Source organism: Agromyces sp. NPDC004153, assembly GCF_053603635.1.
On record NZ_JBSGFY010000001.1, the window covers coordinates 1,631,172 to 1,857,640 of the forward strand.

Annotated in this window: 208 protein-coding genes, 3 tRNA genes and 2 pseudogenes (2 of these 213 cut by a window edge); 116 read left to right on the forward strand and 97 right to left on the reverse strand. The window is 70.7% G+C overall.

Translation table 11 applies throughout. The features are described 5' to 3' along the window. Positions 1-1,326 carry the 3' portion of a rhomboid family intramembrane serine protease gene (locus tag ACWEOH_RS07585; RefSeq protein ID WP_452029686.1) on the forward strand. Its footprint begins 1,230 nt before the window's first position, so 1,326 of the gene's 2,556 nt are visible here — the last part of the coding sequence; its start codon lies off the left edge, out of view; its stop codon occupies positions 1,324-1,326. Between the two features lie 94 nt (positions 1,327-1,420). Continuing rightward, positions 1,421-2,980 (forward strand): alpha/beta fold hydrolase, encoded by a 1,560-nt coding sequence (locus tag ACWEOH_RS07590; RefSeq protein ID WP_452029688.1) that lies wholly within the window; start codon positions 1,421-1,423, stop codon positions 2,978-2,980. Positions 2,981-3,050: 70 nt separating this feature from the next. Here ACWEOH_RS07590 and ACWEOH_RS07595 read toward each other — a convergent pair whose 3' ends face one another. Continuing rightward, complete coding sequence (locus ACWEOH_RS07595; protein WP_452029690.1) at positions 3,051-4,355, reverse strand: alpha-hydroxy-acid oxidizing protein; 1,305 nt, start codon at positions 4,353-4,355, stop codon at positions 3,051-3,053. An 83-nt stretch (positions 4,356-4,438) separates the two neighbouring features. Here ACWEOH_RS07595 and ACWEOH_RS07600 point away from each other — a divergent pair, with 83 nt between their 5' ends. From ACWEOH_RS07600 to ACWEOH_RS07610, 3 genes are all read left to right on the forward strand, one after another. Further along, positions 4,439-4,846 (forward strand): NUDIX hydrolase, encoded by a 408-nt coding sequence (locus ACWEOH_RS07600; RefSeq protein ID WP_452029691.1) that lies wholly within the window; start codon positions 4,439-4,441, stop codon positions 4,844-4,846. Between the two features lie 20 nt (positions 4,847-4,866). Continuing rightward, positions 4,867-6,456: an alpha/beta fold hydrolase gene (locus tag ACWEOH_RS07605; RefSeq protein WP_452029693.1), complete on the forward strand. Its 1,590-nt coding sequence runs from the start codon at positions 4,867-4,869 to the stop codon at positions 6,454-6,456. Between the two features lie 140 nt (positions 6,457-6,596). Next, on the forward strand, positions 6,597-7,334 hold the full coding sequence (locus ACWEOH_RS07610; RefSeq protein ID WP_452029695.1) for a hypothetical protein: 738 nt from the start codon (positions 6,597-6,599) through the stop codon (positions 7,332-7,334). A 34-nt stretch (positions 7,335-7,368) separates the two neighbouring features. Here the strand turns inward: ACWEOH_RS07610 and ACWEOH_RS07615 are convergent, their stop codons facing one another. From ACWEOH_RS07615 to ACWEOH_RS07635, 5 genes are all read right to left on the reverse strand, one after another. Further along, positions 7,369-9,480 carry a multicopper oxidase family protein gene (locus ACWEOH_RS07615; protein WP_452029697.1) on the reverse strand — a complete coding sequence of 704 codons (2,112 nt, stop codon included), beginning with the start codon at positions 9,478-9,480 and terminating at the stop codon, positions 7,369-7,371. Between the two features lie 130 nt (positions 9,481-9,610). Further along, complete coding sequence (locus tag ACWEOH_RS07620; RefSeq protein WP_148732928.1) at positions 9,611-10,519, reverse strand: serine hydrolase; 909 nt, start codon at positions 10,517-10,519, stop codon at positions 9,611-9,613. Between the two features lie 95 nt (positions 10,520-10,614). Continuing rightward, positions 10,615-12,585, reverse strand: a complete 1,971-nt coding sequence (locus tag ACWEOH_RS07625) for a M13 family metallopeptidase (protein WP_452029699.1) — start codon at positions 12,583-12,585, stop codon at positions 10,615-10,617. A 99-nt stretch (positions 12,586-12,684) separates the two neighbouring features. Continuing rightward, on the reverse strand, positions 12,685-13,386 hold the full coding sequence (locus ACWEOH_RS07630) for a potassium channel family protein (protein ID WP_452029701.1): 702 nt from the start codon (positions 13,384-13,386) through the stop codon (positions 12,685-12,687). Further along, on the reverse strand, positions 13,379-14,755 hold the full coding sequence (locus ACWEOH_RS07635; protein WP_452029702.1) for a TrkH family potassium uptake protein: 1,377 nt from the start codon (positions 14,753-14,755) through the stop codon (positions 13,379-13,381). The genes ACWEOH_RS07630 and ACWEOH_RS07635 overlap by 8 nt, the downstream gene beginning before the upstream one ends. Before the next feature lie 219 nt (positions 14,756-14,974). On the opposite strand from ACWEOH_RS07635, the gene ACWEOH_RS07640 reads away from it, so the two are divergent. Further along, the gene (locus tag ACWEOH_RS07640) at positions 14,975-15,622 is read left to right on the forward strand and encodes a DUF305 domain-containing protein (RefSeq protein WP_452029704.1); all 648 of its coding nucleotides are present in this window, start codon (positions 14,975-14,977) and stop codon (positions 15,620-15,622) included. A 131-nt stretch (positions 15,623-15,753) separates the two neighbouring features. On the opposite strand, the gene ACWEOH_RS07645 is transcribed toward ACWEOH_RS07640, so the two are convergent. Next, positions 15,754-17,508 carry an LVIVD repeat-containing protein gene (locus ACWEOH_RS07645; RefSeq protein ID WP_452029706.1) on the reverse strand — a complete coding sequence of 585 codons (1,755 nt, stop codon included), beginning with the start codon at positions 17,506-17,508 and terminating at the stop codon, positions 15,754-15,756. Positions 17,509-17,767: 259 nt separating this feature from the next. On the opposite strand from ACWEOH_RS07645, the gene ACWEOH_RS07650 reads away from it, so the two are divergent. Beyond that, on the forward strand, positions 17,768-19,117 hold the full coding sequence (locus ACWEOH_RS07650) for an MATE family efflux transporter (protein WP_452029707.1): 1,350 nt from the start codon (positions 17,768-17,770) through the stop codon (positions 19,115-19,117). Between the two features lie 253 nt (positions 19,118-19,370). Here the strand turns inward: ACWEOH_RS07650 and ACWEOH_RS07655 are convergent, their stop codons facing one another. The 4 genes from ACWEOH_RS07655 to tdh all read right to left on the reverse strand — a co-directional run bounded on the left by ACWEOH_RS07655 (position 19,371) and on the right by tdh (position 23,292). Beyond that, positions 19,371-20,438: a LacI family DNA-binding transcriptional regulator gene (locus tag ACWEOH_RS07655; protein WP_452029709.1), complete on the reverse strand. Its 1,068-nt coding sequence runs from the start codon at positions 20,436-20,438 to the stop codon at positions 19,371-19,373. A 117-nt stretch (positions 20,439-20,555) separates the two neighbouring features. Then, positions 20,556-20,987, reverse strand: coding sequence for an SRPBCC family protein (locus ACWEOH_RS07660; protein WP_452029711.1), 432 nt, complete (start codon positions 20,985-20,987; stop codon positions 20,556-20,558). Between the two features lie 65 nt (positions 20,988-21,052). Beyond that, entirely contained in the window at positions 21,053-22,246 is a 1,194-nt protein-coding gene (locus ACWEOH_RS07665) for a glycine C-acetyltransferase (RefSeq protein WP_452029713.1), read from the reverse strand. 2 nt (positions 22,247-22,248) lie between these two features. Further along, positions 22,249-23,292 carry an L-threonine 3-dehydrogenase gene (gene tdh / locus ACWEOH_RS07670; RefSeq protein WP_452029715.1) on the reverse strand — a complete coding sequence of 348 codons (1,044 nt, stop codon included), beginning with the start codon at positions 23,290-23,292 and terminating at the stop codon, positions 22,249-22,251. Between the two features lie 524 nt (positions 23,293-23,816). Between tdh and ACWEOH_RS07675 the strand changes: the two genes are divergently transcribed. The 3 genes from ACWEOH_RS07675 (at position 23,817) to ACWEOH_RS07685 (ending at position 26,908) form a co-directional block, all read left to right on the forward strand. Next, positions 23,817-25,229 (forward strand): MFS transporter, encoded by a 1,413-nt coding sequence (locus ACWEOH_RS07675; RefSeq protein WP_452029717.1) that lies wholly within the window; start codon positions 23,817-23,819, stop codon positions 25,227-25,229. 161 nt (positions 25,230-25,390) lie between these two features. Then, positions 25,391-26,086, forward strand: a complete 696-nt coding sequence (gene nucS / locus ACWEOH_RS07680; RefSeq protein ID WP_452029719.1) for an endonuclease NucS — start codon at positions 25,391-25,393, stop codon at positions 26,084-26,086. Between the two features lie 135 nt (positions 26,087-26,221). After that, positions 26,222-26,908 (forward strand): HAD hydrolase-like protein, encoded by a 687-nt coding sequence (locus ACWEOH_RS07685; RefSeq protein WP_338014681.1) that lies wholly within the window; start codon positions 26,222-26,224, stop codon positions 26,906-26,908. 46 nt (positions 26,909-26,954) lie between these two features. Here the strand turns inward: ACWEOH_RS07685 and ACWEOH_RS07690 are convergent, their stop codons facing one another. Then, on the reverse strand, positions 26,955-27,365 hold the full coding sequence (locus tag ACWEOH_RS07690) for a hypothetical protein (RefSeq protein ID WP_452029721.1): 411 nt from the start codon (positions 27,363-27,365) through the stop codon (positions 26,955-26,957). Positions 27,366-27,468: 103 nt separating this feature from the next. Next, positions 27,469-28,332: an alpha/beta hydrolase gene (locus ACWEOH_RS07695; protein ID WP_452029722.1), complete on the reverse strand. Its 864-nt coding sequence runs from the start codon at positions 28,330-28,332 to the stop codon at positions 27,469-27,471. A 374-nt stretch (positions 28,333-28,706) separates the two neighbouring features. On the opposite strand from ACWEOH_RS07695, the gene ACWEOH_RS07700 reads away from it, so the two are divergent. Further along, entirely contained in the window at positions 28,707-31,505 is a 2,799-nt protein-coding gene (locus ACWEOH_RS07700; protein ID WP_452029724.1) for an immune inhibitor A domain-containing protein, read from the forward strand. A gap of 137 nt (positions 31,506-31,642) precedes the next feature. Here the strand turns inward: ACWEOH_RS07700 and ACWEOH_RS07705 are convergent, their stop codons facing one another. The 5 genes from ACWEOH_RS07705 to ACWEOH_RS07725 all read right to left on the reverse strand — a co-directional run bounded on the left by ACWEOH_RS07705 (position 31,643) and on the right by ACWEOH_RS07725 (position 35,826). Further along, positions 31,643-32,275, reverse strand: coding sequence for a TetR/AcrR family transcriptional regulator (locus ACWEOH_RS07705; protein WP_452029726.1), 633 nt, complete (start codon positions 32,273-32,275; stop codon positions 31,643-31,645). An 89-nt stretch (positions 32,276-32,364) separates the two neighbouring features. After that, on the reverse strand, positions 32,365-32,718 hold the full coding sequence (locus ACWEOH_RS07710) for a putative quinol monooxygenase (protein ID WP_452029728.1): 354 nt from the start codon (positions 32,716-32,718) through the stop codon (positions 32,365-32,367). After that, positions 32,715-33,524 carry an ATP-binding cassette domain-containing protein gene (locus ACWEOH_RS07715; protein WP_452029730.1) on the reverse strand — a complete coding sequence of 270 codons (810 nt, stop codon included), beginning with the start codon at positions 33,522-33,524 and terminating at the stop codon, positions 32,715-32,717. Before ACWEOH_RS07715 ends, ACWEOH_RS07710 begins: the two co-directional genes overlap by 4 nt. Then, positions 33,521-34,519 carry an ABC transporter permease gene (locus ACWEOH_RS07720; RefSeq protein ID WP_238476356.1) on the reverse strand — a complete coding sequence of 333 codons (999 nt, stop codon included), beginning with the start codon at positions 34,517-34,519 and terminating at the stop codon, positions 33,521-33,523. Before ACWEOH_RS07720 ends, ACWEOH_RS07715 begins: the two co-directional genes overlap by 4 nt. A gap of 206 nt (positions 34,520-34,725) precedes the next feature. Then, complete coding sequence (locus tag ACWEOH_RS07725) at positions 34,726-35,826, reverse strand: substrate-binding domain-containing protein (RefSeq protein WP_452029732.1); 1,101 nt, start codon at positions 35,824-35,826, stop codon at positions 34,726-34,728. 233 nt (positions 35,827-36,059) lie between these two features. On the opposite strand from ACWEOH_RS07725, the gene ACWEOH_RS07730 reads away from it, so the two are divergent. After that, on the forward strand, positions 36,060-37,064 hold the full coding sequence (locus ACWEOH_RS07730) for a LacI family DNA-binding transcriptional regulator (RefSeq protein WP_148732950.1): 1,005 nt from the start codon (positions 36,060-36,062) through the stop codon (positions 37,062-37,064). A 4-nt stretch (positions 37,065-37,068) separates the two neighbouring features. Further along, on the forward strand, positions 37,069-38,070 hold the full coding sequence (locus ACWEOH_RS07735) for a carbohydrate kinase family protein (protein WP_452029734.1): 1,002 nt from the start codon (positions 37,069-37,071) through the stop codon (positions 38,068-38,070). A 113-nt stretch (positions 38,071-38,183) separates the two neighbouring features. Here the strand turns inward: ACWEOH_RS07735 and ACWEOH_RS07740 are convergent, their stop codons facing one another. Next, positions 38,184-38,699, reverse strand: coding sequence for an N-acetyltransferase family protein (locus ACWEOH_RS07740; RefSeq protein ID WP_452029736.1), 516 nt, complete (start codon positions 38,697-38,699; stop codon positions 38,184-38,186). A gap of 125 nt (positions 38,700-38,824) precedes the next feature. Here ACWEOH_RS07740 and ACWEOH_RS07745 point away from each other — a divergent pair, with 125 nt between their 5' ends. The 4 genes from ACWEOH_RS07745 to ACWEOH_RS07760 all read left to right on the forward strand — a co-directional run bounded on the left by ACWEOH_RS07745 (position 38,825) and on the right by ACWEOH_RS07760 (position 49,926). Beyond that, a complete protein-coding gene (locus tag ACWEOH_RS07745) occupies positions 38,825-41,767 on the forward strand; it encodes a GH32 C-terminal domain-containing protein (RefSeq protein WP_452029738.1) in 2,943 nt (980 codons plus the stop codon). Positions 41,768-41,965: 198 nt separating this feature from the next. Next, the gene (locus tag ACWEOH_RS07750) at positions 41,966-44,569 is read left to right on the forward strand and encodes a DUF4062 domain-containing protein (protein ID WP_452029739.1); all 2,604 of its coding nucleotides are present in this window, start codon (positions 41,966-41,968) and stop codon (positions 44,567-44,569) included. Further along, positions 44,566-47,184: a DUF4062 domain-containing protein gene (locus ACWEOH_RS07755; protein WP_452029740.1), complete on the forward strand. Its 2,619-nt coding sequence runs from the start codon at positions 44,566-44,568 to the stop codon at positions 47,182-47,184. The genes ACWEOH_RS07750 and ACWEOH_RS07755 overlap by 4 nt, the downstream gene beginning before the upstream one ends. 81 nt (positions 47,185-47,265) lie before the next feature. Continuing rightward, the gene (locus tag ACWEOH_RS07760; RefSeq protein WP_452029742.1) at positions 47,266-49,926 is read left to right on the forward strand and encodes a DUF4062 domain-containing protein; all 2,661 of its coding nucleotides are present in this window, start codon (positions 47,266-47,268) and stop codon (positions 49,924-49,926) included. Between the two features lie 51 nt (positions 49,927-49,977). Here the strand turns inward: ACWEOH_RS07760 and ACWEOH_RS07765 are convergent, their stop codons facing one another. Continuing rightward, positions 49,978-50,859: a hypothetical protein gene (locus ACWEOH_RS07765; RefSeq protein WP_452029744.1), complete on the reverse strand. Its 882-nt coding sequence runs from the start codon at positions 50,857-50,859 to the stop codon at positions 49,978-49,980. Between the two features lie 104 nt (positions 50,860-50,963). Here ACWEOH_RS07765 and ACWEOH_RS07770 point away from each other — a divergent pair, with 104 nt between their 5' ends. Continuing rightward, complete coding sequence (locus ACWEOH_RS07770) at positions 50,964-52,484, forward strand: leucyl aminopeptidase (RefSeq protein ID WP_452029746.1); 1,521 nt, start codon at positions 50,964-50,966, stop codon at positions 52,482-52,484. 36 nt (positions 52,485-52,520) lie between these two features. Further along, entirely contained in the window at positions 52,521-52,922 is a 402-nt protein-coding gene (locus ACWEOH_RS07775) for a hypothetical protein (RefSeq protein ID WP_452029748.1), read from the forward strand. Between the two features lie 7 nt (positions 52,923-52,929). Here the strand turns inward: ACWEOH_RS07775 and ACWEOH_RS07780 are convergent, their stop codons facing one another. The 3 genes from ACWEOH_RS07780 to ACWEOH_RS07790 all read right to left on the reverse strand — a co-directional run bounded on the left by ACWEOH_RS07780 (position 52,930) and on the right by ACWEOH_RS07790 (position 57,268). After that, the gene (locus ACWEOH_RS07780) at positions 52,930-55,944 is read right to left on the reverse strand and encodes a helix-turn-helix transcriptional regulator (protein ID WP_452029750.1); all 3,015 of its coding nucleotides are present in this window, start codon (positions 55,942-55,944) and stop codon (positions 52,930-52,932) included. 110 nt (positions 55,945-56,054) lie between these two features. Beyond that, on the reverse strand, positions 56,055-56,252 hold the full coding sequence (locus tag ACWEOH_RS07785; protein ID WP_452029752.1) for a hypothetical protein: 198 nt from the start codon (positions 56,250-56,252) through the stop codon (positions 56,055-56,057). A 341-nt stretch (positions 56,253-56,593) separates the two neighbouring features. Then, on the reverse strand, positions 56,594-57,268 hold the full coding sequence (locus tag ACWEOH_RS07790) for a pyridoxamine 5'-phosphate oxidase family protein (protein WP_452029754.1): 675 nt from the start codon (positions 57,266-57,268) through the stop codon (positions 56,594-56,596). Positions 57,269-57,361: 93 nt separating this feature from the next. Here ACWEOH_RS07790 and pdxR point away from each other — a divergent pair, with 93 nt between their 5' ends. From pdxR to ACWEOH_RS07805, 3 genes are all read left to right on the forward strand, one after another. Further along, positions 57,362-58,843 carry a MocR-like pyridoxine biosynthesis transcription factor PdxR gene (pdxR, locus tag ACWEOH_RS07795; RefSeq protein ID WP_452029756.1) on the forward strand — a complete coding sequence of 494 codons (1,482 nt, stop codon included), beginning with the start codon at positions 57,362-57,364 and terminating at the stop codon, positions 58,841-58,843. A 123-nt stretch (positions 58,844-58,966) separates the two neighbouring features. Further along, positions 58,967-59,443 (forward strand): LysM peptidoglycan-binding domain-containing protein, encoded by a 477-nt coding sequence (locus tag ACWEOH_RS07800; RefSeq protein WP_452029758.1) that lies wholly within the window; start codon positions 58,967-58,969, stop codon positions 59,441-59,443. A gap of 10 nt (positions 59,444-59,453) precedes the next feature. Next, positions 59,454-59,843 (forward strand): hypothetical protein, encoded by a 390-nt coding sequence (locus tag ACWEOH_RS07805; RefSeq protein ID WP_452029760.1) that lies wholly within the window; start codon positions 59,454-59,456, stop codon positions 59,841-59,843. Positions 59,844-59,887: 44 nt separating this feature from the next. Here the strand turns inward: ACWEOH_RS07805 and ACWEOH_RS07810 are convergent, their stop codons facing one another. After that, on the reverse strand, positions 59,888-60,073 hold the full coding sequence (locus ACWEOH_RS07810; RefSeq protein WP_452029762.1) for a hypothetical protein: 186 nt from the start codon (positions 60,071-60,073) through the stop codon (positions 59,888-59,890). Between the two features lie 265 nt (positions 60,074-60,338). Between ACWEOH_RS07810 and ACWEOH_RS07815 the strand changes: the two genes are divergently transcribed. After that, entirely contained in the window at positions 60,339-62,513 is a 2,175-nt protein-coding gene (locus tag ACWEOH_RS07815; RefSeq protein WP_452029764.1) for a S9 family peptidase, read from the forward strand. 104 nt (positions 62,514-62,617) lie between these two features. Continuing rightward, positions 62,618-63,934: an FAD-binding oxidoreductase gene (locus tag ACWEOH_RS07820; protein ID WP_452029765.1), complete on the forward strand. Its 1,317-nt coding sequence runs from the start codon at positions 62,618-62,620 to the stop codon at positions 63,932-63,934. A gap of 18 nt (positions 63,935-63,952) precedes the next feature. Here the strand turns inward: ACWEOH_RS07820 and ACWEOH_RS07825 are convergent, their stop codons facing one another. Further along, a complete protein-coding gene (locus tag ACWEOH_RS07825; protein ID WP_452029767.1) occupies positions 63,953-64,564 on the reverse strand; it encodes a DUF1349 domain-containing protein in 612 nt (203 codons plus the stop codon). Between the two features lie 40 nt (positions 64,565-64,604). Here ACWEOH_RS07825 and ACWEOH_RS07830 point away from each other — a divergent pair, with 40 nt between their 5' ends. Both ACWEOH_RS07830 and ACWEOH_RS07835 read left to right on the forward strand, forming a co-directional pair. Further along, positions 64,605-64,994, forward strand: coding sequence for a three-helix bundle dimerization domain-containing protein (locus tag ACWEOH_RS07830; protein WP_452029769.1), 390 nt, complete (start codon positions 64,605-64,607; stop codon positions 64,992-64,994). Next, complete coding sequence (locus ACWEOH_RS07835) at positions 64,925-65,257, forward strand: arsenate reductase/protein-tyrosine-phosphatase family protein (protein ID WP_452029771.1); 333 nt, start codon at positions 64,925-64,927, stop codon at positions 65,255-65,257. The genes ACWEOH_RS07830 and ACWEOH_RS07835 overlap by 70 nt, the downstream gene beginning before the upstream one ends. A 67-nt stretch (positions 65,258-65,324) precedes the next feature. On the opposite strand, the gene ACWEOH_RS07840 is transcribed toward ACWEOH_RS07835, so the two are convergent. Further along, positions 65,325-65,981: a hypothetical protein gene (locus ACWEOH_RS07840; RefSeq protein ID WP_452029772.1), complete on the reverse strand. Its 657-nt coding sequence runs from the start codon at positions 65,979-65,981 to the stop codon at positions 65,325-65,327. A gap of 120 nt (positions 65,982-66,101) precedes the next feature. On the opposite strand from ACWEOH_RS07840, the gene ACWEOH_RS07845 reads away from it, so the two are divergent. Beyond that, entirely contained in the window at positions 66,102-66,662 is a 561-nt protein-coding gene (locus tag ACWEOH_RS07845; protein WP_452029773.1) for a GIY-YIG nuclease family protein, read from the forward strand. A 241-nt stretch (positions 66,663-66,903) separates the two neighbouring features. Here ACWEOH_RS07845 and ACWEOH_RS07850 read toward each other — a convergent pair whose 3' ends face one another. Next, complete coding sequence (locus ACWEOH_RS07850) at positions 66,904-67,128, reverse strand: hypothetical protein (RefSeq protein ID WP_452029775.1); 225 nt, start codon at positions 67,126-67,128, stop codon at positions 66,904-66,906. Between the two features lie 267 nt (positions 67,129-67,395). Between ACWEOH_RS07850 and ACWEOH_RS07855 the strand changes: the two genes are divergently transcribed. Then, a complete protein-coding gene (locus ACWEOH_RS07855) occupies positions 67,396-67,818 on the forward strand; it encodes a MarR family winged helix-turn-helix transcriptional regulator (RefSeq protein WP_452031879.1) in 423 nt (140 codons plus the stop codon). A 24-nt stretch (positions 67,819-67,842) separates the two neighbouring features. Here the strand turns inward: ACWEOH_RS07855 and ACWEOH_RS07860 are convergent, their stop codons facing one another. The 7 genes from ACWEOH_RS07860 to ACWEOH_RS07890 all read right to left on the reverse strand — a co-directional run bounded on the left by ACWEOH_RS07860 (position 67,843) and on the right by ACWEOH_RS07890 (position 75,967). Further along, positions 67,843-68,484, reverse strand: a complete 642-nt coding sequence (locus tag ACWEOH_RS07860) for a DM13 domain-containing protein (RefSeq protein WP_452029777.1) — start codon at positions 68,482-68,484, stop codon at positions 67,843-67,845. Further along, positions 68,477-69,394, reverse strand: coding sequence for an NAD(P)-dependent oxidoreductase (locus ACWEOH_RS07865; protein ID WP_452029779.1), 918 nt, complete (start codon positions 69,392-69,394; stop codon positions 68,477-68,479). The genes ACWEOH_RS07860 and ACWEOH_RS07865 overlap by 8 nt, the downstream gene beginning before the upstream one ends. A gap of 121 nt (positions 69,395-69,515) precedes the next feature. Then, complete coding sequence (locus ACWEOH_RS07870) at positions 69,516-70,709, reverse strand: alcohol dehydrogenase catalytic domain-containing protein (protein ID WP_452029781.1); 1,194 nt, start codon at positions 70,707-70,709, stop codon at positions 69,516-69,518. Positions 70,710-70,893: 184 nt separating this feature from the next. Next, complete coding sequence (locus ACWEOH_RS07875) at positions 70,894-72,291, reverse strand: MFS transporter (RefSeq protein ID WP_452029783.1); 1,398 nt, start codon at positions 72,289-72,291, stop codon at positions 70,894-70,896. Positions 72,292-72,504: 213 nt separating this feature from the next. Beyond that, positions 72,505-74,031, reverse strand: a complete 1,527-nt coding sequence (locus ACWEOH_RS07880; RefSeq protein WP_452029785.1) for an FAD-dependent monooxygenase — start codon at positions 74,029-74,031, stop codon at positions 72,505-72,507. Between the two features lie 106 nt (positions 74,032-74,137). Next, positions 74,138-74,941: a DNA/RNA non-specific endonuclease gene (locus tag ACWEOH_RS07885; protein WP_452029787.1), complete on the reverse strand. Its 804-nt coding sequence runs from the start codon at positions 74,939-74,941 to the stop codon at positions 74,138-74,140. A 132-nt stretch (positions 74,942-75,073) separates the two neighbouring features. Continuing rightward, positions 75,074-75,967 (reverse strand): DNA/RNA non-specific endonuclease, encoded by an 894-nt coding sequence (locus ACWEOH_RS07890; RefSeq protein ID WP_452029789.1) that lies wholly within the window; start codon positions 75,965-75,967, stop codon positions 75,074-75,076. A 349-nt stretch (positions 75,968-76,316) separates the two neighbouring features. On the opposite strand from ACWEOH_RS07890, the gene ACWEOH_RS07895 reads away from it, so the two are divergent. After that, positions 76,317-77,675 carry a pyridoxal phosphate-dependent decarboxylase family protein gene (locus tag ACWEOH_RS07895; protein ID WP_452031881.1) on the forward strand — a complete coding sequence of 453 codons (1,359 nt, stop codon included), beginning with the start codon at positions 76,317-76,319 and terminating at the stop codon, positions 77,673-77,675. A 20-nt stretch (positions 77,676-77,695) separates the two neighbouring features. On the opposite strand, the gene ACWEOH_RS07900 is transcribed toward ACWEOH_RS07895, so the two are convergent. Next, on the reverse strand, positions 77,696-81,436 hold the full coding sequence (locus tag ACWEOH_RS07900; RefSeq protein WP_452029790.1) for an SCO7613 C-terminal domain-containing membrane protein: 3,741 nt from the start codon (positions 81,434-81,436) through the stop codon (positions 77,696-77,698). Positions 81,437-81,528: 92 nt separating this feature from the next. Here ACWEOH_RS07900 and ACWEOH_RS07905 point away from each other — a divergent pair, with 92 nt between their 5' ends. Next, positions 81,529-81,864, forward strand: a complete 336-nt coding sequence (locus ACWEOH_RS07905) for an ArsR/SmtB family transcription factor (protein ID WP_148732981.1) — start codon at positions 81,529-81,531, stop codon at positions 81,862-81,864. Then, positions 81,861-82,325, forward strand: coding sequence for an SRPBCC family protein (locus ACWEOH_RS07910; protein ID WP_452029793.1), 465 nt, complete (start codon positions 81,861-81,863; stop codon positions 82,323-82,325). Before ACWEOH_RS07905 ends, ACWEOH_RS07910 begins: the two co-directional genes overlap by 4 nt. A gap of 45 nt (positions 82,326-82,370) precedes the next feature. Here ACWEOH_RS07910 and ACWEOH_RS07915 read toward each other — a convergent pair whose 3' ends face one another. Then, positions 82,371-83,300, reverse strand: coding sequence for an N-acetylglucosamine kinase (locus tag ACWEOH_RS07915; RefSeq protein ID WP_452029795.1), 930 nt, complete (start codon positions 83,298-83,300; stop codon positions 82,371-82,373). Then, positions 83,300-84,271 (reverse strand): acetylxylan esterase, encoded by a 972-nt coding sequence (locus tag ACWEOH_RS07920; protein WP_452029797.1) that lies wholly within the window; start codon positions 84,269-84,271, stop codon positions 83,300-83,302. The genes ACWEOH_RS07915 and ACWEOH_RS07920 overlap by 1 nt, the downstream gene beginning before the upstream one ends. A gap of 301 nt (positions 84,272-84,572) precedes the next feature. On the opposite strand from ACWEOH_RS07920, the gene ACWEOH_RS07925 reads away from it, so the two are divergent. The 3 genes from ACWEOH_RS07925 to ACWEOH_RS07935 all read left to right on the forward strand — a co-directional run bounded on the left by ACWEOH_RS07925 (position 84,573) and on the right by ACWEOH_RS07935 (position 92,122). Then, the gene (locus ACWEOH_RS07925; protein WP_452029799.1) at positions 84,573-86,390 is read left to right on the forward strand and encodes a trypsin-like serine peptidase; all 1,818 of its coding nucleotides are present in this window, start codon (positions 84,573-84,575) and stop codon (positions 86,388-86,390) included. Then, on the forward strand, positions 86,387-91,597 hold the full coding sequence (locus tag ACWEOH_RS07930) for a DNA/RNA non-specific endonuclease (protein ID WP_452029801.1): 5,211 nt from the start codon (positions 86,387-86,389) through the stop codon (positions 91,595-91,597). The genes ACWEOH_RS07925 and ACWEOH_RS07930 overlap by 4 nt, the downstream gene beginning before the upstream one ends. An 81-nt stretch (positions 91,598-91,678) precedes the next feature. After that, complete coding sequence (locus tag ACWEOH_RS07935) at positions 91,679-92,122, forward strand: DUF7144 family membrane protein (RefSeq protein WP_452029803.1); 444 nt, start codon at positions 91,679-91,681, stop codon at positions 92,120-92,122. Here the strand turns inward: ACWEOH_RS07935 and ACWEOH_RS07940 are convergent. Next, entirely contained in the window at positions 92,052-94,559 is a 2,508-nt protein-coding gene (locus ACWEOH_RS07940) for an HAD-IC family P-type ATPase (protein WP_452029805.1), read from the reverse strand. The genes ACWEOH_RS07935 and ACWEOH_RS07940 overlap by 71 nt on opposite strands. Before the next feature lie 207 nt (positions 94,560-94,766). Here ACWEOH_RS07940 and ACWEOH_RS07945 point away from each other — a divergent pair, with 207 nt between their 5' ends. Continuing rightward, positions 94,767-95,627, forward strand: coding sequence for a carbohydrate kinase family protein (locus tag ACWEOH_RS07945; RefSeq protein WP_452029807.1), 861 nt, complete (start codon positions 94,767-94,769; stop codon positions 95,625-95,627). Positions 95,628-95,795: 168 nt separating this feature from the next. Here ACWEOH_RS07945 and ACWEOH_RS07950 read toward each other — a convergent pair whose 3' ends face one another. Further along, the gene (locus ACWEOH_RS07950; RefSeq protein WP_452029809.1) at positions 95,796-96,716 is read right to left on the reverse strand and encodes an LLM class flavin-dependent oxidoreductase; all 921 of its coding nucleotides are present in this window, start codon (positions 96,714-96,716) and stop codon (positions 95,796-95,798) included. Positions 96,717-96,834: 118 nt separating this feature from the next. Between ACWEOH_RS07950 and ACWEOH_RS07955 the strand changes: the two genes are divergently transcribed. Then, complete coding sequence (locus ACWEOH_RS07955; protein WP_452029811.1) at positions 96,835-98,340, forward strand: FAD-binding oxidoreductase; 1,506 nt, start codon at positions 96,835-96,837, stop codon at positions 98,338-98,340. Positions 98,341-98,372: 32 nt separating this feature from the next. Here ACWEOH_RS07955 and ACWEOH_RS07960 read toward each other — a convergent pair whose 3' ends face one another. Next, positions 98,373-99,293, reverse strand: a complete 921-nt coding sequence (locus ACWEOH_RS07960) for a DNA-3-methyladenine glycosylase family protein (protein ID WP_452029813.1) — start codon at positions 99,291-99,293, stop codon at positions 98,373-98,375. A gap of 46 nt (positions 99,294-99,339) precedes the next feature. After that, positions 99,340-99,819 (reverse strand): universal stress protein, encoded by a 480-nt coding sequence (locus ACWEOH_RS07965; RefSeq protein ID WP_452029815.1) that lies wholly within the window; start codon positions 99,817-99,819, stop codon positions 99,340-99,342. Between the two features lie 90 nt (positions 99,820-99,909). Between ACWEOH_RS07965 and ACWEOH_RS07970 the strand changes: the two genes are divergently transcribed. Continuing rightward, entirely contained in the window at positions 99,910-100,461 is a 552-nt protein-coding gene (locus ACWEOH_RS07970; protein WP_452029817.1) for a YbaK/EbsC family protein, read from the forward strand. A gap of 52 nt (positions 100,462-100,513) precedes the next feature. Next, on the forward strand, positions 100,514-101,218 hold the full coding sequence (locus ACWEOH_RS07975; protein ID WP_452029819.1) for an SOS response-associated peptidase: 705 nt from the start codon (positions 100,514-100,516) through the stop codon (positions 101,216-101,218). Positions 101,219-101,266: 48 nt separating this feature from the next. Here ACWEOH_RS07975 and ACWEOH_RS07980 read toward each other — a convergent pair whose 3' ends face one another. The 3 genes from ACWEOH_RS07980 to ACWEOH_RS07990 all read right to left on the reverse strand — a co-directional run bounded on the left by ACWEOH_RS07980 (position 101,267) and on the right by ACWEOH_RS07990 (position 103,125). Next, positions 101,267-101,650: a DUF2255 family protein gene (locus ACWEOH_RS07980; RefSeq protein WP_452029821.1), complete on the reverse strand. Its 384-nt coding sequence runs from the start codon at positions 101,648-101,650 to the stop codon at positions 101,267-101,269. 134 nt (positions 101,651-101,784) lie between these two features. After that, positions 101,785-102,585: an alpha/beta fold hydrolase gene (locus tag ACWEOH_RS07985; protein ID WP_452029823.1), complete on the reverse strand. Its 801-nt coding sequence runs from the start codon at positions 102,583-102,585 to the stop codon at positions 101,785-101,787. Positions 102,586-102,705: 120 nt separating this feature from the next. Next, positions 102,706-103,125: a hypothetical protein gene (locus tag ACWEOH_RS07990; RefSeq protein ID WP_452029825.1), complete on the reverse strand. Its 420-nt coding sequence runs from the start codon at positions 103,123-103,125 to the stop codon at positions 102,706-102,708. A gap of 87 nt (positions 103,126-103,212) precedes the next feature. Here ACWEOH_RS07990 and ACWEOH_RS07995 point away from each other — a divergent pair, with 87 nt between their 5' ends. Genes ACWEOH_RS07995 through ACWEOH_RS08005 form a run of 3 tightly spaced genes read left to right on the forward strand, consistent with a single transcriptional unit; the run spans position 103,213 to position 104,701 of the window. Next, a complete protein-coding gene (locus tag ACWEOH_RS07995; RefSeq protein WP_452029827.1) occupies positions 103,213-103,902 on the forward strand; it encodes a helix-turn-helix domain-containing protein in 690 nt (229 codons plus the stop codon). Then, positions 103,899-104,114 carry a hypothetical protein gene (locus ACWEOH_RS08000; RefSeq protein WP_452029828.1) on the forward strand — a complete coding sequence of 72 codons (216 nt, stop codon included), beginning with the start codon at positions 103,899-103,901 and terminating at the stop codon, positions 104,112-104,114. The genes ACWEOH_RS07995 and ACWEOH_RS08000 overlap by 4 nt, the downstream gene beginning before the upstream one ends. Further along, positions 104,114-104,701 (forward strand): AAA family ATPase, encoded by a 588-nt coding sequence (locus ACWEOH_RS08005; protein WP_452029830.1) that lies wholly within the window; start codon positions 104,114-104,116, stop codon positions 104,699-104,701. Before ACWEOH_RS08000 ends, ACWEOH_RS08005 begins: the two co-directional genes overlap by 1 nt. Here ACWEOH_RS08005 and ACWEOH_RS08010 read toward each other — a convergent pair. Next, positions 104,688-105,440: a DeoR/GlpR family DNA-binding transcription regulator gene (locus tag ACWEOH_RS08010; RefSeq protein WP_452029832.1), complete on the reverse strand. Its 753-nt coding sequence runs from the start codon at positions 105,438-105,440 to the stop codon at positions 104,688-104,690. The two genes, ACWEOH_RS08005 and ACWEOH_RS08010, sit on opposite strands and share 14 nt — an antisense overlap. A gap of 48 nt (positions 105,441-105,488) precedes the next feature. Between ACWEOH_RS08010 and ACWEOH_RS08015 the strand changes: the two genes are divergently transcribed. Beyond that, complete coding sequence (locus ACWEOH_RS08015; protein WP_452029833.1) at positions 105,489-105,863, forward strand: DUF4406 domain-containing protein; 375 nt, start codon at positions 105,489-105,491, stop codon at positions 105,861-105,863. A gap of 469 nt (positions 105,864-106,332) precedes the next feature. Continuing rightward, complete coding sequence (locus ACWEOH_RS08020; RefSeq protein WP_452029835.1) at positions 106,333-106,590, forward strand: hypothetical protein; 258 nt, start codon at positions 106,333-106,335, stop codon at positions 106,588-106,590. A gap of 124 nt (positions 106,591-106,714) precedes the next feature. Here the strand turns inward: ACWEOH_RS08020 and ACWEOH_RS08025 are convergent, their stop codons facing one another. Beyond that, positions 106,715-107,386: a phosphatase PAP2 family protein gene (locus ACWEOH_RS08025; protein WP_452029837.1), complete on the reverse strand. Its 672-nt coding sequence runs from the start codon at positions 107,384-107,386 to the stop codon at positions 106,715-106,717. Between the two features lie 137 nt (positions 107,387-107,523). Here ACWEOH_RS08025 and ACWEOH_RS08030 point away from each other — a divergent pair, with 137 nt between their 5' ends. Beyond that, a complete protein-coding gene (locus ACWEOH_RS08030; RefSeq protein ID WP_452029839.1) occupies positions 107,524-107,739 on the forward strand; it encodes a hypothetical protein in 216 nt (71 codons plus the stop codon). Between the two features lie 76 nt (positions 107,740-107,815). Here ACWEOH_RS08030 and ACWEOH_RS08035 read toward each other — a convergent pair. Beyond that, positions 107,816-107,902 (reverse strand) — tRNA-Leu (locus tag ACWEOH_RS08035). A gap of 379 nt (positions 107,903-108,281) precedes the next feature. Here ACWEOH_RS08035 and ACWEOH_RS08040 point away from each other — a divergent pair. From ACWEOH_RS08040 to pknB, 9 genes are all read left to right on the forward strand, one after another. Then, positions 108,282-109,136 carry an HAD family hydrolase gene (locus ACWEOH_RS08040; protein ID WP_452029841.1) on the forward strand — a complete coding sequence of 285 codons (855 nt, stop codon included), beginning with the start codon at positions 108,282-108,284 and terminating at the stop codon, positions 109,134-109,136. Next, the gene (locus ACWEOH_RS08045; RefSeq protein ID WP_452029843.1) at positions 109,133-111,643 is read left to right on the forward strand and encodes a glycoside hydrolase family 65 protein; all 2,511 of its coding nucleotides are present in this window, start codon (positions 109,133-109,135) and stop codon (positions 111,641-111,643) included. The genes ACWEOH_RS08040 and ACWEOH_RS08045 overlap by 4 nt, the downstream gene beginning before the upstream one ends. Positions 111,644-111,705: 62 nt before the next feature. Further along, positions 111,706-112,446, forward strand: coding sequence for an FhaA domain-containing protein (locus ACWEOH_RS08050; RefSeq protein ID WP_452029845.1), 741 nt, complete (start codon positions 111,706-111,708; stop codon positions 112,444-112,446). Further along, the gene (locus tag ACWEOH_RS08055; protein WP_452029846.1) at positions 112,443-112,979 is read left to right on the forward strand and encodes an FHA domain-containing protein FhaB/FipA; all 537 of its coding nucleotides are present in this window, start codon (positions 112,443-112,445) and stop codon (positions 112,977-112,979) included. Before ACWEOH_RS08050 ends, ACWEOH_RS08055 begins: the two co-directional genes overlap by 4 nt. Before the next feature lie 3 nt (positions 112,980-112,982). After that, complete coding sequence (locus ACWEOH_RS08060; RefSeq protein ID WP_148733006.1) at positions 112,983-114,215, forward strand: PP2C family protein-serine/threonine phosphatase; 1,233 nt, start codon at positions 112,983-112,985, stop codon at positions 114,213-114,215. Then, positions 114,208-115,620, forward strand: a complete 1,413-nt coding sequence (locus ACWEOH_RS08065) for an FtsW/RodA/SpoVE family cell cycle protein (protein ID WP_452029849.1) — start codon at positions 114,208-114,210, stop codon at positions 115,618-115,620. Before ACWEOH_RS08060 ends, ACWEOH_RS08065 begins: the two co-directional genes overlap by 8 nt. Then, positions 115,617-117,071: a peptidoglycan D,D-transpeptidase FtsI family protein gene (locus tag ACWEOH_RS08070; RefSeq protein ID WP_452029851.1), complete on the forward strand. Its 1,455-nt coding sequence runs from the start codon at positions 115,617-115,619 to the stop codon at positions 117,069-117,071. Before ACWEOH_RS08065 ends, ACWEOH_RS08070 begins: the two co-directional genes overlap by 4 nt. Continuing rightward, positions 117,068-118,792 (forward strand): protein kinase domain-containing protein, encoded by a 1,725-nt coding sequence (locus tag ACWEOH_RS08075; protein ID WP_452029853.1) that lies wholly within the window; start codon positions 117,068-117,070, stop codon positions 118,790-118,792. Before ACWEOH_RS08070 ends, ACWEOH_RS08075 begins: the two co-directional genes overlap by 4 nt. A 25-nt stretch (positions 118,793-118,817) precedes the next feature. Then, positions 118,818-120,512 carry a Stk1 family PASTA domain-containing Ser/Thr kinase gene (pknB, locus tag ACWEOH_RS08080; RefSeq protein ID WP_452029855.1) on the forward strand — a complete coding sequence of 565 codons (1,695 nt, stop codon included), beginning with the start codon at positions 118,818-118,820 and terminating at the stop codon, positions 120,510-120,512. A gap of 6 nt (positions 120,513-120,518) precedes the next feature. On the opposite strand, the gene ACWEOH_RS08085 is transcribed toward pknB, so the two are convergent. From ACWEOH_RS08085 to ACWEOH_RS08095, 3 genes are read right to left on the reverse strand one after another with little or no spacing between them, the layout of a single operon-like run. Beyond that, positions 120,519-121,157, reverse strand: coding sequence for an anthranilate synthase component II (locus tag ACWEOH_RS08085; protein ID WP_452029857.1), 639 nt, complete (start codon positions 121,155-121,157; stop codon positions 120,519-120,521). Further along, positions 121,154-121,312 (reverse strand): hypothetical protein, encoded by a 159-nt coding sequence (locus ACWEOH_RS08090; protein WP_187432534.1) that lies wholly within the window; start codon positions 121,310-121,312, stop codon positions 121,154-121,156. The genes ACWEOH_RS08085 and ACWEOH_RS08090 overlap by 4 nt, the downstream gene beginning before the upstream one ends. A gap of 1 nt (position 121,313) precedes the next feature. Continuing rightward, positions 121,314-122,111: a class E sortase gene (locus tag ACWEOH_RS08095; RefSeq protein ID WP_452029860.1), complete on the reverse strand. Its 798-nt coding sequence runs from the start codon at positions 122,109-122,111 to the stop codon at positions 121,314-121,316. A gap of 72 nt (positions 122,112-122,183) precedes the next feature. Here ACWEOH_RS08095 and ACWEOH_RS08100 point away from each other — a divergent pair, with 72 nt between their 5' ends. Next, positions 122,184-122,423, forward strand: coding sequence for a cell division protein CrgA (locus tag ACWEOH_RS08100; protein ID WP_148733012.1), 240 nt, complete (start codon positions 122,184-122,186; stop codon positions 122,421-122,423). Positions 122,424-122,618: 195 nt separating this feature from the next. On the opposite strand, the gene ACWEOH_RS08105 is transcribed toward ACWEOH_RS08100, so the two are convergent. Continuing rightward, entirely contained in the window at positions 122,619-123,494 is an 876-nt protein-coding gene (locus ACWEOH_RS08105; RefSeq protein WP_452029862.1) for a rhomboid family intramembrane serine protease, read from the reverse strand. A 7-nt stretch (positions 123,495-123,501) separates the two neighbouring features. Next, positions 123,502-124,047 (reverse strand): peptidylprolyl isomerase, encoded by a 546-nt coding sequence (locus ACWEOH_RS08110; protein WP_148733014.1) that lies wholly within the window; start codon positions 124,045-124,047, stop codon positions 123,502-123,504. A gap of 120 nt (positions 124,048-124,167) precedes the next feature. On the opposite strand from ACWEOH_RS08110, the gene ACWEOH_RS08115 reads away from it, so the two are divergent. Together ACWEOH_RS08115 and ACWEOH_RS08120 are read left to right on the forward strand one after the other, a co-directional pair. Further along, a complete protein-coding gene (locus tag ACWEOH_RS08115) occupies positions 124,168-124,689 on the forward strand; it encodes a hypothetical protein (RefSeq protein ID WP_452029864.1) in 522 nt (173 codons plus the stop codon). Positions 124,690-125,290: 601 nt separating this feature from the next. After that, positions 125,291-125,542: a hypothetical protein gene (locus tag ACWEOH_RS08120; RefSeq protein ID WP_452029866.1), complete on the forward strand. Its 252-nt coding sequence runs from the start codon at positions 125,291-125,293 to the stop codon at positions 125,540-125,542. Positions 125,543-125,725: 183 nt separating this feature from the next. Here ACWEOH_RS08120 and ACWEOH_RS08125 read toward each other — a convergent pair whose 3' ends face one another. From ACWEOH_RS08125 to ACWEOH_RS08140, 4 genes are all read right to left on the reverse strand, one after another. Then, positions 125,726-126,172, reverse strand: coding sequence for an NUDIX hydrolase (locus ACWEOH_RS08125; RefSeq protein WP_452029868.1), 447 nt, complete (start codon positions 126,170-126,172; stop codon positions 125,726-125,728). A 30-nt stretch (positions 126,173-126,202) separates the two neighbouring features. Next, positions 126,203-126,982 (reverse strand): hypothetical protein, encoded by a 780-nt coding sequence (locus ACWEOH_RS08130; protein ID WP_452029870.1) that lies wholly within the window; start codon positions 126,980-126,982, stop codon positions 126,203-126,205. A 167-nt stretch (positions 126,983-127,149) separates the two neighbouring features. After that, entirely contained in the window at positions 127,150-127,770 is a 621-nt protein-coding gene (locus ACWEOH_RS08135; RefSeq protein ID WP_452029872.1) for a hypothetical protein, read from the reverse strand. 192 nt (positions 127,771-127,962) lie between these two features. Continuing rightward, positions 127,963-128,916, reverse strand: a complete 954-nt coding sequence (locus tag ACWEOH_RS08140; RefSeq protein ID WP_452029874.1) for a hypothetical protein — start codon at positions 128,914-128,916, stop codon at positions 127,963-127,965. 40 nt (positions 128,917-128,956) lie between these two features. On the opposite strand from ACWEOH_RS08140, the gene ACWEOH_RS08145 reads away from it, so the two are divergent. Then, a complete protein-coding gene (locus ACWEOH_RS08145; RefSeq protein WP_452029876.1) occupies positions 128,957-129,304 on the forward strand; it encodes a GntR family transcriptional regulator in 348 nt (115 codons plus the stop codon). Between the two features lie 49 nt (positions 129,305-129,353). Here ACWEOH_RS08145 and ACWEOH_RS08150 read toward each other — a convergent pair. The 9 genes from ACWEOH_RS08150 to dnaA all read right to left on the reverse strand — a co-directional run bounded on the left by ACWEOH_RS08150 (position 129,354) and on the right by dnaA (position 139,837). After that, a tRNA-Ala gene (locus ACWEOH_RS08150) sits at positions 129,354-129,426 on the reverse strand. A 41-nt stretch (positions 129,427-129,467) separates the two neighbouring features. Continuing rightward, positions 129,468-129,541 (reverse strand) — tRNA-Ile (locus ACWEOH_RS08155). A 65-nt stretch (positions 129,542-129,606) separates the two neighbouring features. After that, positions 129,607-130,011: a DUF3566 domain-containing protein gene (locus tag ACWEOH_RS08160; RefSeq protein ID WP_148733021.1), complete on the reverse strand. Its 405-nt coding sequence runs from the start codon at positions 130,009-130,011 to the stop codon at positions 129,607-129,609. A 6-nt stretch (positions 130,012-130,017) separates the two neighbouring features. After that, positions 130,018-132,543 carry a DNA gyrase subunit A gene (gyrA, locus tag ACWEOH_RS08165; RefSeq protein ID WP_238476360.1) on the reverse strand — a complete coding sequence of 842 codons (2,526 nt, stop codon included), beginning with the start codon at positions 132,541-132,543 and terminating at the stop codon, positions 130,018-130,020. A 76-nt stretch (positions 132,544-132,619) separates the two neighbouring features. Further along, positions 132,620-134,632 carry a DNA topoisomerase (ATP-hydrolyzing) subunit B gene (gene gyrB, locus ACWEOH_RS08170; protein ID WP_452029878.1) on the reverse strand — a complete coding sequence of 671 codons (2,013 nt, stop codon included), beginning with the start codon at positions 134,630-134,632 and terminating at the stop codon, positions 132,620-132,622. Positions 134,633-134,755: 123 nt separating this feature from the next. Beyond that, positions 134,756-135,250, reverse strand: a complete 495-nt coding sequence (locus tag ACWEOH_RS08175; RefSeq protein ID WP_452029880.1) for a DUF721 domain-containing protein — start codon at positions 135,248-135,250, stop codon at positions 134,756-134,758. Next, positions 135,243-136,451, reverse strand: coding sequence for a DNA replication/repair protein RecF (recF, locus tag ACWEOH_RS08180; protein WP_452029882.1), 1,209 nt, complete (start codon positions 136,449-136,451; stop codon positions 135,243-135,245). The genes ACWEOH_RS08175 and recF overlap by 8 nt, the downstream gene beginning before the upstream one ends. 72 nt (positions 136,452-136,523) lie before the next feature. Continuing rightward, positions 136,524-137,672: a DNA polymerase III subunit beta gene (dnaN, locus tag ACWEOH_RS08185; RefSeq protein ID WP_452029884.1), complete on the reverse strand. Its 1,149-nt coding sequence runs from the start codon at positions 137,670-137,672 to the stop codon at positions 136,524-136,526. A gap of 743 nt (positions 137,673-138,415) precedes the next feature. After that, positions 138,416-139,837, reverse strand: coding sequence for a chromosomal replication initiator protein DnaA (gene dnaA, locus ACWEOH_RS08190; protein ID WP_148733027.1), 1,422 nt, complete (start codon positions 139,835-139,837; stop codon positions 138,416-138,418). A gap of 425 nt (positions 139,838-140,262) precedes the next feature. Here dnaA and rpmH point away from each other — a divergent pair, with 425 nt between their 5' ends. The 8 genes and pseudogenes from rpmH to ACWEOH_RS08230 all read left to right on the forward strand — a co-directional run bounded on the left by rpmH (position 140,263) and on the right by ACWEOH_RS08230 (position 149,637). After that, positions 140,263-140,400 (forward strand): 50S ribosomal protein L34, encoded by a 138-nt coding sequence (rpmH, locus tag ACWEOH_RS08195; RefSeq protein ID WP_022889115.1) that lies wholly within the window; start codon positions 140,263-140,265, stop codon positions 140,398-140,400. A gap of 8 nt (positions 140,401-140,408) precedes the next feature. Then, positions 140,409-140,801, forward strand: a complete 393-nt coding sequence (gene rnpA, locus ACWEOH_RS08200; RefSeq protein ID WP_452029886.1) for a ribonuclease P protein component — start codon at positions 140,409-140,411, stop codon at positions 140,799-140,801. Positions 140,802-140,803: 2 nt separating this feature from the next. Further along, positions 140,804-141,094: pseudogene (gene yidD / locus ACWEOH_RS08205) on the forward strand (membrane protein insertion efficiency factor YidD); the annotation flags it as partial. A 149-nt stretch (positions 141,095-141,243) separates the two neighbouring features. After that, positions 141,244-142,209 (forward strand): membrane protein insertase YidC, encoded by a 966-nt coding sequence (gene yidC, locus ACWEOH_RS08210; RefSeq protein ID WP_148733030.1) that lies wholly within the window; start codon positions 141,244-141,246, stop codon positions 142,207-142,209. A 3-nt stretch (positions 142,210-142,212) separates the two neighbouring features. Beyond that, positions 142,213-142,710 carry a Jag family protein gene (locus ACWEOH_RS08215; RefSeq protein ID WP_452029888.1) on the forward strand — a complete coding sequence of 166 codons (498 nt, stop codon included), beginning with the start codon at positions 142,213-142,215 and terminating at the stop codon, positions 142,708-142,710. A 25-nt stretch (positions 142,711-142,735) separates the two neighbouring features. Continuing rightward, positions 142,736-143,365, forward strand: coding sequence for a 16S rRNA (guanine(527)-N(7))-methyltransferase RsmG (rsmG, locus tag ACWEOH_RS08220; protein WP_452029890.1), 630 nt, complete (start codon positions 142,736-142,738; stop codon positions 143,363-143,365). A 4,407-nt stretch (positions 143,366-147,772) separates the two neighbouring features. After that, positions 147,773-148,654, forward strand: coding sequence for a ParA family protein (locus tag ACWEOH_RS08225; protein WP_452031883.1), 882 nt, complete (start codon positions 147,773-147,775; stop codon positions 148,652-148,654). Then, positions 148,654-149,637: a ParB/RepB/Spo0J family partition protein gene (locus tag ACWEOH_RS08230; protein WP_452029892.1), complete on the forward strand. Its 984-nt coding sequence runs from the start codon at positions 148,654-148,656 to the stop codon at positions 149,635-149,637. Before ACWEOH_RS08225 ends, ACWEOH_RS08230 begins: the two co-directional genes overlap by 1 nt. A 164-nt stretch (positions 149,638-149,801) precedes the next feature. Here the strand turns inward: ACWEOH_RS08230 and ACWEOH_RS08235 are convergent, their stop codons facing one another. The 6 genes from ACWEOH_RS08235 to ACWEOH_RS08260 form a co-directional block, all read right to left on the reverse strand. Beyond that, entirely contained in the window at positions 149,802-150,764 is a 963-nt protein-coding gene (locus ACWEOH_RS08235; protein ID WP_452029894.1) for a D-alanine--D-alanine ligase family protein, read from the reverse strand. Between the two features lie 34 nt (positions 150,765-150,798). Then, the gene (locus tag ACWEOH_RS08240) at positions 150,799-152,148 is read right to left on the reverse strand and encodes an aminotransferase-like domain-containing protein (RefSeq protein WP_452029896.1); all 1,350 of its coding nucleotides are present in this window, start codon (positions 152,146-152,148) and stop codon (positions 150,799-150,801) included. Between the two features lie 168 nt (positions 152,149-152,316). Next, positions 152,317-152,640 (reverse strand): thioredoxin, encoded by a 324-nt coding sequence (gene trxA, locus ACWEOH_RS08245; protein ID WP_148733037.1) that lies wholly within the window; start codon positions 152,638-152,640, stop codon positions 152,317-152,319. A 49-nt stretch (positions 152,641-152,689) separates the two neighbouring features. Continuing rightward, positions 152,690-153,697: a thioredoxin-disulfide reductase gene (gene trxB, locus ACWEOH_RS08250; RefSeq protein ID WP_452029899.1), complete on the reverse strand. Its 1,008-nt coding sequence runs from the start codon at positions 153,695-153,697 to the stop codon at positions 152,690-152,692. Between the two features lie 121 nt (positions 153,698-153,818). Continuing rightward, positions 153,819-155,438 carry a murein biosynthesis integral membrane protein MurJ gene (gene murJ / locus ACWEOH_RS08255; RefSeq protein ID WP_452029901.1) on the reverse strand — a complete coding sequence of 540 codons (1,620 nt, stop codon included), beginning with the start codon at positions 155,436-155,438 and terminating at the stop codon, positions 153,819-153,821. After that, positions 155,431-157,920, reverse strand: coding sequence for a DUF6049 family protein (locus tag ACWEOH_RS08260; protein ID WP_452029903.1), 2,490 nt, complete (start codon positions 157,918-157,920; stop codon positions 155,431-155,433). Before ACWEOH_RS08260 ends, murJ begins: the two co-directional genes overlap by 8 nt. A gap of 119 nt (positions 157,921-158,039) precedes the next feature. Here ACWEOH_RS08260 and ACWEOH_RS08265 point away from each other — a divergent pair, with 119 nt between their 5' ends. The 9 genes from ACWEOH_RS08265 (at position 158,040) to ACWEOH_RS08305 (ending at position 165,257) form a co-directional block, all read left to right on the forward strand. Next, a complete protein-coding gene (locus tag ACWEOH_RS08265) occupies positions 158,040-159,473 on the forward strand; it encodes a CCA tRNA nucleotidyltransferase (RefSeq protein WP_452029905.1) in 1,434 nt (477 codons plus the stop codon). A gap of 197 nt (positions 159,474-159,670) precedes the next feature. Continuing rightward, the gene (gene rpsF, locus ACWEOH_RS08270) at positions 159,671-160,054 is read left to right on the forward strand and encodes a 30S ribosomal protein S6 (RefSeq protein WP_148733041.1); all 384 of its coding nucleotides are present in this window, start codon (positions 159,671-159,673) and stop codon (positions 160,052-160,054) included. Positions 160,055-160,059: 5 nt separating this feature from the next. Continuing rightward, a complete protein-coding gene (locus ACWEOH_RS08275) occupies positions 160,060-160,575 on the forward strand; it encodes a single-stranded DNA-binding protein (protein ID WP_452029907.1) in 516 nt (171 codons plus the stop codon). Between the two features lie 48 nt (positions 160,576-160,623). After that, a complete protein-coding gene (gene rpsR, locus ACWEOH_RS08280) occupies positions 160,624-160,884 on the forward strand; it encodes a 30S ribosomal protein S18 (protein WP_056727560.1) in 261 nt (86 codons plus the stop codon). An 11-nt stretch (positions 160,885-160,895) separates the two neighbouring features. Next, on the forward strand, positions 160,896-161,348 hold the full coding sequence (gene rplI, locus ACWEOH_RS08285; protein WP_148733043.1) for a 50S ribosomal protein L9: 453 nt from the start codon (positions 160,896-160,898) through the stop codon (positions 161,346-161,348). Between the two features lie 568 nt (positions 161,349-161,916). Next, entirely contained in the window at positions 161,917-163,287 is a 1,371-nt protein-coding gene (dnaB, locus tag ACWEOH_RS08290; protein WP_452031885.1) for a replicative DNA helicase, read from the forward strand. Positions 163,288-163,815: 528 nt separating this feature from the next. Then, positions 163,816-164,151, forward strand: a complete 336-nt coding sequence (locus ACWEOH_RS08295) for a hypothetical protein (protein WP_452029910.1) — start codon at positions 163,816-163,818, stop codon at positions 164,149-164,151. Positions 164,152-164,269: 118 nt separating this feature from the next. Then, positions 164,270-164,629: a DUF7674 family protein gene (locus tag ACWEOH_RS08300; protein ID WP_452029912.1), complete on the forward strand. Its 360-nt coding sequence runs from the start codon at positions 164,270-164,272 to the stop codon at positions 164,627-164,629. Between the two features lie 64 nt (positions 164,630-164,693). Continuing rightward, positions 164,694-165,257 (forward strand): hypothetical protein, encoded by a 564-nt coding sequence (locus tag ACWEOH_RS08305; RefSeq protein ID WP_452029914.1) that lies wholly within the window; start codon positions 164,694-164,696, stop codon positions 165,255-165,257. 1,399 nt (positions 165,258-166,656) lie between these two features. Here ACWEOH_RS08305 and ACWEOH_RS08310 read toward each other — a convergent pair. Together ACWEOH_RS08310 and ACWEOH_RS08315 are read right to left on the reverse strand one after the other, a co-directional pair. Further along, positions 166,657-167,076, reverse strand: coding sequence for an SMI1/KNR4 family protein (locus ACWEOH_RS08310; protein ID WP_452029916.1), 420 nt, complete (start codon positions 167,074-167,076; stop codon positions 166,657-166,659). A gap of 1,064 nt (positions 167,077-168,140) precedes the next feature. Next, positions 168,141-168,551, reverse strand: a complete 411-nt coding sequence (locus tag ACWEOH_RS08315; RefSeq protein WP_452029918.1) for a hypothetical protein — start codon at positions 168,549-168,551, stop codon at positions 168,141-168,143. A 262-nt stretch (positions 168,552-168,813) separates the two neighbouring features. Between ACWEOH_RS08315 and ACWEOH_RS08320 the strand changes: the two genes are divergently transcribed. Next, complete coding sequence (locus ACWEOH_RS08320) at positions 168,814-169,968, forward strand: hypothetical protein (protein ID WP_452029920.1); 1,155 nt, start codon at positions 168,814-168,816, stop codon at positions 169,966-169,968. 16 nt (positions 169,969-169,984) lie between these two features. After that, positions 169,985-170,575: a hypothetical protein gene (locus ACWEOH_RS08325; RefSeq protein ID WP_452029922.1), complete on the forward strand. Its 591-nt coding sequence runs from the start codon at positions 169,985-169,987 to the stop codon at positions 170,573-170,575. 537 nt (positions 170,576-171,112) lie between these two features. Here ACWEOH_RS08325 and ACWEOH_RS08330 read toward each other — a convergent pair. Beyond that, entirely contained in the window at positions 171,113-171,403 is a 291-nt protein-coding gene (locus tag ACWEOH_RS08330; RefSeq protein WP_452029924.1) for a hypothetical protein, read from the reverse strand. Positions 171,404-171,653: 250 nt separating this feature from the next. Between ACWEOH_RS08330 and ACWEOH_RS08335 the strand changes: the two genes are divergently transcribed. The 3 genes from ACWEOH_RS08335 (at position 171,654) to ACWEOH_RS08345 (ending at position 172,942) form a co-directional block, all read left to right on the forward strand. Then, positions 171,654-172,067: a hypothetical protein gene (locus ACWEOH_RS08335; protein ID WP_452029926.1), complete on the forward strand. Its 414-nt coding sequence runs from the start codon at positions 171,654-171,656 to the stop codon at positions 172,065-172,067. A gap of 93 nt (positions 172,068-172,160) precedes the next feature. After that, entirely contained in the window at positions 172,161-172,592 is a 432-nt protein-coding gene (locus ACWEOH_RS08340; protein ID WP_452029928.1) for a hypothetical protein, read from the forward strand. Positions 172,593-172,651: 59 nt separating this feature from the next. Continuing rightward, positions 172,652-172,942 (forward strand): hypothetical protein, encoded by a 291-nt coding sequence (locus ACWEOH_RS08345; protein ID WP_452029930.1) that lies wholly within the window; start codon positions 172,652-172,654, stop codon positions 172,940-172,942. 101 nt (positions 172,943-173,043) lie between these two features. Here ACWEOH_RS08345 and ACWEOH_RS08350 read toward each other — a convergent pair whose 3' ends face one another. The 4 genes from ACWEOH_RS08350 to ACWEOH_RS08365 all read right to left on the reverse strand — a co-directional run bounded on the left by ACWEOH_RS08350 (position 173,044) and on the right by ACWEOH_RS08365 (position 175,520). Then, positions 173,044-173,634, reverse strand: a complete 591-nt coding sequence (locus tag ACWEOH_RS08350) for a thymidine kinase (RefSeq protein ID WP_452029931.1) — start codon at positions 173,632-173,634, stop codon at positions 173,044-173,046. 226 nt (positions 173,635-173,860) lie between these two features. Beyond that, complete coding sequence (locus ACWEOH_RS08355) at positions 173,861-174,250, reverse strand: DUF1801 domain-containing protein (RefSeq protein WP_452029933.1); 390 nt, start codon at positions 174,248-174,250, stop codon at positions 173,861-173,863. Between the two features lie 69 nt (positions 174,251-174,319). Beyond that, a complete protein-coding gene (locus ACWEOH_RS08360; RefSeq protein WP_452029935.1) occupies positions 174,320-174,661 on the reverse strand; it encodes a toxin-antitoxin system YwqK family antitoxin in 342 nt (113 codons plus the stop codon). 232 nt (positions 174,662-174,893) lie between these two features. Then, on the reverse strand, positions 174,894-175,520 hold the full coding sequence (locus ACWEOH_RS08365; RefSeq protein ID WP_452029937.1) for a hypothetical protein: 627 nt from the start codon (positions 175,518-175,520) through the stop codon (positions 174,894-174,896). A gap of 987 nt (positions 175,521-176,507) precedes the next feature. Here ACWEOH_RS08365 and ACWEOH_RS08370 point away from each other — a divergent pair. Continuing rightward, positions 176,508-177,089 carry a hypothetical protein gene (locus tag ACWEOH_RS08370; protein ID WP_452029939.1) on the forward strand — a complete coding sequence of 194 codons (582 nt, stop codon included), beginning with the start codon at positions 176,508-176,510 and terminating at the stop codon, positions 177,087-177,089. A gap of 213 nt (positions 177,090-177,302) precedes the next feature. Here ACWEOH_RS08370 and ACWEOH_RS08375 read toward each other — a convergent pair whose 3' ends face one another. Together ACWEOH_RS08375 and ACWEOH_RS08380 are read right to left on the reverse strand one after the other, a co-directional pair. After that, positions 177,303-177,791, reverse strand: coding sequence for a DUF6326 family protein (locus ACWEOH_RS08375; RefSeq protein WP_452029941.1), 489 nt, complete (start codon positions 177,789-177,791; stop codon positions 177,303-177,305). 94 nt (positions 177,792-177,885) lie between these two features. After that, positions 177,886-178,854 (reverse strand): NAD(P)-dependent alcohol dehydrogenase, encoded by a 969-nt coding sequence (locus ACWEOH_RS08380; protein ID WP_452029942.1) that lies wholly within the window; start codon positions 178,852-178,854, stop codon positions 177,886-177,888. Positions 178,855-179,037: 183 nt separating this feature from the next. Here ACWEOH_RS08380 and ACWEOH_RS08385 point away from each other — a divergent pair, with 183 nt between their 5' ends. Further along, positions 179,038-179,712: a TetR/AcrR family transcriptional regulator gene (locus ACWEOH_RS08385; protein ID WP_352175335.1), complete on the forward strand. Its 675-nt coding sequence runs from the start codon at positions 179,038-179,040 to the stop codon at positions 179,710-179,712. A gap of 95 nt (positions 179,713-179,807) precedes the next feature. Here the strand turns inward: ACWEOH_RS08385 and ACWEOH_RS08390 are convergent, their stop codons facing one another. Together ACWEOH_RS08390 and ACWEOH_RS08395 are read right to left on the reverse strand one after the other, a co-directional pair. Then, complete coding sequence (locus tag ACWEOH_RS08390) at positions 179,808-179,990, reverse strand: hypothetical protein (RefSeq protein WP_452029945.1); 183 nt, start codon at positions 179,988-179,990, stop codon at positions 179,808-179,810. Between the two features lie 4 nt (positions 179,991-179,994). Beyond that, complete coding sequence (locus ACWEOH_RS08395; protein WP_452029946.1) at positions 179,995-180,408, reverse strand: hypothetical protein; 414 nt, start codon at positions 180,406-180,408, stop codon at positions 179,995-179,997. A 304-nt stretch (positions 180,409-180,712) separates the two neighbouring features. On the opposite strand from ACWEOH_RS08395, the gene ACWEOH_RS08400 reads away from it, so the two are divergent. Next, a complete protein-coding gene (locus ACWEOH_RS08400; protein ID WP_452029948.1) occupies positions 180,713-181,363 on the forward strand; it encodes an HAD family hydrolase in 651 nt (216 codons plus the stop codon). Between the two features lie 31 nt (positions 181,364-181,394). Continuing rightward, positions 181,395-181,634 (forward strand): annotated as a pseudogene (locus ACWEOH_RS08405) (alpha/beta hydrolase); the annotation flags it as partial. A 42-nt stretch (positions 181,635-181,676) separates the two neighbouring features. Here the strand turns inward: ACWEOH_RS08405 and ACWEOH_RS08410 are convergent. From ACWEOH_RS08410 to ACWEOH_RS08425, 4 genes are all read right to left on the reverse strand, one after another. Next, entirely contained in the window at positions 181,677-182,234 is a 558-nt protein-coding gene (locus ACWEOH_RS08410) for a hypothetical protein (RefSeq protein ID WP_352175365.1), read from the reverse strand. 176 nt (positions 182,235-182,410) lie between these two features. Next, positions 182,411-182,911, reverse strand: coding sequence for an SRPBCC family protein (locus ACWEOH_RS08415; protein ID WP_452029950.1), 501 nt, complete (start codon positions 182,909-182,911; stop codon positions 182,411-182,413). After that, positions 182,892-183,884: a hypothetical protein gene (locus tag ACWEOH_RS08420; RefSeq protein WP_452029952.1), complete on the reverse strand. Its 993-nt coding sequence runs from the start codon at positions 183,882-183,884 to the stop codon at positions 182,892-182,894. Before ACWEOH_RS08420 ends, ACWEOH_RS08415 begins: the two co-directional genes overlap by 20 nt. Positions 183,885-183,971: 87 nt before the next feature. Next, positions 183,972-184,286 (reverse strand): DUF1905 domain-containing protein, encoded by a 315-nt coding sequence (locus ACWEOH_RS08425; RefSeq protein WP_452029954.1) that lies wholly within the window; start codon positions 184,284-184,286, stop codon positions 183,972-183,974. Between the two features lie 189 nt (positions 184,287-184,475). Between ACWEOH_RS08425 and ACWEOH_RS08430 the strand changes: the two genes are divergently transcribed. The 4 genes from ACWEOH_RS08430 (at position 184,476) to ACWEOH_RS08445 (ending at position 188,182) form a co-directional block, all read left to right on the forward strand. Continuing rightward, positions 184,476-185,129, forward strand: a complete 654-nt coding sequence (locus ACWEOH_RS08430) for a hypothetical protein (protein ID WP_452029955.1) — start codon at positions 184,476-184,478, stop codon at positions 185,127-185,129. 148 nt (positions 185,130-185,277) lie between these two features. Beyond that, positions 185,278-186,438 (forward strand): Re/Si-specific NAD(P)(+) transhydrogenase subunit alpha, encoded by a 1,161-nt coding sequence (locus ACWEOH_RS08435; protein ID WP_452029957.1) that lies wholly within the window; start codon positions 185,278-185,280, stop codon positions 186,436-186,438. Continuing rightward, positions 186,438-186,767, forward strand: coding sequence for an NAD(P) transhydrogenase subunit alpha (locus ACWEOH_RS08440; RefSeq protein ID WP_452029959.1), 330 nt, complete (start codon positions 186,438-186,440; stop codon positions 186,765-186,767). Before ACWEOH_RS08435 ends, ACWEOH_RS08440 begins: the two co-directional genes overlap by 1 nt. Further along, positions 186,764-188,182 carry an NAD(P)(+) transhydrogenase (Re/Si-specific) subunit beta gene (locus tag ACWEOH_RS08445; RefSeq protein ID WP_452029961.1) on the forward strand — a complete coding sequence of 473 codons (1,419 nt, stop codon included), beginning with the start codon at positions 186,764-186,766 and terminating at the stop codon, positions 188,180-188,182. The genes ACWEOH_RS08440 and ACWEOH_RS08445 overlap by 4 nt, the downstream gene beginning before the upstream one ends. Before the next feature lie 100 nt (positions 188,183-188,282). On the opposite strand, the gene ACWEOH_RS08450 is transcribed toward ACWEOH_RS08445, so the two are convergent. After that, positions 188,283-188,684 (reverse strand): VOC family protein, encoded by a 402-nt coding sequence (locus ACWEOH_RS08450; RefSeq protein ID WP_452029963.1) that lies wholly within the window; start codon positions 188,682-188,684, stop codon positions 188,283-188,285. Positions 188,685-188,800: 116 nt separating this feature from the next. Here ACWEOH_RS08450 and ACWEOH_RS08455 point away from each other — a divergent pair, with 116 nt between their 5' ends. The 3 genes from ACWEOH_RS08455 (at position 188,801) to ACWEOH_RS08465 (ending at position 190,792) form a co-directional block, all read left to right on the forward strand. Beyond that, positions 188,801-189,745, forward strand: coding sequence for a helix-turn-helix transcriptional regulator (locus ACWEOH_RS08455; RefSeq protein WP_452029965.1), 945 nt, complete (start codon positions 188,801-188,803; stop codon positions 189,743-189,745). A 109-nt stretch (positions 189,746-189,854) separates the two neighbouring features. Then, positions 189,855-190,439, forward strand: a complete 585-nt coding sequence (locus ACWEOH_RS08460; protein ID WP_452029967.1) for a DUF308 domain-containing protein — start codon at positions 189,855-189,857, stop codon at positions 190,437-190,439. After that, the gene (locus ACWEOH_RS08465) at positions 190,436-190,792 is read left to right on the forward strand and encodes a hypothetical protein (RefSeq protein ID WP_452029969.1); all 357 of its coding nucleotides are present in this window, start codon (positions 190,436-190,438) and stop codon (positions 190,790-190,792) included. The genes ACWEOH_RS08460 and ACWEOH_RS08465 overlap by 4 nt, the downstream gene beginning before the upstream one ends. 206 nt (positions 190,793-190,998) lie before the next feature. Here the strand turns inward: ACWEOH_RS08465 and purB are convergent, their stop codons facing one another. Both purB and ACWEOH_RS08475 read right to left on the reverse strand, forming a co-directional pair. After that, positions 190,999-192,378: an adenylosuccinate lyase gene (gene purB, locus ACWEOH_RS08470; protein ID WP_452029971.1), complete on the reverse strand. Its 1,380-nt coding sequence runs from the start codon at positions 192,376-192,378 to the stop codon at positions 190,999-191,001. Next, positions 192,375-192,902 (reverse strand): low molecular weight protein-tyrosine-phosphatase, encoded by a 528-nt coding sequence (locus ACWEOH_RS08475; protein ID WP_452029973.1) that lies wholly within the window; start codon positions 192,900-192,902, stop codon positions 192,375-192,377. The genes purB and ACWEOH_RS08475 overlap by 4 nt, the downstream gene beginning before the upstream one ends. 91 nt (positions 192,903-192,993) lie before the next feature. On the opposite strand from ACWEOH_RS08475, the gene ACWEOH_RS08480 reads away from it, so the two are divergent. From ACWEOH_RS08480 to ACWEOH_RS08490, 3 genes are all read left to right on the forward strand, one after another. Continuing rightward, positions 192,994-193,887: an aminoglycoside phosphotransferase family protein gene (locus ACWEOH_RS08480; protein ID WP_452029975.1), complete on the forward strand. Its 894-nt coding sequence runs from the start codon at positions 192,994-192,996 to the stop codon at positions 193,885-193,887. Between the two features lie 140 nt (positions 193,888-194,027). After that, positions 194,028-194,351, forward strand: coding sequence for a hypothetical protein (locus tag ACWEOH_RS08485; protein WP_452029977.1), 324 nt, complete (start codon positions 194,028-194,030; stop codon positions 194,349-194,351). After that, a complete protein-coding gene (locus tag ACWEOH_RS08490; RefSeq protein ID WP_452029979.1) occupies positions 194,348-195,913 on the forward strand; it encodes a hypothetical protein in 1,566 nt (521 codons plus the stop codon). The genes ACWEOH_RS08485 and ACWEOH_RS08490 overlap by 4 nt, the downstream gene beginning before the upstream one ends. On the opposite strand, the gene ACWEOH_RS08495 is transcribed toward ACWEOH_RS08490, so the two are convergent. After that, on the reverse strand, positions 195,888-196,271 hold the full coding sequence (locus tag ACWEOH_RS08495) for a phage holin family protein (protein ID WP_452029981.1): 384 nt from the start codon (positions 196,269-196,271) through the stop codon (positions 195,888-195,890). The genes ACWEOH_RS08490 and ACWEOH_RS08495 overlap by 26 nt on opposite strands. 53 nt (positions 196,272-196,324) lie before the next feature. Here ACWEOH_RS08495 and ACWEOH_RS08500 point away from each other — a divergent pair, with 53 nt between their 5' ends. The 4 genes from ACWEOH_RS08500 to ACWEOH_RS08515 all read left to right on the forward strand — a co-directional run bounded on the left by ACWEOH_RS08500 (position 196,325) and on the right by ACWEOH_RS08515 (position 201,178). Next, positions 196,325-197,449, forward strand: coding sequence for a histidinol-phosphate transaminase (locus tag ACWEOH_RS08500; RefSeq protein WP_452029983.1), 1,125 nt, complete (start codon positions 196,325-196,327; stop codon positions 197,447-197,449). A gap of 16 nt (positions 197,450-197,465) precedes the next feature. After that, positions 197,466-198,599 (forward strand): thiamine pyrophosphate-dependent enzyme, encoded by a 1,134-nt coding sequence (locus tag ACWEOH_RS08505; RefSeq protein WP_452029985.1) that lies wholly within the window; start codon positions 197,466-197,468, stop codon positions 198,597-198,599. A gap of 146 nt (positions 198,600-198,745) precedes the next feature. Further along, positions 198,746-199,729 carry an alpha-ketoacid dehydrogenase subunit beta gene (locus ACWEOH_RS08510; protein WP_452031887.1) on the forward strand — a complete coding sequence of 328 codons (984 nt, stop codon included), beginning with the start codon at positions 198,746-198,748 and terminating at the stop codon, positions 199,727-199,729. A gap of 36 nt (positions 199,730-199,765) precedes the next feature. Next, positions 199,766-201,178 carry a dihydrolipoamide acetyltransferase family protein gene (locus ACWEOH_RS08515; protein WP_452029987.1) on the forward strand — a complete coding sequence of 471 codons (1,413 nt, stop codon included), beginning with the start codon at positions 199,766-199,768 and terminating at the stop codon, positions 201,176-201,178. Between the two features lie 34 nt (positions 201,179-201,212). Here the strand turns inward: ACWEOH_RS08515 and ACWEOH_RS08520 are convergent, their stop codons facing one another. Further along, on the reverse strand, positions 201,213-201,698 hold the full coding sequence (locus ACWEOH_RS08520) for a GNAT family N-acetyltransferase (RefSeq protein WP_452029989.1): 486 nt from the start codon (positions 201,696-201,698) through the stop codon (positions 201,213-201,215). Positions 201,699-201,886: 188 nt separating this feature from the next. On the opposite strand from ACWEOH_RS08520, the gene ACWEOH_RS08525 reads away from it, so the two are divergent. From ACWEOH_RS08525 to ACWEOH_RS08555, 7 genes are all read left to right on the forward strand, one after another. After that, the gene (locus ACWEOH_RS08525) at positions 201,887-203,035 is read left to right on the forward strand and encodes a metal ABC transporter substrate-binding protein (RefSeq protein ID WP_452029991.1); all 1,149 of its coding nucleotides are present in this window, start codon (positions 201,887-201,889) and stop codon (positions 203,033-203,035) included. 4 nt (positions 203,036-203,039) lie between these two features. Further along, positions 203,040-203,837 (forward strand): metal ABC transporter ATP-binding protein, encoded by a 798-nt coding sequence (locus ACWEOH_RS08530; RefSeq protein WP_452029993.1) that lies wholly within the window; start codon positions 203,040-203,042, stop codon positions 203,835-203,837. 58 nt (positions 203,838-203,895) lie between these two features. Further along, on the forward strand, positions 203,896-204,828 hold the full coding sequence (locus ACWEOH_RS08535; protein WP_452029995.1) for a metal ABC transporter permease: 933 nt from the start codon (positions 203,896-203,898) through the stop codon (positions 204,826-204,828). Continuing rightward, a complete protein-coding gene (locus tag ACWEOH_RS08540) occupies positions 204,828-205,670 on the forward strand; it encodes a metal ABC transporter permease (RefSeq protein ID WP_452029997.1) in 843 nt (280 codons plus the stop codon). Before ACWEOH_RS08535 ends, ACWEOH_RS08540 begins: the two co-directional genes overlap by 1 nt. Then, positions 205,667-206,071: a Fur family transcriptional regulator gene (locus ACWEOH_RS08545; RefSeq protein WP_452029999.1), complete on the forward strand. Its 405-nt coding sequence runs from the start codon at positions 205,667-205,669 to the stop codon at positions 206,069-206,071. Before ACWEOH_RS08540 ends, ACWEOH_RS08545 begins: the two co-directional genes overlap by 4 nt. A gap of 203 nt (positions 206,072-206,274) precedes the next feature. After that, positions 206,275-207,645: a glutamate decarboxylase gene (locus ACWEOH_RS08550; RefSeq protein ID WP_452030001.1), complete on the forward strand. Its 1,371-nt coding sequence runs from the start codon at positions 206,275-206,277 to the stop codon at positions 207,643-207,645. 13 nt (positions 207,646-207,658) lie between these two features. Further along, positions 207,659-208,378 carry a hypothetical protein gene (locus tag ACWEOH_RS08555; protein ID WP_452030003.1) on the forward strand — a complete coding sequence of 240 codons (720 nt, stop codon included), beginning with the start codon at positions 207,659-207,661 and terminating at the stop codon, positions 208,376-208,378. Between the two features lie 57 nt (positions 208,379-208,435). On the opposite strand, the gene ACWEOH_RS08560 is transcribed toward ACWEOH_RS08555, so the two are convergent. Next, entirely contained in the window at positions 208,436-208,849 is a 414-nt protein-coding gene (locus ACWEOH_RS08560) for an SRPBCC family protein (protein ID WP_452030005.1), read from the reverse strand. 270 nt (positions 208,850-209,119) lie between these two features. Here ACWEOH_RS08560 and ACWEOH_RS08565 point away from each other — a divergent pair, with 270 nt between their 5' ends. Then, on the forward strand, positions 209,120-210,652 hold the full coding sequence (locus tag ACWEOH_RS08565; protein ID WP_452030007.1) for a LuxR C-terminal-related transcriptional regulator: 1,533 nt from the start codon (positions 209,120-209,122) through the stop codon (positions 210,650-210,652). 3 nt (positions 210,653-210,655) lie between these two features. On the opposite strand, the gene ACWEOH_RS08570 is transcribed toward ACWEOH_RS08565, so the two are convergent. Further along, positions 210,656-211,048 carry an MmcQ/YjbR family DNA-binding protein gene (locus tag ACWEOH_RS08570; RefSeq protein ID WP_452030008.1) on the reverse strand — a complete coding sequence of 131 codons (393 nt, stop codon included), beginning with the start codon at positions 211,046-211,048 and terminating at the stop codon, positions 210,656-210,658. Between the two features lie 297 nt (positions 211,049-211,345). Here ACWEOH_RS08570 and rpmB point away from each other — a divergent pair, with 297 nt between their 5' ends. The 5 genes from rpmB (at position 211,346) to ACWEOH_RS08595 (ending at position 214,917) form a co-directional block, all read left to right on the forward strand. Then, complete coding sequence (gene rpmB / locus ACWEOH_RS08575; RefSeq protein ID WP_136708936.1) at positions 211,346-211,582, forward strand: 50S ribosomal protein L28; 237 nt, start codon at positions 211,346-211,348, stop codon at positions 211,580-211,582. Beyond that, positions 211,582-211,749 (forward strand): 50S ribosomal protein L33, encoded by a 168-nt coding sequence (gene rpmG / locus ACWEOH_RS08580; RefSeq protein WP_021760158.1) that lies wholly within the window; start codon positions 211,582-211,584, stop codon positions 211,747-211,749. The genes rpmB and rpmG overlap by 1 nt, the downstream gene beginning before the upstream one ends. Positions 211,750-211,752: 3 nt before the next feature. Beyond that, positions 211,753-212,058: a 30S ribosomal protein S14 gene (rpsN, locus tag ACWEOH_RS08585; RefSeq protein WP_148733081.1), complete on the forward strand. Its 306-nt coding sequence runs from the start codon at positions 211,753-211,755 to the stop codon at positions 212,056-212,058. A 336-nt stretch (positions 212,059-212,394) separates the two neighbouring features. Further along, entirely contained in the window at positions 212,395-212,682 is a 288-nt protein-coding gene (locus ACWEOH_RS08590; RefSeq protein WP_376952975.1) for an HU family DNA-binding protein, read from the forward strand. A gap of 264 nt (positions 212,683-212,946) precedes the next feature. Next, entirely contained in the window at positions 212,947-214,917 is a 1,971-nt protein-coding gene (locus ACWEOH_RS08595; protein WP_452030012.1) for a cytochrome c oxidase assembly protein, read from the forward strand. 35 nt (positions 214,918-214,952) lie between these two features. Here the strand turns inward: ACWEOH_RS08595 and ACWEOH_RS08600 are convergent, their stop codons facing one another. Next, a complete protein-coding gene (locus ACWEOH_RS08600; protein ID WP_452030014.1) occupies positions 214,953-215,999 on the reverse strand; it encodes a hypothetical protein in 1,047 nt (348 codons plus the stop codon). Between the two features lie 176 nt (positions 216,000-216,175). Here ACWEOH_RS08600 and ACWEOH_RS08605 point away from each other — a divergent pair, with 176 nt between their 5' ends. Next, entirely contained in the window at positions 216,176-217,501 is a 1,326-nt protein-coding gene (locus ACWEOH_RS08605) for an ATP-dependent DNA helicase (protein WP_452030015.1), read from the forward strand. A 124-nt stretch (positions 217,502-217,625) separates the two neighbouring features. Here ACWEOH_RS08605 and ACWEOH_RS08610 read toward each other — a convergent pair whose 3' ends face one another. Both ACWEOH_RS08610 and ACWEOH_RS08615 read right to left on the reverse strand, forming a co-directional pair. Next, positions 217,626-218,171, reverse strand: coding sequence for a hypothetical protein (locus ACWEOH_RS08610; RefSeq protein WP_452030017.1), 546 nt, complete (start codon positions 218,169-218,171; stop codon positions 217,626-217,628). A gap of 11 nt (positions 218,172-218,182) precedes the next feature. Further along, positions 218,183-218,590 carry a DUF4383 domain-containing protein gene (locus ACWEOH_RS08615; protein ID WP_452030019.1) on the reverse strand — a complete coding sequence of 136 codons (408 nt, stop codon included), beginning with the start codon at positions 218,588-218,590 and terminating at the stop codon, positions 218,183-218,185. Between the two features lie 273 nt (positions 218,591-218,863). On the opposite strand from ACWEOH_RS08615, the gene ACWEOH_RS08620 reads away from it, so the two are divergent. Then, complete coding sequence (locus ACWEOH_RS08620) at positions 218,864-220,093, forward strand: serine hydrolase domain-containing protein (protein ID WP_452030021.1); 1,230 nt, start codon at positions 218,864-218,866, stop codon at positions 220,091-220,093. A 74-nt stretch (positions 220,094-220,167) separates the two neighbouring features. Here the strand turns inward: ACWEOH_RS08620 and ACWEOH_RS08625 are convergent, their stop codons facing one another. Next, positions 220,168-221,913: a glycosyltransferase gene (locus ACWEOH_RS08625; protein WP_452030023.1), complete on the reverse strand. Its 1,746-nt coding sequence runs from the start codon at positions 221,911-221,913 to the stop codon at positions 220,168-220,170. 76 nt (positions 221,914-221,989) lie between these two features. Here ACWEOH_RS08625 and ACWEOH_RS08630 point away from each other — a divergent pair, with 76 nt between their 5' ends. The 4 genes from ACWEOH_RS08630 to ACWEOH_RS08645 form a co-directional block, all read left to right on the forward strand. Beyond that, entirely contained in the window at positions 221,990-223,174 is a 1,185-nt protein-coding gene (locus tag ACWEOH_RS08630) for a low temperature requirement protein A (protein ID WP_452030025.1), read from the forward strand. Between the two features lie 52 nt (positions 223,175-223,226). Continuing rightward, positions 223,227-224,006 carry a phosphatase PAP2 family protein gene (locus tag ACWEOH_RS08635; RefSeq protein ID WP_452030027.1) on the forward strand — a complete coding sequence of 260 codons (780 nt, stop codon included), beginning with the start codon at positions 223,227-223,229 and terminating at the stop codon, positions 224,004-224,006. 65 nt (positions 224,007-224,071) lie between these two features. Then, positions 224,072-225,259 carry a low temperature requirement protein A gene (locus ACWEOH_RS08640; protein WP_452030029.1) on the forward strand — a complete coding sequence of 396 codons (1,188 nt, stop codon included), beginning with the start codon at positions 224,072-224,074 and terminating at the stop codon, positions 225,257-225,259. After that, on the forward strand, positions 225,256-226,469 hold the 5' portion of the coding sequence (locus tag ACWEOH_RS08645; protein WP_452030031.1) for a SulP family inorganic anion transporter. Its footprint extends 592 nt past the window's final position; only the first 1,214 of its 1,806 coding nucleotides appear in the window; the start codon lies at positions 225,256-225,258; its stop codon lies off the right edge, out of view. Before ACWEOH_RS08640 ends, ACWEOH_RS08645 begins: the two co-directional genes overlap by 4 nt.

The following is a 226,469-nucleotide window of genomic DNA, read 5'->3' on the forward strand; positions in this document are numbered from 1 at the left end:
CTGACCACGGTCGTCGTGTCGTTCGTGGTGCTCGCCGCGGCGTACTACGCGATCGGGCTCGCGACGCTCGGCGAGTACTGGCCGGCCGCGACCCCGGTCGACCTCCTCGTCGACACGCTCAAGCGGTTCGTGCCGCCGCACTTCCTCGCCGTCGTCGACCCGATCGTGATCCCGGCGCACGACCTCACGAGCATCGCCTACCAGGTGGTCGGGCCGCTGTTCTGGGCGATCTTCATCGTCGCCGCGATCCGCCTGATGCGGCACACGCGAGCCGAGCTCGGCTTCGCCGACCGCCTGAAGCTGCGCACGATCATCCGGCGCAACGGCGGCGGCACGCTCGGCTTCATGGGCACCTGGCCCGGCAACGTGCCGTGGTTCAGCGCGGACGGCGAGTCGGCGGTGGCGTATCGGGTCATCAACGGGATCGCGATCACGATGTCCGACCCGATCTGCCGTCCCGAGGAGGCCGGCCGCGTCATCCGCGAGTTCGCCGCGTTCTGCGACGCGAACAGCTGGGTGCCGGTGTTCTACAGTGTGCATCCGCAGTACCTGCCCGTGTTCGAGGAGCTCGGCTGGCAGCACATGTCGGTGGGCGAGGAGACGCTCGTGCGCACGACCGGCCTCGAGCTCATGGGCAAGCCGTGGCAGAAGGTGCGTCAGGCGCTGAACCGCGGCATCAAGGAGGGCATGACCACGGTCTGGACGACGTGGGACGAGCTCCCGCGGCCGACCGTCGCCGAGATCACCGCGATCTCCGAGGAATGGGTCTCCGAGAAGGAGCTGCCCGAGATGGGCTTCACGCTCGGCGGCATGGACGAGCTGAAGGACCCCGACGTGCGCCTCATGCTCGCGGTCGGGCCCGACGGGCGCCTGCAGGCGATCACGAGCTGGCTGCCGGTGTACCGCGACGGCGACGTCGTCGGCTGGACCATCGACTTCATGCGGCGCACCGACCACAGCATGAACGGCATCATGGAGTTCCTCATCGCGTCGGCGGCCCTGCACATGAAGGAGGAGGGCCAGGAGGTGCTGAGCCTCTCGGGCGCGCCGCTCGCCGCGAAACCGCTCGCGCCCGGCGAGGAGGCGCCCGAGCCGACGGCGATGACCCGCCTGCTCGAGTTCCTCGGACGCACGCTCGAGCCCGCCTACGGGTTCTCGTCGCTGTTCCGGTTCAAGGCGAAGTTCAATCCCGAGTACGAGACCATCTCGATGGCGTATCCCGACCCGCTCGCGCTGCCGACCATCGGCGTCGCGATCGGTCGCGCCTACCTGCCCGAGGTCTCGCCGAAGGAGGCGGTCGCACTCGTGCGGACGCTGACGAAGTAGCGCACGTTGTCCCCACAACCGGGGGCCCCGATGCCCTACCGCCGGACCTGCGAGGGGAAATACGGTGAGGCTCGTGAACCCTCGAGCGAGTTCCGTGTCCCGCCGGTTGCGTCTCGCCGTCGCCCTCGCGCTCGCCGGAGTCTCGATGACGGGGTGCACGTTCGGGGGCGAGTCCGCGGCGACGCCGTCAGCGACCCCCGAACCGCTGGCATACGAGGCCTCGTATGAGGAGAGCCCGTGTCCGGATCCGAATCTGGAGGGCGCACCGCAACTGGACCTCGGCCCCGAGTACACGTGCGGATATCTCACCGTTCCCGAGACCCGCAGTGATCCCGACGGTCGCACCGTGCGCATCGCGGTCGCCACGGTTCGCGCGGTGTCGGCGACGCCGGCGGCCGATCCGATCGTGTACCTGGATGGTGGGCCGGGCGGCACAGGACTCATCAGTGCGGCCGCCGCGGTGGCCGCGGGCATGAACGCGGAGCACGACGTCGTGTTCGTGGACCAGCGCGGCACCTATCACAGCGAACCGTTCCTCACGTGTCCCGAGCAGGATGCGTTCTACGCGGAAGCCGTCGGGCTGGCGTACAACGATCCCGCGACGGGTGAGAAGTCCGATGCCGCCACAGCCGCCTGCCGCGAACGCCTGGTGGACGACGGCATCGCACTCGACTCCTACAACACGGCTGAGAATGCGGCGGACATCGCCGACCTGCGGGTGGCGATGGGCATCGACGAGTGGAACATCTATGGAGTGTCCTACGGCACCGATCTCGCGCTGACCGTGCTGCGCGACCACCCCGAGGGCGTCCGCAGCGTCGTGCTGGACTCGGTGGTGCCGCCCAACGTCCGATGGACTGCCGATTTCTGGCCCACGTCCGCCGCCGCCTTCGACGAGATGTATGCGGCATGCGCCGCACAGGAGGCCTGCGCGGCCGCATACCCCGACCTCGAGGCCGTGTTCACCGAAACCGTGAATCGACTCGACGCCGAACCGCTGACCGTACCCGTCACGACCGCGGCGGGCGAAACCGTCTCGGTCGTCGTCGACGGGTACAAGCTCGCCAACGTGGTGGTGCTCCGCCTCGCGACCGGCCCCGCGTACTCAGCCGTGCTCCCCCAGATGATCCATGAGATCGCGGCCGGCGACGGGACCGGCATCGCTGCTTCCGTCATCCAGTACCTCCCGGCGGCGGGTGTGGTCGGCCTGGGCCTGCAGTGGAGCGTGTTCTGCAGCGAGGACCTTCCGCGGACGAGCCCCGAAGAGGTCGTCGCCCTCGGTTCCGAAGCGCTGCCCGGATTCCCCGAGCGCGTGCTGAGCCTGCTCCCGCAGGTGCCGCGCTTCTTCGACGATTGCGAGATCTGGGACGTCGCGCCGGCGTCCGAGCGGGTTCACGCGGAGGTCGTCAGCGACGTGCCCACGCTCTTCCTGGGCGGAACGTTCGACGCGGTGACCTCGCCCTCCTGGCAGGACGCCGCCACACCCTCCCTGAGCGCTTCGCAGGTGATCAACTTTCCGGGACTGGGGCACCAGGTGATCCTGCAGGACCCGTGCCCGGTAGTGGTGATCAATTCGTTCCTCGCCGATCCTGCGGCGCCGGTCGATGAGGAGTGCGTCGCGACGGTGACGCCGCCCGTCTTCACCACCCCGTGACCACCGCGACGCTGCACGCGCCTCGGAGCGCTTCCCGGGCGCACCGGGCGAGGTCTTCCTGGCCCTCGCGTCAGCCCGCCGCCCGCAGCGTCTCGGGCCCGAGCTCGGCGACCGACCGGTGGCCGGCGAGGCCCAGCGTGAGGTCGAGCTCGGCGATGTGGTTGCGCACGACCTCGCGCACGCCCTCCTGCCCGGCGGCGGCGAGCCCGTAGGCGTACGGGCGTCCGATGCCGACGGCCGTCGCGCCGAGCGAGAGGGCGATGACGGCGTCGGCGCCGCCCCGGATGCCGCTGTCGAGCACGATCGGCACGCGGCCGGCGACGCGTTCGACGATCGCGGGCAGCGCGTCGAGCGTGGCGACCGAGCGGTCGACCTGGCGCCCGCCGTGGTTCGAGACGACGATGCCGTCGACGCCGTGGTCGAGGGCCCGGCTCGCGTCGTCGGGATGCAGCACGCCCTTCAGGAGTACGGGCAACGACGTCCATTCGCGCAGGCGGGCGAGGTCGTCCCAGGCGAGGCTCGGGTCGGAGAACACGTCGAGGAACGTCTCCACCGCGGCGCGCGGCAGCGGCGAGCGCAGGGCGTCGCGCACGCCGCCGTCGACGAGCCGCGTGCCGACGGCCGAGCGGGCGATCGAGAACGCTGAGCGGAGCAGCGTCGGCGTCACCTTCGGCCGCTCTCCGGGCCCGGAGCTGCGGGCGACCCGGTCGCGCACGAGCTCGGCGAAGACGGGGTCGCTGGTGTACTGCGCGATGCCATGGCCGCGCGTGAACGGAAGGAACGCGGCGTCGAGGTCGCGCGTGCGCCAGCCGAGCAGGTGGGTGTCGAGCGTCACGACGACGGCCTCGCAGCCGACCGCCTCCGCGCGGCGCAGGAACGACGCGTTGAGCTCGTCGGAGCGGCTCCAGTACAGCTGGAACCACCGCGAGCCCGCCCCCATCGCGGCGGCGACCTCCTCCATGGGCCGCGACGCCTGGTTCGAGAGCACGTAGGGCACGTCGAGCTCGGATGCCGCGCGCCCGACGGCCACGTCGGCGTCGGCGTGCGCGAGCTCGGCGACGCCGATGGGCGACAGGATGAACGGGGTTGCGCGACGCCGGCCGAGCAGTTCGATCGAGAGGTCGCGCTCCGCGACGTCGCGGAGGACCCGCGGCCAGACCTGCCAGCGCGAGAACGCCGCGCGGTTCGCCGCCATGGTCGCCTCGCCACCGGCTCCGCCGGCGAGGTACGCGAACGCCTCGGCCGACACGGCCTTACGCGCCGCCTGCTCGAGCGCCGTGTGGTCGACCGGCACGGCCGGCTTCGTGCCGCCGACGCCCGCCCGGTACACCTCCGACTGCACGACCCGTGCGTACCCGCGCTGCGCATCGCCCACCGTCGGCCCCTCCGTTCCGTCAGACCGTCGCGCCGTCGCGACCGGACTGCGAGCCAGCGTAGCCCCCGCCTAGGGTGGAGTGGATGTCCCAGCTGCCCGACCTGCTCGTCGCCGCGATCGCGCTCGTGCGCGATCGTCGCGTGCTCATGGTCACGGCGCGCGATCGCGACGTGCACTACATGCCGGGCGGCAAGATCGATCCCGGCGAGTCCGCCGCCGAGGCGGCCGCCCGCGAGGCGTTCGAGGAAGTGGCGCTCGAGCTGGATCCGGACGGGCTCGTCGAGCTCTTCGAGGTGGTCGTGCAGGCGCACGGCGAGCCCGAGGGTCGGCTCGTGCGCATGCGGGTGTTCCAAGCCGAGACGGATGCCGCGCCCGCCGCCTCGGCGGAGGTGGGCGAGCTGCACTGGGTCACGACGGCCGACGTCGACCGCTGCCCACCCGCTGGCGCCGAGGTGCTGCGCCGGCTCGCGGCATCCGGCGTCATCGACTGACGCGCCCCTAGACTGCGGTCATGGCGCCGACCCGCGAATTCCGCCGCGGCGAGGACGTCGTCGTGATCCACGAGTCGGGTCGGCCCGACGGACCCGACTACGTGCTCGTGCACGGCCTCGGCATGGCGCACGACTACTGGTCGGAGCTCGCCGGCGTGCTCGAGGCCACCGGCACGGTGCATGCGCTCGACCTGCCCGGCTTCGGCGACGCGCCCGAGCCCCGCGAGCCGCTGAGCATGCCGGCGGCGGGCGAGCTCCTCGCCGAGCTGCTCGTGGCCGAGGGGATCGACCGGCCGGTGCTCGTGGGCCACTCGACGGGCGCGCAGGTCGTCGCCGAGACGGCGGCGCGGCATCCCGAGCTCGTCGACCGGCTCGTGCTCATCGCGCCGACGGTCAACCCGCGGGAGCGCACGCTCGGGAAGCAGACCATGCGGTTCCTGCAGGACATCGCCCTGGTGCATCCGAAGGCCCTCGGCTGGGGCATCGCCCTCTACGCGAAGGCGGGCCCGCGCTGGTATGCGGCGAACCTCCGGCCGATGCTCGAGCATCGCATCGAGCTCATCCTCCCCGAGATCTCGGCGCCGACGCTCGTCGTCCGCGGCGAGCACGACCGGGTGGTGCCGCGGGAGTGGGCGGAGGAGGTCGCCCGGCTCGTGCCCGACGGACGGTACGTCGAGGTGCCGGGCCGCGGGCATGAGACCATGATCCGGGCCGGACGGCGGGTCGGCGAGCTCATCGTTCGGCACGCGCAGGGGCTGCCGGCGGGGCGTCCGGTGTCGCTGGTCGAGGCGCCCGGGGCGGCGGCGCCCCACCTCGGCATTCCCGCCGCGGTCGGCGTGATGGCCCGGGACTACGCGTACGCCGGCTGGCAGCAGCTCGCCGTCTTCGGCGCCGGCCATGAGCCGGCCGGGTGGCGCCACGGCGACCCCGACAAGCCGCAGGTGGTGCTGCTGCCCGGCGTGTACGAGCACTGGTCGTTCCTGCGCCCCCTCGGCGACGCGTTGCACGCGGCCGGGCATCGCGTCGTCGTCGTGCACGGCATGCGCGCGAACCGGCGTCCGATCGCCGAGACCGCCGCGCGCGTGGCGAAGGCGCTCGCCCGGTCGGCGCCGCCGCCCGCCGGACGCGTGATCGTGGCGCACAGCAAGGGCGGGCTCATCGGCAAGCACGTGCTCATCGACGACGAGGGCGAGGCGCTCGGCGTCCGCGGGGTCGTGGCGATCTGCACGCCGTTCGCGGGCGCGCGGCGCGCGCGGCTCTTCGGGGACCCGAGCATCCGGGCGCTGCTGCCGAGCGACGAGACGATCGTGATGCTCGGCGACGCGGCATCCGTGAACGCGCGCATCGTCTCGGTGTTCGGCACGTTCGACCCGCACGTGCCCGACGGCAGCGCGCTCGAGGGCGCGACGAACGTGCAGGTGCCGGTCGCGGGGCACTTCCGCGTGCTCGCGGCGCCCGAGACGCTGGAGGCCGTGCGCGAGGGCATCGCGCTGCTCACGCACGACCCGACCCGCGCCGACGCCGTCGACACCGCCGGGCCATCGGAGACACCGGAGCCGTCGGAACCGTCTGAGGCGGCCCAGCCGCCTGAACCGTCGTCCCTCCCGTGACGTTTCCGATCCGCCTCATGTGCGGCGGATTCGACATGAGCCAAGTGCGTACCTCGTCCGACGCGCGTCGGGCCCACCTCAGCCGCGGACGCGGGACCAACGGCCCGGCGAGCCGCAGCCCGTCGCCGTACGCTGCGGGCGTGACGATCACCGAGGCGCGCACGCGTACGGCCGGCGAGCGCCGGCTGTACGGCCGGTGGGTGCTCGCCAATGCGATCGGCGAAGGCATCGGCCTCGGGGGGTCGCTCCTCGTCGGAGCGGGGATCGTCATGCTGCTGGGCGCGCAGTTCGGGCCATGGTTCGAGGTCGCGACGGCGATCGCCGCGGTCGCGCTCGGCACGCTCTTCGAGGGCGTCGTGGTCGGCTACGCGCAGTGGCGGGTGCTCCGCGACCCGCTTCCAGCGCTGTCGCGCAGTTCGTGGGTGTGGGCGACGGCCATCGGCGCGGGCATCGCGTGGCTGCTCGGCATGGTCCCGAGCACCGTGATCTCGCTGGTCACCGGCCAGGTCGAGGCGACGGATGCCGCGTCGAGCACGACGATGGCCGAGCCACCGCTCGGCATCATCCTCCTCGCCGCGGCGGGACTCGGCCTGCTCCTCGGGCCGGTGCTCGCGAGCGCGCAGGTCGTCGTCCTCAGACGCCATGTCGCACAGGCGTGGCGGTGGATCCCAGCCAACGCCGTCGCATGGGCGCTCGCCCTCCCGCTCACCTACCTCGGCCCGAGCCTCATGTTCGACGTCGGCGTGAACGTGCTCGGCGTCGGAGTCCTCCTCGCCTGCATCCTCGCCGCGGGTGCCATGGTCGGCGCCGTACACGGCACGGTGCTCGTGCGGCTGCTGCGGCATCCGCTCGCCCCGCGGGACGGCGGGGAGGCCTGACACCCGTCGGACGCCGCGCCCGCCCGCGCCTGGTTCAGCCGGGTTGCCCCGGTTGCACCGGGCCGATCCGGTACGGGCGCATCATCTCGTTGTCCTCGTGCTCGACGATGTGGCAGTGCCAGACGAACTGGCCGGGGTGGTCGAACCTCGCGCGCACGCGCGTGACCTGGGCGGGGTAGGCGATCACGGTGTCCTTGAAGCCGGTCTCCCACGGTTCGGGCGGCGTGATGACGCCGTCGGGCCGGATGGGCTCCGCGACCTCCGCCTCCTCGCCCTCGCCCTCCAGCACGAGACCCTCGCGGTTCACGACCTCGAACGCGACCTCGTGGACGTGCATCGGGTGCGCGTCGCCGGTCGTGTTCACGAACTCCCACACCTCGGTGGAACCGACAGCCGGGTTCTCCGACACCGGATCCATCCAGGGCCGCCCGACCGCCACGCCGTCGACGACCTCGCCGAGCAGCGCCTCGATCGGACCCTCGACCGGTTCGCCGTCCGCATCGTGACCCAGCCCCATCCTCTCGATCAGCGCGAGCGGGCGGTGCGCCGTCTCGGGCGGCAGCGGCGTGATCGGCGGCAGCGTCAGGAACTGCGGCGGCGTCGTGGGGTCGGGCGCCGTCGCCGGGACGACGCGGAACTGGAGCACCTGCCCGGTCCCTTCCGGGTCGGCCCGGTCGAAGTCGTCGTCGGGCTCGCCGCCGCCGAACGGCTCGTCGGGCCCGACGTTGCCGAGCACGTAGTCGCCCACCGGGGCGGCGGTGAAGTCGACGATCAGGTCGGCGCGCTCGGCGAGTCCCAGGAGCACGCGTCCGCCGTGGTCGGCGGACAGGTGCACCGGAGCGGCGAGGAATCCGCCCTCGTTGCCGATCTGCCAGACGTCGACCCCGGGGATGCCGCTGAAGTCGAGGATGAGGAACCGCGACTGGCATCCGTTGAGGAACCGCAACCGGTAGCGGCGCTGCTCGACGACCTGGAACGGCCAGGTGTTCCCGTTGACCATCATCATGTTGCCGAAGAACTCGGGGTTCCAGATGGGCGAGAACTCGCCATCGGGGAGGTAGGGGCCGGTGATCCCGTCGAAGAGCGCGCGGGTGTCGGGGTAGAAGAGGGATCCGTCCTCGTTGAACGAGCGGTCCTGCACGGCGATCGGGATCTCGTAGTACGTCGTGTCCGACGGGAACCTGTCGTTCTCCTTCGGGGCTGGGCCCGGGAGCACGGCCGTCGCACCCGAGCGGCTGTCGAGCACGGCGTCGTCGCCGTCGGGGCCACCACGGATGAGGAGGAAGCCCGCCGGTCCGGCGTAGACGTTGAGCCGGGTCATCCCGAGGGTGTGGTCGTGGTACCAGAGGGTCGACGCCCGCTGGTCGACGGGGTACTGGAAGGTCGCGGAGCCGGGACTCCATTCCACGTCGAACGCGTTCGCCGCCTTCCCGGCGAAGAACTCGTACCAGGTGCCCTCCGTCGCGAAGTCCATCGGAATGTCGACGGCATCCGGCAGGTACCAGGCTTCGGCGTATCCGTCGCTCTCATCGCCGACGTCGGCCGCGCCATGGAGGTGCGTGACGATCGGCACGGGGCCGTCGTACGCCGCCGGCGTCGCCTCGAACGTCGGCCGGGTGTCCCGCCCGTCGACGCCGCCGGGCGGATTCGCCCAGTGCAGCGTCGGATCGACGGGCAGCAGGTGCGGAAGGTGGTTCCCGTTCCCATCGACGAGCTCGTTGATCCACTTCACCCGCACTGGGCGATTCCACCTGGCCTCGATCGTGAGCGACGGCGCATGGTGGATCAGCAGTCCCCGCTTCTTCTCCGAGGCCACGGCGCCGTACCCCCACACGGTCGTGGCCGGCATGCCCGCAGGCAGGATCTGCTGCGCGAACTGCCGGACCGAGATCTCGTAGGCGTCGATGTTCTTCCCGCCCCGGGCGACGATCGTCGCGGCCCGCGGCATGACCGGCGGGATGAGCAATGGAGTCCGGAACTTCGGCACGTCGGCCGGCGCGAGCGTTCCGCCCGGGATCTGTGCCACAGCGACTCGCGTGCCGCCCGGAAGGACGGCGTAGAGCACGAAATCCGCACCCGCCGCTCCGGCGGCAGCGATGAACGCGCGTCGGCTGAGCAGCCGCCGGGATCCGCCTGCCTCGTGCATGGTGATGCCACCTCGCATCCGTCGTCGGCCCGGCCGGCCATCTCGCCAGGCGCCGGGAAGATGGCCCCCAGACTGCCCCCGTGGGGCGACTGCGCTCGGGACTTCGGTCCCGTCGAGCCGCGGCATCCGCTCAGTGCACGTACTCGAGCAGGTCGAGGCCGACCTGGCGCATGCCGTCGAGCACGGCCAGGCGCGAGGTGAGCATGGTGTCGGCGAAGTACATCGACACGGCGTACGCGACGCTGGCACGCGGGCCGCGCAGCACGCCGACCTCGCTGCGCACGCCGCCGTCGGTGCCCGTCTTGTTCATGAGCAGCACGCCGTGGTCGGGCATGCGGTGCGCGAGCGGGTCGAGGCCGAACGCCGACGCCACGAGCGAGAGGTCGGCATTGAGCGACAGCCAGCCGACCACGCGCTGCGACACCTCGGGGCTCACGACCTCGCCCCGGGCGAGCGACGCGAAGAGCCAGGTGAGCTCCTTCGCCGAGCCGATCGAGAGCTGCGGGGCGTCGTCGGGGCCGCGGTGGTCGCGCACGAGGTCGAGGAGGGCCGTGCGAGTCAGGCCGAGCGCCTCGGTGCGGGCGCGCACCGCCTCGAGGCCGACGTGGCGGATGAGCACGTTCGTGGCGAGGTTGTCGCTGGAGGCGCCGATGAGTGCGGCGAGGTCGGCGAGCGGCAGCGACGGCGACTGCATATGCTGCCAGATGCCCGAGTCGCCGACCGCGTCGCGCGGGGCCCGGTCGAGCACCGTGAACGCCTCGGCCGTGGCGCCCGCGAGCCGCGATGCGACCTCGACGAGCAGCAGCACCTTGCCGATCGAGGCGGTGGGCATCACGACGTGGTCGTCGACCGAGAAGAGCACCTTCCCAGTGGCGAGGTCGGTCGCGCGGGCCGAGACCTGCACCCCCGCGAGCGCGAGCTCGCCGAGGGCGTTGAACCCGCGGGTGAAGTCCTCGTTGTGCTCGTCCGTGCGGTGTCGTCCCCTCCGGATGCTCGCGTGGCGCGCTCGCCGCTCGGAACCCTGCGACGACGTCACCACGGTGATAGCACGCTCTTCCTCGGACGGTCGGCGCTCCCCCACCGCGGTCAGCGGCGCGCTCGAGAAGGTTGGTTCGGATCGTTCTTCGGCGCGATCTACCAGATCGTCACCCGCTCGGCCGGATCGAGCCAGAGGGCGTCGTCGTCAGTCACACCGAAGCCAGTGTAGAACTCGTCGATGTTCCTCACGATCTGGTTGCACCGGAACTCGTTCGGCGAGTGCGGATCGATCGCGAGGAGGCGGATGACCTCCTCGTCGCGGCCCTTCATCTGCCAGGCCTGCGCCCACGAGAGGAAGAACCGCTCGGCGCCCGAGAGGCCGTCGACGGCGGGCGACTTCTTCCCGTCGAGCGACAGCACGTACGCCTTCCAGGCGATGGCGAGTCCCCCGAGGTCGCCGATGTTCTCGCCGATGGTGAGGGCGCCGTTCACGTGGTGGTCGTCGCCGTTCTCGCCGTCGAGCTGCGCGGGCCTCAGGGCGTCGTACTGCGCGATGAGCGCCTTCGTGCGGTCCTCGAACGCCGCCCGGTCGGCCGAGGTCCACCAGTCGGTGAGCCGGCCGTCGCCGTCGTACTTCGAGCCCTGGTCGTCGAACCCGTGCCCGATCTCGTGGCCGATCACGGCGCCGATCGCGCCGTAGTTCGCGGCGGCGTCGCGGCCGGCGTCGAAGAACGGGTACTGCAGGATCGCCGCCGGGAACACGATCTCGTTGAAGCCCGGGTTGTAGTACGCGTTGATCGTCTGCGGCGTCATGAACCACTCGTCGCGGTCGATCGGCTTGCCGATCTTGCCGAGCTCGCGGTTGAACTCGAACTCCGCCGTGGCCCGCACGTTGCCGACGAGGTCGTCGGCGACGATCTCGAGCGTCGAGTAGTCTCGCCACTTCACGGGGAAGCCGATCTTCGGCGTGAACTTGTCGAGCTTCTCGAGCGCCTTCGCGCGCGTCTCGTCGCCCATCCACTCGAGCCCGGTGATCGACTCCCGGTACGCCTCGACGAGGTTGGCGACGAGGTCGTCCATGGCCTCCTTCGCCGCCGGCGGGAAGTGGCGCTCCACGTAGATGCGGCCGACCGCCTCGCCCATGGCTCCCTCGACGAGCGAGACGCCGCGCTTCCACCGTTCGCGCATCTGCGGGGTGCCGGTCAGGGTGCGGCCGTAGAAGTCGAAGTTCGCCTCGACGAAGTCGTTCGACAGGTAGGCGGCCGTCGAGCGGATGACCTGCCAGGCGAGCCAGTCCTTCCACGCCTCGAGGCGCTCCTCGGTGAGCAGGCCGCCGAGCGCCTCGACGAAGGACGGCTCGCGCAGCACGAGCTCGGCGAACGCGCCCTCGGGCACGCCCATGGCGTCGCGCCACACCTGCAGGTCGAGCGACGACGCGGCCGCGGCATCCGCCCACGCGTAGAGGTTGTAGGTCTTCTCGCTGTCGCGCGTGTCGACGTTGTTCCAGTGCGCCTTCGCGAGGTCGGTCTCGAGGTCGAAGACGCGCACCGCGCGGTCGGCCGGATCGGGGAGCTTGGCCAGCGCGAACATGCGCTCGAGGTGAGCGCTGTACGCGGTGCGCACCGCGGCGAAGCGCTCCTCGCGGAAGTAGCTCTCGTCGGGCAGGCCGATGCCGCCCTGCTCGACGAACACGAGGTAGCGCTCGGGGTCGCCCGGGTCGTTGTCGACGTAGAGCTGCACGAGCCCGGCGATCCCCTGGCGCTCGAGCCGGCCCAGCGTGTCGAGGAACGACTCGACCGAGTTGACGAGCGAGACCTCGACGAGCTGCGCGGCGATGGGCGTGGCGCCGAGCAGGTCGGCGCGCTGCTCGTTCATGAAGCTCGCGTAGAGGTCGCCCACCTTGCGCGCCTCGGTGCCCGGCTCGGCCTGCTGCGCCTCCTCGATGATCTCGCGCACGGCCTTCTCGGCCTCCTCGTGCAGCACGAGGAACGAGCCGTAGCGGGCCTTGTCGGCCGGGATCTCGGTCCGTTCGATCCACTTGCCGTTGACGTGCCGGAAGAGGTCGTCCTGGGGGCGCACCTCGTCGTCGAGTTCGTCCTTCGCGATGCCTGAGGGGAGCTTCGTCATCCCCACAGCCTAGGCCCGCTCCAGAGCCGAGCGGATGCCCCGACGGCGCGTCTCACGGCGCACTCGCAGGCTCGCGTGATGCCCGCGGCATCCGCCCGCTCAGCGCAGCTGCGCGAACCCCTCGGCCTTGCGCGTCGGCCCCACGATGAGGATGGTGTCGTCCGCTCCCAGCACGGTCTCGGCGTCGGCGTTGGTCCAGTCGGCGCCGGGCTTCTTGAACGCCGCGATCGTGACCCCGAACTCCTTGCGCAGCCCGGTCTTGCCGAGCGGGATCCCCCAGAGCCGCTCGGGCGGCGCCGACTTCACGATCGCGTACCCGCGCTCGATCTCGATGTAGTCGAGCGCGGCGCCGCGCACGAGGTGGGCGACCTTGCGGCCCATGTCGCTCTCGGGCTGCACCACGTGATGCACGCCGAGCTGCTCGAGGATGACCGCGTGCTCGGCGCTGTCGGCCTTCGCCCAGATCGACGGCAGGCCCATCGCCAGCAGGGCCGACGACGTGAGGATGGATGCCTCGAGGTTGCCGCCGATCGCCACGACGACGCGGTCGAACTGGTCGATGGACAGCTGGCGCAGCACCTCGGGCTTGGTCGGGTCGGCGCGCACCACCTGGGTGAGCTGGCCGTTGAGGCTCTGCACGTTGTCCTCGCGGATGTCGACGCCGAGCACCTCGGTGCCGCCCGCCATGAGCTCGAGCGCGAGCGATCGGCCGAACCGGCCGAGCCCGATCACCGCGACCGAGTCGGCCTCCGCGATTCGACGCGTGTACCCCTGGTCGCCGAACAATGAGCGTCTAGCCAACGACGGGCCTCTCTCTCGGGAACTCGTACAGGATGCGGCGGTCGCGCAGGATGAGCGCGCTGCCGAGGGTGAGCGGTCCGACGCGGCCGAGGAGCATGAGCACCACGAGCACGACCTTGGCGGGATCGGGCAACTCCGGCGTGATGCCCGTGGACATCCCGGTCGTGCTGAAGGCCGAGATCACCTCGAACAGGATCCGGTCCAGCGAGGATTCGGTGATCTGGAGCAGCAGGAGCGTCGGCCCGACGACGGCGGCGACGGCGACGAGCACCACCGTGATCGCCTGGCGGTGCACCGCCCGCGACAGCCGCTTGCCGAAGATGTTCACCTGGGCCTCGCCGCGGAACTCGGCGAGCATGACGAAGAACAGCACGAGGAAGGTGGTGATGCGGATGCCGCCGCCGACGCTCGCGGGCCCGGTGCCGATGAACATCAGCACGTCGGTCGCGAACCAGCTCTCGCTGCTCATGGCCGCGATGTCGACGGTGTTGAACCCGGCGGAGCGGGTCATCACGGACGCGAAGAACCCGGCGAGCAGCTTCGTCGCCGGATCGAGCGGGCCGAGGGTGCCGGGATTCGACCACTCCACGGCCGTGAGGTAGGCCCAGCCGCCGGCGAGCAGCAGGATCGTGCCCACGATCACGAGGTTCGTGTTCATGCTCCAGCGCAGCGGATGCCGCCAGTCCTTCCAGAGCTGCACGATGACCGGGAAACCGAGTCCGCCGAGGATGACCGCGGCGCAGACCGGAAGGCACACGAAGGGGTCGCCGACGAAGCCCATCATGCTGTCGGACTGCAGCGTGAAGCCGAGGTTCGTGAACGCCGAGATCGACGTGAACACCGCGTTCCAGACGGCCCTGCCCGGGTCCCAGCCGTAATAGGTGACGAAGCGGAGGAACAGCAGCGCGGCGACGACCGCCTCGATGAGCAGGGTGATGCCGATGACGGCGCGCACGAGCCGGCGCAGGTCCGTGAACCCCTCGGCGCGGAACTCGCCCGCGGCGTTCAGGCGCGTGCGCAGCGAGAGCCGGCGCGCCAGCAGCACGCCGACGAGCGCGGCCGACACGAGGATGCCGAGTCCGCCGAGCTGGGTCATCACGATGATGGTGAGCTGGCCGAGGAAGGTCCAGTGCGTCGCGGTGTCGACCGTGTTGAGCCCCGTGGTCGTCACGGCGGATGCCGCGGTGAACAGCGCGTCGACGAAGCTCGTCGAGCGGCCGGGCGCCGTCATCCCCGGCAGCAGCAGGAGCAGCGTGCCCGCGGTGATGGCGGCCATGAACCCGACGACCACCACCTGCGCCGGATGCAGTCGGAATCGACGGCGCAGTTGCTCGGCCGGGCCTTCGTCGCCCGGCTTGCGGGTGGCCACGGGCACACCATACGCCCGCGAGCGGACGTTCGGCAGCAGATGCGCCGTCGGGGTGGTTCGACGGACCGGTCGACGGCTCGCTCCGGTATGCGGTTGCCTCGGCTTCGACTTCTGGGCCGACATCGGCTTGACTGGAGGTCATCTGCACCGCCGCGGGTACGTCGACACCGATGCTCGCCGCGGTCGGTCGAATCGAGGGCGAGGAGCGGGATGACGGCGATGGGGCGGTCTCTGGGGCTTGCGACGGCGGTCGTGCTGGCGCTCGGCCTGACGGCGTGCACGGTGGGCGGCGAGCCCGCCTCCACCGATCCGGTCGTGCAGCTGGGCGCGCCCGGCGAGCCGAACCGCACGCTCTCGCCCGACGAGATCGGGGAGCTGGGAGTGCCCGAACACGTCGACGCCGACGTGACGTTCATGCTCGACATGATCGACCACCACTCCCAGGCCCTCGTGATGACCGGTTACGTGAAGGCACGAACGGACGACCGCGACATCCGCCTGCTCGCCGAGCGCATGGAGGTGAGCCAGGAGGACGAGATTGACCAGATGGCGCAGTGGCTCCAGGACCGCGCACAGCCGCTTCGCGAGAACGGACACGACGGGCACGACGGCGGGCACGAGATGCCGGGCATGCTCACCGAGGAGCAGCTCGCGGAGCTCCAGGCGGCGAAGGGCGACGCGTTCGACCTGCTGTTCCTCGAGTACATGATCCAGCACCACCAGGGCGCCCTGCAGATGGTGCAGGACCTCTACCAGGCGGGCGGCGGCCAGGAGCCGGGCGTCGGGCAGTTCGCGGCCCACGTCGAAGGCGACCAGGGCATCGAGATCGCCCGCATGCAGGAGATGCTCGCGGAGCGCACGTCCTGAGTCCGAGCCGATCGTCGCACTGACGACCCGACGCGCTCGACCCGGCCCGGGGTGAGAACGGGCCAGGCATACGAAAGGGAGGCCGGGCACGAAGCCCGGCCTCCCCTCATCCGATCAGACGGATCCGCTCGTCAACTCCCCGCCTCGGCGAGCGCCTCCAGCGCCTGCACGAGGTTGGAGTCGGCGGGCAGGCCCGAGGTGCGACTCGCGTTGCCGAGGTGCGTGGCGACCGCGTTGGCGCTCGCCGACCCGCCGGCCGAGAGCTTCTCGGCCTGGTCGATCGACTTGCGCACCTGCTTGAGCGCGTTGCCGCTCAGGTCGCCGCTACGCTCGGCCTGGTCGACGAACGACCGCACGACCGCGTAGCTCGGGTCGTGCACGAGCTTCGACTGCAGCTGCGCGTTGAACTCGTCGAGCTGGATCTCCCCCGCAGCCGTGATCTCGTTGGCCGACATCATCGCGCTCGGCGTGAACGCCAGGCTCTCGAAGCCTCGCGCGATCTCGCTGCCGAGCACGTTGCCGTTGTACCAGTACGTCGACCAGAACCCGCCGAGGTTGATCGACGTACCCGGTACCGGGTTCGGCGTGTTGATCGGACCGCGATCGGCGTAGGCGATCTCCACGGGGTTGGCCGTGTCGGTGAAGTCGATCACCGAGAGGCCGCCCTGGTACCACGCCTGCACCATGATGTCGCGTCCGGGCACCGGCACGATCGAGCCGTTGTGCGCCACGCAGTTCTCCTGGATCGTCTGCACGGCCGGGAGCTTGTAGTAGCTCTGGAACTCCATCTTGCCGTCGACGATGTCGAACAGCGCGTTGGCGCCCCACTCGGGCTTGTCGGTCACGCGGCAGCGGGCCGACGTGCCGCCGCCCCACTCGTCGGTGAAGATGACCTTCGTGCCGTCGTTGTTGAACGTCGCCGAGTGCCAGTACGAGAAGTTCGGGTCGGCGACCGCGTCGAGGCGCACCGGGTTCACCGGGTCGGTGATGTCGACGAGGATGCCGTTGCCCTGGCACGCGCCCGCGAGGAGCCCGATCTCGGGGAACGCCGTCACGTCATGGCACGTGTTGGTGTTCGGCAGCGGGCTGTACGCCGTCCCGCTCGGGTGCAGCGTGCCGGTCGGCGTGTTCTGCAGGCCGTTGAACGCGCCCGTCGCCGGGTCGGTGAAGATGCGCGGCTGGCTCACGATCGCCGCCGTCTGCGGCGCCGCGAGCGGCACCTTGATGACGTCGATGCGCCACTGCGTGGGGTTGCCCGTGGTGACGGGGGTCTGCGTGTTCGTGTTGGCGTTCTCGCAGCCCGCGAGCTCCAGCGGCGACCGGACGGACGACGTGCCCGAGTTGTAGATGTAGATGTTGTTCGGGTCGTCGGGGTCGGTCACGAGCGTGTGCGTGTGCGAGCCGCGGCACGTCTGCACGCCCGGCAGCTGCACCGGGTTGTCGATGTCGCTGATGTCGAAGATGCGCACGCCGCGGAAGCGCTCGGTCACCGGGTTCGTGATCGGGGCGGAGGTGCAGTCGACGCGGCCGCGCGTCTCCTCGACCGACATGAACAGCAGGTCGCCGTAGACGGACACGTCGCCCTGGCCGCCGGGGCACACGAACGACGACTGCAGCGTCGGCTCGCCGGGATCCGAGATGTCATAGACCTGGAAGCCGTTGAAGTTGCCGACGATGGCGTTGTCGCCCGTGAACGCCAGGTCGGAGTTCACGAACCCGAAGTTGCCGGGAGCCGCGTCGAACGGGGCGACGCGAGGCAGCTTCGCGAGCCACTCGATGTTGCTCACGGCCTCGCCCGCGTCGTGGTACCCCGGCGCAAGGCCTTCGCGCGGGTCGTCCTCTTCGGCGCTCGCGCTCGTGGCGGCGAACAGCGACGTGCCGAGCACCAGCGCTCCGACTGCCGCGAGCGCTCTCCTGCGCCATCGGACGGGTGTTGATGAGGTTCTCATCGGTGATGCCCTCTCTTCTCGTGCTTCTCGAATCTGTCTCGCAGCGATCGATGCCCTCCGACGAGCGGCGGCACTTCCTCGTGCCGCTCGCCGGCCCGAAGGCCGACCTCGGACCAACGTACCGAGGAAAGCGGTTCCAATGCATCCGTTTTCGGATGATCGGCTTGTCAGGGGCGCCGCATAGGCTCGGGAGCACATGAGCACCACCCTCACTCGCCGCGCCGTCGACCGCGACATCCTGCGCCTCGCCGTGCCCGCGCTCGGCGCCCTGATCGCCGAGCCGCTGTTCCTCCTGGCCGACACGGCGATGGTCGGGCACCTCGGCGCGACCCCGCTCGCCGGCCTCGGGCTCGCGAGCGCCGTGCTGCAGACGATCATCGGGCTGATGGTGTTCCTGGCCTACGCGACGACGCCGTCGGTGGCCCGCCGTCTCGGCGCAGGCGACGAGCGCGGCGCGGTGGCATCCGGCATCGACGGGCTGTGGCTCGCGCTCGGGTTGGGTGCCGTGCTCGCGCTCGTCGGCTGGGCGGCGACGCCGTGGCTCGTCGGGGTGTTCGGGGCGTCCGCCGAGGTCACGGCCGCGGCATCCGCGTACCTCTCGATCTCGATGGCCGGACTGCCGGCCATGCTCGTCGTGTTCGCGGCCACCGGCCTGCTGCGCGGCCTGCAGGACACGCGCACGCCGCTCTGGGTCGCCGGCATCGGCTTCACCGCGAACATCGCGCTCAACGCCCTCTTCATCTACGGGTTCGGGTGGGGCATCGCGGGGTCGGCCATCGGCACGGTCGTCGCCCAGTGGGGCATGGTCGCGGTGTACCTCGTGGTCATCGCGCGACATGTCGGCCGGGTGGGCGCGAGCCCGTGGCCGCATCACGCGGGCGTGCTGCGCGGGGCCGTGTCGGGCGGCTGGCTGTTCCTGCGCACGGCGAGCCTGCGCGTGGCGCTGCTGCTCGCGACGTGGGCGGCGACCTCATTCGGGTCCGACGAGCTCGCGGCCTACCAGGTGGCGATCACGATCTACTTCACCCTCGGGTTCGCGCTCGACGCGCTCGCGATCGCCGCGCAGGCGCTCATCGGCAGGGGCCTCGGCTCGGGCGACGTCGAGCACGTGCGCGCGGTGCTGCGCCGCTGCGTGGAGTGGGGTGTCTGGTCGGGCGTCGTGCTCGGCGGGGTCGTGGTCGCGACGGCGTGGGTGCTGCCCGCGCTGTTCACCTCGTCGCCCGAGGTCGCGGCGCTGCTGCCGCCGTCGCTCGTGGTGCTCGGGCTGTCGGCGCCCCTCGGCGGACTCGTCTTCGTGCTCGACGGCGTCCTCATCGGCGCGGGCGACGCCCGCTACCTCGCCTGGACCGGCCTGGTGAACCTCGCGGTGTTCGTGCCCCTGGCGCTCGGCACCGTCTGGTGGGCGGATGCCGCGGGCCTCCCGGGCGCGGCATCCCTCGCCTGGCTCACGGCGTCGTTCGCGATCGGCTACCTCGCCGCGCGAGCGGTGACGCTGTCGCTGCGGGCGCGGGGGACGCGCTGGATGGTGGTGGGGGCGACCGCCTGAGGGCGCCATGCTCGCGCTCGAACACGAGGGCGGCGGAAATGCATGAGAATCCGGGTCATGGGTCCGTATCGGGACCCATCGGGCCGAATCTCATGCGAACGCGTGCCGGCGAGTGGCGCGATCGACGCCGGCGCCCGCGGGTGTGGAGCGCACGCGTGCCGGCGAGTGCGCGATCGACGCCGGCGCCCACGCGTGCGGAGCGCGGCGTTCAGGCGCGCTTGCGGCGCGGGTTCAGGCGCGAGGAGCGCGGCGTTCAGGCGCGCGGCGGGGCCGTCGTGCTCCCGACGTGGAGCGTGCTCGTGAACTGCACCGACTCGGCGGGCTGGCCGGGCTCGCCGTCGAGGAGGCGCACGATGGCCTCGCCCGCGGCGCGGCCCTTCGCGACCGACGGCTGCACGAGCGTCGTGAGGTCGTGCTGCAGGCCGTCGACCCGGATGCCGTCGAAGCCCACCACGCTGAGCTCGGCGGGCACCGCGATGCCGAGCTCCTCGGCCGCCCAGATCACCCCCGCGGCGAGCAGATCGCTCTGCGCGAGGATCGCCGTCGGACGATGCGAAGGATCGGCGAGCAGGGCGCGTCCGGCCTCGAGGCCCTCCTCGATCGAGCTCGCCGCGGCGACGCGGCCCGTCGCGTCGGGGAACACCTCGCGCGCGCCGATGAGCCGCTCCGTCGCGGTGTCGGCCGTGCTCGAATCGACGAGCGCGGCGGTGAGCGGGCCCCGCGTGCGGGCGGCGTCGAACGGGAGCGTGACGAGCGCGACATCCGTGTGCCCGAGCTGACGCAGGTGCTCGGCGCCGCGACGCGTGGCCGCGCGGTTGTCGATGGAGATCTGCGGCACGTCCTCGCCGGGGTCGCCCTCGATGGCGACCGCGGGGATGCCGCGGCGTCGCAGCGCGTCGACGGAGTGCTCGAGGCGCGGGCTGCAGCCGACGAGCACGACGGCGTCGACGGGGGCGGACTCGATGCCGACCGCGTTGCCGCCCGCCTCGCCCGTGTCGGTGAGCAGGAGCAGGCCGGCGCCGAGCGGCGCGATGCCCTCGGTGATGCCGTCGAGCATCTGGATCTTCACGGGGTCGAGGAACGCCGCGCGCACGCGCTCCTCGAGCACGACGCCGACGATGCCCGAGCGCCCGCGGCGCAACGAGCGCGCCCGCGGGTCGGGGCCGGCGTAGCCGAGCTCGGCGGCGGCGGCGAGCACGCGCTCCTTCGTGGCATCCGACACCGGGCCGGAGCCGCTGAAGGCGAGCGACGCGGTCGACGCGGAGACGCCGGCCTTCGCCGCGACGTCGGCGAGGGTGGGACGCGTTGCGGTCTCGGTCATGGGTCTGGTCGCTCCTCGGCGGCCGGCGGAACCGGCCTTCGTCCCTGATTGTAGGCCGAATCGATTCGATGCCGGCTGGGAGGCGCAGCCCGGGCGCGCCGGAGTCGAACCGCCGGCTCAGTCGCGCTCGGCCAGCTCCCTGATCTTCGCGAGCGCCGAATCCCACATGCCCTGGGCGTGGTCGCGCGCCTCGGTCGTGCGGTTGCCGTCCTGTTCGAGCGTCAGCCGCGTCCCGCCGTCGGCGTCCTCGAGCGTCCACGTGAGCGTGTGGTGGTTCTCGGGAACGTCGGCGTCGCCGCTCAGCGGGCTGAAGTGCGTATTCACGAGTCGCCGTCCGGGCTCGAACTCGAGGATCACGCCGTGATCCGAGTACGGCCGGCCCTCCCAGACCCCGTGCCAGCGGATCGGCCCGCCGACCGTCCAGTCGGTCTCGAGGTCGGTCCCGAACATGAACTCGCGCGTGGCATCTGGGTCGGTGAGCACCGCCCAGGCCCGCTCGCGCGGCGCGTCGATCGTGATCGTCGACGTCGCGACGAATCCCTCCGCCATGGTCGGCTCCCTTCGGTCGGCCCCATCGGATGCCGCAGCGTCGCGCCGCGGCATCCGTCATCTCGTCACGACGTGGACGTGGCCATCACCTCGTCGCGTGCGCCCGCGAACGCCTCGACGCAGCGGCGGATCTCCTCCTCGGAGTGCGCCGCCGAGAGCTGCACGCGGATGCGCGCGAGACCGCGGGGCACCACCGGGAAGCTGAACGCCGTCACGTACACCCCGCGCTGCTGCAGCGCGTCGGCGATGCGGGCGGTGAGCGCGGCGTCGCCGAACATGACCGGCACGATGGGGTGCTCGCCGGGCAGCAGGTCGAAGCCCGCATCCGTCATCAGCGACCGGAACAGCGCCGCGTTCGCCTTCAGCCGCTCGCGCAGCTCGCCCGACGACTCGAGCAGGTCGATCGCCTGCAGCGTGCCCGACACGATCGCGGGCGCGAGCGTGTTCGAGAAGAGGTAGGGCCGCGCCCGCTGGCGCAGCAGGTCGACGATCTCCTGGCGGGCCGCGACGTAGCCGCCGGATGCCCCGCCGAGCGCCTTGCCGAACGTGCCGGTCGTGATGTCGACCCGGCCCTCGACGCCGCAGTACTCGGGCGTCCCCCGGCCGTTGTCGCCGACGAACCCGACGGCGTGGGAGTCGTCGACGAACACGAGCGCGTCGTGCTTCTCGGCGAGGTCGCAGATCTCCTGGAGCGGCGCGATGTAGCCGTCCATCGAGAACACGCCGTCGGTGACGATCACGCGGCGGCGGGCGCCCGACGCCTCCTGCAGCTTCGCCTCGAGGTCGGCCATGTCGCGGTTGCGGTATCGGAAGCGCTGCGCCTTCGACAGGCGGATGCCGTCGATGATCGACGCGTGGTTGAGCTCGTCGGAGATGATCGCGTCATCGGGCCCGAAGAGCACTTCGAAGACGCCGCCGTTCGCGTCGAAGCACGACGAGAAGAGGATCGTGTCGTCGTAGCCGAGGAAGTCCGAGACCTTGCGCTCGAGCTCGAGGTGCAGCTCCTGCGTGCCGCAGATGAACCGGACGCTGGCGAGCCCGTAGCCCCACTCGTCGAGCCCGCGGTGCGCGGCCTCCTTGATGCGCGGGTCGTTCGCGAGACCGAGGTAGTTGTTCGCGCAGAAGTTCAGCACGTCGCGGCCGGCCACCTCGATCTCCGAGGACTGCGGTCCGTGGATGCCGCGCTCGCGCTTCGTGAGCCCGGCGGCCTCGATCTCGTCGAGCTCCGCCCGCAGCTGCTCCTTCACCGATCCGTACACGCTCAGACCTCCGTCCAGTCGAGGATGACCTTGCCGACGCCGCCGGACGCGGCCGCGTCGAACGCCGCCCGCCACTCGCGCGCCGGGTAGCGGTCGCTGATGATGGATGCCACGCGCGAACGCAACTCGGCGCTCGTCTGCAGCATCGCGCTCATGGAGTTCCACGTCTCGAACATCTCGCGGCCGTAGATGCCCTTGAGCGTGAGCATGTGGGTCACGACCTTGCCCCAGTCGATCGCGTAGGGCTCGCTCGGCAGGCCGAGCAGTGCGATGCGTCCGCCGTGGTTCATGTTCTCGATCATCTCGGGCAGCGCCTTCGCCGATCCCGACATCTCGAAGCCCACGTCGAAGCCTTCGCGCATGCCGAGGCGCGGCTGCACGTCGCGGATCCGTTCGCGCGAGACGTCCACCGCGGCATCCGCCCCCATCGCGAGTGCCAGCTCGAGGCGCGCCGGGCTCACGTCGCTCGCGACGATGAACCGGGCGCCGACGTGCCGAGCCACCGCGATCGACATGAGTCCGATGGGGCCGCAGCCGGTGACGAGCACGTCCTCGCCGACGACCGAGAACGCGAGCGCGGTGTGCACGGCGTTGCCGAACGGGTCGAAGATCGCGCCGACCTCGGGCTCGACGTCGGCGTGGTGCACCCAGACGTTCTCGGCGGGGATGACGACGAGCTCGGCGAACGCGCCGTCGCGGTGCAGCCCGAGCCCCTTCGTGCGGATGCACATCTGGCGGCGACCCGCGCGGCAGTTGCGGCATGTGCCGCACACGATGTGGCCCTCGCCCGAGACGCGGTCGCCGACGGCGACGTCGTGCACGAGCTCGCCGACCTCGACGACCTCGCCGTAGAACTCGTGGCCCGGGATCAGCGGCGCCTGGATCTCGGATGCGGCCCAGTCGTCCCACTGCTCGATGTGCAGATCGGTGCCGCAGATGCCCGTGCGGAGCACCCGGATCTTGACCTCCTCGGGCCCGGTCTCGGGCTCGGGTCGGTCGACGAGTTCGAGTCCCGCTGCGGGCGCGGGCTTGTACAGGGCCTTCATCGGCGATGCCTTCTTCGTACGGGCGCCTGCGGGGTGGGCCGACGCCGGGCTCGTGCGCCGAGGGTCACGACGCACGTCGAGGTGACCCGTTCATCGTAATCGCGGCCGCGGGCGGATGACGCGCGGGGGGTCGTGGGGCGCGGGGCGGCGGGGTCGTGGGGCGTGGGGGCGGGGGGCGCGGGGGCGCGGTGGTCGGCCCACGGATGCCGCGGCGCGCGTTCGCGGCATCCGATACACACCGACTCACGAGAAGTGGTCGCCCGGCTCGATGCCAAGCGACCGGAACTCGTGACTCGACGCGCGTGCGCGCGGCGTCGCAGCGCCGAGTCACCCCGTTTCGTCGCGGTGACGTGGGTGGGTCGCGCGTTCGGGGCGACTCGCGGCATCCCCCGTGCGACCCGCGTCGCGACCGCTCAAATCCGAGTGCAATTCGTCATTGGAAAATCGAATCGATTCGACTAGACTGATCGGACTCCTTCCCGCATCCGGCCCGACGAGGCCGCCCCTTCGACGACGAGGCAGTGATGTCGCAACACCGTGACGACGAATCCGTGCTGGCCGAGCGCCCTGAGGCATCCGTGCCCGCCGACGACGAGCGCGCCTCCGTGCGCCCCGGCGACGGCTCGACCGACGGCACCGCCGGCACCGCCGGCACCGCCGCCACCGAGGGCACCCGCAGCTCGGCCGACGGCGGCGACGCCGGTCGCCCGCGCCGCGGGCTCACCGCCTGGCGCAACGCGGTCTTCGCGGTCTTCTTCCTCTCGGGCCTCAGCATGGCGAGCTGGGTCGCCCGGCTCCCCGCGGTGCGCGACTACACCGAGCTCAGCACGCAGGGCGTCGGCCTCGTCATCATGGGCGGATCCATCGGCGCCGTGCTCGGCCTCATCGCCGCCCCGTGGCTGATGGCGCGCGTCGGCGCGCGCGCCGGCATGATCGGCGTGCTCGTGACCGTGTCGGTCGGGCTCGTGTCGGTCGGCGTCGGCGGCTCGCTCCTGCCGTCCGTCCCGCTCGTGGTCATCGGGCTCTTCCTGTTCGGCTTCGGCAACGGCGCGGTCGACGTGATGATGAACGTCGAGGGCGCCGAGGCCGAGCGTGAGATCGGCAAGACGCTGATGCCGCTCATGCACGCGTTCTTCAGCTTCGGAACGGTCGCCGGCGCCGGACTCGCCGCCGTGGCATCCGCCCTCGCCATCTCGGTGGCCGTGCACCTCGGCGTGATCGCGCTGCTCATCGCGGGCGGCGTCGTCGTCGCGGTGCGCTACGTGCCCGTGCGCGAGGAGCTCGGCGACGACCCGCACGACGATGCGCCGCGCGCGCCCTGGACGCAGCGCCTTCGCGAGAGCCTCGCCGTGTGGGCCGACGTGCGGCTGCTCCTCATCGGCGTCGTCATGCTCGGCATGTCGTTCGCCGAGGGCGGCGCCAACGACTGGCTGGCGCTCGCGGTCGTCGACGGGCACGGCTACGACGCGACGATCGGCGCGGCCGTGTTCACGGTCTTCACGATCGCCATCACGGGCGCCCGCATCGTCGGCGGCCCGCTCATCGACCGCTTCGGGCGCGTGCGAATGCTGCAGGCCCTCGCCGCGATCGGCGTCATCGGCCTCTCGCTCTTCATCTTCAGCAGCGAGCCCTGGATGCTCATCGTCGGCACCGTGCTCTGGGGCATCGGCTGCTCGCTCGGCTTCCCGGTCGGCATGTCCGCCGCCGCCGACGTGCCCGACCGCCGGCTCGCGGCATCGCGCGTGAGCGCGGTGGCGATCATCGGCTACTGCGCGTTCCTCGCCGGCCCGCCGTTCCTCGGCTTCCTCGGCGAGCACTTCGGCCTCCTCAACGCGCTGCTCGTGCTGCTCGGACTCATGGTGCTCGCCGGCATCGCGGCGCCCGCCGCGCGCGAGCAGTCGGGGCCTCGGGCGCGCGAGTCCCGGCGCGGCGCGTAGCGACGCGGCAGGACTCGAGAGGCGGCAGCCCCAGCGCTCACGACGCGCCGGCGTCGCGAAGCGTCCCCCGGCAGACCTGGGAACGAGACGCTTGCCGGCAATCACCCTGCCGACCCGCACTCGGCACGCCTGCCGTCGGCGGCCCGCCGTACACTCGACAGGTGCGCCTCGTCATCGCCCGCTGCTCCGTCGACTATGCGGGGCGGCTCTCCGCCCACCTGCCGCTCGCGACGCGACTGCTCATGGTGAAGGGCGACGGCAGCCTGCTCGTCCACTCCGACGGCGGCAGCTACAAGCCGCTCAACTGGATGAGCCCGCCGTGCACCCTCGAAGCGGCGGCGCCCGACGAGGAGCAGCAGGCGGCCGGCATCGTCGAGGTCTGGAAGGTCACGCACAAGAAGACCGCCGATCAGCTCGTCGTCTCGATCCACGAGGTGCTGCACGACTCGGCGCACGAGCTCGGCATCGACCCCGGCCTGCAGAAGGACGGCGTCGAGGCCCACCTGCAGCAGCTCCTCGCCGAGCAGATCGAGCTCCTCGGCGAGGGCCACCGGCTCGTGCGCCGCGAGTACATGACCGCGATCGGCCCGGTCGACATCCTCGCGACGGATGCCTCGGGCGGCTCGGTCGCCGTCGAGCTCAAGCGCCGCGGCGACATCGACGGCGTCGAGCAGCTCACCCGCTACCTCGAGCTCATGAACCGCGACCCGCGGCTCGCGCCCGTCAGCGGCGTGTTCGCCGCGCAGGAGATCAAGCCCCAGGCGCGCACGCTCGCCGAAGACCGGGGCATCCGCTGCGTCGTGCTCGACTACGACGCCATGCGCGGCATCGACAGCGGCCACGCCAGGCTGTTCTGAGTCGTTTCAGCGGATTCGCAGGGTCGCGCCGAGGCGCGGAAACACGCGGATCCCATGCGGTTGCATGCATCACGATCGCCGAACGACCTTCGGTACCTGAGAATCGCTCAAGCTTTGCCACCGTAGGATGACACGGTGACTTCCACGATGCCCACCCAGACCCTGGCGCCGACGCGCACCTGGTCGACGGTGCTGTTCGACCTCGACGGCACGATCGTCGACTCGGCCGCCGACATCACGGCGTCGCTCGCGCACATGTTCAGCTCGCTCGGACTCGACGTCCCGTCCGACGACGTGCTGCGCTCGTACGTCGGTCCGCCGCTGCTCGACAGCCTGCGCCTCACCGCCGGCTTCGACGACGCCGAGGCGTGGGAGGCCCTGAACGTCTATCGCGACCACTACGGCGAGCACTTCCTGCGCTCCCCCGTCTTCCCCGGCGTCGCCGGCCTGCTCGAGCGGCTCCACGCCGCCGGCATCCCCATCGCCCTCGCGACCTCGAAGCCCGAGTCGATGGCCCGCCAGGTGCTCGACCACGCCGGCCTCTCGCAGTACTTCACCGAGATCACGGGCGCGAGCGACGACGAGGAGCTGAGCACGAAGGCCGACGTCGTGCGCGAGGCGCTCCGCCGCCTGCAGGCCAAGGGCATCGACACCTCGAACGCGGTCATGATCGGCGACCGCGGCTACGACACGCTCGGCGCCGCGGCGAACGGCGTGCCGACGATCCTCGTCGAGTGGGGCTACGGCTCCCCGGCCGAGGCGGCCGACACGATCGCCGTCGTGCACTCCACCGACCAGCTGCGCAACCTGCTGCTCGGCTGACCCTTGCGGGTCGACTGACTCGAGCAGCCGGCGCGCGGCCGAGGCGTCAGGACCCGTCGGACTTCGGCACGACCTCGACGGTGAACGTGACGGACTCGCCGCTCTCGCTGTTGTCCAGCGTCACCTCGGTGGTCCCGACCGATTCGGCCGTCAGGCCCGGATTGAACTGCGCGCTCCCGTCGTCGCGACCGGGCACGAACTCCACCACCGCCGGGTCGGCGATGTCCGCCGTCCAGTCGGTGTAGGTCTCGTCGTCGCCCGTCAGGTCGATCGACCCGCCCTCGGGCACCTCGACGGTCGTGCCGTCGACGTCGCCGAGGTCGATGATCACCGGGGGCAGCGCCGACGAGTCCCCGTCGCTCGAGCCGCCCGACGACGTGCAACCCGTCAGCCCGAAGCCGCCCAGGGCCACCATGAGCATCACCGCGACGGATGCCGCCACGCGGCCCCGCGGCATCGAACTCCCGATTCCCGACATCGCGCACCACCCCCGCGACCGATCGTACGCTCGCGCGACGCCCGGCACGGGCTGCGACGCGACGCGCCGCGACGCCTCGCCGCTACTGGATGAACCGCTGCACGAACGCCAGCGCCTCGTCGGCGACCGCGCGCCAGCCGGAGTCGATCGTGAGCGAGTGCCCTCGGCTCGGCATGACGATCTCCTCGGTCGTGCCGGGGTTCCTCGACTGGATCCGGTAGCTCGCGTGCGAGATCGCGGGCGCGACGGTGTGGTCCTCCTCGCCGGCGATGATGAGCATGGGGCCGCGCTCGGGATTCTTCGAGTCGACCGAGGTCTCGCCGCCGAACGGGTTGAAGTTCGCGAACGCGGCCTGGAACAGCGGCGCCCCGGCGGCCGGCACGTGGAACGTGTCGTAGAGGTGCCGAGCCTCCTCGTCGTCGAGCGCGTTCGCCCAGCCGTACTGGAACTGCTCGAACGTGAGCGCCACGCCGCGCTTCGCGTTCGCGGGGTTGGACAGCACGGGCGCCGCCGACTTGAGCGACGACGCGGGCAGCGGCAGCACGCCCTTGAAGGGCGCGTTGTCGATCGCGATGGTCGCGGCGGCGGCGCCTTCGCCCGCGATCTTCTGGGCGATGAGCCCGCCGAAGGAGTGGCCGATCACGACGGGCGCCTGGTCGAGCCGGGAGATGGCGTCGAGGTAGTGGTCGGTGACCTGCTGCACCATCTTGCGGGCGAACACCTCGGGGTGGTCGCGCGCCTCTGCGACGGTGGCCGGGTCGTCGGGCCAGCCCGGCGCGAGCGTGATGAAGCCGTTGTCCTCGAACAGGTCGCGCCACGGCCGCCAGCTGCTCGACAGCAGCCAGAGTCCGTGCACGAACACGACGGGCGTGAGATCGGAGGCGTTGGCGCGCTCGACCTCTGCCAGCTCCCAGTCCGCCAGGGTCGATCCCGTCACGTCGCTCATCGCCGCCTCCTCACCCGCCGGCCGCGCCTGCGGCACCGGCTCAGGGTACGTCCGCCCGGCGACATCGGCCAGCACGCGCCGACGTCTGTCACACGGTGTTCACATCTCGGCATCCGTCTGTGAGGACCCCTCGCGTAGTGCGAATCCGTGCCCCCTTCGGGGGTGAACCGACGATTTCGTGCGGCTTGGCGCAACGGAGCTGCGCACGTCATCCACAGATTTCGGAAAGCCCTTCCATAGGGCGTCGTGGCAGTGCAGGATGCCGCTTACGTCCGTCTACCCGGCGGACGTTGTTTCGTGCTCCGAGGGTCATCCCCCGGGCACCTGGAGGGAGAAGCATGTTCGGAAACACCACTCGCGCGCGCAGGCGTGCGGTGGCGACGATCCCCGTGCTCGCGCTCGCGGCCGCCGGTCTGGCGACCCTGGGCACGACCACGGCGAACGCCGCGCCATCGCACGTCTCCGCGCCGGTGATCGGCGACGACGAGTACTACATGAACTACGTCGCGCCGCGTGCCGAGGAGGCCTTCGGCGCGGATCAGGAGGCCGTCGCAGGGTCGATCTCGGGCGGGGCATCCGCGCTGGGCGCCGACACGACGCAGGCCGCCATCGAGAAGGCGGATGCGCTGGACCGCAAGTTCGGCCAGGGCAACCCGATCGCGGCCGACGGGCTCGCGAAGCTCGAGGCGGAGTCGGTCGAGACGGGCCAGAGCCCGAAGCAGCTCAAGCAGCAGCAGCTGAAGCAGTCGAAGACGACGCAGGAGGCGAAGCTCCTCACGATCCTCGTGGAGTTCGACGACGACGCGAACGACGACTTCACCGACAGCTACGTGCCGACCGCGTTCGGCTCCACGCAGTGCAAGCCCGGTGACGTGCAGAACGGCCCGCTCCACAACAACATCCCCGACCCGGCGAGCTACGACCTCGACGACAACAACTCGATGTGGGTGCCCGACTTCTCCTCCGAGCACTACAACAAGATGCTCTTCACCGACGAGGGCATCACGGAGCGCGTGCGCACCGACCTCGAGGGTCCCGACGGCAAGCCCGGCTTCGACATCTCGGGCTACACCATGAAGAACATGTACGAGGAGATGTCGCGCGGCGCCTACACCGTGCACGGCTCGGCCACCCCGTGGGTGACCGTCCCGCACTCCGAGGCGTACTACGGCGCGAGCCTCTGCTTCAAGAACGAGCAGGGCCAGTACCAGGCCGGCGCGATCCAGGACATGCAGGGCCACCCCGACAACCCGCTCGGCCCCGGCCAGCTGCCGATCGACGCGGTCGCAGCCCTCGCGGCCGCGCAGCCCGACTTCCCGTGGGCCGACTACGACATCGAGGACCAGGGCGACCGCGACGACGACGGCAACCTGCTCGAGCCCGACGGCGTGATCGACCACGTCGTGCTCGTGCACGCCGGTGAGGACAAGTCGGGCGGCGGCGGCGCCCAGGGCACGTACGCCGTCTGGGCGCACTCGTCGGCCGTCGCCGGCGGCGCCGACATCCCCGGCACGAACCTGAAGCTGTCGAACTACATCGTGCAGCCCGAGGACTCGGGCGTCGGCGTGTTCGCGCACGAGTACGGCCACGACCTCGGCCTCCCCGACCTGTACGACACGTCGAACGCGGCGAGCTCCGACGTCGACTTCTGGGACCTCATGAGCTCGGGTTCGCACTCGGGCCCGATCTTCCAGTCGATGCCGACGCACATGGGCCTCTGGGACAAGTGGGTGCTCGGCTGGGTCGACCCGGTCGAGGTGAACCCGGGCGACGAGCCCACCACCGTCAAGGTCGGCCAGACGTCGCGCCCCAAGAAGGGCACGCAGGACGGCGTCAAGGTCAACCTGCCCGACAAGGTGGTGACCCTGGCCGAGCCGCACAGCGGCGAGAACATGTGGTACACCGGCGCCGACCAGGACTGGGCCGACCTGCGCCTGGGCCGCTCGATCACGAACGTGCCGGCTGACGCCAAGTTCTGGATGTGGAACAACTTCGTCATCGAGGCGGACTGGGACTACGGCTTCGTCGAGGTCTCGACCAACGGCGGTGCCGACTGGACCGAGCTGAAGGTGCGCGCCGAAGACGGCACCGAGGCCTCCACGCCCGACGGCTACGCCGACCCGAACGGTCGCATGGCGGACTACGGCAACAAGAAGTACGGCCTCACGGGCGACTCGCACGGCTGGGCGCACCAGTACGTCGACCTCTCGGCCTACGCCGGCCAGGACGTCCAGCTCCGCCTGCGCCTCGCGACGGACGCGGCCTACCAGGACCGCGGCTGGTTCAGCGACGACTTCTCGCTGACGAGCGGCGCCACCACCGTCTGGAGCGACGACGTCGAGAGCGGTGACAACGGCTGGAAGGCCGAGGTCGCGTCGTTCACGACGACGACCGGCCCCGGCTGGCGCATCGACACGGGCACCTCGATCAAGGCGCAGTACTACCTGGTCGAGTGGCGCAACCTCGACGGCTTCGACGCCGGCCTGAAGTACGCCTACAACTCGGTGTACAGCGTCGACGCGTGGAAGGTCGAGAAGCTCGCCTACAACGCGCCCGGCGCGCTGGTCTGGTACCGCGACACCACCTACGGCAGCTCGAACCAGATCACGGCCAACGAGACGGCCCTGCCGAGCTACGGCGCCAAGGGCGGCCTGCTCATCGTCGACAGCCACTTCGACCCGCTGCAGCGCACGGGCGCGGCGGCCGCCGCCGACCCGTCGACGCTCAACGTGATGCCCTCGCGTGCGCAGTCGTCGAACGCGGCGTTCGGCCTGACCAAGACGTACCCCTTCACGGAGTGCTTCACGGACGCGGCGCTGAACGAGTACTGCACCGACATCGCAGCCCAGGACCCGGTGAGCACCTTCACCGACGACCAGGGCTGGGTGCCCGGATTCGCACTGCGCGAGTCCGACGGTGCGCTGTTCTACCGTGACCGCGACGCCTCGACGGTCGTCCCGTCGGTCGGCAACGCGCAGTACACGACGCCGCTGTACGACCTGCAGGGCAACCGCCTGCCGGCGTACGACGGCCTCGACATCGGGCTGGGACCGTTCGGCTCGGGCAACCCGGCGGACTCGGGTGTCGGCTACGGCACCGTCATCCAGGTCATGAAGTCCCTGGACGACAACCGCGCCGCACTCATCAGCATCACCCCGCCCAGCGCGGAGTGAGCTGACCGGATGCACCGGCGAGGCGTCGGCCCTTCGGGGTCGGCGCCTCGCCGCGTTCCCGGGGCGTCAGCGGGTGGACGCCAGGACGCGAGGACGGCGACCGAACGTCCGGCGTCCGGACGTCCGCTCGCGCGGCCTCAGGCGGCGCGGCGCTCGAACCCGTCGAGCAGGCGGTCGAGTCCCCACGCGAACCCGTCGCCTGCGGCATCCGTCGTCGCCTCGGTGAGCGGGAACGCCGCGGCATCCGACCACAGGGCCTCGGGCGCCGTGTCGCCCTTCGACGCCTCGCGGCCCGCGCGCTCCGCGGCGTCGAGCGCGGCGGCGCCGAGCACGTAGGCGCGCACGGCGACGGCCGCACGGGCGGCCTCGGCGTGCGACATCCCCTCGCCGGTGAAGCCCGCGATGAGCGCCTCGTTGAGGCCGAGCGCGTGCGCGCCGTCGAGCGGTCCGCTCGTGACGAGCACGAGCGAGCCCGAGTGCTCGGCGAGTCGGTCGAGCAGGGCTCCGGCGAGCGCGTGCACCCGGTCGCGCCAGGCGATGTCGGCATCGGATGCCGCGGCGAGGTCGATCGTCGACAGCAGCTGCTCGACCATCGCGCGCAGCAGCGCGTTCTTCGACGGGAAGTACGTGTACATCGCGGTGGGCGTGAGCCCGAGGGAGGCGGCGACGCCGCGCACCGACACCGCCGGCATGCCCTTCCGCTCGAGGAGCTCGAACGCGGCGTCGACGATGTCGGCCTGGCTGATGCTGCGCCGGGGTCCGGGTCTCATGGTGCTCCTCGAGGTCCTCCCCACCGTACCCGCTCGCCACGGCGGGCCCGGACGCTCCGACGCCTCCGGGCCCGCGGTGGAGGGGTCGGTCAGGAGAGCGGCGCGAGGAACGTGAGCACCGATCCGTCCTCGACGATGAGCGGGCCGAGCGCCGCATTGAACTCGGCACCGTACGGCGCGGCGAGGTGCGCGGCGAACGCCGCCTCGTCGCGATAGGCCTCGAGCACCGCGAACGCCGCACCCGCCGACTCGGGCCCGGCCGCGACGCCCGCTCCGGCCGGCGGCAGGGCGACCCGGTACGGCTCGAAGGCGAGGCATCCCGGCTCCTCGCGCACCTGGGCCGTGAGGGCGAGGAGGAGGCCGGCGACCTCCTCCTCGCGCCCGGGTCGCGCCGTGAAGCGCGCGACGAGCTCGACGCGACCCTCCTCGCTCGACCAGCTCATGCGCGCGCCGCGCCCGTCATGATCGCGACGGCGTCGGTCATCGAGTGGGTCTGCGGCGTGATGGTCGCCGCGCGCTTGCCGAGCCGCTGCACGTGGATGCGATCGGCCACGTCGAACACGTGCGGCATGTTGTGCGAGATGAGGATCACGGGGATGCCCCGATCGCGCAGGTTCCGGATGAGCTCGAGCACCTGGTTGGACTCGCGCACGCCGAGGGCGGCTGTGGGCTCGTCGAGCACCACGACCTTCGAGCCGAACGCCGCCGCGCGGGCGACGGCGACGGCCTGGCGCTGCCCGCCCGAGAGGTTCTCGACGGCGACGGTGACGTCCTGCAGGGTCGAGATCCCGAGCGCGGTGAGCTCGGCCTTCGCCTTCTGCCGCATGCCCTTCTGGTCGACCACTCTGAAGACGGAGCCGAGGAGGCCCTTCTTCCGCTCCTCGCGGCCGAGGAAGAGGTTCGAGGCCACGTCGAGCGCGGGCGAGACGGCGAGGTTCTGGTAGACGGTCTCGATGCCCGCCGCCCGGGCGTCCTGCGGCCGCTTGAAGTGCACCGGCCGGCCGTCGAGGAAGATCTCGCCCTCGTCGGGCACCTCGGCGCCCGTGAGGCACTTGATCAGCGTCGACTTGCCGGCGCCGTTGTCGCCGATCACCGCGAGCACCTCGCCGGGATAGAGCTCGAGGCTCACCCCGTCGAGGCCGACGACGCGGCCGAACGTCTTCACGAGCCGGCGGGCCCGCAGGATGGGAGTACGGGTCTCGCCCGAGGCCGGGCCGCCCGCGGCATCCGCTGCGATGGTGTCGGTCATTTGCGTACCTTCCGGATCCACTGGTCGACGGAGACGGCGACGATGATGAGCACGCCCACCGCGAAGGTCTGCCAGAGCACGTCGAGCCCGGCGAGCGAGAGGCCGTTGCGGAAGACGCCGACGATGAGGGCGCCGAGCAGCGTGCCCCACACCGTGCCGCGCCCGCCGAAGAGGCTCGTGCCGCCGATGACGACGGCGGTGATGGAGTCGAGGTTGAGGTCGACGCCTGCGTTCGGGGAGGCCGCGTTGGTGCGGCCGATCTGGATCCACGCGCCGATCGCGAGGATCGCGCCCGCCGCGAGGTAGACGCTCATGAGCACGCGGTTGACCCGGATGCCGGCGAGGCGCGCCGACTCGGGGTCGTCGCCGACGGCGTAGACGTGCCGGCCCCACGCCGTCTTCGCGAGGATGAACGCGACGACCACGTACAGGAGCAGCATCATGACGACGCCGACCGTGAAGTTCACGCCCAGCACGTCGAAGGTCGCGCCCGTCCACGTGAGCAGCGGGGGCATCTCGGCACCGCGCACGGTGGCGCCGCCCGAGTAGAGCAGCGTCAGCGCGACGAAGATGTTGAGCGTGCCGAGCGTCACGATGAACGGCGGCAGCTTGAGCCTCGTGACGAGGAACCCGTTCATGGCGCCCGCGCCGAGGCCGACGACGAGGCCGAGGAACAGCCCGAGCACGGCGGGCAGCCCCGCCTGCACGGTCGTCTGCGCGATGACCATCGAGCTCAGCACCATGACCGCGCCGACCGAGAGGTCGATGCCGGCGGTGAGGATGATGAGCGTCTGGGCGATCGCGAGCGTGCCGACCACGGCGACCTGCTGGGTGATGAGCGAGAGGTTCGCCGGGTTCAGGAAGCGATCGTTGAGCAGGCCGAACACGATGACGGCGAGCACGAGCACGATGGCCGGGCTGATCGCGGGGTATCGGTGCAGGGTGTTTCGGATGCGGCTCAGCGGGGTGGTGCGGTCGAGGAACTCCTCGGCCAGGTCGAGCGCCGACGTCGGCGGCTCGCCCTGCGGTGGGCTGCCGGATGCCGCCGGCTCGGTCGTGTGCTGACTCACGTCGTTCTCCGTTGTCTCGTGAAGTGAGGTGGGGCGGTGCGGGTCGGGCGGGGCGACGGATGCCGCGGGGCGCGGCCCGCTCGCGACATCCGCCTGCCGACCCGCACCGCCTCACGGTCGGGTGCCGGGGATCAGCCCCAGCAGATCTCGCCGCCCTCCGCGGTGTCGATCGACTCGACGCCGTCCTGGGCCTCGTCGGTGACGAGCGCGACGCCGGTGTTGTAGAAGTCGAGGCCGTCGGTGACCTCGGGCGCCGTGCCGGACTCGACGAGGTCGAAGATCGCCTGAACGCCGAGCTCGGCCATCTTCACCGGGTACTGCTGGCTGGTCGCGCCGATGAGACCGTCCTTCACGGCGTCGATGCCGGCGCAGCCGCCGTCGACCGAGACCACGATGAGCCCGTCGGTCTTGCCGGCCGCCTTGAAGGCCTCGTACGCGCCGTAGGCCGCGGGCTCGTTGATCGTGTAGACGACGTTGATGTCGGGGTTCTTCGACAGCAGCGTCTCGGCCGCGGTGCGGCCGCCGTCCTCGGCGCCCTGGGAGGCCTCGTTGCCGACGATCTCGTAGTCGCCGCCGCTGTACGTGCCGGTCGGCGCCTCGTCGCCGTTGGCCTCGGGATCGGCGGTGTCGATGCCCATGCCGTCGAGGAAGCCCTGGTCGCGGTTGTAGTCCACCGAGACGACCTTGTCGTCGAAGAGGTCGATGAGCGCGATCGTGGCCTTCTCGCCGCCGAGCTTCGCGGCGGTCCACTTGCCGATCTCCTGGCCGGCCTGGAAGTTGTCGGTCGCGAACGTGATGTCGACCGAGTGGGGGTCGGCCGGCGGGGTGTCGAGCGCGATGACGTAGAGCCCGGCGTCGCGGGCCTTCACGAGCGCGTCCTCGACCGCGGGTCCGTTCGGCGTGATGAGGATGCCGGCGTCGCCCTTCGAGATGGCGTTCTCGATCGCCTGGATCTGGGTGTCCTCGTCACCGTCCTCCTTGCCTGCCGCCATGGTGAGCTCGACACCCAGTTCCTCGGCGGCCGCCTCGGCGCCATCCTGCATCGCGACGAAGAAGGGGTTGGTGGTCGTCTTGACGATGAGCGAGACGCCGATCGGACCGTCGCCGCTCGCGTCGTCGCCCGACGCGGACCCGCCCGAGGCGCATCCGGTGAAGGCGAGGGCGGCGGCCGCGGTCAGCGCGCCCGCCGTGATGATGCGGCGACGGAACGCCGCAGGTGCTGTGCGATTCATCGATGAATCTCCTCCGGTTCGTGGCGATCGTTGCCGACCTGACAACGATGTCACGTTAGGTCTAGACCATGCCCGTGTGTATAGTCAAGTCGAACTTGCATATTGGAGATCAGAAGGTGACATCGTTGTCAAACGCGACACCGCCGGCCTCGGGGGGCGCAGCGGGAAATGCGGCGGAACGTGCCCCGCAACGCGCTTCGGGCGCCGCCGCGGACCCGAGATCCCGCCCCACGATGCGGCACGTCGCCGCCCTCGCCGGCGTCGGGGTCAAGACCGTCTCCCGCGTGATCAACGGCGAGCCCAACGTCTCGGCGGCCACGATCGCGAAGGTCACGGCGGCCGCGCGCACGCTCGACTACCAGCCCGACCTGCACGCGGGGAACCTCCGCCGCGCCGATGGACGGACTCGCACGCTCGGGCTCCTCGTGGGCAGCGTCGACAACCCGTTCGCGGGCGCCGTCCACCGCGCCGTCGAGGACGTGGCGCTCTCGCACGGGGTCGCGGTCTTCGCCTCGAGCCTCGACGACGACCCCGACCGCGAGCAGGAGGCCGTCCATGCGTTCCTGCGACGCCGCGTCGACGGGCTCATCCTCACGACCGTGTCCCAGAGCCAGGCCTACCTCGCGCCCGAGCTGCGACGCGGCACCCCGGTCGTGTTCGTCGACCGCGAGCCCGCCGGCATCACGTCCGACGCGGTGGTCAGCGACAACGCCGAGGGCGCCGCACTCGCCACCCGCCACCTCCTCGAACGCGGCCATCGGCGGCTCGCCTACCTCGGGGACCGTCCCGTCATCCAGACCGCCCGTGAGCGGCGGCGGGGGTTCCTCGAGGAACTCGGCCGCGCCGGTGTCGCGACGCGCGACGTGCCGGTGCTCGAAGGACTCCACGACGAGGAGTCCGCACGTGCTGCCACGATCGCGCTCTTCGATTCGCCGAATCCGCCGACGGCGATCTTCAGCAGCCAGAACCTCGTCACGATCGGCGTCATCCACGCCCTTCGCGAGCTCGGCCGGCACCACGACACCGCGCTCGTGGGCTTCGACGACGTGCCGCTCGGCGACCTGCTCGAGCCCGGCCTCACCGTCGTCGCACAGGATCCGCAGGAGATCGGGCGCATCGCGGCCGAGCGGGTCTTCGCCCGGCTCGACGGCGACCACTCCCCCGCGGCGCGTACGATCGTGCCGACCCGACTGATCGAGCGCGGCTCCGGTGAACTCCCGCCGCGCCAGGGAGGCTGATCGCATGACCGACCCGACACGTTCGCCGAGGCGGGTCGCCGTCGTCGGCGACGCGCTGATCGACGAGCTCCGCGACGAGCACGGCTCCCGCGAGTTCGTCGGCGGCGCCGCGCTCAACGTGGCCGTCGGCCTCGCCCTGCTCGGCGAGGACGTGACGCTCGTCGCGATGCTCGGCGACGACGAGGCCGCCGAGCGGATCCGCGCCTTCCTGCACGACTACGGCGTGCGCCTGGTCGAGAGCCCCTCGCCCCACGGCACGTCGCGCGCCGTCTCCGACCGTAGCGAGGGCGGCGAGCCGCGCTACGAGTTCAACGAGGCGGCCAAGCGTCGCGCCCTGCGCTTCGACGACGCCACCCGTGCCGCGCTCGACGAGGCCGACCTCGTGGTCGTGAGCTGCTACCCGTTCGACGACGACGCGCAGGTCGCGTCGCTCGTCGGGGCCATCGAGCGCCCGGGCGAGCGCCTCATCGTCGACGGCAACCCCCGGTCGGGCATGATGGCCGACCGCGAGCGGTTCCTCGCCAACTTCGAGGAGATCGCGGCCCGGTCGCTGCTCGTGAAGGTGGGCGACGAGGACGCCGAGCTGCTCCTCGACGACACGCTCGACGCGTTCGTCCAGCGACTCCGCCGAGCCGACGGCGCGAGCCGAGCGGACGGCGCGGGCGAGGACGGCGCGAGCCGAGCCGACGGCGCGGGCGGGGCGGACGCGGGCGGGGCGGGCGCGGTCCTCGCCACCGCGGGTCGGCACGGCGCCACCGTGCACGCCGGCGATGACGTCGTGCATGCGGACATCGTGCCCCTGCCCGGTCCGGTCGTCGACACCATGGGCGCCGGCGACGCGACGCTGTCGGCGATCGTGCATCACATCGCGACGCAGGGCGTGCCCGAGACGACGGATGCCTGGGCGGCCACCCTGCGCGAGGCGATGACGATCGCGGCGGCCACCGTGCGCCACGAGGGAGCGCTGCTGCGCGTTCCGACGCACGAGACGATCTACCCGAGCTGAGGCGCGGATCGCTCCGCCGACCGGTGAGCGAACCGTCGCGGATGCATGGTCCTCGCGGGCATCACCATGCAGGGGCGACGGTTCGACGCCGGGGCCGGCCGACGCGGCATCCGTCAGCGCACGAGGCGCACCTCGGTGACCTGCCACTCGTCGTCGAACTTCTCGGAACCGTCGGGCTCGAAGCCGTTGCGCCGGTAGAACGCGCGAGCCCGCGGGTTGTCGGCGAGCACCCAGAGGTACGCCGGTCGGTCGCCGAGCGCCGCATCGACGAGGGCCTGCCCGACCCCGGTGCCGTGGTGCGCGTCGAGCACGTAGAGCCCCTCGAGCTCGAGGTCGCGCGGGCCGTCGGCATCGCGGCCGGCGCTCGTGTTGGCCCAGCCGACGACCTCGCCGTCGACCTCGGCCACCCAGATCTCCATGCGGTGGAAGCCCTCGGGCGCCGGGTACACGTCGTTCGCGATGGCGAGGTTCGCGGTCCAGGTGGAGATGCGGATCCGCATGGTCCACGCCTCGACCTTGTCACGTGCGACCCGGCCAGGCTGCACGTAGGTCGTCTGATGGCTGTCCCAGTGCACGCGCGCGATGCCCGGGGCATCCGCGACCTGTGCCCGGCGGATGAGCGCGTCCATGCGTCGAGGCTACGGCAGGGGTGGCCCTTGCATTGTCCGGCGGACACTGCGTAGCATCGCGCCCGTCGACTGACAACGATGTCATGTAGAGCGCATGACTCGCGCAATGAAGGGCGAAACAGACGATGACCACGAGATCACGATGGCGCGCGACGGTGGCGGCGGCCGCCGTCGCGGTGCTCGCGCTGGGCGTGGCGGGTACCATGCCCGCCATGGCCGATGACGGACCCGATCCGGCGACCGAGCAGTACCGGCCGTACCTGCACTTCTCGCCGGAGCGCAACTGGATGAACGATCCGAACGGCCTCGTGTACGAGGACGGCACGTGGCACCTGTTCTTCCAGCACAACCCGTACGGCACCCGCTGGGGGAACATGAGCTGGGGCCACGCGACGAGCACCGACCTCGTGCACTGGGAGGAGCAGCCGATCGCCATCCCACAGGGCTTCGACGACGAGGGCCGCGCCATCGAGGACATCTTCTCGGGCTCGGTCGTGGTCGACGAGCAGAACACCAGCGGCTTCGGCACGACCGAGGATCCGCCGATGGTCGCGATCTACACGAGCGCCTACACCCCGACGCATCCGACGCTCGCCGGACGGCAGGCGCAGTCGCTCGCCTACAGCACCGACCACGGCCTGACGTGGACGAAGTACGCGGCCAACCCCGTGCTCGACCGGGGCTCGTCGAACTTCCGCGACCCGAAGGTGTTCCGCTACACCGACCCCGAGACGGGCGAGTCGTACTGGGTCATGGTCGCGGTCGAGGCGCTGCAGTACCAGGTCGTGCTCTACCGCAGCGACGACCTGAAGACCTGGACGCACCTCAGCGATTTCGGGCCCGCCAACGCGACCGGCGGCATCTGGGAGTGCCCCGACCTGTTCCCGCTCGCGGTCGACGGCGACCCCGCGAACACCAAGTGGGTGCTCGTCGTGAACCTCAACCCGGGCTCCGTCGCCGGCGGCTCGGGCGGACAGTACTTCGTCGGCGACTTCGACGGCACGACCTTCACGTCCGAGAGCACAGTGCCGGATGGCGCGCTGCCGGCCGGCGAGGTGTTCGCCGGGTTCGACGACGGCACGTACGAGGGCTGGTCGGTCGAGAACGAGCCGGGCAACTGGAAGAACGGCCCGTGGACGGATGCCCCGGCCGCCGGCACGCTCGCGAACCAGAACCCGGTCTCGGGCTTCGTCGGGGCCGGCCTCGTCAACGGCTTCACCGACGGCGACTGGCCCGTCGGCTCCATGGAGTCGCCGACCTTCACGATCGACCGGCCCTTCGTGAACCTGCTCGTGGGCGGCGGGAACCACCCGCGGGTCGAGGGCACGCAGGTCGGCAACGAGCCGCCCGCCGGACGATTGCTGTTCGACGGCTTCGAGCTGCCCGACGGCACGACCCTCGCCGACGCGGGATGGCGGATCACGGGCGACTTCGCAACCGAGCCGTGGCGCAATCCGTCGACCGCCGGCGGTGACTACTACCTCGGCGCGAAGCGGATCAACACGTGGGAGGGCGGCCCGAAGGGCGACGACAACCTCGGTGACCTCACGTCGCCGTCGTTCACGATCCAGCCCGGCGAGGATCACCTCTCGTTCCTCCTCGGCGGCGGCAAGCGACTGGACGGCGCGCTGGAGGCGCGCCTCCTCGTCGACGGCGAGGTCGTGCGCACCGCCACCGGCCCCGAGGCGGGCCAGCTCAACTGGCAGTCGTGGGACGTGTCGGAGTTCGCCGGCCGCGACGCGAGCTTCCAGGTGCACGACGACGCGACCGGCGGCTGGGGCCATCTCACGGTCGACCACCTCGTGCTCGGCGCCAAGCCGGCGCAGGTGCGGTCCGACGAGACGAGCGTCAGCCTCGTCGTCGACGGCGAGGTCGTGCGCACGGCGACCGGGCGCAACAGCGAGAACCTCGACTGGGTGAGCTGGAACGTCGCGGAGTACGCCGGCCGCGAGGCATCCGTGCGCATCGTCGACAACAACCGGTTCGGCTGGGGCCACGTGCTCGTCGACCAGGTGGTGTTCGCGGATGCCCCGGCGGCGCCGCGCATCGAGGGCTACGACTGGCTCGACTGGGGCCGGGACTACTACGCCACCGTGTCGTTCGCGAACGCGCCCGACGGACGCCGGGTCATGCTCGGCTGGATGAACGACTGGGAGTACGCGAACGACATCCCGACGGGCACCTGGCGGAGCGCCATGGCCCTGCCGCGCGACGTCTCGCTCGTCACCACCGAACGCGGCCCGCGGCTGGTGCAGCAGGTCGTGCCCGAGTTCGCACAGCTCGAGCAGCGCGACCTCGCCTACACGGATGCCGCGCGGCCGATCGCGCCGGGCTCCGAGACGCTGCCCGTGTCGGGCGACGTCGTGCGCATCGACGCCGTGCTCGAGCCGGGCGACGCCGACGCGGTGGGGATCAGCGTGCTCGGCGACGACGAGGCCGCGACTCGCATCGGGTACGACGCGGCATCCGGTCGCCTGTTCGTCGACCGCCGTGACTCGGGGAACACGGGCTTCCACCCGGCGTTCGCGTCGATCGAGGACGCGCCGGTGCCGCTCGTCGACGGCAGGATCGCGATCACTGCCTATGTGGACCGCGCCTCGGTGGAGGTGTTCACCGCCGACGGGCGCACGACCATCACCGACCAGGCGTTCCCGAACGCCGCGGCCGACGCGATCGGACTCTGGGCGGAGGGCGGAGGAGCCGCGCTCGAGTCGCTCACCGTCACGCCCCTTCACGGCGCGATGTACCGCGAGGCAGGCGTGGATGGGGCCACGGCACCGCCGCCCGCCGCGGAGGCGACGGCCCTCACCGGCCCGAAGCACGCGCCCGACGCCGACGGCGACTACGTCGTGAAGGTCAAGGTCGGCAGGGGCCAGCCCACCACCGTCGTGCGGCTCGTCGAGGACGGCTCGGTCGTCGGCCGGGTCTACCGCTCGGCGTCCTCCGATCGGGTCGTCGCGTTCCCGATCGCGGATGCCGCACCGGGCGAGCACCGGTACACGGTCGAGCTCGAGAACTCGGCCGGCACCGCCGACGGGGGAACCCTCGTCGTGCGCGTCGCCGGCTGAGCCACGCGGGCGGGATGCGCGCTGCTGACCGCGCATCCCGCCCGCCGTGCGCTCCGGCGCCGCGACCCCGACGGCGACCGTCTCGGGCCCGTGCGCGACATCCCCAACTCGGGTGGTGGACGACGGCCCCGGCGCGCCTCACAATGTGTGAATGGGGCGCCGAGGCGGATGCACCCTGGTGAGGCCGACGGTCTCGCCATGAGCGGCAGCGCACCCGAGACGCAGATCCGCACGCCCGACCAGCGGTTGCGGGTCTTCGTGAGCTCGACGCTGAAGGAGCTCGAGCCCGAGCGCAGGGCGGCGCGCGCCGCGATCGAGCGGCTGCGCCTCGCGCCCGTGATGTTCGAGCTCGGGGCGCGGCCGCATCCGCCGCAGCGGCTCTACCGGGCGTACCTCGAGCAGAGCGACGTCTTCGTCGGCATCTACTGGCAGCACTACGGCTGGATCGCGCCCGACGAGGAGGTCTCGGGCCTCGAGGACGAGTACCGGCTGGCGCCGCGGGACATGCCGAAGCTCATCTACATCAAGCAGCCCGCGGAGCGCGAGGAGCGCCTCGCCGAGCTGCTCGGCCGGATCCGCGACGACGACACCGCGTCGTACACGCCGTTCTCGACCGTCGAGGAGCTCGCCGATCTCGTGGAGGCCGACCTCGCGACGCTCCTCGCCGAGCGCTTCGACGCCTCGCGCGGGCCCGTCGCGGCGCACGAGCCGCTCGAGGCCGTGGACCCGGTGGAGCACCTGCCGGTCCCCTACACCGAGGCGGTCGGCCGGGAACAGGATGTCGCGACCCTGCTCGGCTGGCTCGCCGACGACGCGAGGCGCATCATCACGCTCGTCGGACCGGGCGGCATCGGCAAGAGCCGGCTGGCGATCGAGGTCGCCCACAACGCGGGCGACCCGTTCGACCGCGTGACGTTCGTGCTGCTCGAGCACGTGCGCGAGCCGGGCGACGTGCTCCCCGCCATCGCGCGCGAGCTCGGCGTGCGCGACACGTCCGGCCGTCCCCTGAGCGAGCAGCTCGGGGTCGCGCGCGCGGGGCGCCGCGACCTCATCGTGCTCGACAGCTTCGAGCAGGTGCTGGGCGCAGCGCCACAGCTCGTGCAGCTCCTGAACGACCTGCCCGACGCGTCGTTCCTCGTCACGAGCCGTGCCCGGCTGCGCGTGCGCGGCGAACGGGTGTTCGACGTGGCGCCGCTCGTCGTGCCGCCCGACCCGACCCGCGCCTCGTTCGAGGCGATCAGGGACGCGTCGGCGGTCCGGCTCTTCGTGGACCGCGCCCGGGCGGCCGATCCGCGGTTCGAGCTCACGCCCGACAACGCCGAGGGCATCGCGCGCATCTGCCGCGCGCTCGAGGGGGTGCCGCTCGCGATCGAGCTCGCCGCGGCGCGCATTCGGGCGCTCACGCCGTCGGCGATGCTCGGCCGGCTCGACCGGATGCTGCCGCTGCTCGTCACGGGCGCGCGCGACATCCCCGAGCGGCAGCGCACGATCGAATCGACGGTCGCCTGGAGCCTCGACCTGCTCAGCGACGAGGCGCAGCGGCTGTTCGCGCGGCTCGGGGTCTTCGCAGGCGACTTCAGCCTCGACGCCATCGAGGCCGTGACGCACGGCGAGCCGTGGGCCGAGGACCTGCTCGGCACCCTGCTGGAGCTCGTCGACGGCAGCCTCGTGCGGCAGCACGACGATCACGGCGTTCCGCTGTTCTCGATGCTCGTGCCGGTGCGCGAGATCGCCGCCGGCCGGTTCGAGCGCGAGCCGGGCGCCACGAAGGCGCGCCGTGCCTTCGGCGATCACTACCTCCGACTCGCTGCCGAGATCGGGCCGCAGCTGCAGGGCTCCGCGCAGGCCCGCGGCCTCGCCCGCATCGAGGCCGAGCGCGACAACCTGCGCGCGGCGGCGCACTACCTCATCGGCATCGGCGCGGTCGACCAGGTCGCCGACGCGGTCTGGCGGCTCTTCCTCTACTGGTGGATCCGCAGCCAGCTGCCCGAGGCGAAGGTGTGGATGGACGAGATCCTCCGGACGGGCGTCACGTTGCGCACGCGCACCCGGGCCATCGCGCTCGGCCTCTCGTCGTGGGTCTCCCTGTCGCAGCCGGGATCGAAGGTCGACCTCGGCCCCATCGAGTGGAGCGTCGCGCTTTTCCACTCCGTCAGCGACGTCGTGGGCGAAGGGTGCGCGCTCACGGTGCTCAGCATCGCATCGACGAAGCTGTCCCCGCCCGACCTCGAGCGGGCCGAGAAGCTCCAGCGACGGGCCCTGGAGCTCGTCACGGAATCCGAGCATCCGGTGTTCGAGGCGATGTTCCGGCTCAACCTCGGCGCCCTGACGACCATGCGCGGCGATCCCGAGGGTGCGATCGAGCTCTTCGACGGCGTGCTCGACGACGCACGACGCATGGGCGACGTGTTCGTCGAGAGCCTCGCTCTGGCGAACGGCGGCTGGGCGCGCCTCGGTCGAGGGGAACCCCGGCCCGACCTGTTCGCCCGGCACCTCGACCTGTCGCTGCAGCTCGGCAACGAGGACGGCGTGGGTATCGGGCTCGAGGGGCTCGCCGCCTGCGCCGCGGCGGTCGGCGACATCGAGCGTGCCGGCCTGCTGCTCGGAGCCAGCGAGACCGTGCGGCTGCGCACCGGCCTCGTCGACCAGCGACCCGACCTCACGTACCGGCCGATCGTCGACCGGGTGCTCGCGTCCGACCGGGCCGAGGAGTTCGAGACGGCTCGCGCACGCGGTCGGCGGATGCCGCGGCGCACGGTGTTCGACCTCGTGCTCGACCCGGCCGAGACGGCGGTGCCGTGAGCGACGGAGGTTCGGAGGCACACATCCGCACGCCCGACCAGCGCCTGCGCGTGTTCGTCAGCTCGACCCTGAAGGAGCTGGAGCCCGAGCGCCGGGCCGCCCGCGCCGCCATCGAGCGGCTCCGGCTCGCCCCGGTCATGTTCGAGCTCGGCGCACGGCCGCATCCGCCCCGCGACCTCTACCGCGCCTACCTCGACCAGAGCGACGTCTTCGTGGGCGTCTACTGGCGCGAGTACGGCTGGATCGCGCCCGACGAGGAGATCTCGGGGCTGGAGGACGAGTGGCGGCTCGCGCCCGGCGACATGCCCAGGCTCATCTACGTGAAGCACGCTTCCGACCGTGAGGAGCGTCTCGCGGGCCTGCTCGCCCGCATCCGCGACGACGACCGCGCCTCCTACAAGCCGTTCACGGATGCCGCCGAGCTCGCCGAGCTCGTCGAGGCCGACCTCGCGACGCTCCTGGCCGAGCGCTTCGATGCGTCGCGCGTACCGGCCCCCGCCGCGACCGCGTCCGCACCCCCGCCCGCGTCCGAGACGCCGAGCCGGTTGCCGTCGCCGTACACCGACGCCGTGGGCCGCGACCGCGAGCTCGCGACCCTGCTCGACTGGGTGCGCGACGACGGCACTCGGCTCGTGACGCTGGCCGGCCCGGGCGGCATCGGCAAGAGCCGCCTCGCGATCGAGATCGCCCACCGCGCCGGCGACGCCTTCGACCGCGTGACCTTCGTGACGCTCGAGCACCTCCGCGACGGCAGCGAGGTCCTGCCCGCCATCGCCCGCGCGCTGGGGGTGCGCGACACCGGCGACCGCCCGCTCTCCGAGCAGCTCGGCGTCGCCCGTGCGGGCCGTCGCGACCTCATCGTGCTCGACAACTTCGAGCAGGTGCTCGACGCGGCGACCGACGTGGTCTCGCTGCTCGACGACGTGCCCGGTGCGACGTTCCTCGTGACGAGCCGCTCGCGGCTCCGCGTGCGCGGCGAGCGCGTCTTCGACGTCGAGCCGCTCGGCCTCCCCGACGAGTACGCCCAGTCCACCGTCGAGGAGGTTCTCGCGTCGCCCGCGGTGCAGCTGTTCCGCGACCGGGCGCAGGCGGCCGATCCGCGCTTCGAGGTCACGCCCGCGAACGCCGTCGACGTCGCCCGCATCTGCCGTGCACTCGAGGGAGTACCGCTCGCGATCGAGCTCGCCGCGGCCTGCATCCGCGCGCTCACCCCGGCGGCCATGCTCGCGAAGCTCGACCAGATGCTGCCGCTGCTCGTGAACGCGGCGCGCGACGTGCCCGAGCGCCAGCGCACCATCCAGGCCACCGTCGAGTGGAGCATCGACCTGCTCGAACCCGACCCGCGTGCGCTCTTCGTGCGGCTCGGGGTCTTCGCCGGCGACTTCGGGCTCGACGCCGTCGAGGCCGTCACGGTCGGGGCGCCGTTCGCGACCGACCTGCTCGGCACGCTGCTCACGCTCGTCGACAGCAGCCTGCTGCGCCAGCACGCCGACGCGGGCATGCCGCTCTTCTCGATGCTCGCTCCCGTGCGCGAGATCGCCACGGCGCGGTTCGACGACGAGTCGGATGCCGCCGCGGTCCGCCGCGCGCACGCCGACCACTACGTGCAGCTCGCCGTCGAGACCGAGCCGCTGCTGCGCGGCCGGACCCAGGTCGACGCGCTCGCCCGGCTCGAGGCGGAGCGCGACAACCTCCGCGCGGCCTATCGCCACCTCATCGCGATCGGCGAGGTGGACCCGGTCGCCGACGCGATCTGGCGCCTGCTCCTCTACTGGTGGATCCGCGGATTCCTGCCCGAGGCGAAGGCGTGGATGGACCTCATGCTCGACGCCGGGCCGCCGCTCTCGCCGCGGACGCGCGCGATCGCCCTGGCCTTCACGGCGTGGGTGCCGCTCTGGCAGACCGATGGCGAGGTGCGCGCCGAGCCGCTCGAGGAGAGCGTGGCGATCTTCCGCGGACTCGGCGACGAGTTCAGCGAGGGCCTCGCGCTCACTGTGCTGGCGCTCGCCTACATGTCGGCCGAGCCGCCCGACCTGGACCTCGCCGAGTCACGGCAGCGCACCGCCCTCGAGCTCCCGGGCATGCGGCGCGACCCCTCCTTCCACGCGCTCTTCCGGAGCGCGCTCGGCCGTATCTACCTCGCCCGCGGGCGGTTCGCCGAGTCCCTGCCCTTCCTCGAGGAGGCGAGGGACCACGCGGCCCGGCTGGACGACCTCTTCGTCGAGTCGATCGCCCTGACGCAGATCGGCTACGCGCACCTCGGGCTGGGCGAGCCCGACCGCGCGTCCTTCGTGCGGAACCTCGAGCTCGCCGCCCGGCTCCGGAACGACGACGGCATGGCCTACGCGCTCGAGGGGCTCGCCGCCACGGATGCCGCGACGGGCGACCTCGCCCATGCCGGCCTCTTCCTCGGGGCGTCCGAGGCGCTCCGCGCCCGCACCGGCCTGAGCGACCAGCGCTCGTACATCACGTACCAGCCGTTCGTCGCGGCGGCGGCCGCCTCGGACCGGGCGGCCGAGTTCGAGGCCGCCCGCACCACCGGTCGACGGATGCCGCGCCGCGCCGTGCTCGACCTCGCGCTCGGTCCCGAGCTCGCCGCCGCGGCTTGGGCATAGCGCGCCACCCGTCCGGGTGCTGGACGGGTGCGTCGGGCGCGCGGACAATGGGCACATGGGGCGTCGCTGCGGATGCACCCGGTGGTCGAGGGAACCGTCGTGATGGGCGGCTCCGCAGAGGCGCGCGGCATCCGGACGCCCGACCAGCGCCTGCGGGTCTTCGTGAGCTCGACGCTCCAGGAACTGCAGCCCGAGCGCCGCGCCGCCCGCGCCGCGATCGAGCGGATGCACCTCGCGCCCGTGATGTTCGAACTCGGGGCGCGGCCGCATCCGCCCCGCGAGCTGTACCGCGCGTACCTCGACCAGAGCGAGGTGTTCGTGGGCCTCTACTGGCAGGAGTACGGCTGGATCGCGCCCGACGAGGAGTCCTCGGGCCTCGAGGACGAGTACCGGCTGGCGCCGCGCGACATGCCGAAGCTCATCTACCTGAAGCAACCGGCCGAGCGCGAGGAGCGACTGGCGCAGCTCGTCGAGGAGATCCGCGACGACGACTCGACCTCGTACAAGACCTTCGAGACGGCCGAGGAGCTCGCCGAGCTCATCGAGGGCGACCTCGCGATCCTGCTCGCCGAGCGATTCGACGCGTCACGAGCTGCAGCCGGGGACGACCACGTCGTCGACCCCGCGACGGTCGACTCGGGCCCGTCCGACGACGCGGCCGATCACCTGCCCGTCTCCCCCGATGAGGTGCTCGGCCGTGAGACCGACCTCATGACGCTGCACGAGTGGCTGGGCGGCGACGAGCCCCGCCGACTCGTCACCCTCGTCGGTCCGGGCGGCATCGGCAAGACGCGGCTCGCCATCGAGGCGGGACGCCAGGCCCGCGACCGGTTCGACCGGGTGACGTTCGTGCCCCTCCAGAACGTGCGCGACGGCGCGGGGGTGCTGCCCGCCGTCGCCCGGGAGCTCGGCGTGCGCGACGACGACGCGGCGCCCACGCTCGAGCGGCTGGCGGTCGCGCGCCGCGGCCGTCGAGACCTCATCGTGCTCGACAACTTCGAGCAGCTCGTCGCCGCGGCGCCGCAGGTCACCGCGCTGCTCACCGAGCTCCAAGGGGCGACGGTGCTGGTGACCAGCCGGTCGCGCCTGCGCATCCACGGCGAGCAGGTGTTCGATGTCGAGCCGCTCGGGCTGCCCGAGGACCCCGAGAGCGGCACCCTCGACGAGATCGCCACCGCGCCGGCAGTGCGCCTGTTCCTGGATCGCGCACACGCCGCCGACGCGAGGTTCCACCTCACCGCCGAGAACGCGCAGGACATCGCGCGCATCTGCGACGCCCTCGACGGCGTGCCGCTCGCGATCGAGCTCGCCGCGGCCTGCATCCGCGTGCTCACGCCCACCGTGATGCTCGAGAAGCTCCACCACGTCCTCCCGATCCTGACGACGTCCGACCGGGACATGCCCGAGCGCCAGCGCACGATCCGGGCGACCGTGGAATGGAGCATCGACCTGCTCGGACCGTTCGCCAGGGCCCTGTTCGTGCGGCTCGGCGTGTTCGTCGGCGACTTCAGCCTCGAGGCCGCCGAGGCCGTGGCCGGCGACGAGCCGTGGGCGGTCGACCTCCCGGGGACGCTCCTCGAGCTCGTCGACGGCAGCCTGCTGCGACAGCACGACGTCGCCGGCGTCTCGTTCTTCTCGATGCTCGTCCCCGTACGCGAGCTCGCGGCGCTGCGCTTCGGGCGCGAACCGGATGCCGCGGCGGTCCGCACCGCGCACGCCATGTACTACGTGCGCCTCGCCGCCGAGGCCGAACCGCTCCTGCGCGGGTTCACGCAGCAGGCGACCATCGAGCGGCTGCAGGCCGAGCGAGACGACGTGCGAGCGGCCTATCGTCACCTCATCGCCGTCGGTGAGGTCGACATCGTCGCCGACGCCATCTGGCGGGTGCTCCTGTACTGGTGGATCCGCAACCAGCTCCCGGTGGCGAAGGCCTGGATGGATCGGCTGCTCGACGCGGGCGTGCCGCTCACCGACCGCAGCCGTGCGATCGCGATCACCTTTTCGTCGTGGGTCGCACTGGCGCATCGGAGCACGGAGATGGACGGCCGACCACTTCACGAGGCGGCCGACCTGTTCCGAGCGGCGGGCGACCGGTTCGGCGAGGGCGCCGCGCTGACGGTGCAGGGCATGGCGTGCGCGATGGCCGCGATGCCCGACCTCGTGGGTGCGGAGGAACTCCAGCGCAAGGCCCTCGAACTCGTCGGTCCCGACGAGGACGCGACGTTCAACGCGCTCTTCCGCGGCCAGCTGGGCAGCATCACGCTCATGCAGGGCGACCCGGCCCGTGCGCTCGAGACCTTCCACCAGGTCATCGGGATCGCGGAACGCATCGGCGACCGGTTCGTCGAGATGATCGAGTACACGAACGCCGGATGGGCGAAGCTCGCGATGGGCGAGCCCACGCCCGCGCTCTTCGCCCGTCACCTCGAGCTGACCCTGCAGCTCGGCAACGAGGAGGGGGTCGTCGACGCCGTCGACGGACTCGCCGCCTGCGCCATCGTGATGGACGACCTCGAGCGCGGCGGCATCCTGCTCGGCGTCACCGACATGCTCCGCACGCGCACGGGCAGCGTCGACCAGCGCACCTACGCCACGTCGGGCCCCATCGTGGAGCGCGTGCTCGCCTCCGAGTACGCGGGCGTGTTCGAGGCCGCGCGCGACCGCGGACGCGCGATGTCGCGTCGGGCGGCGCTGCGCTACGCGACGGGGTCGGTCGAGGCCGAGACGCCGGTGACCGCCTGAACGCGGTCGCACGGATGCCGCGGGCCCGGATCGTTGGTCGGGCCCGCTCGGCTACGCCGGCTGGAGGAGCGGCAGGAGTTGGATGCCGATGGCGCTCGCAACGAATCGCTGCCGCCGATCCCCGGTGAGGCGCGCGACCCAGTCGTGCACGCCCAGGTCGACGAACTCGAGCAGCGCGCCGTCGGGACCGTGCACGCCGAAGCCCACGCGGATCCCGGCGTAGTAGTCCGAGGACAGCGCCTCGGACCGCACCGCGACGTCGGGCATCGCGCCCGCAAGCGCGGCCAGCAAACGTTCGGCGAGTGCGGGGTATCGGTCGTCGATGCGGACCACGGCGATCGGAGCGTCCGCGATCCAGCCGAACTCGGCCGCCGCCGTATCCACGAGCCGACGGTACGCCGCCAGCTGCGCCACGACCGCGGCGACCTCGAATCCGTCCGAGGGTCGTCCCCGACCGGCGTCGGCGAGCGCGAACATCCGGAAGTGCTGCGTGAACCCGCGTCCCGGCGGCGGGGCCTGCATCCGGAGCACCTGGTGCGCCGTGCACAGCCGCACGTGTCCATGGGGGCCGCGACGGAGCCGGGTCGCCGCCTCGAGCGCGAGCACGTTCGTCGGGTCCGAAACGACCTCGGACGTGCGCATCGTCGACAGCGTGCGGTCCTGCGACGTCGGCGCGACGACCGAGTTCGCGCCCAGCGGCGCGACCGGCGACAGCAGCAGGGCGTCGTAGTCGGATGCCGCCTCGAGCGCGAGTGCGTCGAGGCGAGTCGAGATCCGCTGGTCGACGTGGCTCGGCCGCACGGTCGGGTCGCCGGCCCACTGGTCGAGCAGCCGGGCGGGACTGCGGCGCGCGGCGAACGCCCGGGCGATCGCCAGCAGCTCGCCGCGGGCCTCGCTCGGTGCACGGTCCCGCAGCGGTCGTGGATCGTCCATCCCCTCATGATGTCGGATGGCCGTCCGGACCCGTTCCGCGCCGGACCGACGCGGAATACAGTGAGACCCGACTGCACCGTCGCATCGACGCGAAGGAGGCGCTCATGTCGCGCAATCCGGTGAGGCTGATCCCCGACGACTACAGGGCCGTCCCGTCGCTCGACGCGATTCCGGCGGTCGCGGTCGTCGGCGAGCTCGACGAACAGCGGCTCGACGCCATCGGCGTGGTGGTCACGAGCGACGGCGACCTGCCGGCAGGCGTGCCGCTCGATCGCGAGGCGCAGGCGCGCGCCGGTTTCGAGGCGAATCCGGGCACGGTCCTCCTGCTCCCCGGTCGCGGCACGCCACTCATCGTGCTCGCGGGCGCCGGCCCGTCGGCCGACCTGGGCACGGCGGTGCTCCGCGACGCGGCCGCCGCGCTCACGCGCGCCACCTCGCGGTTCGCGCGCATCGACATCCGAGTGCCGACCATCGGGTCGACGGATGCCGCGGCGGCCGCCCAGGCGCTGGCCGAGGGCGCGATCCTCGCCCGCTACCGCTACTCCGAGCTGCAGCGGAAGCCGACGGACACCCCGCTCGAGCGCGTGGAGCTGCTGCTCGACGGGGTCGACCGCGCCGCGGCATCCGCCGGTGTCAAGACCGGGGTCGTCACGGCGAGCGCCGCGGCGATCGCGCGCGACCTCGCGAACGCGCCGCCCGGGCACCTGACCGCGACCGACCTGGCCGACGTCGCGGTCGAACTGGGCCGTCGCTTCGGGTTCGACGTCGAGGTGTTCGACCGGCAGCAGCTCGTCGACCTCGGCTGCGGCGGCCTGCTCGGCGTGAACGCCGGCAGCGCGGAGGAGCCGCGCATGGTGAAGCTCCGCTACGCCCCGCCGGGCGGCGCGTCCTCTGGCCACCTCGGCCTCGTCGGCAAGGGCATCATGTACGACTCGGGCGGCATCAGCCTGAAGCCGTCGGATCCGATGCACCTGCTCATGAAGATGGACATGGGCGGCGCGGCATCCGTGCTCGCGACGTTCACCGCGCTGCGCGCGCTCCGGGCGACCGCGACGGTGACCGGCTGGCTCATGTGCACCGACAACATGCCGTCGGGCTCGGCGTACAAGCTCGGCGACGTGCTGACCGCCCGCGGCGGCACGACCGTCGAGGTGAGGAACACCGACGCCGAGGGCCGGCTCGTCATGATGGACGCGCTCGTGCTCGCGAACGAGGAGGGCGTCGACGCGATCGTCGACATCGCCACGCTCACCGGCACGGCGCTCATGGCGCTCGGCCCGGCGCTCGCAGCCGTGATCGGCAACGACACGACGATGATCGCGCTGGTGAAGGATGCCTCGGCGGCCACGGACGAGCGCGTGTGGGAGCTGCCCCTCGAGCGGAAGTACCGCAAGCAGCTCGATTCGGATGTCGCAGACCTCGCGAACATCGGCGGCCCCTATGCCGGGGCGACCACGGCGGCGCTGTTCCTCGCCGAGTTCGTGGGCGAGACGCCGTGGGCGCACCTCGACATCGCGGGCACCATGCAGTCGGAGGCGGACGACGCCTGGCGTTCGAAGGGCGCGACCGGCTTCGGCGCGCGCCTGCTCATCGAGGTGGCGCGGGAGTTCCGTCCCGCGAAGTGAGCGTGCGGGACGGAACCGCACGGGAGGGGGAAGATCGTGCTCGGAGACCGATTGGGTGAGATCACGGGGAGCGTCACGTACCAGCGAGTGCTCCGCGACGACGACGGCATGAAGCTCGAGACATCGTTCCGGGCGACCGGGACGTTCCTCGGGGTGAGCGTCAGCGACGTGGGGACCTACGTGACGGTGGTGCGCCCCGACGGGACGCAGTACAGCGAGGGGCGCGGCATCATGACGACCGAGGACGGGCGGACTGCCACCTGGACCGGCCACGGCCTCGGCAGGTCGGACCACGCCGGCGCGGCCAGTCACCGTGGATCGCTGTGCTACCAGACGATGCCCGACGAGTGGGCTCGGCTGGCCGACGTGCTCGTGCTGTTCGAGTACGGCGTGGGCGCCGACGGCGCGACCAGGTCGGAGTACTGGGAGTGGAAGTAGCCGACTGTCAGCGCAAGGCGCCCGCGCGGTACGCCGCCTCGGTGCGCGTGGCCGCGCCGAGCTTGCGCAGGATCGCTGAGACGTGCACGCTCGCGGTCTTGCCGCTGATGAAGAGCCGCTCGCCGATCTGGCGGTTGCTGAGGCCTTCGGCGATGAGCTCGAGCACCTGCCGCTCGCGCGCGGTGAGCTCCGCCGCCGCGAGCACGTCGGCGTCGGACGGCGTGCCGGCGACGCCCGCCTCGGGCGCGACGAGGCCCGCGCCGCCGCCCACGCCCTCGAGCGCGATGCCGGCCGCCGCGGCGACCCGTACGACGCGATCGTGCACCGCGATGACGCCGCCCGTGTCGGCGACGTCGAGCGCGGCCTGCAGCGACGTGCGCGCGGCCGCACGGTCGGCGCCCGCCAGCTCGGCCTCGCCCTGGCGCAGCAACGCGTAGGCGATGAGGAAACCGGGAGCCTCGGGCGCCGCGGCGGCCTCGACGGCGGCACGCCATGCGGCCACGTCGGTCCCGGCGTCGCCGGCTCCGGCACCCTCGGATGCCTCGGCGAGCTCGGCCTCGAAGACCGCGGCCCACACCGGATGCGTCGGCCAGTACGAGAGCTGCTCGACCAGCATGCGGAACTCGGGCACGGCCTCGGCGACCTCGGCCGCGACGCCCTCGCTCACGGCATGCGGTCGCGCGCTCACCGCGGCGACCACGCGCGCGGCGACCCAGAGGAACGGCAACGCGTAGCCGGCGAGCGGCGCGTGCCGCTCGTGCAGCAGCGGACGCACCTCGCGCCAGGCAGCGGGCAGGTCGTCGTTGGCGAGCGCGATCTCGGCGGCGACCCGACCGACGGCGAGGCGCGTCTGCATCTCGACCTCCATGACGGCGGCCATGGACGCACGCGAGCTCTGCCAGAGTCGCGTCGCGCGCTCGGTCTCACCGCGCCAGAGCAACGCCCAGATGCGGGCGCGGAGCAGGTACACCGTGAACGGCGTCGGCGGGTCGAGCGCGAGGGCGCGGTCGATGAGTTCTTCAGCGCGCTCCCACTCCCCGAGCGCGAACAGCGGGTCGACCGCGTTCGACGCGAGGATGACGCCCGAGCTGCGCTCGACGCCCTGCGCGCGTGCCTGCGCGAGCCCCTCTTCGGCCAGCCGCACGGCCTCGTGGTAGTGCCCGACGAGGTAGTGCTGGTCGGAGGCGTTGGTCCAGTAGCGCAGCAGCGCGGCGCCGTCGCCGTCGGCGAGCTCGCGGGCGCGCTCGAGGAGCGCGAGCCCCTCGACGACGTCGCCCCGGTCGGCGCGGCTGATGCCGGCGATGTTCGTGGCGATGGACGAGTAGCGCGGCGAGCCGATCTCGGTCGCGACCGCGAGGGCGCGGTCGGCGGTCTCGACGGCGTCGTCGAGCCGGCCGTCGATCATGAGGCGACCGGCGAGCGCGGTGAGCGTGGTCGCCCGCAGCTCGGTGGGTCCGGTGTCGCCCCGGGCGTCGAGCGCGGCGAGCGCCTCCTCGAGCACGGCGACCGAACCGGCCTTGCCGACGTTGGCGAGGTAGAGGCCCTTGTCGCGCAGCAGCCGCGGGTAGTTGGGGTCGTCGCGCGGGCACTCGGCGAGCGCCGCCTTCACGAGCGCGAGGCTGCGGTCGCCCTCGCCCGCGTTGCGCAGGTGCGAGGCGGTGCGGCCCATGAGCTCGAGCTTGCTCATGCCCGCGAGCGAGGCCGCGTCGGGCACCACGTCCCACAGGCCGAGCGCCCGCTCGCCGAGCTGGGCGGCCGTGCCGTACGCGGCGGCGGCGCGCGCCTCGCGCATGGCCTGCATGGTGGCCGGGAACGCCTTCGCGGCGTCGTGGGCGCCGAGCCAGTGGTAGGAGATCTCGGCGGCGAGCCGTCGGGCACCCGCCGCAGCCGCGGCCTCGTAGGCCTCGGCGTAGCGCGCGTGGAACCGCGCACGCTCGCCGGGCAGCAGGTCGGAGAGGATGGCCTCGCGCACGAGCGCATGCCGGAACGCGTAGTCGTCGCCCTCGATGGTGAGCACGCCGAAGAGCACGGCCTGGCGGGCCGCGGCGTCGAGCTCGTCGGCCGTGCCGGTGTAGACGGCCTCGAGCATCGCGTGCGAGATGCGCACGCCGCCCGTCGAGATGAGGCGCAGGAGCCCCTGCGCCGGCTCGGGCAGCCGCTCGTAGCGGGCGAGCAGCAGGTCGCGGAGCGTGTCGGGCACGAAGCCCTCGTCGCGGCATCCGTCGATGCCGACGAGCTCCTCGACGAAGAACGGCACGCCGTCGCTGCGGCGGAACACGGTGTCGAGCACGCGCTCGTTGGGAACCTCGTCGACGATGAGCGACTTCGTGAGCTTCTTGACCTGCGCCTTGGTGAGCCGGCCGAGCTCGCGCCGCTCGACCCAGCGGTCGCGTTCGGCCTCGGAGAGGAAGTCGCGCACCGGATGCCCCCGCGTGAGGTCTTCGGTGCGGTAGCTCAGCACCGTGAGCACCCGGCTCGAGCCGAGTGCACGCATGAGGAACCGCAGCAGGGCCAGGCTGGCCGCGTCGATCCAGTGGAGGTCTTCGATCACGAAGACGATGGGGTGCTCGCGTGAGAAGGTCTCGAGCAGCACCGCGATGGCCTCGTGCAGCTGGCCGGTGGCGGAGCCCGCAGCGACGGGTGTGACGGGCGGCACGATGGTGGCGACGGATGCCTCGCCGGACACGAGCTCGGGCAGCAGCGCGATGAGCGCCGCGCGGCCCGGGCCGACGGCATCGAGCATGCGCGCCGCGCCCACCTCGGCGAGGAGCGTGCGCAGGGCGGTCTTGACGGGCGCGTAGGGTGCCGCGACGCTGCCGAGGTCGACGCACTGCCCGGCGAGCAGGCGCACGTCGTCGGGGAGGCCGGCCTCGAACTCGCGGATGAGGCGGGTCTTGCCGATGCCCGCCTCGCCGCCGATGATGACGGTGAAGGGCGCGCCGGCGCGCACCTCGTCGAGGCGTTCGTTCAGCATCGCGAGGTCGGCGTCGCGGCCGATCATGGCCGGCGCTGACGTGGTCACCCTCTCATGGTGCCACTCACCGCCGACACCGCGCACGGCGCCGTCGGGACCGGGATCGGGTCCGACGACGCCGCGCGGGACGTCATCGCCGCGCATGGCGGCCGCGAGGCTCACCGCAGGGCGAGCTGCGGCGCACGGCGGTGCGCGCGGTGGCGGCGGTGGACGCGGTGGGCGACCGGCTCGTGCGACGCCCCCGCGTCATCCGAGTCGCGCTCGTCGGCGGCCATGCGGCGGCTGATCTCGCGCTCGGCCGCGAGCACGTCGGCGCGGTGCGAGCCGAGGACGACGAAGTCTGCCGAGAACTGCATGATTCCTCCTGGAGTCGTTCCGATGCTTCCGATCGGATGCCTTCAGCGTGCGCGCTAAGGCACCTCGGACCCATCGGGCGATCGCCCTATTTCCGGGCACGGTGGGATGCGGGGCACCTGAGGTGCCCTCGAGCGCCCGGGCGGCAGGGGGCCCGGGCGTCCGGTCGACGGGGTCGATCGGTGAGGCGCGTTCGTTCGTCGGGTCGTGTCGGCTCAGTGCAGCAGCGTCGGCGTACGGTGGTACCCGTCACGCCGGAACTGCACGAGCGCGGTCGTGATCGCCGCAGCGGCGATCAGTCCCAGCACGAGCAAGGTCGCGAACATCGCGCACCTCCTTTCCATCATCGAAGTCTGTCGACCCGTCCCGCCCCGGTCGTCAGGGCGAGCACGGAATCGGGGATCGGGGTCCCCTCTGGCGTGAGGGGTGACGGCTCGGGCGCACCCCAGGCGCGCGCGAGCGGCACGACGCCGGCCCAGACCGCGTGGTCCTCGCCGTCGTCGGGGTCCTCGGATGCCCCGGCGGCGCGTCGCTTCATGACGACGTCGTCCAGGGCGAGCCGCAGCACGCGCGTGGCCGCCGTCTCCTTGCGCGTCATCGCGCGCACCTCGGCGGACCGGCCGGGCATGAGCCGCTCGGAGAGCGCGAGCAGCGCGGCATCCGCCTGCTCGTCGTCGACGGGCTCGAGCACGCCGTAGACCACGGCGCTCCGGTAGTTCATGGAGCTGTCGAACAGCGACCGTGCGAAGACGAGCCCGTCGAGCGCGGTCACCGAGAAGGCGACCGTCGACCGCTCGGCCGCCGCGCGGAGCGCGAAGCCGCCGCCCGTCGAGCCGTGCACGTACACGTGCTCCCCCACCCGCGCGAAGCCCATGGGCACGACGATCGGCGTGCCGTCGGCCACGGCGACGAGGTGCCCGACGAGCTCGGTGTCGAGCAGCTCGAAGAGCTCGTCGCGGTCGGTGGTCTGGCGCTCGGCCAGGCGGCGGATGCGGCGGGCGGCGGTGGTGTTCGTCATGGTCACGCTGCTAGTCTCGCGAGCACACTGGTTCGCCGTGCAGACCAGTTCTCGCAGCATCCGGCAGTCCAGTCGAGCGGATCGGAGCGCGTCGTGGACGGACCCATCCTCGTGATCGATCGCGGCGGCGGCCTGCCGATCGGCGTGCAGCTCGTCGACGGGCTGCGCCGCGGCATCCTCGACGGCGCCCTCCGTGCGGGCGACCAGATGCCCTCGACGCGCGGCCTCGCATCCGAGCTCGGCGTCTCGCGCAGCGCCGTCGTCGGCGCCTACGAGCAGCTCGCGGGCGAGGGCTATCTCGAAATGCGGCAGGGTGCGCCGACCCGCGTGGCCGACCTCGCGCGGCGCGACGTCGCGGCATCCGTCGGCACGGATGTCACGTCGGGCGACCGACCGCAGGAGGGTCGGCCGGACGCCCGACGCGAGTCGAGGACGGCGGAGCGCGCCGCGCGGGCCGTGGGCGAGCGGACCGTGCCCCGCATCGACCTGCTGCCGGGCCGGCCCTCGACGTCGCGCATCGACACGCGCGCCTGGCGCTCGGCCTGGCGCGAGGCGGCGGCCCGCGACATCCCGTCGGAGTCCCCGCGGCCCTTCGGCGTGCCGCGCCTGCGCGAGGAGATCGCCGACCACCTGCGCATGGCGCGCGGCGTCGCGTGCGAGGCCGACGACATCGTCGTCACCGCCGGCACGAGCGAGGCCCTCTCGCTGAGCGCCTCCGCCCTGGCTGTCGCGCTCGGTCGCCCCCCGGTCGTCGCGGTCGAGCACCCCGGCTACCCGTCGGCCCGGCGCACGCTCGAGCTGCACGGCGCGCGCACCGTGCCCGTCGCGGTCGACGCCGACGGCATCGTGGTCGAGTCGCTGCGACGGATGCCGCGGCCGCCCGACGCGGTCATGGTCACGCCGAGCCACCAGTACCCGCTCGGCGGGCGGCTGCCGGTGGCGATCCGCCTCGAGCTGCTCGAGTGGGCCCGCGAGACCGGCGCGATCGTGCTCGAGGACGACTACGACAGCGAGTACCGGCACCTCGGCCCGCCCCTGCCCGCGCTCGCGTCGCTCGACGACGCCGGCCGCGCGGTGCTCGTGGGCAGCTTCTCCAAAGTGCTCACGCCGTGGCTGCGCCTGGGCTACGTCGTGCTGCCCGACAACCCCTGGCTGCGCGCGGCGTACGCGACCATGCGCGCCGACGACCGGTGCCCGGTGCCCGGGGTGGTGCAGGACGCGGTGGCGAGCCTGCTCGCGAACGGCTCGGTGCGGCGCCACATCGCCGGCACGCGCCGCGACTACGCGCACCGGCGCCGGCTCGTGCTCGACGCCCTCGACGGCCTGCCCGGCGCGCCGCTCAGCGGGCTCGACGGCGGGCTGCACGCCGTGGTGCGCCTGCCCGACGACGCGGCATCCGCTGCCGTGCTCGCGAGGCTCGACGACGAGGGCGTCGCGGTGGCGCCGCTCGGCGACTACTCGGCCGTGCCGGGCGAGGAGGAGCCGGGCATCGTGATCGGGTACGCGGGCGTCGCCGACACGCAGTTGGTGGAGGGTCTCGGGCGCATCCGCACGGCGATCCTCGATGCGAGCTGAGCGGCTCGCGGCCCTGCCCGATCCGCGGTGCGAGGGATTGCGCTTCCCGGCACGGTCGATAGGCTGGCGCGAGCGGCGCGCCCGATGCTGACGCGCCGTTCGGCACGTCGGTGGGGAGGCTCGGTGGGGAGTGGGCTCGGCAGGGCGGCGGTCGTCGTCGGAGGGGTGGTCGTCGCGATCGTCGCGATCGTCGCGCTGAGCGGATGCATCGCGCAGCCCGCCGCGACCCCGCCACCGGTCACCGTCTTCGCGACCGTCACGGCGACCCCCACGCCACCGCCCGTCACCACGCCACCGCCCGCTGCCGCGCCCGAGCCCGTCGCGCCCGAGCCCGTGCCCAACGCGCCCGCTCCCGTCGTCGAATGGGGCCCTGCGTACGACACCGGCCCCCGACCGGGCGCGAACGGCACCCCGGTGCTCGACGGCAACGGCGTGCCCTCCAGCTACGCCGTCGTCGAGGGCGACAGCTTCTTCGACATCGCGCAGCGCTTCGAGCTGCCGCAGCAGCAGCTCCTGCGCATGAACCCCCAGATCCACAACTACGGGGAGACGGTCTACATCGGCGACGTCATCAACCTCGACTGGACGAAGACGGGGTGATCCCGTGGTCGTGAGCGAGGTGGTCACCATCGCACCGTGGAATCCGTGGCCGCTGGTGTTCCCGGGCATCGTGCTCGTCGTGGCGGTCATGGCGTCATTCGTCGGCGGCCACTACCGCTCGAAGACCATGCGGGAGTCGGGCTACGCGCTCTTCGTGGTCGGCGGACTCGCGGCCGCGTGGATGACCTGGTCGATGTCCGGCCTCTGGGACGCGAGCGCCCGCGAGGAGGCGCTCGTCGCCGCGGGCTACGAGTCGCCGACCTTCTCGGGCACCACCGACGTGGTGGGCGGCGAGCTGCCGCCCATGGCGTGGCAGGCGATCCGCGACGGCGAGCGTGTGCGCGGCGTGCTGCAGCCCCTCGACGGCGACCGGTGGGAGATCCGCGAGCTGCCCGAGTGAGGTCGGACGCGGCCCGGGCGCCGTCGAGGTGAGCCGCACCGCCGTCATCGCAGCGCCAGCCTCGGCGAGCGACGTGCTCGCCGACGGCGGGCGACGGATGCCGCGACGGGCGGCTCCGGGTCGAGCGCGCGACGCTCGGCGATGCGTCGACGGAGCTCGATCTCGCGCTCCGCGCGTGCGACGTCGGCGAGGTGTCCGTGGAACGACGTGAAGTCGGCCGAGTGCTGCATGGGGTCCCTCCCAGGGGGTGCGTGATGACCTCAGCGTGCGCGCTGAGGCATACCTCGCCCATCGGGAGATCGCCGTATCTTCGGGTGAGGCGGCCGGGCTCGGGCCCTGAGGTACCCGGGGCCGGGCCTGGGCGCTGCGCCCGTTGCGCCACGTCTGCGGTGTCCGCGCCACTTGGACTGGCGCACGAGATGTCGAGGTGGCGCAGAGGCGGCGGGTCACGGGACGCCCTCGAACCGGGTCGGCGCATGGGCGTAGCGTGGACTCGTGCTCACTCCTCCGAAGACCGAGAAGCGACCGATCGAACGCGAGCACCACGGCGACGTGGTGGTCGACGAGTACGAGTGGCTGCGGGCCAAGGACGATCCGGCCGTGCTCGCCCACCTGCACGAGGAGAACGCCTACACGAAGGCCCGCACCGAGCACCTCTCGCTGCTGCAGGAGCAGCTCTTCGAGGAGATCCGGGCGCGCACCAAGGAGACCGACCTCAGCGTGCCCACGCGAGAGGGCGACTGGTGGTACTTCACACGCACGGTCGAGGGCGCGCAGTACGGCATCCACTGCCGCGTGCCCGCGACGGGCGACGACTGGGAGCCGCCGGTGCTGCCCGAGACCACGGGCGACGAGCTGGCGGATGCCTCGTTCGAGCGGCTCCCCGGCGAGCAGGTGCTCCTCGACGACAACGTCGAGGCCGAGGGCCACGAGTACTACGCGCTCGGGAGCTTCGACGTCACCGCCGACGGGTCGACGCTCCTCTACGCGATCGACGTCGAGGGCGACGAGCGGTACACGATCCGCCTTCGCTCGCTCGACGGCGCCGGCCGCGAGTACGACGACGTGATCGAGGGCACGGCCGCCGGCGCGGTGTTCGATCCGAGCGGGCGATACCTGTTCTACGCGACGGTCGACGAGTCGTGGCGGCCCGACACGATCTGGCGGCACGAGGTCGGCACCGCGGCATCCGACGACGTCTCGGTCTTCTCCGAGCCCGACGAGCGGTTCTGGCTGGGGGTGGGCATCACGCGCAGCCGCAAGTTCCTCATGATCGAGGCAGGGTCGAACGTCACGAGCGAGACCTGGCTGCTCGACGCCGACGACCCCGCAGGTGAGTTCCGCGTGGTGTGGCCGCGCAAGGACGGCGTCGAGTACGACGTCGAGCACGTCGTCGCGGGCGGCAAGGACCGCTTGCTCGTCGTGCACAACGACGGCGCGGTGAACTTCGAGCTCGTGAGCGTCGCGGCATCCGACCCGCAGGGACCGCGACGGATGCTGCTGCCGCACAACCCCGCCGTGCGCCTCGAGGGCGTCGACGCGTTCCGCGACTTCGTGGCCGTCGAGTACCGGCGCGAAGGGCTGCCCCGGGTCGCGATCGCGAAGGTGCCGCCGGCCGGCATCCCAGCGGATGCCACGCCCGACGACACGCTGCACGAGCTGCCGTTCGACGAGGCGCTGTTCTCGGTGGGCGTCGGCAGCAACCCCGACTGGGAGCAGCCGAGCCTGCGCATCGGGTTCTCGAGCTTCGTGACGCCGACCACGGTGTACGACGTGGTCATCGCGACCGGCGAGCGACGCCTGCGCAAGCAGCAGCCCGTGCTCGGCGGGTACGATCCGACGCGCTACTCGCAGCGCCGCGAGTGGGCGGTCGCCGACGACGGCACGCGCATCCCCATCTCGCTCGTGTACCGCGACGACCTCGTCGACCTGGGCGTGCCGGCGCCGACCCTGCTCTACGGCTACGGCTCCTACGAGCACTCCATCGACCCGGCGTTCGGCATCCCGCGCCTGTCGCTGCTCGACCGCGGCATGATCTTCGCGGTCGCGCACGTACGCGGCGGCGGCGAGATGGGCCGGCTCTGGTACGAGCACGGCAAGAAGTTCGACAAGCGCAACACGTTCACCGACTTCGTCACGGTGGCCCGGCACCTCATCGACGAGGACGTCACCGCGCCCGACCGGCTCGTCGCGCAGGGCGGCAGCGCGGGCGGCCTGCTCATGGGCGCCGTCGCGAACATGGGACCGCGGTTCTTCTCGGGCATCCTCGCCGAGGTGCCGTTCGTCGACCCGCTGACGTCGATCCTCGACCCGTCGCTGCCGCTCACCGTGATCGAGTGGGACGAGTGGGGAAACCCGCTCGACGACGCCGAAGTGTACGCGTACATGAAGTCGTACTCGCCGTACGAGAACGTGCACGGCAGCACCAACGGAGGTGGGCACTACCCGCCGATCCTCGCGGTCACGTCGCTCAACGACACGCGCGTGCTCTACGTCGAGCCGGCGAAGTGGGTGGCGCGCCTTCGCGACGCGGGCGCCGACCCACTGCTGAAGACCGAGATGGCGGCCGGGCACGGCGGCGTGTCGGGGCGGTACTCCGCCTGGCGCGAGCGCGCGTTCGCCTACGCGTGGGTCATCGATCGGGCGAAGGCGCACCCGACGGGCGAGTAGGGCCGGTTCGCGTGCGCGGGCTCGGCGCCGATGGCAGGAATCCGCCGTTCGCGGGCAGCGAGCACGGGTGACGGATGTCGGGGGCCGCTGCCAGACTGCCCCTCATGTCGATCCTCTCCGAGTTGAGCGAACGCGTTCCCGGCCGGGCATTCGGACCCGGCTCCACCGAGTACGACGACGGTCGCACCGTCTTCTACGGCCCCGGCGACCCCGAGGCCGTCTTCCGCCCGACGACCGCCGAGGAGGTCGCGGCCGCCGTGCGGGCGGCCGTCGACGCCAACCTCCCGATCGCCGTGCGCAGCGGCGGCCACGGCAGCATGCCCGCCACCGGCGGCGTGGTCATCGACATGGCCGAGTTCGACGAGGTCGAGCTGCTCGACGGCGACCTGGTGCGGGTCGGCACCGGGGCCCGCTGGGGCGACGTCGCGGCCGCCATCGCGCCGCACGGCCTCGCCATCACGTCGGGCGACACGCTCGACGTCGGCGTCGGCGGCCTGGCGCTCGGCGGCGGCATCGGATGGCTCGTCCGCACGCACGGCCTCACGATCGACCTCGTGCGCGAGATCGAGTTCGTCACGGCCGCCGGTGCGGTGCTCACGGTCACTGCGGAGTCGCACCCCGACCTCTTCTGGGCGCTCCGCGGCGGCGGCGGCAACTTCGGCATCGCCACCCGCTTCGTGCTGCAGGCCTCGCCCGTCGGCGACCTCGTCGGCGGCCACCTGCACTTCGACCAGTCCCAGGTCGGCGACGTGCTGCGCGCGTGGCGCGACGTCACGCTCGCGTCTCCCGACGGGCTCAACTCCACGCTGATCGTGATGCCCGCGATCATGCCCGAGCTGCCCGCAGGCGCTCAGCTCGCCGTGGCGCTCCGTGGCACCGAGGAGGAGCTCCGCGACCTGCTCGAGCCGCTGCTGTCGCTTCCGTCGATCACCGACGTGTCGCTCGGCCCCGTCGCGTACGCCGAGCTGCTCGAGGCGGCGCCGCCCGGTCGGCCGCCGTTCCAGTTCGTCGGCGGCAACGGCTTCGTCGCCGACGTCTCCGACGAGCTGCTCGCCGCGGCCGAGCGCGCCTACGCCGGCCCCGCGCCGACCATGGTCATGCTGCGTGCCCTCGGCGGGGCGTTCACGCGCGTCGCGGCCGATGCGACGGCGGTCCCCTACCGCGACGCCCAGGCGTTCTTCATGGTCAACAGCCTGCTGCCGCTCGACGCTCCAGCGTCCGACGTCGCCGCGGTGCGGCTGGTCGTCGACGAGCCGCTCTCGTACACGACCGGGCACTACTCGAACTTCACGCAGGAGTTCGGCGACGACGTCACCGCCGTCATCTACCCGCCCGAGACGCTCGCTCGGCTCAAGCGGATCAAGGCCGACGTCGACCCGGGCGACGTGTTCCGGCCGGCGCACCACATCGCGCCGGCCTAGGAGCGCGTCGCCCGACGCTCACCCCAGCGGCGGGTCCTCGTGCAGGTCCTCATCGGCCGGTGCGAGGACCCAGCTCGTGAATCGCACCTCGAGGTCGCCGCGCAGCGGCGCGCATACCATGGGCCCGGCGGATGCCGCGGCGGCCGGGAACGGCGCCACGCGCAGCGTCCGCCAGCCGCTCGACGCCGTGCGGGCGCGCAACGTGATGTCGTCCCCGAGCTCGCCGCTCCGGCTCGCGCGGATCGTGACGAGCTGCCCGGCCCACTCCGGCACGGGAGCCATCGACCAGTCCGACACCCCGTTCGTGACGACCGCACCCAGGTGCAGCACCCCGTCGGAGACCTCGAGTCCGGCCTTCACCCACTGCTCGTCGCCGACCCACAGCAGGATGCCCGCCTGGTCGTAGAGCGCGGTCAGCGCCGACGCGTCGAAGGTCACCTCGACCGCGGCATCCGCCGGCCACTCGGCCAGCAGGCCGTGCCCGTCGTCGTGCACGAATCCGTAGTGGGTCGTGCGCCAGTAGTCGCTGCCCTCGGCGGCGCCGACCACGAGCCCCTCGCCCTGCTGCCGGGTCGACACGGGCTCCCGCGTCCACCGCCCGGCCGTCCACTCCACCCGCCGTCGCTCCATGGGTTCAACGCTAATGCGGCGAGCGCCTAGACTGCCCTCGATGAGCACCACCGCGAGCAACCCGACGCGCGCAGTTCAGCAGGCGGATGCCGCCGATCACGCATCGAGCGAGGTGCTCGCGCGCGTGGCATCCGATCTCGCCGATCGCTACGCGGGCGTGTTCTCGCCCGAGACCGTCGGCCGCTACGTGCGCGAGAGCCACGACCTGCTCATCGACCACTCGCCGCTCACCCGCTTCGTGCCGTCGCGCACGGCGACGTTCGCGGCGATCCGCCTCGAGGCGCTCGCGACCGAAGTCGTGCCGTCGCGGTGCTCTTCGTCTGCGTCCAGAACTCCGGCCGGTCGCAGCTGGCGGCCGCGATGCTCAAGCAACTGGCCGGCGATCGCGTCCGTGTGCGCAGCGCGGGGTCGCGGCCCGCGAGCACGGTGAAGTCGACGATCATCACGGCGCTCGACGAGATCGGGCTGTCGCTCGGCGGCGAGTTCCCGAAGCCCCTCACCGACGAGGTGGTGCGCGCGTCCGACGTGGTCGTCACGATGGGCTGCGGCGACGCCTGCCCCGTGTATCCGGGAACCCGCTACCTGGACTGGGAGCTCGAGGACCCCGCAGGACTGCCGATCGAGCGCGTGCGCGAGATCCGCTCGGAGATCGAGCGGCGCGTGCGGGGGCTCGTCCACCAGCTCGAGCTGTAGGCGCAGTTCGGGGCGGCATCACGTCCTCGTCGACCGTGCCTCCGTCTGCCGGGCGCCGCCGACCCGGTCAGCCCCAGGCGCCGAAGGAATCGTCGAGCTCGTCGCGCTCCTCGCGCTTGCGGCGGGCCGCCTCGAGGTCGCGCGCGAGATCGAGCGAGAGCCCCTCGAGGCGGTCGTCGCGCTCCAGCTCGTAGTCCTCGTCGACCTCGTAGCCCGTCCACTCGCGCGCGAGTCGCTGGTCGATGACGCCGGCGATCTCGTCCCACGCCTCGAGTCGGGCGCGCTCGGCGAATTCGGCGAGGTACGCGTCGTCGTTGCGGAGCTCGGTGAGCCGCGCCGCCACGGCGACGTTGATGCGCTCCCGCAGGCGGAGGTTCCAGGAATCCGCGCGGTGGTAGTCGTGCTGGTGCTCGGAGCGACCCTCGCGCTGCGCCGCTGACTCCCGCTCGGCCGCCGACCACTCCGCGACCTCGTCGAGCTCCACGACGAGCTCGTGCAGCACCTCGCGCGCGGCTGCAGCCGCCCGGTCGGCATCCCATGGCTCGGCACCGCGCAGTGCCTCGACGATGATGCGGTTCTTCAGGGCCATGCGACCCGCGGCCTCCGCGACGAGGAGACCCTCGGTGAAGGACTCCTCGAAGGTGAGCGGCTCGACCTCGGGCAGGGCCTTGCGGTCGAACGGCGTGAACCGCTTCCGCTCCCGCCGCCGCCGCCAGAACCGCATCGCGCTGCCCTTCGCCTCCGAACCCCCGCGTCCGAACCGCCGGTCGGCGGTCGGAGAACGAGCCTATCGCGGGCGGGTGGATGCCCGTCGGGTGTCGGCGGTCCTGCGTAGCCTGCTCCCATGACGTGCGGGATCGTCCTCGCCGACGGGCGCGCGTGCGGCGAGCCCGTCGAGATCGGCGCGCCCCTGAACCTGTGCACCGGGCACCTGCTCGAGGCGCACGACTGGGTGGCGCGCACCGCGGGCACGACCGACCTGTTGCCGTCGCCGTGCCTCGCCTGCGGCTCGCGCATCGGGGTGCGATACCCGTCGGGGTGGGTGTGCGCCGAGTGCGAGTGGCGCGTCGGCGAGGTGCCCGACGACGAGCTCGATCGGCCGCGCGTCGAGGTCGTCTACTACATCCGCTACCGCGACCAGATCAAGATCGGCACGTCGGTCAACCCCCGCCTGCGGCTCGCGAGCCTGCCCCACGACGAGGTGCTCGCGTTCGAGCGCGGCGGTCGAGCGGTCGAGCAGCGGCGACACGTGCAGTTCGCGTCGCACCGCTTCGCGGGCACCGAGTGGTTCGCGGTGCACGACGCGCTGCTCGAGCACATCGCCGAGCTGTCGGCGGGGGTCGACGACCCCTGGCGAGAGTACGAGCGCTGGGTGCTGCGGCGGGTGGCGCTGCGCACGTCGTAGCGGCGGCACGGCGACGGATGCCGCGGATACCGGTCGAGGCCGCGGGTCCGAGCCGTGCGACTTGGGTGTGCACGTCGCAACCGCAGGAACTTCCGGGCGAAACGCCGGTCGGGCGGCCGCTCACGGCGGCGCGTCGGCGAGTTCTTCCTGCATCGGGTCAGGTGGGTCGACGGCGACGGATGCCGCGGACAGCCCGCCCGGCGAGCACCGGGTTCCCGGGGTCGACGCGTTCGGCCCGGGCTCACGGGCAGTAGAGCTGCGTGCGCTCCCCCGAGCGGTCGATGTCGTGCTCCGACATGGGCGCGCCGCAGAGCGGGCACGCCGCCGCTCGCACCGCGACGGGCTCCTCGTCGTAGGGGCCGAGCGGCGGCGGCCCGATATAGGGCAGCAGGCGGGCGTTGAGGCGTTCGATGAAGCCCGCGTAGCCGCGCGAGCCCGTGCGGTCGCCACGGGTGGATCGTGTCATAATCATTAGTGTACTAACTATTCGCACGCAATGCATACTGGAGCCATGGACGACCGACGAACGACGACCGCCACCACCGACCCGGTGACGCCCGAGACGGCGGCGGCGAGCCAGGTGACGACTACCCTGGAGTCCGCGACCACCCCGGGGTCGGCGACCACCTCGGAGTCCGCGACCACCTCGGAGTCCGCGACTACCCCGGGGTCGGCGACCACCCCGGGGTCGGCGACCGCTGTCGGCACTGCGGGCGTCGCGGCATCCGACGACCTGCTCGCCCTCGAGAACCAGGTCTGCTTCGCGCTGGCGGTGGCCGCGCGCGGCGTGATCGGGGTGTACCGGCCGATCCTCGAGCCGCTCGGGCTCACCCACCCGCAGTACCTCGTGATGCTCGCGCTCTGGGGCCGCAGCCCGCGCACGGTGCGCGACCTCGGCCAGGTCCTGCAGCTCGAGCCGGCGACGCTCTCGCCGCTGCTCAAGCGGCTCGAGGCGCAGGGCTACGTGACCCGAGAGCGCAACGCCCGCGACGAGCGCGCGCTCGACGTCGCGCTGACGGACGCCGGGCGCGCCCTCCGCGAGCGGGCGCTCGCGATCCCGCCGCAGGTCGTCGACCGGCTCGGGATGAGCCTCGACGAGCTCGGCGCGCTGCGCGACCGCCTCACCGAGGTGATCGCGGCGGTGCAGCGCGGCTGACCCGCGGCGAGGGGGCGGTGGATCTCAGTTCGGCACGAGCGCCGCGGCGCCGAACGACACGCTGAACTGCACGCACCACAGGTCGACCGTCGGGTAGGCGCCGAGATCGACGTCGTCGGGGATGTCGTAGAGCTGGTTCCCCTGGTTGCCCTTGATCATGCCGAGGTCGACGTACGGGTGTCCTCCCGCGGTGAACCAGCCGTCGAAGCCCTCCACCAGTGGGCCGGCGCTGAGCCAGACGTGAACATCGGGTCCGTTGGTCGTGTCGAGGTTCTCGATCGCGAGCTGCCGCGATCCGTCGGGCAGCTGGATGACCCGTACGGTCCCCGTGGTCTCGTGCTCGTGGCTGATCAGGGTCCCGCGCGACACCTCCACGGGTCCGGCCGGCACCGGCGGAGCCGAGGGCTGCGGGGTGTCGCGGGCCGACGGCGGCGATGAGGATCCCGCGCTCGGCGCGGGCGAGGGCGACGCCACCGCCGACGCGGCCGGGATCTCCTCGTCGACGCGCACGTCGATGAACAGCAGCCACGGCTGGAAGACGAGCGCTGCGACCACCGCGCCGGCCGCGAGCACGCCCCCGATGACCCACCACCACACCCGGCGCCGGCCCGATCGCGGTGCTGCGGCATCCGTCGCGCGGTCGACCGGGTCGGGTGCGTCAGGCATCGGAATCGAACCCCTCGATGCGCCCGTCGGCCGAGGCGTACTTCACGATGAGGCTGCAGTCCTTGCCGCCGTAGCCTTCGTCGATGAGCCGGTCGAACTGGTCGAGCGCGATGCGCGACGCGGGCAGGTGCAGTCCGGCGACGTCGCCCGCGGCGACCGCGAACGAGAGGTCCTTCTGCGCGAGCACGGTCGTGAACGTGGCGTCGAAGTTGCGGTTGGCGGGGCTCGTCGGCACGACGCCGGGCACCGGATACCAGGTGCGCAGCGGCCACGAGTCGCCCGACGACACCGACGCCACCTGGAAGAAGGTCTCGGCGTCGAGCCCGAGCTCCGCCGCGAGCTGCGACCCCTCGGAGACGCCGAGCAGCGACACGAACAGCATGAGGTTGTTCGCGAGCTTCGCCGCGATGCCCATGGTCGGCCCGCCGACGCGGAACACGTGCCCGGCCATCGGCTCCACGAGCCCGGCGGCCTCGGCGACGGCGGCCTCCTCGCCCCCGAGCATGAACGTGAGCGTGCCGGCGTGCGCACCCGCGATGCCGCCCGAGACGGGCGAGTCGACGAAGCGGAAGCCGCGCGCGGCGGACTGGTCGTGCGACCACCGCGACGTCTCGACGTCGACGGTCGATGTGTCGAGCAGCAGCGCGGTCGTCGTTGCGGTCTCCCACACGCCGCCCGCGCCGCCCAGCACCTCGCGCACGTGCTCCCCGCGCGGCAGCGACGTGAACACGGCGTCGGCGCCCTGCACCGCTTCGGCGATCGAGTCGACGACCTGCACGCCGTGCTCGGCCGCCGCCGCCCGGCACGCCGGGTCGGGATCGACCCCGCGCACCTCGTGCCCCGCGGCGACGAGGTTGCCCGACATCGGGCCGCCCATGTGCCCCAGACCGATCCAGGCGATCGTCGCCATGGCCCCTCCCGACTTCATCGACGCGGAGTGCGGCAGGTGTCGCACCCCGGGGTGCCCGCGTTTCCCACGATACGTTCGCGGCATCCGGCGGGCAACGGATGCCGCGGGGCGCCCCCGATCCTCAGAACCGGATCACCTGGCGGATCGCCCGGCCCTCGGCGAGCGTGTCCATCGCCGCGTCGATCTCGTCGAGCGCGATGTGCGACGAGATGAGCGCCTCGACCGGCAGCCGGCCCTCGCGCCACAGGTCCGCGTAGCGCGGGATGTCCCGCGACGGCACGGCCGACCCGAGGTAACTCCCGACGATCGTGCGCGCCTCGGCGGTGATCGTGAGCGGCGACACCTGCGCGAACGCAGTCGGCGACGGCAGCCCGACGGTCACGGTGCGCCCGCCCGGCGCGGTCAGCGCGAACGCCGTCTCGAAGGCGCGCGGATGCCCCGCCGCCTCGACCACGAGCGGTGCGCGCAAGCCCGTCGCGACCGCCTCGTCGGGCGTCATCGCCGCCGTGGCGCCCAGCTCGCGGGCGCGATCGAGCTTCGTCGGGACGGCGTCCACGCCGATCACGCGCCCGTGCCGCAGCGACACCGCGGTGATCAGCGCAGCCATGCCGACGCCGCCGAGCCCGACGACCACGACATCCTGTCCGGGCTGCACCGCGCCCGCGTTCACGACCGCCCCGCCGCCGGTGAGCACCGCGCAGCCGAGCACCGCCGCGACATCCGCCGGCACGTCGGATGCGACGACCACCGCCGAGCGGCGATCGACGACGGCATGGGTCGCGAACCCCGAGACGCCGAGGTGGTGGTGCACCGGCTCGCCATCGCGGTGCAGGCGGATGCCGCCGTCGAAGAGCGTGCCCGCCGAGTTCGCCGCGGTGCCGGGCACGCAGGGCATGACGCCGCCGGTGCGGCATCCGTCGCAGTCGCCGCAGCGCGGCAGGAACGCGGTGACCACCCGGTCGCCGACCGCGAACCCCGCAGCGGATGCCGCGGCGCCCACCTCCTCGACGATGCCCGCAGCCTCGTGGCCGAGCAGCATCGGCACCGGACGCGGCCGGTTGCCGTCGACCACCGAGAGGTCGGAGTGGCAGACGCCGGCCGCCTCGATGCGCACGAACAGCTCGTCGGGACCGGGTGCGTCGAGTTGCAGCTCCGAGACGGTGATCGGCTTCGATTCGGCGTAGGGCCGGTCGCGCCCGAGCTCCTCGAGCACGGCGCCCGTGATCGTGCGGCTGCGGGCGGTCGCGGCGCCGGTCGCGGGGGCGCCGGTGAGTTCGGTCGCGCCGGCCGCGGCGGCGATGGCGGGTTCGGTCATGGTGACTCCTGGATCGAAGGACACGACGAGTGGGCGATCCTGGCGAACCCCGGCGCTGATGCCGCGCCAAGATCGCCCACTCGCGGAAGGGACACGGGGTGAAGCCGCATCGGGGCGGACGCATGCGGATGCCGCGGCACGACCGGCTCGAGTGAGCCCGCCGCCCGCGGCATCCGCTGGGCCGTTACGCCTCGACCCGCTCGGCGAGCTTCTCGCGGTCGGCGTCGTCGATCGAGCGGAGTGAGATGCCCACCGTCTCGCGGAGCGCGATGACCGCGACGAGCGTGACCGCCGCGGCGAGCGCGAGGTAGATCGCCACGGGAACCCACGAGCCGTACGTCGAGAGGAGCAGGGTCGCGATGATCGGCGCGAGCGAGCCGGCGACGATCGAGGTGACCTGGTAGCCGAGCGAGACGCCCGAGTAGCGCATGCGCGTCGGGAACATCTCGGCCATGATGGCGGGCTGGCCGGCGTACATGAGCGCGTGGATCATGAGGCCGAGGATGAGCACGCCGACGATGAGCCAGTCGTTCTCGGTGTCGAACAGCGGGAAGGCGATGAAGCCCCAGACGGCCGCGAGCACGGCACCGGTCGCGTAGACCGGCTTGCGGCCGAGCTTGTCGCTGAAGCGGCCGACGACCGGGATCACCGCGAAGTGCACGACGTGCGCGAACAGGATGAGCGTGAGGATCGTCGACGTGTCCATGCCGAGGTGCGCGGACATGTAGGTGATCGAGAACGTCACGACGAGGTAGTACATGATGTTCTCGCCGAAGCGCAGGCCCATGGCGGTGAAGACGCCGCGCGGGTAGCGCTTGAGCACCTCGAGCACGCCGTAGCGGGTGCGCTTGTCCTGCTCGGCCTCGGCCTGCGCCTCGATGAAGATCGGCGCATCGGTGACCTTCGTGCGGATGTAGTAGCCGACCGCGACGATCACGACCGAGAGCCAGAACGCGACGCGCCAGCCCCAGCTGAGGAACGCCTCGTCCGAGAGCGTCCACGAGAGCGTGAGGAGCACGAGGGTGGCGATGAGGTTTCCGGCGGGCACGGCGGCCTGCGGCCAGCTGGCCCAGAAGCCGCGCTCCTTGTCGGGCGAGTGCTCGGCGACGAGGAGCACCGCACCGCCCCACTCGCCGCCGACCGCGAAGCCCTGGAAGAAGCGGAGCACCACGAGCAGGATCGGTGCGGCGTAGCCGATCGCGTCGAACGTCGGCAGGCAGCCCATGAGGAACGTGCTGACGCCCACGAGGATGATCGCGAGCTGCAGCAGGCGCTTGCGGCCGTACTTGTCGCCGAAGTGGCCGAACACGATGCCGCCGAGCGGGCGGGCGATGAAGCCGACCGCGTAGGTGAGGAACGCCTTGATGATGTTGTCGAGCGGGTTCTCGCTCGGCGGGAAGAAGATCACGTTGAAGACGAGCGTGGCGGCGGTGGCGTAGAGGAAGAACTCGTACCACTCCACGATGGTGCCGGCCATCGAGGCCGCGACGACCTTGCGCAGTCCGCTGCGCGCGGTCGAGCCGGATGCCCCGGACGATGGTGATTGCTGGGACGTGCCCTGGGTCGAATTGCCGACGGCCATGGTCGACTACCTCCTTGTAGTTGGCGACGCGGGTTAGGGGGACGCGCTGCAGGCGATTCTCACCATGTGCACTGGTGAGCGGCAATCGCGTATCCCGCACAGCGGGTGTGCATTCCTGCACACTTGCCCTGGGTCACCCGTCGACCATACGCCGACCACGGCCGGGTCCCGTGCGCATGTCCCAAAGGTTGGGCGGGGTCCACCCGGCGCGGCTCAGCCCGCGAGCTGCTCGCGGAACGCCGGCGGGCCGCCGGGCACGGCGCGAGCGGATGCCGCGGCGGCGACGAACCCGTCGGGACGCACGAGGTAGACGAGCGACGGGTCGAGCCGTCGGTACGGGTCGGGTGGGAACGCGTGCGCCTCGAGCCCGAGCGATGCCGCGATCGCCCGCACCTCGGGCACGTAGGCGCCGTAGCCGTGCACCTGCCACGAGAACGACCGCAGCACGTCGAAGTTGCCGCCCGTCCACGGCAGCCGCCGGCCCACGACCGCGTCCCGGGTGGGATGCTCGCGCGACATCCTGTAGTGGATGCGCGTCTGCGAGAGGTAGCCGAACATGCGGCGGCCGCCCGCGATGCGCGGCACCAGCCGAACGACGACCGGGCCCACGATCGGGGCGAGCCGCCCGCGCACGAACCGCGCGACGCGCCCGTCGGACGTGACCACGCCGAACGCCCGGTCGGTGGTGGCGACGAGGACCTTGCCCACCGGCCGCCGCTCGGCCTCGTACCGATCGAGCCGGACGTCGGGCAGGCCGCGCACGAGCACGTCGGCGAGCGCGCACGCGAGGTTGTGCGCCTCCTGCAGCCCAGTGTTCATACCCTGGGCACCGACCGGCGAGTGGATGTGCGCCGCGTCGCCGACGAGGAAGCACGGCCCCTGCCGGAATCGTGCGGCGAGCCGGTGGTGCACGCGATAGGTCGTGAACCAGGACGCCTCGCCGTACTCGACGCCGAACTCCCGGTCGACGAGGGCTCGGACGTTCGGCTCGGGCATGTTCCCGTCCGCGTCGAGATCGCGGTCGCGGACGACGCCCAGGAGGCGCATCCGGCCGGCGCCCATCGGGAAGGCGAGCAGGATGTGCTCGGCCGTCACGCGGATGTTGACCGCGTCGTCGATGAGGCCGGTCACCTCGGTCGCGTCGACGATGTAGTACGTGTGCGCGTTGGTCACCCCGACGAACGGGATGCCGATCGCCTCGCGGACCGGCGAGTGGGACCCGTCGGCGCCGACGCAGTAGCGGGCGCGCACGATGACCGGGCCGTCGGGCCCGTCCAGGGTCGCGGTCACGGATGCCGCGTCGCCGCCGACCGGGTCGTGGACCTCCAGGCCGGACAGCGCGTGGCCCCACCACACGCCGCGTCCGAGGTCGTCCAGCGCGTCCGCGAGGAGCCGCTCGTTGCGGCTCTGCTCGAAGACGGTGATCTCGGTGTACGGCGACACCCCCTCGCCCAGCCCGCGGAACTCGAGGCGGCTGAACGGGCGGCGCCCGGTTCCGGGCACGACCGCGACCGCCGGGGCGCGCTCGGCGAGCACTCGCTCGACGAGCCCGAGCTGGTCGTAGAGCTCCATCGACCGGGCCTGCACGGCGAGGGCGCGCGACTCGCGCGTGGGGCCGGGCTTGCCGTCGACGATGATCGCGTCGACGCCCTGCCTCGCGAGGCACACTGCCAGCATGAGCCCGCTCGGACCCGCTCCGACGACGAGCACGTCGGTGCGCAGCTCCTCGCCCCCGGCCATGCTTCCACTGTGGCATCCGTCGGCGACGGCGACCAGAGTGCGCCGCGCTCGGCCGGCACGTGCGCCGGGACCGCACCGGCACCGACGGCCGACGCCGACCCGCGCCCTACAACAGGATCTCGTCGAGCGCCTGGACCTGCCGCCAGCCGGCCGCCGCCACGGTCACGGGCATGCGGTCGGCCGCCACGAGCTCGGGCATGGAGAGGCGGGTCAGCGCGGCGATGTCGGCGATCGGCACCTGGAACGTGCGGAACGGTCCGAGCGGCGGCGCCTCGCCGGGTGCCGGCTCGCGCACGCCGGTGTCGACGAGCGGAGCCTGGTCGACGACGAACCCGACCGCCGCGAGGGTGTCGTCGACGCCGGTGTTCCAGGCCGCGATCTTCCAGAACCGAAGGGGCACTCGGATGCCGCGGTACGGCGGGTCGCCCGCCGCGAGCACCGGCCCCGTGAACACGCTCAACCGCAGCCGGTGCACCCGGGCGTGCTCGAGCACGTGGTCCTCGAGGCCGAGCCACAGCTCCTTGGACTGGTTGAAGCCCGACGCCTGCGGTGCAGCGTTCGTGTAGCGGAACGTGTCGGCGTTGGCGCGCGCTGCGACGTCGAGCTGGCCCCACACCGGATCGCGCCGCCGCACGAGGTGCCCGCGGTCGAGGTCGTTGTCGGCGTAGATCGCGGGCCCTGCCTGCCAGTCGACGGGGATGCGATCGTCGAACCGCCACCGGTCGCCGCGCTCGATCTCGACGAGCTCGGCGCCGGCGACGTTGACGCCCGTCACTCGCGCGAGGCGTCGCACGGTGTCGAGCACCACGGTGAAGTGCACGTAGTCGAGCTCGACCGAGCTCGCGGCATCCGCCTCGTCGACCCGCGGCATCGCCGCGACCACCCCCAGGAAGCGCGCGTCGAAGCCCATGCGCCCACTCGACCACGAACCGCCGACACCTCGCACGCGAACCGCCGAGGCGCTGAGCCCCGCCCGCGCGGAACCGCCGGCATCCGACCGGTCCCCCCGGTCCGGTCGGATGCCGACGGTCGGTCCGTGTCCTCAGACGAGGATGTCCGCGGGCGTCCCGATGGCGCGCCAGCCCTCGACGCCGCGTGGCAGGTGCTCGGCGGCGACGAGGTCGGGCATGCTGAGCCCGGTCAGCGCGACGATGTCGGCGATGCGCACCTGGAACGTCCGGAACGGCCCGAGCGGCGGCACCGCGCCGAGCTCGCGCGGCAGCTTGTCGACGTCGACGAGCGGCGACTGGTCGACCACGAACCCCGTGGTGGCGAGGCCCGTGCCGTCGTGCCAGGCCGCGACCTTCCAGAACCGAAGCGGGATCCGGATGCCCCGGTACGGCGGGTCGTCGTCGGCGAGCACGGGACCCGTGAACACGCTGAGCTTCAGGTCGTGGACCCGGGCGTGCTCGAGCACGTGGTCCTCGAGGCCGAGCCAGAGCTCCCGCGACTGGTTGAATCCCGACGCCTGCGGCGCCGCGTTCGTGAACATGAACGTGTCGGTGTTCGCCCGTGCCGCCTCGGCGGGCTCGCCCCACACCGGGTCGTTCCGGCGCACGAGGTGCCCGCGGTCGAGGTCGTTGTCGGCGTAGACCTCGGGTCCGGCCTGCAACTCCTCGGGGATCCGGTCGTCGAAGACCCAGCGGTCGTCGCGCGGCACCTGCACGAGCCGGGTGCCGTCGATGTTCACGCCGGTCACGCCCGCGAAGCGGCGCGTGGTGTCGAGCATCACCGTGAAGTGCTCGTAGGCGAGCTCGACGGATGCCGCGGCCTGCGGGTCGGGCATCGTCGGCATCGTCGCCGGCACGCCCAGGAATCCGGGGTCGAAGCCTGCGGCCTCGCCCGTCGCGGCGTCGGGCGGGACGTCCGGTGCGCCGGTCACGTCCGCGCCGGTCACGTCCGCGCGGGTCTTCGTCGATCGCTCGTCGATGTCCATGATGTGCCTCCGTGCTCCGGGCCGCGCCGGGCCCACGACTCTGAGGGTTCCTCAGGACAGGTCTACCCCCTCGGGGTGGAACCGGCATCAGGGGCTGCACGGAGTCGGTGCGGGAACGCACGTCGGACCACGCCTGGGGCGCTCGCGCGGAATCTCCACGAGTACCGCAGTCCATTGCGTCGATCGCGCCTTCTGCGGCTGTTGCGTGCGCATTGCGCAGCGATCGCTCGCGAATTTTGCGGACGGGCCGACGTATGACACGCTGCTGGCTGCCCCCACGAACCCCCACCCGCGCCGAGCGAGAGGATGCCGCGTGCACGCCGAGCCCCTGACGTCGAACCCGACCCGCATGCACGAGGTCTCGAGCGAGACCACCCGCCTCGTCGACCTCGTGCTCGACTACTCCCGTCGCCGGATGCTCTCGAACGACACCCCTCTCGACAAGCCGAGCAGCGAAGCGGAGCTCGCGCGGCTCGCCGGCCGCACGATCGACGAGCGCGGCATCGGCGCCGGCCGCGCCCTGTCGCTGTTCGAGCACGTGCTCGCGCCCGCGTGCATCACGACCGACCACCCGCAGTACCTCTCGTTCATCCCGACCGCGCCCACCAAGGCCGCGATCGCGTTCGACCTCGTCGTGTCGGCAAGCGCCCTCTACGGCGGCTCGTGGCTCGAGGGCGCCGGCGCCGTCTACGCCGAGAACGAGGTGCTCGCCTGGCTCGCGAACGAGTTCGGCCTGCCCGCCACCGCCGGCGGCGTGTTCGTGCAGGGCGGCACGCTCGGCAACCTCTCGGCGCTCGTCGCCGCCCGCGAGCACGCCCGCGCGACGCTGCACGAGGCCGGCACGGATGCCCCGGGCCGCTGGAAGGTCGTGTGCAGCGCCGAGGCGCACTCGTCGATCGCATCCGCGGCGCGCGTCATGGACGTGGACGTCGTGCCCGTGGCCCCCGGGGAGGACGGGATGCTGCGCGGCGACGCCGTGCGCGCCGCACTCGAGGAGCACGGGGCATCCGTGTTCGCCGTGGTGGCCACCTCGGGCTCGACGAACTTCGGCATCGTCGACGACATCGCCTCGATCGCCGCGCTGAAGGACCAGCACGACTTCTGGCTGCACGTCGACGGCGCCTACGGCCTCGCGGCGATGCTCTCGCCGCTCGCGCGCGACCGGTTCGCGGGCGTCGAGCGCGCCGACTCCGTCATCGTCGACCCGCACAAGTGGCTGTTCGCACCCTTCGACGCGTGCGCGCTCATCTACCGCGACCCCGAGACCGGACGCCGCGCGCACACGCAGCACGCCGAGTACCTCGACACGCTCACCGAGACGAGCGAGTGGAGCCCGTCGGACTATGCCGCGCACCTGACGCGCCGGCCTCGCGGACTGCCGCTCTGGTTCTCCCTCGCGACGCACGGCGCGGCGGCCTACCGCGAGGCCATCTCGCATTCGCTCCAGCTCGCCCAGGACATCGCCCGCGAGATCTCGTCGCGCGACGGCTTCCGCCTCGTGCGCGAGCCGCAGCTCTCGGTGGTCGTCTTCGAGCGCGAGGGCTGGACGAAGGCCGACTACGACCGCTGGTCGGCGCGCCTGCTCGACGAGCAGCGCGCGTTCGTCACGCCCAGCTCGCACGCGGGCCGCACGAACACGCGCTTCGCGATCGTGAACCCGACGACGACGTTCGAGCAGCTGGTGGCGATCCTCGACACGATGAGCTGAGCCCGAGCGGATGCCGCGGGCTACTCGAGTTCGCGCAACCGAGCCGCCACCCCGAGCCCCTGCGCGCTCCGGCGCTCGTAGCCGACCGCGATCGTGAGCAGCACCGCACCGGCGGTGGCGAGCGTGATCCACCACGGCATCGCTCCCACCGTGCGGTCGAGCTGCGCCGCGAACACGACCACGTTCTCGACCGGGAGCACTGCGATCCCGAGGATGAAGGGCGCGGCGAGCTTCCTCGACGAGCCGATGAGGATGGCGGCGAGCGCCAATGCGATCACCATGATGGGCCGGTACAGCTGCGGGTCGGTCCCGGTCGCGAGCACCGACGGCAGGAGTGTCAGCACGATCCCGGGGGCGAGCAGCCGCCAGGACCCGCGGAAGCCGATCGGCCACGACGCGAGCGTCGGGCGCACGTCGATCGCGGCGGGTCGCATCGCCATGATCCCCGCCGCCAGCACCGTGACGCCGAGTGGCAGCGAGAAGAACTCCACGCGCAGGTCGCGCATGCTCCACGCGGTCACGCCGGTGATCCACGCCAGGGCGTAGAGGAACGCGAAGGGCGGGAGCACGGGACGACGCCGCAGTGCGGTCCCGACCGCCACGAGCGCGGTGACGAGCAGCCCCGCCATGAGCGCCCAGAGCGTCCAGATCGCGACCCAGTCCGGTCGGATCGCCGTGATCGGTCCGGCGACGAGGTACACGGCGGCCGGGGCGAGCAGCCAGCGCGTCGCTCGGAGGCGGACCTCGAGGCGGGTCGGCGGCTCGACACGACGTGCACCGACGCCCACCAGCCACGCCGCCGCCGCGGCGAGCCCGGCACCGGCGACCGAGAGGCCGAGCGCCGGGAGCATGACGAGATCGGGGTCCGCCGTCGGCGACGGATCGACGCCGAGGCCGAGGCGGACCGCCTGGACGGGGCCCGCGGCGGCGGCGGCGATCGACCCGAGCAGGAGCGGAAGTCGGAGGCCGTCGAGGCGTCGTCGGTCGCCGTCTCGGCCCGGCGTGAGCGCGCCGCCGACGACGAGCAGCGCAACGGATGCCGCGAGCAGGCCGATCAGGCGCCATGGCACGTCGGCACCACCGTTGCCGACCCAGGCCAGCGCGACGAGTGAGGGCAGCAGACCGCACGCGATCGCGGCGGCGAAGAGCCCGACGCCGGTGCGCCCGCTCGCGACGAGGGCCGCCGCGACGACCCCGGCGGCGATGGCGGGTGGGAGCGTGTAGGGCTCGACCACGACCATGCCGAGCATCGCCCAGACGCACCACAGCGCTCCGGTCCAGCTCGCCCCGGCGAGCCACCAGCCGTAACGTCGCCCGGCGAGCGCCCGCGCGCCGGCACCGCCCAAGCCGATCAGGACGAACACCGCCGTGGCGGTCCCGAGCCCGGCCGCCTCGCGCACGAGTGCCAGCAGCACCGCGATGGCGCCGGTCACGAGCGCCGACGACTCGATCGCGACCGTGACCGCGGCGGCCTGGGCGAGGCCGAGGCCGCGACGCCGAAGCTCGCTCGCGAGCCGGGCGATCGCCGACAGGGTGATGGCGACGATCCCGGCGATGATCGGAAGCGTCACGGGAGCGCCGCTGATCTCGAGGAACTCCGCGCCGAGGCACACGACGACCACGGCGAGCGAGGGCACGAGCAGCGCTGCCGCTCCGCTCCGCACGACCGCGTTGAGCCCCGGCCGACGGGTGATGACGAGCGTGAGGGCCAGGAGGAACGTGACGCCGGTCGAGAGCGCGGTCCATCCGCTGCGCTCCCAGACGACCGTGGCCACGCCGATCAGGAAGGGGATCGCCGTGACGATGAGGATGGCGTACCACTCGGGTGGTTCGACCCGCCGGACGAGCGTGGCGACGAGTGCGCCGAGCGACGCCACCGTCGTCGTGAGGCACAGCACCGGAATCGTCTCGAGCCCGGCGAGGTCGAGCGCGGTGCCCACGAGGACGAGCCCGTAGCCGAACGCCACGCCGACGTACACGGGCAGGAGGACCCGCGGGGCGCACCGGGCGACGAGCAGGGCCGCCGCGATCGCGACCACGCCGACGGGAACCGTGATCCACGCCTCGGTCCACGTGACGAGTGCGGCCTCGACCAGTCCGACGTGCGCGAGCACGACGAAGGGCGCCCGCACCGCGGACCCCGCCGACGCGAACCGCGATCGTGGCGTCACGACGACGAGCGTCGCCAGCACCGCGATGCCGATCCCGATCATGGACCGCGAAAGTGGGGTGAGCCCGTGCCACGCGACCACGGTGAGTGCAGCCGCCACCCCGAGCCACGAGGCGAGGCAGAGCATGTGGACCGGGAACCTGCTCTCCGACGCGAGCGCCGCTCGCCGAGTGAACCAGGCGAGCGCGGCGATGCCGACGGCGGCGACGAGGAGGCCGAGGGCGGCGGCGATCTCGGACGTCGTTCCGGCGACGAAGCGGGCGGCCGTGCCGGTGTCGAGGATCTCCGCGGCTGCATCGAGCGGGACGCGGACGATCGTCGTGGTCGCGATGAGGGACGCGGGCACGAGGAGGAGGAGCAGGACGGACAGCGCGCCGGCCTGGGCCGCCCGTGCCCGGATCGGACCTCGTACGCCGTTGCCCAGCACCCCCGTCCCGGCCACCACCGCGGCCGCTCCGGCGGGAACGAGCGTGGTCGACCACGACGGATCGAGCGTCACGAGTGCGAGCGGAAGCACGGCGACTCCGCCCGCGGCGAGTCCGCCGGCGACGAAGCTCCATCCGCGCCTGGCGACGTGGGCCGCACCGAGGGCGGCGCCGAGCGCGAGGGTGAGCATCACCGCCGCCCGGAAGAACGTGTCGCCGACCTCGGTCGCGCCGAGGAACGGGAGCTGGCCGACGGCCAGGAGCGTCGCGATGAGCTGCAGCACGCCCAGCGTCGTGTGCTCGGCTCGGAGCGGGCTCGCGAACCGCGGCGCCAGCCGGTCGACGAGCACGTGCACCGCGAGCACGACCGCGACGACGCCCACATGGCCCATCACCACGCCCTGACCGCCCGCGGAGTAGCCGAGGAACGCCGGCACGAGGGTCAGCCCGACCCCGGCGGCCCAGAGCCACACCCGGATGCGGGCGAACCACGCGAGGGCGAGCAGCACCAACGAGCCCGCCAGGGTCCCGAGCGCCGCGTACGACCATGCGTCCGCGTACGGGACGAGCTCCGAGGCCGCCTGGGCGTCGAGGGCGAGGAAGACGAGGCCGAGCGAGCCGATGGCTTCGGCCGAGAACGTCACCCCGCGACGCCGCAGCAGCCAGGCGCCCGCGACGAACACGACGGTCACGGCCGCGATCACCGAGGTCCGCATCGCGAATCCGACATCGGGATTCAGCAAAGCGAAGACCACAGCGGCGACCGCGATCAGCCCCGCGCCGGCCACGGCGAGGACCGACGGCACGCTGACCTGCGACGCGGGAGCGCCCGCGACCGACGCGGGATGGTCGACGACCGCCGACGGCTGCTCCGACGTCCCCGCGTCGGGCGTGCGCGCAGCCGATGGCGAGGCGGCAGCTCCCGCGGTCGCCACGAAAGCGGCGACGGCCGAGATCGTCGGCAGCGCCGCGATGTACCGGTCGCGCTCCTCCAATGCGTCGGCGGCACGCTGCGAGGCCGCCCGGAATTCGGCGCCGGCCGCGCCGCCCAGATCGGCCCGGCACTCCGGGCAGGTCGAGGCTCCGAGGAGCTCGGCGTCGCACCGGGGGCACTGTGCGGTATCGCGCAGGTAGCGGACGGTGAGCTCGCTCCATCGGGTGGCCATTCGCGCAGTCTATTCATGCGCGGGAGACGGGCGCGTGAGCTCGCGGCATCCGAATATTGAACTCATCGGTTCAGTGTTGTATACTGAACCACATGGTTCAGCAACAGGCACTCGATCGGGCGTTCGCCGCCCTCGCCGACGAGACGCGGCGCAACATCCTGACGCGCCTCGGCGACGGCCCGGCGACGATCACCGAGCTGGCCGAGCCGGCGGGCATGACGCTCACCGGCATCCGCAAGCACGTCGACGTGCTCGAGGCCGCCGGCCTCGTCACCACCGAGAAGGTCGGCCGCGTGCGGCAGGTCCAGCTCGGCACCGAGCGTTTGGACGACGCGATGGCATGGATCAGCTTCTACCAGCGACTCTGGGAGCGCCGGCTCGACGGCCTCCAGGTCTATTTCACCCTCAGGAAGGGAACGGAATCATGAGCGACATCGACACGAGCGAGACCATCGGGCTGCGGATGACGCGGGAGCTCCCGGCGACGCCGGAGGAGGTCTTCGACGCCTACACCGACGCCGAGAAGCAGAAGATCTGGTACTCGATCCTCGACGAGGAGCCGGGCGTCGTCGAGATCGAGGTCGACCTCCGGGTCGGCGGCAGGCAGGTCGCGGTGTGGGGTCCGAACCGCGACACGCTGTTCCGCGAGGAGCAAGTGTTCCTCGAGATCGACCGCCCGCACCGGCTCGTCACCGAGTCGTCGGGCAGCGACCCGAGCGGGCAGACCATGACCACGCACGTCGTCGTCACCTTCGAGGCGATCGAGGCGGGCACCCTCGTCACCGTCGAGCAGACCGGCTTCCCGACGCCCGAGATCCGCGACTTCTTCTCGACCATGGTGTGGGTCGGCGCGTTCGACCGCATCGAGGCGTTCCTCACGCGGGCGTAGTCGGGCGAAGCGGGCTTCGAGACGCGTCGGCTTCGCCGGCGGTCCTCAACCCGCGGTCGGCGTAGACGCCGTCGCGATGTGCGCCGACAGCGCGCTCGTCGGGGCCACCCCGGCGAGCGCGGCGGCGCCGTCGAGCGGGTGCGCCTCCCCGATGCGGACGTCGGCGTCCGGCACGAGCTCGAAGACGGACGCCGTGAACGCACAGGCGAGCGCGGTGCCGCCGAAGACGCCGCCGATCCCGCGCACGCGGGCCGCGGCGGCATCCGCTTCGCCCACCCGGCGAAGGCCGGCGACGACGGATGCCGCGAGCTCGCGCCCCGCGGCCACGACGATCGCCCCGGCGACGGCATCGGTCTCAGCGAGGTCCGCGACGGGCCGCGCGTATGCAGCGATGCGTCCGACCCGCTCGGGATCGGACTGCAGGTCGATGTACGCCCGCTCGAGGTCGGGGAAGTCCGCCGTGACGACCGGGGTGAGCGCCGTCGGCTGACCTCTCCCGTCGTGTGCGCGCATGACGGCGTCGAGTGCGGCGCGACCGAGCCAGTACCCGCTGCCGGCGTCGCCGATGAGGTAGCCCCAGCCGTCGACCCGCGCGATTTCGGTGCGACCGACGGCGAGCGTCACCACCCCGGTGCCGGACGCGACGACGGCACCGCGCTCGTCACCCAATGCGCCGAGGTAGGCGGTGATCGAGTCGTGCGCGAGGTGGATCTCCCGGACGCCGAACGGCGCCGCGGCCGCGAGCAGGTAGCCCGCGTCGGCCACGTCGTCGGTGAGTCCCGAGACGCCGAGGCCGACCGTCTGCGCGGTGCGGTCCTGCTCGAGCGCCTGCTCGATCACACGGGCGAGCTGCGGGAGCAGCGGGAGGTCGGTGCGGATGCCGGGGCCCGCCCACTCGCTCGCGCCCGCGGCATCCGCGTGGCGTACCTTAATGCCCGACTGGCCCGCGTCGATCGCGAGCGACGACGTCGCCATCAGGCCATCCTCGCACCGAGCCACGCCGCCTGCCTCGGCCAGTGGGCGCCGGCCCCGCCCTCGTGGCCGTTGAACGCGTAGTCCACGATGTCGGCGGTGCCGCCGGCCCAGTGGTTGCGGGCGGCGTACACCGTGGACGGCGGGCAGACCTGGTCCATGATTCCGGCCGAGAACAGCGCCGGCGCGGTCGCGCGCTTCGCGAAGTTCACGCCGTCGAAGTACGACAGCGTCGCGAACACGCGCGCCGACGCGTCGCGGTGCACGGCGAGGTACCGCACGATCTCCTGGTACGGATCCCGGTCGGTCATGCCGACGGCGCGCTCGAAGTGGCAGAGGAAGGGCACCTCGGGCATTGCGCCGACGAGGCCGGCGGTGAGCCCGGCCGCCGCGATCGCGATCCCACCGCCCTGACTGCCGCCGCACACCGAGACCCGGGCGGCGTCCACGGCGTCGAGCGAACGGACGGCATCGATCGCGAGCAGCGCGTCGGTGAACACGCGGCGGTAATAATAGGCCGCCGGGTCCTCGATGCCGCGGGTCATGAAGCCCGGCACGGCCGGTCCGGCGCCGTGCGGGTCGGGTGTTGCGCCGCCGGTCCCCCACATGCTGCCCTGGCCGCGAGTGTCCATGAAGAAGTACGCACGGCCGGATGCCGCCCATGCGAGCCGCTCGTGCGGCAGGCCGCGCCCGCCGCCGTAGCCGTTGTACTCGACCACCGTCGGGAGCGGGCCGGAGACGCCGGCCGGCACGATGAACCAGCCGCCCACGGCGTCGCCGCCGAACCCGCTGAACGACACGTCGTACACCTCGAACGCGCTGAGCGGGGAGTCGACTCGCGTCAGGCGCGGCGCGGCCGCGAGCGCGCGGGAATCGGCGATCGTCGACGACCAGAACTCGTCGAAGTCCGCGGGCTCCGCGACCTCGGGGCGATACGCGCGGAGCTCGTCAGGGGGCAGGTCGAAACGGGGCACGGTGATCCTTCGTCGGACGCGCGGGGCGGCGAGGGTCAGCGTAGCGGACGGCTCCCCGTCGCCTCGCGTGAAGCCCGCGTGACCCCCGCACCGGGGCCTTGCGCTGGTCGAGCGACGTGGCGTACTCATGAATCGAGGATTCATCACGACAATGCGCTCGCGCATATGCCGTGGTGCGGCATCAGCGGATGACGGCTCGGGGGAACCGTTCTTCCGCCGCTCGACGAGATTGTCGGGCGATCCAGGAAGCCCGCGCGAGTACGGGCACGACCCCCGGCTTCGCACAGGTGAGGGGTCGGCGATGGCGAATGAGGATGAACTCGTCGAGGCCGTTCGTGCTGCCCCCGCTGCCGCCGACGAGGCGCTGAAGGCGATCCAGCAGAACCGCGCCGACGCCCCGGCCGACCTCCGGGCGCTCGCGGCCGTGGCCGAATTGCGGGGTGCGGACCCCGCGGAGTTCACCGTCGAGCTCCTGCGCGATGCAGGGCTGCTCGAGGCATTCGAAGGGGCCATGCACGCGCGCGGCGTAGAGATCGGTGCGGCCACCCCGCGAGCGGCTGTACCCGAGGCCGAAGCCGGGTTTGCCGGGCGGCTCGACATCGACGAAATGATCAAGTTCCTCGAACGGGCCAAGACCTTCCGTTGTCGGATCGAGGTGGACAACACGTTCAAGGGGTCGGGCTGCCTGGTCGGTCCCGGGCTCGTGCTCACGGCGTGGCATGTCGTGCGTCTCAAGGGTCCGGGCATCGACCAGGTTCCTGAGCCGATCGTCACCGTGAGGCTGGCAGACGGAAGCCGGCATGAGGCGGCCATCCCTCCCTCGTACGCGTCGCCGTGCGGCGACGACGAGTGGAACGACCGGGCGCCCAGGAACGACGCGGAGGTCGTCAGTCGGCACGACGTCGCCCTCCTGTCGCTGAAGACGCCTGCGGCACGCCATCTGGGATTCGCGCGACTGCCCGACCATGCGCCGGAGGTCGTCTCGAGATCCAAGGTGTTCCTCCTCGACTTCCCCAACGGTGAGGACCTCGAACTGGCAGACGGTACGACGTGGAAGATCCGCAATGTCTCCTCGCGGCTGTACCACGACGTCAAGACCGCCGCCGGATCATCGGGCGGCGCGTGCTTCGATCATCGATTCCAGCTGCTGGGCCTGCATCAGGGCGGTGTGCGGATGTCCCACCAGGGGAAGAACGTCAAGCAGGGTCGTCTCGTCCCGCTGACCCGGTTCCGCGACGACCTCGCCGAACTCATCGCGGCGGACATCGCCCCTCGGGCGGTCTGGCATCTCGACGGCCAGACCACGCAGCTCGTGATCGGCCGCGACCTCTTCGCCGATGCGGTCGCGGAGGCCGGGAAGGAGAACGCCAGGGTGCGCGGGGTTCGCGTGATGCGGCGGCGGCCGGCCGATGCGGACGAGACCGGCCTCGGGTTCTCGTACCGGATCCTCAGCGAGCTGTTGATGCGGCGTGGCGGCGAACACGTCGTGGTGCGGATTCCCCTCGACCAACCGATCGCCGACCTGGTGTCCGATATCTCGGAGCGGGTCCAGCGCATGGGATTCACCCTCGCCGCCGTCGACTCGCCCGGCGGAGTCGATGCCGAGCAGGCCGCGCCGGAGGCTGCCGCGCGAGAGCTGGCGACGCGGCTCGTGGTTGCGGTGAACGAGGCTGCAGCCGAGGCGGGTCGCACCGTCTGGTTCTTCATCGACAACCCCTCCCTCGTGCTCGTGGAATCGGCCCGGCTCCAGCTCGAGGGCCTGATCGCGGCATGCCTCGCACAACCACGGATCCGCCTGGTCGTGACCGGGCTGGAGACCGTTCCGCTCGCAGGACTCGAGTTCTCGAGCCCCGCCGCGGCGGACGGCGATGGACCGGCAGGCCTCGTCGTCGACTACATCGGCACGTTCACCCGGGACGACCTCCTCGACTGCCTTACGCGCGCCGGCGAAGAACTCGCGGGCGGGGTCGCCCCCGGGGAGGTCCAGCTCCAGGCCGATCTGGCGCTCCAAGGCCTCGCATCGTTCAACGGTGCCTACGACGATGTCGACTTCCCGACTGTGGTCGCCGCGTTGCAGGACTACCTGCAGTTCCTCCGCTCTCGCGGTGGTGCAGGATGACCGATCGCGACCTCCCGTCGGGGCCGGACGGGACTCGAGCCGAGGAACGACACCTCGCCGTCGTCGCCCATGGTGTCGACCAGGCGCGCAGGTATGCCGCGCTCTCCGGTCCGTTCGATCCCGTGGAGGCACTCAGGAGCATCGATGGGATCGCTGCGGTCGATCCACCTCAGCTCGCGGCAATCGCGGCCGAGCTCTCGCAGGCGTGCGAACCGCCGACGGCCGCCTCATCCGGTCGGTGGCTCATGCGGGGTGCCGAGCGCCGTCGAACGCTCGACGCCCTGGCGGACTCCGGCCAGCTCGAGCAGGCCGTGACCCGGAGGTCGACGACCCCGGTCGACGGACCCACCAAGGACCTGCTGGACGCCATCGCCGGCGCGGGGATCTTCGATGCCGCGAGCGTGTCCACGGCGATCGACGCACGCGAGGACCGGGAAACGCTGGAGCGCCTCATGGTCGGCCTGGGCCGGGCGGGGGCGATCGCGCCCGAGCACGAGCGGCTGCCGGAGGTCAGGGCGGCGCTCACACGCCTCGATCTCCTCGCCTCGGCACGAGCCCTTCGCCGTCGGGGATTCTTCGGACGCGAAGCCGAGCTGGCTCGGATCTCCCGTTGGCTCGACGCCGCGGAGCGCGGCGACCGGGTTCGCGCCATGTACATCGAAGGTCTGCCGGGCGTCGGCAAGTCGACCCTCCTCGAGGAGGTCGCGGCGCGGTTGCTCGACCACCCGGAATGGGTCGTCGTCCGGTTCGACTTCGACCGGGCGGGTCTCGACGTGCAGGATGCGGCCGGACTGACGCTGGAGTTCGCCAGGCAGGTCTCTGCGCAGGTGCCGGGCGCGGAGGCGGGGATACAGCAGGCACGACAGCATGCTGCGGCGGCGGAGCCGAACACGCGGTCGCTCAAGGGAGACCGCGCCGAACTGGTGCCCGAGGACCTGGGGTTCGCCCTTGCCAATGCGCTCACCCGCCCTCCGCGCCGCGTCTTCCTCGTGCTCGACACGCTGGAGGTCCTGCGCGGACGAGGTGAGACCCATCCAGGACGTCTCTTCGCCTGGCTCGACCAACTGGTCGCCTTCTCGCAGGTCCCATTCGCGGTCGTCGGTGCGGGGCGGGGCCGGGCGCTCGAGACGGTGCCCGATCGGATCGGCGACGAGCTTCCGCTCACCGGACTCGACGACGTCAGTGCCGAACGGCTGCTCGCGAGCCTGGGCGTCGATCCGTCTGCCTACGACGTGATCCGCACGGTCGCAAAGGGGAACCCGCTGGCGCTTCGACTCGCCGCGAAGATCGCGAACGAGCACGGCGCACGCGCGGTGGAGAACGTCGCGCTTCGAGGCGACATGACCCTCGCGTACCTGTACCGGTTCGTGCTCTCTCGGATCGACGACCCCGACCTGCGGAAGCTCGCGAACCCGGGGCTCGTCGTCCGTCGCATCAACGCCGACGTGATCCGTGAGGTCATCGCGCCCCAGGTCGGGCTGGCGAAGCTCTCGGCCACACGCGCCGAGGCGTTGTTCCAGGGCCTCGCAGGCCAGCACTGGCTCGTCGAGCCCGATCCGCTCGCCACGGGTTTCGTCCGGCACCGATCGGACATGCGCGCCGTCCTCCTCCCGCTCCTGTACGACTCGGCTCCCGCCAGGTCGGCGCGCATCGACCGATCCGCGGCACGCTGGTTCGACGCACGCTCCGAGCCATGGTCGGAGATCGAGGCGGCCTACCACCGGCTCCAGCTCATGCGCCGTGACCCCGAGGTACCGCTCGTCGATCCGTTGGTACTGGCCCAGTTCGATGCGATCACCACGGCCGAGCTGCCGGAAGCGGCCCAGGACGTGGTGCACCGGAGCCAGGGGGATCGATCGAGGGTCTTCCGGGGCGAGCATCGCGTCGAGCGCGGCGCCGCCCTCGACGTGAATGCCGCGCGGGAGCTGCGATCGATGAACGACCGCTCCGACTGGCTCGAGGGCAACTACGTCTACGACCGGGCCTTCGTCGATGCGGTCTTCGACCCCAAGAGCTCCGATGCAGACGTGGCGCTCACGTTCCTCTGGCGGTCTGGGCGCTGGTCGGAGGCACGAAGGCTGCTCGATCGTCAGGGCGGCTGGCATCGCACGGCGGCGCCGCTCGGCGAGCAGTTCGAACGCGCGCGGCTCGACACCCTCTGCCGACTGGAGATGGGGGCTGAGTTCGACTTCGACGCGGCCAGCAGGGTGCTTCGGGACGAGGAGGCACTGGGGGTTCGCGTCGCCGACCTGGCGTCGGAGCCGTCGATGGCGGGCCTGACGGGGGCCGCGCTGCGGTTCGCGCTCCAGCGCGCGGGGATCTCGTCGGAGACCCGCACTCCACGCCTCGACGCCGTCGCCGCGGCTGCCGACCAGTGGGGCAGCACCGAGCAATCGGTCGTACAGGGTGTCCCGAGCGATCGCGGACCTGCCGCGGCGGCGGGCTGGTCGCGGATCACCGCACGGACCGGACCCTTGGACGTCGGTGACGCCGACCCGCCGGTCGTCCTCGCTCGATCGCTCGCGGTGCTCTCACCGTTCTCCGACCTGGTCGGAACGATGAGCCTGCTGCCAGGGCACGAGCACCTGCGCGAGTACGCCACAGCGGTGCAGGCCCGCCTCGACGAGCTCGGCAACCTCCCGCCGCACCGGTCGTCTCCGTGGCGCGATTACGTCGACAGCACGGCGTCGCACGCCCTGCAGAGCCTCACGGACCTCGGGCTGTTCGCCGAGCTGATCGGCGCAGCCGGCTACCTGCGGCGCGACCGCGACCTCAATCTCGTCGCGCGCTCCGCCGAGCGCTGGCGTCGCTCCATCGCGGGCGCCTGGTCGTACGGGACGACGGCGGCGCCTCGGGGGTGGGACCGGACGGTCGACGTCACGATGGCCGATCGCATCGCGGCACTGGAGGCCGCGGCCGACGCATCCGACCGCGCCACCGCACAGCTCGCGGCCTGGCATCTGACTTCACCCGACGTCGACGTGCTGGACCTGTTCCGGAAGCGCTCCCCGGACGCGATCGACACCGCGGCGCAGGCGGCGGAGGCCGGCGACGCCGTGGCTGCTGCCGCAGTGCTGCTGCGGCGGAACATCCCATCGGCCTTCGTGCCGGAACTCGCGGTGCTGCTCGCAACGCCACGGACCCGCCGCGGTCGGCCGCCGGGACGGAGCCCACGCGCACCACGCGTCGGGCCCGGAATGCAGAGTACGCAAACAAGGGGGACGACCATGACCGACGAGGAACGCCGATTCGAGAGCATCCGTACGCGGCTCTCCCGTTCGCCGGAGTTGAGGGCGGCGATCCAGGACGCCGTCGCCGGTGGCCGCATCCCGTCCGGCGTCATTCCAGAGCCGGCGGCCGAGCGAGTGGGCGGCGGTGACGACCTCGAGGCCGTCGTCGGGCTCGATGCCCTGGAGGCGATCGTCAGGAGGGTCGGCCGGCCGCCCCTCGTCGTCCGGAACGGCGCGGTCGAGCTCGAGCCCCTCCCCGAGTTCGCGGCCGATACGGGCGCCCGCATCAAGGGCGTCGAGCCGAGCGTGAAGTCGGTCGGTCGCGTCGAGTTCGTCAACCATTCGATGGCCTGGGGCGGCACGGGCTGGATCATCGGCGCGGACGACGCGGCGAGCCGCATCATCGCGACCAATCGGCACGTCGCCAAGATCGTCGCGGCCCGCGGGGCGGACGGGAGTGGCGTCTTCCTGCGCTCACCCACCACGGGCCTGCGATACGGGGCGGAGATCGACTTCGAGGAGGAGGTCGGGTCGAATCCCGGTGACGCGCAGCCGGTCGAGGTCACCGGGATCCTCTACCTCGCCGACGACATGGCTCCAGATGTCGCACTCCTGCGCATCATAGGAGACGACCTGCCCTCCGCGCTCCAGCTCGCGGAGGCCGAGGCGGAAGCCGGCCAGCGAGTGGCCCTCATCGGCTACCCCGCCTACGACCCGCGCAACGACCCCGATGACCAGGCCCGGTACTTCAAGGACCTGTACGAAGTGAAGCGATTCGCACCCGGCTTCGTCATGCAGGGGTTGGGCGGCCGGAAGGCCCTGACGCACGACTGCACGAGCCTCGGTGGCAACTCGGGTTCTCCCCTGATCAGCCTCGAGGACGGGAAGGTCGTCGGGCTCCACTTCGCCGGACTGTACGGCGTCGAGAACAGCGCGGTCGGCGTGGGGACCCTGCGAAGGCTGGCAGCCGGGGAGCGCCCGGTGTTCGTGCCCGGTGCGTCGCTGATGGCGCCTGCGGACGCCGAGGCCGCCCGGGACGGCTCGCACGACGCCGACTACTTCGCCGACCGAGCCGGGTACGACGCGTCCTTCCTCGGCCAGGATCTCGCCGCGCCCTGGCCGGGCATCCCCGAAGCGCTCGAGCGGTCGCTCGCGGTGCCGAGCGACGAGGTGCCGGCCCAGCCATTCGAGCTCCGGTATACGCACTTCGGCGTCAAGTACCACCGGGCTCGTCGGCAGCCGCTGGTGACCGCGGTCAACCTCGACGGCGGGAATCCCGTGAAGATCAAGCGGACGGGCGACAAGTGGTTCCTCGACGAGCGGATCCCGATCGCCGACCAGCTCACGCAGCGGGACTATGCCGATCCCGAACTCGACCGCGGCCACATGGTGCGACGTGAAGACCCGAACTGGGACCCGGCGGCGACCGCGATCGACGACGTGACCGAGCTCGCGAAGCGCGCGAACGACGACACCTTCCACTACACGAATGCCGCGCTCCAGCATTCGCGGCTCAATCAGGGCAAGCAGCTCTGGCAGGGCCTTGAGAACTACATCCTCGACAGCGCGCGGACCGAGGGCTTCAAGGCGTGCGTGTTCACCGGCCCGATCCTCCGCGACGACGACCCCGAACTGGTCGAGGGGCTGGCTGTTCCCCGGGAATTCTGGAAGCTGGTGGTGATGCCGGCGGCTGGCGGCGAGAAGCTGCACGCGACGGCGTACCTCCTCAGCCAGGGCGACCTCATCCGGGAACTCCTCGAGAAGCGTTCACGGGTCGAGGCGGTCGAGGGCTTCGTGCTCGGCCCGTATCGCACGTTCCAGCTCGCGGTCGCCGACCTGGCCGAGGCGACGGGCTTCGATCTCGATGCCTACGTCACGGCGGACCCCCTCGGAGCTAGCGAGCGCGGCACGGAGGCCGTGGCATCCGGGGAACCCGTCTTCGTGCCGCTCGAATCACTCGAGCAGGTGATCGCGTAGCGACCTGGACGGATCAATGCGACGCGCGCCCGCTCGCTCGTATGCTGGTCCCGAACCGCAGGCGGCGCCGGGAGGGGCGACATGCGCGACGAGGACGGCATCGACCGGCCGCGCCCGCCGGCGCGCGTCATCGTCGTCGTGGTGCTCACCTACATCGCGGGCATCCTCGACATCATCGCCGGGATCCTGCTGATCCTGCTGCGCTACGACGACGTCGTGCAGGCCGACGGCGAGTCCTACTGGGTCACGCTGTGGGGGGCCGCGATGATCCTGCTCGGGCTGCTCACGATCGCGATGGCGTCGGGCCTCACGCGCGGCCGCAACTCGGCGCGCATCTTCGTCACCGTGCTGATGTCGATCTCGCTGGTGCTCTCGATCGTCGACGTCGTGATCAGCCCCACGGATGTCTCGAGCTGGTGGTCGCTCGGCATCGGCGGCCTGATCTCGGCGCTCGTCATCCTGGCGCTGTGGGCGGGGCGGTCGGCGGAGTTCTTCCGCCGTTCGCGCGCGCTTCCTGCTGCTTGATCGCCGCGACGAGGGCGGGCGCCGGCACGTAGTCCATGCGCGCGACCGCCCTGCGGTGCACGAACCGCACGACCTCGATGCCGAGGATCGCGATGCCGGACGACGCGAGCACGAGCAGCGCGGTCGTGAGCGACGGGTCGTCGAACTGCAGGAAGTCGTTGACGAACGGGATCGCGTAGACGAGCACGAGGCCGACCATCATCGCGCCGATGATGAGGATCTTCCAGCCGTCGATCGGCCGCGACAGCACGATGAGCACCCAGAGGCCGACGATCGCGAGGATCAGCGTCGAGCCGGTGCGGAGCTCAGTGACGGGGATACCCGCATCGGTGGCCATCTGGCTGTAGAGGGCGAGGGTGAGCGCGATGACCGCGCCCGCCGGCAGCGCGAAACTCAGGGATCGGCGGAGGAATCCGGGGATGTAGCGACGTGTGTTCGGCATGAGGGCGAGGAAGAAGGCCGGGATGCCGATCGTGAGCCCGTCGACGACCGAGAGCTGGCGCGGCAGGAACGGGAACGGCAGCAGCATGACGCCGAACAGCAGTGCGAGCCCCGTGGCGTATGCGGTCTTCGTGAGGAACAGCATCGACACGCGCTCGATGTTCGCGATGACCTGGCGGCCCTCGGCCACGACGCCCGGCAGCCGCGAGAACCGCCCGTCGAGCAGCACGAGCCGGGCGACCGCCTTCGTCGCCGCCGACCCCGACTCCATCGCGATGCCGATGTCGGCCTCCTTGATGGCGAGCGCGTCGTTCACGCCGTCGCCCGTCATCGCCACGGTGTGCCCGCGCTGCTGCAGCGCCAGCACGATGTCCTTCTTCTGCGACGGGGTGACCCGGCCGAACACGTTGTGCAGCTCGAGCACCTCGCCGAGCTCGTCGAGGTCGGCCGGCAGGTCGCGCGCGTCGAAGCCCTGCGGCGCGTCGACGCCCACCTCGCGGGCGATCGCTGCGACCGTCTGGGGGTTGTCGCCCGAGATGATCCGCACGGCGACACCCTGCTCGGCGAAGAACTCGAGCGTCTCCTTCGCGTCGGGTCGGACCGACTCGCGGAACGTGAGCAGGGACACGGGCGTCAGTGCTCCCGGGAGGCGCTCGGCGTCGGCGCGCTCCTCGGTGAGCTCCTCGGGGCTGTACGCGAGCACGAGGGTTCGCCGACCGGTGGCGGCGAGCTCGGCGGCCCGATGGCGGAGCTCCGCGCGCCCCGCGGCATCCGTGCTCGTGTCGTCACCGGATGCCGCGAACACCATCTCGGGGCCGCCGAGCACCCACGTGCCCCGGCCCGGGAACCCGACGGCACTCCACTTCCGGGCCGACGAGAAGGCGATGCGAGCCCCCGGATCGAGCACGCGCTGCACCGGATAGGGCTCGACGAGGCACCGCGCGGTGGCGTTCGCCTCGGGCTCGGCGCCGTACCAGGCGAGCACGTCGGTCCAGCCGTCGGGCGGCGCGGCGGCGAGCGCATGGGACGCGTCGAACACGATGTCGCCCTCGGTGAGCGTGCCGGTCTTGTCGAGGCAGATCAGGTCGACGCGAGCGAGCCCCTCGACGGCGGGCAGCTCCTGCACGAGCACCTTGCGGTTCGCGAGCTTCACGGCGCCGACCGCGAACGCGATGCTCGTCATGAGCACGAGACCGAGCGGCACCATCGCGACGATCGCGGCGATCGTGCCGACCGCGGCATCCTGCCAGTCGTCCTGCTCGATCGCCTCGACCCAGCCTCCCGCCACGATCATCTGCGCGTTGAGCACGAGCAGGAAGACCGGCCCGATGATCCATGCGACCCAGCGCAGCACCTTGTTGATGGAGTTGCGCAGCTCGGATGCCACGAGCGAGAACTGCTTGGCCTCGCTCGAGAGCCGGTTCGCGAACGAGTCGGCGCCGACCTTGTCGACGACCGCGGTGCCGCCTCCGTCGATCACGATCGACCCCGACAGCACGGCGTCGCCGGGTTGCTTGTCGACGGCGTCGGACTCGCCCGTGAGCATGGACTCGTCGAGCTGCAGGCGCTCGGAGGTCGCGACCGCGGCATCCGCGGGCACCTGGTCGCCCGCGCGCAGCACGATGAGGTCGCCGAGCACGACGTCGGCGATCGCGACCTCGGCCTCGCCCCCGTCGCGCACCACCCGCGCGCTCGGTGCATGCAGCAGCGCGAGCTTGTCGAGCGAGCGCTTGGCGCGGAACTCCTGCACCGACCCGATGATCGTGTTCGCGATGGCGCTGAACCCGAAGAGCGCGTCCTGCCAGCGGCCGATGAGCAGCAGCACCATGAAGCACGCCAGCACGATGCCGTTGAACAGCGTGAACACGTTGGCGCGGATGATGCTCCACGCGCTGCGGCTCGTGGGGCTCTCGAAGGCGTTGGTCTCGCCGCGCGCGACGCGCTCCGCGACCTCCGCGGAAGTCAGGCCCGTTGCACTCGCGACGATCGCCCCCACGCAGTCATCCCACCACACCGGGCGGCCCGAGCGACAGGTTCGGCGCGCGCGGACTGGGTCGCGCACGCTTCGTGAGCGGCTGCCGCGCGACCGGAATACCCTGTGGCTCAGTTCCCCCTGACGACGGAGACGGGAGGGGATGATGGCCGAAGGCGTCCGGGCTCGGCGGCTGACGCCGTGGCCGCCGGCGCGCACCAGAATGAAAGGGTGACCGACCACGTCCTCATCGCCGGGCCCGCCTCCTGGAACCGCATCGTCGAGCTCGACCGCTTGCCCGAGCCGGTGCCGCACATGCAGTTCGCGCTCGGCGACTGGGAGACGATCGGCGGCACCTCGGCCGGCAAGGCGCTGAGCCTCGCGGCGCTCGGGCGGCCCGTCACGCTGCATGCCCTGCTCGGCGGCGACGGCGAGGGCGACCGCGTACGCGATGCGCTGACGACCGCCGGCGTCGACCTGCTGATCGGCGACGGCGTCACGACCGAGCGCCACCTCAACCTCATGACGCGCGACGGCGGCCGGGTCTCGCTCTACCTCGCGACGCCGCAGCCGAACGACGTCGTCCCCTCGCCCGAGGCGATCGCCGCGATGTCGGATGCCGCGGCCATCGTGCTCGACCTCGCGCCCGTGTCGATCGGACTCATCCCGGCCGCGCGCGCCTCGGGCCGGCCGGTCTGGACCGACATCCACGACTACGACGGCACCGCGGACTTCCACCGCCCCTTCATCGAGGCGGCCGACGCCATCTTCATGAACGCCGACGGCATCGGCGGCGACCCGCTCCCATTCATGGAGCGGTGCATCGCCGGTGGCGCGGAACTCGTGGTCTGCACGCTCGGAGCCGAGGGAGCGGTCGCGGTCGACGCGCGGATGCAGCAGCACCGCGTTCTGGCGGAACCGGTCGAGGTGCTCGACACCAACGGCGCGGGCGACGCGTTCATGGCGGGCGTGCTCGACGCGACGCTCGCCGGCGCCGACGTGCGCGACGCGTTGCGCGCGGGCGCCCGGCACGCGGCATCCGTGCTCACGACCCGGCACCTGCACCCGAGCCTCGACGCCCTACTCGGCTGAGCCGTTTACTCCGGAACTCCGGAAACCTCGGAACTTCGGAACTCGGAACTCCGGAACTCCGGAACTCCGGAACTTCGGAACTTCGGAACTTCGGAACCACGTTCCGGAGGACGATCCGTGACCGGGAGGTACTCGACACCGAAGCCGTTCGAGGGCCGTCGTCGTCGCCTATCCGGCGAGCTCGCGCGCGACCGCCGCGCGCAAAGCGGGCGCGACCTCGGCCGCGAAGCGCTCGATCGTCGACGCGTCGTCGCTCGCGAGGATGAACGTCGCGATGCCGTCGTCGATCGCGTACGGCAGGAGGTCCTCGACCCACTGCGCGGGCGGTCCGTCGAGGAATCCGGCGCCCTCGGCGGCGAAGCGTCCGCCGACGTTGAGCAGGCGCCGGATCTCGCGCGGGTCCCGTCCGGCGTCGGATGCGGCGTCATCGATGCGGGCGTTCCCGTCGGCGAGCGCGCCGGGCTCGAGGCGGGCGAGCGACGGCACCCAGCCGTCGCCCGTGCGGCCGGTCAGGCGCAGCATCCGCGGCTTCACGGCGCCGATCCAGATCGGGATGTCGTGCGCCGGAGCGGGTCCCCGCTTGGCTCCGCTGACGTGGTGGTAGGCGCCATCGACCTCGAAGCGGGTCCGATCGGCGGGATCCCAGATGCCGCGGATGATGTCGATCGCCTCCGAGAGCGCGTCGACGGCCTGCCCGGGCGAGAGCCGGCGTCCGCCCATCGCCTCGATCGCGTCCCAGAAGGCGCCGGCGCCGAGGGCCAGCTCGAAGCGACCGCCCGAGAGCAGGTCGAGGCTCGCGGTCGCCCGGGCGAGCACGGCGGGCTGGCGCAGGGGCAGGTTGGCGACGTTCGCCCCGAGGTGCACACGCTCGGTCCGCGCCGCGACCCACGCGAGCAGGGTCGACGTGTCGTGGAACCGCGGCTGGTACGGATGGTCCTGGAACGTCACGAGGTCGAAGCCCGCGGCCTCGGCGAGCAGCGCGAGCCGCACCGCGAAGTCGGGCGGGTCGTTCCGCGGCGTGACGAACGTGCCGAACTGCAACTCGTGGCCGTAGTGCATCGTGCTCCGATCGACGAACGCATTGGACATCATCCATCGTGCTGCAGCAGCTGCCGTGAGCGCACCCGCCGACACCGATCCGGGCGAGCGCGGCGACCCCCCGCTCGCGGTCTGGCGTCCCGCTTCACGCCCCGATAGCGTCGGCCTCGTGTCGACGATCGACCGCCGCACCTTCCTGCTCGCCGGGGCACTCGCCGCGGCGGGCGTCGGTCTCGCCGGATGCACGTTCCCCGCCGACTGGGTGCGGCTCGAGGCATCCGCCGTCGAATCACTCCGGCGACGGATCCGCGGCACGGTGCTCGTGTCGGGGGACACCGGCTTCACCGCCGCCTGGATGCCGCGGAACGGTCGGTACGCCGACACCGTGCCGCAGCTCGCCGTCCGCGTCGCCGACGACCGGGACGTCGCGACGTGTCTGTCGTGGTCCGCCGAACAGGGGCTGCCGATCGCCGTGCGCGGCGGCGGCCACAGCTACGCCGGCCTCTCGACCACGAGGGGCCTCGTGGTCGACCTGTCGAAGCTCTCCGACGTCGCCGTGGGGTCCGACGGCCTCATGACGGTGGGCGGCGCGGCGACCAACGCCGGCGTGCTCGAAGCCACCCTCGGTGGCGACTGGCTGCTGCCCGCCGGCACGTGCCTCAGCGTATGCGTCGGAGGGCTCGCGCTCGGGGGCGGCATCGGCTACCACTCCCGCTGGGCGGGACTCACGAGCGATCGCCTGCGATCGGCGCGCGTCGTCACGGCCGACGGCGAGGTCGTCGACGCGAGCGCCGACGAGCATCCCGACCTGTTCTGGGCGCTGCGCGGGGGCACGGGCGGCAGCTTCGGCGTGGTCACCGAGTTCCGGTTCGACGCCGCCCGGGTGCCGCGCGACGACATCGTCTACTACCGCTTCGCGTGGACGGGCGCGGATGCCGCAATCGCCGTCCTCGTGGAACTCGATCGCATCCAGCAGTCGGCGCCGGCCGAGTTCGTCGCGTCGGCGGGCGTGCAGGCGACGCCGATCGGCGACGACGGGGCCCGGGCGGCGATGGACGTCTTCGTGCGCGGCCAGTTCCTCGGATCCGAGGAGGACTTCCGGGCCATCGTGGCACCCCTCCTCGCGGCGGCGGAACCCTCGAGCACCGATGTCCGGGTGGAGCCGTTCTGGGAGGTCGCACCCCGCTTCACCAACCCCGCGTCGGAGAACCACTCGTGGGGCGACATCTCGCGGTATGCCGACGCACCCCTGCCGGAAGCGGCGCTCGCACGCGTCGTCGACCTGCTGGCGGATGCGCCGAGCCGCTCGACGACCACCAACGTGCAGTTCTGGATGATCGGCTGGGTCGGCGGCCCCGTGATCGACTCGCTCGGCCGCACCGACACCGCCTACGTCCATCGCGGGATGACATCCCTGCTGCGGCCCACGCCGGTCTGGGCGAACCTCACGGATGCCGCGCTCGTGGCCGATCTCGAGGAGTGGACGGCCGCGGCCATCGACGTGCTCGACCCGCACACGCCGCGGGAGAGCTACCAGAACTTCCCGAATCGTGCGATCGAGGACTGGGAGGCGCAGTACTTCGCCGAGAACCTCGAGCGACTCCGCGAGGTGAAGTCGACGTGGGACCCGCGAGGCGTGTTCGCCTCCGTGCAGGGCATCACGCCTCGCGCCTGAACACGTCGGGCGTTCAGCCGACGGATGCCGCGTCAGATCGCCCGGTGGTCGACGAACGACATGCGGGGCCCGCGCCGCGGACGACCGCGCACGCCCGCCGCCTCGAGCAGGCGCACGACGCGGTAGCGGTGACCGGCCCATGGCGTCATCGCCTCGAGCATCTCGTCGTCGGTCATGTCGCGGCCCCAGAGCGCGTGGCCGACGTAGTTCGAGAGGTGGTAGTCGCCCACCGACAGCGCGTCGGCGTCGCCGAACGCGCGCTGCGCGACCTCGGCCGCGGTCCACGCGCCGACCCCGGGCATGAGGGTGAGGCGAGCCGCGGCATCCGTCGCGCTCATGCCCGCTGCCTCCTCGAGGCGGGACGCGTAGCGGGCGGCGTTCGCGATCGTGCGCGCCCGTCGCGGGTCCACGCCGGCCTTGTGCCACTCCCACGTCGGGATCGAGGCCCAGCGGGACGGCGACGGGGCCACGCGCATGCGGCGCGGCGTCGGACCGGGCGCCTCCTCGCCGAACCGCCACACGAGCGTGCGCCACGAGTCGTGCGCCTGCACCGAGATGACCTTCTGCTCGAGGATCGCGGGCACGAGCGATTCGAACACGCGGCCGGTGCGCGGGATGCGCAGGCCGGGATTGCGTCGGTGCGCGTCGTCGAGGAGGCCGATGCGGGGCGCGAACGACGACGGATCGTCGCGCTCCCCGAGCACGTCGGGCGCCGTCGCGACCGCCGCACGCGCCCCGGGACCCCACCCCTCGCATCGGAGCTCGTCGGCCGCGGGCTGCGTGAAGCGCAGCGTCGCGACGCCCTCGTCGGTGCGCGTCGTGCGCCACACCGCGCCCGAGGCTGCGTCGCGGAGGTACGTGGGGTCGGCCGGGCCGCGTCGCAGCGAGCCGACGGTCTGCACCAGGTCGGTCGGATGCCGCGGGCTCCAGGTCAGCTCGTGCTCGGCGATCACGCGTCCAGTGTGCACCACCGGGCTGACAGCCGGATGCGGCATCCGCTCACCGCCCGTGCACGACGAGCACCGGGCAGTGCGCGTGCTCGGCGCACGCAGCGCTCACCGATCCGAGCAGGAGCCCGGCGAAACCGCCGTGCCCGCGGCTGCCGAGCACGAGCATCTCGGCGTGCGCCGACTCGTCGATGAGCACCTCGGCCGGCCGACCGCGGCGCGTCCTGGTCGCGAACCACTCGGGGCGCACCTCGCCGAAGACCTCGTCGGCGGCCCGGCCCACGATGCGCTCGGCGTCGTCCTCGGGGGTCCAGTCGAGCTGCGGGTAGTAGCCGCCGTAGATGAACGACGGGTAGTTCCACACGGCGAGCGCACGTACGCGCAGGTCGAGTCGCGGGGCGAGTCCGGCCGCGTAGCGGAGCGCTGCGATCGAGGACTCCGAGCCGTCGACCCCGACGATCATCGCCGGCGGTCCGGGCTCGGGCTCGGGGTGCGGGTCGGGCGGATGCGGGTCCCGAAGGCTCTCGGGCATGTCCGCATCCTCCTCGCGGCGCGGGCCCGCCGCAAGGGGCGCTCGCGGGCCCTCCGCAAGGGTCGCGCGGCATCCGCGTAGGCTCGCTGCATGCGCTTCGGAACGCTCGAATTCGTGCCCGCACTCGCACGCCCCGACCTGCTCGCCGCACCGACGGCCGAGGCCCTCGCCGCGACCGACGCCGAGTCGACGACGGATGCCGGGGGCGCCCTCGTCGCCGAGATCGACCCGGGCCTCGCCGACACGGCCGCCTTCTGCGAGCACTACGAGATCTCGATGGCCGACGGCGCCAACTGCGTCGTCGTGCAGGCCCGCCGTGGCGAGCGCACCTGGTACGCCGCGTGCCTGGTGCGGGGCTCCGATCGAGCCGACGTGAACGGCATCGTGCGCCGCCACCTCGACGCGCGCAAGCTCTCGTTCGCGTCGATGGACGACGCGGTCGCCCTGACCGGCATGGAGTACGGCGGGATCACGCCCATCGGACTGCCTGCCGACTGGCCGATCCTCATCGACGAGTCGGTGGCGACCCACGAGCGGCTGATCATCGGCAGCGGCATCCGCGGCTCGAAGCTGCTCGTGCCGGGGTCGTTCCTCGCGGCGCTGCCGAACGCCGAGGTGCTCGCGCTGGCGCAGGGAGCCTGACTCCGCGTTCGACGAGTACCCCCGTGTCGGCGGCGGGGTGCAGACTGGCAGCATGTGCGGACGCTTCGCGAACGACGCCAAGGTCGACGAGATGATCCAGGAGTACGTCGCCGAGGGCGGCGACTACCGCGACTGGAGGCCCTCGTACTCGATCGCACCCACGCAGGTCGTGCCGATCGTGCGCGAGCGCAAGAACTCCGACACGGGCGAGGTCACGCGCTCGGTCGACGCCGCGGTGTGGAACTTCCACCCCTCGTTCATGAAGGACTCGAAGCGGCCGCAGTTCAACACGCGCATCGAGACGGTCGCCACCAACGGGCTGTGGAAGGGCGCCTTCGCCTCCTCGCGATGCCTCGTGCCGATGCGGGGCTACTACGAGTGGACGGGCGAGCCGGGGAGCAAGCAGGCCTGGTTCCTGCACGGCGAGGCGCCGCTGCTCGCCGCCGCCGGCATCTACACCGCGCGCAAGGTCGACGACGAGTGGGAGGTCTCGATGTCGATCATCACCCGCGAGGCGAAGGATGCCTCGGGCGAGATCCACGACCGGATGCCCGTGTTCCTCGAGCGCGACGTGTGGGACGAGTACCTGGCGCCCGTCAAGCTCGACGACTCCGGCAAGCAGCAGATGGTCGCCCTGCTCACGGGCGAGTCCGACAAAGTCGCCTCGTCGATCACGAGCTACGAGGTCGACCGCAAGGTCAACAACTCGCGCACCGCGAACCCCGACGACGCGACGCTCATCGAGCCGCTCGACTGAGGCGCGGCGCCGTCGCAGCGGCGCCGCGTCGTGCGCCGAGTCCCGCCCTCAGTCCTCGCGCGCGGCGAGCCGCAGGGTGAGCGGATGCACCTGCTCGCCGACCACCGTCGCGACGATGCGGGGGCTGCTGATCGGGTCGTACTTGGCGTGGTACGACGCATCGATCGCCTCGGGATCGGCGCCCGAGGCATCCGCGAAGTCGACCTCGCGTTCGACGCCGCCCGCGGTGATGCGCCCGCGACCGCGACGCCGCGCGTTGACGAACCAGGGGTTGCTCGGCCCGTACGCGCTGCGCACGAAGAGGTCGTCGCCGACGCGCACGACCCAGATGATGATCGGCCTGCTGAAGCTGCCGTCCCGGCGGCGTGAGGAGACGCGCAGCTCCTCCGCTCCCCCGATGCGGTCGAGCTCGTCGCTCGTCCAGGTGCTCATGGTTCGATCCTGACACCCGGGCCCGACATCGGCGACCCCTTGCGCCGATGTCCCCATGGAGCGACCGCCGGCGTCAGCGAGGCGGAGATGGGTCGAGCCTGTCACGCGAGCGGATGCACCGGCCGGCGTGTGCCTCAGTCGCGGCCGGTGAGGAACTCGAGCGCGGCCGTCCGGAACACGCGCGACCCCGGCGCGTTGAAGTGGTGCCGGTCGGGCAGTTCGACGAACGTGCCGTTCGGCGTGGCCGCGGCGAGCGCACGCGACCGCTCGAGGATCGCGTCCTCGGAGCCCGTCGCGAACAGGATGCGCTGAGCGGGCGGATTCGACGGGTCGGGGTCGGCGTCGCCGAACCGCATGCCCTCGGCCAGTGCGATGAGCGCGCGCAGGTCGTTGCCCGCGACCCGCTCGGCCAGCGTCACGTAGTTGCGGGTGACCGCGTCCTCGACGGGCGTGCCGTGCTCGGCGTAGGCGCGGGCCTGGTCGATCTGCATGCGCGCGAGCGGGCGTCCGTCGGGGATGCCGCCGAGCACCGCGCGCTCGACGTGGTGCGGCACCTGCACGGCGACCTGCCAGCCGACGCGCGCGCCGAGCGAGTAGCCGACGTAGAGCACGGTGTCGAGCAGATAGGTGTCGAGCACCGTGACGAGGTCGCCCACCAGGGCGTCCATCGTGTACTCCCCCGGGTCGTGCGGCTTGTCGCTCGCCCCGTGTCCGCGCTGGTCGACGCCGAGCACGCGGTAGCCCGCGCGCGTGAGGTCGCGCACCCAGCCCGTGTTCACCCAGTTGTCGCGGCAGCTCGACGCGAACCCGTGCACCGCGAGCACGGTGGGCGCATCCTCCTCGCCCCAGAGGTAGGTGGCGATGCGGCGGCCGTCGCCCGACATCACGTACTGCGGCGACGGCATCTCGGTGAGGGCGGGGATCGCGTCGATCATGTCGGCCATTCTCCTCCCCGGCCGTCGACGGACGTCTCCCGACCGTCGCACGGCGACCCGGCGTGGACGTCATCGTCACTGGTCGCCGAGCGGGACGCGGCATCCGGCCGACTGGGCCGCCTACGACTCGACCGTGATCTCGGCGGGAGGCGGCGGCACCCGATGCCCGATCGCCGTCTCGAGGAGTCGACGGAGCTCGGGACGCGCCACGTCGTCGAGCGACGCGAGCCGCACGTTGCGGATCCTCGCGCCGGTGCCCTGCAGCAGCCCGGTCGGGTCGTCGAGCTCGACACCGTACGGGAACGCCATGGCGACGTGCCGGTCGTGGGGCAGGATCCACGCGAACTGGTCGCTCATCTTGCGGGGGCCCGTGCCGTAGCCCGCGCTGCGCTGGGTCGGCCAGACGACCTCGACCGTCTGCGGCAGCACGACGAAGACCAGGCGACGCGCGGCGATCGCGATCTCCGCGACCGCGTCGGGGCGACCCTCGAGGATGCCGCGGAACTCCGCGTCCGTCGTCGTGACGATGCCCTCGGCCATGCCCCCAGTGTGGCAGGCTCGCCCGTCGTTCCCGCAGCTTCCAAAGAAACACTTGCAAATGCTTCTTTGCAGAGGTATCTTTGCATCATGAGCGACAACGACGAGACCCCGAAGCTGCACGAGGCGATGCTCGATGCGGCGGCCCTGCGGGCGCTCGCGCACCCGCTCCGCATCCGCATCCTCGACGAGCTCTCGGCCTACGGGCCGCTCACGGCGACCGGCCTCGCCGACCGACTCGGAGAGTCGAGCGGTGCCACGAGCTACCACCTGCGCCAGCTCGAGAAGCACGACCTCGTGCGCGAGGTGAAGGGCCGGGGCACCGCGCGCGAGCGCTGGTGGGAACGTCGCCCCGGCGGCATCGCCACCCCAGACGCCCGCGTCTTCGCACCCGGAAGCGCAGAACGCCTTGCGACCCAGCTCATCACGAACGAGTGGGAGCGCGGGCGACAGCAGAACTACCACGAGTTCCTCGTGGAGGGCGAGGAGGCCTTCGGTCCCGAGTGGATCGACGCCGCGACGAGCGACACGGTCAACCTCCGGCTCACGCCCGACGAGCTCCGCGCCGTCGCGCGCGACGTCGAGGTCGTCGTGCAGGGCTACATCGACCGCTTCCGCGGCAACCCCTCGCCGGGCGCCCGCCCGGTGCAGCTGCACCTCAACGCGTTCCCGCTCGTGCGGGGCGCGGCCACCGAAGGCGACGCCCGCGCCGAGAACCACACGCACGCCGAGAACGACACCCACACCGAAGACGACGCACGAACGGAGGACCCGTCATGAGCGCCACCCTGACCCGACCCGTCTCCCCCGCCACGGGGATCGCCGCCGCCGCCATCCGCGCCGGTCGAGCCCTCGAGGCCTGGGGCCGAGCCCGCGCCCTGCGCCGTCGCGAGCAGCACCTCGAGGCGGTCCGCCTCGCCACCGAGGCCACCGAGGCGCGGCGCCGCCGCGATGCGCTGATCGCGTCGACCACGCACGCGCCGCTCATCTGATGCGCATCGCGGTCGCGGGCACGCACGCGAGCGGCAAGAGCACGCTCATCGCCGACTTCCTGGCGGCGCACCGAGAGTACGAGCACGAGCCCGAGCCCTACGAGTGGCTCCACGACGACCTCGAGGCGCCCGATGCGGACAGCTTCTTCCGCCAACTGCAGCTCGCAGTGCGGAGTTCCGGCGAACACGGTCCGGGCGAGCGAGTGATCGCCGAGCGATCGCCGCTCGACTTCCTCGCCTATCTCATGGCGCTCGACGAGCTCGACCGTGGTGGCCGATCGGCCGACCTCACCACGCGCGCCGAGCCGCTGGCGGCCGCGGGCATGCGCTGCATCGACCTGCTCGTCGTGCTCCCCCTCGGCTCCGGCTCCGATCGCATCGACGTCGACGGGTCCGAGGACCCGGCGCTCCGCGAGGCGATGAACGACGTCCTGCTCGAGCTCGTCGACGGCACCGGACTCGTCGGCGCGCACACCGTCGTCGTGGAGGTCTCGGGCTCGCCGGCGCAGCGACTCGCGGCGCTCGAGGCGGCCCTCGAGGCGGCCCTCGCGGCATCCGTCGCGCCCGACGACGTCAGGCGCGGATGAGCTGCACGCCGGCCGCGGCGAGTGCCGACATCGCCGGTCCATCAGCCGCGTCGGTCACGACGGCGCTCACGGCCGCCAGCGGCAGCACCTCGAACGCGGATGCCGCGCCGATCTTCTCCGAGCTCGCGAGCACGTAGGTGTCGCCGGCCCGCGCCGCGATCGCACGCTTGAGCGCGGCCTCGTCGCGATCGCCGGTCGTGAGTCCCGCCTCGGCGTGCACCCCGGTGACGCCGAGCAGGAACACGTCGACCCGCAGGAGGGAGACGGCTTCGAGCGCCGTCGCGCCCGAGGCGACCATCGAGTGCCGGAACAGCCGGCCGCCGATGATCTCCACGTCGACGTCGGGGTGATCGGCGAGCGCCACCGCGATCGTGGGGCTGTGCGTCACGATCGTCGCCCGCAGGTCGCGCGGCAGCGCATCGACCACGGCGAGTGCGGTCGTTCCGCCGTCGAGAGCGACCACCGATCCCGGCGTGACCAGGGCGGCAGCGGATGCCGCGACGCGCCGCTTGCCCTCAGCGGCGACCGAGGTGCGCGCGGCGTAGTCGGCCACGGCGGGCGACACGGGGAGTGCACCGCCGTAGACGCGCTGCACGAGCCCCCCGGAGGCGAGCTCGCGCAGGTCGCGGCGGATCATGTCCTCGGTGACACCCAGCTCGCCCGCGATCTCGCGCGCGACGAGCCGGCCGTCGCGACGGAGTCGTTCGAGCAGCAGGTCCCGGCGTTGTGCAGTCAGCACACGTTTCTCCTTGTTTTTGCGTGTTTATCCATACTATGGTGTCGAACCGTGGAATCCAAGCTCATCCTCATCGCCGGCCCCTACCGCTCGGGCACGGGCGACGACCCCGTCCTCCTCGACCGGAATCTCCGCCGGCTCGAGGAGGCCGCGTGGCCGATCTTCCGCAAGGGCCACGTGCCGATGATCGGCGAGTGGGTCGCGCTGCCCGTGCTCTCGAGCGCCGGCGCGGGCGGCATCGCCGATCCCCTGGCCGACGAGGTGCTCTACCCCACCGCGCACCGGCTCCTCCAGCACTGCGACGCCGTGCTGCGCCTGCCGGGCGACTCACGCGGGGCCGACCTCGACGTCGCCATCGCACGGGAGCGCGGTATCCCGGTCTACACCTCGATCGACGAGATCCCCGACGCGGCGGCCGCCGCGTGATCCATCCCCGGCCGGGGTGCGGCCGACCCCCCGCATACCCCTAGAATCTCGACGACGGTCCAGTGAAGGGACGCATGTGAGGTCGATCTGGGCCGCGGCGCGGACGCGCCCCATCCTGCTTGTCACGGTTGTCGCGATCATCGTGCTGGCGGGCGCGACGACGCTCATCGTCACCCTCGGCGGGGGCGCCTCGTCGGCGCTCGAGCCGACGTCGATCCCGACCCCGGCAGAGGCATCCCGTCCAGCGAAGCCGCGTGCAACGACGACCCCGACACCGACACCATCGAGCACTCCCGCTCCCGCCCCCGTCGAGGCTGCGCCGGCACCGGCCCCAGGCCCGGCACCGGACCAGGCTTCGGCGCCCGAGCCTGCGCCGGCCCCCGCCCCTGAGCCGGCGGGATGGCCGCCGCCCGCGGGTGCCTCCGAGTTCGGCTGGGTCGGTGGAGGCTACTACGTCCAATGCCCCGACATGTCGGGCAGCCAGGTCGTGAAGGACTTCTACTGGACGGCGCCGCACGCGACGACCGTGGAACTGTACGTCGCGATCACGAATCGTGACGCGCAGGCGACGGACGGCTACGCACTGGTCGCCTCGGTGCAAGGCCCGTCAGGCGTCGCGGGAGTGCCGATCACGTGCGGAGCGGGCACCTCGTACACGATCAAGATCCTGACGATGAATGCCGCCGGCTCTGCCGCGACTCACATGTGGGGCGGCATCGGCCTCTGACCGCATCACTGGCCGGTCTTCAGGATCGGCTCTGCGCCACTTCGACGCCCGACGCGCCCATTCGACTGGCGCAACCCACGCCGAAGTGGCGCAGCGGGCGCGCGCCTCGCCGCGACGCCCTGGCCTAGGACGAAAGCAGCTCCCGCCGGACCACGGCGGCACTCCAACGCCCGAGCACGACGCCCGCGACCGTGTCCGAGATGTGGTGCTGGCCGCGGTAGATGCGCGAGAGCGCGATGCCACCGGGAATCCCGTACCGCAGCAGGGGCCTGAGGACGCGGGTGCCGCGGCCTCCGTGCCGATCGAGCAGGTCGGCGAGGGTGGTGTGGATCGCGACCGCCGCCGCCGTGTGCCCCGACGGGAACGACGACGTCGCGTGCGGCTGCTCCGGCCGCCACACGCCCCGGGGGCGCGGCCGTGCCACCAGTGCGGCGGATCCGACGAAGCATGCCGTCTCGAGCGCGAGGACCGCACCGGGGGCGACCGCGGAGCGCCGGTCGCGCGTGAGCAACCACGTCACGCTGCACCAGAACACCCCGTTCGCGATCGTCTGCGGCACCCCCGAGTACCAGGAGAGCGGAGCGGTGACGCGATCGAGCAGCTCGCGCGTCTCGGGCGGATCGACCGGCGCGCCGTCGTGGTCGGGGCGGTGGCCGAACGCCGCCTGCATCGCGCGTACCGGCCGGTCCTCGAGGGGGTCGTCGCCGCCGACGAGCCGTACGACCCGACCGGTTGCGGCGAGCACCGCGATCGCCCCGAGGCTCGGCAGGATGAACGTGCGGAGGAACGCGTGCATGCCCGCAGCCTAGCCACCGGGGCGTCCGCCCCCGCCCTCGCCGGAAGAATCATGCGACGACGTGCATCCGAACCCGCCCCGGGAGGAGAAGTACTGGTATCGGGCGCAATCGCGCCCGCCGATTGAAGGGGATTCCAATGAAGCGCATTCTCGCCACCGGATTCATCGCCGCGCTCGCCACGTTCGGCGCCGCCGGCGCCGCCCACGCTGCACCCTCCGACGCTGCCTGCTTCGGCCAGGTGCACAAGACCATCAACACCGAAGGCGCCCTCGGATTCACCAACGTCGGAGACGTCGTCGATGCGGTCGGCGGCCAGGGCAAGAAGGAGATCGCCAGGGGTCTCTGCGACTGAGCGGTCCTGACGCTTCTCAGCGCCGTCTTCGACGGAAACGGCCCGGGTCGATGACCCGGGCCGTTCTGTCTGACCTTGGTGCGCAAGGGGGGAGTTGAACCCCCACGCCCTCACGGGCACACGGACCTGAACCGTGCGCGTCTGCCTATTCCGCCACTTGCGCATGCTGCGACGCACACAGGTGCGAACCAGCCAACCGAGACTAACATCTCGTCGCGGCGATCGCCATTCGGCGGCCACGACCCCCGACCTCGGCGCCGATGCAGGAGGAATCACCCGACTCGCCGGCCGTCGAACCCCGACACGCCGTGAACGACCCGGGACTTCCTGCATCGCCGCCGCCGACCCCGGAACGACCCCCGTCGAGGGGCGCCCATGCTCCCAGACCCGACCCACGACCCGCAACCACCCCGGCAACGTGACATCCGGCCCTCGCGCTGACCCTCGATGCAGCCCTAGCATCGACAGAGGTTCTGGCGCCCGCACCGACCGAAGCGACGAGACGTTCCCCCACCGACGCGACGAGACGAAAGGATCGCCCCGTGACCCATTCCCCCATCGCCCCCGAGGCGGCCGACCTCAGCGGCATCCGCGGCTACCTGTTCGACCTCGACGGCGTGCTCACGCCCACCGCGGTCGTGCACATGCACGCGTGGTCGCGGCTGTTCACGCCCTTCCTCGAGGCGCATGGCGCGAAGCCGTACTCCGACGACGACTACTTCGCCTACATCGACGGCAAGCCCCGGTACGACGGGGTCCGGTCGCTGCTCGCCAGCCGCGGCATCGTCGTCGACGAGGGCGAGGTGACGGATGCCGCGACCGCCGACACGGTGCACGGCCTCGGCAACCGCAAGAACGACGCCTTCAACGCCACGCTCGCCGAGGAGGGCGTGGAGGCCTACCCGGCGAGCGTCGCGTTCCTCGACGCGGTCACGCGCGGGGGCGCGAGGATCGCCGTGGTCTCGAGCTCCAAGAACGCGCCGTCGGTGCTCGCCGCCGCGGGCCTCGCCGACCGCTTCGAGGTCGTCGTCGACGGCGCCGTCGCCGCCCGCGACGGCCTGCCCGGCAAGCCCGAGCCCGACACGTTCGAGCGCGCAGCCGAGCTGCTCGGCCTCGACACCGCGGAGTGCGCCGTGGTCGAGGACGCGGAGTCCGGCGTGAAGGCCGGTGCGGCCGGAGAGTTCGGTATCGTCATCGGGGTCGATCGCGGCGTCGGCCGCGAGGCCCTCCGGGAGCTCGGCGCCGACGTGATCGTCGACGAGCTCGACGAGCTCATCCCCGCCGTCGAGCGCGCCGCCGCGGCATCTGGCACCGCGTCGCCCGGTGCCGCGGCCGCCGATGTCCCCCCGAACCCCACCGACTCCCCTGCCCCCAGCACCCGAGAGGAACCTGCATGAGGTTCGCCGACCACGACCCGCTGAATCGCAGCCGGTTCCCCATCGACGAGTGGGCGCTCATCGAGACGGAGTTCGGCGTGGCCGACATGGGCCGCACCGAGACCCTCTTCGCGGTGGGCAACGGCTACCTCGGCCTGCGCGGCAACGTCGAGGAGGGCCGCGACGGCCACATGCACGGCACGTTCGTGAACGGGTTCCACGAGACGTGGCCGATCCGCCACGCCGAGGAGGCGTTCGGATTCGCCCGCGTCGGCCAGACGATCGTGAACGCACCCGACGCCAAGGTCATCCGCCTCTACGTCGACGACGAGCCGCTCGTCATCACGGTCGCCGAGATCCTCGCCTACGAGCGCCGACTCGACTTCCGCCTCGGCTCGCTCTCCCGCTCGATCGAGTGGCGCACGCCGTCGGGCAAGCGCGTGCTCATCACGAGCCGGCGCATGGTGTCGTTCACCGACCGGCACCTCGCCCTCATCGACTACGAGGTCGAGCTCCTCGACGCGGATGCCGCGGTCACCATCTCGAGCCAGATCCTGAACCGCCAGGACGGGCGCGACGAGTACCGGTCGGGCGTGCAGGAGCCGCAGGGCGCCTTCGACCCGCGCAAGGCGGAGCAGTTCACCGAGCGCGTGCTGCAGCCGCGCGTGAAGCGCGCCGAGGGATCGCGCTACATGCTCGGCTACCAGTCCACGAACTCGGGCATGACGATGGCGATCGGCGCCGAGCACTCGATCGAGACCGAGAACGAGTTCACCGAGTCGGGCACGATCGGCGACGACCTCGCGAAGCACATCTACCGGGTGCACGCGAAGCAGGGCCAGCCGATCCGGATCACGAAGGCGATCAGCTACCACACGGCCCGCACGGTGCCGGCGCGCGAGCTCGTGGACCGCGCCGACCGCACGCTCGACCGGGCGGCCGAGCTCGGCGTGGCCGAGATCTTCGACCAGCAGCACTCGTGGCTCGACGACTACTGGGCGCGCTCCGACGTCGAGATCGAGGGCCACCCGGCGCTGCAGCAGGCCATCCGCTGGAACCTGTACCAGCTCGCGCAGGCCACCGCGCGCACCGACGGCGACGGGGTCGCCGCGAAGGGCGTCTCGGGCTCAGGCTACGGCGGCCACTACTTCTGGGACAGCGAGATCTACGTCATGCCGTTCCTCAGCTACACGGCCCCCGTGGTGGCGCGGAACGTACTGCGATTCCGGCAGCGGATGCTCGACGCCGCCCGCGGCCGTGCGCTCGAGCTCAACCAGCGCGGGGCCCTCTTCCCCTGGCGCACCATCAACGGCCTCGAGTCGAGCGCGTACTACGCGGCCGGCACCGCGCAGTACCACATCGACGCGGACATCGCCTTCGCGCTCTGCCAGTACGTCGCCGCGACGGGCGACGTCGACTTCCTCGCCCGGGGCGCGATCGACATCCTCGTCGAGACCGCGCGCATGTGGGAGGACCTCGGGTTCTGGCGCACCGGCGCCGACGACGTGTTCCACATCCACGGCGTCACCGGGCCCGACGAGTACACGACGGTCGTGAACGACAACCTCTACACGAACGTCATGGCGCGGGCGAACCTCGCTGCCGCGGCATCCGCGGTCGACAACCTGCAGGTCAACGACCCGATCGCGTACCACAAGCTGGTCGCGCGCCTCGAGGTCACCCCGGCCGAGGTGGCGAGCTGGCGTCGCGCGGCCGCGCACATGCACATCCCCTACGACGAGCAGCTCGGCATCCACCCGCAGGATTCCGCGTTCCTGCAGAAGGAGCTGTGGGACCTGGAGAACACGCCGGAGGACCGACGGCCGCTGCTGCTGCACTACCACCCGCTCGTCATCTACCGGTTCCAGGTGCTGAAGCAGGCCGACGTGGTGCTCGCGCTGTACCTGCAGGGCGACCGGTTCTCGACCGAGGCGAAGCGCGCGAACTTCGAGTACTACGACCCGCTGACCACGGGCGACTCGACGCTGTCGGCGGTCGTCCAGTCGATCATCGCCGCCGAGGTCGGCTACCACGAGCTGGCCATGCGGTATTTCCGCTCGGCGCTCTTCGTCGACCTCGCCGACCTGCACCACAACGCGGCCGACGGCGTGCACGTGGCCTCGACGGGCGGCGTGTGGGCCGCGCTCGTGTCGGGCTTCGGCGGGTTCCGCGACCACAACGGCGTCTTCTCGTTCGACCCGCGCCTGCCCGACGACTGGCGGAAGCTGGTGTACCGCCTGACGCTGCGCGGAAGCCGTGTGCGCGTGGAGCTGGAGCCCGAGTCGATCACGTTCGTCGTGGAGGCGGGCGACGAGGTGCCGCTGAAGGTGCGCGGCACCGACGTGGTCGTCACGGCGGATGCCCCGGTCAGCGTCCCGCTCGACGGCCAGGGGCCCCGGCTGTACGGCGCGCCGACCATGCGCGACGTCGCCGGATCGCGCCGCGCGGACGGCACGCTGCTCACCGCCTCGATCCCCACGCTGTCGCTCGACGTCGACGAGGAGGAAACAGCCATTCCGATCGACTGACAGCGGGCGTTCACAGCCGCTGCGGCTACCATGACACCATCACGAACGGGATCGGGAGACCTGTGGGCCTACTGGACAACTTCGAGAAGGGTCTCGAACGCGCCGTGAACGGCGCATTCGCGAAGACCTTCCGCTCGGGGCTGCAGCCCGTGGAGATCACGGCGGCGCTGAAGCGCGAGATCGACACGAAGGCAGCGGTCGTCTCGCGCGACCGCGTGCTCGTGCCGAACACGTTCGCCGTGCGCATGTCGCCGACCGACCACGACCGAATGGCGGGCCTGGGTCCCGCCCTCATCGACGAGCTCACCGACCTCGTGCAGAAGCACGCCGCCAGCCAGCGGTTCCAGTTCGCCGGCGGCATCTCCATCGAGCTCCAGCCCGATCCGGCCCTCTCCGAGGGCATGGTGCAGGTCGACTCCCGCAACGTGAAGGGCCAGGTCGCCTGGACGCCCGTGCTCGACGTGGGCGGCAAGCGCTACCCGATCCTGAAGGGCCGCACGGTCATCGGCCGTGGCAGCGACGCCGACGTGACCCTCGACGACTCCGGCGCCTCGCGTCGTCATGCCGAGGTGCAGTGGGACGGCACGCGCGCCCGCGTGCGCGACCTCGGCTCGACGAACGGCACCCAGCTCAACGGCGCGCCCGTGCGCGACGCCGTGCTCGAGCCCGACTCCGTCATCACCATCGGCCGCTCGCGGATCGTGTTCCGCGTGCTGGCCCAGGCCTCCGCGCCCGCCGGCCGTGGCGCCGACCCCGCCACGCAGCGCCACGACATGGGCGGGTTCTGGGGGCCCGGCGAATGAGCGAACTCACCCTCCTGGTCCTCCAGCTCGGTTTCCTCGTCCTGCTCTGGGTCTTCGTCTTCGCGATCGTGTACTCGCTGCGCAGCGACCTGTTCGGGCAGCGCGTGCGCAAGCTGCAGCCCGAAGCCGCGGCGGCCGCGGCGCCGGCGCCGGCGGCCGCATTCCCCGCCGCCGCACCCGCCCCATCGGCTCACCCGGCCGCGCCCGCCTCGGGCCCCGGAGGCGAGACCGCCTCCACCGAGAACGCCACCCGCCTCGTCATCACGAGCGGGCAGAAGGCCGGGGCGGAGTTCCCGCTCGGCCGCGACGAGATCACGATCGGCCGGTCGAGCGACTCGGCGATCATCATCCGCGACGACTACACGTCCACCCACCACGCCCGACTCATGCTGTGGAACGGCCGCTGGATGATCCAGGACCTCGACTCCACGAACGGCACGTTCCTCAACGGCTCCCGAGTGACCGTGCCGACGCCGATCCCGCTCGGAGCCACGGTCAAGGTCGGAGCGACGACGTTCGAGCTGCGACGGTAGCCGATGGCGAACGTCAAGGCGAGCGCGGCGGTCTCGCACGTCGGCCGGATCCGCTCGAACAACCAGGACTCCGGCTACGCCGGGCGGCGGCTCTTCCTCGTCGCCGACGGCATGGGCGGACACGCCGGCGGCGACATCGCGAGCGCGATCGCGACCCGCCGCATCGCCGAGGCCGACGCCGACTACGGCACGGCGCCCGAGGCCGCGGCCGCCCTCGAGGGTGCCCTGGTCGCCGCCAACCGCCAGCTCGCCGAGACGGTCGCCGACCACTCGGAGCTCACCGGCATGGGCACGACCGTCAGCTCGCTGCTCCTCGAGGAAGACCGCGTCGTCATCGCCCACATCGGCGACTCCCGCATCTACCTGCTGCGCTCCGGCGAGCTCAGCCAGATCACGACCGACCACACGTTCGTGCAGCGTCTCGTCGACGCCGGTCGCATCACGGCCGAGGAGGCCATGGTGCATCCGCGTCGCTCGGTGCTCATGCGCGTGCTCGGCGACGTGGAGAGCTCGCCCGAGATCGACTCCATGGTGCTCGACACCGCTCCGGGCGACCGGTGGATGCTCTGCTCCGACGGCCTGTCCGGCGTCGTCTCGTTCGACGAGATCCAGGAGTTCATGTCGGCGGACGCCGGCGCGAAGCAGGTCGCCGACCGGCTCGTGAAGGCCTCCCTCGACGGCGGAGCGCCCGACAACGTGACCGTGGTCGTCATCGACGTGGGCGATCCGCCCGCACCCGAGACGCCGCCGCTCGTCGTCGGCTCGGCGGCGGCCCCGCTCGCGTTCGGCGCTGCGGCGGAGCCGGTGCGCGCCCGCGGCATCCGCCTGCCCACCCTGCGCCCGCACCCGGTGCAGGAGACGCACTTCGAGCCCGACTCCCAGGACTACTTCGACGAGCTCATCGAGGAGGACGCGCGTCGCCGTCGCCGTCGCCGCTGGATGTGGGGCTTCTGGATCGTGCTGCTCGTCGCCGCGATCGTCACGACGTTCGTGCTCGGCTACCAGTGGACGCAGACGCGCTACTACGTGGGGGAGTACAACGGCCGGGTGGCCATCTACCAGGGCATCCAGCAGGACCTCGGGCCGATCTCGCTGCACGAGCTCCACACCGAGACCACCATCGACGTGGCCGACCTGCGCACCTACGACCAGCAGCGCGTGGAGCAGACGATCAGCGCGAGCTCCTTCTCCGAGGCCTACCGCATCGTGCAGCGACTGGAGGACTCCGTTGACTGACGCCGCAGGACGCACGGCGGAGGCACCCCGCTCGGGCGGGCCGCCCACCGCATCGGTGCGTCGCATCCGGTTGCCGCAGAAGCTGCGCAACATGGAGCTCTGGCTCCTCATCGTGGCGTGCATCATCAACTCCGCCGCGATCGTGCTCGTGCAGCTCGGCGCCATGGGCCGCATCGACACGCAGCTCGTGCTGCTCGGCGCCGGCCTCTCGGCCCTCGTGTTCGGCCTGCACATCGCGATGCGCTTCGTCGCCCGCGACGCCGACCCGTTCCTGCTGCCGATCGCCACCGTGCTCAACGGACTCGGCATCGCGATGATCTACCGCATCGACATCGCCAACGGCGAGGGCGGCTGGGAGAGCGCGTCGGTGCGCCAGATCGTCTGGAGCGCGATCGCGATCGTGGCCGCCATCGCCACGATGCTGCTGATCCGCAACCACCGCGTGCTGTTCCGCTACACCTACCTCTCGGGTCTCATCGCGATCGTGCTGCTCCTGCTGCCGCTCGTGCCCGGCATCGGTCGCGAGGTGAGCGGCGCTCGCGTGTGGATCGGCGTGGGCGACTTCGCCACCTTCCAGCCCGGCGAGATCGCGAAGATCGCGCTGGCGGTGTTCTTCGCCGGCTACCTCGTCCGCAACCGGGACTCGCTCTCGATGGTGGGCACGAAGTTCCTCGGCATGCAGTTCCCGCGCGCCCGCGACCTCGGCCCGCTGCTCGTCGTCTGGGCCCTGTCGATGGCCGTCATCGTGTTCCAGCGCGACCTCGGCACCGCCCTCCTCTACTTCGGGCTGTTCCTCGTGATGCTCTACGTCGCCACCAGCCGCCTGTCGTGGGTCGTGCTCGGTCTCACCCTGTTCATCGGCGGCGCGCTGGTGGCGAGCCAGACGCTCGACTACGTGAGCAACCGCTTCGCGAACTGGCTCGATCCGTTCAGCCCCGACCGCTTCGACCAGGAGTTCGGCGGCAGCTACCAGCTCGTGCAGGGGTTGTTCGGCCTCGCGAACGGCGGCCTCATCGGCACCGGCTGGGGACAGGGCCGGCCCGACATCACGCCGGTCCCACAGAGCGACTACATCATCGCGAGCCTCGGCGAGGAGCTCGGGCTCGCGGGCATCTTCGCGATCCTCGCGCTCTACGTGCTGCTCGTCGCGCGCGGGTTCCGCATCGGCTTCGCCGGCCAGGACGACTTCGGCAAGCTCCTCGGCGTCGGACTCGCGTTCGTCATCGCGCTGCAGGTCTTCATCGTGGTGGGCGGCGTCACCCGCGTCATCCCGCTGACGGGCCTGACCACGCCGTTCCTGGCTGCGGGCGGTTCGTCGCTCGTCGCGAACTGGATCATCGTCGCGCTGCTGCTGAGGCTGTCCGATACCGTGCGCAACCATCCGAGGCTGGTGATCGACGGATGAACCGCGAACTCAAGCGCGTCACGATCGTGGTGCTGCTCATGTTCCTCACGCTCTTCGTGTCGACGACGGTCATCCAGTACGCGCAGGCCGAGGCCCTCGCCGCCGACCCGCGCAACTCGCGCACGCTCTACGAGAGCTACTCGGTCGAGCGCGGCCCGATCCTGGTCGGCGGCGAGCCGATCGCGTTCTCGCAGCCGTCCGACGACGTCTACAAGTTCCAGCGCGTGTACCCGAACGGCCCGCTCTACGCCCCCGTGACCGGGTACATCCCCGTCAACGGCGAGGCGACCGGCCTCGAGCGCTCCCTCAACGACTACCTCAGCGGACAGAGCTCGAGCCAGTTCTTCGACTCGCTCAACCGCATCATCTCCGGGCAGGACCCGATGGGGGCGTCCGTGGAGGTCGCCATCGACCCGGTCGCGCAGCAGGCCGCGTGGGACGCGCTCGGCGACTACACGGGCGCGGTCATCCTCACCGAGCCGGCGACCGGGCGCATCCTCGCCATGGTGACGAAGCCGACCTACGACCCCAACGCGCTCGCGGTGCACGACAGCGAGCAGGTGCAGGCGACGTTCGACGGCCTGCTCGCCGACCCGAGCGACCCGCTGTTCAACCGCGCGACCGGCGGCGACATGAACCCCCCGGGATCGACGTTCAAGCTCGTCGTCACCGCCGCTGCCCTCGAGTCGGGGCGCTACACGCCCGAATCGACGTTCCCGAACCCGGCGTCGCTCACGCTGCCCGGCACCGACGCGGTCGTGCGGAACTCGGGCGGCGGCACCTGCGGCCCCGGCGCCGAGGTCACGCTGGCCGACGCGCTGCGACTCTCGTGCAACATCCCGATGGCCGAGCTGGGCATGGAGCTCGGCGACGCCGCCATCCGCGACCAGGCCGAGAAGTTCGGCTTCAACTCCGAGTTCGTCATTCCGAACCTCACCGAGGTGAGCACCTACCCTCGCGTGCTCGACGAGCCGCAGACCGCGCTGACCGCGTTCGGACAGGGCGACGTGCGCGCGACGCCGATGCAGATGGCGATGGTCTCCGCGGCGATCGCCAACGGCGGCATCGTGATGAACCCCAACCTCGTCGACGGCGTCACGGCCCCCGATTTCACGCCGCTGCAGGAGTTCGAGCCCGCGGAATTCGGTCGTGCGATCAGCGAGGAGACGGCGAACACCATGGTGCAGATGATGGTGAACGGCGTCGAGAACGGGGCCGCGAGTAATGCAAGAATAGACGGCGTCAGCGTGGCCGGTAAGACGGGTACAGCAGAGAACGGAGAGAGTGACCCCTACACTCTCTGGTTCACGGGTTTTGCCCCCGCCGACAACCCTCAGTATGCGATCACGGTACTCGTGGAGGATGGCGGGGGACTTGGTCAGGAGGGGTACGGCAATCTCATCGCCGCACCCATCGCAAAGCAGGTACTAGAGGCGGTGCTGAACACATGAGACCGAGCGCAGGGCTCACCTTCGGAGGGCGCTACGAACTGCAGTCCCGGATCGCCATCGGCGGCATGGGCGAGGTGTGGCAGGCCACCGACCTCGTCATCGGGCGGCAGGTCGCGATCAAGATCCTGAAGGACGAGTACCTCGGCGACCCCGGCTTCCTCGAGCGGTTCCGCGCCGAGGCCCGCCACGCCGCGCTCGTGAACCACGAGGGCATCGCCAATGTCTTCGACTACGGCGAGGAGGAGGGCAGCGCCTACCTCGTGATGGAGCTCGTCCCCGGCGAGGCGCTCTCGACGATCCTCGAGCGCGAGCACGTGCTCTCCACCGACAAGGTGCTCGACATCGTCGCCCAGACCGCCGCGGCGCTCCAGGCCGCCCACGCGGCCGGCCTCGTGCACCGCGACATCAAGCCGGGCAACCTGCTCATCACGCCCGACGGGCGTGTGAAGATCACCGACTTCGGCATCGCGCGCATCGCCGACCAGGTGCCGCTCACCGCGACCGGCCAGGTCATGGGCACGGTGCAGTACCTCTCGCCCGAGCAGGCGTCGGGGCACCCCGCGTCGCCCACGACTGACATCTACTCGCTCGGCATCGTCGCCTACGAGGCCCTCGCCGGACGCCGCCCGTTCACGGGCGAGTCGCAGGTCGCCATCGCGATGGCGCAGATCAACGAGACGCCGCCCGACCTGCCCGTCACGGTGTCGGAGCCGGTGCGCAACCTCGTCTACGCGTGCATCGCGAAGAACCCCGCCGACCGCCCGCAGTCCGCCGCACATCTCGCGCGCGCCGCGCAGGCGCTGCGGCGCGGCGATGTGCAGGGCGCGGCCGCGGCGGTGCCCGCGGTGCTCGGCGCCGCCGGCGCCACCGCGGCGACCATGCTCATGCCCGCTGCCGCGGGTGCCACCGCGGCCACCACCGTGCTGCCGTCCGCAGGCGGCGTCGGCGCGGCCGGAATCACCGACAGCGAGGCGATCGAGGAGGAGCCGGCTCCGAAGAAGCGCAGCCCGTGGACGTGGCCGCTCATCGTGCTCATCGCGATCCTCGCGATCGTGCTCATCGGCACGCTCATCGCACTCGCGCTCAACCAGGGCAACGACGATCCGGCGGCGTCGACCACCGGCCGGCCCACGTCCACGAGCGCCCCGCCCACCACGCCGAGCGCCCCGCCCACCACCGAGGCCCCGCAGACGATCCAGGTCGACCGCAACGCCTACATCGGCATGAACGTCGACGAGGCGGCGGCGCAGATCGAGGCGCTCGGCCTTCCGGTGAGCCGGCAGGAGGGCGGTCGCGCGACCGAGCCCGGCCAGGCCAACACGGTGACCGACGTGAACCCGAGCGGCCCGGTGCCGCCCGGCACGACGATCACGCTGACCTACCTGGGCGACCCCGAGCAGCCGGGCGCGCCCAGCGAGGGTCCGACCGTGAACGGCAGCACGACGGGCGAGGTCGACGCCGGATCCACCGTGCAGGTCTCGTGGACGCAGCAGAGCTGCCCCTCGGGTCAGACGCTCAGCGGATACACGATCACCGTCAGCGGCGGCTCCATCCAGGGCAGCTCGAACCCCGCGCAGACGTCGGTCGGCCCCGGCCAGACGAGCGTCTCCGTCCAGGTGGCGAACACGCCGGGCAGCAACCTCGCAGCGGACTTCCTGTACTTCTGCGGACAGCTGAGCTCGCCGAGCTCCCCGACGTCCACCTTCCAGATCCAGCAGTGAGCCCGAGCGCGGACAGGACATCACAGTGAGCGATGAAGGACGCGTCCTCGCGGGGCGTTACCGCGTCGGCGCGCTCATCGGTCGCGGCGGCATGTCCGACGTCCACGTCGGCTCCGACACCCGGCTGGGCCGGAAGGTCGCGATCAAGCTCCTGAAGCCGCAGCTCGCCACAGACCCGGCGTTCCGCATGCGGTTCCGGCAGGAGGCGCAGTCGGCGGCGCGCATGGCGCACCCCACGATCGTCCGCGTGTTCGACGCCGGCGAGGAGACGGTCGTCGACCCGTCCGGGCACGAGGTGCAGCTGCCGTTCATCGTGATGGAGTTCGTCGAGGGACGGCTGCTCAAGGACATCATCCACGACGGTCCGCTCGAGCCGGTCGCGGCCGTGCGCGTGATCGACGGCGTGCTCACCGCACTCGAGTACTCGCACCGAGCGGGCGTCGTGCACCGCGACATCAAGCCCGGCAACATCATGATCACCACCACCGGCCAGGTGAAGGTGATGGACTTCGGCATCGCGCGCGCGGTGTCCGACTCGTCGACGACGGTCGCGCAGACCACCGCCATCCTCGGCACGGCCTCCTACTTCTCGCCCGAGCAGGCGAAGGGCGAGACCGTGGACGCGCGCACCGACCTCTACTCGACGGGTGTCGTGCTGTTCGAGATGCTCACGGGCCGGCCGCCGTTCCGCGGCGACACCCCGGTCGCGGTCGCGTACCAGCACGTGAGCGAGCGCCCGGTGAAGCCGAGCGCCATCAATCCCAAGGTCTCCCCTGCGCTCGACGCCGTCGTGCTGCATGCGCTCACCAAGAACCGTGAGGAGCGGTACCAGACGGCCGCGGAGTTCCGGGCCGACGTCGATATCGCGGCATCCGGTCGCGTGCCCGTGCACCGCCGGCCCGACGAGGCGACGCTGCTGTTCGGCGCCCCCACGAGCTCGCTGACCAGCTCCGAGCTCGCGCTGCGCCAGCTCACCGAGGACGAGACGATGTCGCGCACCCAGCGGCGGCCGCCGGCCATCTGGATCTGGTCTGGCATCATCGGCGTCGTCGTCATCGTCATCGCGGTCATGTACTGGGCGTTCAACCTGCAGCCGACCGACGACCTCCCGTCGAACGCGCGCGAGATCCCGGCCCTGGCCGGCGTCACCTACGAGGAGGCGGTCTCGCAGCTGCAGGAGCTCGGGCTGCCGGCGACGCGCATCGACGAGACCAGCGACACGGTGGCCGCCGGCCAGGTGATCCGCACCGACCCGCCCGAGGGTGAGATCGTCGACACCAACACCGCGGTGACGGTGTACGTCTCGTCGGGTCGAGAACCCGTGACGGTCCCCGACGTGCGCAACAAGACCCTCGAACAGGCGAAGGCCGACGTGCAGGCGGCCGGGCTCGTGCCCGGCACCGAGACGCGCGAGAATTCGCCGACGGTACCCGCCGACACGGTCATGGGCAGCACGCCCGAGGCCGGCACCTCGGCCGAGGCCGGCTCGTCGGTCGACTTCCGCATCTCGAGCGGCCTCGTCACGCTGACCGACCTGACGGGACAGACGCTGGCCGCTGCCTCGTCGTACCTGTCGGCCGAGAACCTGCAGCTGACCCCGGTGCCGAAGCCCGATCCGTCGTGCGATTCGCAGCCCGGTTCACCGGTCACGCAGCAGTCGCTGCCACCGGGCGACGTCCCGCAGCGCTCCGAGGTCGAGCTCACCTACTGCGCCGGCTGAGCCCCCTCAGTCCGCTCGAACGAGCGGATTCAGGCCCACCGCCCTCTGGCGCGCCTCGGGAAGCCCGGCGACGGCGAGCCAGTTGCCGAGCATCCGGTAGCCGCCCTCGGTGAGCACCGACTCGGGGTGGAACTGCACCCCGTAGATGGGTGCGGACTCGTGGCGGAGCCCCATGATGACGCCGCCCTGGGTGCGACTCGTCACCACGAGCTCGGACGGCACGGTGCCGTCGACCACTGCGAGCGAGTGGTACCGCGTCGCGGTGAACGGCTGCGGCACGCCGTCGTAGAAGTCGCTGTCGTCGTGCGTGATCCGCGACGTCTTGCCGTGCATGAGTTCCTCGGCGTTGGTCACCGTGGCGCCGAAGGCCTCGGCGATCGCCTGGTGGCCGAGGCACACGCCGAGCAGCGGCTGCCCCGACGCGAGTGCCGCCTCGACGACCGGGATCGAGACGCCGGCGTCGCCCGGCTTGCCGGGCCCGGGCGAGATGAGCACGGCGTCGTACTCCGCGATGCGCGCAGGCACGTCGGAGACGTCGATGTCGTCGTTGCGCACGACCTCGGTCTCCGCACCGAGCTCCTGCAGGTAGCCGTTGAGCGTGTAGACGAAGCTGTCGTAGTTGTCGATGACGAGAACGCGGGTCATGAGTCCACCGTGACTTCGATCGGATTGACGATGCCGTCCACCCAGGGGAACACCCAGGTGAAGAGGGCGAAGACCACTGCTGCGAGGAGCAGCAGGAGCAGGATGACCCGAACCCAGGCCGGGCCGGGCAGGATCCGCCACAGAGCAGCGTACATCTCAGGCCTCCCAGCTTGCGACGGCGTCGGCGATCTCCGCGGGCGGGCCGGCCGCGGCCGGCCGCCACGACTCGAGCACGCCGTACGCGATGATGCGCTCCGCCGTCGAATAGAGCGGGTTGCAGCTCGTCAGCGTGATGATGCGGTCGACGGGCTGCAGGTCGGGATGGTGCGGCACGGGCGCCAGCACCTCGACCTTCTCGGGCGTGACGTACTCGAGGTCGCGGAAGCGGTAGGTGTACCAGCCGTCGCGCGTCTGGATGTAGATGGCGTCGCCGAGCTGCAGCTGGTCGATCTCGTGCATCCCGCCGCCGTAGGCGCTCCGGTGCGCGGCGATGGCGAAGTTGCCGACCTCCCCGGGCATCTGCGTGTCGGGATAGTGGCCCACCCCGAGCTCGGTGCTGTTCAGCACGTCGAAGCCGACGCCCTCGGCGACGTTCCGCTGCGAATCCGCCCCGAACCGCGGCACGTACATGACCGCGAACGCCTCCCCGTTCGCGTGGTCGGCCGTGTCGACGACGGGGTCGCCGTAGTCGGCGGGGGCGGGCGGCTCGGCGTCGCCGTGGGCGGCCCGTCCCTGCTCCAGCCATCGGCTGCTGAGGTCGGATGCCGCGTTCGACTGCTGGCCCGCCATGATCGCGTCGTTCCACCACAGCTGCCACCCGAGGAACAGCAGCACCAGCACGCCAGCGGTGACGAGGAGCTCCCCGATCACCCCGACGACGCCGGCGCGGCGACGCCCGCGGGCGTGCCCCGGAGGGCCCGGCGCAGCACCGGATTCGGGCTGCGGAACGGACATGGGAGTGATTCTATTCCCGGAGCGGAGCCCCTCGACTGGGAGTACGCATCCGGCTCGGATAGAATCGCCCGCATGGCACGTACGAAATCATCGAAGCCCGCGCGCGCGGAGCAGGCGAGCGGCGAAGAGGCGCCGAACCCGGTCTGGTTCAAGCCCGTGATGTTCGGCTTCATGCTGCTCGGACTCGCCTGGATCATCGTCTTCTACGTGAGCCAGGGCCGGCTGCCCATCGCCGACCTCGGCTCCTGGAACATCCTCATCGGCTTCGGCATCGCCTTCGTCGGCTTCCTGATGACCACCCGCTGGCGCTAGCCGGCTCCACGCGACCCGAGCGGGCGGATGCTGCGGCATCCGCCCGTTTCGTGTGCCCGCGGATGCCGCGGAGCCTGAGTTCTCCACACGTTGTCCACAGGGGGATACCCCTGTGGATACGCCCGTGTCCCCCGGAATGGCCACAACTACACGCGTGTAACTCTCCCCACCTGTGGACGGAGATGTGGATAACCCTCAGGTGATGGGGAAGAAGAAGTACCGCAGGCTCAGTACGAGCAACAACACGACGAACGCGACCAGCAACCCCACTTGGAGCGCCTGCTGCGACCGCTTGCGGGTCTCGACGAAGATGAGTCCAACGATCGCGCCGCCAACGAGGCCGCCGAGGTGCGCCTGCCAGGCGATGTTGAAACCCGGCACGAATCCGATGACGAGGTTGATGCCCAGCAGCACGAACAGTTGCGTCGCATCGCCGCCGAGTCGGCGCTGGATCACCAGGAACGCGCCCATCAGGCCGAAGATCGCACCGGATGCCCCGACCACCCCCGTGCGCGGATCACCCAGCCAGAGCACCCCGACCGAGCCGGCGAGGCCCGAGACGAGGTAGAGCGTGAGGAAGCGCCATCGCCCGAGCAGTCCCTCGAGCAGCTGCCCGAAGATCCACAGCGTGTACATGTTCAGCAGGACGTGGAAGATCAGGCCGGTCGAGTGCACGAACACCGAGGTGAGCATGCGCCACGGCTCGAAGTTGCCGGGGATCGAGTAGACGCCGGCGTAGAGCAGCCGATCGGTGACTGCGAGCCCGGGGATCAGTTGCAGCACGAACACCGCGAGCGTGATGCCGATGAGCGTATACGTCACCACCGGCGCCCCGCGCCCGGCCGCCGAGCGGGCACGCGTGAGCACCGCCGACTTCGTGCGCGGGGCCGACGCGCGCTGCTCGCGCATGCACTCGGGGCAGATGACGCCGACGGGCGCCTGCGTCTGGCACTCGGGGCAGATCGTGCGGCCGCACCGCTGGCAGAGGATGTAGCTCGGCCGATCGGGGTGCCGGTAGCAGACGTCGGGCCGCTCGGCGTCGCGGTCTTCCCCGGCAGGCTCGGTGCTCACCTGCGGATCAGGCCTCTTCGATCGTGATGCTCTCGATGACGACGTCCTCGAGGGGCTTGTCGCGACCGTCGGTCGGCACGGAGGCGAGCTTCTCGACCACGGCCTGGCTCGCGGCATCCGTCACCTTGCCGAAGATGGTGTGCTTGCCCTGCAGCCACGTGGTCGGGCCGACCGTGATGAAGAACTGCGAGCCGTTGGTGCCGCCGCCCGTGACCCGGTCGCGGCCGGCGTTGGCCATCGCGAGCACGTAGGGCTCGGTGAAGTCGAGCTCGGGGCTGATCTCGTCGTCGAACTGGTAGCCCGGGCCGCCGACGCCCTGGCCGAGCGGGTCGCCGCCCTGGATCATGAAGCCCGGGATGATGCGGTGGAAGATGACGCCGTCGTAGAGCGGGTCGTTCGACGTCGCGCCGGTGCCGGGGTGGGTCCACTCGATCTCGCCCGTCGCGAGGCCGACGAAGTTCTTGACGGTCTTCGGGGCCTGGTGGCCGTAGAGGTCGACCTTGATGGGGCCGTGGTTCGTGTTGATCGTCGCGACTGCGGTGGGATTCGCCATGGCCATTATTCTGTCACGCGCGGATTCGTCAACCGGCATGCAGGATTGCGACTCCCACCCCGTTTCCAGCGGTTTCGGTGGCAAGATGGAGGGGTTCGCTGCACATCGATGGAGGTCGAGATGAGCCTGTCACGCAAGCGCCGCAAGGAACTCAAGCGACTGCGCAGCAGTGCGGAAGAACTCTGGGGGAACCAGCAGCAGGTGCTCGCGCACGCCAACTCGGTCGCACGGGAGGCGAGCCGCCAGCTCGGCCACGTCACCCGTGAAGAGGTCGTTCCGCGCATGCGATCGGGCTACGAGAGCTACGTCCGGCCCGGCATGGACACCGCGCGCGGCTACGCCCGCTCCGCGGGGGACGCCGCCCAGCTCGGCCTGGGCAACGCGCTCGGGTCGCTGCTCGCGATCGGCGACATCGCCAACGACGCACGCGTGCGGCGCGCCGTCGAGCGCGTCTCGCCGCGGGCGGCCGCGGTGGTCGAGCAGAAGAAGGGCCCCGGCGTCGGCACGTACCTCGCGATCGGTGCCGGCATCGTCGCCGCCGTCGGCGTGGCCTACGCCGTCTGGCAGACGTTCCGCGCCGACGACGAGCTCTGGGTCGCCGACGACGAGCCGAGCACGGCGAGCAGCACGCCCGCCGCCTGACCCAGGTCTTCCGCGAAGGGCCCTGTCCTGATCCGATCAGGCGGGGCCCTTCGTCGTCTCCGGCGAGCGCTCGAGCTCAGTGCTGGCACTGAATTCCGAACCGAATCCGACGAATCTGGGAAATCGCCTTGCGTTCCACCTGAGAATCCCGCTAGTCTCAACTCTCGGTCCTGGCAACACGAAACCGGAGAGGAGTTGATACCGATGATGCACATCATTTCGTTCACTGAGCCGCACACGGGAGTCCTCCTCGCGTACCCGGCCTGCTAGCCCGCACCGACACTCGGCGCCTCTGCGCCTGACCGTCACAGCGTTCACTCGAGCGCAGCCCACTCGGGCGTGACACGCGGCATCCGCCGCAGCATCCGTCGACTCGATCGAATCGATCACCCCGACCATCGGATGCCGCGTCGGACAGCAGCCCGGAACCGCTGAGGTTCCCGCCTCGCCGGCGCGCCCTCGCGCGCCCGGAACGTCCTACTGGCGCGCCCTCGCGCCGATCCGTCCGAGGGCTCGCCTCCTGCAGTTCGCACCACCACGGATCGCACCACCCCCGGCCGGCGCCCGTCCGGCCGGGAACCCACCACCTGAAGGAATGATCGTGAATACCACCTCACTCACCGTCGGTTCGGCTCAGCAGAGCCGAGCCACCACCATCAGTGCCCAGGCACGCCGGTTGCGCGAGCGACTGGCCCGCCGCGCCGGCCTCGCGCTGCTCGCGTGGAGCCGTCGCCAAGAGGAGCGTCGGAGCACCGACGCCGTGACCCTGCGCCGCCAGACCGAGCAGGACGCCACCCGCGCCCACGACGAGCAGTACCGTCGCCTCGCGCTGGGCGGCGCCGGCCTCCTCTGATCATGGGCACCGTACACACCGAGCCCCCGCGGAACCATCCCGCATCTCGGGACGCCATCCCGCTCGGCGGGGATGTGCTCCGCGGGGGTCTCGGCAACGCACGACGGCGACGTCGAGAGGGCATCGGCCGCACGGGCCGGTGTGCTGTCGTCGTCGCCGTCGTCGCGGCTGCCGGGCCGATGCTCAGGGGGCGGCGGGCGGGAAGCCGTCCGCCGGCTCCTGGGCATGCAGCCGCAGCGCGATGTCGAGCAGGCTCACCCGCTTCAGCCGGGCGACCTCGGCCAGCGGGAACCACCGGGCATCGTCGCTCGAACCGCCGACCTCGCTGCGCAGCTCGCCGCCGGTCACCGTCGCGCGGTACACGACCCGCATCGCGTAGAGCGGCACGTCGCCCGAGTGCCGCCGCTCGGCGGGCACGACCATCGTGTCGATGCCGAGCAGCCGGTCGACGGATGCCTCGTACCCCGTCTCCTCGAAGATCTCGCGCCGGACCGCCTCGACCGGGTGCTCCGAGCCCTCGATCCCGCCGCCCGGCAGCGTCCACCCGGACCGGCCGTGCTCGTTCCAGTGCGCGAGCAGGATCTCGCCGTCGCGGATGATCACGCCATACGCGGCGATGCGGATGTCCATCCGGCCACTGTACGTCAGGGGCCATCGGGATCACCCCACCCAGACCACCCAGCCGCCGTGCGGCAGGATCGGGATCGCAGCGACGAGGTACTCCTCCACCCCGTCGATATCGGTCAGGACGCCGAACGTCGCGTCGCTGAACCGCAGAACGCCGCGGTCGTCGGGTCCGCTGAGCGGCAGCCGGGTCTGCGCCCACAGCCTGAGCATGCCCGCCTTGTCGAGGAGGACGCACTCGACGCCCGGACCCGGCGCGCTGTGGAACCCTGCCAGGCCGGCGAAGTTCCCGTCCTCGTCGAGGAAGTCGTCGGTGAAGCTGCGGACGATGCCGTCCCTGAGCACCTCATGAGCTGCGCCCGAGACGCGGTCGATGATGTCGGGGACGTCGAGGAGCAGTTGGTCGGGGCTCGGATTCGGCGCTGTGTTGACCAGGCAGAGTGCGTACGAGGTCGGTCGGTAGAGCGCCGCCGCGGTCGGCGACCAGAAGCTGGATTCGATGTTGTCGGGTTCGCCCAGGACGGCCGCGAAGTTGACGGCCCCCGACTGCACGAGGCGCAGGCCGAACGGGCTGAGGTGCCGCTGGATGATCCCGTACGAGACGCTGCCCTCGGACGTGAGGAGCCGCCCGTTGTCGTGCCGGAGCACGACGCGCCCGTCCCCGTACACGTAGATCCACCCGATACGCAACCGGCTCCACGCCGCGATGATGTTCGCGTCGTCCTCGTCATGCCCGCTCACGTCGGCCCGCTCGGCCGCCGCGGCAGGTGCCTGGCCGGCCGTGTCAGATGCCCCGACGAGGGCCAGCGCCCCCACGCTCGCGTAGGCGACCACCGCCGCGACGGCCGCGACGACATACCCCGTGCGCCACCGGCGGCGTGCGGGACTCGAGTGCGTGCGGTCGATCCGCGTCGGTCCCCCTCTTCCGACGCCATCCTCGCATTGTTGCCTTCGATCGGCGAGGGTCGGTCAGCCCCGCCGGATCAGGGACCGGGCGGGGTCGTGTCGAACTCGAACGACCCGATGACCTCGGTCGAGGCCGCCAGGTGGTCGTCCCACCCTTCGGCCGCTGCGGAGTAGACGACGATCATGACCGTGGCGTACATTCCGCTCGGGAGGCCGGCCACGTCGAGGACGATGATCCGCCACTGCTCTCCGGGCTCGGCGCCCCAGGAGATGAAGCCCTGGGAGTACAGGATCGGCACGTAGGGCCCGCCGCCTCCACAGTTCGCCGTCCAATCGGGGTCGATGACGAGGTCGATCTGCTGCCCCGAGAGTCCGCCGACGGTGATCGGAACGGGTTCCTCCGTGCTCAGCCCCCGCCGGGTCGCGAGGGTGCCCACGATGTCGTCCGCCGTCCACCCCACTTCCGGTGCGGCCGCATCACTGCAGTCCTCGGCCGCCGCCTCGATGTTGGGGAAGACGTTGAGGAAGATGGGGGGGTACCCACCGCTTCGGATCAGCTCGCGGTTCTCGGACGTGTCGGGCACGAGCGTGAGCTGTCCGTCGGCCGCAGGCTCGGTGAGCCACCCGTCGGGGGCCGTGAAGGTGAGCGGAGGCCAGAAGCTCGGGGCTGAATGCGTTCCCGACGGGAGGACGGTCAACGGGGAATCCGACGGGAGGGGCGGCGCGGGGGATGTCGACTCGTCCTCGGTCGTCGCGGCGATCGGATCCGGTGCAGCTCCGCCGGCAGCGGCACACCCCGACAGGGCGACGAGGAGGATCCCCGCTGCGGCGACGAGTGACGCGTTCATCGTGACCTCCTGACGGTACTCATTCCCGCTCATGGTCGGCGTTCAGCCGCCCCACAGGACCCAGCCGCCGTGGGGCATGATCGGGATCGAGATCAGGATCATCTCGCTGCCGTCGATCCCGTCCATGGTCGCGAACGCCGAATCGTCGGCGCGGAATCGGACGTCCTGCTCGGTCTGGCCGAGATCCGGACGGGTGTGCCCCCAGACGGCACGGATCAGGTCCGCGCTCATCACGTAACAGTCCACCCCGGGTCCGGGATCGCCATGATGGCCGTCGATCCCGACGAAGCGCCCGTCCTCGTCCAAGACGGGTTGGGTGAAGCTCCGCACGTCGGCGTGCTCGAGGAGCGCGCGGACCGGAAGCGGGAGATTCATGGCTATCGTGCCGACGTCAGTCAGGAAGTCCGGTTCGGGAGCGGGTACCGTCGCGAGGTGGCACAACGCGTACTCCGTCGCTCGGTAAGCGCTGGAGCGCTCGTCGGACCACGCCTCAGCGGGGACGGTCCAGGCCGGCCCGACGAGCTCCTCAGCATCGAAGACCCCATTGCTGAAGAGCGTCCGGCCGAGTGGGCTCAGGTGGCGTGCGTGGATCGGCGGTCGATCCGGGTAGGAGAGCACTAAACCGTCGTCGTACACGTATGCCCAGCCGACGTGGATCCTGGCCCATCGATCCATCACGGTCGCTGTGGTCGCCCGAGCATCCGCTGCCAGTGGCCCGTTGGGTTCGGGCGCCGCGACCCGACTTCCAGCCGTGCCGGAGAAGAACGCTGCGATGCCTCCAGCGACGAAAACGGTGGATGCCACGACGATGAGCGTGATCCGACTCCGGCGCTGGCGTGCACGATGACGTGCGTCGGAGATCGCACCGTCCTCGACGACGGGCGGAGCATCGACGAAGGAGTCAACGGCGCTCTCGGCTATGGCCGAGTGCGTGCTGGAGACCGGACCGTCATCGTCGACGGAAGGGGGCACGTGTTCGGAGGTGGTGGTGCTCATGTTGCCTGCTCCTACCAATGACGATATTATCATTAGCACCATGATCGATGTCAAGCTCGATCGGAACGATCGGACCGACCTCTACGAGCAGGTGGCCGCCGAGATCCGTCGGTCGATCGCAGATGGCGAGGCTCTGCCGGGTGATCGCCTGCCTCCCGCGAAGGACCTCGCAGCAGTGCTCGACGTCAACACGAACACGGTGCTGCGGGCCCTCCGACTCCTACGAGACGAGGGGCTGCTCGAGTTCCGCCGAGGACGAGGCATCTCCGTGGCGGCCGCTCCCGAGCGCGGCGCGGTGCTCCAGCGCACGCGCGAGCTCGTGGCGTTCGCGCGCCGGCAGGGCTACAGCACGGAGGAACTCATCGACATGATCGTCGCGATTCCCTGAGACGAATGCGGCTCGCCTGGCGGTGGCTGGCGAGCCGATGAGTACGGGGTGGAGCCTAGGAGATTCGAACTCCTGACATCCTGCTTGCAAAGCAGGCGCTCTACCAACTGAGCTAAGGCCCCCGAGCGGATGTCGCGGCATCCGCGGGTGTGGAGTTGTGGAGTGGGGATACGAGGACTTGAACCTCGGACCTCTTCGTTATCAGCGAAGCGCTCTAACCGCCTGAGCTATATCCCCGAATTTCGGCCGAAGGAAAGACTACCCGACGGTGCGGGAATCTCCGAATCGAGCCGAGGTCGGCGTCAGTTGTTGGTGAAGCCGACCAGCAGGCCGCCCGTGATCTTGACGCTGAGGTTGTAGAGCACGGCCACGATCGCGCCGAGCGCGGTGGTCACGACCAGGTTGAGCAGCGCCGCGACGACCGCGAAGCCCATGACGTTGCCGAGCGAGAGCACGGCGGTCAGGTCGCCGCTCGAGCCGGCCACGTCCTGCACGAGCGAGTTGACCTGCTCGAAGATGCCGGTCGAGCTCAGCACCGTGTGGATCAGGAAGGTCACGACGATGCTGATGACCGCGAAGCACACGGCCACGAGGAAGGACAGCTTCACCGCCGACCAGAAGTCGATGTAGACGAGGCGCAGGCGCACCTGCTTGGCCGGGGGCCGGCGGTTCGACTTGCGGGCCAGCTTCTCGGCGACGCTACTCATTGACGGTTACTCCTCTCGCGCGGGCTCGGCCGCTTCGGACTCTGCGGCCTCCTCCACGAGATTCCGTTCGGAATTCCTCGCGATGGCGATGATCCGGTCGTCGTCCGCGAACTTCGCGAACACGACGCCCATCGTGTCCCTGCCCTTGGCGGGAACCTCGGCGACGTCAGAGCGTACCACCTTGCCGCTGGCAAGAACCACAAGGACCTCGTCGCCTCGGGAGGCGATGAGGGCGCCGGCCAGGTCGCCGCGGTCCTCGCTGAGCTTGGCCACCTTGATGCCGAGTCCGCCGCGCTGCTGCTTGCGGTAGTCCTCGACCCGGGTGCGCTTCGCGTAGCCGCCCTCGGTGACGACGAACACGTAGGTGTCGCTCGGGCTGAGCTTCTGGCCGTTGTCCTCGGCGGATGCGTCGACGGCCTCGATCTCGGCCTCGTTGCCGTTCGATCCGGGCACGACGGATGCCTCGAGCAGGCTGTCGCCCGAGCGGAACGACATGCCCTTCACGCCCGACGTCGACCGGCCCATGGGGCGGAGCGCGTCATCCGTCGCCTCGAACCGGAGGGACATGCCCTTGCGCGACACGAGCAGGATCTCGTCGTGCTCGTCGACCAGCATCGCCGAGACGAGCTCGTCGCCCTCGCGGAGGTTGATCGCGATGATGCCGCGCGAGCGGTTGGTGTCGTAGGCGGTGAGATCGGTCTTCTTCACGAGCCCGTCGCGCGTGGCGAGCACGAGGTACGTCGCCACCTCGTAGTCGCGGATGTCGAGGATCTCGGCGATCTGCTCGTCGGGCTGCATCTCGAGCAGGTTGGCGACGTGCTGGCCCTTGGCGTCGCGGCCGCCCTCCTGGATCTCGTACGCCTTGGCGCGGTAGACGCGGCCCATGTTCGTGAAGAAGAGGAGCCAGTGGTGCGTCGTCGTGACGAAGAAATGCTCCACCACGTCGTCGGCGCGCAGCTGCGCCCCCTTCACCCCCTTGCCGCCGCGGTGCTGCGAGCGGTAGTTGTCGCTGCGGGTGCGCTTGACGTAGCCGCCGCGCGTGACGGTGACGACCATCTCCTCCTCGGGAATCAGGTCTTCGACCGACATGTCGCCGTCGAAGCCCGGGAGGATGTGCGTGCGCCGGTCGTCGCCGTACTTCGCGGCGATCTCGGCGAGCTCGTCGGAGATGATGCTGCGCTGACGGGTCGGGCTCGCGAGGATCGCGTTGTAGTCTGCGATCTTCGTCTCGAGCTCGGATGCCTCGTCCATGATCTTCTGGCGCTCGAGGGCCGCGAGGCGACGGAGCTGCAGGTCGAGGATGGCGCGCGCCTGCACCTCGTCGACGCCGAGCAGGTCGATGAGGCCGTCGCGCGCGTCCTCGACCGTCGGCGAGCGGCGGATGAGGGCGATGACCTCGTCGAGCGCGTCGAGCGCCTTGAGGTAGCCGCGCAGGATGTGCATCCGCTCCTCGGCCTGACGCAGGCGGAACTGGGTGCGGCGAACGATGACGTCGATCTGGTGGTCGACCCAGTGCGCGATGAAGCCGTCGATCGAGAGGGTTCGCGGCACGCCGTCGACGATCGCGAGCATGTTGGCACCGAAGTTGTCCTGCAACTGCGTGTGCTTGTACAGGTTGTTGAGCACGACCTTCGCCACCGCGTCGCGCTTCAGCACGATCACGAGGCGCTGGCCGGTGCGGCCCGAGGTCTCGTCGCGGATGTCGGCGATGCCCGCGATCTTGCCGTCCTTCACGAGGTCGGCGATCTTGATCGCGAGGTTGTCGGGGTTCACCTGGTAGGGCAGCTCGGTGACGACGAGGCAGGTGCGGCCCTGGATCTCCTCGACGTTGACGACGGCGCGCATGGTGATCGACCCGCGACCGGTGCGGTAGGCGTCGTTGATGCCCTTCACGCCGAGGATCTGCGCGCCGGTCGGGAAGTCGGGCCCCTTGATGCGCTGGATGAGCGCCTCCTGGAGCTCCTCGCGCGAGGCGTCGGGGTGCTCGAGGAACCACTGCGCGCCGGACGCGACCTCGCGGAGGTTGTGCGGCGGGATGTTCGTCGCCATGCCGACGGCGATGCCGACGGACCCGTTGACGAGCAGGTTCGGGAACCGGCTCGGCAGGACGGTCGGCTCCTGGGTGCGGCCGTCGTAGTTGTCCTGGAAGTCGACGGTCTCCTCGTCGATGTCCCGCACCATCTCCATGGCGAGCGGGGCCATCTTCGTTTCGGTGTACCGGTGCGCCGCGGCGCCGTCGTTGCCGGGTGAGCCGAAGTTGCCCTGGCCGAGCGCGAGCGGGTACCGCAGGCTCCACGGCTGCACGAGGCGCACGAGCGAGTCGTACACCGCGGTGTCGCCGTGCGGGTGGAACTGGCCCATGACGTCGCCGATGATGCGGGTGCACTTCGAGAACGCGCGGTCGGGTCGGTAGCCGCCGTCGTACATCGTGTAGATGACGCGGCGGTGCACGGGCTTCAGTCCGTCGCGCACGTCGGGCAGCGCACGACCGATGATCACGCTCATCGCGTAGTCGAGGTACGACCGCTGCATCTCGAGCTGCAGGTCGACCTGGTCGATCCGACCGTGGATGCCGAAGCCCTCGCCGTCGCCGCCGGGGTTGATCACGTCAGATGTCAAGGAAACGCACGTCCTTCGCGTTCTTCTGGATGAAGCTGCGGCGGCTCTCGACGTCGTCGCCCATCAGCGTGGAGAAGATCTCGTCTGCCGCGGCCGCATCGTCGACCGTGACCTGCAGCAGCGTGCGGGTCTCGGGGTTCATCGTCGTGTCCCACAGCTCCTGGTGGTTCATCTCGCCGAGGCCCTTGTAGCGCTGCACGCCGTTCTCCTTGGCGATGCGCTTGCCCTCGGCCAGGCCGGCCGTGAGCAACGCGTCGCGCTCGCGGTCGGAGTAGACGTACTCGTGTTCGGCGTTCGTCCACTTCAGCCGGTAGAGCGGGGGCTGCGCGAGGTACACGTAGCCCATCTCGATGAGCGGCCGCATGTAGCGGAACAGCAGGGTGAGCAGCAGGGTCGTGATGTGCTGGCCGTCGACGTCGGCGTCGGCCATGAGCACGATCTTGTGGTACCTGGCCTTCTCGGCGTTGAAGTCCTCGCCGATGCCGGTTCCGAATGCGGTGATCATCGCCTGGATCTCGGCGTTGCCGAGCGCCCGATCGAGTCGTGCCTTCTCCACATTGAGGATCTTGCCGCGCAGCGGCAGGATCGCCTGGGTCTCGGGGTTGCGACCCGTCTTGGCGGAGCCGCCGGCCGAGTCGCCCTCGACGAGGAAGATCTCGGAGATCGTCGGGTCCTTGCTCGTGCAGTCGGAGAGCTTGCCGGGCATGCCGCTCGACTCGAGGAAGCCCTTGCGTCGGGTGGCCTCGCGCGCCTTGCGGGCGGCGATGCGGGCCGTAGCCGCCTGGATCGCCTTGCGGATGATGTCACGCGCCTGGTTGGGGTTGCGCTCGAACCAGTCGCCGAGCTGGTCGCCCGTGACCTTCTGCACGAACGACTTGGCCTCGGTGTTGCCGAGCTTCGTCTTGGTCTGGCCCTCGAACTGCGGCTCGGACAGCTTCACCGAGATGACCGCCGTGAGGCCCTCGCGCACATCGTCGCCCGAGAGGTTGTCGTCCTTCTCCTTGAGGATGCCCTTCTCGCGGGCGTAGCGGTTGATGAGCGTGGTGAGCGCCGCACGGAACCCCTCCTCGTGCGTGCCGCCCTCGTGCGTGTTGATCGTGTTCGCATAGGTGTGCACTGACTCGGTGTACGCGGTGGTCCACTGCATCGCCACCTCGAGCGCGATCTTGCGCTCGGTGTCCTCGGATTCGAACGAGATGATCTCGTCGTTCACGAGGTCGGCCTTCTTCGAGCGATTGAGGTACTCGACGTAGTCGACGAGGCCGCGCTCGTAGAGGAAGGTGTCGGAACGCGGCTCGGGGGCATCCGCCTCGGTCTCGGCCGTATCTGCGGGGTCGATCTCGACGTGCCCGACGCGCAGGTCGGTGAGGGTGATCCGCAGGCCCTTGTTGAGGAACGCGTACTGCTGGAAGCGGGTGCGCAGCGTCTCGTAGTCGAACTCGACGGTCTCGAAGATGTCGGGACTCGGCCAGAAGGTGATCGTCGTGCCGGTGGCCTCGGATGCCTCGTCCTGCGAGAGCGGGGCATCGGGAACGCCGACCGTGTAGGACTGGCGCCACACGTGGCCCTGCCGCTTCACCTCGACCTCGAGGCGCGACGAGAGGGCGTTGACGACGGATGACCCGACGCCGTGCAGTCCGCCGGACACCGCGTACCCGCCGCCGCCGAACTTGCCGCCGGCGTGCAGCACCGTGAGCACGACCTCGACCGTCGAACGGCCCTCGGTCTTGTGGATGTCGACGGGGATGCCGCGGCCGTTGTCGATCACGCGGATGGCGCCGTCGGGCAGGATCGTCACGTCGATGTCGTCGGCGAAGCCCGCGAGCGCCTCGTCGACCGAGTTGTCGACGATCTCGTAGACGAGGTGGTGGAGACCCCGTGGCCCGGTCGAACCGATGTACATACCGGGGCGCTTGCGAACCGCTTCGAGGCCCTCGAGAACCTGGATCGCGTCTGCACCGTATTCAGGCGTCTGCTGGGCCTTCGTCGGTTCCGCTGTCATGGGTGAATCGGGCTCCTGACCGTCGTTCTGGCGACTCTCAATCCTATCAAACGGAGGGTCGCCACCGGCCCGGAAGCGCCGATCTGAGGCGATGACGCAGGCGAAGTGACCGAATTTGCCACCTCAACCGTAGGTATCGCGTGGACCACGCCCTGGAACCGATCTGGGACCCCTTTTCCAGGTGGGGGCATCGGGTCCTTGGAAGCGGATCGTCTCGACCCCCGCTCCCGGGTACCGGTCGAGGATGCGCGTGACGAGCTCGGAGCGCATCAGCCGGAGCTGCGTCGCCCATGCCGTCGACTCGCAGCGCACCTGCAGCACGCCGTTTTCGATGGCGATCGCCTCGGAGTGCCGCGCGATCTCCTCGCCGGCGACGTCGGCCCAGGAAGCGAGCACCTCGTGCTGCGAGAGCGGTGCGGTCCAGCCGAGCTGGCTGGTGAGCCCGTCGATGGCGTCGGCGAGCGGCTTCGGGTCGCGTCCGGGGGTGAACGGCTCGCTGCCGGTCGTGTCGCGGGTGCGGCCTCGCGCGCGACCGGGCCGCGGCCGGGTGTCGCCGAAGATCTCACGGAAGTGCTGGTAGACGCGCGCGGCCTCGGAGCGCTCGGGGGCCTCAGGCATCCGTCGTCGCCTCCTCCTCGAGGATGCGGCCGGCGTCGATGTGCACGATGCGGGCGGTGAGCGGCTCGGGAACGTCCTCGAGCACGGCCGCGGTCACGAGCACCTGCTCGAATCCGCCGATCGCCGCGGCCAGGCGCTCCCGGCGCAGCCGGTCGAGTTCGGCGAAGACGTCGTCGAGCACGAGCACCGGGTCGCCGGTGGTCGAGTCCCGGCGGAGCAGCTCGGCGGATGCCAGGCGCAGCGCGAGCGCGAACGACCACGACTCGCCGTGGCTGGCGTACCCCTTCGCGGGCAGGCCGTTGAGGAGCAGCACCACGTCGTCGCGGTGCGGACCGGCGAGTGTGATCCCCCGCTCGAGCTCCTTCGGCCGCAGGTTGCGGATCGCCTCGGCGAAGCGGACGGCCGTGGCGGATGCCCCGTCGCCGGCGATCGCGGTGCTGGCTTCGGATGCCGCGGCAGACCTCGGCGCGGCATCCGCCGGGGTCTCGGCTTCGGGGTCGGCCCCGTCGATCGAGAGAAGGGGACGCAGTTCGGGGGCGTGATCGGCATCGACGATGGAGTGGTAGGCAGCGGCCAGCGGCGCGGCCAGCTCCCGGACGAGCGCCACCCGCTGGTCGATGAGCTCGGAGCCGAGCTGCACGAGCCGCTCGTCCCAGATGTCGAGTGTCGGGAGCTGCGCCGCGGCGAGGCCTCGGGCACGGGCGCTCTTCAGGAGCGAGTTGCGCTGCTTCAGCACCCGCTCGTAGTCGGCCATGACGCCCGCGAGGCGCGGAGTGCGTTGCACGAGCAGCTCGTCGAGCAGGCGGCGGCGCACGGAGGGCTCGCCGCGGACGATCGCGAGGTCTTCGGGGGCGAAGAGCACGCTGTGCGCGTAGCGTGGCAGCTCGCGGGTCTTCACCGGTGATCGGTTGAGTTGCGCCCGATTGGCGCCCTGGCGGTTCAGCTGCAGCTCGATGAGGAGCTCGCGGTCGCCGTGGGCGAGCAGGGCGCGGACGATCGCGGCATCCGCTCCGGCCCGGATGAGCGCCTGGTCACCCGAGACGCGATGGGACCCGAGCGTCGCGAGGTAGCCAATCGACTCGACGAGGTTGGTCTTGCCCTGCCCGTTGCGGCCGACGAACACGGTGGCGCCGGGACCGAGCATGAGCTCGGCGCGCTCGTAGTTGCGGTAGTCGGTGAGGGAGAGGCGGGCGACGTGCACGCTGGACTCCCTTCCTCGGCCGGACGCCTCAACGCTACCCGCGCCGACCGACTCAGGTGGTCGGGCGCAGCGTCACCGCAGCAGCAGGTTCGGCTGCAGCAGGTAGCGGTACGTGTCGGCGCCGGCCTGGTCGCGCGACGTCTGGCTCGTGATGAGCACGGGGCCCGGCTTGTTGGGGTTCTCGGTCTTGGTGAAGGAGATGCGCACGAACTCCGAGTGCACCGCGCCGAGGCCGTCGAGCAGGAACTGCGGCTTGAGCGACACGACCGTGTCGTCGCCCGTGAGGATGGCGTCGATCGTCTCGGAGGCCTGGGCCTGCTCGCTGCCGATCGCCTCGAGCGTGAGTCCGTCGGCGGTGAAGCTGTAGCGGAGCGCGGCCTCGCGCTCGAGCACGAGCGCCACGCGACGGGTGGCCTCGATGAGCTCGGCCGTGTTCATGACCGCGTAGTTGTCGACGGTCTCGGGGAAGAGCCGACGCACGGGCGGGAAGTTGCCCTTGATGAGGAGGGACGTCACGGTCTTGCGGTCGGCGCTGAACGCGATGAGCTCGCGATCGTCACGGCTGGTGATCGCGACCGAGATGGTGCCCGAGTGCCCGAAGGTCTTGCCGACCTCCTGCAGGGTGCGGGCAGGCACGAGCGCCGCGAGCGTCTCCTCGGAGGCGACACCGCCGCCGTCCCAGTCGATCTCGCGGATCGCGACGCGATAGCGGTCGGTCGCGACGAGGCTGAGGTTGTTCTCGCGCACCTCGAGCTGCACGCCGGTGATCACGGGGGTCACGTCGTCTCGGGATGCCGCGACGGCGACCTGCGCGACGGCCGTTGCGAACTCCTCGGCCGGGACCACGCCCGACTCGGTGCCCACCTCGGGAATCGACGGGTATTCCTCGACCGGCATCGAGAGCAGGGTGAAGCTCGCGGAGCCGCAGGTCACGGAGATGCGGGACTCCTCGGTCGCGACGTGCACGGGCGCGTTCGGCAGGCGGCCGGCGATCTCCGCGAGGAGTCGGCCCGAGACCAGGACGGTGCCCCCCTCCTCGACGTCGGCCTGGATCTCGGTCTGCGACGAGACCTCGTAGTCGAAGGAGGAGAGCACGAGGCCGTCGTCGTTCGCCTGGATCAGCACGCCGGAGAGGATGGGCAGCGTCGTGCGCTGCGGCAGGAGCTTGACGGCGAAGGACACGGCCTCACTGAAGACGTCGCGATTGACCTGGAACTTCACGGTTCTCCCGTCGTCGTGCTGCTGGCTGGCTCACCCATGCTATCCGGACTGTTCCGCACGGTGTCGGGACATTCCGTGTGCGCTCGGGCGTCGACACTGCGGTCGCGAGCGACAGGTCGACGTGGTGGGGCGCGGCGCACGCCCTGGGTCCGCGTGCATCGAGGTGAGCGCCCAGGGTCGCGCGCCCCCGGGCGCGCGACCGAACCACCGCGACGGACGTTCCACACCCCTCGACCGACGACATCGGGTTGCGAGTTGCACGATGTGAGACCTCGTCGCCGACCCCGACACCTCGATGTTGTCGGGCCCTCGCTTAATCCATCTTTCTCTTAACGGTGTTAACCGCTGTGGAAACTGTGGATGGTGTGCTGCGATGCGCGGAACCACGCCGATGTCGGCCGATCGGAGCTGTGCACAGCGTGTGCGATTCGACCGGGAAGCGTCGAGCCGGCCGCGTCGGCCAAGTGAGGTTTTGCACAGGCTCCCCCGCCGTCTCAACAGGCGTTGCGGGCCGTCCCCTTAACAATCCACAACTTTTCCACAGTTGTGGGAATCGCCCGTTCAGGGGTCACGGAGGGCCCGTGGAGGGCGCGGAAGCGGGCTCGATGACGTGTCGTGCGCGGTTGCTGCGCGGGGCGCGGCATCCGTTCGACGCCGGCTCGCGGCATCCGTTCGACGCCGGCTCGCGGCATCCGTTCGACGCCGGCTCGCGGCATCCGTTCGACGCCCGTTCGCGGCATCCGTCAGCGGTAGCGGGCGTTCTGCTTGATGCGTGCGGTCAGCTCGGTGACCTGGTTGTAGATCGACCGACGCTCCTTCATGAGCTCCGAGATCTTCTTGTTCGCGTACATCACGGTGGTGTGGTCGCGGTTGCCGAAGAGCTGCCCGATCTTCGGCAGCGACAGGTTCGTGAGCTCACGGCAGAGGTACATGGCGATCTGGCGCGCGGTGGCGACGGCCTGCGACCGGCTCGAGCCGTAGAGGTCGTCGACCGTGAGCTTGAAGTAGTCGGCCGTCGCGGTGATGATGTCGACCGGCGCGACGACGTTGTCGGTGTCGTCGGTGATGAGGTCCTTGAGCACGGTCTGCACGAGCGGCATGTCGACGGGCGTGCGGTTGAGGCTCGCGAAGGCGGTGACGCGGATGAGCGTGCCCTCGAGCTCGCGGATGTTCGAGGAGACCTTCGACGCCATGTACTCGAGGATCTCGTCGGGCACCTGGAGCCGCTCGGACTGCGCCTTCTTGCGGAGGATCGCGATGCGGGTCTCGAGGTCGGGCGCCTGCACGTCGGTGATGAGGCCCCACTCGAAGCGGCTGCGCATCCGGTCCTCGAAGCCCGTGAGGTGCTTCGGCGGCACGTCGCTCGTGATCACGACCTGCTTGTTGTGGTCGTGCAGGGTGTTGAAGGTGTGGAAGAACGCCTCCTGCGTCTCCGCCTTGCCCTGCAGGAACTGGATGTCGTCGATGAGCAGGATGTCGATGTTGCGGTAGCGCTGCTGGAAGAGCGAGCCGCGGTTGTTCGCGATCGAGTTGATGAAGTCGTTCGTGAACTCCTCCGACGAGACGTACCGCACGCGGATGCCGGGATAGAGGCTCTGCGCGTAGTGGCCGATCGCGTGCAGGAGGTGCGTCTTGCCGAGCCCGGAGTCACCGTAGATGAAGAGGGGGTTGTAGGCCTTCGCCGGCGCCTCGGCCACGGCGACCGCGGCCGCGTGGGCGAAGCGGTTGGACTGGCCGATGACGAAGCTGTCGAACGAGTACTTCGGGTTGAGTCGTGCGTCACGCGGTCGGTCGGGGCTGGTGTTCTCGAACACCGACTGCGGGGATGCCGGCAGCTCGACCGGGTTGGGGTAGTCGTCGAACGCGGCGGGCTTCGGCTCTGGCGCCCGCGTCTCCTCGAGCTCGGGGTTCACGACCACGTAGAAGGAGGTCACCGACGAGGGCGACTCGATCGCGCTCATCGCCGAGAGGAGCGAGACGCGCATCCGCTGGTTGAGCATGCTCGCGGTGAAGTCGTTCGGGACCTCGAGGTAGAAGGTGCCGGCGGCGATGCCCTTGGGCTCGACGAGGTTGAGGAATCCCTGCAGCATCGGGGTGATCGCGTCGTCGTCGTTGAGTCGGTCGAGGACGGTGGCCCATGTATCGGAGATGGGCTGCTCTGTCATCGTTCCCCGCAATCCCTCAGTGCCGTCGTGTGCCGCTCATCGATCCCCCGATCGATGGAACGAGCGGCGCGAGGCGAAGTGTTCAGCGTTATCCACCGGCTGTGTGCAGAAACGGTGCGAGGCCCGGGATTCCGCGTGCGAAGCTGGGGATAACTGGTCTCACACGCTAGCGAAACTCGTCCCCTGGGACAAATGCCGGAGGAGGGATTCGACGCGCCCCGCGTGTCGATCCACAGGGTATCCCGAGGTATGCGGGATACTCTTCCGTTCGCACCATGCCGGCTTCGGACTTCGCCTGGTTTGACCACAGGTCCGGGAGGCCGTAGTTTTAATAGGTTGACCCCAGCCCTATCGGGCACCCAGTTTCCCTCCGGAGCATCGCACTCGCTGCGCGGCGCGGAGATTCCGACAGCCGGAGAAGAAGAATGAGCAAGCGTACCTTCCAGCCGAACAACCGTCGTCGCGCCAAGAAGCACGGCTTCCGCCTTCGCATGCGCACCCGCGCGGGCCGCGCCATCCTCTCGGCTCGCCGCGCCAAGGGTCGCACCGAACTCTCCGCGTAAGTCCCTCGGTGCTCGCCAAAGCCAATCGCATCACGAGCGCCGACGACTACCGAGCCGTCGTGCGCCGGGGTGCGAAGGTCGCCGGTGCCCACACCGTGAGCTATCTGCGCTCACGGGAGTCGGGCACCGACGCACGCTTCGGCTTCATCGTCTCCAAGAAGGTCGGCACGGCGGTGCGACGCAACCTCCTGCGCCGACGGCTCAAGGCCGTCTGCCACGAAGCCCTGGGCGACGGCGTCCGCGGCGTCGATGTGGTGGTCCGGGCATTGCCCGGCGCCGCCGAGGTGGAATGGCACGAGTTGCGCGGCGAGGTGCTCACCGCGCTCACCCGCAGGCCGGCACGTGCCGCCGCCCGCCCGGCTGAGGCCGTCGCGGCGGCCGCCGCCCTGAAGGACGGCTGACGATGCGCAACCTGGCCCTCTTCATCCTGCTCATCCCGCGCAACCTCGGCGTCCTGCTGCTCCGCGGGTATCGCGCCGTGATCTCGCCCCTCTACGGCGACGTGTGCCGGTACTACCCGTCATGCTCCGCCTACGGCCTCGGCTCCGTGCAGCAGCGCGGACTGGTGGTCGGCTCCGCCCTGACTGCCTGGCGCATCGTCCGGTGCAACCCATGGACGGCCGGCGGCATCGACGAGGTCCGCGCCGCGCGTCACGATCGGTACCGCATCACGAAGTTCGGATGGGTCGTGCCGGCCGGCATGTTCCCCAAGGCCGAAGCGGATGCCGCGGCCGCCCGCCTCGCCCACGAGCTCGAGCACCGAGCCGCCGCCGAGCCCCGCGCCGATGAGCCGGTCCTCGCGAACTCCTCCCCCAACCTGTCCCGGAAGGACTGACTCGTTCCATGCCTGATTTTCTCGGCTTGATCCTCTGGCCCATCAAGTGGGCCATCGAGTTGATCCTCGTCGCCTTCCATTCGATGTGGACGTTCTTCGGGCTCGACCCCGACGCGGGTGTCACCTGGGTGCTCTCGATCGTCGGGCTGGTCATCGTCGTTCGCGCGGCGCTCATCCCGATCTTCGTGCGCCAGATCAAGAGCCAGCGGCGCATGCTCGAGGTCGCCCCGCAGCTCAAGAAGATCCAGGACAAGTACAAGGGCAAGAAGGACCAGTTCTCACGCGAGGCCATGTCGCGCGAGACGATGGAGCTCTACAAGAAGACCGGGACCAACCCGCTCTCCTCGTGCCTCCCGCTCCTGCTCCAGATGCCGATCTTCTTCGGCCTCTTCTCGGTGCTCAACGACGCGTCCGTGCACGACCGTGCCGGCGTCGGTGCCCTCTCGCAGGAGCTCGCCGACTCGTTCGCGAATGCCGTGTTCCTCGGAGCTCCGCTGAACTCCACGTTCATCGAGGCGTGGAACAACGGCGGTCAGCCGTGGCAGACCATGGTGGTCGCGTCGGTGATGATCGTCCTGATGACCGCATCGCAGTTCATCACGCAGCTGCAGATCGTTTCGAAGAACATGTCGCCCGAGACCAAGGCGAGCCCCATGTTCCGCCAGCAGCGCATCCTGCTGTACCTGCTCCCGCTGGTGTTCGCGGTCTCGGGTGTCGCCTTCCCGCTCGGCGTCATGTTCTACTGGCTCGTCTCGAACTTCTGGACCATGGGCCAGCAGTTCCTGGTCATCCGCAACATGCCGACCCCCGGGTCCGAAGCGGCCCGTGCTCGTGAGGCGCGCCTCGCCAAGAAGGGCAAGCTCGTCGTCGAGGAGAAGCACGAGAACGACGTCGCCGAGCCGAAGAAGCCGACGACCACGCAGCGGCAGCAGCCGATGGGCAAGGCCCGCGCGAAGAAGCAGGGCGGAAAGTAGACGATGACGAACGTGCAGCACGAAGCCGACGACCGCTCGATCGCCCAGCTCGAGGAGGAAGGCGACATCGCCGCGGACTACATCGAGGAGCTCCTCGACATCTGCGACCTCGACGGTGACATCGACATCGACGCCCGGAACGGCCGCGCGTATGTCTCGGTGAACGCCGGCGAGGGTGCGAACCTCCGCACGCTTTCGAAGCCCGAGACGGTGAGCGCTCTGCAGGAACTCACGCGCCTTGCCGTGCAGACCAAGACCGGTGCGTTCTCGCGGCTGATCCTCGATATCGGCGGCTCGCGCGACGCGCGCCGCGACGAGCTCGCAGGTCTCGTCTCCCGTGCGGTGGAGCGCATCGAAGGCGGGGCCGCTGAGGCAGCTCTCCCCCCGATGTCGTCGTATGAGCGCAAGCTCGTGCACGATCTCGTGAGCGAGCGCGGCTTCTACTCGGAGTCGCGGGGCGAGGGCGCCGACCGGCACACGGTCATCACCCGCAGTGCCTGATCCCGACGACGTTTCACGTGAAACGATGACCGACGGTCTCGAGCCCGAGCCTGAGGCGGCCGCCGACCTGTTCGGCGAGCACCTCGCGAAGGGACGGCAGTACACCGAGGCGCTGGCACGCCACGGCGAGGAGCTCGGACTCGTCGGACCGCTGGAACTCCCCCGCCTCTGGACCCGCCACGTGCTCAACAGCGCACTCGTGGCTCCGTTGCTCCGTCCGGGCCGCGTCGGTGACGTCGGATCGGGTGCGGGCCTTCCCGGCCTGGTGCTCGCCATCATGCGTCCCGACGTGTCATTCGTCCTCATCGAGCCGATGGAGCGTCGCGTCGCGTGGCTCGAGCGCCAGGTCGACGAGCTGGAGCTCGCCAACGTCGATGTCGTCCGGGCGCGCGCTGAGGAGGCGAAGCTGAAGGGCGCACTCGACCAGGTGACCGCCCGCGCCGTCAGCGCACTCCGCACCCTCATCCCCATCACCGCTCCCCTGCTCCGCGCGGGTGGTGAGCTCGTGCTCATGAAGGGCGCCGGCGTCGACGGCGAGATCGGCGCCGCCGAGAAGGCGATCCGCAAGTACAAGGTGCACAACGCAGAGGTGCTCGTGCTCGGCGAGGGCGTCGTCAGCGAAGTCACGCGAGTGTTCCGCGCCACGGTGGGCTGAGCGCTTCGTCGACGACGGCCACCGGCTCGTTCGTTCGTTCGGGAACGTAGCTGGCGACGACGACGCCGGGTCGTCCGGTGCCCACATGCTGCCGACGGTGGTGCGGGGGCGCATGCGTGGTGACGCAGCGACCGGGAAAGGCTGTCTTCACTCAATCCACGGCGCTGGATCTGCAGCGATGCTTCGCGGGGACGTTTCACGTGAAACATCCCGCCCAAGGCTGAACGTGCGAGGGCCCACGGGGCCTTACGTCCGACGGGTCCGCGACATCAGTGACATCCGGCGATTGGCAGAGCGTAGTATCCCCATCGACTCTCAAGGCCCGATCCGCCAGGTCCGTGCTCGCCACGAATCCCTTCGAATACACGAGCGCGTGTGGACCGGTCCGTTCCCTCGCTCAGGCTGACGGTTCCGAGTGCGGACGCACGACGATGACTCGGTCCACCGATGTCGACGACGACGGTGAGCGGTCTGAGCATGCCCACGAAAGGTGAGACGGCACGGTCCTCACCTTCCGCGGCGTTGGCCCAGTGGGCCGCCACATTTCCGAATCGCGCGCGGGCAAGGCGTCAGGCTGGCTGACGTACCGTGCCCGGGAGTTGTACGCCGCCTCCTCGACACGCTCTGGTCGGATCGGTTTATCACGGCGGAGCAGCCCCACTGCCCGAAGCTCTGTCCGCGCCAGCAACGAGTCCAATCGCGATCCGGATCTCTGTCGCGATCGTCCGAATGAGTGGCGCCCCACTCCCCTCGTCCGTCCTGACTGAGGACCGGAGTCCGGCACCATGGGGTTCGGTGCAACGCCGGAATCCACGTCATTCAGCGACGTCGCGCACGTCGCTCATCGTTGCAGTGCAAACCCCCGCATGACAGCCGGCGCGCCCGGACCGGGAGCGGGCGATCGACTCCAGACTCCGCGATGTGGCCGACGTATCCCTGAATGATCTCGCCTCCAGGGTGTGCCTCAGGTCGCCTCGACGGTCGCGCAATCGATCGAACACGTCTGACTCAACCGAATCTGTCGCTCAATGACTGCACTCCCAGGCCCATGCACCACGCGAAGGGATCCGGCGCGAAGTCTCGACGGAGCGGCCTCGGGGAGCTCCGGCGCCGTCTCAACGGTGGTGAGCGGGCGTGGCTCAGACACAGTCCTCGTGCAATGTGATCGTGCCCGTCTGAATTCCTCGACGCAGTTGGTCGCTGGCTGCACTCCCCCGCGTCCATCCATCGCGCGTCGGCAGTCGACGTGAAGTCTCCATGGAGCGGCCCGGGGGACTTCGGCTCTGTCGTGAGCGGTGAGAGAGGGGGTGTGGCTCAGACCGCGACATACCCTCGCGCAGTGTGCTCGGCCGAATCTGAATTCAGGGAATCCACTCGACGACGGCAGAATTCCCCCGCACCCACCGCACCCTCGCGCTCGGCTGCCAACTGTCCACGGCGGAGACCCTCGAAGGTCAGTTCACGAACAGGGCCGAGAGTCTGGTTCTGCCACAAGGTCGAAGCGTCCCGCAGGATGCACCAGCCTCACCGCCCATCGCAAGATATCGCGGGCACGTGTCGGGCAGTCGGCGCCGGTCGCGCGCTATCGATACGGCACGCCCGCACAACGTGTCGCCGCAACTCATGGACGTTCTCAGAGGGACAGCCGTCGTTCAGGGTCACCGACTCGCGTGAACGAGAGTGCACACAAGGCTCACCTTGCCTGGCGCAGACTTCACCGTCCGAACCGTTTGACGCGTCAGCGCAGCGACGAACCGCGACCTGGCCGGCCGCAGGCAACCCGAACACCATCGCGCCATGCGTTCGACGAAGCGATGAACAGGCGTGCAGATCCCTGTTGACGGCAAGCTGGGCGGCCTGGCACGAAGAATGATGCGGATGGGAATGCCGGAACGAAGGGCCGAGCCACACGAAGACGAACCTGCAGGCCGGACGATGCCGCGGCGTCTGGGCGAGGAGCCGACCGCACCGGCGGCTGCAGAGAGACGGCACCGTCACCCCGAAATCCCGCGATTGATGCAAACGGGAACGGTGGGCGAGGCGGGAATGGTGACGGTGGGGCGAGGCGGGAACGGTGGAAGTGGGGAAAGGTGGGCGAGGCGGGAACGGTAGGCGAGGCTGGAACGGTAGGCGAGGCGGGAACAACCAACGTGTCGGCAACGACGGGCGGAGCGGGAAGGGCCGGGCGGAGCGGGAACGGGGGCAGCGCGGGAACGACGGGGTGGCGGGAACGGGGGCAGCGCGGGAACGACGGGGTGGCCGCAGCCATAAACCGTGACGGGACGGCGGGCGGAGCGGAAACGGCGGACGACGCAGAAACGGCTGACGTTACGGAATCGAGGGAAACGGGGAGCGTGACGAGTTGGGGCAGCCACCGCGGCAGCAGTGGGGTGACGTGAACGGCGGGGTGGGGCGCGCCGGGGGTGGGGGCTTGCACCGAGCAGTACGGTTGTGGGCCGATAGAGGCGAGCTCGAACGAAGGCCTCGAGTATTCGATTGGGAACTGAGGTGGTGCAGGGGCCGGGGATCAGGCTTCGTTTCACGTGAAACATCAACGAGGGTCTCGGACGACGAGTGGATCCCGACGCGGCACGTCAAAGCCAGCGGGTGGAACGGCGTTTCACGTGAAACGAGACGAGAGACAAGATCTTCCCCGGTGGAAGGACTCACGACCCAGCCGTTGATAGCGCTCGTTCAACCAAGGACCGTTTCACGTGAAACACCTGTCCCCTCCCGGACGCCATCAGCTCACGACCCAGGTCCACCCCCGACCACCGCGAAGTCCGACCGAGCGCACACCGAACTCACAACATCGGTTCGCCAGACGTGGTTTATCCGAACCAGCGGCGATACGTCAGCACCACTCTGGTCAGACCGACCACCGAGCCACACGCGTCCTCCACAGCAACGAACTCCTGGCCATCCGGCGGACACGGGAATCCGACTGCGGCGTCGACGGGTGTGGCGGTTAGGCTGGATTCTCGAACCGAACGCACGACGATCGGTGCAGCGGAGTGACGGGGAGCAGTTGGTATGGCACAGGGTGGAGGTCGCGGATGGTTCCACCGGAAGCGACAACAGCCCGACCCTGAACCAGACAACGGCACGACGCACGCGAGCACGCTTCGACCGCCCGCATCGGATCCCCGATCGGCTGCCGGCCCTTCGTCGAGCGAGACTCCGACGGCCGGCATCACTTGGAGTGCCGGCATGCCTGTGACCCAGTCGTCGGTCGCGGTCTCCGATGACAACGCGCAATGGAGCCCCGAGGCGCGAAACACTGAGCCGGCTTCTCCGAGCGTCCCCGAGCAGGTTGCGCCCGCCAAAGTTCCGGCGTGGCACCCGACAACTTCGCCAGGGCCTCCCGTATCGAACCCCACTCCCGATTCGCGGACGGCATCGCAGGAGTGGGCACCCCCATCGCCCCAAGCACCGTTCGGAGCACCGACCGATTCAGTGACCGGTGAGCCGACGCCGACTGCACCATGGGGCGAGTCATCGATCGCGCCTGCGAACTCCGACACTGCGGGTGAGGACGACTTCCCCAACCCAGCCACGTCGTCGCCGGAGTCTGCATCGAATCCGACGCCGCCGACAGTTGAGGCAGCACCTGCACCGTCACCTTCACCCGTCACGGCCAGCATCGATTGGGATGTCGCGACTGCTGCCGCACTCGCGGATGAAACCGGCGCGGATGACACCGCACTGCCGCACTCGCTTCCGAAGACCTCACCCGACCGCCTGCTCGAGGATCTCATCCGGGAGATCGTCGGTGATGCGGCCGCGGACACGGTCTCATCGCTGCAGACCCCGCGAACGGACGTGAGCGAATCACCCGCCCGGCCGGCCGAGGAGGGCCAGCCGCACGAAGCCCTCCAAGTCACACGCGGCTCGGACGAGCACGTGGATGAAGCCCAACAGGACGAGCCGCTGCACTCAGAGACCCCCTGGGAGACGTCAGCGCCCAGCGACGCCGATGTGCACGAGCACCCCGTTGCCGCCGAGCCGTGGACAGCGCCGACGCCGGCAGCATCCACGATCGCCGACGAAGCAACCTGGGCGACGACGGGCGACGCCAGCCAGCGCGATGCCCCGATCGATCAGCTGGCCCCGAGTGCCCCGCCTCCCCCCAGCGGACCACCCAACACCTACGTCGACGAGGCTCAGGTCGAGAATCCTGTGATCGAAGCCGAACCGGACCCCCAGCCCGCGTCGTCGGCGACGGCCGTGCCCGGTACGCTTGACCCTCGGGAATCGCCCGACGAGCCTGTGCTGGATCGCATCCAGACGGACCCGCCGAGCTTGCCCACCATCGACATTCCGGCGTCCGTTTCACGTGAAACCACCGCGCAGGAGCCCGCGACCGCCGTTTCACGTGAAACGTCCACTCAGTACGGAGGAACTCCCCTGGCCGATCAACTCGCCGACGAGACGCGACGTCGCCAGGCACTCGAGGATGCGGTCCTTCCCCTGCCGGCGCGCACGCGCATCATGACGATCTCGAACCAGAAGGGCGGCGTCGGCAAGACGACGACGGCCGTCAACCTCGCCGCGGCGCTGGCTCGCACCGGTGCGCATGTGCTGGTCATCGACCTCGATCCGCAGGGCAACGCGTCGACGGCACTCGGGGTCGATCACCGGTCAGAGCAGCAGAGTGTCTACGAGGTCCTGGTCGCGGACCTCCCGCTCTCCGAGGTGGTCCAACCGTCGACCGAGCACGAGCGCTTGGATTGCGTTCCCGCGACCATCCACCTCGCCGGCGCGGAGATCGAACTCGTGTCCCTCGTCGCTCGCGAGCAACGCCTCCGCCGCGCGCTCGACGCACACCTCGCGGCGATGGACCGACCGTACGACTACGTGTTCATCGACTGCCCGCCATCGCTTGGCCTGCTCACGATCAACGCGTTCGTTGCTGCGCGCGAGGTGCTCATCCCCATCCAGTGCGAGTACTACGCGCTGGAAGGCCTGTCCCAGCTCCTGAGCAACATCGAGCTCATCGAGAAGCACCTCAATCCCGACCTCCGGCTCTCGACGATCCTCCTCACCATGTACGACTCACGCACGAACCTCGCGCAGCAGGTCGCCCAGGAGGTGCGGGATCACTTCCCGACGCAGACGCTCGGCACGATCATCCCCCGCTCGGTCCGGGTGTCCGAGGCGCCCAGCTACGGCCAGAGCGTGATCAGCTACGACTTCGCCTCGACCGGGTCGCTCTCCTATCGCGAAGCAGCGGCGGAGATCGCACGGCGTGGGCTCGCGAACCAGAACACCCAGAAGGACACGCACTGATGGCTACCAAGCGCACCGGCCTCGGCCGCGGAATCGGCGCCCTCATTCCGACGACCGATGATGCGACCAAGGCGACTCGTCCGGTCGATGTCTTCTTCCCCGACGCCGATTCGACGCCCGCCACGGCCATCGCCGCCGTCGAGCAGGCCGCCGCGACGGAGGGCCTGCTGACCGTTCCCGGAGCCCGACTGGCGCGCCTGAGTCCCGACGACATCGTCCCCAACGCGCAGCAGCCGCGGACGGTATTCGATCCCGAGGACCTCGAGGAACTCGTCCACAGCGTCCGCGAGTTCGGCGTGCTGCAGCCGATCGTCGTGCGCCCGCACCCGGGTGAGCCCGGCAAGTACGAGCTCGTCATGGGCGAGCGCCGACTGCGTGCGACGAAGGCCGCGGGCCTCGAATCCATCCCGGCGGTCGTGAAGGACACGGCCAACGAGGACATGCTGCGCGATGCGCTGCTCGAGAACCTCCATCGGTCGCAGCTCAATCCGCTCGAGGAGGCGTCGGCCTACCAGCAGCTCCTCGCCGACTTCGGGATCACCCAGGAGGAGCTCGCCTCCCGCATCGGACGCTCCCGTCCGCAGATCTCCAACACGCTCCGGCTGCTCAAGCTTCCCGAGGCGGTGCAGCTCCGGGTCGCCGCCGGCGTGCTGAGCGCCGGGCACGCCCGGGCGATCCTCGCCGTGAGCGATGACCCCGAGGAGATGCAGCGATTCGCCGACAAGATCGTGAACGAGGAACTGTCGGTGCGCGCCGCCGAGGCGCTCGCGGCGAGCAGCCCGAAGCCGTCCCGTGCGAAGCCGGCCGCCGGCAAGCGGCAGGACTTCCTCGACGATCTCGCCACCCGCCTCGGCGACCGCCTGAACACACGTGTGAAGATCGCGATCGGTGCACGGAAAGGCCAGATCAGCATCGATTTCGCGACGGTTCAGGATCTCCGTCGCATCCTCAGCGACCTCGGCGAGGAACTCGAGGGCGTCTGACCCCGGATCGCCCGGAGAATGGCTCCTGGTGAACTGAGAACGCCCTGTTTTCGCGCCACGGGAGCCACGCGAGCCAGTTCGAACCGCCGGGGCCGATGGCAGCACTTCAACGAGCCCGCGGGCGGAGTCGACGACCGGCGTCACCCGCCGGTCGGGACCTCGGCTCAGATCGCGGCGCGTGCCGCCGCGGCGCGCACCAGACCGCTGTAGACCGTCGCGGCATCCGTGCCCGAAGCCTCGATCGCGAGCGGTACGAGCGACGTCTCGGTGAGGCCGGGAATCACGTTCGCCTCGAGGAACCACGGGGTGCCCTCGGCGTCGACGATGAAGTCGATGCGCGAGAGGTCGCGCAGCCCAAGCGTGCGATGCGCGTGCACCGCGGCATCCGCCACGGATGTGCTGACCGCATCCCCGAGGCGCGACGGGGCGTAGAAGGTGGTCTCCCCCGCGTTGTAGCGGGCCTGGAATCCGTAGACGCCGGTCCGCGGCTCGATCTCGACGGGCGTGAGCGCGCGCGGGCCGTCACCGGTGTCGATCACGGCGACCGCGATCTCGGTGCCGTGCACGCGGTGCTCGACGACGGCCACGTCGTCGTAGGTGAACGCCTCGACCATCGCGCGCGGCAGCTCGTTCGGCTCGTCGACGATGGTGACGCCCTGGGCGGACCCGCCCGATCCGGGCTTCACGACGAGGTCGCCCTCGAGCGCCTCGCGCACCACGCGGAGCACGCTGGCGGCCCCGAGCTCACGGAACGCCTCGTTCGACAGCACGATCGACCGTGGCACGGCGAGGCCGGCGTGCGTGGCGAGCGAGCTGGCCACGGGCTTCGACCACGCGCGTCGCGCAGCGGCGCCGGTCGAGCCGACCGTCGGCACGCCGAGCGCATTGAGGAGGTCGAGCAGGGAGCCGTCCTCGCCGCTCGAGCCGTGCAGCGCCGGGAACACCACATCGGGACGCTCGTTCGCGAGGTACGGGAGGAGTCCTGCATCGGGATCGCGCAGCACGACGCGGTGGCCGGCCTCGGCGAGGGCATCGGCGACGCGACGACCCGAACGCAGGGAGACGTCGCGCTCGTGCGAGATGCCGCCAGCCAGGACGACCACGTACAGACCGCTGGAATCGCTCATGATCTGGGATTTCTCCAAACTGTGATGCGCGTGCTCACTTGAGGTCGGATGGCGGGGCGGAGTCGAAGTCGGCGCTCGGCGGCAGCTGCAGCGGGCCGGTGCCGGCGAACGTGTCGAGCAGGTCGAGCTCGCCGTTCACGACCGTGGCGAGGCGACGGATGCCGACCCGGATGGCGTCGGGCGTGGGATAGCAGAACGACAGCCGCATCGCGTGGCGACCACGGCCGTCGGCGAAGAACGCGGTGCCGGGCGTGTACGCGACGAGCTCCTTCACGGCGCGCGGCAGCATCTGCTTGGAGTCGAGCACGTCGGGCATGGTGACCCAGACGTAGAAGCCGCCGTTGGGGTTCGTCCATCGCAGCTGCGGGAGGTACTCCCCCAACGCCTCGATCATCGCGTCCTTGCGTTCGCGGTAGACCCCCCGGAAGGTGTCGATCTGTGCGCGCCAATCGGTCGTCGACAGGTATTCGGAGACGACCAGTTGGCTGAACGAACTCGGCGAGAGGATCGCCGACTCGGCCGCGAGGATGAGCTTCTCGCGGATGGCGTGCGGCGCGAGCGCCCATCCGACGCGGAAGCCAGGGGCCAGCGTCTTCGAGAACGAGCCGAGGTAGATGACGTGGTCCTCGTCGAGCGAGCGCAGGGCGTTCGGCGCCGGCTCGTCGAAATGCAGCAGGCCGTAGGGATTGTCCTCGAGCACGAGGATCTCGTTCTCGCGGCAGATCTCGAGGATCTCGGGGCGACGCGAGGCCGAGAGGGTCACGCCGGCTGGGTTGTGGAAGTTCGGGATCGTGTAGAGGAACTTGATGCGCCGACCCTGTCCGCGCAGGTGGGCGATCGTCTGGCGGAGTGCCTCGGGGATGAGGCCGTCGTCGTCCATGGCGACGTGCACGACGCTCGCCTGGTACGACCGGAACACCCCGAGGGCGCCCACGTAGCTCGGCGACTCGGCGAGGATCACGTCGCCCGGGTCGACGAAGAGCTTCGCCACGAGGTCGAGCGCCTGCTGCGAGCCGGTGGCCGTCACGACGTTGTCGACCGAGCCGCGGATGCCTTCGAGCGCCATGACGTCAAGGATGTGCTCGCGCAGCTGCGGGATGCCCTGCCCCGAACCGTACTGGAGGGCGACGGGCCCCTGCGTGCGCATGACCCGCTCCATCGACGAGACGATGAGTTCCTGCGGAAGCGCCGAGACGAAGGGCATGCCGCCGGCGAGCGACACCACCTCGGGGCGCGACGCGACGGCGAACAGGGCTCGGACCTCGGAGGCGGCGAGGCCGGAGGCTCGCTCGGCGTAGTTCGCGTACCAGGGGTCGAGGTTGTTGCCGGTCCGCTGGGGGACGTCAGAGGTCACGTCGCTTCCGTTTCTGCTCAGGATTTCCATGCTAGTCACTGGGTTCGGGCGGCCCGTCCGCATGACGTCTCGCCCGGGGCATCCGCTCGATCGACCGCGTCAGCGCCGGAACGCCGAGTGCAAGCGGGGTCGATCCGGATACGCGAAAGACCCGCCCGGCGGGTGCCGGACGGGTCTCTGCGTGTGCGAGGCGGCCGACTACGAGATGTAGGCGGCGAGGTCGGCCTCGAGAGCGGGCTTCGGCTTGGCGCCGACGACGGTCTTGACGACCTCGCCCTTCTGGAAGACCTTGAACGCGGGGATCGCGGTGATCTGGTACTTCATCGCGAGGTTGGGGTTCTCGTCGACGTTGAGCTTGACGATGTCGAGCTTCTCGGCGTGCTCGGTCGCGATCTGGTCGAGGATCGGGCTGACCATGCGACACGGCCCGCACCATTCGGCCCAGAAGTCGACGAGGACGGCCTTCTCGTTGTTCAGGACCTCCTGCTCCCAGGTGGCCTCGTTCACGGCACGTGCAGTCATGTGTTTCTCCTTTGGTGAAGCGGATGCCGCGCTCGTCGTGCGGGACGACTCAGCGCGTGCGGGCGAAGTTCTCGACGGCTGCGGCCTCTTCGATCGCCTCGGCCTCGATCTCGGCGATCTCGGGCGACGGCGCCTCCGCGAGGGCGGCCAGGTAGTGCTCGGCGTCGAGCGCCGCGACGGTGCCCGTGCCGGCGGCCGTGACGGCCTGGCGATAGAAGGGATCGATCACGTCGCCGGCGGCGAAGACGCCGGGAACCGACGTGCGCGACGAGCGGCCCTCGACGTGGATCGTGCCCTCGCGCGTGAGCTCGAGCTTGCCGTGCACGAGGTGGGTGCGCGGGTCGTTGCCGATCGCGACGAACAGGCCGTCGAGGTCGAGCGCGCGGAGCTCGCCCGTCACGGTGTCGCGAAGCGTCACGCCCGACACCTGCTCGGTGCCGTGGATCTGCGTGACCTCCGCGTTCCAGATGAACTCGATCTTCTCGTTGTCGAACGCACGCTGCTGCATGATCTTCGACGCCTTGAGCGAGTCGCGACGGTGGATGACGTAGACCTTGTCGGCGAATCGCGTGAGGAAGGTAGCCTCCTCCATCGCGGAGTCGCCGCCGCCGACGACCGCGATGGTCTTCTGGCGGAAGAAGAAGCCGTCGCAGGTGGCGCACCACGAGAGGCCGTGACCCGAGAGGATCTCCTCCTCGGGCAGGCCGAGCTTGCGGTAGGCCGAGCCCGTCGCGTAGATGATGGCGGATGCCTCGTGCACCTCGCCGTTGCCGAGCTTCACGCGCTTGACGGGGCCGTCGAGCTCGAGCTCCACGACGTCGTCGTAGACGACCTCGGTGCCGAACCGCTCGGCCTGCGCCTGGAACTTCGCCATCAGGTCGGGGCCCATGATGCCCTCGGGGAAGCCCGGGTAGTTCTCGACCTCGGTCGTGTTCATCAGCTCGCCGCCGATCTCGACCGAGCTGGCGATGAGCAGGGGCTTGAGCTCTGCGCGTGCGGCGTAGATCGCGGCCGTGAATCCGGCCGGGCCCGAGCCGATGATGATGATGTCGCGCAACTTCACTCCTGTGGTCACTGGTGTTTCGGCAACCTCGACGTTCTGGAAAGGCACGTCATGGTGAACACAGTCTAGGCGGCGGGTATTCCGCCGCCGACCGGGCGCTCGCGCGTCGGATGCCTCAGCGTCGCCGCACTCGCGCGACCAGCGGTTCGGCGAATCCGCGCAGCTCGGGCGAGCGCAGCGCCCACAGCACCCCGAAGTAGAGTGCCGCCATCACGGCGCCGATGATCGCCATGGAGACGATCGCGCCGATCCGGTTGCTGACGGCGAATCCGTCCTCGGTCGTGCCCCCGAGCAGTACGAGGAGCACCACGCCGGCGATGACGGGCAGGACGGCCGCCGCGAGGTCGCGGCCGAGGCTCACCGCGATGCGCCGCCCGTCGAGCCGGTGGAGCTGTCGGCGCAGCAGCACGAGCGCGAGCACGAGCTGGGCCGTTCCGGCGAGCGTCGTCGAGAGGGCGATGCCGACCGCCGTCCACTCGAGCGGCAGCATGATGCAGGAGAGCGCGGCGAGCGTGAAGACGATCACCTGGAAGAGCGTGAAGTAGAACGGGGTGCGGGTGTCGCCCAGCGCGTAGAACGTGCGCTGCACGACGAAGAGGATGCTGAACCCGACGAGGCCGATGGCGAATGCGATGATGACGTTGCCGAGCGCCGACGCGAGGGCGAGTCCGGGCTGGAAGACCGCTCCGAACGGGTAGGCGACGACCATGAGCACGGCGGCGGCGAGCACGAGGATGACGCTGACGCCGCGGACGGCGCTCGAGAGGTCGTCGCGGACCCGGTCGAGGTCGCCGGCGTGCGCGTGCTCGCTCATGCGGGTGAAGTACGCGGTCGCGATCGAGACCGTGATGACCGAGTGCGGCAGCATGAACACGAGCCACGCGTTGTCGATCGCCGCGACGGATGCCCCCTCGCCCGAGGCGAGGAGCACGACCTGGGTCTGCACGATGCCGGCGAACGTCGTGAGCAGCAGCATCCCGAACGTCCAGCCGGCCATGCGGCCGGCCGCGCCCAGCCCGACGCCGCGCCACCGGAAATCGGGGCGGTAGCGCAGGCCGATGCGGCGCCAGAACCAGAAGAGCACGACCGCCTGCACGACGATGCCGAGCGTCGCGGAGCCGGCGAGCAACGCGACCATGCCGGGCGTCCAGTCGTCGATCGCTCGGGTTCCGTCGGGGTCGAACCCGAAGAGGAAGCCGAAGATCACGAGGCCGATGAGCGCGACCACGTTGTTGAGCACGGGCACCCAGGTGAACGGCCCGAAGCTCCGTCGGGCGTTCAGCACCTCGCCGAGCAGCGTGTAGAGCCCATAGAAGAAGATCTGCGGGAGGCACCACCAGGCGAAGGCGACCGCGAGCGGGAGGATCTCGGAGTTCGAGCCCGCGTAGATCCAGGTGAGCACCGGGGCCAGGGCCGTTGCGAGCACCGTCGCGGCGCCGATCACGGTGAGCGCGAGCGTGAGGAGCTTGTTGATGTAGGCGCTGCCGCCGTCGGTGTGCGTGCTCGCGCGCACGATCTGCGGCACGAGCACGGCCGACAGCACGCCGCCCGCCACGATCACGTAGACGGTGTTGGGCAGGCCGTTGGCGACGGCGAACGCGTCGGCGGAGGTCGACCCGACGACGCCGATGGCCGCCGCGAGCACGATGGCCTTCACGAACCCGAGGACGCGGGAGACGATCGTGCCGGAGGCGAGGAAGGCGCTCGCGCGGCCGATCCGGTCGGGGTCAGCCACGCTCGGGTCCCGTCGGTTCGTCGGCGCCCGTCGGGGTGGTGCCGGTCGGGGTGGCGTCGGTGGAAGCGACGCCGGTCGGGGTGGCGCCGGTCGGGCTGCCACCGGTGGCAGTGGCGTCGGTGGCAGTGGCGTCGGTGTCGGCAGCGACGGGCGCTGCGGATGCCGCGTCACCGGCGTCGCCGGCGCTGTCCGCGTCAGTCGCGGCATCCGCTGCACTAGACCCACCCTCGGCGGCCGCGAGCCGCGCCCGGCGGCGACGACGGATGTTGCGCCAGAGGCCGATTCCGAACACGAGCACGACGATCACGGCGAGGATCGCGGCGCCGAGGCCCTCCCAGTCGGCCTGCACGTTGGCCGGGATCGTCACGGTGTCGCCGATGGGCACACCCGTGGTGGAGGTGAGCGAAACGGCGAGCGACACCTCGCCGTTGCCGACGCCGGCGGCGACGGGCACGCGCACGGTGGAGCGGGATTGCGGCTCGACGGTGGCCTCGACCTGATCCTCGACGATGAGCCGGCCGTTCGATGGCGCGACGTCGACCACGACCGTGACCGGGTACGGGAGCGTGTTCTCGATGGTGGTCGGGACGCCGGTCTCGGTCGACACGACGTTGATCGTGCTGCTCGGCACGACGGAGACGGCCCCGAGCGTGGCGCGCTGCGCGACGAGCCACTCCCCGACCTCGGCCTCCCACACGTCGGGGTCCTCGAGCCAGGCGACGTCGAGGAGTGACAGCAACTGGCGTCGCGTCGGGCCCGTGATGAGGCTCTCGTCGGCGAGCACGGTGGCGAACTCGGCCAGGCGGGCCTCGGTCTCGACCATGCGGGCGATCGCGGAGAGCCGGCCCTCGGCCTCGGGTTCGTCGACGAGGGTGCGTGCCTCGGGCGGCGCGCCGATCGCGTCGGAGAGGCCGGCGAGCGACGACCACCCCGATCCCGAGATCTCGTCGATGACCGCCGAGACGCGCGCGGACTGCGCCGCGTCGCCGCGGTCGAACGTCGCGAGCACGGTCGTGCGCGCCGTGCCCGCGTCGAGTGCGAGCTCGGCGAGCAGCCGGCCGGTCGCCTCGCGCCATTCGGTGTCGGTCGAGGCGTCGGATGCCGCCCGCAGGGGCTCGGTGAGCTCGGCGTCGGCGACGAGCGCCGTCGAGCCGTCGACGTTCGCGGACGACGAGGCGGGGCCCTCGACGGCCTCGACGTTGCCCGGCGCGAGCAGCGTGGTGGTGAGCCCCGCGGCGTCGAGGTAGCCCAGGTTGCCGACCGCCACCGTGTCGTCGGCGGGCCACGCGAGATCGGCGCGCGTGTACGGCCAGGCGAGCAGCTCCTCGGTGGTCGGCACGCCGCCGGGGGTCGGCTCGGGCTCGACGGGCTGGTCGGTCGCGGGCGCGCCGCCCGCCGCGGCGCCGTCGGTGTCGCCCGCCTCGGGCGAGGTGGCGAAGTTCGCGGGGTCGAGCACGTCGCCGAACGAGGTCGGCGCCAGGAGGCCGGGCAGTCCCAGCTGCGCCTGCGCCGCGACGTCAGCGTCTGCATACGCGAGCGGGAATACTTCGTTCGGCACGTTCGAGAGGCGCTGGAGCCAGGCCGTCGCAGACGCCGGAGCGCTGGTGCCGAGCACGCGGATGGACGCCACGATGCGGGGGTCGAGCCCGATCGCGACGCGGCGTCCGGCGAGGGCGTCGAGCTGGCGCGTGAGCAGGCCCGTCGGCGAGGTCCAGTTCTCGAGCTGGTCGGCGGGGATGAGCCCGGCGGGGACCGTGCCGGTAGGAGTCGTGAGGGGCGCTGCCAGTGCCACGGCGACCGAGCCCGACGCCGGGACGTCGGCGTTGGCGTACGCCGCGGTGCCGGCGGCCACGACGGTGTCGCCGACGCGCAGCTCGGCACCGAGGCCGAGCACGGGCGAGCTCGCGAGGTCGGCGAACACCTCGCCGGGGACGGTGAACGACACGAGCGTGGCGCCGCCGGCGGCGAGGCCCCGGGACTCGGCTTCGCCCAGCGTGACCGCGTCGCCCGCGACGCCCGTGGTGTCCTGCGCGTCGGCGGCGAGCCATTCGTCGAGCTCCGACTGGTCGTGGATGGCGCCCTCGGCGCGCACGAGGCGCACCGTTCCGGGGGCCAGCGCCTCCCCGGTCGCGTTCTCGATCTCGACCGAGAGGGCGACGGGCTCGCCGAGCGAGATGGTCGTCGAGATGGTGGGGGAGACGCGCACGTTCAGCCCGGTCGACTCCACGCCGACGGCCTGCGCGGGAGCGGAGGCGGTCAGGCCGGCCTCGGCGGCGGGCCGGGGGTCGCCGAGGCCCAGCATCGCCTGCAGGCCCGATGCGGGATCGACGCCCGCGTTGGCCGCGAGCGGGGTCGCCACCGCCCCCGTGAGCGCCGCGAGGGCGAGGCCCGCGAAGACCAGGCGGGAGCGTCGGGAGGGGCGGCGGGGCGTGGAGTCGGTCCAGTCGGCACGCTGAAGCGCGGGGTTCGACTCGGGCACCATGCAGGCGATTCTACGGGCTGGGGTCCGGGCGCCCGCTCGACGTCCACAGTGTCGGGAAGCCCCCAGAAGGAGGCCGGCTGCCGACGGCCGAGCGCGGCGTCCCGCTTAACATAGGGGGCATGCAGAGTGTCGCGGCGGCCCTCGACCGGCTGGGCGAGCTGGCCGCTTCGCCGACCGTCGCGAAGCTCGCCCAGGCCTTCGCGTCCGCGGGCCACGAGCTCGCCCTCGTCGGCGGACCGGTCCGCGACGCCTTCCTCGGTCGCGGCACGAACGACCTCGACTTCACGACGGATGCCACGCCCGACGAGATCCTCGCGATCGTGAAGCCCATCGCAGAGGCGCACTGGGACATCGGCCGGGCGTTCGGCACCATCGGCGCGAAGGTTGCCAGCGAGACGGTCGAGATCACGACCTACCGCGCCGACGCCTACGACGGGGCATCCCGCAAGCCCGAGGTGGTCTTCGGCACGAGCCTCGAGGACGACCTCACGCGACGCGACTTCACGGTGAACGCACTGGCGTTGCGACTCCCCCAGCTCGCGCTCGTCGATCCGTCGGGGGGCGTCGAGGACCTCCTCTCCCGCACGCTGCGCACGCCGGCCGCGCCCGAGCAGTCGTTCGGCGACGATCCGCTCCGGATGCTGCGCGCGGCACGATTCTCGGCCCAGCTCGGCTTCGAGGTCGAGGCGGGCACGCGCGCGGCGATGTCCGCCCTGGCACCCGAGATCGAGCGGATCTCGGCCGAGCGGGTGCGCGACGAGCTGTCGAAGCTGCTGCTGACCACGGCGCCGCGCGGCGGCATCCGACTGCTCGTGGACTCGGGCCTCGCCGACCGTGTGCTGCCCGAGATCCCGGCCCTGCGCCTCGAGGTCGACGAGCACCACCACCACAAGGACGTGTACGAGCACTCGCTCACGGTGCTCGACCAGGCGATCGACTACGAGGTCTCGCGCGGCGTCCTCGACTCCCCCGACCTCGTCGTGCGCCTCGCGGCGCTGCTGCACGACATCGGCAAGCCGGCCACCCGGCGACTCGAGCCCGGCGGGGCCGTGTCGTTCCACCACCACGACGTGGTCGGTGCGAAGCTCGCCCGCAAGCGCCTGCGCGAGCTGCGCTTCGACAACGACACCATCGCGGCGGTCTCCCGGCTCATCGAGCTGCACCTGCGGTTCTTCGGCTACGCGGATGCCGCGTGGACCGACTCGGCGGTGCGCCGCTACGTGCGCGACGCGGGCGACCAGCTCGAGCGCCTGCACATCCTGACCCGGGCAGACGTCACGACCCGCAACCGCCGCAAGGCCGACCGGCTCGGCTTCGCCTACGACGACCTCGAGGAGCGCATCGCCGTGCTCGCCGAGGAGGAGGAGCTCGCGGCCGTGCGCCCCGAGCTCGACGGGCAGCAGATCATGCAGCTCCTCGACGTGAAGCCCGGACCGGTGGTCGGCGAGGCGTACCGCTACCTCCTCGAGGTGCGCCTCGACGAGGGCCCGATCGGCCCGGATGCCGCGAAGGAACGCCTGCTCGACTGGTGGGCGGCGCGCGAGCGGGCGTGATCCTGCAGGCGGCGCGCGCCGACGGACGTCGGCGACCACGAGGCATCCTCAGCGTCGAATGGCGCGGCGACGCGGCATCCGTTACCATTGACAGGTTGCCCGAGCGCCGCATTCGCGGCCTCCTCGGCGCGACGCATGTACACCCTCCTGTCACAGACCGTCTGTGACCGCTTGAGTCCGAAGGAGGTGGGTCTGTCATGCACCAGTACGAGCTGATGGTCATCCTCGATCCCGAGATCGACGAGCGCACCGTTGCTCCCAGCCTCGACAAGTTCCTCAACGTCATCCGCAACGATGGCGGCACCGTCGACAAGGTCGACATCTGGGGACGCCGTCGCCTGGCGTACGAGATCAAGAAGAAGAGCGAGGGCATCTACGCCGTCGTCGACTTCACCGCAGAGCCCGCGACCACCAAGGAGCTCGACCGCCAGCTGAACCTCAGCGAGGCCGTCATGCGCACCAAGGTGCTCCGCGCCGAGGAGGCCATCGCCCAGGTGGCCGCCGTCGCCAAGGCCCAGGAGGAGCGCGCCGCGAAGAAGGCCGCTGCCGCCGCGAAGGCCCCCGCCAAGAAGGACGCCTAGTCCCCATGGCCGGCGAGACCATCATCACCGTGGTGGGCAACCTCACTGCAGACCCCGAGCTGCGCTACACGCAGAACGGGCTGGCGGTTGCCAACTTCACCATCGCGTCCACGCCCCGAACGTTCGACCGTCAGGCGAACGAGTGGAAGGACGGTGAAGCGCTGTTCCTGCGCGCGAGCTGCTGGCGCGAGTTCGCCGAGCACGTCGCGGGTTCACTCACCAAGGGTTCCCGGGTCATCGCTTCCGGGCGTCTCAAGCAGCGTTCCTACGAGACCAAGGAAGGCGAGAAGCGCACCACGATCGAGCTGGAGGTCGACGAGATCGGCCCCTCGCTCCGGTACGCGACCGCCCAGGTCACTCGCGCGCAGTCCAACCGCGGCGTGGGCGGCGGCTCCTTCGGGGGCGGCCAGTCCGACGACGCATGGGCTCCGAGCACGCCGGCCGCCCAGTCGGGCGGTGCATCCGGCGGCGACGTCTGGAACACGCCGGGCACGAACTACGGCGACGAGACCCCCTTCTAACATCCACGCCGGTCCCTCGACCGGCGAGCACTCATCAAAGGATCAACAATGGCTGGAAAGAGCAGCGGCGACCGCCGCAAGCCGAGCCGCGGGAAGGGCGCGAAGAACGCCGCCCCGGCGAAGTCCATCAAGGTCGGCGTCATCGACTACAAGGATGTCGCCACCCTGCGCAAGTTCATCTCGGAGCGCGGCAAGATCCGCGCCCGTCGTATCACCGGTGTCTCCGTGCAGGAGCAGCGCCTGATCGCCCGTGCCGTGAAGAACGCGCGCGAGATGGCCCTCCTGCCCTACTCGGGCTCCGGCCGCTAAGGAGCACGACAATGGCAAAGGTTATTCTCACGCACGAGGTCACCGGCCTCGGTGCCGCCGGCGACGTGGTCGAGGTCAAGAACGGCTACGCGCGCAACTACCTGGTCCCGCAGGGCTTCGCGACGCCGTGGACCCGCGGTGGCGAGAAGCAGGTCGAGCAGATCAAGGCCGCCCGTGCGGCCCGCGAGCTCCACTCGCTCGAGGACGCGCAGGCCCTCAAGGCCAAGCTCGAGTCGACCAAGGTCAAGCTGGCCGTCAAGGCCGGCCTCGGCGGTCGGCTCTTCGGCTCGGTCAAGACGGCGGATGTCGCGTCGGCCGTCGAGGCCGCCGGCCTCGGCGAGCTCGACAAGCGCAAGATCGAGATCCCGACCCCCATCAAGGCGGTCGGCGAGCACGAGGCGACCGTTCGCCTCCGCGACGAGGTCTCGGCCACGATCACCCTCCAGGTGGTCGCCGCGAAGTAGTTCGCACGCACTCGAGAATGGCGGTTCGGGCTTCGGCCCGGGCCGCCGTTTCCGTGTTCGCGGGCGTGCATCGGAGGCGTGGTTCGGAGGCGTGCTCCGGTGGGCGCGATCGACCCGCCCAGCCGTCCCCCTCGCCGGCCGGGATGCCCCCGTTTCGATTGCACAGGTCTACACCGTCGCGGCCCCGCCCGCAAGACGAGGTTGTGGACATCCTGTGATGGTTGTGCACAGGTGAGCATGGGGCATCCGTGGATTCTCGAAGAAGTTTCCCCCCACAGGTGTGGAAACACGAAACACCTGATCGTTCTGAAATTCAACCGGTGTAATTCCCCAGATTTCCACAGTTTTCCACAGGGGATGTGCACACGTTCCGCGGCGTTTCGCCCAGTTTGTCCCCAGAGTTATCCACAGGCTGGCTTGTGCTGTGGACGACGCTTCCTTATCGTGAAGCAGCGTCCTTCGATCAGCGGGTGTACCCCGGTCGGAAAGCCCATGTCAGAGGCTCCGGCCACACTGAAGTGCGGGCGCCAGCACGCTGCCGGCGAAGGCCGAATCGGAGGTCATGGAGTTGTCGATCGCGCACATCGGACTCGCCGAATCGGTCGACGACGACGCCCGCCGCGGTGAGCGCACTCCGCCGCACGACCTCCTCGCCGAGCAGAGCGCGCTCGGCGGCATGATGCTCTCGAAAGACGCCGTCGCCGACGTGATCGAGACCGTCCGCGGCATCGACTTCTACGTGCCGAAGCACGAGGTCGTCTTCAACGCGATCCTGTCGCTCTACTCGCACGGCGAGCCCACCGACGTGATCGCCGTCACCGACGAGCTCACGAAGACCGGCGAGCTGCAGCGTGCCGGCGGCGTCGAGTACCTCCACACGCTCACGAGCCTCGTGCCCACCGCGGCGAACGCCGGGTTCTACGCGTCGATCGTCGCGGAGCGCGCGTTGCTGCGCCGCCTGGTCGAGGCCGGCACGCGCATCGTGCAGATGGGCTACGCCGGCGAGGGCGAGGTCACCGAGCTCGTCAACAACGCCCAGGCCGAGATCTACTCGGTCACGGGTTCGACCGAGAGCGAGGACTACGTCCCGCTCACCGAGGCCGTCACCGCCGCGATCGACGAGATCGAGGCGGCCAAGCACACTGACGGCAAGTTCACGGGCGTGCCCACCGGATTCGCCGACCTCGACGAGCTGACGAACGGCTTCCACCCCGGGCAGATGATCATCGTCGCCGCGCGTCCCGCGATGGGCAAGTCGACGCTCGCGCTCGACTTCGCGCGGGCGGCGGCGATCGGCAACGACCTCCCCTCGATCTTCTTCTCGCTCGAGATGGGCAAGAGCGAGATCGCCATGCGCCTGCTCTCGGCCGAGGCATCCGTGCCGCTGCAGATGATGCGCAAGGGCACGGTCGACTCGCGGGACTGGACCACGATCGCTGCGACCCGCGGGCGCATCAATGACGCGCCGCTCTACATCGACGACTCGCCGAACATGACGCTCGTCGAGATCCGCGCGAAGTGCCGGCGCCTCAAGCAGCGCGTCGGGCTCAAGATGGTCGTGATCGACTACCTGCAGCTCATGACGAGCGGCAAGCGCGTCGAGAGCCGCCAGCAGGAGGTCTCGGAGTTCTCGCGTGCGCTCAAGCTGCTCGCGAAGGAGCTGCAGGTGCCGGTCATCGCGCTCTCGCAGCTCAACCGTGGCCCCGAGCAGCGTGCCGACAAGATGCCCGCCCTCTCCGACCTGCGCGAGTCGGGCTCGATCGAGCAGGACGCCGACATGGTGATCCTGCTGCACCGCGAGTCCGCCTACGAGCGCGACAGTCCCCGGGCGGGCGAGGCCGACCTCATCGTCGCCAAGCACCGCAACGGCCCCACCCGCACCATCACGGTCGCGTTCCACGGGCACTTCTCCCGGTTCGCCGACATGGTGCAGGTGTAGCGACGCGCATGCAGGTTCCGCGGGTATTTGTTGTAGGTTCCGCGGGTATTTGTCATTTCCGGACCCACTTGTCATCGAAATGTCACTTTTGACATTTGCCATGTGCAGGGCTCGCGGTGCTGCTCGAGAGTGGGGAGCCTGTCGAGTGGATGGCCCGGATTTCCTCTGGTAGCTGGCACACACATGGCGTCTCTGCCATTTTCATTCGTCGGGGAATGCGCGGTTCACCATGAAGCGGATCTGCCCGCCACCCTTCACGTTCTGCGCCCGTGAGCTGGGATGGCGACGCTCTGGCGACGGATTTGGCTGTAGCGCTTCGCCTCCCATCACGGGGCATTGTCTCGGGCGGGTCTTACGGGAATCGAGCGCCCAGGAGCCACGAGGATCGTCGTCGGCGCGACTCGGCGATTGCGCGCGTCCCGGTGATCGACCGGCTATCGGGCGCGTCACTTCGATCAATCGAGGGCACACGTTCGGAGCACCGCGCTCATCGAACGGGTTGGTGCGAGGTTGCACTAGGTTGGCTGGATGGTCGAGGACAGTCTCGAGAGCGAGGAATCGGCCGATCGTCGCGCCATCGAAGCAATCTTGGGCCGGCCCCTCGACGGCGAGTGGCCGGTCGAGGCGATGAAACCCGGCACGCGCGTACGAATCGTCAAGGATGAGTCTTGGGACGGCCCATGGCGCGACGTGTTCACAGGCAGCGTCGACACCATCATTCCGCCCCAGCCTGTTCGGCACCGGCTGGCGCGATCGGGCGAACTCGAGTACTCCGTGAGATTCGATGAGCCCCAGTTCGATGCGGCGGGCGACGGGCCCTTTCGAAAGGCCGTGATCTGGGCGCGATACCTCGAGACATTCTGACGGCCAGCCCGAACCGTGTGCACGCACGGTAATCGTTCGCGATTTGGGATCGCCAATCGCACAATCCCTGAGGTCGTGCCTCCGAAGGAAGAGAACGAAAGGCATATAGCGTGCGACCATGCAGTCGCTCTCCTCCGCCGAGTTCGTGGAGATGCTTCGCGCCGCTGTGCCGACCGTCGGGCCGCTTCTCGACGAGCACGTGGACGAACACGGCGGATTGCTGATCCATCTCCTTCTCCCGGATTTACTCCGTTTCGCCGCCGGTCGCTTCGCTGACGGCGACGTCTACACGTCAAGCCGCGTGCTCGAAGTTGTGGATCGAGCGCTGACGGAGGGCGACGACCAACTCCTCAACGCAGTCGCCGTCTTCTTCGTTGAAAATGTCGGGGCTTTCCCAGACGAGACGCCCGAGTTCGTGGCCACGTGGCCGCCTGCGCTGCTTGCTGAGCACCGAGAGCAACAGACACATGGCTCATGATGGCCGTTGCCCTTCTATGGTTGGTCGCGCGACCTCGGCGCCTGTCCTGAGGAGGAACCCGGTGATGGACTTCCGCGTCTTTCGTCCAGCAGTCCCCGAGGGTTTTGAGTGGGTCCTCCCGGTCGATCCTGCCGACTTCGAGGTGTTCCGGACACTGTCTGAACGGCAGCCCGGGACTGCATGGCATCCGATCCAGGTGCGTTTGCTGAAGGAGGACGAGCACGGGCGGCCCTGGCTCCGTTCGGATATGCCGTGGCTGGGTGGGCATGTGCTCATCCTTCGTGAGGAAGCGATTGAAGCTGTCGGGCAACTCCTCGCCCCGTACGGCGAGCTACTTCCGCTGGAGTGTGATGACGCCCGGCTGGTGGTGTTCAGCGCTCCGATAGTGGCGAATGTGCTTGAGGAAAGCCGATCCGAAATCGCTCGGTTTGCATCCGGACGGATCATGGACATCCGCCGCCCTGCATTCAATCTGGGTGCACTCGCGGGTAGGGGCGCGTTCAAGCTTGCCGAGCTTCCTCGCGGCGATCTCTTCCTCAGGGGTGACCTGGTCGAGGCGATTCGAGCGACTGGCCTCACCGCCGGCACCGAGTTTCGGCTGATCTACGAGGCACGCACCACGAAGTGAGGCGCGGCGGTTGTCCGCGGACCAGTCGATTCGGTCACATGGTTAGAACCAACCGGGGTTGAACAGCGGCGGCTCAATAGGGGGTACGTGAGCGCACTGCAGACCTCACCCTCGCGATCGGAATTGTGCGAGCGCGCGACGGGTCCATTTCGACGCCCCTGCTTTGGGATCAGAGGTGAGGTGAAAACAGGAGCATCGCGCACAAGGATGGATGCCGACGACTACTCGTTCGCGCGACTGTGCATTCATCCGATCGCGTACCGTGACGAGGGCTCGACCAGCTGCGTAAAGAGTCGGCAAGGGGGTTTTTGGGCAGGCTGCCACCGCGGCTCCATGTCGTGAAACAGGAACGACCGCGGGTAACGACGCATACTTTGCCTTGGCATCAGCGCGCCCCATAGTCGTAACTCGCTACCCTGGCCGGTTTCCCGCGGGTCTCGTGCGAGCGATCTATTAGCAGGATGCTAGCGAGAGCAGTCAGCAGTAGCTAGCTCTCGCGACACATTGACCGGACCGCCTACGTGCGGCCTTGCTCACGCGCTGTCTCGAGCTGTCCGGAGCGTCGGGGTCACGCCCGAGGGGGTCTTCAAGGCCCTCACAGGTCAATGCGCAAACGGACGCGCACAAGAGGATCCGCCTGCGACGTCCGTTGATGGACCGCTGAGGGGTTCGATCTGGCAAACGACGCATGAACGCAGTCAAACGCTCGCTCGGGGGCCGGGGAGCCGATCTTGTCGAGTAACGCGGAACGATGGAGTGCTCCCAGGCGGCCACGGTCGCCTAGGGCGTGGGTCACGCGGTTGGCTATCGCGATGTCGATGATCGCTGCGCGGCCTGGTGGCATTACCGTGGCCCGTGGGGTTACTCAGGAGCTCGTGGTGCGATTTCCGGTTCGTCAATGCTGGTCCTGCCGATGATCGATCCGCAGTCCGGCCCGTACTCGAAAGTCGAATGCCAAGTGTCGATTAAGGAGCCATATCGGAGGACGATTGAAGGACGTCCACCGTAAGGAGGCTCGTGATGTGCTACGCGTGGTACGAGGATGTCGAGAAGAGTGTGCAGAAGGATGTCGCTCAAGAAGATCTCCGGAGGAGAGTGCCTGAACGGCGCCCGGAGAACCGGGTCCGGTCAGAACCGCTGAGATTCTGGACTGTCCGAATTGGTCGGCGCGACCGCACGTCCGAAGAGGCGACATCGGACCGCATGCTCGAAAAGGTTTAGCGGCAGGAGACACAGGTAGGCCTCGCCGTCGGGCGAGGCCCCCCGCCTGAACAATTCTTCATTTATGAATTGGAGCACGGACCTGTAGGGACCCGCTGAGAGACCGCCGGTCAGCGCAGCGACACCGGTTCAACGGGAGCGGAATTGGTGCCCGTTCATGGATCCCTCAGCGGGAGCGTTAGTGGGGACGCAGGTCGTCGCGCAGCCAGGCCGTCCAGAAGGACGTGAGATCCGGCGAGAGGAACGTGTGCTCGGCGTCGATCTCTGACCAGTAGCTGACGGTCCCATCTCGGTGGACACAGAATGGATTTCCTGTGCCGTCGTCACCGAACGCGATCGCGGCGCGCTCTTCAGCCGTACCGCTGTTTCGCTCCACCAGGTCGACCAGGGGCCAGATTACGAACCACCGTCCGGATCGATCCCACACGCCATCGGTCTGCATAAACAGCTGCCGCAATTGGATAGGGAAGCGAGTGGCGAGCTCCACTTCAGCAGCGTTCACTTCAGCGTCGGTCGCGGCCGGCCGCGTCGACACCTCGGGACGGTCGAGCAGAACTGCCCACCCGACTCCGTCGGATCGGCTCTGCTCGTCGTTCATGCGAATCAATCTCCGCCCACAGCATGGCGCCCGATAATCGGTCGGCCCGTGGATCGAGAGCGTCACTGCTGGTGCTGCGTGAGCTGTGACTTCGCCAACCATGCTTCGCATCGGCGAACCATCTCATCTCGATCAAGGATGTACTCATGATCGTCCTCGAGCGAGGGCGCATGCCAAACGCGACTTCCCGCGTCGCCCACGAGGTCGAATCCGTGCACATACTGGGCACCTGAGTGCGCCCTGCCGCTCGATGGTAGATCTCCCTCAACCCAGGGGGCTACGAATCGACATGCGATGGGACGCGTTATTTCTCCGGAGATCAGTAGGTGCATGACAAGGGCGACAGTCTCCTCGGTGAGGCACATTGCAGGTCGCGATTCGATCACAGTCCCATTGTGAGCCCGCTCCGGTTATTCCGTTCACGGAGCCGAGAATCAGGCGAGTGCCGTCCGCAACCCGGTCGCCGAACGCGCACTACTCACTCGCGGGTCGAAGTTGGCCCCCGATCGTTCTTCAGCCTGGTAGGCGCGGGAGTGCGACTACTGAGTAGTGCATCGAGCCGCCCCCACTGGCAAATGACTCGGACATGACGCGTGCTTCTCCTTCCGACGTGAACCGTTGGGCCTGACTAATCCGCGGGCTCCACTCCGACTGTCCGTGTCTGGCGGATCTAGAGAAGAACCGAATGCTGCCATCAGCCAGCTGAACAGTAATGCCCCACTGCGTAGTTGACTGCCTAGTCATGTCTTCCTCTTGATTTCGCCGGCTCTGGTCGCCCGTAGCTCGTCTACCAGGAGCGGACCTTTCGCGAGAATCCGGAAAGGTGGACAGCAATGGTAGGACGGTCAGCCCGACTGCGGCTCGTGCGACCCGCCGACGCGCTGGCACTCCCGATAGCCCGTCGACTAACCGGCGGCGTTGTCTGGTAGTGGTCGGTCAGTGGACATGCGCAAGCGGATCCGCCTGCGGACGGCCGGTGAGGGACCGGCTACCGGGCGACGAGCAAGTGTGCTCGCCCACTCTCAGCCGCGTGGCGTGGTAGCGAGCCAACGAGGTCCCACCGGTCAAGTGTTCAAGCTTTCGAGGTGAGCACGTAGTTCCGCCACCTCGTCAGCAAGCTGCTCGGCTGGATAAGCCTTCGACCTCGTCGGGAGGTATTGCCTCACCAAGGTCTCGGTCTGCGGGAGGGCCTCTATGAACCAGCGACGCACGTCAGCCTCATCGGCGAGCCCTTCCGGCAGTCGATGCCAGACGATGAATCGACGTTGGACGCGCCCGACCATCCCTGCCGACACACCAAGCGGCGGCGGCTCAGGACCGACATCGCGATCGCGACCAGTCACCATCGCGACGTCGACAGCGTAATCGTCGTCGTGATTACGTGGCGCGAAAGCTCGAATCTCACGTGCGACAGCCATGTGAGCACTCTTGGGTGGACCGAACTCCGCGAGAATGCCGCCTGTGATGATGGTCATCTCCTGCCGTCCTCTCCGCGGGTCGCTCACCGCACATGATCCGCACGCTACTGGATGTGCTTGGTGTGAGGTGAGCGGCAATCCGGCTCGCGTTGAGGAACCGGCTTCCGGGCCGAGGTTTCGGCTTGAGCGCGGTGTGTCCGAACTCTCGGATAGTGTGCCGGACTGGGGCAGATACGAATGTAAGTCCTGAGGCCTAAAGAGAGGTGCGTCAATGACGACAGGGAGCGAGCGATATCGGGCGCACGCCGTCTGGGACACCATGAAGCTCAAGCTGGAATCACTCGAAGCCGCGCGATTCGGCGAGGCAAACAGTGAGCAGTGGCGCATGGACATCGTCGAATGGCTGAGTGAGGCGACAAAGACGAAGCTCACCAGACAACCCGCGCTGTACCTTGGCGTTCTCGACTCGCTAAGCCAGGCGTTGAACGCTTTACCGACTAACACAGCGGAGTTCGCTCAGTACGTTGCACCCGGCTATGGTCGCCAACAGGGCGTGGACAACCTCGAGTCCGCGCTGCGCAGGCTTCCTCCGCCTCCCCCGAGGGACCTCAAGGACTCATACGTCGCCCTACTTGACGCCGAGATCGCCGCCCGCACATCGAGGCTCGATGATCTGGAAACGCGGATCAACGTGACCGAGCGCGCACTCGAGGAGAGACAGCAGGAACTTACGAAGCTCTCCGTTGGCGTCGAGACCCTGGAATCGGCGATCGACGCGGAACGCGAGGTCATCGCCGAAGTAAGCAAATCGGCGCGCGAGTCGATAGACAAGGATTGGGGTGAAGTGCTCTCCGTTTGGTACGTCGACCGCAAGGAGTTCGACGCCAAGACGAACGCAGAGGCCCTGGCGCACGTATCCGCACTTGCGGCTACGGCGATCGCTGGCGAGGCGCTGGCTGAGCACGCCGCTGGGAGTCTGAGCGCGACGGACTGGACCGGTCGCGCCAAGCGCGAACGGCGGGCGGCACAGTGGATGCGTGCCGGGGCGGCCGCGGCGTTCGTCGTTGCGGGTGCGATCGGTTGGTTTATCGTCGCCGAAGCCATCCGCAACAACTTCGATCTGACCGTAGGCGATGGCATCCTCAGAGCCTCGGTCGCGCTCGTGATCGGAGCGTTCGGCGCGCTACTACTCAGAGAGTCTGGCCGACACTTCCGAGAGGCGGACACTGCGGAAGACGTCGCGCTCTCCTTGAAGGCGCTCGCGCCCTTCTACGCAGGTTCTGACGATGACGTGAGAATCGCAGCACGTATGCAGGTCGGGGACGCGGTGCTCGTCAAGAACGTGCTTTCCCGATTCGCCCACAGAGACGCGGCCAAGCACGCAGCGGAAATCAACACCGCCGAACTGCCGAGTCTCGTCAAGGATGCAGCGAAGGCTCTTAGCGTTTCGACGGACGCGAGCAAGGCCCCTTGAGGGTACGCTCGGCGGGATGACTCCTGCCCCCTTGGCCGACGTGCTCACGGCGTCGGACTGGTTCGCCTTTCTCGGTGTGCTCGTCGCCGCGGTGCTCGGTGTGCTCGTTGCGATCTGGGGCCAATGGGTGGCGCGGCGCGCGGCGAATGTCGAGAGGTTCGACGCCGCGCTCGCATCTGTCATCGGGGCGTTGGGTAGGCGCACGACGGAGCTTGACGGGTGGGCCTCGCCAGCCGATGTTCCGGTGGTCGGCAGTCTTGGGATGCGCGCTACACGAGGCGCGCGCTATGGGGACGCTGGCGGCCCGGTCGACGTCGAGCTGCAGACCACCGTTGAGGCGGCGTGGCTCGTCGCCCCGACGCGAAGCGATCGCGAGTGTATGGAGGCGCTGTCTGCAGCGGTGTTCAACTTCAAGGAAGGGACCGTGCAGTGGCAGATCCACTCGCTGGCGAGGCTGGCCGCTGACGTACGGGCGTGGCGAACGGGGACGATGCCGCCGAAGCACTTCCTCTACGGGATGGAAACGTGGTCAGGTGCTGCCTTCGATGTAGCTGCGCGCACCGAGGAAGCGGGTGCAGAAGGTCGAGAGTCGTCCGCCTCGGAGTAGAGGAGCGTCGCCCCCGCGGGGGTGTTGCTCACGGGCAATACCGAGTGGCCCCGAGACTGAATCTTGAATGGCGCTCGACCGCATGAATCAGCGGCGCTGAAGGGCCTGAGTTCTCACGCCCCCTCGACGGGAATCGCCCTCTCGGACGCGGCCCTGCTCGGGGATCCTTGCAAATCGCCTACGAAGGAAGGGCAGGCGTCACAGGGCTGTGAGCCTACAAATGACGCGATGGAGGGAGCCTGATGGAGCAGGTGCTGGTCACGAGTGCATCCAGTTTCATCGCGAAGCACATCGTGCGCGAGCTGTTGGAGCAGGGATTCGCCGTGCGCGCGAGTTGGGGCTGGTAATCGCACAGGAAACCCCGCACGCGACGTACCCCCCTCAGCCCATCCGCCCGGATAAGGATCACGTCCGGACGTCCGTCAACGGGTGTTCGGCCCGGGTGAATGTGGCTAAGCGCACTCCTTCCGCGCCTTGCTGATGACGGCATCGGAGACCGCGAGCCTTGGGTATTGGGTTCTCAGCTCAGAGCCTTCGTCAGGTTCCGTCGGCAGTCTCGCGGCGCGCTCCCCGTGTGGCTGCCCGATACTTGGCCGCACCAATGACAACGACAACAAGGCCGACCCCCATGAAGGCGCCAGACAGGATGAAGTTCCACGCCCCGCCTGACTCCAGCGGATAAGTGCCCCGAGAGGCTAATGACACGACGACAAGGATTAGACCCGCAAGAATCGCGCCGGCACCAGCCAACGTCACGTAGCGCGCCCGGAATACCTGCACACTCTCATGTTCCCTCCGCGCGCCAGACAACACGCCTTTGAACTTCATGCGCCGGACTCTAGCCTCAAGGTTGGCCGTGCCCAGCATCCGCGACACCATCCGCCTGCCGACGTCCGATGACGGACCACAATCGGGCGCCTGTCCAGCACCAGGACTGCGGTCGACCGCCGATTATCCTTTCGTCATGCAACCAACCCACGCACACGACCAAGAGCCGTCTGTGCTGGGGTCAGTTTGCGCGGAGGCAAGCGAGGAGACTATTGCCGGGCGTTGGCCGAGGCGGGTCGAGACTCGCACAGTGATCTACTTCCGCGACTGGCTCGTTGATGGGAGGCCTCTTCGAGACTGGATCTCATACGGTGACCCGCGGGACGACAAGCGCCCACTCATGGACAAGGCGATTCCTGACGACGCTGTCGTGGTCGCGAGCCTCAGGGCGCTGCTCGGCGAGGACGTCGGGCCGCAAGAGGAATGGGTGTCGTTCCCCGACGGACGAACTGGCATCTTGTTCTGTGCGCTCTGCGGCGACATCTGGTGCGGAGCCATCAGCGCCCATGTGGACGTCGGCGAAACGATCGTCGCGTGGAATGACATCGCCTTCCAAGACCGAGTGACTAATGAGGTCAGCGCGGACGGCCCTACGCTTACACTTCATTTCGAACGAGAGCCCTACGAGCGCACTATCCGGGATCTCCTCACCAATTGGCGCTGAGGGATCGGCGCCGTACGACCGATCTGCCAGGCATGCCGCGGGCGCGATATCCGGCTCCCGCGCATGTGCTGCTTTGCCGTTGAGGGATTGTCGATGCTACGACTCGAAACGATCGCGCCCGATCTGGTCGCATTGATCGACCGGCGGGACGACATTGGTCGGCGCGAGGCCGCCCTCATAGCGTGTCGCGTTGCCATCTCGCGCACGGGATTGAGCAACCTCAGTGTTGAGGCACTGCTAGGTGCGATCGAACGGGGCGACGTCGGTGAAACGTCCAGCCGACGAGCCGTGAACGTTGTTGTCGACGCACTTGATGGGATCCAGTGGGAACTTCATGACCGACTCGATGAGGGAACGGCGACCACGGCAGAACACCTCGCTGCATTTGCGCGGGCAAGGGCCGCTTCTGCGGTCTACTTTGCGGCCGACTCTGACGCCCGAGTTGCTGCGATGGAGGCCCTGTACGAGGCCAACGCCGCGATCGATGACCTGGATAGCCTGCGATCCGCGCTCGCAATTGGTTGATCCCCGCGGGAACTTTCAAGCCCCAGATAAGCGGCTCCGCTCCCGCCAGTGGCAATTCGATGGCGTCGAACTTTCGCAGCTTTGAAGTCGGGACAATTCACCCCGCTTGGGGGCTGGCCGATGACAGGTTGGAGACCGTCCCCACTCCGGCGCGTCAGTTGTCCGCTAGGGCCGGCTCGTTCGGCAACCGCGAGGGCTTCGCGTACATCCCGAAGGTCAAGCTAACCTTCACTACGCCCGACGAGGACGTCGTTTCAGTTGAGATCTCAGCCTATGAGGTGAGCAAACGCGTCGACGAGATGATCATCAGCCTCAAGACCGCGTTGCCCAAGATCCCACGTCGACGCTAACCCGGTCACAGCGTCGCGCTTACGGATCCCTCAGCGCCACCCGTTGATGAGATCCCGGATAGTGCGCTCGTAGCGCTCTCGTTCGAATCGGAGTGTACGCATTACGGTGAGCGACGGCCTCGTTCGCCGAAGTGCTGCCTACAGCGTGCCTGGTACGACTCGATGCCGCCCACGTGCTCGGCAGTCGCGACGCGAGCGTCCGCGACGTCGTCGGCGAGGACGCGCTGATGGAACGCGGCGTCCCGCCCGCAGACGGCGCATACGGCTGTGAGCTTCGTCACGTCCTCGGCGAGCGCCATGAGCGACGGGAGGGGCTCGAAGGGGCGGCCGTCGAACGTCACGCAGAGACCGGCGACGACCACCGACATCCCGGTGAGCGCCAGCCTGCTCACCGTCGAGACGAGCTCCGGCCCGAAGAACTGGGCTTCGTCGATCGCCAGCATGTCTAGCTCGCGATCGCCGACCAACTCCACCAGCGAGCCGACGTCGGGCACTGATCGGGACTCGATGCTGAGCCCCGAGTGCGAGGCCACCCGGCCCGCGGCGTGCCGATCGTCAAGCGCGTGGTTGACGACCTCGACGGCGAGTCCGGCAAGTTGCGCGCGGCGCACCCGCCGCAGCAGCTCCTCGGATTTGCCGGCGAACATCGGCCCGCAGACCACCTGGAGCCGGCCGTTGGGGTTCCTGGGCATGGGTCAGAGCTTAAGTGAGGCCGTCGTCAGTTGGAACAGAAGGATGCCGGCCCGCATCTCGCAATCGAATCGGCTGCCCATCGCACCGCCGTAGCCCTGACGAATACACGCGTCATGCCGGGATTGGTTCACCGACCCAGCGGAGGGTACGCCTGCGGCCGCGGAACTGCGCGGGTCGCGATCGATCGCCTGACGTGGGTGACCGGTTCGGCTTCAGCCACCACTGTCACCTGGCTGCCACGTTGAGTTCCACGGCCTCGGTCACGAGTGCCTTGACCGCCGCTTCGTCGACGCGGTCTCCATCGACGTAGTCGATGGCTCGGACGGCTTTGCTGTCCAGCCGGGTATTGAAGAGGTCGCTGCTCCCCATGCGGGCACCCCTAGCGAAGGTCAGCCTTACGGCGCTCTTCAGCACGTCGACGAAGCAGACGTCTCCGTCATGCGTCCAAAACGGAACTCCCTCCGGTTTGGAGGGCTTCTTGTACTTCACCACCTCTACGGCGCCCGGGTCGGCGGCCATGATCGCAGCTCGAAGCGCGACGAGGACGTCCTGCTTCCATCCGCTCTGCTGCGCGATGATGTCGTCGATCTGTTCGGAATCGGACTTGTCACTCATGCGCGAATACTTGCGAAGAGAGCTGACGAAATCAACACCCGAGGTCAGTCGCAAACCCGCGTGGCGAACCTAGCGAGGCCAGCCGAGCTCGGAGCGCCGACGCGCGACGAGCCTCGCCTCGAAGCAGCCGTCCTCGAGTTCCTCGGTTTCAACGACCGATCCGTCCGGTGCCAGAACACGATGGAAGATACGAACCCCATACTCGTAGGTCGATTCTTCGGCCAACACGCCGTCAGGACGATACTCCCTGGCCATCCCATGCAGCGTCCCCTCCACGAACTGTGCCTCAGCTTTGAGAACGCCTGACGGGTACCAATCTCGCGCAGGACCCTCCTCGAGGCCGTCTCGGTAGGTGATCTCAGATCGTCCAAGCAGCGGCGACTCCTCGAATACCGTGCCGGAGAAGGGCACGCCGCCTAGAGTGACACAAGATCGGAGTCGTAGTTCAGCTCAGAATCCCGAACCAAGTGCCGGTCGTTCATCGGGATAGAACCTCCGTATCTCTCTATTCGAACGGTAGTCGCACGATCGAGCAGAGCCTCCCGCTGTAGCGTGTCTGTTCGCAGTCCGTAGGCACGGCTGAGCCCCTTTATGGGAGAAGGACGACGGTCCATTAAGGATCCTCGACCGTCCGTCCGGGACCTCAGTCGATCCTGCGTTGGATATGGAGCGCGCCAATGCCACTCACGGCTGGCCCGACGTTGTGGGTGCGGTAAACCTCGGAGACCTCGAAGTCGTATCCGAGTTCGTCTTCGACTTGGGTTAGCGCAGCACGAGCACACATTGTCGGTAGGTCATCCGAGCAGGAGCAGAGCACGATCGCCTCGCGGAGGCCATCGCCAGTTCTCGCGAGGCCGTGGACCGAGTACCATTCGCGGTTCTCGAGTTGGGCCCGAGTCCAGTACTCGTCGAAGAAGGTGCCAGGGGGTGGCTCCGCCTTCAGTCGCGCGAGCGCTTCCTCCAACTCGGGCGGGTTCATCCGGGGTCGGCGGTACCAGGACTGGTCATGAAGCTCTTCACTCCTCCGTGACCCTAGCCGCACCAACCATGGGCTGCTGTTCCGCTTGAACTGCGTTACTGAAGTGGTAAACGCGGACTCGATCGGACAGTCGTAGAGCACGGCCGGTCCGAGCTTGGGCTGGTCGCTGAAGTCGACAACGCCGACAAAGCCATCGAGCAACGGATTCGTTTCCCGGCCGGGCAGCCACGAGAACGACAAGCTCTCGGACCTGCGCCGTACCCAGCGGAAGACCTGGAGCTCGCCGCTCACAAGCGGCGAACTAGGCGACGCAGTTCTCACCCGAGACGGCCTTCCATCTGGTGCCACCCGGCACACGTTGAGAGCAGTCTGGCATGCAGCCTAATAGTGAATTCACCTTGGCATCGCCGTCGAGCGAAGAGGTCCGCGCGCTCGCAATGGTCGCGGTCGCGGAAGGCGGCCGATAGCCGGTCGACTATCGGCACTGAGTTGCGCGCTGTGCTTGAGCGCGGCGGATTGCCGTCTTCCAGCCCCAAACCTGATGGACTGCGCCGACGTCGTAGTTGCGATTGTCGGAGTCGACCGTCGTGGCGACGGATCCCACGTTCCCGACCACGACTAGGCCGCCTTCGGTGAACAGCTCAATGCGCGTGAGCCCCTGTGCGATTACAGGTTGACCCGCGATATCAGCTTCTAGGGGCGCTTGCTCGCCAGACCAGTTCACGACGCCTGCCACGAACGTCGTCCGCGCACCCGGGCCCCGACGCCGTACTTCCACCGCGACGAGGCACACCCATCCAGTTGGCTCGCAAGGCACCGCGATGATGTCACCGACCGCGAGCTGCAGCGTGCTGTGAGGATGGAGAGGAAACGAGCGGTCCGCAGTCATTCTGATACCTCCACCAGCCTCGCCCGCAACCTTATCGATCCACGCTTGCCGTGTTGAGGGATCCCTAGGTGGGACGCGGCAGACGCCAGCTTCGACTGGCCTCACCAGCGGCGACAGTCGAGACGCCGCGTGTAGGAATCCGCCATTTCGTGTGGAATCCGCAAGCCCGAAACGATCACAAGTACCGTGGAATCCCGGGGCCCTCCGCCATCTTTGGTCGGAACCTACAGCCACCGCCTTGTAGGTTCCGACGGACCATGTCCAATTCCGCGGCCACGACCCGACCACTGCTCAGTCGCTCAGCGCCGTTGTGGTGCAGCTGCGTCGGGGGTAGGAATGGCCTGAGATGAGCGGATCGTTGTCCTCTTCATGGCGACCGGGGGAGCGTGATGCAGATGCATGCGGGCGTCGGCGAATTCCTGCTCGGCTTGGCCGGTATTTCGGCCACATTGATCGGTACGTTCATCGTGGGCGTGTTCTTCTACATCGACTCGGACCTGCACCGGCGACGGTCCGCCTCGGAAGGCGAAGACTTGTATTTTCGCTCGGGCATGCGATGGATCTTCACCGCCTACTCCCTGCCCCTGCTCGCGCCATTGGCCCTCGTGGCGCTTGAACCGGTCTGGGGCGCAGTTGTGTTCGTCGCCCTTGCCGCCATGCTGGTCATGGCCTCTATCGACACCGGTCGACGCATCGCGAAGTCGGGTGCGTCGAGGGCGCTCGCGGCCAATGAATGGCTCACTTCCGCCGCGGTCGCGGTCGCGATCGTATTGCCTTGGGTGTTCGGCGGGTGGGTGCCCCCGGCATCCGCGTTCATCCCGTCGCTTCTCCTCGTGCTCGCATCTGGCTTTGCCAGCACCGCCGCACTCGTGGTGGCGGAGTTCGACGCGACCGCGGTCGTCAGGCACGATCTCGGCAGCACGGAGTCGGGCGCCACCGAGCACCGAGCCCGACCCACCGAGGAGGGCTGACCAGCGCGTTAGCAATGACGTGTCGGAGCTCCTTCGCGAGCCCTGAAGCTGCTCGCGAAGGAGTTCCACGGACCAAGAGCACCTACTGCGTTCGGGTGGAGGGGGTACGACCGCTGGCTGAGTGAGGCTCAGGTCTGTAGGAATATGTCACTTACCGCGGAATCCGACGCCCTGAATCGACGAGAATAGCCGTGGATTTCGCGGCACGGATGCCTACTGTCGAAGGTCCTGTCGAACATCGATCGTCGAGGGATCAGCCGTGCCGGCGGGGGTTCGAGGCCATGTCCAGGCGGAGCGCAGGATGAAGGCCAGGAGCAGCACTTCGAGTCCGATCGAGAGCCCGTAGAAGGCGGCCCACTCCCAGGTCGCCCCTGCCGCGTTGAAGATCGAGTAGGGGATGAGGAGCGATGCAACGACGAGGTTCGTAGCGCGGTTCACCCGGGCGGGCAGCGTCATGGAGAGCACCACCATCAGGGCCGGGATTGACACGGACGCGAGGAAAATGGTCAACAACGTCGAGCTGATCTCGAACCTCCAGACGAGACCATTCAGGATGCCGTCGACGACGCCGGGTTTGTAGAAGTTGAAGAGGTCGACGTAGATGTAGAGGAACATGAAGCTGGTCCATGCGGCGGCGAGCTTGGCCGGTACGGGGATCGGCGGGTTGTCGAGCGGGCTCGGGGTTGTCGTTCGGATGGTCATCGGTTCTTCTTTCTCGAGGAGGGGTCCCTCCGCCGGAGTGGCGGCGGGTCTGGCGTGCAGACGCACGGATTGGCCGTTCTCGTCGGCCCGATCGTCAGATGGTGACGACGACCTTCCCTCGGGTGTGGCCGGCCGCGACGTAGCGGAGGGCGTCGGCTGCTTCGTCGAGGGGATAGGTCCGGTCGATGACGGGCGTGACCTGCCTGGTCGTGAGCAGGTCGGCCAGGATGAGCACGTCCTGGCGCTTCCCTAATGACGTGAAGGGCTTCAACTGCTGGCGGGTGAACCCGGACAGCACGCGCGCTGCGACGATCCGACCGATGGGGCCGAGCCAGCGGCCGCCGCGTCCGCTGTTGGGGATGAGGGTGCCGGTGGGCGTCAGCGCTCGGCGGACGGCCGCCAGGGGTTGGGCTTCCACGTTGTCGAGGATGACGTCGTAGTGCTTCTGGGTGCCGGTGAAGTCGGTCTTCGTATAGTCGACGACATGGTCGGCACCGAGCGACCGGACCAAGTCGACGTTGCGGGTGCTGCACACACCCGTCACCTCGGCGCCGAACGCCTTGGCGATCTGTACGGCGAAGGAGCCCACGCCGCCCGACGCGCCCGTGACCAGGACCGTCTGGCCCGGTTGGACCTTCGCGATATCACGGAGTGCCTGCAACGCCGTCATGGCCGACGTGGGCACCGCTGCCGCGTCCACGACCGACAGGTTGGCGGGCATGGACACGAGGTTGTCCGCCGGGACGCAGGCGTACTCCGCGAGCGTGCCAGCGGTGCTCCAGCCGAACACCCTGTCGCCGGGGCGGAGCGCGGTGACATCCTTCCCGACCGCCACCACCACGCCTGCGAGGTCCCTGCCGGGGATGCCGTGGCGCGGGCGGCGGAGCCCGAACACCAGCCGCACTATGTACGGCTCACCGGTCATGACGAAGTAGTCGCCAGGATGCACCGAGGCCGCGCCCACCCGGACGAGCACATCGCCTCGACCGAGCACCGGCAGCCCGATCTCGGACGACTCGAGCACGGAGGGCGGGCCGTAACTGCGCTGGACGGCTGCCCGCATCGTCGCCGCCCCGGTCGGGCTCGCCGCCGGCACCAGGCGTGCTCATCCGATCGCTCTTCGATTCCCACAGAAGCCTCCTCATCCGAGCCGCGACTCTCGCTGGCTCGTACACTGTACGCGTACACTGTACTATGGCCGTACGCTGTACGATTGTCAAGTCATTCGAGACGAGTGAGGAGACCCGTGTCTGCGAGGGAACAACGCCAGGTCGCGTCAGATGCGGGGCTGAGCAAGCAGCGGGTGGTGGTTGAGGCGATCCGGCTCGCCGACCGCGAGGGGGTCGACGGGCTGAGCATGCGCCGGTTGGCTGGAGCCCTCGGCGCGGGCGCGATGTCGCTGTACCACTACGTCGCGAGCAAGGAGGAGTTGCTGGACGCGATGATCGACGTCGTGTTCGAGGAGATCGAGCTCCCGCCCGAAGGGACCGACTGGCAATCGGCGCTTCGACGTCGGGCGGTGTCCGCCCGACAGGTTCTCGCGCGCCACCCGTGGGCGAACGGCCTGATGGAATCGCGGACATCGCCAGGGCCCGCGAACCTCCGCCACCACGAAGCGGTCACCGCCTGCCTGCGGAGGGCCGGCTTCTCGGTCTTGATGGCGACGCACGCCAACTGGTTGCTCGACAGCTATGTCTACGGCTTCGCCCTGCAGGAAGCCGGCCTGCCGTTCGACACCGCCGATGAGCTCGCGGACATGGCCGAGGACGTCTACCTGCCCCAGCTTCCTCCTGACGAGTTTCCCTACCTCAACGAGTCCGCCGCGGCGCTCCTCGCTGCCGGCTACGACCCGGCGGAGGAGTTCATCTTCGGTCTCGACCTCATCCTTGCGGCCCTCGAGCCCTTGAGAACCTCCGGGTAGCGACGTTCACGGGCCGTCGCGCACGGTCGAGCCGATGACCTCTTCCGTGTGAAGGAGGGCACGAGCAGGAAGCGTCTGCCCAAGGACTGGGCTGGTCAGTGCCGGTCCAGGTACTCCTGGCACTCCCGGAAGCGCACGAGCTCAGCCTCACCTTCGGGCAGGCTGAGCATGCCCTCCCTGTTGTAGAGGGAGAGGTACGAGTCACTCCTATCCAGCATCACGAAGAGGTTGTCGACTGGAATCTCCTGGCAGGGCACCGGCTCCTCCCTCTCGGCCATGATCTCAACGAGCGGGAGCTGGGGCGTTTGCGTGGCCGCCAGGCTGACCGCCGCGGCGATGCCTCAACAGGAGAGTCCACCTCCGCGGCCCGGCCTTTCCCACGTCGGAGACCTCAGCGGGGGTTCGGCCGCGAAGCAGCAGAACCCGTACCACCAATACGGAGACCCCGATGGCGAAGGCGGTGGACATCAGGGCGAAGAACAGGAGGGTGATGCCCGTCCCGATCACCACCTTCTCCGGCACGAGCGTCACGGCGGTCCACACCGTGTCCAGACGGGTGTACGGGAACAGGGGATCCCTCCACAGCTGGATGCCCACACCCAACACACCCAATGGGTACACCAGCGCCGCCGGGATGCCAACGTAGAAGAGCGCGGACTCCGCCGTGCTCCTGACCTTGTCCCGTTCGTGTTCCATATGGGCGCTCGTCCCTGAGCCTGGTGCCCTCCCGGTCGAACCAGAATGGCGTCAGGCTACACGAGACGGCGTGCGTCCGCCGACCGATCACCCTAGGGGCGGCGCGTGATGGTCGGCGGGCGTCGCCCTTCAAGAACCGCAGACACGCCACGTCGGGCGGCTACAGGATGTCGTGCACGTCGGGCGGCTACACGATGTCGTGCACGAAGGCGGTGAGTGACTCCTCGTCCTGGACACCGTTCGATGACGCGTACGGGTGGATTCGTGGCCGGTGAGGATGACGATGCTCGGTAGGCTTCCCAGCATGGTCGAGGCAGTCGTGTTCGACATGGACGGCGTGATCGTCGACAGCGAGCAGCGCTGGGAGGCCGTTCGCCGCCGGCTCGTCATCGCCTCGGGCATGGCCTACCCCGATGAGGCGACGAGAAGGATGCAGGGCATGAGCGCTCCCGAGTGGGAGGCCTACCTGCACGACGAGCTCGGCGTCCCCGGCACGCCGGCCGAGATCGGACGCCGCGTGGTGGCCGAGATCGAGGCATCGTATCGCGCCGACCTGCCGCTCATCCCGGGCGTCGAAGAGGCGGTTCGCGCGCTCGCCGAGCGATACCCCCTTGCGGTCGCTTCCTCATCGAACCGGCAGCTCATCGAGTTGGCGCTCGACCTCGCAGGGCTGGCCGACGCGTTCCAGGCCATCGTTTCGAGCGAGGAGGTCGAGCGCGGCAAGCCCGCGCCCGACGTGTACCTCGAGGCTGCGTCACGCCTCGGCATCGCCCCAGAGCACTGCGCGGCGGTCGAGGACTCGTCGAACGGGATCCGCTCGGCGCACGCCGCCGGCATGCGGGTGGTGGCCGTGCCCAATCGCGCGTATCCGCCGGCTGCCGACGCTGTCGAGCTCGCCGACGTCGTCCTCGACTCGATCCGAGCGCTGACGCCCGAGGTGGTGGCGGGGGCGTGAGCCACTCGAGCCACCTCGATCACTGGTCGTCATGAACGACCTGCAGCAGGAGTTGGCGGAGCTCCCGCTCGCCGACGTGCTCGCGCCGACCCTGGTCATCGGCAGCAGGTGCGACGGAGACACCGGCTACGAGAACGCGGTCCACGCGCACCAGGCGATACCCGGATCGACGCTCCTCTCCGTCGAGCAGTTCGGGCACCTCATCTGGTGGGGTGATGATCCCGCCGTCACCCGGGACATCCAGCGTCGCATCGAGGCGTTCCTCTCGGATCCCGGCAAGCCGTCCGGCCCCGACGCGGCGAAGGACCGGCTGTCATCGACCCGGCTCGACCGGCTTCTGGTCGTGGGATTCCGTCACGCCCATCGTGGCGTCGAATTCGGCCATGACCAGCGCGACGGTGCTGGCGAATCCGGCGGCCAGTATCAGGAGGAGCGAGGGGATGAACGCGGATGCCGGGGGCACCCAACCGCCGAGGATCCATGGCACGACGACGGCAACCAGGACTGCGGCGTTGGTGAGCCATTCGTTGACCAGTGGGGCCTTGGACAGACCTGATGCGCCCTTCATCAGTATCCGCCGGCCGGTGTCGATGCTCGCCAACACCACGATGATCCCGAGGACGATGAAGGTCAGCGCTCCCCAGATGGGATCGAGGGCGGCGAGGACGAGCGCCACGAGCAACGGGAGCGAGTACGCCGCGAAGACCCATCGCATTCCGGAGCGAAGATACTGATCCGGGGCTACCGAACCAGCCAATCGCCGGTGCAGGCCGGATTCGATGTAGAAGAACACTCCGACGATGAACGTGCCCAACAGCGTGGCGGCGACGCCGGCCAAGCCGAGCAGGAACTCGCCCTCACCGACTCGCATCCGCACCGCCTCCCGATCACCCGCTCTTGCTGGAGCTCCTGACCAAACTAACGCGTGGGCGAGGCGAGGTGACCGGGCGTCGACGCGAACGAGTTGCACCGAGCCCGCGCCACTCAAGCGGTTTCCGCTTCGGTGAGGGGCTGGAACGGGATCGGGCAGTGACTTCCAACCGGTGCTCAGGACGCGCGGTCGACGAGGGCGGCCATCTTGTCGAGGCACTGCTCGAGGCCGCCCTGCGACAGGTCCCGCGCCTCCGTGGTCGTGTACCCGTGCTCGGTCATCTCCAGGCGCGTCGGCCCGTCGGCGGCACCGGCCAACCGCACCTCGTGCTCCCCGCGGTCGGGTACGCCCGCGGCGGGTATCCCGGCCTCCGCGGGGGTGATGGCGTTCCCCTCCGCATCGGCGAAGCGGAAGACGTAGCGCAGGAGGCGAGGGGCATCCAGCTCGACGATGACCCAGGTGCTGTGCTGCTCGAAGCCGCCCCACTCGTCGGGCGCCCGCATGGTCACGAGGATCCGCCCGCCGACTCGCACGTCGGCCTCGGCCCGCGGGCAGGTGAATCCCGTCGGACCCCACCACTCGCGCAGGTCCTCGGGTCGCGTCCACGCATCCCAGACTCGATCGATGGGGGCCTGGAACTCGCGCACGACGTGCACGTCATACGTCGACTCGGCCATGTTCCGTCCCGTCCTCCTTCCGATTCGCCGGCTCGGCCGACGCCCGAGCCTCCTCCTCCTGAGGCGGCTCCGCGACCTCGCCGATCACGTCCTCGAGCGCGTCGGCGAGGTCGGGCGCGTCGGCGTCGGCGTCGGCCTCTGCGTCGGCCAGCGCCTCCTCGATCGACTCCGCGGCCGCGGCCACGTCCTCCGCCTCGACCACCCGATCGGTGCCCACCGCCTGGGCGTGCACGACGAACTCGCTGAGCAGGAACAGGCTCACGTCGTCATCCGTTCGCTCGGTGCCGGCCTTGAAGGGCTTGTCGATGACCGTGAGCAGCCGCAGCAGGTACACGAAGAAGAACCCGAGGAATCCGACGGTGACGAGGGATTCGACCAGACCGCCCATGTCGGTGAACAGCAGCAGGACGAGGATGATCGTCACGAGGCTCGTGACCATCGCCTTGGCCGAGGGGAGGAACTCCTCGCGCTGGATGGTGTACACCCTCAGCACCGCCTTGCGCATCGCGGCCTGCTCGGCACGGAGCCGCACGATATAGTTCGCGGGCACGTCGGACTCCTCCAGCTCCAGCAGGGTCGCCGACAATTCCTCGACCGCTTCCTGGCATTGACGCGTCGTGCCGCTGCTGATGTCGGCCCGCAGTGTGGTCACCACGCTGATGAGGCGGGTGCGCAAGCGCTCGAGGTCGGGCTTGCCCCATACCGTGTGCATCGACTCGCCCTCGCGGAGGAACGCATACAGTGCGGCCGCCACCTCGCCCGGAGCCCGCTCGGCGTCGCGGTAGTCCGACAGCGTACCCGCGACCACGAGGCCCATCACGAACACGCCGCCGGCGACGATGCTGGAGGCGAGCGGGCTCGCCCCGATGCCCTGCACGCCGAGCGCCCAGAGCACAGCTCTCACCGCGACGAGCACCGCGACCACGACGACGGTCTCGATTGCGAGCCGGTAGTTCTTCAGCGCAACCTTCATGGCGCCCCCCACCGCGTCAACCGCGCAGAGGCTGCTTCCCCGCCGAACGGTATCCGATCGCGAAGCAGGCCGCCACTCCCGCGCGGTTCAGGAGCGCCGCTCGGTGAGCTGCACGTGCACGGTGTCGCCGGCCTCCTTGCCGATGACCCGGCGCACCGCGGCCGTGACGGCGAGCTTGTGGCGGCCGTCGCCGAGTGCCATGAACGAGCCGTCGAACGGCACGCCGTCGACCTCGCCGGACACCTTCACGAGTCCGTGGGTGCCGAAGTACTCGGGCGAATCGGGCCAGATCAGGTAGGTCCATCCGCCGGCGGCCGGGCTCTTCTCGAGCACGGCGTCGAACGATGCGTCGATCGGGCCGGCGGCGACGCCCTGCTCGCGCGATGTCGTCATGGTGATCATGATGCCTCCTTCATCGGGCTTCCACCACTGGGTCGGATCCGGGAGCCGGATCTCGACATCGACGGGGGCACGTCGTCTCGGCGGTTGCCCGCCATGCCGAACCGGGGCCTGCCCCGATGGCGGCTCGGCGCACCGCTCCTATGCTGGCCGCACGCGGGCGGCAGCCCGAGGACATGGAGGTGCGTCGACATGGTCGTCGAGCAGGTCGAGCCGACCCGGGGGAACGCGAAGGCGAGGACGCGGCGGTCGGCGGTGGCGTTCGTGCTGGTCGGCGCCGTGTGCGGCATCGCGTGGGGAGCCGCGTTCCGCGCCTACATGTCGGAGATCGTCGGCGGCGCCTCGCGGGTCGACTGGTACGGCACGGTCGTGGCGATCATCGGTGCGGGCGCGATCACGGGAGCGCTCCTCGGGCTCGCCGAGTACTTCCGGCGCACCGGCGGGCACCGCCACTGGCGATGGCTCGCCCTCGCACCGCTCGCGTTCGCGGTGCTGCCGCTCACGATGCCGGGTGCGCTGATCGCGCTCGTGACCCAGGGCCTCGGCGGTGGCGCGGTCGCGGTCGCCCTCACGGCCATCGCCGGCGGGTTCGCGGTGTCGGGCAGGGGCCCGCTCTGGGGACGCATCACGTGCGGCGTCCTCGCACTCGCGGTGATCGGCGGGATCGTCGCGAGCGTCCCGGCCATCGGCGGCATCCGGCTCGCGCTCGACCAGCCCCGCGGCGCGTGGGTCGCGATCCTCGCCGCGTCGTGCCTGGTCGTGCTGTGCCTCGCGAGCTCGATCCCGTTCCGTCGGGTGGAGGACATCGACGCGGCATCCGTCGGGGCCGGCAGTTCCGAAGCGTGAAAGAACCTGCGAACTTTCACCCCTGAAACGGGCGAACCATGGCTCGGATGCCGCGGCGGCACGTACTGTTGTCGACACGTGCAGCAGCGCCGCGGCATGGGACTCCCCGCGCCCGGTTCCGCTGCACTCACGTGTGAGAGGAGGGCCCGTGAGGGTCGGCATCGCGAGAGAGCGACGAGAGGGCGAACGCAGGGTCGCCGCCACGCCCGAGACCGTTCGCCAACTGGTCGGCCTGGGGCTGGAGGTGCTCGTCGAGCACGGCGCCGGCGAGGCGTCCGGACACGCCGACGCGGCGTACGAGGGGGCCGGTGCGGTGATCGAGGAGGTGCTCGAGCTCGGCGACCTCGACGTGCTGCTGCACGTGCGGCCGCTCGACCCCGCGACACCCCCGCGGCTGCGTCGCGGCGCCATCACGATCGGCCTCGCCTCGCCGTCGACCGAGCTGCCGACGGTGCGCGCGCTCGCCGACGCCGGCGTCACCGCGTTCGCGCTCGAGCTCGTGCCGCGCATCTCGCGCGCACAGTCGATGGACGCCCTCACGAGCCAGGCGCTCGTCGCCGGCTACCGCTGCGTGCTCGAGGCCGCGATGCGGCTCCCGCGGTTCTTCCCCCTGTACATGACGGCCGCCGGCACGATCCCGCCCGCGCGGGTGCTCGTCCTCGGCGCGGGCGTCGCCGGGCTGCAGGCGATCGGCACGGCGAAGCGGCTCGGCGCGCGGGTGTCGGCGAACGACGTGCGCGCGGCATCCGCCGACGAGGTGCAGTCGCTCGGCGGCACGTTCATCAACCTCGACCTCGACGCCGCCGATGCGAGCGGCGGCTACGCGAAGGAGCTCGGCGCCGACCGCGCGGCGCGCCAGCGTCAACTGCTCGCGCCGCACGTCGCCGACGCCGACGTGCTCATCACGACGGCCGCGATCCCCGGTCGACCCGCGCCGCTGCTCGTCACGGCCGACATGGTGCGGGCGATGCGTCCCGGCTCCGTGGTCGTCGACCTCGCCGCCGAGTCGGGCGGCAACGTCGAAGGGTCGGTCGCCGGGTCGGACGTCGCGGTGCCGACCGCCGACGGCGGCGGCACGGTCACGGTCGTGGGCATGAAGGATGCCGCGTCGACCATGCCCGCCGACGCCTCGCGTCTCTACGCCAAGAACGTCGCCAACCTCCTCGCGCTCATGACGCACGACGGATCGGTCGAGCCCGACTTCGGCGACGTGGTGGTGATGGACGCGTGCCTCACCCACGACGGCGGGGTGCGGCATCCGGCGACCGCGGAGGCCCTCGCCACCGACGCACAGGAAGGGGCGCGCTGATGGACGGCGTCGCACTGCTCACCATCACCGTGCTCGCGGTGTTCGTGGGCTTCGAGGTGGTCTCGAAGGTCTCGAGCACCCTGCACACCCCGCTCATGTCGGGCGCGAACGCCATCCATGGCATCATCCTCGTCGGTGCGATCATCGTCGCCGGCCAGGCCGCCGACGGGTGGACGCTCGCCATCGCCCTCGTCGCTGTCGTGCTCGCGACCGCCAACCTCGTCGGCGGCTTCGTCGTCACCGACCGCATGCTCGAGATGTTCCGCGGCCGCAAGCCGAAGCCCGCCGAGGCCGCCGCCACCACCGACCCGAAGGAGTCCGGTCGATGACGATCCTCTCCCCCACCTGGACCGCCATCCTCTACCTGATCGCCGCCGTCTGCTTCATCCTCGCCCTGAAGGGACTGAGCTCGCCGAAGACCGCGCGGCGCGGCAACCTCATCGGCGCGGCGGGTGCGCTCGTTGCCGTCGTCACGGTGTTCCTCTCGACGAAGCTCGACAACATCCCGTGGATCCTCGCCGCCATCGCGATCGGCTCGGCCATCGCGGCGCCGGTCGCGCGTCGTGTGCAGATGACGCAGATGCCCCAGCTCGTCGCGCTCTTCAACGGCGTCGGCGGCGGTGCGGCGGCACTCGTGGCACTGCTCGAACTCGGCCACACGGTCGTTCCCGAGGGCACCACCACGGGGCTGTACGAGCTGACGACCGTGAACGCCTGGATCCGCGTCGCGATCGTGTTCACCCTCTTCGTCGGCGCCGTCTCCTTCTCGGGGTCGCTCGTCACCTTCGCGAAGCTGCAGGAACTCATGACGACCCGGCCGGTGGTGTTCCCCGGTCTTCCGGTCCTCATGGGACTCTCCCTCGTGGCGGCGATCGTGGCCTCCGTCTTCGTCGTGATGACGGGCGAGGCCTGGCTCGCGGTCGTGCTGCTGCTGCTCGGCCTCGTCGCGGGCGTCCTGCTCGTGCTGCCGGTGGGCGGTGCCGACGTGCCGATCGTGATCTCGCTGCTCAACGCGTTCACCGGACTCGCGGTCGCGGCGTCGGGCCTCGTGCTCGGCAACGTGCTGCTCGTCGTGGCGGGCACGCTCGTCGGCGCCTCCGGTACGATCCTGACCCGCGCGATGGCGTCCGCCATGGGCCGCAGCGTCTCGGGCATCCTGTTCGGCGCGTTCCGCGGCGGCTCCACGGCGGGGTCCGCCGAGGCATCCGACCGACCGGTGCGCTCGTCGAGCGCCGAGGACGTCGCGGTGCTGCTCGGCTACGCCCAGCGCGTGATCATCGTGCCGGGCTACGGCCTCGCGGTGGCCCAGGGCCAGCACACGGTCGCCGAGCTGCAGGCCGCGCTCGAGGCGCGCGGCACCGAGGTGGTGTTCGCCATCCACCCGGTGGCCGGCCGCATGCCCGGCCACATGAACGTGCTGCTCGCCGAGGCGAACGTGCCGTATGAATCGCTGAAGGAGATGAGCGAGGTCAACGGCGAGTTCAAGCAGGCGGATGTCGCGCTCGTCGTCGGCGCGAACGACGTCGTGAACCCCGCGGCGAAGTCGACACCGGGCTCGCCGATCTACGGCATGCCGATCCTCGAGGTCGAGGATGCGCGCCAAGTGGTGTTCCTGAAGCGCTCGATGCGGCCGGGCTTCGCGGGCATCGAGAACGAGTTGCTCTACGAGCCGCAGACCACGCTGCTCTTCGGCGATGCGAAGGACTCGCTCACCAAGGTGCTCACGGCGGTGAAGGCGCTGTAACCAGGCGAGGGTGTCGGTCGTCGAGTAGCGCCCGGCGAAGCCGGACGCGTATCGAGACGCCTGTTCGGCTGCGTCTCGATACGCGTCGCCTGCGGCGGCGCTACGCGACGGCCGGGCGGGCGGCGAGCACGTCGAGGTAGTGCTGGTTGTACATGACGCCGAGCAGGTTGCCGAACGGGTCGACGACCACCGCGGTCACGAAGCCGGGTCCGCGCTCGATCGGCGGCTGGTACGGCGTCGCGCCGAGCGCGAGGAGACGCTCGTACGATCCGGCCAGGTCGTCGACGTGCCAGAAGACCACCTCGCCGCCGGGCTCGGTCGGGCCTGCCGGCCGGTACTGCGCGTCGATGAGCCCGAGCTCGTCGCCGGTGTCGCCGACGCGGAACTCGGTGTAGCCCGGGCGACGGTAGTACGGCTCGATGCCGAGCACTTCGGCGTACCACCCGGCGGCGGCCTCGAGGTCGGCGGCGTAGTAGCTGACGGTGGCGAATCCCCTGAGCATGGGCGGTTCCTCTCGTGTGACCGGATCATCCGGTTTCGTGTCCTTCGTGCTGCTGATCCCAGTCTCGAACGCAGAAGTGCTCACCTTCTGACCACTTTTGCGAGGAGAATCGGAACATGCGCGCCGACCGCCTCGTGGCCACCCTGCTGACCCTGCAGGCGCGCGGCCGCGTGACCGCGGCGCAGCTCGCCGAGGAGCTCGAGGTCTCGGTCGCGACCGCGCGCCGAGATCTCGAGGCGCTGTCGGCGGCCGGCATCCCCGTCTACCCGCAGGCGGGTCGCGGCGGCGGCTGGCAGCTCCTCGGCGGCGCGCGCACCGACCTGTCGGGGCTCACGGCACCCGAGGCGCGGGCCCTCTTCCTACTCGTGGGGCCTGCGGCATCCGTCGACCCCGACGCCAAGGCCGCGCTGCGCAAGCTGGTGCGTGCGCTGCCCGAGAGCTTCCGCACGGATGCCGCGGCCGCCGCCGCGGCGGTCGTGATCGATCCCGGCGAGTGGGGTCGCGACGCGACAGATCGCCCCGAGCTGCTGTCCGTGCTCGAGGCGGCGGTGGTCGCGCGGCGTCGCGTACGGGTGCGCTACGCCGCGTGGAGCCGCGATCCCGTCGATCGGCTCGTCGACCCGTGGGGCCTGGTGCGCAAGCGCGACCACTGGTATCTCCTCGGGGCGGTCGACGGCGCCGAGCGCACCTACCGCGTCGACCGGATGCTCGAGGCATCCGTGACCGACGAGCCGGCCGAGCGCCCCGACGACCTCGACCTGGCCGAGCTGTGGGAGCGCGTGACGGCGGAGGTGGAGGAGCAGCGGGCGGCCGCCTCGGCGACGGTGATCGTCGACAGCGGGATCGTGCCGCTGCTGCACACGCAGTTCGGCCAGCGCGAGGTGCACGAGGCATCCGTGGATGCGATGCACTCGCGGGTGCGCGTCACGGCGCCGACCGAGCAGCTGCTCGCGCGCGGCCTCGCCGGTTGGGCGGAGTACCTCGAGGTGGAGGAGCCCGCGTCGCTCCGCGCCGAGCTGATGCGGCTCGGTCGCGTGCTGGTGGAGCGCAACGGCGGCTGACACGATCGCGGGAAGCGGCCGTTGGGAGCGGGAATCCGGCCGATTCGGGACGACCCGGCGGCCCACGTAGGATGGATCGGTACCCCCCTCCGATGTGAAAGAGGTCGCCGTGGCCACCGCCCGCGATGCCGCTCCGGAGCGCACCCAGTACTGGGTCGTCCCGGTCGTGCGCGGACTCCTCGCACTCGTGCCGGCGGCCGTGATCACGTTCTCGCAGAACCACGCGCCCGAGCTCGGCCTCGTCGTGTTCGGCGCCTGGGCGATCGTGTCCGGACTCGTCGTCGGTGCGCTGTCGATGCGCCTCGTCGAGGAGCGCGGCATCCGCTCGCTGTTCCTCGTGAACGCCGTCGCGACCACCGCCGCGGGCCTGCTCGCGGTCACGATCCCCGGCGGACTCCCCTACCTGCTCTACCTCGTGAGCGTGTGGGCCGCCGTCACGGGGTTCGTCGAGCTCTACGCGGGACTGCGCGCACGCGGTCGCACCCCGGCGGCGCGCGACTGGATCGCCGCAGGCGCGTTCACGGCCGTGGCCGCGATCGTGTTCCTGCTGCTGCCGCCCGACTCCGTCACGGCGGTCGGCCTGCTCGGCGCGTACTTCGTGATCCTCGGCGTCTACCTCGTCATCGGCGGGTTCTCGTTGAAGTGGGCTGCGGCGCCGGGCGCCGCGGCATCCGGATCGGAGCAGCACTCGTGACCCAGGGTCCCGGCGACTACAAGCCCAGCCGGCGTGACATGCTGCGCCCGGTCGAGTACGTGGGCGGCTCCGCCATCGCCGCGATCTTCACGGGCGTCATCACGCTCGTGGTCACGCGCGACGTCACGCTCGCACTCATCGCGACGGGCGGCGTCTTCATCATCGTGCTCGTCGCGCTCGCCCTGTTCGCGCTCGCCGTCAAGCCCGACGCGTTGGAGTCGGCCGAGCTGCGCGACGACGAGGCGCACCGGCACGAGGGCCACGTCGAGCCGGGCGAGCCGGGTGACCCGCGCGAAGCCGGTGCCGACGGCCCGGGTCCCGACGGACCGCAGGCTCCGCCGCCCGCGCACTGACCGGCCGCTGTCGCGCCGCTTCACCCCGCACGGATGCCGCGGCGCCGCTCCGGCCCCGCACGGATGCCGCGGCTGCGCCACTTCGGCGCCGTCCGCGCCACCCGAAGTGGCGCACACGGCGCGCAAGTGGCGCGTTGAGTCCCCGGTGCGCGTCGCCGCGCAGCGCCTCAAGCGCCGCACCAGCGGGTTACGGACGGACGGGCGGCCTAGAGCCGGTCGACGAGCCCCGCCGCGAGGCCCGTGTAGGTCGCGGGCGTCAGCTCGAGCAGGCGCCGCTTGGCGTCCTCGCCGATCTCGAGGCCCTCGACGAACGCCGCGAGCTCGGCCGCGCCCACGCGCTTGCCGCGGGTGAGCTCCTTGAGCAGCGCATACGGGTCGGCGATGGTTGACCGGCCGGCGACGACCTCGGCGCGGATGACCGTCTGGATCGCCTCGCCGAGCACCTCCCAGTTCACGTCGAGGTCGGCGAGCAGCAGGTCGCGGTCGAGGTCGATCTCGCCGAGGCCGCGCTCGATGTTGTCGAGGGCGAGGAGCGAGTGGCCGAAGCCCACGCCGATGTTGCGCTGGGCGCTCGAGTCGGTGAGGTCGCGCTGCAGGCGGCTCGTGACGAGCGTGGCCGCGAGCGAGTCGAGCACGGCGCTGGAGAGCTCGAGGTTCGCCTCGGCGTTCTCGAAGCGGATCGGGTTCACCTTGTGCGGCATGGTCGACGAGCCCGTCGCGCCCGCCGCGGGGATCTGCCGGAAGTAGCCGAGCGAGATGTACGTCCAGATGTCGGTCGCGAGGTTGTGCAGCACGCGGTTCGCGTGCGAGACCTTCGCGTAGAGCTCGGCCTGCCAGTCGTGCGACTCGATCTGGGTCGTGAGCGGATTCCACGTGAGGCCGAGCGACTCGACGAACTCGTGCGACACGTCGGTCCACGCCACATCGGGTGCCGCGACCACGTGCGCCGAGAACGTGCCGGTCGCGCCCGAGAACTTGCCGAGGTACTCGGTGGCCTCGACCTGCCGGGCGATGCGCTCGAGGCGGTAGGCGAAGACGGCGAGCTCCTTGCCCATGGTGGTGGGCGTCGCGGGCTGCCCGTGCGTGCGCGAGAGCATCGCGGCATCCCGCAGCTCGACCGAGAGCGCGCTCAACGCGTCGATGACGCCGCGGTACTTCGGGAGCCAGACGCGCTCGACGGCGTCGCGCACGGTGATCGCATAGGAGAGGTTGTTGATGTCCTCGCTCGTGCAGGCGAAGTGGGTGAGCTCGGCGATGTCGTCGAGGCCGAGCAGCTCGAGGCGGCGGCGCACGTAGTACTCCACGGCCTTCACGTCGTGGCGCGTGGTCGCCTCGAGCGACGCGAGCTCGTCGATGTCGACCTGGCCGAACTCGGTGACGACCGAGCGCAGCTGCGCCTTCTGCTCGGCCGACAGCGGCGACGAGCCGAAGAACCCGCGGTCGGTCTGCGCGATGAGCCACTCGACCTCGACGTGCACGCGGGCGCGGTTGAGGCCGGCCTCCGACAGGTACTCGCCGAGCGCTTCGACTGCGGCGCGGTACCGTCCGTCGAGCGGGCTGAGCGGCTGGGGAGGCAGCGATGTCATCGGTTTCCTTGTCTGAGTGCGGGGGCGAGTTGCCGGAAGAGCGCCGACGTCGACCGCTCTATCATCCCAAGAACCCGATCGAAGGTCGCATCGTCGGAGTAATAGGGGTCGGGCACGTCCTGCAGCGGCGCGAGATCGGGGTCGAACTCGAGCAGGAGCCGCACCTTGTCGAGGTCGACCGACGACGGGGCCTGGTTGCGCAGGATACGGGCCTGGCCGCGGTCGAACGCGACCACGAGGTCGAGCGCGGGGAAGTCCGCCGCGTCGAACTGCCGCGCACGGTGGTGGGTGCCGTCGTAGCCGCGGCGCTCGAGGGCATCGATGGTGCGCTGGTCGGCCTGCTCGCCGACATGCCAGTCCCCCGTCGCGGCCGACTCGATGGCGATGCGATCGCCGAGCCCCGCGCGTTCGGCGAGGGAGCGCAGCACGACCTCCGCCATCGGCGAGCGGCAGATGTTGCCGGTGCACACGAAGGACACTCGGAAGGGCTGCGCGGCGTCCCCCGCGGGCTCCGCTCGCGTCATGCCTCCCATTCTGGACGAGATCGGGAACGCCGCACAGAGGCAGATGGCGCCTGCGCTACGCTGGGCGATCCGCACCGGGAAAGGGGTCGACATGACGGACGCCCCTGCGCCCGACTTCCACGTCGACGAGGCGCTCGCGGCACGGCTCGTGGCCGACCAGCACCCCGACCTCGCGGGCGAGGTGCGCCTCGTGGCGAACGGCTGGGACAACGCGATGTTCCGGCTCGGCGACCGACTGGCGGTGCGGATGCCGCGGCGTCGCGAGGCGGTCGGGCTCATGTGGAACGAGCAGCGCTGGCTCCCCCGGCTGGCCCCCCGCCTGCCGGTCGCGGTGCCCGCGCCCGTGCGGAACGGACGCCCCGCCCCCGACCTCGGCTACGGCGTGCCGTGGAGCATCGTCCCGTGGTTCGACGGCGCGAGCGGGCTCGCGTTCGACGCCGAGACGCGCGGTGCCGCGGTGGACGGCCTCGCCGCGTTCGTCGCGGAGCTCGGCGCGATCCCGGCGCCGGTGGATGCCCCGGCCAACGCGTACCGCGGCGTCCCGCTCGCGCACCGCGACGGCGACGTGCGGGCTCGGCTGGCCCGGGGACGGATCACGGATGCCGCACGGCTCGCCCGCGTGTGGGATCGGGCGCTCGCGGCATCCGCCTGGTCGGGCCCACCGGTGTGGCTGCACGGCGACCTGCACCCGCACAACCTGCTGCTCGCTCCGTCGGGCGGGCTCGTCGCGGTGGTGGACTTCGGCGACATCACCGCGGGCGACCCGGCGACCGACCTCGCGACGGCGTGGCTCACGTTCGACGTCCGCGCCCGCCGCGTGTTCCGCGCCGAGCTCGAGGCGCGCCGTGGCGTCGACGAGGCGACGTGGGACCGCGCCCGCGGCTGGGCGCTCGTGATCGCGAGCGCGGTCGTCGACCGCACCGGCCCGGCGGGCTCGTTCGGGCGCGTGGCGTCGTACGTGCTCGAGCAGGTGCAGCTCGACTGAGCGCCGTTCGGCGGGCGAGCCTGCGCCGGGTCACCCGGGTCGGTCCGGGCCTGTCCTCCACATCCGGTGGCGGGCGCGCGGTGCGTACGGATGCCGCGCCCGCTGCTCGCGGCGACCAGCAGCGCTGCGAGGCTCACGCCATGGACGACGACCCGCTCATCGCCGCACTCACCGGCCGCGCCGTGAGCGCGGACCAGGTCGAGGGTGCACGACGGCACCTCCTCATGCTGCGCTCACTGCTCGACGAGGTGCGCAGCACGTGGCCGGCGCTGCTCCCCGAGCCGCCGCGAACCTGGCGTTCCGCCGCGGCCGATGCCTACGCCGTGCGGCTCGACGACCTGCGGGTCCGGCTCGCGGGGGCCGCCGGTGCGCTCGCCGAGGCCGAGGCCACGCTCGAGGTGCGCATCCGGCGCCTGGAGCAGCAGCTCGACGCGCAGGCGGAGGCGACGGCGGGGTTGCGGTGAGTGCGGCGCCGACCGGCCCCGACGACGATGCGAGCGGGCTGGTCGTGTCGGGCGGCGGCACGGTCGCCGTCGCGGTCGACGAGCTGTTCGTCGCGGCCGCGACGCTCGGCGCGGTGGCACCCGTCGTCGAGGACTGGCTCGCCCGAGCGGGCGTGCTGCGACGCGGGCTCGACCTCCTCGAGGTCGACGAACCGATCGCGGCCGTCGACGCGGCGACGCCGGCCTGGCACGCCGGCGTCGGGTGCGTCCGACTCGAGCAGTCCCGCGACCTGGCGCTCACGTTGCGGTCGTCGCTGCTCGACGCGGCGGAGCGGTACGGCGTCACCGAGCGGCTCGTCGACGGGCTCTGGCAGCTCGGTGCGGCGGTGGCGGCGCCCTGGCTCGGCCTGCACGCGCCGGTGCTCGTCGTCGGCGCGCTCCTCGCCGCTGGCGGGCAGTGGGCAGGATCCGCGATCTGGCGCGGGGCCGGATGGGGACCGACGCCGCTCGCGGCCTGGCTCGACGAGCACCGCGACCTCCTCTCCGACCCGGCGTTCGTCCGGCTGGTGCGCCTGGCCGCCGACCACGCCGACGAGGCGTTCTCCGCCGCGCTGCACCTCCCCGTGCCGGGCGGACTCGGGGCGGTGATCGGCGCACCCGAGAGCGGGTCGATGGTGCTGGCCGCAACCGGGCTGCTCGGTATCGTCGGCAACCGGGTGCTGGTCGACGGCCCGGTGCGGGTGACGCGCGTCGAGGCGGGGGCCCGCGGATCCCCTGCCGATCGAGCCGGCGTGGATGCTGCACCCGCCGGGCACCCCGCTGAGGCGGCCGCTCGCCAGGGCGACGTCGTCGCGCCGCCCGTCGGCATCGGCGACCTCGCCGACCGAGTACCGTCGGGCGACGATGCGCCGCAGATCCGGATCGAACGGTACGGCACGGCGGCGGATCCACGGTGGATCGTGTACGTCGGTGGCACCGCCGACTTCGGGCTGGTGACCGGCGCCGAGCCCGCCGACATGACGAGCAATACGCACGGTGTCGCCGACGACGCGAAGCTCGATCGGCTGCGATTCACGGGTGCCGACACGGCGGCGGGCGAGCGGGCGGTGCGGGCGGCGCTCGACGAGGCGGGTGCGCAGCACGGCGAACCGCTGCTCGCGGTCGGCTACTCGGGAGGGGGCATCATTGCGGCGAAGCTCGCCGCCGATCCCGAACTCGGCGCCGTCGGCGCGGTGAACCTCGGCGGACCGGTGGCGAGCGCCCCGACGCGCGAGGGCGTCGGGCTGCTCTCCCTCGAGCACGAGGAGGACCTCGTTCCCGCCACCGGCGGCGCGGGGCATCCGTCACCCGATCGCGTCACCGTCACGCGCAGCGTGCTCGACCCCGATCGCGAGTATGCGTCGGCGGTCCCGGCGCACGAACTCGGCCGCTACCGTCAGACGGCGGCCCTCGTCGACGAATCCGGCGAGGAGCGGCTGGTCGAGTTCCGGGCGCTGGTCGACGAGGTCACCGGCGGAACCGCCGGCCTGCGCAGCGACTGGGTCGCGACCCGCGAGGTCAGTCCTTCGACGGGCGCACGATGAGCCCGATCAGCCAACTGATGAGGCCGAGCACCAGGGCGCCGAGCACGCCCCACCAGAAGCCGTCGATCACGAGCCCGAATCCCATCAGGCTGCTGATCCACGCCACCAGCAGCAGCAGAAGTCCGTTGACGATGAACGAGATGAGGCCCAGCGTGAGCACGTACAGCGGGAACGCGACGATCCTCACGAACGTGCCGACGATGGCGTTCACGAGGCCGAAGATGAGCGCGATGAGCAGGTACGTGAGCACCGTTGCGAGGGTCGTGTCCTCGTACGGCACCACCCGGATTCCCGTGACGATGAAGGTGGTCAGCCAGAGCGCGAAGGCGACGACAATGACCTTGACGATGAACCGCATGGGTCCCACTCTGGCAGACGGTGCCCCGCGATCGAAGGGGTACGGTGGAACGCGTGACCGCAACGGAGCCAATCCCGACACGCGTGCGCCTCCGCCCCGAGATCGCCGCCCTCCCCGCATACCGACAGGGGCGCCCGGCGCCGGCCGACGGCTACAAGCTGTCGAGCAACGAGAACCCCTTCCCGCCGCTTCCCGGTGTCGCCGCGGCGGTGGCGGCCACCGCGAACGAGATCAACCGCTATCCCGACGCGACCGCACTCGCCCTGCGCGAGAAGCTCGCCGAGCGGTTCGGCGTCTCGGTCGACGAGGTCATCGTGGGGGCAGGCTCGGTGTCGCTGCTCTCCCAGTTCATCGCGGCGGCCGCAGGGCCCGGCGACGAGGTCGTCTACGCCTGGCGTTCGTTCGAGGCGTATCCGGGGCTCGTCACCGTCTCGGGTGCGACGAGCGTGCAGGTGTCGAACCGCGACGACCACGGTCACGACCTCGATGCGATGGCCGACGCCGTCACCGAGCGCACCCGCGTCGCGATCGTCTGCTCCCCCAACAACCCGACGGGCATGATCGTCACCGCCGACGAGTTCGAGGCGTTCATGGCCCGGGTTCCCGACGACGTGCTCGTGCTGCTCGACGAGGCCTACATCGAGTTCGTGCGCACGGAGCCGACCGGGCCGGGGGCATCCGTCGACGGCCGCCGCATGCTCGACCGGTACTCCAACCTCGTCATCCTCCGCACCTTCTCGAAGGCCTACGGCCTCGCCGGCCTGCGGGTCGGCTATGCGATCGGCCCCGTGCCGATCCTCGACGCCGCGCGGTCGACGGCGATCCCGCTCAGCGTGACCGCGGCCGCCGCCGCCGCGGCGCTGGCCTCGCTGGAGCCCGAGGCCGAGCGCGAGCTGCTGGCCCGCGTCGAGACGATCGCCGGGCGCCGCGAGGCCCTGCGCGCGGCGCTGCTCGAGCAGGGATGGCCGGTTCCCGAGGCGCACGGCAACTTCGTGTGGCTGCCCACGGGCGACCGCACGGTGGAGGTCGCGGAGCGGCTCTTCGACGCCGGACTCGTCACGCGGGCCTTCCCGCCCGAGGGTATCCGCATCTCGGTCGGTGAGCCCGAGTCTGTCGAAACCCTCCTCCGGATCCTCGGCGAGCTTGTACCGGCCTCACAAGAAGGGCACCCGGCCTAGCGGGTAGCGTGGAACGGTGGCAGCCCGCGAGAGAGCCTTCACCGCGCCGACGGTCCAGCTCCTGACCCCCACCGGAGAACTCCGTCCCACCCCCGAGGCGGAGGCCTACCTGCCCCTCGTCGAGGCGCTTCCCGACGACCTGCTCGAGCGGTTCTACCGCGACATGCTCGTCTCGCGCCGCATCGACGTCGCGGGTGCGAACCTGCAGCGGCAGGGCCAGCTCGCGCTCTGGGTGCCGAGCCACGGCCAGGAGGCCGCGCAGGTCGGCTCGGCGCACGCGGCCCGCCCGCAGGACCACATCTTCCCCTCGTACCGCGAGCACATCGTCGGCATGATCCGGGGGCTCGACCCCGTGAACATCCTGTCGCTGCTGCGCGGAGCGACCCTCGGCGGGTGGAACCCCGCCGAGAACGGCAACTTCCACCTCTACACGCTCGTGCTCGCGTCGCAGACGCTGCACGCCACGGGCTACGCGATGGGCGTGCAGTTCGACGGACTCTCGGGCACGGGCGACCCCGAGACCGACACCGCCGTGCTCGTCTACTACGGCGACGGGTCGACCTCGCAGGGCGACGCCAGCGAAGCGCTCGTGTTCGCCTCGAGCTACCAGACGCCGCAGGTGTTCTTCATCCAGAACAACCAGTGGGCGATCTCGGTCCCCGTCTCGCGCCAGTCCCGCAGCCCGCTCTCGCTGCGCGGCGGCGGCTTCGGCATGCCGGGCGTGCGCATCGACGGCAACGACGTGCTCATCAGCTACGCGGTCACCCGCCAGTCGCTCGAGGAGGCGCGCGCCGGCGAGGGACCGAGCCTCATCGAGGCCGAGACCTACCGCATGGGCGCGCACACCACGGCCGACGACCCGACGAAGTACCGCACCGACGCCGAGGTGGCCTACTGGGCCGAACGCGATCCGATCACGCGGTACCGCGCGTGGCTCGAGGGCCGCGGGGCATCCGCCGCGTTCTTCGACGACGCCGACACCGAGGCAGCGGATGCCGCGGCCGACGTCCGTCGACGCGCGCTCGACCTGCCCGCGCCCACGCGCGAGAAGATCTTCGCCCACGTCTACAGCGAGCCGCATCCGCTCATGGACGAGGAACTGGCCTGGCTCGAGTCCTACGAGTCGGGCTTCGAGGGAGGCGCGGCATGAGCGCGCGTACCGAGGAGGAGCGCGCCGTGGCCGACGCGATCGACGAGCAGACCGACGTGGCATCCGCCGAGGCGCAGGCGGCGACCGACGGCGCCTCGGTCTCGACGACCGAGGCAGCCGAGACGACCGAACATGCCGAGAGCGGCATGCGCGGCATCCAGACCCTCTCGATGGCCAAGGCCATCACCGCGGGCCTGCGCGAGGCCCTGCGCGGCGACGACAGGGTGCTGCTCATGGGCGAGGACATCGGTCCGCTCGGCGGCGTGTTCCGTGTGACCGAGGGCCTGCAGGCGGAGTTCGGCGACAAGCGCGTGCTCGACACGCCGCTCGCGGAGTCGGGCATCGTCGGCACCGCGATCGGCCTCGCGATGCGCGGCTACCGCCCGGTGTGCGAGATCCAGTTCGACGGGTTCATCTTCCCCGCCTTCGACCAGATCACGACCCAGCTCGCACGCCAGACCGTGCGCCACGACGGCTCGATCTCCATGCCCGTCGTGATCCGGGTGCCCTACGGCGGCCACATCGGCTCGATCGAGCACCACCAGGAGAGCCCCGAGGCGTACTTCGCCCACACGCCCGGCCTGCGCGTGGTCAGCCCGTCGAGCCCGCACGACGCGTACTGGATGATCCAGGAGGCCGTCGCCTCGAACGACCCCGTGCTGTTCTTCGAGCCCAAGAGCCGCTACTGGCCCAAGGGACCGGTCGACCTCGACCACTCGGGCATGCCGCTGCACGCGAGCCGGGTCATCCGCCAGGGCACCGACATCACCGTGGTGGGCCACGGCGCGATGATCTCGACGCTCCTGCAGGCCGCCGACATCGCCGCGGGAGAGGGCACGAGCATCGAGGTCGTCGACCTCCGCTCCCTCTCCCCCATCGACTACGGGCCGCTGCTCGATTCGGTGCAGCGCACCGGCCGGCTGGTCGTGGCGCAGGAGGCGTACGGCTTCGTGAGCGTCGGCTCCGAGATCGCCGCGACCGTCGCCGAGCGGGCGTTCTACTCGCTCGAGGCCCCGGTGCTGCGCGTCTCGGCCTTCGACACCCCGTTCCCGCCCGCTGCGCTCGAGTCCGAGTACCTGCCGAGCCCCGACCGGGTGCTCGAGGCCGTCGACCGCGCCCTGGCGTACTGACCCGCGGCTCCGGCTGCGACCCGAGAGAGGCGTGAGATGAGCGAGATCCGATTCCCGTTGCCCGATGTCGGCGAGGGACTCACCGAGGCCGAGATCGTGCAGTGGCGCGTCGCGCCCGGCGACCGCATCGTCCTCGACCAGGTCTTCGTCGAGATCGAGACGGCGAAGTCGCTCGTGGAGCTGCCGAGCGCGTTCGAGGGCGTCGTCTCCGAGCTGCTCGTCGACGAGGGCCACACGGTCGACGTCGGCACGCCGATCCTCGTGATCCAGACGGATGCCCCCGACGCGGATGCCGCGGCGCCTGCACCGGCGACCGCGGCGCCGACGACGCCCGCCGTGCCCGCTCCCCGGTCGGGCACCGTCGCCTCGCACGCGCCCGCGGCGTCGGAGGGCGGCGGCGCGGTGCTCGTGGGCCACGGCTCGTCGGGCCCTGCGGCGACGCGCCGCAAGCGGCATCCGATCCCCGGCGGCGCGCACGAACGCCTCGCGACGCGGGCCGAGCCCGAGGTCCCGGCACCCGCCCCCGCTGCCGGCGGCGACACGGACGCGGCTGCGACCGCGACGACGGCCGTGCGGCCCGAGTCGCGCGTGCCCGTGATCGCGAAGCCGCCGATCCGCAAGCTCGCGAAGGACCTCGGCGTCGACCTCTCGCGCGTCGCGGCGACCGGCGCGATGGGCGAGATCACGCGCGACGACGTGATCCGCGAGGCGAGCCAGGCGAGCGTGTTCCGCAACATCCAGACGCCCGAGCTGCCCACCGACCGCGAGACGCGAGTGCCCGTGAAGGGCGTGCGCAAGGCCATCGCCAACGCGATGGTACAGAGCGCATACTCCGCGCCGCATGTGAGCGTCTTCGTCGACGTCGACGCCTCGCGCACCATGGAGTACGTCAAGCGCCTGAAGGCGTCGCCCGACTACGCCGGCGTGCGGGTGTCGCCGCTGCTCATCATGGCGAAGGCCATGATCTGGGCGGTGCGCCGCAACCCGACGGTCAACGCGCAGTGGACGGACGACGAGATCATCGTCAAGCACTTCGTCAATCTCGGCGTCGCCGCCGCGACCCCGCGTGGCCTCCTGGTGCCCAACGTCAAGGAGGCGCAGGGCATGACCATGGTCGAGCTCGCGACGGCGCTCGAGCAGCTCACGCTGACGGCGCGCGAGGGCAAGACCCAACCGGCCGAGATGCAGGGCGGCACGATCACCGTCACGAACATCGGCGTCTTCGGCATGGACACGGGCACGCCGATCCTCAACCCCGGCGAAGTCGCCATCGTGGCCCTGGGCACCATCAAGCAGAAGCCGTGGGTCGTCGACGGCGAGGTGCGCCCGCGCTACGTCACCACGATCGGCGCATCGTTCGACCACCGCGTCGTCGACGGCGATGTGGCGAGCCGGTTCCTCGCCGATGTCGCGTCGATCATCGAGGAGCCTGCGCTCCTGCTCGAGTGACCGGCGCGCGGCCGACCCTCTGACCGACAGACGGTCAGAGCCGCGCCTCGTACGTGATCACGTCGCCGAGGCGGCCGGACTCGACGAGGCCGGCCCGCTCGAGGGCACGGCGCGCGGGCAGGTTGCCGATCTCGGCCTCGGCCCGCACTGCGGCGGCGCCCGCGGAGCGGGCGAGACCGAGCACCTCGAGCACGGTGTCGACCGCGAGCCCCTGGCCGCGCACGGCGGGGACGAGCCCGAAGGCGAACTCCACCACGCCGTCGGCGTCGGGCGGCCCGAAGAGGTTCACTCCCCCGATGGCCAGGCCGTCGAGCTGGCGACGTACGAGATAGGGACCGAAGGGGGCGGGGTCGCCTGTCTCGCGCACCGCACGCACGTATTCGCTCAGGAGTTCGGGCTCATCGGTGAAGGCATAGCCGCCCTCCCAGCCATCGTGCGGGTCGACCTCGCCGGACAGCACACGCTGGGCATCGGCGACGGTGAACGGGTGCAACGTGAGGGGCGTCGTCGTCAGGTCCACGTGCTTCATGCTCGCACGTCGGTGCGACACTCGCCGAAACGCTCCACAACCACGGCATGAACGATGACGCGGAATGACGTCGACGACGAGGGCGTTCCCTGCATGCATGACCGAGGGCCTCACCGGCACGCCCACCCACGCGCCAGATGGTTTTGACAATCATTATCAATAAGCGATACCGTCGATCCATGACCTCGAGCAATCCCTCCGTGCGCCGCCGTATCGTCACCGCGACGGGGGTCGGCGGCGCGCTGGCGGCGGGCGTGCTGGCGCTCGCCTCGTGCGCGAGCCCCGGGGCATCCGGCACGGCGGGGGAGCGGGGCCCGTCGATCGTGGCGACGACCACCCAGGTCGGCGACTTCACCCGCGAGCTCGTCGGCGACACGGCCGACGTCACCCAACTGCTCGCGCCCGCCCAGAGCGCCCACGGCTTCGACCCGTCGGCCGCCCAGCTGCTCGCGCTCGCCGACGCCGACGCGCTCGTGGTCAACGGTGCGGGCCTCGAGAGCTGGCTCGATGACGCCGTGAGCGCCTCGGGCTTCGACGGCGTGCTCATCGACGCGAGCACCGGCATCGAGCTCTACGGCACCGACGACCACGACCACGACGACGACGCGGATGCCGCGGCCGACGACGACTCCGCGGCATCCGACGACGGGGCCGACGACACCGGCACCGACGACGCCGACGCCGACGTCGACGCCGACGCGCACGACGACGACCACGCGGCGTCCGACGACCACGACGGACACGAGCACGGCGACGGCAACCCGCACATCTGGACCGACCCCGAGCTCGCCGAGCACATGGTGCACAACATCGCGCACGGGCTCGAGACCGTGCCGGGCATCGACGCGGGCGTCGTCACCGCGAACGAGGACGCCTACCTTGCCCAGCTCGACGCGCTCGACGCCTGGATCGAGGAGAACGTCGACACGGTCCCCGAGGCGCAGCGCCTGCTCGTGACGAACCACGACGCCTTCACGTACTTCATCGATGCGTACGACCTCACCTTCGTGGGCAGCGTCATCCCGAGCTTCGACGACAACGCCGAGCCGAGCGCGGCCGAGATCGACGACCTCGTCGCGAAGATCCGCGCGACCGGCGTGCAGGCGGTCTTCTCCGAGGCGTCGATCTCGCCGAAGGCGGCCGCGACGATCGCGTCCGAGGCGGGCGTGACCGTCTACTCGGGCGACGACGCCCTCTACGGCGACTCGCTCGGCGTCGAGGGGTCGCCCGGCGAGACCTACGTCGGCAGCCAGGTGCACAACGCGACCCTCATCCTCGAGTCGTGGGGCGTGACGCCTTCCCCGCTCCCCGCCGTGCTGCAAGGATGACCGCATGACCGACTCCTCCGTGCTGCGGCTCGAGCATGCCGCCTTCACGCATCCGGGTGGAGGCGGCGTCGCCGACCTCGAGCTCGAGATCGCGCCGGGTGAGGCGGTGGCGCTCATCGGGCCGAACGGCGCGGGCAAGTCGACGCTGCTGAAGGGCATCCTCGGCCTGGTGCCACTCACGGCCGGCCGCATGGCCGTGGGCCAGGGCTCGTCGGATGCCGCGACGTCGGGTCGTGACGGAGTGCATGCCCGCAACGGCATGATCGGCTTCCTCCCCCAGTCGGCCGACCTCGACCCCGACTTCCCGATCAGCCTCGAGCAGGTCGTGATGCAGGGTCGGTACCGCCGCATGGGCCTGCTGCGCTGGCCCGGGCGCGCCGATCGCGCCGCGGTGCGCCGAGCGCTCGAGACCGTCGGACTGGCCGAGCTGGCGAAGCGCCGGTTCGGCGAGCTGTCCGGCGGGCAGCGCCAGCGCGGCCTCCTGGCCCGCGCGCTCGCCTCCGAGCCCGCGCTCCTGCTGCTCGACGAGCCGTTCAACGGCCTCGACCAGCAGAACCGCGACGCGCTCATCGCCACGCTGCACGCGCTGAAGGCGCAGGGCGTGGCCGTGCTCGTCTCGACGCACGACCTCGAGCTCGCGAAGCTCGTCTGCGACTCGGTGGTGCTCGTGAACGGCACGCAGCTCGCCTTCGGCCCTGTCGACGACGTGCTGACCCTGGGCAACGTGCAGGAATGCTTCGAGGGCGTCGAGGTCGAGATCGACGAGCACACGTTGGTCGTTCCCGGTCACGAGGGGCATTGATGCCGCACACGGCATGCACCGTGCCGGCGTGCACGCATCCAGGCCGGGGGAGTGGCCGATGAGCCTGCTCGACGCCCTGTTCGGCGCGTTCGCGGTGCCGTTCATGGCCCGCGCACTGCTCGTCATGCTCGTGCTCGCCGTCGTCGCGGGCGTCGTCGGCGTGCTCGTCAACCTGCGCGGCCTCGAGTTCATCAGCGACGGCCTCACGCACGCGGTCTTCCCCGGTCTCGCGATCGGGCTGGCCGTCGGCGGCACGGCAGGGCTGCTCCCCGGCGCCGCGATCGCCGCGCTGGCGGCCGCGGTCGCGCTCACCTGGCTCGACCGGGCCGGCGTCACGTCCGACGCGGCGATCGCGGTGGTGCTCACGGCGACCTTCAGCGTCGGCGTGATCGTGGTGTCACGCAGCGACGACTACGCGGGCGAGCTCGAGGCGCTGCTGTTCGGGCGCGTCCTCACGATCCCGCCGGCCGAGGTGCTGCCGCTCGTCGTCGTGTGTGCGGTCGCGCTCCTCGCCGTGGGCCTCACGCTGAAGCAGCAGCTGTTCCGCGCCTTCGACGCGGGCGGCAGCCGTGCTGCCGGCAACTCCGCCTTCGTGCTCGACCTCGTGCTGAACGGCGCCGTCGCGCTCGTGGTGGTGGCCGCGGCGAGCACGGTCGGCACGCTCCTCGTGCTCGCGCTGCTCATCGTGCCGGGCGCGGTCGCGCGGCTCGCGTCGCGGCGGCTGTGGCTGCTGTTCCCCGCCGCGGCGGTGTTCGCGGGTCTCTGCGCATGGTTCGGGCTCGCGGTCGGGTTCTGGGGATCCGTCGGCTGGGGCGTCGACCTGCCCGCCGGCAGCACCATCGTCGCGACCTTCGTCGCGGGGTACGCACTCGTGCTGCTGGTGGCCTGGGCGGCCGGCCGCACGCGCAGCATCGCGCCGCGGCCCGACGATGAGCGGCCGCTCGACGACGCCCGCGAGGCACGCGCGGCCGTGGCGGGGGAGGGGCGCTGATGGGCTACTTCGAGCGCGCCCTGGTCGCCGCGATCGTGATCGGCGCGGGCGCGGGCTTCGTCGGCGCCCTCGTGGTGCTCCGCCGCCGCACGTTCTTCGCGCAGGCCCTGACCCATGGCACGTACCCGGGCGCGGTCGCGGCGGCGGCGCTCGGCGTGAGCGTGCCGCTCGGGGCGGCCGCGGCATCCGTCGTGCTCGTGGCCGTGATGGCGGGCATCGCCCGCGTGCGACGGCAGGGCGCGCAGGTCGCCGCGGGCATCGTGCTCACGGGCGGCTTCGCGATCGGCGCGATCCTGCAGGCGGTGATCCCCGGGCTGCCCGTGCGGGCGGAGTCGCTGCTCGTGGGCTCGATCCTCACGGTGACCGACGCCGACATCGTGCTCGCGGCATCCGTGGCCCTCATCGCGGTCGTGCTCGTCGCGATGTTCGGCAAGGAGATCGCCTTCTCGACGTTCGACCCGGCGGGCTTCCGCGCTGCCGGATACCGCGAGTGGCCGATCGAGCTGCTCGTGCTCGCGCTCATCGCCGCGACGGTCGTGAGCGCGCTGCCGGCGGTCGGGGCGATCCTCGCGATCGCGCTCATCGCCGCGCCCGCCGCCGCCGCCCGCCTGGTCGTGCCGACGTATCGGGCGATCCTGTGGACCGCACCGCTCATCGGCGCGGCATCCGGCGTCATCGGGGTGCTCGCGTCGCGGGCGCTCGCCGTCGCGGCCGGTCCGAGCATCGTGCTCGCGGCCACCGCCTTCTTCGCGCTCGCGCTGGGTATCTCCAAGCTGCGCGGACTACCGTTGAACCGAGTCGCCATCCCCGTGGAGACCGCAGAGGACGCACGCATCGCATGAAACGCAACACCTGGCAGCGCGAAGCCGTTCGCGAGGCGCTCGACGAGACCGAGGGCTTCATCAGCGCGCAGGCGCTCCACTCGACGCTGCACGCCAGCGGATCTCCGATCGGGCTCGCAACGGTCTACCGGGCGCTCGGCGACCTCGCCGCCAATGGTGAAGCCGACTCGCTGCAGTCGCCGGAGGGCGAGGCGCTCTACCGCGCGTGCAGCACGACCGGCCACCACCATCACCTGATCTGCCGCAACTGCGGGCTCACGGTCGAGATCGCGGCCGACGAGGTGGAGTCGTGGGCCAAGCGCGTCGCGGCCGAGCACGGGTTCACGGGCGCCGCCCACGTCGTCGACGTGTTCGGGCTGTGCGCGAACTGCACGAAGGCGCTCGGCGCCGACGTGCGCTGAGGCCACCCCTCGCGGACGCAACCGTCGCGCCGCAGGCCACGCCTGCCGTCACCCGAAATGAGTGATGTCCTTCGGCAGCCATGCGGCGTAGTGTCGCCCTGTAGACGGTGACCGGCCCGGGGGGTTCCGGCACCTCCCTGGGGTCGAGCCTCCCGTGTTCCGCGTGCGCGTGGGACCGGGAGCCGAACGACCCTGGAGGGGACATGGTCATGCAGGACGAGGCGCTCGAGCCGACCTTCACGCGCGAGGGCGAAGCCACCACCGCGCGCTACACGCGGATCCCGGAGGGCGCGATGCTCCCCGACACCGCGTACCGCATCGTGCGCGACGAGACGATGCTCGACGGCAATGCGCGACTCAACCTCGCGACCTTCGTCGGCACGTGGATGGACGAGCACGCCGATCGCCTCTACAAGGACGCGTTCGACAAGAACATGATCGACAAGGACGAGTACCCCGCGACCGCCGCGATCGAGGAGTACTGCTGGCGCATCCTCGCCGACCTGTGGAACGCGCCCGATCGGACCGACGTCATCGGCACGTCGACCATCGGCTCCTCCGAGGCGTGCATGCTCGGCGGGCTCGCGCTGAAGCGCCGCTGGCAGCACGCCCGCCGGGCGGCGGGGAAGTCCACCGAGACGCCGAACCTCATCATGAGCTCCGCCGTGCAGGTCTGCTGGGAGAAGTTCTGCAACTACTTCGACGTCGAGATGCGGTTCATCGACACCTCCGACGAGCACCCGCTGATGGACGGCACCGGCCTCGAGGACGTCGTCGACGAGAACACGATCGGCGTCGTGGTGCTCATGGGCGTCACCTACACGGGTGCGTACGAGCCGGTGACGAAGATCGCCGCGAAGCTCGACGACATCCAGGCGAAGACCGGCCTCGACATCCCGATCCACATCGACGGCGCATCCGGGGCCATGGTCGCCCCCTTCCTGCAGCCCGACCTCGAGTGGGACTTCCGGGTGGAGCGCGTGCAGTCGATCAACACGTCGGGCCACAAGTACGGCCTCGTCTACCCCGGCGTGGGGTGGATCGTGTGGCGCAACGTTGCCGCGCTGCCCGACGACCTCGTCTTCAAGGTGAGCTATCTCGGCGGCTCGATGCCGACCTTCGCGCTGAATTTCTCCCGCCCCGGCGCGCAGGTGCTGCTGCAGTACTACCGCTTCCTGCGCCTCGGCCGCGACGGCTACACGGCGATCCAGCAGGCCTCGCAGGACGTCGCGCGGTACCTCTCGCACGGCGTCGGCGAGCTCGACGCCTTCGAGCTCATCACCGACGGCTCGGACATCCCCGTGTTCGCGTGGCGGCTGAAGCCGGGCCACACCGACAAGTGGAACCTCTACCACCTCTCGGAGCGCCTGCGAATCCGCGGATGGCTCGTGCCCGCGTACCCGCTGTCGGGCAAGCAGGCCGACCAGACGGTCATGCGCATCGTCTGCCGCAACGGCCTCAGCCGCGACCTCGCCGAGGACCTCATGCGGGACATCAGGACCGAGACGGCCTACCTCGACGCGCTCGAGCAGCCGATGCCGCATCCGGGCATCGGGCCCACGTTCCACCACTGATCGCGGAGGTTCGATGAGCGACCCGGGCTCGACGAGCGACGAAGGCGCGGTGGGCGAGCGCGATGCCGCGAACGCACCGGATGCCGCGAGCGGCGCCACGCGGCATCCGGTCACGACCGTGCGGCGGCTGCGCCGAGAGGCCTGGGGCTTCGCGGTCGGCTCGCTGTGCTTCTTCGTCGGCGCGCTGCCCTGGTACGCGGACTGGCTCGGCGTCGTCGGCGCGAACCTCACGTTCTTCATCGGGTCGATCTTCTTCACGCTCGCCGCGTTCATCCAGCTCAGCCTGAGCGGGCGGGTCGCGCCGCACGCGAAGATGAACCGGGCCGACCGGGCGGACTGGTGGGCGGCCGCCGTCCAGTTCGCGGGCACGCTCCTCTTCAACATCTCGACGGGGGCCGCGCTCGCCGCGGCCATCGCCCGGCCCGACGCGGTGGGCATCGGCTGGCGGCCCGATGCGTGGGGGTCCATCGCCTTCCTCGTGGCGTCGACGCTCGCGGTCGTCGCCACGAAGGACCGCGGGCAGCTCTGGGACACCGACGCCCGCACCTGGCACGGGACCGGGCTGAACCTGCTCGGATCGGTCTTCTTCGGCATCTCGGCGGTCGGCGCCTACGTGATCCCCGACACGGGCGACCTGCTCAACGAGATCTGGGCGAACGCCGGCACGGCGCTCGGCGCCGTCTGCTTCTTCGTCGCGGCGCTGCTCTCGCGGCGCACGATCCCGAAGGGCTGAGCAGCGGATGCCCCGTGCCGCGTGCGTGCGGTCCGGGGCATCCACGGGCGCAGCGCGTCACGCCTCGAGAATCCGCTTGAGGTTGGCGACGAACCGCGTGTTGCCCTTGCGCACCATCGGACGGATGATCGGGGACGCCAGGCGCATCGGCTGCGGGAAGCGCAGGTCGACCGTCCTGGAGAACCGCGTGCCGGAGCCATCGGGCGCGACCGCGTGCGTGATGACCGACGTGAGGTCGCCGAGTCGCCATTCGAAGACGGTCCGGTCCGAGCGATGCTCGAGCACCGACCCGGTGCCCTCGCTGACGCCCATGGCCGGCCTGACCCGCACGTGGTACGTGGTGCCTGCCGAGACACCGTCGCCGCCGGTGACCTCCATCTCCAGGATGTCGGTGTGCCACCGTCCCTCGTTGCGCGCGTCGAACGTGAAGGCCGCCACCTCGGACGGCGGACGCGCGATCGTCGTGCTCACCTGGACCTTCATGATGCCCTCCCGGTGTGGTGATGGGTCGACTTCGGACAGCACCAATCTCGCGGCACGAGCGGATCGAGGCATCCGCAGGGCGGGCCGACCTCCCGGGAGCCCGATGGGTATTCCGGGCCAACGCCGCTGCGTGCCATCATCAGGCTGATGCCGGAACGGGACGAGCGGATCCGCCACGCGCGGGCGCTTCATCGACAGGCACGTTGGGACGACGCCTGTCGCGAGTGGATCGCGGCCGACGCCGAGCATGGACTGGGCGTGGAGGACCTGGAGCGCCTGGGCGAGGCCGCCCAGTTGACCGGGCGTCACGATGCGGCCGTGTCGGCCCTCGAACGGGCCTTCGAGCTCCGGGCAGCAGCCGGCGACCTGACCGCGGCGGCGACCGGCGCCTTCTGGTTGTACTCGGAGTTCCTCTACGCGGGCGAGTTCGCCCGGGCCGGCGGCTGGATGGCGCGGCTGGGTGACCTCGCCGAGACGCTGGGCGCCGTGCAGCCCGGCTGGCTCTCCATCACCGAGGCACGCCGCTCCATCGTCGAGGGACGATACGACGAGGCACGAGCCGCGCTCACCGGCGCCCTGGCGCAGGGTCGAGAACGCGGCGAGAACGACCTGGAGACCTTCGCGATCCTGCTCACCGGACGATCGATGGTGATGGCCGGCCGGATCAGGGAGGGCCTGGCGCGCCTGGAGGACGCGATGCTGCACGTCGCCGGCGGGCAGACCTCCCCGCGCATGACGAGCATGCTGTACTGCGCCGCCATCGGCATCTGCGAGGAGGAGGCCTGCGAGCTCGCCCGTGCCCAGGAGTGGGCCCGGGCGCTGGAACGTTGGATGGCCTCACTCCCGGCGTCGTACGGCGGCGCCCTCCTCGACAACTGCCGGGTCTACCGAGCCGCCCTCATGCGGCGGCGAGGACAGCTGACCGAGGCCGAAGCAGAACTGGAGCTGGCCGCGCGCAGTCTCACCGATGGCAACGGCGTGCTGGTCGCCGGCCACGCGTGCTACGAGCTCGGCGAGGTGCACCGCCTGCTCGGCCAGGATGACGCGGCCGAGCTCGCCTACCGCCGGGCGACCGCGCTCGGCCGCACCGCCCAGCCCGGGCTGGCACTGCTGCGCCTGCGACAGGGAGACCTGGACACCGCACTTCATGGGCTCCGTCGCGCCGTGGCCGAGGCGACGGGCGTTCCGGCGCGAGCACGCCTCCTGCCCTCGGTGGTGACCGTCGCGCTCGCGGCGGGCGAGCTCACGGAGGCCGAGCAGGCGCTCACCGAGCTCGATGAGCTGGCGCTGGCCCTCCGCAGCTCCGCACTCGATGCGGAAGCTGCGAGAGCACACGGCGAGGTCGAACTCGCATCGGGCCGCCCCGAGGCAGCGCTTCCGCTCCTACGACGCAGTTCCGATACGTGGCGACGGCTCTTCGCTCCGTACGAGACGGCGCGGACCGGCGTGCTCATCGCCCGAGCCTGCCGAGCGCTCGGGGACGAGGAGGGCGCCCGGCTCGAACTGGATTCGGCGCGGGAGCTGTTGACCGAACTGGGCGCCGATCCCGACCTCCGACAGGTCGAATCCCTCGCCGACCCGGCGAGAGCGGCGCCCGGCGGGCTGAGCGAACGCGAGATCGAGGTGCTGCGGCTGGTCGCCGCGGGGATGACCAACCGCGCCATCGCCGCCCGGCTCTACATCAGCGAGCGCACCGTGCATCGTCACGTCAGCAACATCTTCGGCAGGATCGGCGTGAACTCACGGGCGGCCGCCGCCGCGTACGCCGTGCAGCACCACCTGCTGCCCTGACCGCTAGTCGGACTCGTGGTGGAAGTGCTCGCGCACGAGCCGCGCGGGGGCGACTGCCGCCCACGCCTCGGCGATGAGCTCGGAGAGCCGCCGCCGCGAGATGCGGTCGAGGTGCACGAGCACGGCGGCGTAGCCGTCGAAGTGCGGCGTCGTGAAGAACACGGTCGGATCCTCCGCGATGAGCGCGAGCTTCACCGCCTCGTCCTCGGTCTTCGCGCCGAGCACCGGCCCGCGCTGCTCGACGATCCCCAGCGAGTCGAGGTCGGCCCGGCGCAGCGGGCGCTCCCACACGAAGCCCTTCGCGCGCACTTTCCACTGGGCGCTGCCCCGCGAGACGTGCTCGCTCGCCTCGGGCAGGGCGAGCGCCAGCTCGCGCACGTCGTCCCACGTCGCCATGGCGGTCACAGTACGCCGACGGATGCCGCGCCGCAGCCCTCGGCGGCGCGCGCTTCGCGTGACCGCGCTCGTGTCACTCGTGACCGCCGGCACGCGACCGGCCCCGCGGCATCCGCTCGATTTCGGTCGCGATCAGCCCGTCTGTTAGACTCGACGTTTGGCTGGGTACTTCCACTGCCCAGACCGCGACAATCCACACCCGAGAACGCGAGCGATCGCGGGCTTCGGCATGGGGAGCGTCAGCAGACAAGAGACCTTGGGAGGGGCATCCGCCCCTCGGTATTGGAGGAAAGACCAATGGCAGCAGTGTGCCAGGTGACCGGAGCCGTTCCCGGCTTCGGACACAACATCTCGCACTCGCACCGCCGGACGAAGCGCCGCTTCGACCCGAACGTGCAGAAGAAGACCTACTACGTGCCGTCGCTTCGTCGTAACGTCACCCTGAACGTGTCCGCCAAGGGCATCAAGGTGATCGACGCCCGTGGCATCGAGGCCGTCGTCAAGGACATCCAGGCTCGTGGGGTGAAGCTCTAATGGCGAAGCAGCAGGACATCCGTCCCATCATCAAGCTCCGTTCGACGGCCGGCACCGGGTACACCTACGTGACCCGCAAGAACCGTCGCAACAACCCCGACCGTCTCGTGCTCAAGAAGTACGACCCCGTGGTGCGCAAGCACGTCGACTTCCGAGAGGAGCGCTAAGACATGGCGAAGAAGAGCAAGATCGCGCGCAACGAGCAGCGCAAGGCCGTCGTGGACCGCTACGCGGCCAAGCGCCTCGAGCTGAAGAAGGCCCTCGTCGACCCGAACGGCACCGACGAGACCCGCGAGGCCGCCCGCGTCGGCCTGCAGAAGCTGCCCCGCAACGCCTCGCCGGTGCGCGTCCGCTCGCGCGACGCGATCGACGGCCGCCCCCGTGGCGTGCTCACGAAGTTCGGCGTCTCGCGCGTCCGCTTCCGTGACATGGCCCACCGCGGCGAGATGCCCGGCATCACGAAGTCGTCGTGGTGACACGACGACAATAGGCTCAGCCGAGTATCCCTCGCGCGCTAGCGCGAGTTGGTAGGCATCGCTTGAGCGAAGGGGCGTCCCGAACGGGGCGCCCCTTTCGTCGTCCCCCGGAAGCGACCGAACGCGTTCCCACGCATCCACTCCGCCGCGTCGAGGTCTCCAGACCGCGACACGCCGGAGCCGGATGCCGCCGAATGCCCCGGAAATCCGCGTGTTTCCGCGGTTCTCTGCTACTTTGAAGGCGGCCTGATCGGCCACGGGGGCGGTTGTTCGATCGTTCCCGAGTACTCATCGATAGCTGTACCGAAACAGCGGAAAGTCCGAGGAGGACATTCAATGGCTGACAAGTCGCTGAACAAGACCGAGCTCGTCGCGAAGATCGCTGCGTCGACCGGCCAGAGCCAGGCCACCGTCGACTCCGTGCTCGGCGGTCTCTTCGACGCGCTCGCCGAGTCCGTCGGTTCGGGCACCAAGGTCTCCATCCCGGGTTGGCTCGCCGTCGAGCGCACGCACCGCGCCGCGCGCACCGGCCGCAACCCGCAGACGGGTGCGACCATCGACATCCCGGCCGGGTACTCGGTCAAGGTGTCGGCTGGTTCGAAGCTCAAGGCTGCCGCCAAGTAGCATCCGACCTCCGAAGGGGCGCACGGCGCGACCGTGCGCCCCTTCGTCGTCCCCGCGTGCCAGCTCACGCCGAACCGAACCGTCGCGGATGCACAGTCGGGATGCATCGGACCATGCATCTGCGACGGTTCGCGTTCCCTGCAGGCGAGGCCTCGGCACGCGCAGGCCTGAAGCGCGGGGGAGCGGGGAAGCGGGGGAGTGGGGCGGATGCCGCGGCGGCCCGCTCCGAGCGGGCGCACGGGTCGCGCCGTCTAGGCTGGTTCGGTGCCCCGCTCCGTCCGCGTGCTCGGCCCCGCCGTGCTCCTCGCCGTCGCGCTCCTCGCGACGTTCGGCGCCCTCGCGTACGGCGGCGGCGCGGCCCCCTTCCCCATCCAGGACCCGGGCCCGATCGCACGCTGGGGCCTCCCCGTCGCGAAGCTCCTCGTGAACCTCGGCGCGGCCGGCATGATCGGCGCGCTGGTGCTCGCCGTGTGGGCGCTCGCGCCGGCGAAGAAGGAGTTCGACCTCGCGCTCGACATCGCCGCGGCATCCGCCGCCGTGATGACCGTGGCGAGCGCCGCGACAGGAGTGCTCACCTTCCTCGTCGTGACCGGCGAGACGCTCGACCTGGGCGAAGCGTTCGGGCAGAAGCTCGGGCTGTTCGTCACGTCGATCGAGCTCGGCCAGGCGTGGTTGACGACCACGCTCGTTGCGGCCGCCGTCACCGTGCTGTGCTTCGCGGTGCGCAATCACACCGCCCTCGTGTTCGTCGCGGCCCTGGCCGTGTTCTCCCTCGTGCCCATGGCGCAGCAGGGCCACGCCGCGGGCGCTGCCGGGCACAACGCGGCCGTCGCCGACCTCGGCCTGCACCTCGTCTTCGCCGCCGCGTGGCTCGGCGGCCTGCTGACGATCGTGCTGCTGCGCCGACAGCTCGAGGCCGACCGCCTGCCGGTCGTGCTCGCCCGATATTCGACGGTGGCGCTCATCAGCTTCATCGTCGTCGCGATCTCCGGCTACGCGAGCGCCGCGCTGCGCATCGGCACATGGGACCAGCTCGCCACCCAGTACGGCGTCCTCGTGCTCGCGAAGGTGGCCGCCCTCGTCGCGCTCGGCCTCTTCGGCGCCCTGCAGCGCAGGTTCCTGATCAACCGGATCGCCCGCGGCGAGGCATCCGCGAGTCGTGACTTCTGGTTCCTCGTGGTCATCGAGCTGGCCTTCATGGGCCTCGCGTCGGGCGTGGCGGCGGCCCTCGCCCGCACGGCGACGCCCGTGACCGAGGAGGTCGGCTCGGTCGCACGTACCCCGGCCCAGATCCTCACGGGCGTGCCGCTGCCGCCGTGGCCCGAGTGGTACCGCTACTTCACCGAGTGGAACGTCGACCTCATCTGGCTGCTGCTCTGCGGGTTCGGCATCTTCTTCTACCTCGCGGGCGTGTGGCGCCTCCGCCGCCGCGGCGACCACTGGCCGGTGTACCGCACCGTGCTGTGGGTCGCGGGTCTGCTGCTGCTCGCCTACATCACGAACGGCGGCGTGAACGTCTACGAGGAATACCTCTTCTCGGCGCACATGGGCGCGCACATGGCGCTCACGATGGGCGTGCCGGTGCTGCTCGTGCCGGGTGCGCCCGTGACGCTCGCGGCCCGCGCCATCCATGCCCGAAAAGACGGTTCGCGCGGCGGCCGCGAGTGGATCCTGCTCGCCGTGCACTCCCGGTTCGCGTCGATCATCGCGAACCCGATCGTCGCCGCGGTGCTCTTCGTAGGCTCGCTCTGGGTGTTCTACTACTCGCCGCTGTTCCGCTGGACGATGACCGACCACATCGGCCACGAGTGGATGATCGCCCACTTCCTCATCACCGGCTACCTGTTCGTGCAGTCGCTCATCGGCATCGACCCGGTGCCGTACCGGCTCCCCTACCCGTTCCGCCTCGTGCTGCTGCTCGGCACGATGGCGTTCCACGCGTTCTTCGGCCTCGCGATCATGTCGGGCACCGGGCTGCTGCTCAGCGACTGGTACGGCGCGATGGGCTGGGGCACCGACGCGCTCGCCGACCAGCAGCTCGGCGGCGGCATCGCGTGGTCGGTCGGCGAGATCCCCACGGTCGCCCTCGCGATCACGGTGGCGGTGCAGTGGGCGCGGAGCGACGAGAAGGAGTCGAGGCGGCGCGACCGGCACGCCGACCGCACGGGCGACGCCGAGCTCGAGGAGTACAACGCCCGGCTCGCGGCGATCGCGAAGCACGACGCGCAGGGCTGAGTGCGGGCGGATGCCGCGGGGCGCCGTCGCGGGTGCTACCTGAGCTGGATCGCGATGCTCCCGTCGGGCCGGATCGTGGCCGTGAGCGACAGCATGAAGGACCGGTCCTCCTCGAGCTGCGAGAACTCGCCGTCGAAGAGCGACTGCACCTCGACCGAGATGTGCGCGACGCCCTCGGTCGGCGGCATCTCGAACGCGCTCTCGCCTGGAGCGAGGGTCACGGCCGGGTAGGTGACCATGGTCCACACGGGGTCGCTCACGACCTTGTCGTCGATCTCGATCCCGAAGGGACATCCGGCGGGCTGGAGCACCGGCTGGGCCGTGCACTGGTCGAGGTAGCCGTTGACCTGCACCTGCACGCGCTCGACGAACGTCGCGGTGGGCACCGAGTCGACCGTGACCGCCGGTCGCGACGACGGTTCGACCGGCAGGGCGGTCGGCACCGCCTCGAGCAGCGTCGACGTGTAGCCGAACTCGTAGACGGCGGGGGCGATCGCGAGGTAGGGGGCGGTCTGCGTGAACGCGGTGAGCTCGTCGCCCGACTTCGCCGCGCGCGTGTCGAGGGTGAGCGAGCCGACCGTGAACAGCGGATTGTGCGCGGCCGTCACGTCGATGACGGCGATCGGGCTGACCGAGAACTCCCAGCGATTCAGGACGCCGTAGAGCGGGGCGATGGGCCGCACGTCGAACGTGGTCTCGACGATCGAGACGTCGAGCCGGTAGCTCGCCGTGACCGAGTGCGATCCGTCCGGCAGGGCCACGTCGCTCACGATGCGGATGTCCTCAGGGCCGCTCTCGACGACGCCCGAGCGGAACATCGCCGTCGAGACGTTCTCGGGCAGGCCCAGCTCCGCGAGCTCCGCCGCGTCGAGGGCGACCCCCGGCGTGGTGGAAGCAGCGGCGATGTCGTCGTCGGCGATCGCCTCGAGGTAGCGCTCGACGAAGCTCGACGCGCCGTAGATGGTCTGGTTCAGCGAGCCCAGGGCGGCGAGGAACGCCCCGACGAGCAGCACCGCCATCATCGCCCAGCCGGCGATCGCGGCGGGCGACACCGGTCCCCGTCGCGCGCCCGAGCTCCCCACCCGCACAGTCTAAGCGGGCACCGGATCCACGCCCGGATATCCCCAGGCGTGCGCGCGCACCCACAGGCGTCCGCCGTCCGGGCCGATCCGGCCCGCGCCGAGGTTACAGTGGGAGCGCGCCCGCAGGGGCGCCGCCGCGGGAGGGGCCCGCGGCATCCGCTCGCCGAAGGCCACCAGTGCAGAACGTCACCCTCACCCGCGAACAGGCCGCGGTGTTCCAGGCCATCGAGGGCACCCGCGAACACGTCTTCGTCACGGGGCGCGCGGGCACCGGCAAGTCGACGCTGCTCAACCACCTGAACTGGCACACGCAGAAGCAGATCGTGATCTGCGCGCCCACGGGCGTCGCGGCGCTCAACGTCGGCGGGCAGACGATCCACTCGCTCTTCCGGCTGCCCATCGGCGTGATCGCCGACCGCGACATCGACCAGAACGATGCGGTGCGCAAGCTCCTGAACGCCATGGACACCCTCGTGGTCGACGAGGTGTCGATGGTGAACGCCGACCTGATGGACGCGATGGACCGGTCGCTGCGCCAGGCTCGGCAGCGGCCCCACGAGCCGTTCGGCGGCGCGCAGGTCGTGCTGTTCGGCGACCCCTACCAGCTCGCGCCCGTGCCGGGCGACGGCGACGAGCGCCGGTACTTCGCCGACACCTACGAGTCGATGTGGTTCTTCGACGCGAAGGTGTGGCGCGAGGCCGACCTGCGCATCTTCGAGCTCGGCGAGGTGCATCGCCAGCACGACGACGAGTTCAAGTTCATGCTCAACGCCGTGCGGCACGGCCGCGTCACGGCAGAGATCGCGGGCGTGCTCAACGACGTGGGCGCGCGCCGGCCGCTGCCCGAGCACGGGGCGATCACGCTCGCCACCCGCAACGACACGGTGAACCGCATCAACGCCCAGCAGCTGCATCGCCTGCCCGGGCACTCGCAGGCCAACGAGGCCGAGGTGAACGGCGACTTCGGCGGCCGCGCGTTCCCCGCCGACGAGCGGCTCGAGCTCAAGGTCGGTGCGCAGGTCATGTTCCTGCGCAACGACGTGGCCCTGCGCGGCGAGGGCCCGCGCTGGGTCAACGGCACCATCGGCACCGTGACGTCGCTCACGCGCGAGCTGCGCGTCGAGGTCGACGGCGAGGAGCACGAGGTCGAGCCCGCCACCTGGGAGAAGTACCGCTACTCGTGGGATCCCGTGCGCAAGAAGCTCGAGCGCGAGATCGTCGCCGAGTTCACGCAGTTCCCGCTGCGGCTCGCGTGGGCGGTCACGATCCACAAGTCGCAGGGCGCGAGCTACGACGCGGCCGTCGTCGACCTGGGGTCGCGCGCGTTCAGCCCCGGGCAGACCTACGTGGCGCTCAGTCGCCTCACGGCGCTCGACGGCCTGTACCTGGCCCGGCCGCTGCGCCCGAGCGACATCATGGTCGACCGCGACGTCGAGCGGTTCATGGCCGGCGCCATGCGCGAGATCGACGCGGACGCGGTCGGGCCGACGTCGGAGCCGTAACCGGCCGAACCGGTTGCGGCTGCCCGCCCGTGCGCAGTACGGGCGGAGTGGGGCGGCGCGCCCCCGTCGCACGCCGCCCCGGGATGCGGCCGGAGGCGTCGTCGCCACGCGCCCCCGACCCCCGTCAGTGGTGCTGCTGGTGGTCGTGCTCGCCGTGCGGCACCGCCACGCGACCGGCCTCGGTGGCCGCGAGTGCGGGCGTGGCGAGGCCCGCGACGAGCAGTGCGCCGACGACGAGGCCGACGAGCGGGAGCCGCCCGTCGACGGCAGCCGCACGAGGTGCCGGGGCATCCGAGCGACCATCCCGAGCCCCGTGAGCGGCGCTCCGCCCGCGCACCACCACGGCGCAGTGCCCCGTGACGACGGCGATGAACACGGATGCCGCGAGCAGCGACCCGACCGGAACGCCGGCCGCCTCGGCGAGGCCGCTTCCGACGAGCAGCCCCGCCCCGACGAGCAGGGCCGCGCCCGTGCCGAGCACGACGCCCGGCACGAGCGCGCGACCCGCCCGCAGCGAGAGGACGCCCCAGCCGAGGCCGGCCGCACCGGCCGCGGCCATGAGGCCCCCCGCCATCCCCCCGGCACCGGCGGCGAGGGCGAGCAGCACGAGCCCGGCGCCGAGGGCGCAGAGCATCGGCCACGTTCGCGCGAGCGCCGACAGTGCGTGCACGGCCCGGCTCCCTAGGCCGTGGCCACGCGTGGCGAGCGCTCGGCCGCGAGCCCCACGCCGAGCAGCACGATGGCGCTCGCGAGGTGCAGGAAGTGGTCGGCGGTGTTCAGGGCGAGGATGTTCGCCGCGGTGCCGGCCAGGAAGAAGCCGACGATGCCGAGCAGCAGGTAGGCGCCGCCCACGACGATGTTCACCGTCTTGGCGGCGGTTGCCGACGTGATCCCGGCGATGAGCAGCGCGGCTCCGATCAGGAGATGCGCCACGTTGTGCAGCGGGTTCACCTGGAAGATGCCGAGCAGCAGTCCGCCCTCGGTGGCGATGAACCCGACGCCGCCCGTGACGGCGAAGCCGAGCAACCCGACGAGCACGTAGACCGCGCCGAACACGGTTGCGACGATGCGGTTCGGGGAGTTGCGCATGAGGTGCCTCCTTCGATGGTCCCGGCGATCGCCGGGTATGCGGGTGGTTCGGCGTACCGCGCGGAACGGATTGGTCGCCGGGGGACATGCGGCGGGCGGCATCTGATCGGGGCATCCGCAGCGATCCGCGGCAACACCGTTGAAGCTCCTGCGTCATGGGACATCGGCCGTCCCGCCATTGCGGGTTACAATCGCAGCGGAACGCACAGCGAGGGGGGCTCGGTGGCTGACCGTCTGGGGAGGTCCCGGCGGCGGGGAGGACCTGTCGCCGCGATGGCGGCGGCCCTCGCGATCGCCCTGACCGGATGCTTCGGCACGGCCGTCGACCCGTCGGCGCAGTTCTCGCCCGTCGATTCGCCGCTCGGCGGCGATCTCGCCGATGGACTCCAGGGCGTCCTCGACCAGGCGGTGGCGCTGAGCGGGTCGAGCGGCGGCGTCGCGGGCGTGTGGGCACCGTGGGCGGGCGAGTGGACCGCGGCATCCGGCACCGTGGACTTCGGCGAGAAGCCACCGCCCATGACGACGGACACCGGGTTCCGCCTCGCCACCGTGACGACCGAGATCACCTGCACGGTGCTGCTGCGGCTCGCGGACCAGGGCGAGGTGCAGCTCGACGACCCCGTGGCGACGTATGTCGACTGGATCCCGAAGCTCGACGGCATCACCCTCGAGCAGCTGTGCCTGCACACTTCCGGCCTGGCCGACTACTACCCCGTGCTGCGCCCGACCTTCGGCGCGAATCCCGGCCGCGTCTGGCCGGCGAACGAGCTGCTCGCGAACGGCATGGCGTTGAACCGCATCGGCCCGCCCGGCGAGCAGGTGCGCGAGTCGCGCACGGGCGTCCTGCTGCTCGCGCTCGCGCTCGAGCGGCGCACGGGCAAGACGTGGAACGAGCTCGCCCAGCAGTACGTCCTGGGGCCGCTGGGCCTCGAGGAGACCTCGCTGCCGCCCGGGACCGTGACCGAGCACGCCGGGGTCATGGGCGGCTACTCGTCGATCACCGTGACGGGGGCGGTCGACTGCGCCCTCCTGCTCGACGACACCGAGGCGTCGAGCTCGATGGGCGGTGCCGCCGCGGGCGCGATCTCGACGCTCGAGGACGCCCGCTCCCTCAGCGAGGCGTTCGCGACGGGCGCGCTGCTCAGCGAGCGCACGGCGCGCGCCCAGTGGAACACGGTCCCGCTCGGCGGCGACGCTCCCGCGTGGCAGGCCGCGGGCCTCGGTGGCGTGCAGTACGGACCGATGCGCGGCACCGCCGGCGAGACGGCCGGTGCGCTCACCGCCGCGTTCACCGACGCCGCGAGCGGCCTCACGGTCGTGGTCGCGCTCAACAACTCGACGCCCGGTCCCGCGTTCGTTCGCGAGGTCGCCTTCGCCCTCGCCTCGCTCGCGTCGAAGGCGCCGCCCGCGGCCGGCGGCGAGCAGCCCCTCATCGAGCTGCCCTGGTCGGCCGACCAGGCGACGGCGAAGATGCAGGAGCTCGGCGTCTGCCCGAAGGCGTAGTGGCTGCACGGCGCGCTGGCCGTCGCCATGATGCTGCTCGGGTTGCTCCTGGGCCGCCGGGGCCGCGCCTCGGCCTAGCGTCGGCGCAGGCCGAACCGTCCGAGCACGCGCTGCGCGGCTCGGCGCGGGACCGAGCGCGTGTCGGGATGCGCGGTGACGCGCCCGGCTTCCGCCAGGGTGCCGCCGTGCTCGACCTCGACGAGGCAGGTCAGCGGATGCCGCCCGCCCACGAGGCGCGACGCGCGCTCGCCGAGGCGCCACATCGTGCGGCCGTCCCGTGCCGGGCGTCGTTCCCGCACGAGCGCGCCGCGCCCGCGCCGCCGCAACGTGATCGTCACGGACGCGCCGGGCGGCACGCCTCGCAGCCGCACCGACACCCGCAGGCGCCCACGCCGGAACCGCATCCGCAGGCGGTCGAGTCCGACGTCGACCGGCGGCGCCGCGCGGTCGTGACGGGCGGCGGCGGAACGCTGCACGCGGCCCCACGCCTCGACCACGTGCGCGTCGTCGAGCCGCGCGGCGGTCGCCCGGGCGGCACGCCGCATCCGCTCGCGCTCGCGCTCGGGCAACGCGACCAGGCGGGCCACGGCGTCGGCCGCCGCGTCCAGGTCGCCGTCGACCACGAGCCGGCCGTCGACGCCGTCGGCGATGAGGTCGGCCGGCCCGTACGGGATGTCGTACGCGACGGGGAGGCATCCGCGGGCCATCGCCTCGGCCAGCGCGAGGGGCGAGCCCTCGAAGGTGCTCGTCACGAGGGTCCACGACGCGTCGGCGAACGCATCGGCGGCGCTGGTGCGATGCCCCGCGAAGGTCACGGCGTCGCCGAGGCCGGCGTCGTCGACCAGGCGGCGGAGGGCCGGGGCATCCGGACCGTCGCCGTAGATGGTGAGCGTCGCCGGCACGCCGCGCTCGCGGCACGAGCGCACCACCTCGATCGCATGGTCGATGCGTTTGCGGGTGGTGAGGCGGGCGACCACGACGCCGGCGGCCGGGTCGCGCTCGGCGTCGGGCGGAGGATCGCCGCCGAGCGGGTCGATGCCGTTGGGGACCACGGCGAGGTTGCCGGGGTCGCCGAGGAGGGTCGCGGCATCCGCGCGCTGCCGCTCGGTGAGGAAGACCACGCCGTCGAACCGCTCGAGGTGCGCGAACACGCGTCGGCGTGACGGCCGCAGCACGCCCCAGGGGCGGTCGGGACCCACGAGGTGCGAGTTGTGCACGAGGTGCAGCGAGACGACGTTCGGGCGGCGGTACCGCGCCATGAACTCGGCGGCGGTCTTGCTGTCGGTGACGGCGAAGGCGCGCTCGCCGCCGACGACGCCGTCGAGCCACTCCGCGTAGCAGTCCCACGCACGGGTCCACTGCCGGAGGACGGCGCCGTCGGCGTCGTACGTCGTGATACGGCGGGACGGCCCCGCCGCGCTCGCCGGGAACCGCTCGTCGCGCGCGGCCAGGCTGCCGTCGTCGCGGAGGTGCTCGACGAGCAATCCGCCGTCGTCGCCCGGCGCGACCACCGCGGTGCCGCCCGGGCCGCCCCGCAGGTCCTCCCAGAGGTTTCGCAGTCGGATGCCGGGGATGAGCTCACCCGCTCGGGCCAGGCGCTCGCGCGCCGCCGCGAGGTCGGGCCGCGGGTCGAAGGTCACGACGTCGACCTCGCGGCCCGCCAGCCGCACGAACGCGCGCGAGCGGTGCAGGAGCGCCGAGGTCATGCCGCCGAACGGCTCGGGGACGCCCCACGTCACCGCGAGCTGCCGCCCGTGGGGCAGCGACGGTGCAGCGACCGTCGCGACCTGCCGCCGCACGTCCGAGATGCCGCCCGCCATTCCCCCAACGCTAGCGACGCCCGACGCGATGCACCGCGAACCGGTCGCCCCCTTGCCGCCCGTGCCATCATGTGGCATGCCCTTCGGACTCCGTCGCGACGTGCTCCGCCCCACGGGGACGCCGCGCGCCGACCGGGTGACCTACGTCGAGCTGTTCTTCGACCTCGTCTACGTCTTCGCGCTCACCCAGCTGTCGGCGTACCTCTACGAGCACCAGGACCCGCTGGGCGCGGTCGAGGGCGCGATCATGGTCGTCGCGCTGTGGTGGTCGTGGGTGGCGACCACGTGGGTGACGAACTGGCTCGATCCCGTGAAGCTGCCGGTGCGCGGCGCCGTCATCGCCCTGGCGTTCGTCGCGATGGTCATGAGCATCTCCATCGCCGACGCGTTCGGCGAGCGGGCGTGGATGTTCGCGATCGCCTACGTCGTGCTGCAGCTCGGCCGCACCGGGTTCATCGTGTACGCCACGTGGCGTCACGACCGGCACGCGGCGCTCGACTTCGCGCGCGTGCTCGCATGGACGGCCGCGGGCAGCGTGCTGTGGATCGTCGGCGCGCTCCTGCCGCTGCCGGCGCAGCTGCCGCTCTGGGCGATGGCGCTCGGCCTCGAGGTGCTCGGCGCCCTGCTCGGCTTCCCGCTGCCCATGATGGGGCCGATGGACATGGGCCGCTGGGACCTCTCGGGCGCGCACATCGCCGAGCGGTCGGCCTTGTTCGTGCTCATCGCGCTCGGCGAGGGCCTGCTCGTCACCGGGTTCGCGTTCGTGGAGCTCGACGTCACGTTCGCCTCCGCGACCGCCATGCTGCTCGCGTTCGCCTCCGCCGCGGCGATGTGGTGGATCTACTTCGACCACGGCGAGCGCATCGGGGCCGAGGCCATGGAGGACTCCGACAGCCCGGGCCGCCTCGCCCGCACGGCGTACACCTTCGTGCACCTGCTCGTGATCGGCGGCGTCGTGCTGGTGAGCGTCGGCGACAAGGAGCTCCTCGGGCACCCCGACGAGCAGAGCGCGTCGGCGGTGGTGACGGTGCTGGGCGGCCCGCTGCTCTTCCTCGCCGGCACGCTCCTGTTCCGGCGGCTGCTCGAGCGTCGTTGGCCGACCGCGCAGGTCGCGGGGGTGCTGGGCATCATCGCGATCGCCGCGTTCTCGCCGTTCCTCACGCCGCTCGCCGTCGGCGCGGTGTCGACGGGCGTGCTCGTCGTGGTGGCCGCGATGGAGACCGTCGACCGGCTGCGACGCGGGCGGCGCGCAGGAGGCTGATCACGCGTCAACCCGTTGCCGCGCCGCGGTCCCATCGGCGCAGGATGGTGGCATGACCACGCGAAGGGGCGAGCACTCCGAGCCGTCGCGGGGCGTGCCGCCGCCCGAGCCCGCGCCGGCGCACGAGCCCGGCACGCGTCCCCCCGAGGCCGGCGCCCCGGCGCCCGTGCGCGTCTCCCGCCTCTGGTGGGTCGTGTCGGGAGGGGCCGCCCTCGCGCTCGTGGTGCTCCTCGCGCTCGTCATCGTCGCTCGCGAGAGCAACGAGCCGTTCGGGTTCGAGGTCGAGGTCATGGGCGTGCTCGTGGCGACCCGCAGCGACCTGCTCACCGTGCCGGCGCTCGTGTTCAACGCCCTCGGCGGCGGCGTGATCTCGACGCTCGTCGTGCCGGGTGCCATCGTCGCCGGCCTGCTCCTGTGGCGACGGCCGTGGGGTGCGGTCTACTCCGTGGTCGCCGCCTTCGCGAGCGCCACCGTCACGCGCGTCATCAAGGTCGTCGTCGCACGGCCGCGACCCGAGGACATCCTCGTGAACCCCGACTTCGGCTCGTTCCCCTCGGGCCACAGCGCGAACGCGGCCGTCGTGGCCACCGCGCTCGGCATCATCTTCCTGCGCACCTGGGTGTGGGTCGCCGGCGCGGCGTACACCGTGCTGATGATGCTGAGCCGCACCTACCTCGGCGCGCACTGGGTCTCCGACACGATCGGCGGCATGCTCGTGGGCGCCGGCGTGGCGGTCATCGTGTGGGCGCCGTTCGCCGAACGGCTCTACCGCGAGCAACGGATGCCGCACCCGCCGATCTGGGTCCGCACACGGCACGACGCGGCGCGGTGAGCCGGGGGCGCGGCATCCGTCACCCACTCTGGATCGCGTCGCCACCGGTCGTGCATGCTGGTGCGATGCAGGATGCATCGGGCACCACGGGCGGCCGCGTCGGTCGCCTCCGCACCGCAGGCGAGTCGAGCCGCGTCACGACGTTCGAGCTGTTCTTCGACCTCGTGTACGTCTTCGCGTTCACGCAGGTGAGCCGCCTGATGGCGGAGACGCACAGCGCGTTCGGCATCCTGCAGGCGCTCATCGTGCTCGCGCTCATGTGGTGGACGTGGGCCGCGTTCGGCTGGCTCGCGAACCAGGCGCCCGCCGACCAGGCGGGCATGCGGATCGGCATGACCGCCGCGATGATCGCGGTGTTCATCGCGGCCCTCACCATCCCCGAGGCCTACGAGGACCTGCCGGGCGGGTGGAACGGCCCGCTCGTGCTCGTGCTCGCGTACACGGCGGTGCGGATCATCCACGCGACCCTCTACCTCGCAGCCGCGGGCGAGGACGCCGGACTGCGGCGCCAGGTGCTCGTCACGCAGGCGGTCGCCATGGTGCCGGCCGTCGCCGCGCTGCTCGTCGGCGTCTGGCTCGGCTCGCCGTGGCAGACCTGGATCTGGCTCGCGGCCTGGCTCTACGACGCCGGCCTCACCTACGTGAGCTCGCGCCGCGTCGGCGGATGGCGCATCCACTCGACGGCGCACTGGGCCGAGCGGTACGGGCTCGTGGTCATCCTCGCGCTCGGCGAGTCGATCGTCGCCATCGGCGTGGGCGTCGCCCGCGAGCCGATCGGGCCGGCGATCGCGATCGGGTCGGCGCTGGCCGTGGCGCTCTCGGTGCTGCTCTGGTGGGCGTACTTCGGACGCCTCGCCGAGGCGGGCGAGCACGCCCTCGAGCGACGATCGGATGCCGCGCGCGTCCAGCTCGCGATCGACGCCTACACCTACGTGCACCTCGTCGTCGTCGCCGGGGTGATCCTCGCGGCGCTCGGCGTCGAGGACGCGATGGCGCACATCGGCGACGCCGAGGCCTACGGCTGGTTCGGCGCGTCAGCGCTCGCCGCCGGGCTCGCCGCCTACGTCGCGGCCACGGCCGTGTTCGCGCGGCTCGTCGAAGGGCGATGGCCGGTCGTGCGGGCCGTCGGGGCGCTGCTGCTCGCGGCATCCGTCGCCCTGCTGGCCGTGGTGCCCGCGATGGCGGCGCTCGCGATCGCCGTGGTGCTCGTCGCCGTGGTGCTCGCGGTGGAGGGGGTGATTCGCAGGAGATGACCCGCGGGCGCAGGCTCAGCTGGCTGCCGGGGATCGACACGGCTCGCCAGTACCGGCGCGCCTGGCTCCTGCGCGACCTGCGCGCCGGAGTGGTGGTGACGGCGCTGCTGATCCCTGCGGGAATGGGCTACGCCCAGGTCGCGGGGCTGCCGCCCGCGGCCGGCCTGTACGCGACGATCGTGCCCCTGCTGGTCTACGCGGTGCTCGGGCCGTCGCGGATCCTCGTGCTCGGACCCGACTCGGCGCTCGCCCCGATCATCGCGGCTGCGATCCTCCCGCTCGCGCTCGGCGACGACACTCGCGCGATCGCGCTCGCGGGCCTGCTCGCGATCATGGTGGGCGCCATCCTGTTGCTCGGCGGCCTCCTGCGCCTGGGATTCGTGACCGACCTGCTGTCGAAGCCCATCCGCGTCGGCTACCTCAATGCGGTGGCCCTGCTGGTGATCATCTCCCAGGTGCCGAAGCTGCTCGGCTTCTCGATCGAGGCCGGATCGCCGTTCACGCAGGTCGTGCACATCGTCGAGGGCGTGTCGGGCGGCGAGATCGAGCCGATCGCGTCGGCGTTCGGGCTCGCCTCGCTCGCCGTGATCGTCGTGCTGACATGGCTGCGATGGCCCGTGCCCGGGGTCCTGGTGGCGGTCGTGGTGGCGACCCTCGTCACGTGGATCTTCGGGCTCGCCGACCTGATGCCCATGGTGGGCGCCCTCCCGCAGGGGCTTCCCGCGCCGGCGCTCGGCGGCCTGCAGTGGTCGGATGTCGCGGCGCTCGCACTCCCGGCGGCCGGCATCGCCCTCGTGGCGTTCACCGACAGTGCGGTCCTCTCGCGCACGCTCGCGGCCCGCCGCGGCGAGTCGGTGGACGGGAGCCGGGAGATGGCGGCGATCGGCGCCGCGAACGTGGCGGGCGGGCTGTTCGGCGGCTTCCCGGTCTCCGCCTCCTCGTCACGCACGCCGGTGGCCGAGCAGGCCGGCGCGAAGACGCAGCTCACCGGGGTGGTGGGCGCGCTCCTCATCGTGGCGTTCATGCTGCTGGTGCCCGGGCTCACGGCGTTCCTGCCCGAGGCGACGCTCGCCGCCGTCGTGATCGCGGCGGCGTCGCGGCTCATCGACGTCCGGGGATTCGTGCGGCTGGTCCGCATGGACCGGGTGGACGCGTTCCTCTCGCTGGCGGCCTTCGTCGGGGTGCTCGCCGTCGGCGTGCTCGAGGGCAT

Excerpts from the sequence above, each read along its gene's own strand:
- ACWEOH_RS07600 (WP_452029691.1), top strand. The coding sequence starts at position 4,439 with ATGTCCCAGCTGCCCGACCTGCTCGTCGCCGCGATCGCGCTCGTGCGC.
- ACWEOH_RS07605 (WP_452029693.1), top strand. The coding sequence starts at position 4,867 with ATGGCGCCGACCCGCGAATTCCGCCGCGGCGAGGACGTCGTCGTGATC.
- ACWEOH_RS07615 (WP_452029697.1), bottom strand. The coding sequence starts at position 9,480 with ATGCACGAGGCAGGCGGATCCCGGCGGCTGCTCAGCCGACGCGCGTTC.
- ACWEOH_RS07625 (WP_452029699.1), bottom strand. The coding sequence starts at position 12,585 with ATGACGAAGCTCCCCTCAGGCATCGCGAAGGACGAACTCGACGACGAG.
- ACWEOH_RS07640 (WP_452029704.1), top strand. The coding sequence starts at position 14,975 with ATGGGGCGGTCTCTGGGGCTTGCGACGGCGGTCGTGCTGGCGCTCGGC.
- ACWEOH_RS07650 (WP_452029707.1), top strand. The coding sequence starts at position 17,768 with ATGAGCACCACCCTCACTCGCCGCGCCGTCGACCGCGACATCCTGCGC.
- ACWEOH_RS07655 (WP_452029709.1), bottom strand. The coding sequence starts at position 20,438 with ATGACCGAGACCGCAACGCGTCCCACCCTCGCCGACGTCGCGGCGAAG.
- ACWEOH_RS07660 (WP_452029711.1), bottom strand. The coding sequence starts at position 20,987 with ATGGCGGAGGGATTCGTCGCGACGTCGACGATCACGATCGACGCGCCG.
- tdh (WP_452029715.1), bottom strand. The coding sequence starts at position 23,292 with ATGAAGGCCCTGTACAAGCCCGCGCCCGCAGCGGGACTCGAACTCGTC.
- ACWEOH_RS07675 (WP_452029717.1), top strand. The coding sequence starts at position 23,817 with ATGTCGCAACACCGTGACGACGAATCCGTGCTGGCCGAGCGCCCTGAG.
- ACWEOH_RS07690 (WP_452029721.1), bottom strand. The coding sequence starts at position 27,365 with ATGCCGCGGGGCCGCGTGGCGGCATCCGTCGCGGTGATGCTCATGGTG.
- ACWEOH_RS07695 (WP_452029722.1), bottom strand. The coding sequence starts at position 28,332 with ATGAGCGACGTGACGGGATCGACCCTGGCGGACTGGGAGCTGGCAGAG.
- ACWEOH_RS07705 (WP_452029726.1), bottom strand. The coding sequence starts at position 32,275 with ATGAGACCCGGACCCCGGCGCAGCATCAGCCAGGCCGACATCGTCGAC.
- ACWEOH_RS07710 (WP_452029728.1), bottom strand. The coding sequence starts at position 32,718 with ATGAGCTGGTCGAGCGAGGAGGGTCGCGTCGAGCTCGTCGCGCGCTTC.
- ACWEOH_RS07715 (WP_452029730.1), bottom strand. The coding sequence starts at position 33,524 with ATGACCGACACCATCGCAGCGGATGCCGCGGGCGGCCCGGCCTCGGGC.
- ACWEOH_RS07725 (WP_452029732.1), bottom strand. The coding sequence starts at position 35,826 with ATGAATCGCACAGCACCTGCGGCGTTCCGTCGCCGCATCATCACGGCG.
- ACWEOH_RS07730 (WP_148732950.1), top strand. The coding sequence starts at position 36,060 with ATGCGGCACGTCGCCGCCCTCGCCGGCGTCGGGGTCAAGACCGTCTCC.
- ACWEOH_RS07735 (WP_452029734.1), top strand. The coding sequence starts at position 37,069 with ATGACCGACCCGACACGTTCGCCGAGGCGGGTCGCCGTCGTCGGCGAC.
- ACWEOH_RS07740 (WP_452029736.1), bottom strand. The coding sequence starts at position 38,699 with ATGGACGCGCTCATCCGCCGGGCACAGGTCGCGGATGCCCCGGGCATC.
- ACWEOH_RS07745 (WP_452029738.1), top strand. The coding sequence starts at position 38,825 with ATGACCACGAGATCACGATGGCGCGCGACGGTGGCGGCGGCCGCCGTC.
- ACWEOH_RS07750 (WP_452029739.1), top strand. The coding sequence starts at position 41,966 with ATGAGCGGCAGCGCACCCGAGACGCAGATCCGCACGCCCGACCAGCGG.
- ACWEOH_RS07765 (WP_452029744.1), bottom strand. The coding sequence starts at position 50,859 with ATGGACGATCCACGACCGCTGCGGGACCGTGCACCGAGCGAGGCCCGC.
- ACWEOH_RS07770 (WP_452029746.1), top strand. The coding sequence starts at position 50,964 with ATGTCGCGCAATCCGGTGAGGCTGATCCCCGACGACTACAGGGCCGTC.
- ACWEOH_RS07785 (WP_452029752.1), bottom strand. The coding sequence starts at position 56,252 with ATGCAGTTCTCGGCAGACTTCGTCGTCCTCGGCTCGCACCGCGCCGAC.
- ACWEOH_RS07790 (WP_452029754.1), bottom strand. The coding sequence starts at position 57,268 with ATGACGAACACCACCGCCGCCCGCCGCATCCGCCGCCTGGCCGAGCGC.
- ACWEOH_RS07810 (WP_452029762.1), bottom strand. The coding sequence starts at position 60,073 with ATGCAGCACTCGGCCGACTTCACGTCGTTCCACGGACACCTCGCCGAC.
- ACWEOH_RS07820 (WP_452029765.1), top strand. The coding sequence starts at position 62,618 with ATGTCGATCCTCTCCGAGTTGAGCGAACGCGTTCCCGGCCGGGCATTC.
- ACWEOH_RS07825 (WP_452029767.1), bottom strand. The coding sequence starts at position 64,564 with ATGGAGCGACGGCGGGTGGAGTGGACGGCCGGGCGGTGGACGCGGGAG.
- ACWEOH_RS07830 (WP_452029769.1), top strand. The coding sequence starts at position 64,605 with ATGAGCACCACCGCGAGCAACCCGACGCGCGCAGTTCAGCAGGCGGAT.
- ACWEOH_RS07835 (WP_452029771.1), top strand. The coding sequence starts at position 64,925 with ATGCTCAAGCAACTGGCCGGCGATCGCGTCCGTGTGCGCAGCGCGGGG.
- ACWEOH_RS07840 (WP_452029772.1), bottom strand. The coding sequence starts at position 65,981 with ATGCGGTTCTGGCGGCGGCGGCGGGAGCGGAAGCGGTTCACGCCGTTC.
- ACWEOH_RS07845 (WP_452029773.1), top strand. The coding sequence starts at position 66,102 with ATGACGTGCGGGATCGTCCTCGCCGACGGGCGCGCGTGCGGCGAGCCC.
- ACWEOH_RS07850 (WP_452029775.1), bottom strand. The coding sequence starts at position 67,128 with ATGACACGATCCACCCGTGGCGACCGCACGGGCTCGCGCGGCTACGCG.
- ACWEOH_RS07860 (WP_452029777.1), bottom strand. The coding sequence starts at position 68,484 with ATGCCTGACGCACCCGACCCGGTCGACCGCGCGACGGATGCCGCAGCA.
- ACWEOH_RS07865 (WP_452029779.1), bottom strand. The coding sequence starts at position 69,394 with ATGGCGACGATCGCCTGGATCGGTCTGGGGCACATGGGCGGCCCGATG.
- ACWEOH_RS07870 (WP_452029781.1), bottom strand. The coding sequence starts at position 70,709 with ATGACCGAACCCGCCATCGCCGCCGCGGCCGGCGCGACCGAACTCACC.
- ACWEOH_RS07875 (WP_452029783.1), bottom strand. The coding sequence starts at position 72,291 with ATGGCCGTCGGCAATTCGACCCAGGGCACGTCCCAGCAATCACCATCG.
- ACWEOH_RS07880 (WP_452029785.1), bottom strand. The coding sequence starts at position 74,031 with ATGGCCGGGGGCGAGGAGCTGCGCACCGACGTGCTCGTCGTCGGAGCG.
- ACWEOH_RS07885 (WP_452029787.1), bottom strand. The coding sequence starts at position 74,941 with ATGGGCTTCGACGCGCGCTTCCTGGGGGTGGTCGCGGCGATGCCGCGG.
- ACWEOH_RS07890 (WP_452029789.1), bottom strand. The coding sequence starts at position 75,967 with ATGGACATCGACGAGCGATCGACGAAGACCCGCGCGGACGTGACCGGC.
- ACWEOH_RS07895 (WP_452031881.1), top strand. The coding sequence starts at position 76,317 with ATGCACGAGGTCTCGAGCGAGACCACCCGCCTCGTCGACCTCGTGCTC.
- ACWEOH_RS07900 (WP_452029790.1), bottom strand. The coding sequence starts at position 81,436 with ATGGCCACCCGATGGAGCGAGCTCACCGTCCGCTACCTGCGCGATACC.
- ACWEOH_RS07905 (WP_148732981.1), top strand. The coding sequence starts at position 81,529 with ATGGTTCAGCAACAGGCACTCGATCGGGCGTTCGCCGCCCTCGCCGAC.
- ACWEOH_RS07910 (WP_452029793.1), top strand. The coding sequence starts at position 81,861 with ATGAGCGACATCGACACGAGCGAGACCATCGGGCTGCGGATGACGCGG.
- ACWEOH_RS07915 (WP_452029795.1), bottom strand. The coding sequence starts at position 83,300 with ATGGCGACGTCGTCGCTCGCGATCGACGCGGGCCAGTCGGGCATTAAG.
- ACWEOH_RS07925 (WP_452029799.1), top strand. The coding sequence starts at position 84,573 with ATGGCGAATGAGGATGAACTCGTCGAGGCCGTTCGTGCTGCCCCCGCT.
- ACWEOH_RS07930 (WP_452029801.1), top strand. The coding sequence starts at position 86,387 with ATGACCGATCGCGACCTCCCGTCGGGGCCGGACGGGACTCGAGCCGAG.
- ACWEOH_RS07935 (WP_452029803.1), top strand. The coding sequence starts at position 91,679 with ATGCGCGACGAGGACGGCATCGACCGGCCGCGCCCGCCGGCGCGCGTC.
- ACWEOH_RS07950 (WP_452029809.1), bottom strand. The coding sequence starts at position 96,716 with ATGTCCAATGCGTTCGTCGATCGGAGCACGATGCACTACGGCCACGAG.
- ACWEOH_RS07965 (WP_452029815.1), bottom strand. The coding sequence starts at position 99,819 with ATGCCCGAGAGCCTTCGGGACCCGCATCCGCCCGACCCGCACCCCGAG.
- ACWEOH_RS07970 (WP_452029817.1), top strand. The coding sequence starts at position 99,910 with ATGCGCTTCGGAACGCTCGAATTCGTGCCCGCACTCGCACGCCCCGAC.
- ACWEOH_RS07975 (WP_452029819.1), top strand. The coding sequence starts at position 100,514 with ATGTGCGGACGCTTCGCGAACGACGCCAAGGTCGACGAGATGATCCAG.
- ACWEOH_RS07980 (WP_452029821.1), bottom strand. The coding sequence starts at position 101,650 with ATGAGCACCTGGACGAGCGACGAGCTCGACCGCATCGGGGGAGCGGAG.
- ACWEOH_RS07985 (WP_452029823.1), bottom strand. The coding sequence starts at position 102,585 with ATGATCGACGCGATCCCCGCCCTCACCGAGATGCCGTCGCCGCAGTAC.
- ACWEOH_RS07990 (WP_452029825.1), bottom strand. The coding sequence starts at position 103,125 with ATGGCCGAGGGCATCGTCACGACGACGGACGCGGAGTTCCGCGGCATC.
- ACWEOH_RS07995 (WP_452029827.1), top strand. The coding sequence starts at position 103,213 with ATGAGCGACAACGACGAGACCCCGAAGCTGCACGAGGCGATGCTCGAT.
- ACWEOH_RS08000 (WP_452029828.1), top strand. The coding sequence starts at position 103,899 with ATGAGCGCCACCCTGACCCGACCCGTCTCCCCCGCCACGGGGATCGCC.
- ACWEOH_RS08005 (WP_452029830.1), top strand. The coding sequence starts at position 104,114 with ATGCGCATCGCGGTCGCGGGCACGCACGCGAGCGGCAAGAGCACGCTC.
- ACWEOH_RS08020 (WP_452029835.1), top strand. The coding sequence starts at position 106,333 with ATGTCGGGCAGCCAGGTCGTGAAGGACTTCTACTGGACGGCGCCGCAC.
- ACWEOH_RS08025 (WP_452029837.1), bottom strand. The coding sequence starts at position 107,386 with ATGCACGCGTTCCTCCGCACGTTCATCCTGCCGAGCCTCGGGGCGATC.
- ACWEOH_RS08030 (WP_452029839.1), top strand. The coding sequence starts at position 107,524 with ATGAAGCGCATTCTCGCCACCGGATTCATCGCCGCGCTCGCCACGTTC.
- ACWEOH_RS08045 (WP_452029843.1), top strand. The coding sequence starts at position 109,133 with ATGAGGTTCGCCGACCACGACCCGCTGAATCGCAGCCGGTTCCCCATC.
- ACWEOH_RS08055 (WP_452029846.1), top strand. The coding sequence starts at position 112,443 with ATGAGCGAACTCACCCTCCTGGTCCTCCAGCTCGGTTTCCTCGTCCTG.
- ACWEOH_RS08060 (WP_148733006.1), top strand. The coding sequence starts at position 112,983 with ATGGCGAACGTCAAGGCGAGCGCGGCGGTCTCGCACGTCGGCCGGATC.
- ACWEOH_RS08070 (WP_452029851.1), top strand. The coding sequence starts at position 115,617 with ATGAACCGCGAACTCAAGCGCGTCACGATCGTGGTGCTGCTCATGTTC.
- ACWEOH_RS08075 (WP_452029853.1), top strand. The coding sequence starts at position 117,068 with ATGAGACCGAGCGCAGGGCTCACCTTCGGAGGGCGCTACGAACTGCAG.
- ACWEOH_RS08085 (WP_452029857.1), bottom strand. The coding sequence starts at position 121,157 with ATGACCCGCGTTCTCGTCATCGACAACTACGACAGCTTCGTCTACACG.
- ACWEOH_RS08090 (WP_187432534.1), bottom strand. The coding sequence starts at position 121,312 with ATGTACGCTGCTCTGTGGCGGATCCTGCCCGGCCCGGCCTGGGTTCGG.
- ACWEOH_RS08095 (WP_452029860.1), bottom strand. The coding sequence starts at position 122,111 with ATGTCCGTTCCGCAGCCCGAATCCGGTGCTGCGCCGGGCCCTCCGGGG.
- ACWEOH_RS08100 (WP_148733012.1), top strand. The coding sequence starts at position 122,184 with ATGGCACGTACGAAATCATCGAAGCCCGCGCGCGCGGAGCAGGCGAGC.
- ACWEOH_RS08110 (WP_148733014.1), bottom strand. The coding sequence starts at position 124,047 with ATGGCGAATCCCACCGCAGTCGCGACGATCAACACGAACCACGGCCCC.
- ACWEOH_RS08115 (WP_452029864.1), top strand. The coding sequence starts at position 124,168 with ATGAGCCTGTCACGCAAGCGCCGCAAGGAACTCAAGCGACTGCGCAGC.
- ACWEOH_RS08125 (WP_452029868.1), bottom strand. The coding sequence starts at position 126,172 with ATGGACATCCGCATCGCCGCGTATGGCGTGATCATCCGCGACGGCGAG.
- ACWEOH_RS08140 (WP_452029874.1), bottom strand. The coding sequence starts at position 128,916 with ATGAGCACCACCACCTCCGAACACGTGCCCCCTTCCGTCGACGATGAC.
- ACWEOH_RS08145 (WP_452029876.1), top strand. The coding sequence starts at position 128,957 with ATGATCGATGTCAAGCTCGATCGGAACGATCGGACCGACCTCTACGAG.
- ACWEOH_RS08160 (WP_148733021.1), bottom strand. The coding sequence starts at position 130,011 with ATGAGTAGCGTCGCCGAGAAGCTGGCCCGCAAGTCGAACCGCCGGCCC.
- gyrA (WP_238476360.1), bottom strand. The coding sequence starts at position 132,543 with ATGCAGCGGTCGTACCTCGACTACGCGATGAGCGTGATCATCGGTCGT.
- gyrB (WP_452029878.1), bottom strand. The coding sequence starts at position 134,632 with ATGACAGCGGAACCGACGAAGGCCCAGCAGACGCCTGAATACGGTGCA.
- ACWEOH_RS08175 (WP_452029880.1), bottom strand. The coding sequence starts at position 135,250 with ATGCCTGAGGCCCCCGAGCGCTCCGAGGCCGCGCGCGTCTACCAGCAC.
- dnaA (WP_148733027.1), bottom strand. The coding sequence starts at position 139,837 with ATGACAGAGCAGCCCATCTCCGATACATGGGCCACCGTCCTCGACCGA.
- rpmH (WP_022889115.1), top strand. The coding sequence starts at position 140,263 with ATGAGCAAGCGTACCTTCCAGCCGAACAACCGTCGTCGCGCCAAGAAG.
- yidC (WP_148733030.1), top strand. The coding sequence starts at position 141,244 with ATGCCTGATTTTCTCGGCTTGATCCTCTGGCCCATCAAGTGGGCCATC.
- ACWEOH_RS08215 (WP_452029888.1), top strand. The coding sequence starts at position 142,213 with ATGACGAACGTGCAGCACGAAGCCGACGACCGCTCGATCGCCCAGCTC.
- rsmG (WP_452029890.1), top strand. The coding sequence starts at position 142,736 with ATGACCGACGGTCTCGAGCCCGAGCCTGAGGCGGCCGCCGACCTGTTC.
- ACWEOH_RS08230 (WP_452029892.1), top strand. The coding sequence starts at position 148,654 with ATGGCTACCAAGCGCACCGGCCTCGGCCGCGGAATCGGCGCCCTCATT.
- ACWEOH_RS08235 (WP_452029894.1), bottom strand. The coding sequence starts at position 150,764 with ATGAGCGATTCCAGCGGTCTGTACGTGGTCGTCCTGGCTGGCGGCATC.
- ACWEOH_RS08240 (WP_452029896.1), bottom strand. The coding sequence starts at position 152,148 with ATGGAAATCCTGAGCAGAAACGGAAGCGACGTGACCTCTGACGTCCCC.
- trxA (WP_148733037.1), bottom strand. The coding sequence starts at position 152,640 with ATGACTGCACGTGCCGTGAACGAGGCCACCTGGGAGCAGGAGGTCCTG.
- ACWEOH_RS08260 (WP_452029903.1), bottom strand. The coding sequence starts at position 157,920 with ATGGTGCCCGAGTCGAACCCCGCGCTTCAGCGTGCCGACTGGACCGAC.
- ACWEOH_RS08265 (WP_452029905.1), top strand. The coding sequence starts at position 158,040 with ATGCAGAGTGTCGCGGCGGCCCTCGACCGGCTGGGCGAGCTGGCCGCT.
- rpsF (WP_148733041.1), top strand. The coding sequence starts at position 159,671 with ATGCACCAGTACGAGCTGATGGTCATCCTCGATCCCGAGATCGACGAG.
- ACWEOH_RS08275 (WP_452029907.1), top strand. The coding sequence starts at position 160,060 with ATGGCCGGCGAGACCATCATCACCGTGGTGGGCAACCTCACTGCAGAC.
- rpsR (WP_056727560.1), top strand. The coding sequence starts at position 160,624 with ATGGCTGGAAAGAGCAGCGGCGACCGCCGCAAGCCGAGCCGCGGGAAG.
- rplI (WP_148733043.1), top strand. The coding sequence starts at position 160,896 with ATGGCAAAGGTTATTCTCACGCACGAGGTCACCGGCCTCGGTGCCGCC.
- ACWEOH_RS08295 (WP_452029910.1), top strand. The coding sequence starts at position 163,816 with ATGGTCGAGGACAGTCTCGAGAGCGAGGAATCGGCCGATCGTCGCGCC.
- ACWEOH_RS08300 (WP_452029912.1), top strand. The coding sequence starts at position 164,270 with ATGCAGTCGCTCTCCTCCGCCGAGTTCGTGGAGATGCTTCGCGCCGCT.
- ACWEOH_RS08305 (WP_452029914.1), top strand. The coding sequence starts at position 164,694 with ATGGACTTCCGCGTCTTTCGTCCAGCAGTCCCCGAGGGTTTTGAGTGG.
- ACWEOH_RS08310 (WP_452029916.1), bottom strand. The coding sequence starts at position 167,076 with ATGAACGACGAGCAGAGCCGATCCGACGGAGTCGGGTGGGCAGTTCTG.
- ACWEOH_RS08315 (WP_452029918.1), bottom strand. The coding sequence starts at position 168,551 with ATGACCATCATCACAGGCGGCATTCTCGCGGAGTTCGGTCCACCCAAG.
- ACWEOH_RS08320 (WP_452029920.1), top strand. The coding sequence starts at position 168,814 with ATGAAGCTCAAGCTGGAATCACTCGAAGCCGCGCGATTCGGCGAGGCA.
- ACWEOH_RS08325 (WP_452029922.1), top strand. The coding sequence starts at position 169,985 with ATGACTCCTGCCCCCTTGGCCGACGTGCTCACGGCGTCGGACTGGTTC.
- ACWEOH_RS08330 (WP_452029924.1), bottom strand. The coding sequence starts at position 171,403 with ATGAAGTTCAAAGGCGTGTTGTCTGGCGCGCGGAGGGAACATGAGAGT.
- ACWEOH_RS08340 (WP_452029928.1), top strand. The coding sequence starts at position 172,161 with ATGCTACGACTCGAAACGATCGCGCCCGATCTGGTCGCATTGATCGAC.
- ACWEOH_RS08345 (WP_452029930.1), top strand. The coding sequence starts at position 172,652 with ATGGCGTCGAACTTTCGCAGCTTTGAAGTCGGGACAATTCACCCCGCT.
- ACWEOH_RS08350 (WP_452029931.1), bottom strand. The coding sequence starts at position 173,634 with ATGCCCAGGAACCCCAACGGCCGGCTCCAGGTGGTCTGCGGGCCGATG.
- ACWEOH_RS08355 (WP_452029933.1), bottom strand. The coding sequence starts at position 174,250 with ATGAGTGACAAGTCCGATTCCGAACAGATCGACGACATCATCGCGCAG.
- ACWEOH_RS08370 (WP_452029939.1), top strand. The coding sequence starts at position 176,508 with ATGCAGATGCATGCGGGCGTCGGCGAATTCCTGCTCGGCTTGGCCGGT.
- ACWEOH_RS08375 (WP_452029941.1), bottom strand. The coding sequence starts at position 177,791 with ATGACCATCCGAACGACAACCCCGAGCCCGCTCGACAACCCGCCGATC.
- ACWEOH_RS08380 (WP_452029942.1), bottom strand. The coding sequence starts at position 178,854 with ATGCGGGCAGCCGTCCAGCGCAGTTACGGCCCGCCCTCCGTGCTCGAG.
- ACWEOH_RS08390 (WP_452029945.1), bottom strand. The coding sequence starts at position 179,990 with ATGGCCGAGAGGGAGGAGCCGGTGCCCTGCCAGGAGATTCCAGTCGAC.
- ACWEOH_RS08395 (WP_452029946.1), bottom strand. The coding sequence starts at position 180,408 with ATGGAACACGAACGGGACAAGGTCAGGAGCACGGCGGAGTCCGCGCTC.
- ACWEOH_RS08400 (WP_452029948.1), top strand. The coding sequence starts at position 180,713 with ATGGTCGAGGCAGTCGTGTTCGACATGGACGGCGTGATCGTCGACAGC.
- ACWEOH_RS08410 (WP_352175365.1), bottom strand. The coding sequence starts at position 182,234 with ATGCGAGTCGGTGAGGGCGAGTTCCTGCTCGGCTTGGCCGGCGTCGCC.
- ACWEOH_RS08415 (WP_452029950.1), bottom strand. The coding sequence starts at position 182,911 with ATGGCCGAGTCGACGTATGACGTGCACGTCGTGCGCGAGTTCCAGGCC.
- ACWEOH_RS08420 (WP_452029952.1), bottom strand. The coding sequence starts at position 183,884 with ATGAAGGTTGCGCTGAAGAACTACCGGCTCGCAATCGAGACCGTCGTC.
- ACWEOH_RS08425 (WP_452029954.1), bottom strand. The coding sequence starts at position 184,286 with ATGATCACCATGACGACATCGCGCGAGCAGGGCGTCGCCGCCGGCCCG.
- ACWEOH_RS08430 (WP_452029955.1), top strand. The coding sequence starts at position 184,476 with ATGGTCGTCGAGCAGGTCGAGCCGACCCGGGGGAACGCGAAGGCGAGG.
- ACWEOH_RS08440 (WP_452029959.1), top strand. The coding sequence starts at position 186,438 with ATGGACGGCGTCGCACTGCTCACCATCACCGTGCTCGCGGTGTTCGTG.
- ACWEOH_RS08445 (WP_452029961.1), top strand. The coding sequence starts at position 186,764 with ATGACGATCCTCTCCCCCACCTGGACCGCCATCCTCTACCTGATCGCC.
- ACWEOH_RS08450 (WP_452029963.1), bottom strand. The coding sequence starts at position 188,684 with ATGCTCAGGGGATTCGCCACCGTCAGCTACTACGCCGCCGACCTCGAG.
- ACWEOH_RS08455 (WP_452029965.1), top strand. The coding sequence starts at position 188,801 with ATGCGCGCCGACCGCCTCGTGGCCACCCTGCTGACCCTGCAGGCGCGC.
- purB (WP_452029971.1), bottom strand. The coding sequence starts at position 192,378 with ATGACATCGCTGCCTCCCCAGCCGCTCAGCCCGCTCGACGGACGGTAC.
- ACWEOH_RS08475 (WP_452029973.1), bottom strand. The coding sequence starts at position 192,902 with ATGACGCGAGCGGAGCCCGCGGGGGACGCCGCGCAGCCCTTCCGAGTG.
- ACWEOH_RS08480 (WP_452029975.1), top strand. The coding sequence starts at position 192,994 with ATGACGGACGCCCCTGCGCCCGACTTCCACGTCGACGAGGCGCTCGCG.
- ACWEOH_RS08485 (WP_452029977.1), top strand. The coding sequence starts at position 194,028 with ATGGACGACGACCCGCTCATCGCCGCACTCACCGGCCGCGCCGTGAGC.
- ACWEOH_RS08495 (WP_452029981.1), bottom strand. The coding sequence starts at position 196,271 with ATGCGGTTCATCGTCAAGGTCATTGTCGTCGCCTTCGCGCTCTGGCTG.
- ACWEOH_RS08510 (WP_452031887.1), top strand. The coding sequence starts at position 198,746 with ATGCGCGGCATCCAGACCCTCTCGATGGCCAAGGCCATCACCGCGGGC.
- ACWEOH_RS08515 (WP_452029987.1), top strand. The coding sequence starts at position 199,766 with ATGAGCGAGATCCGATTCCCGTTGCCCGATGTCGGCGAGGGACTCACC.
- ACWEOH_RS08525 (WP_452029991.1), top strand. The coding sequence starts at position 201,887 with ATGACCTCGAGCAATCCCTCCGTGCGCCGCCGTATCGTCACCGCGACG.
- ACWEOH_RS08530 (WP_452029993.1), top strand. The coding sequence starts at position 203,040 with ATGACCGACTCCTCCGTGCTGCGGCTCGAGCATGCCGCCTTCACGCAT.
- ACWEOH_RS08535 (WP_452029995.1), top strand. The coding sequence starts at position 203,896 with ATGAGCCTGCTCGACGCCCTGTTCGGCGCGTTCGCGGTGCCGTTCATG.
- ACWEOH_RS08540 (WP_452029997.1), top strand. The coding sequence starts at position 204,828 with ATGGGCTACTTCGAGCGCGCCCTGGTCGCCGCGATCGTGATCGGCGCG.
- ACWEOH_RS08545 (WP_452029999.1), top strand. The coding sequence starts at position 205,667 with ATGAAACGCAACACCTGGCAGCGCGAAGCCGTTCGCGAGGCGCTCGAC.
- ACWEOH_RS08550 (WP_452030001.1), top strand. The coding sequence starts at position 206,275 with ATGGTCATGCAGGACGAGGCGCTCGAGCCGACCTTCACGCGCGAGGGC.
- ACWEOH_RS08555 (WP_452030003.1), top strand. The coding sequence starts at position 207,659 with ATGAGCGACCCGGGCTCGACGAGCGACGAAGGCGCGGTGGGCGAGCGC.
- ACWEOH_RS08570 (WP_452030008.1), bottom strand. The coding sequence starts at position 211,048 with ATGGCGACGTGGGACGACGTGCGCGAGCTGGCGCTCGCCCTGCCCGAG.
- rpmB (WP_136708936.1), top strand. The coding sequence starts at position 211,346 with ATGGCAGCAGTGTGCCAGGTGACCGGAGCCGTTCCCGGCTTCGGACAC.
- rpmG (WP_021760158.1), top strand. The coding sequence starts at position 211,582 with ATGGCGAAGCAGCAGGACATCCGTCCCATCATCAAGCTCCGTTCGACG.
- rpsN (WP_148733081.1), top strand. The coding sequence starts at position 211,753 with ATGGCGAAGAAGAGCAAGATCGCGCGCAACGAGCAGCGCAAGGCCGTC.
- ACWEOH_RS08590 (WP_376952975.1), top strand. The coding sequence starts at position 212,395 with ATGGCTGACAAGTCGCTGAACAAGACCGAGCTCGTCGCGAAGATCGCT.
- ACWEOH_RS08615 (WP_452030019.1), bottom strand. The coding sequence starts at position 218,590 with ATGCGCAACTCCCCGAACCGCATCGTCGCAACCGTGTTCGGCGCGGTC.
- ACWEOH_RS08620 (WP_452030021.1), top strand. The coding sequence starts at position 218,864 with ATGGCGGCGGCCCTCGCGATCGCCCTGACCGGATGCTTCGGCACGGCC.
- ACWEOH_RS08625 (WP_452030023.1), bottom strand. The coding sequence starts at position 221,913 with ATGGCGGGCGGCATCTCGGACGTGCGGCGGCAGGTCGCGACGGTCGCT.
- ACWEOH_RS08630 (WP_452030025.1), top strand. The coding sequence starts at position 221,990 with ATGCCCTTCGGACTCCGTCGCGACGTGCTCCGCCCCACGGGGACGCCG.
- ACWEOH_RS08635 (WP_452030027.1), top strand. The coding sequence starts at position 223,227 with ATGACCACGCGAAGGGGCGAGCACTCCGAGCCGTCGCGGGGCGTGCCG.
- ACWEOH_RS08640 (WP_452030029.1), top strand. The coding sequence starts at position 224,072 with ATGCAGGATGCATCGGGCACCACGGGCGGCCGCGTCGGTCGCCTCCGC.